The organism is Pseudoalteromonas luteoviolacea, from assembly GCF_001696455.1.
GTDB lineage: Bacteria > Pseudomonadota > Gammaproteobacteria > Enterobacterales > Alteromonadaceae > Pseudoalteromonas > Pseudoalteromonas luteoviolacea_C.
In genome coordinates, this window is sequence record NZ_MAUJ01000004.1 from 57,672 (window position 1) to 288,357 (window position 230,686).

Here is a 230,686-nt window from a genome sequence, read left to right on the forward strand (position 1 = left end):
CCAGCAGAAGTAGAGGCTGGCGCAGAGGTTCGCTTAGTGAGCGCTGCAAGTGACGCTGATGGCAGTATCGCGAGTTACCAATGGTCACAAAAATCAGGCTATGGCGTAACCATTCGTGATAAAGATAAAGCGAATGCGTCATTTACCGCGCCGGTGCTTGAAGCGGATGAAACGCTCGAAATTGAATTGGTTGTCACCGATGATGATGGTGCTACAGCGACAGATATCTTCAGTGTAAAAGTCAAACGCACAGCGCAATCCCCAAGTCTTTATGCGAGTTGTAACAGTGAACTTGCTCGAGATGTGTTAGATATCTATACCCAGAATAAGAATTTTGAGTCGAAAATTGCACTGAAAAAGTGGCTTTGTAGTACACCAACAATTGAAGATGCGGAGTTCACGAAAAGTGTCAGTAATATATTTTCACTAGAGAACCACGACTTAGCGCTAAATGAATGGAAAACCGCCTATTGTTCAGAAGATGATAAGAATTTTGCCGACAGCAAGTCATCGCATGTATTGCTACAAAATGCGAGTGAATCAGCGTCTTCAGCTTGGACGCTATGCATGCAAAATACCAGCGCGCTCGCATGCTATGCAACTCAGAAAGACAGAACAATGTCAGATAACCCACAGTCTGTTGTGCTGACAATTAATGTGCCCGCAGATGGGGGTCAGTTGCTCAATACAGATATCATTACGACCAACTTAACAGCCGTTGACAGTGTGCCAACTACACTAGAGTCTGGAGTAACGAATCTGAACTTTAATATTGATGATGTGAATAGTGAGTCGCACTTTGAGTTGAGTGGTCATGTTCACAATGAGAATGTCTCCTGTACTTATGATGTTCCGCTGAAGCCGACGATCGATGCCAATGCTTGTGAGGTGCTACGCGCACAGTCACTGGCACAAGGAAAGCTTTCAGAGCGAGATTATGGCTATTTGAAAGATACCGATCAGGTACCACTCTTTAGTGCCAAAGATGGCAATCTAATCGGGCACTATCCATGCGCGCTTTATAGCAATTAAATACTGAGTGCGTTCAATTACAAATGTTTGGAAAGAGCACGGTAATGCATCCGTATTACCGTGCTATACCGATATTAATCGATCAAAGATAAGGGGAGCGTGTCACGCATTGCCAAACGTTGCCCCATTTCTAGCTCACCATTGTCAGCTAAATAACCAGATAAAAACCCTTGCGTGATCACTATGTGGCTTTTACCTTGGTGCTCGGCATCTAGGGTGTTGAGTTGCGTATTGTAGCGTTGTGCTGCAATGGTCGACGTTGTTATTGAGGTGATATTGTCTAGTTCCCCATTTTGTGCAATTAAGGTGTCTTGCGTACTTAAGTATTGGGCATTTTTTAATATCCCTTCTGCAAGTAAAAGTGGGTGGTCTTGGGTAACACGTAAGGTTTTACCACTTTGGGTGTGGATCGTTATTACATCGACTTGTTGCACAGGTGCTTTCTTTGCGGTGATTGACACCGTTTCCTCGCGATAGTACAGATCATCGAGTGTGGCTCGCTCGTCTACAATAACCAACTGCTGCACTTGTTGGGTGTAGGCATCGTAAACGGTGAGCTCTCCCGGGGCAAAAAGGAGCTGAGCGCTGTCAAAGTGACTGATCGACCGACAGTGATACATTTGATTGTAACCATGGTTGTCACAACTGGCCATTTTCACTCTCGGGGCCGCGATCCAGTCGGCAAAGTTACCAGATTTCGAATAAGTCGGGTAGTATGGGAGTGTGCGCCTATTACCGTAATCATCATTGACATTAAAATCATAAGTTCTCGGGCTTAAACGTTTACACCGTAAGGACCAATCATTTCTACCTAATGCTTCAAAAGGAGTGAGTGAGTCTTGAATATCACATCGTTTCTTTAATTCAATCGGAGTCGGGTAGCCTGCATAAGAAAGGCCACTGAAAGCTGCCAACAAAGTGATTAGCATTTTCCTGTTATATGGGTGAATCATTTTTCATTCCTTGACGATTGTTTTACAAATAGCATGAACTGTGATGCTATTTTGTCAGAGTGTTTAACGTAGAAGCGTTTCAGGGAGGCTGTCTCGCAATACTAAACGTTGCCCCATATCCAATTCGCCATTGTCAGCTAGATAGCCAGATAAAAACCCTTGCGTGATCACCAATTGGGTTTTGCCTTTACGTGCCGCGTCAAGGGTGTTGAGTTGCGTAGTGTATAGCTGTGCAGTGACGGTCGAAGTTGTTATCGAGGTGATTTGGTCAAGTCCCCCATCGTGTGCAATTAAGGTGTCTTGTGTATTTAAATATTGGGCATTTTTTAATATACCTTCTGCAAGCAACAGTGGATGATCTTGAGTAATGCGTAGGGTTTTACCGCTTTGGGTGTGGATCGTCATCATGTCGATTTGTTGTACAGGCGCTTTCTTTGCAGTGATTGAGACCGTATCTTCGCGATAATGCAGATTATCGAGCGTCGCCTGCTCGTCAACAACCACCAATTGCTGTACTTGTTGAGTGTAGGCATCGTAAATGGTGAACTCGCCAGAGGCAAATGTAAATGGCGAGGTGTCAAAGTTCTTGTTAGACACACAGCTGATTAATGGGCTATAACCATGGGTCTCACAGCTGGCCATTTTGGCTCTAGGCGCGGCAATCCAATCGGCAAAATTTCCGGGTTTTGTAAACGACGGGTAGTATGGGAGTGAACGTTTGTTGCCAAAATCATCATTTACGAACCAATCATATGTCCTTGGGCTTAAATACTTGCATCTTAGAGCCCAGGCGTTTCTCCCGAGTGCTGCAAAAACGTCCAGTGAGTCTTGAATGCCACATCGTTTTTTTATGAGGGAGAGATTCACTGCCTGCGCGGTTTGACTGAGCATAAGCAGTGAGGTTGCCGTAATAGCAAGGGCACTTATTCTAATCATAATCAATTCCTTTGGTGTTGTGTCGTTATCAGAGGCATGAATAACACCATGTACTCAACCTCATATAAAATTTTTAATAAAATTAACTGCTTACTTTCTATTGATAATAATGATTACGCACGGTAAAGATGTTTTCTTTGCTCTATTCCTTTCTTTGTGAATAAAAGCACAATGGGGCTGAGTTCAAAGCAGAAACTCAGTGGTTATTTGGCGAGCAATTATGAGGTTCTTGACGTCACACACTGCACAGATCTATTTTCAATGCCAAATAGGTCACATATATCAATCCGATGCGGTTAAAGTCAGAGGTATCTTGTCACGAAGGCTTAATCGCTTGCCCATTTTCTGAACGCCATTAGAGACCAAAGAACCGGATAAAAACCCTTGAGTAACAACAATTTGGTCTAGTTTAGTCGCTTGCGCATTTACGGTGTTTATTTGTGTGTTATATAGCTGTGCACTGACTTGAGAGGTCGTTTTATTCACAATTCTATCTAACTCTCCATATTGGTCTATGAGGGTATCTTGTACGCTTAAGTATCTCGCGCTTTTTAAAATGCCTGTTGAGAGTAGTAACGGATGGTCTTGAGTCACCGTGAGCGATTTACCACTTTGGGTATGAAGGGTGACGATGTTGATTTGCTCGACTGACGATTTTTCACTCTGTAAGGTGACAGTTTGTTCACGATAGTGCAGGTTGTCGAGTGTCGCACTGTCTTCAACAACGATGAGTTGTTGCACTTGTTGGGTATAGGCGTCATAAACGGCCAATTCACCGGGAGCGAACAGCAATGGTGCAGACATAAACGCATTGCCAGAAGTGCAAACATGGGACGCGGTGTAGCCATGGCGCTCACAGTTTACCATTCTTTGTCTTGGAGCTGAAAACCAATCGCTGAGTTTGCCCGGCCGATAGTAGGTATCATAGAGTGCTCTATGGCGCATATTCCCCACGTCATCAAACATATAGTAGTCGAATGTTCTACTTGAAATATAACCGCAACGTAAAGACCAGTCATTTCGCCCTAAAGCTTCGAAGAAAGTCAAAGCATCAGCCTTGCAGCGTTGTATGACGTCTGCATTACTTTGGGCATGAACATGGCCACAATACGTAACAAGTAAGACTGTCAGTATCATTATGCGCGTTCTTAACATGTTCATAAGTCCTCTATTTTTTAAATTTAGTGTTGTTACTGTCAGTAACGTACGCATATGGATAGGAAACATGAATTTGATCAGGTCCAGGTATCGATCCTTCTATCATTGCGGAGCGACACACTACGCGGGCTGTGAATTCATGTCGGTCGCAGCTTGCTTTGTAATGTGTTGATATCGAAAATGGCTGAGTTGGATCTTCCGGGTTGTAATAGGTGCTGTAGTACAGCTTATATCTAATATCGCCATTATCAGCATACAGGTTGTATCTATAGGTGCGGGGGGAGATATGCTTGCAATAAACATCCCATGCATTTCTTTGCGCCGCTTGATTATGCGATAAGTGGTCGTTGCGGCACATTGCCTGTTCTTGTTCTGGGTGAAGTGCGTATGATGGATTACTTAATATAATCAATATACTTATAATTATGAGAATATATGATTTAAGTGTCATAGGAAAACCTGTAGTGATCTCATTTTAGGCTTCAATAGCGAATAGTTAAGCCAAGTTTTGAATCAAGTGCCGGTTGAGGCGAGATACCTTTAGTATGCTTAGGGCCTTCGTTGACAAGCTTTGAATGTGCAATGAAATCACGCTGTAGTGTGAGGGCTTTTTCTGAGTTGGGAGCAAAGTTTATGTCGGGCAAGCTGACAGCCAAGTGGGTACAACCTGTGTTGTTAATATTCGAAAACGTACTGCAATAAGTTGATGTTTTAATAAAAGAAACGGGCACCATAGACGACTTTTTATGCCCGTTTAAATGGTAATACGGGTTGTAAATCACTTTAAATCGAGCTTTGTTTGATTCCGGGTATGTATATAATCTGTCTGCGCTTAGCAACATATGTTTGCAATATACTTCCTCAACTTTTAAGCTTTTGGCTTGGTCGTGAAATTGCTTGATACTGCTACAGAGGTGCTGAACTTGCTCAATAGGTAATGCATATGAAGCGCTACTTACTTGTAAAAGTATGATGTTAGTTATAATGCATATTTTTGATATTGTTCGCATTTTATTAAATCCATTTAAAAAGGTGCAATTAAAATTGCACCATAAACTATATTAGTTGTACTCAGAGCAACTATAATAGCCAATCATTTTATGTGTTCGGCTAGAGAATAATGGTACCTGCTCTGTTGCTTTTAAGTACTCATAGTCATAGGCCGTAATTCTATTTTCTATAAATGATTGCAGTCTAAAGTCTTCACAACGCTGCAGTTGCTCTCTTGGTAATGAAGTGTCAGCAAGCACAGTACAAGTAAGTGCTTCTGTATACTGACCTAAATTACAGCTCGCGCCTGCATTCGTAGGTGCTTTAAACCAGCTGTAGAAATCATACTGTTTGTGGTAGCTATTATAATTGGGTGTGCTTTTCATTGTGCCATCTTGGTTATACATATAGTCGTTATATGTTGCGCGACTAATATGACCACACTGACGAGCCCAATCATTACGAGCTTTCGCTTGTGAAGCTGTAAGTTTGTCATCAATTTGACAGCGTTTGTCTTTTCTAGAAATACTTGCATCTGCATTTAAGCTTAATGCCAGTAAGCCCATTAATGTAAGAATCTTGACTTTCATTATTCTTCCTTAATTTTTTTCAGTCTTTGTGCTAGTTTGAGCGCGTTGTTGCTGAGCTGTTCAGCTTTTACTAGCGCCATTTGATCTACGTATTCTACAAATTTTGCTTGTTTATCACTGTGGGTCGCATTTTCTTTATAAGACTCCCATGCGTCTTCGTGATAAACCGCTAACACCATACCTAGTTCGACCTTGTCACCGACAAGAGATCTCTTTAAATCAGTATCTTGCTCTGGTTTAACGTTGTCATGATAAAGCGCTTCCAAAGCGAGGTCTTTTGCATTATCTAACTGAGGCGAGTTGTACTTACCAACAAGCACCGTTGTAAGATACTCAATAGCATCTAAGCGCTTTCTCTCGTGAACGAGATCGAGCTCTTTTTCATTCACATCTCTAAGTAAAATTTTTCGACTAGCCTCAACTAATTTTGTTTCATACATAAGTTGAGAGAGTCTGTCTTTATCAGCGATGCTCATTAAGGGCTTATTCGTTAACTCCATGAACTCTTTAAATTCAGGAGTGACTTTTCGCCATTCAAGTTTATTTTCTTCAATTCGGTTTTCACGAATTAAGGTGTCAACTTTAGCGTCTGCAAGTTCATTATTTACAGCAAGCTCAGAAGCAGGGGTATCAGAAGATACTTGTATTTCTTCTAATTGCTCTGCTTGTTTGGCATTGCTTGTTGTTGTATCAGCCACTGACACTTCGGTTTCGTTTTCACTCTTCCCAACGAAAACAAAAATCGCTAACGCAACAACGGTTACTACCAATATTTTCACAAATGATTTCAAATTAACCTCCAATCTAATAAGCAGGCCGAAGCCTGCTTTAATTCAATTAGATCAAATCATTTGGTAGGCTATCGCGTAACAATAATCTGTTAACGTGATTAGCACCGGTGTTTTGATAGTACATTGAGCCAGAAAGGAAGCCTTGCGCTACTACGATTTGACCGTTTAAGATCACGCCGTTTTCGCTGTCTGAATCAGGACGAACGTTGTAAACTTTACCGAAAAATTCTACTTCTTCGATTGAAGTGATTTCGTCGAACTCACCATTTTCAGCAATTAAAGCATCGCCAACTTGGATATCTTCAGCATTTTTCATATGACCTGAAGATAAGATCAATGGGTGGTTAAGTGTCACTTTTAAAGAACCACCGTTTTGTGTTTTGATCTCAAGGATACGGTGAACAACGTCACGCACAGATTCACTGTAAGCATCAACATTACGTACTGTGTAAGAAATGTTGTCTAGGTTAGCGTCGTCATCTAGGGTTACGATACGGCTAACGCGACGAGAAAATGCGTCATAAATAGCAAGCTCGCCTTCAGCAAATAGTAGCTTTTGATCTGGTGTGTAACATGAAGAAAGACACGTGATCATCGCTGTGTAAGCGCCACGGTTACACGTTGCGCCTTTAACTACTGGAGCACGGTACCATGAATCAAAGTTGCCTGGCTTGTAGAAGCTTGGGTAGTAAACGCGTGAACGACGGTTACCCCAGTCATCATTGATGTTGTAGTCGTATGTACGTGCTGAAATATATTTACATTGTAATGCCCAGTCGTTACGACCAACACCTTGAGTTGTATTGATTGAATCATCTTCACAACGTTGCTCGATACGAACTGGGTCAAGCGCAAATGCAAAGTCTGATACAAGAATTAGTGCTGCAGAAGCGGCTAATAATTTTACTTTCATCGTAAAAGTCCTTTTTAGTTAGTGAACAATGAACAAGGGTAGTTACCAATTAAGCCACCGTGACGGCTGCTAAATAGAGGTACTAGGTCATAGTCACGTAGATAGTTGTAGTCATAAGCAGAGATTTTGCCTTGAGTAAGAGACTGCTTTCTGAATACTTCACATGCGTTAGCATCGATAGTTGCTTTTTTAGGTACTGTGTAAGAACAAGAAACGTTCTTATAGTCAGTATTACCATTCAAATCGAAGTAAGCTTCTCGGCTTTTATCGTTAATGGTGTATCTGATGCTTGTTTCACCCGGCCATAATTCAGTAGGTATGCGGTTGACAGCAGTCATGTTAGTACCAACTATGTCGGTGTTTTGAATATTACCGCTACCGTACTGCACATCGATTTTCATCAATAATGAATCGTGTGTTTCTTTCGCGTAGCAAGATAATGTGTTGTTGTTCTTGTTCTGCATACACTGAGACCAAGCATTTACGATTGTATCGCTCGCCTTTTGGATTAGAACGTGTGATGCTTTACTTCCTTCGTATGACATATCGTCTTGAGAGCAGTTTTCTCTTTTCCACTCTTTGACGTTACCGCCACCGCCGCCAAGGGTGAAGATACCGATAACATCTAAAGATAGATTGCCACCTGCATCGCCTTTACTGTACTCAGAGCTACATACCCACTTTTTAAGTGCGATTTTAGATTCAAAGTTTAAGGTTTCTTCGTAATTATCGAATACACCACCAGCAAGAACAGCGTTACAGCTTTCATATTGATCAGCCGCTTGTGCAGAAACAGATGCAGCTAGAGCGGATAATAAAAATGGTAAAACATAATGTTTATTTTTCACGATTAATTTCCATATATAAACTTAAAAACTTAAATGTCGCGCATTATTTTTTGGGTTGTTCAAATGCCGACACCCCTGATTTCCTTGTTGGTTAAATGCATTTTTATTGCACCTAAATACCAACGAGGAAAATGGTAACCATGCGTTTTTGTTTTGGCAATACTGTTTTTTTGAAGTTTTTTTGGTTTATTTAGCTTTTTTTGATGTTTTTACTTTGTGATTTATGTTTTTGGTTTTTTGTTTTTATATATTGTTGTTTTGTTCAGGACTTTGTTTTTCTTAATGTGTTGGTTGGCATGAATATTTTTTTATTGTTTCACTGTGGTTGTTTGTTTTTTCTATTAATGAGTTTTGCGGTTTTTTCTTTTTTGTTCAGGATATTGGTAGTAAAAAATTTATAAATTCATATATGTGGTTTGAAATTTTATAATTTTGCAATCTGTATGGCTATTGGCATGATGTTTTTGACATTGTAAAAATGAATTAAAGTTGGTTATTTTTATTTTTACTCTTATTGAATTGTTTTTTATGAGAGACGTGAGTTGGCTGGTTATATGCAAAGGGATTGTGGTTTATTTTATGCATCACTGAACATGAGGTTTTCATCGTTTTAGGTAATGTCTTTGTAAGTTAAGAAAATACACCATAGAACTGAAAGTGAGTTTATAAATGTTAAGTGTATTTGCTGTTATAGATGTAAATATGCGCTTCCATAACGGTAAGGTAAATGCTCAAATTTTCGAAGATATAAATTTAATTGATGTTCATTGATGTGGGTCAAAAGAACGTTGATTGCATCATTTAAATCACTTTTTATGGATATTAATCAAAGTCACTGTCATAGAGATGATTTTTTTGGAAAAGGTATCAATAAAAGTGATTATCATAGGTGTAGTTCAAAGGGGTGTTTATATGGCAGGGTTAAGAAAGTTACCATCAATAATAGCTGATGCTAAAATAATATGCCTTAACTTTTATGTAGATATAAATTGAAAGTGTGAATCTTTATAAACCCTAGCAATAAACCAGGGCTTATGATTAGACTTAAGTATAAGAAAAAATGTTAAATTAAGTCATCGGGTATATTATCTCGCAGGACGTATTTATCTACATAGCCAAAGCCCGTATTTTGATAATACATAGACCCTGATAAGAAACCTTGCGCTACAACAATTTGGCCATTCAAAATGACTTCGTGTTCACCATTTGAATTTGGTTCTACATTGTACACTTTGCCATAGAACTCAATTTCTTCAATCGACGTTATTTCGTCAAAGTCACCATTTTCGGCAATTAGAGATTCACCGATTTGGATATCTTCGGCGTTTTTCATTTGCCCATTCGATATGATTAGTGGGTGATTAGGTGTGACTTTTAAAGAGCCGCCATTCTTTGTTTTTATGACCAAGATCTCATGTAAAACATCAACAACAGACTCACTATATGCATGCACGTTTCTCACCGTATACGTGATATTATCGAGGCTTGCATCATCATCTAAAGTGACAATTTTACTTACTTTTCTGGTAAATGCATCATAGATAGTCAGCTCCCCTTCTGCGAATAGCAGTTTTTGATCTGGGGTATAACAAGAAGCTGTACAAGTTATGGTGGCCGAATAACCAGATCTTACGCTACACCCAGCAGTTTTTGATGTCGGGGCAATCCAAAAACTGGTGTAATCGTTTGTCTTAGTGAATGAGGGATATTGTGGCCTAGCTTTAGGGTTGCCATAGTCGTCATTCACATAGAAATCATGTGTTCTAGGCGTAATAATACGACACTCCAATGCCCAATCTGTTCGACCTCTTGCAGGCGCTGGCGCAAGAGAGTCATTTTCACATCGTTGTTTAACAATAACAGGGTCTACAGCGGCTACCGCATACATACTTGCGAAGAATGTGGCGCAGGCAGAAAGCACCAAAATTTGCGTTTTCATATTCATATCCTTATTTATAGAAAGTCTTTACAGCTATACATGGCGATAAAGCGGCCATTTTCGAAGTCGAATACAGGCACTTTGTCATGCTCTTTCATATAATCGTATTCGCGTGCTGAGATTTTACCTTGTAAAAAAGACTGCTTACGAAATACTTCACAGGCTTCAGGATCGAGTGTTGCAGGTGTTGGAATTTCGTATGAACAAGACACTGGTTGGCTATTATCTTGACCATTTAACTCAAAATAAGCGCCACTGTTTTTGTCATTTAGTCGGTACTTAATACTTAACTTACCGGGCTCTATGACCGTCGATTCGGCAGCTGCCGGATCGCTCAATTCAAGAGTAAGGTTGTTTGTGTAAGTTGTTACATCCACGAGCTGGCCGTCGACTGACTGAGCATCAATATTCACGACAAGTAAGTCGTTTACCTGAGTCGCATGGCAGGTGAGGGGGGTGTTATTGACTTGCTGCATACACTGAGACCACGCATTTACTGTGCTGAGACTCACTGACTGAATCAGAGCATGCGTTGCCTTACTACCTTGATATGATTTGTCATCCTCAGAGCAGTTATTGTTTTTCCAATTGTTGAGGCCACCCACATGTCCATCAACGGAGAAGATGCGTGCTGCATCTTTAGCTAAATTACGCGCAGAATCATCAGAGCTGAAATCTGAACTACAAACCCACTTTTTTAGCGCAATCTTTGTTTTGAAAAACATGGTGTTTTCATAAGCATTTAGCGCGTTATGAGCGAGAATTGCATTACAGCTTTCATATTGCTCGGTGGCCGATACCTGTATGGAAGCCGCTGCACAGGTGAGTGCAAAGGGTAAAATATAAAGGGTGTTTTTCACGTTTAATTTCCATTTAAATAATTAAATAAAATGCCTTCACTATTTAATTTTTAGTTTCGACATCCTTGAATTAAATGTTGGATTTTAATTCTATGATTACCTTTCGTTCTCCAACGTTAAAATGTTATCTGTCAGTGTCTAAATTAGCAACAGGGCTAATTCTCCCTTATTTTTCTTTTGTTTAGTTTTTTTGTGTGAAATTTTTACTTTCATGCATTTTGGTTTTTTTGCATTAGTGTGTTTACTTAAAATGAATTTAATCAAGTGATTGAAGGGGAAGTGTATTTTTTATGGGGTTGTGTTTGTTGTTTTTTTTGATCAATTGCTCTTTTTAGATTTGGACCGATTTTTGTTTTGTGTTGTTAAACATTAATTTTTTAAAAAAACTTCCCTTTACTATTGCCTCTTTTTATATGTGATATCCATATAAGGTTTTATTGCGGGATCTTGTAAGGTAAAATTTTCTTTTATCTCTTTAGTGATTTTTACTATATTATTGATATTAAGGGTTATTTAATTGGCTTATTGCTTTGATGGTGGGGCTTTTAGCACGTAATTGATTAAAGGTTAGGCTTTGAGCTAATGATCTACGAGGATACAATACACAGCCTATCAACTTCTGTGAATGTACTAATTGATAATCCGGTCCCCCATATTGTGAGTTTTCCAGCCACGATAACAAGCGCTTTAAATGAGAGTTTTGAAACCGCTTTTTAGTTGCTTTGTTGGAGGTTGCATATACATCTCAAGTTGCAGTCTAAACTTTTTCGCAGGGTGATACGCTGATCTACTTTCCTTAAACACATCCTATATGTATAGAGGTTTTGCTACTCAATCGAGCGGTACAAGGTTTATGTATATAAATGTGGCAGGCTGAGTTTTGATAAGTCTATAACTAAGAACTTATATTTTAAAAAGTTGTTTAGTGAATAAGTTTAGATTTTACCGACGGCGAATTCATTTTTATTGTGTTTATAGCATTAAATATAATTCAGGCTAAGGGCTGGTTTTATGGTTTTTATATCTTAAAACTAGTGGGTGATAGAAATGATATTTATGTTTTCTAAAATGGTAGGCTGCTAGGGTGGCTTTTAAAATCTACCAAAAAAGTTAATAATATTGGCACTTAACTGCGCCAGGCTCTCCGATTGTATTTCTGAAACCAATTGCATTAGTTTGCCATTTAGTTAGTTTTTTATCGTTTTAAAGTTCTTTAACTTTTGTTTTTGTTGATTTTAATTTCATGACTTGTTCTTTTTTACTTTCTTAATATTAAAATTTTCTTTTGCTGCTTAGTGATAATAATTTTTTGATGTCTTTGTTTTTTGTAATTTATAAAGAGATGTCTGTGTATGAAATTACAATTGTGTAGATGTGGATTGTTTTTGGTGATGTTTGATAAACTTTATTTTTACTGTATCCAGATTTAATCTGAGCTGGCGCGAGATAACCAACTCAGACTATTGAGCACTTATATTGCTAAAAGTGCTTCAATTCTTTTTAATTTCAGTTTATCCATTTCGATTCTTATCTCTGGTCCTTTAGCCCCAAGTGTAATAACCTCTTGCGCTTTTACACTTTTGCAAGCCTCGTAGGCTTTTTCCATTAACTTGGTTCTGATTGTGCAGGTATCGTCGATGACGCGTGCGCTATTGATAAATACGCTTAATCTTTCTGGGCGCCGCCAAGCGTCCAACTGATTGAAAACTTTCATGATGGTTTCTGCGCACCAGCGCTTTGATTGGACAAGCGGTAAGTTGGCTTGTAGATCGCGTAAGCTATCAGCATAGGCGCTTGGGATCTTATAGTCTTGTTCCAAGTTGTAGTCACTGAGGTCTGCTTGATACTGCCACAAGCTAAACGCAGATCTCAGATAGGTTTCGGCATTCTGATCTAAACGCGCCAACTGCTCTGATACAGCAGACGCTTTGTTGCGATCCCAATTACTTAGCCAAGGAGTGACAAAGGGGAGGGCATCTAGATCGGAAAGCACATTTGCGAATATCTGAATGGCACCATCTTTAAGAGACTTCTCTATCTCCATCCAAACACGTTCTTTTGTCAGCGTTTCAAGCTCCCCCGCAGCAACCATATTATTCATTAACTGAGTGGTTTCGTCTGCAATGGAAAACCCTAAATATGCATAGCGAGCAGCAAATCTTGCAACACGCAGGACCCTCAGCGGGTCTTCGCTAAATGCGCTACTGACATGACGCAGGATCTTATTATCGAGATCGGTTTTCCCCTTGTAGGGGTCGATTAAGTTACCCTGATCATCTTCAGCGATCGCGTTAACGGTCAGATCGCGACGGATCAGATCATCTTCTAATGTAATTGTTGGCGCAAAGTCGCAAATAAATCCGGTATAGCCTTGCCCTTGTTTACGTTCTGTGCGGGCAAGCGCGTGTTCGTCTTTGCTCTGTGGGTGCAAAAAAACGGGGAAGTCTTTACCTACTTGTTGGTAGCCAAGCTTTAACATATCTCTTATTGTGGCACCAACAACCACATAATCTCGCTCTAAAATGGGTCGGCCGAGCAATTTATCTCTAACTGCCCCCCCTACCAAGTACACCTTCATAGCCATCCTAATTACATCTTTTGTTAATAATCTACTATGGCACTATCATCTTGAGTTTAAAATGTTTGTTCCTAAATTAATGAAAAATTCAGGGGCGATTAAGCAAACAATGTTTTAACTTAAAGTGATTTTTTGCCATTATAGGCAGCATTCTAACAATAAAGAGACATATCGTGTATTTACGCTACTTTGGTTTAACGGAAAAGCCGTTTTCAATTGCGCCGAATCCTGAGTTTCTGTTTTTAAGTGATCGCCACAAAGAAGCATTGGCACATTTAACCTATGGGCTTGGGGACGCTGGCGGCTTTGTATTACTAACAGGGGAAGTGGGAACGGGAAAAACCACGGTAACCCGCAGCATGTTAGCTCAGCTACCTGAATCAACGCAGGTTGCATTTGTATTGAACCCTGCATTATCAGAGATGGAACTGCTTGCCAGTATCTGTGATGAGCTAAACATTGAGTACGATGCCAAAGAAGCCACACTAAAGTCTTTAACTGATGTGATAAAAGCAAGGTTGCTAGCAAACCACGAGCAAGGTGGGCACACGATGCTCATTATTGACGAAGCACAGCATTTGGCGGCTGAAGTCCTTGAGCAACTGCGCTTATTGACTAATTTGGAAACTGATCACAAAAAGTTGCTGCAGATTGTTTTAGTGGGACAACCTGAACTACAGCAATTATTACAGCGCAATGAGCTACGACAACTTGCGCAACGGATCACCGCGCGATATCACTTATTACCGCTGACTGAATCGCAGGTCTTTTCGTATGTTAAGCACAGGCTCAATAAAGCGGGGTGCAATACGAACTTATTTAGTGATCAATCTATTCAGTATATTCATCAGGTTACAGCAGGGATCCCGAGATTGATAAACTTGCTTGCTGATCGCTGTCTATTAGGCGCTTATTCTGCTCAACAACAAGAAGTGAGTAAACAAATAGCCCAAGAAGCAGCTAAAGAAGCACTGCCCCTGAATCTCATCCCAGAGCACCAAAAAAGAGCACTTAACATGCCCGCTTTGGTTTCCGGTTGGGTTGCAGCGATGTTTGCTTGCGGCTTTGGCCTTTCATTTTTATTTTAATGGTGCACTATGTCTTATCTTGTCAATGCATTAAAACAATCACAACAACAATCAAAGTCTGAGCAAGATTATGTGCAGGCGCGACAAAGTGCACAAGTGGCGTTTTACAAACGTCTTAGCATGGGATTAGGGGGGGGACTTCTTACCGTCTGCGCATTAGGTGCGGGTTATTTGGTGGGTCAGTCAGTGCAGTCGGGATCATCTCTAGAGCAACCGACAGCCCAGACCTCAGATGTAAAAACTGAGAGTGAAAATACCGCGGCGCAGTTACCTAAAGAAGAGCCAGCTGCAACGGTGCAGCCAGTATCCACAGCCGCGACACCTGCAACGGCGACACCGGTATCGACTGTCGCTGTGCAACCAACTCCTCAGCAGGTGATAGCACAGGTACCTGTTCAGATGCAACCACAGTTCAACGCTGGCGTAAACAATCAAATGAGCTATCAATGGATGTCTGTACAGGTCGGCTTCGATGCCAGTGGCCGCGCTGTATATTCACAGCAGTTAGTGCCTGTAAACAGTCAAGGTCAGGTGTTGAATGTCCCCGTGCAGGGTCAGGTCCCTCAAATGCAGCAATTTGTTCCAAACCAACAGCTAATTCAGCCTACGATGGGATATGCGCAGCAACCTATGACAACGATGAATAATCAAAATATGGGACAATACCGAGTTGTGGGTGCGCCATTAAATTCCACCGGTCAAAGTAATACATCTACGGAGGCACAACAAGATGAAGAGCTAGAGGGCGTTTCAGACGAGCTTAAGCAAGCTTTTGCTCAAGCCGTGGCAGAGACACAACCTACAAGCTATCGTGAGGAGAATGCGGATGGTGATGTGGTGTCGAGTAGTCGTGGTACCGCCAACGCAACACCGATTGAATTGTTGCCTCCCAGATTGCAAAATAGCATTCCCTCTTTGCGTTATCAGGCACACATCTATGCCACAGAGCCTGAAAAGCGCTGGATTAAACTCAATAATCGTGAGCTTTATGAAGGTGATAACCTAGGTGCTTTGACGATTGTAGAGATCACACCAGAGCAGGCTTTATTTGATTTTGACGGGATAGAATTTACCTTAAGTGCGATGCAGGATTGGATCCCTTAACGTAAATTGTTAGCTACCTTAGTGTGTGCTTCGCTAAGGTAGCATCGAATGACGAAAGAATTTAATCAAATCTAAGCCAAACTCTTCTGGTTTGACAGCCGCCTCTAACTCATCATCGATACGCTTGTCACTGAGATCGACATCTCTTACTTCAACATGAAACATATTCTTTGCATTATAAAAGACTTTGACGACGGGTTGCAGTGGTGAGTCTGGGTTACTAGCAGTGACAATACCAACGCGGTGACTTTTAAGTTTCACCAAGGTACCGACGGGGTACATACCAATACAGTGGATAAATTGATTGAGTAGCGCTTCGTCAAATTGATGTGGGCAGCCAGCTTTAAGCTTTTTAAATGCTTGAATCGGGGTCATGCCTATCTTATATACTCGCTCAGCAGTTAAGGCATCATACACGTCAACAATGGAGATCATGCGCACATATTGAGATAGCTCTTCGCCTTTTTTAGCATACGGATAACCAGTGCCATCTAGTCGCTCATGATGGAACCCAGCAATTTCCGCAGCTATTTCACCGAGTCCACTATCTTTGACGATATCATGGCTATACCTAGCGTGTTCTCGCATGATTTCAAACTCATTTTCACTGAGCTTCTCAGGTTTTTGGAGAATATCATCGGGGATTTTGATTTTACCGATATCATGCAGCAAAGCGCCAGTCGCTAACTCTTCAATAAGCGCTCTATCAAAGCCAAGGTGTTTGGCTAAAATACTCATCAAAATAGACACATTGAGCGAGTGCTCCAAGAGATAGCCATCTTTGTCGCGGATCCGCGCAATGCAGGCCAAAGCGTCTTGATTTCGAAATACAGAATCAATAAACCCTGATGCTGTTTCTTTAAATTCTGCCACATTAATGGTTCGGCCATCACGAATATCCGTAAAAGCTTTTTCTTGTAGTTGCTTCGCTTGTTCGTACATCTTTGTGGCTTGCCCAAGCTCTGCCTCTACGGGCACCGACTTGTGCCAAGGGTCAATTTTGCTTGGTTGAGAGACTTCTTCAACAGCAGGGATCTCTTCCGGCGTGTGGTTTAAGGTTTTGTCAGGATCAATTTCTACTTCGAGTACACCGGACTGGATAAGGTGTTTGATCCCTTTTTCATCTCTTACCCAACCTTGGTTTTTTACTCTGACATGTCCCGCTTGTTTGATCACGCCCACAACAAACATGCCAGGTTCTAAATCTTTGATATTTATTGTTTTCACGGTATGAAAATCCCCCTATAGAGATTTTAAGCTTAGCAAAGGCCGCGCAAAATGGTAGATCAAAAGCAGCAATCAAGAGGAGTTTGATCCAAACCCAATAGTGGTTCATAAAGTAGTTGCAATTGTGTTCTTTTGTTTGCAATCTGGTGTGACTTATAGGCTCACTAATAATAAATATATGAAAACACTAATCACGTCTCTTGCGTTACTTTGCGGTGCTAGCTCCGTTTTGGCGAGTACATTGGATCAACAGGTAGCGCGTGCGATGCCAGCGCTTGAAGCGCTGTATCTCCACCTTCATCAAAACCCTGAGTTATCTCTGCAAGAAGAAAAAACAGGCGCGCGGCTAGCCTCTGAGCTAAAACAATTGGGTTTTAATGTGACTGAACGAGTCGGTGGCTTTGGCGTCGTTGGCTTGCTAAAAAATGGTGAAGGCCCAACAGTGATGATCCGCGCAGATACTGATGGGTTGCCAATTGTTGAACAAACAGGGAAGCCTTACGCCTCTAAGGTTAAAGTTAAAGACGCCAACAATAATACTGTTGGTGTAATGCATGGCTGTGGGCATGATATTCATATGACAAGCTTTATCGGTGCTGCCGAGCAGCTGGTAGCGAATAAAGATAAATGGCAGGGTACCTTAATGATGGTCGCACAACCGGCAGAAGAAGTCGGTGCAGGTGCCAAAGCCATGTTAAAAGAAGGGTTGTTTAGTAAATTTGCTAAGCCTGATCATGTGCTTGGCCTTCATGTGAGCGCGGCATTACCTGCGGGTAAGGTTGCGATCTCTCCGGGTTATGCATTGGCAAATGTAGACTCTGTAGACATTATTGTAAAAGGTCAAGGTGGCCATGGTGCGTACCCACATACCACAATAGATCCGGTTGTGCTGGCATCGCGCATTGTGCTTGGGATCCAAACGATCACCAGCCGTGAGATCTCGCCATTAAAGCCTTCTGTGATCACGGTGGGATCGATTCACGGTGGATCGAAACACAACATCATTTCAAATGAAGTTAAATTGCAACTGACTTTACGATCTTACGATAGAGAAGTTCGAGATCAACAAATTGCCGCGTTGGAACGCCTGACCAAAGGCATTGCGCAAAGTGCGGGGTTACCAGACTCACATGCCCCTATTGTTTACGTGCACGAAGAAGAGAGTATTCCATCGACATACAACGAACCAGCCCTCGCTAATCGAGTGAGCGACAGCATTCGTAAAGAACTGGGAGCATCTCAAGTGGTCAAATCTGAACCTGTGATGGCAGGAGAAGATTTTGGGCTGTATGGCCGCACAGAAGACAATATTCCGATCACTATTTTTTGGTTAGGTGGCGTAAACCCTGAGGCGTATCAGCGTGCGCAGAAGAGTGGCGAACCGTTACCTTCGTTGCACTCTAGTAAGTTTGCGCCGGATTACCCACTGGCTATTAGCACTGGGGTAAGAGCGATGACGGCCAGTGCTTTAGATCTGTTCAATCAATAGTATTGACTGAGCACCAGGTTTAGAAAGGATCTGGTGCCTCAAAGTGCATCATGTCGCCACTTATCGGGTGGCAAATTTGTAACATTTGAGCATGAAGCTGCAGCCTTTTTTCAGCGGCTAGCGCGTCGCCTTGGGCATACAGTCTATCACCCAAAATAACATGTCCTAGAGATAGCATATGAACACGCAGTTGGTGAGAGCGGCCTGTGATGGGGGTCAGGGACACACGTGTCGCATTGTCTTCATGTTCAATCACTTCAAAGTGGGTCAAAGAAGGTTTACCAGACTCATGACAAACCTTTTGTTTTGGTCGATTTGGCCAATCGCAGATGAGCGGCAAATCCACTGAACCGTTTAACTGTGCTAGTTGGCCATGCACCCTCGCTACATAGCGCTTCTTGGTTAACCTATCTTGAAATTGAATGCTCAAAAACCGGTGTGCTTCTTTGTGCATTGCCAAACAGAGCACGCCAGAGGTGGCCATATCTAATCGGTGTACTATTTTGGCATTGGGATAAACACGATTAATTCGCGAGATGGCACTGTCTGCATGCTTTGGATCCTTGCCCGGGACAGTTAACAAACCACTGGGTTTGTTGATCACAAGCATGTGATCGTCTTGATATATAATCTCAATATACGGATCAAGTGGTGGGTTATAGTTTAGAAGCACTGCATTATTCCAAAGTAGATCAAAACCCGCCTATTTTAACTGCCAATACGTAAAAGGCCAAGCAAGCAGTTTTGGCACGTCTATTAATCAGACACCACTTCGAGCGCTATACCTAGCTCGGTGATACTTGATTGCACATCAGGACGCAGTCCTTGATCAGTAATGATGTGATGGATCTTCTGAGCGGGCACGATCTGATAGGTCATAGTTTTATCTAGTTTGTCGTGAGGGCCCATTAATACCGTGCGATCCGCTTGCTCAATGGTTGCTCTTAGCACTTCCGCTTCTTCAAAGTAGTTAACGCAAAAGCCATGTTTAACATGAAATGCGCATATACCCATAAATACTAAATCAAAGCGGATCTGCTTGAGCATCTCAATTGCATTATTACCTACTGTTCGCATAGCCGGCTTGAACATGCGGCCACCCAATTGGATCACTTGCACTTGAGGATGTTGCATTAAATCTTGAACAATGAGTGGGCAACCTGTGACAACCGTTAATGGCAAATTGGCAGGTAAATTTTGTGCAAGGTAGCGGCAAGTTTCTCCGGAATCAATCACAATTGTTTGCCCTGCTTCTAGCATCGCCAGCGCGGGTTGTATAAAACGCTTTTTAGAGGGATCTGGTGTGTTTAATCGATCGAAGTAGTCAGGCGTGTTCTCTTGCAATACAAGCGCACCACCATGTACGCGGCGAAGTAGCTTTATTTCGCCCAATTTATTGAGATCTCGTCTGATCGTATCTTCGCTGACAGCCAGAAATTTTGCGAGATCAACAGAGGTGATCCGGCCATGAATATTAAGTTGTTCTAAAATCAATTGGTGTCGTTCTGCTAATAACACTTTGCATGTTCCTGCGCTTTTTTGCCGAATTTTACTTGATCTTTGGGGAATGGCAAGGCTATTATTTGCATGTTTCAGCCTGTTTTTGCATTTATTTATACTTTTATGCATGTTTTTGCATATTGAAAAGGAGGTAATATGGAATATTTCTGTGATCTATCTGGGTATCTCGGTGTGATATTTGATATGGATGGTACATTGGTAGATTCTGATAAAGCCATTGCTAAGGCGATCGCGCCTTGGTGCAAAATGCATGATCTTGATCTGGACATGGTATTAAGAGAGGGAAGAGGCATTCGTTTTGAAGATTTTATCAGTCGTTTCGTACCGCATTTAGATATTCATCAAGAAGCGCGAAACTTAGAGGGGGCTGAAACGACATTTGCAGACAATGTCTGCGAAATTATAGGTGCAAATGCATTTATTGAACATTTAAGCCGCTTGCAATTGCCTTGGGTACTGGCGACCTCTGCAGATCGTGAAAATGCCGTGAGCCGCATGCAAAATTGTAACCTGCCAGTCCCTGCCTTAATGATCACCGCCGAAGATGTGCTACGTGGCAAACCGGATCCTGAACCATTCGAAAAAGCCGCAAATAAACTGGGTATATCCAGTCGTAAATGTTTAGTGTTTGAAGATTCCATAGCTGGGGTAAAAGGCGCGCTGGCTGCCGGTTGTGATGTGGTCGTTGTGGGAGGGTTTTGCCAAGTCGAGCACCCCAACATTGTGGCCAGAATTTTAGACTACAACAACTGGAATGAGGCTTTATCAGCAAAGGTGAACACATGCTCAAATTAAGTTGGTCAAATTTCTTATCTAGTAATGCGCGATATTGGGACATTGCTGGTATTTTGTTTGGTGCTATTGCTGGAATCGCACTGCTTGGGCAGCTATTGAGTGAGATGGAGCGACAGGGAGACAGTACGCTATCCATGACATTTTTATTTGGCTATGTTGTGGTGTTCAGCTTTTGGTTGCTCTACGGCATGCGTTTCAAACGGCCTGCAATTATTGTCACTAATCTCGCATGTTTGGTTTTACAGTCTTGGATAGTCGTGGTGGTATACACTTAACCGTTAGCTTCAGGGGGATAAAGCGCCCCTGAAGCGCATGTATTAATCTTCTATATAAGGCCCTGCGTCATGGCTAAATTTAAACACAGCGGAGTGTCCAGTGAGACAGCTTTGCCCATCAGGGTAATAACATACTTCGATGCCATCACGTCTAAACTGAGTCATTTCGTACACCATTTTTTGTTCATTGATTAAGGTGTGCAGTTTGCCATCAATGATAGAAAATGTACCAGTTCCCTGTGGTGAGGTGACTTCGGATACCGCGTGGCCATCAGGGGTTGGCATCATATTGAAGAAATAAGGTATGCTTTCTCCTTCTGATTCTAATGTCATATTGGTATAGCCAAGAAAGCTGTCGGAAAAGGCATTTGCCCCTAGCTGATCGCGTACTTCAACTTTAATGATCCTTTTCCCCTGCATTTTTAAAGGGCCCTGTGGGTAGAATTCGGAATAGAAGTAAAAATTGACATAAAGCGTATTCCCTTTTTTCGCCAGTAATTCGTAGTAAAACTGACAGCTGACATAACAGCTATTGTCAGGGCAACGCAATACAGTACCTAGCTCCGGGTGATCGAGCTTCTCTCTGTTCAGTTGTCCCAAATTGTCGATGGACCATTGTGAGGCGGTGTGCGCGATATTGGCCACTGCAATTTGATCTGGGTAGTAGTCATGATATCGACCAAATGCATGCCACTGACCTACTACTTGCTCATGAGTCAGCACAATATCTTGTTTTTCTATCATTAGACCGTGTAACCAACGCGCCGATTTGGTTGTTTTGTTGACTTGTTTGGCCACAAAACTTAGCCCAATATCATCAATATAGTCTATGACCCTAAGTACATATTTAATCGGTTTATCGCCACTGTGATATTGAAGGATGAGTCTTTTTCCTCTCACTTTCCAAGTGAGCGTGCTCTGAGTATTATCCCAATGTTGAACGCTGCCCGTGCCATCGTCATTAAAAGTCACTCTGGCTGTGCTGGCGGCTTTAAACCAAGGGACGTCGTCATGCGTTACCTCATCCATCACCTCGATGTCCCAAGTTTTGTTGACCAGTTGTGTTTGCCACTTTTTAAGCTGACGTTGCTTCATCAGTTTGGCACTGTTTGTTTGAGTGTATGTTCTGAGTACCTTTTGCGCTTCTTTGTGCCAAATTTGAATATGTTGAGTGTAGTGTGTGTCTTGCCCTTGGTTTTGAGTATTTATCGTCAAAGCTGTTAACCGATAGACATGTGTCTCGTTTTCAGCCATCAACTGTTCATATTGAGTGAGGGGCCTATCGAGCTGAATGTGAAGTTGTTGCTCAGGTGTCCATTGCCACTGGCCAGTTGTTTCCAGATCGCCAAACAGCGTCACTTGTTTATTTGGTTTAAATGTGAGCTTATAGGCCTGATTAACAACATCGTGATCTATGAGAAAGTAGTGCCCTTGGATTTTACCGTGGTGTTTAGCGAATACAGTTGCTGAGATAGAACTCAACAGCAGCATAGCGCACAGAAGTAGTGAGTTTATTCGTGTTATTTTCATTATTTATCGTTTCCTTGATTGTATAAATCTTATTCAACTTAGCAATAAAGGATTTGATATACAATGTGCTGGTTATGAATTAAATAATAAAAAAGTATGGGTGTACTTTTGTATGGCAGGAATGAGAAAACGGATGCGTTGTTTGAAAGTAAGGTAACGAAACGGTGTTTCGTTACCTTATGAATTTGTAGCAGCTTATTGGTTAGACACCACGATTAAGCGAATGGCATCTAGTTTCACTTGTGCTTTTGAGATGTGTTCACTCAATTGGGCTTTTTGCTTATCGAACACCTGAATCTCTTCATCACGAATGTTCGGGTTGATAGCTTTAAGCGCACTTAAGCGGTTTTGCTCCTCTTCTAAGCGCGTTTGCATATTGCTTTGTGCTTGAGTTTGCAACGTATCCAATTGTTGGTTTGCAAGTTCATTTGCCTTAGCTATAAGTGGGTGGATCCCCGACTGTAAAGCGTTTGCCAGCTTACTCGCTGTTTGACGTCCAACGGCTGACAGCTGCTGATTAAATGCATCAAAAGCGACATTGTCTGCTAAGTTGTTCCCCGCTTTATCCATGAGTACACGGATTGGTGTCGGTGGCAAGAAGCGACCAATTTGTAACGACTTAGGTGCAGATGTCTCGGCAACAAAAATCAGTTCAACAAAGAACGTGCCGACAGGCAGTTTATTGTTTTTCAGTAGAGCCACCGAGGCACAGCCAAAATCATCGTCACAGATCATATCCATCACGCCTTCAACCATTGGGTGGTCCCAGCTGATAAACTGTGCATCTTCTTGAGACAATGAGGTTGAGCGGTCAAATGTGACTGTAATACCATCATCCTTTAAGCACGGGAATGACGGGTTAAGCATATGCTCTGTGGGCTTGAGGATAATGGTGTTTTCACCTTTATCTTCTTGGTTTACGCCAAAGGTATCAAACACATTGATCATAAATGCCGGCAGAATAACATCGTCATCTAGTTGCTCTATTTCGCTGACAATCTGCTCTGCACGGCCTTGGCCACTAGAGTGTAGTTCAAGCAAACGGTCTCGACCTTGTTCCATTTTTGCGCGCAATACTTTGTTCTGTTTGGCAACTTGTTCCAGTAATGGATCTAGCTCTTCTTCATCACAATTATGTGCGCCAATGAACTCCAGTAAGTCTTCGCTGAATTCTTTGTACAGGAGTTGGCCAGTCGTGCTGGTGGTTTCAAACGCATCAAGGGCTTCGTCATACCATCGGAGCAATACTTCTTGTGCTGTATTACTGAAATAGGGCACATGGATATTCACATCATGCTGCTGACCGATGCGGTCTAAACGACCAATGCGCTGCTCTAATAGATCTGGATTCAACGGTAAATCAAATAACACAAGATGATGTGAAAATTGGAAATTACGGCCTTCAGAGCCAATCTCAGAACACAGCAATACCTGAGCACTGTCGTATTCATCGGCAAAGTAAGCCGCTGCACGGTCACGCTCAATAATCGACATGCCCTCATGGAATACCGCAGAGCGTATGCCCTCGCGTTCTCGCAGGGTTTGCTCTAAGCTGATGGCTGTTTGAGCTTCAGCACAAATCAATAGTACCTTCTCGTGTTTGAGCTCTTTTAGCTTTTCGATTAACCAGCTAACGCGCGGATCAAACTGAGTCCAGCTGGCACTTTCCCCTTCAAATTCTTGGAAGATTTTTTCTGGGAACAAAGCTCGTAATGCGCTCTTTTCTGCACTTTGAATGCCCCCAATATTGCCTAATACAGACATGGCTGTTTTGTACTGCTTTGGCATATCTACGGGGTATGCATGGACTTTACGGCTTGGGTAGCCATCAATGCCACTGCGGCTATTACGGAATAAGATACGCCCAGTACCGTGGCGATCTAGCAGCATGCTTAGCAATTCTTGTTTTGCACTTTGCTCACCGCTATGGACTTGACTTAACAGCTCAGAAATATCCGTTTCTTTGAGTAATTCTGTGATGGTTTGCGTTGCGGTATCATCCAGCGTGCCATCTTGTAACAGCTTGTTAGCGGCGTCTGCGATGGCCTTGTAGTTACTTTCTTCGTTTACGAATGCATCGTAATCATAAAAGCGGTCCGGGTCTAACAACTGTAGGCGCGCGAAATGACTGCGGTGGCCGAGTTGATCTGGTGTTGCAGTCAAAAGAATAAGCCCTGGTATATCTTGGCTCAGCTCTGCGATACGTTGATATTCAGTGCTTGGCTTGTCTTTTTCCACCGTCAGGTGGTGAGCTTCATCAACCACGAGTAGATCCCAGTCAGCCAGTGTCGCCTGTTCAAACCAGCGACGCTTTTTGGTGATAAACTCTAGGCTCACTAGCACCAGCTGTTCTGTTTCAAATACATTCGGAGAGTCGGCGAAAGCCTCGTCGCAACGTTCTTCGTCAAATATAGAAAAACGTAAGTTGAAGCGTCGTAACATTTCAACGAGCCACTGGTGTTGTAAGCTCTCTGGCACAACAATAAGCACACGGTTGGCACGACCCGTTAAGATTTGCTGATGCAGGATCATGCCGGCTTCAATGGTTTTACCCAATCCCACTTCATCTGACAGTAAAACTCGCGGAGCAAAGCGCTGACCAACCTCGTCGGCGATATATAGCTGGTGTGGGATCAAGCTCGCACGTTGACCAATCAAGCCCTTGAGATGAGATTGTTGACGGTTAAATTGATGCTGCCAAGTTTGGTAGCGCAGCGTGTAGCGATCAAAGCGGTCAACCTGACCGGCAAAGAGCCTGTCTTGCGGTTTGTTGAACTTAATAAAATGATCTAGAAAAGTCTCTTTTAGGCTAACCGTTTCTTCTGTATCTAGACGAACACCATGATAGCAAAGTAAATCTCCTTGCTCTTCAATGCTGTCGACACGCATTTCCCACTCTTCAACACTGCGGATCACATCCCCAGGGTTGAACGCTACGCGAGTAACCGGCGCTTCTTGTACAGAATAAACGCGGTTTTCTCCACTGGCGGGAAACAGAATGGTTACTTGTCGACCTTCTAAGCCGACAATGGCCCCTAAACCCAAATCTGATTCAGTATCGCTTATCCAGCGCTGACCTAAGGAAAAATTCATGGTTTTCTCATCTTCGCAGAAAAAAGGCGGCTATGTTACCGAGAAGCAATGCCTTGTTCAAGATTGTAAAAGCACATTAAATATGCCTTACCTCAGGTATTTAATGTGGTTTTGCACAGCGTCTTGTACACAATACAATTTTACGTCTCAGTAATTATTTTTTATTACGCAATATTGGTTCTTAAGCATAGCCAAAGTTTATGTGCATTGAAGATAAAATATACGAACTTGCGAGGTAAAAAAAGTACTCTGTGGTGATTTTTGTATTTGCTATGGGAACTGTTGCAAGCGGATCGGTTTGAGAAGTTTCTGTCATAAAAACGACTTTTGTGACAAATAGACTAAAATTAAGTTAGAGCTTTGTTTTGTGTGGCGAGCAGCACAAAGTTCATTCATAGAAATTGCAGACGAATAGGAATGCACTATGGGAAAAGATGACCTCGACCGGAAAATTTATGTTTTAGACACCAACGTTTTACTTCACGAGCCCCTCGCTTACCTCTCCTTTCAAGAACACGATGTAGTTATCCCTATGACAGTGTTAGAAGAACTCGACCATATTAAAGACCGCAAGCGTGATGTGAGTCGAGATGCACGTGTAGCGATCCGGAGTCTAGATGACGTGTTAACCAATGCAACACCAGAGCAAATGCTCGAGGGGGTTGATTTACCAAAGGTACAAAGAGATCCAAACAAACCCGCTAGCAGCGGCAAGCTGATTATTGTCAATGATCACCTCTATCCAGACAGTATTTCAGGCTTACCTGGCAATGAAAATGACCACAGCATAATTAACTGTGCGCTGCAGTTACAAAAACAATATGCAGACAAAAAAGTAGTGCTTGTCACCAAAGACATCAATATGCGCTTAAAAGCCAAAGGGGTGGGTCTGAAGTTTGTTGAAGACTACCGAACAGACCAGTTAATTGATGACATCAACTTGCTCACCTCTGGGTACAACAAATTTGAAGGGGATTTCTGGGCCACCGTAGGGGAGTGTCAAACTGAACAACAGGGCCGCTATAGCTTGCACAAAGTGCCTAAATCACGCATGCCGGAAGTGTTTTATAACGAGTATCTGTTAGATGGCAGCGAGCACTTTGCAGCAAGGGTAGTGGGGTACGATGAGTCTTATGTGACATTAAAAGACATTAGCGTAGAGCGACTGTTACATCAACAAGCTTGGGGAGTGAAACCAAAGAATGTGTATCAAGGCATGGCATTAGATGCTTTGTTGGATCCAAATATTGAGCTGGTGGTACTGACAGGGCCAGCGGGATGCGGTAAAACTTTGTTGGCGCTTGCCAGTGCACTTGAGATGATCATCGAAAAAGGGGTGTATGACAAGGTGATTGTGACACGAAATACCCCCGAAATAGCCGAAAGCATCGGGTTTTTACCCGGTACGGAAGAGGAGAAAATGGCGCCATGGCTTGCGGCCATTACAGATACTTTGGAAGTGTTACATAAACACGATGAAAGTCCGATCTCCAGCCGAAATTACATCATGGAAAAGGCCAATATCCAGTTTAAGTCGGTAAACTTTATGCGTGGGCGCAGTATCCAAAATGCTGTGGTGATCTTGGATGAAAGTCAAAATCTAACGGCTTCTCAGCTAAAAACTATCATCACGCGTTGCGGTGAAGGCACTAAGTTGATATGCACGGGAAACTTGGCGCAAATTGACAGTAATTATCTGACGCCAGTGACCTCTGGGCTTACCTATATTGTCGAGCGCTTTAAAGATTTTGAAGGCAGTGCGACGATTAACTTAAATGGCGTGGTTAGAAGCAGATTAGCCTCCTTTGCCGAGGAAAATTTATAACCTAACGGTGGTGAATTTCGTCATCATTTGTACAGTGTCACGCCAAAAAAGCTGCCTTTGATATGGCAGCTTTTTATTGCTAGTCGTAAATTTACTGCTGGTATGGAGATTAACTTGCTTATCGAAGTGGGGCTCGCTAACCTTTCAAAAAACAAGGAATAATTATTAACGGGTCTTTTAATGGACATTTTGTCAGAATTCCTGCCGCTAAAAACCTATCGTCGTTCAATTTGTGTTGCGCTATTTATTCCCCTAATTTTGGCGGTTGTGCTGTGCTTTCATTTATTCAATATCAAGCTTGAACGCCAGTATGAAATTTATCAGCTGCAATTCTCTTCGGCACTCGCACAGGTTGATCAGGCTGCGAGTGCTGCAAACACGGTTATTGGCAGTATCAAAAGAGGCTTGGACACGCCAATCAAATACCACCTGGATGACAGTGTCCAGCAGCAAGTACGCCAGCAACTCGGTTACTACTATCATCAACTGCCCGAACAGGGGGGAGAGCTTATTGGGCTTGGTACATATCAGGCATCCCCCCGAGTCATCGAACATTGGCTGCACGTTATGGCATTAGGGCCAAGTTTTGATACTGCATTAGCACTGATTTCAGAGTTAGAAGCCGTTGCTTATTTTAACGAGTACGGGTTTGCGTTTGTAAAACGCCGAGATAATGCGAAAAGTCATCTATTGACGGCCATCGTTGAAGGACGGTTTAGTCCTCGCAGAGGCGTAATTTCAACGCCTGACAGCAAGCATAGTCGTATATTCGGTAATGAATATTTCAGTATCACACAGCCGGTTAGTAGCGGTGGAAAATCACATATCATTTTAATTTACAATGCGGATAAAGTGACCGACTTGCTCGATGAGCTAGTATTTAGTGGCGGCGCCTTGGCGTTGGTTGACCATCAAGGGCGTGTATTGGTACAAAGTCGCAATCACGGCGCGCCCATCAACCTGCATAATAAAGAAAAAGCGTTGCCTTGGCGTGGTGGCGTTGAATTTCAAGGTGATACACAAAGTGCGCCATACACTTTGCGGTTCTCTCAATCTGAGTCGGATTTTACGGCCAGCGTTTATGTCGAAGTCTTGGTGGAATTGGGCTTTTTAGTCTTATTTATCTTGTTTACATTTTTCACGTTCACATGGCTTAACGGGCAGATTTTCATTCGTCCACTGAGGCACTTTGTCAATTATCTTACTAAGCAAGACTTGGTTGAAGAGCAGACCTTAAACTATCCAGTCCCAAAAGATTGGCAGCCGTGGTTTAGTGAGATTAAACGGGTAGTTTCACAGCGACAAAATGTGTTTGCACAAATGGAAACACACAATGCTCGACTAGACGAGCAAGTACAAAGGCAACGCCAAGCTCTTTCGAGGAGTTTTGAAGCCAAAGAGCGCCAAGCGGCGCTGCTTAATACGGTACTTAACTCAGTCCCCGATTTAATCTATTTCAAAAATATAGACGGCTCCTTTATAGGGTGTAATCAAGCGTTTGAGCGCTTTATCGGGGTGTCACAAGGAGAGTTAGTTGCTAAAGAGCATCATGAGGTGAGCCAAAAGTATTTTGATTTGCTGGATCTAGAGCATGCTATGGAGGTGCATAGCATTCCACTGACAGAAACGTTTAACTTTGATGATAAGTCTTATTTAGTTAGTGTCTCACCTCTGTTTGATGAGCAGGGCAAGCGCATCGGTAGTTTGGGTATTGCGCGAGACATTAGTGAGCAGCAGCAGGCGATGACAGCCTTGCGGGCCTCTGAGCAAAATTTCAGAGCCGCCATTGAACATGCACCCAATGGCATATTACTTGTTTCAACAGAGTGTATTGTACTCGAGTTCAACCGTGCAGTTCGTAAACTGTTAAACGGTGTAGAAGTGGGAATGCATATCGGTGGCTTATTTGACACAGAACAGTTAGACACCTTAAACAGTGTTTTACAGCAACTTTTAGAGGAGCGCAAAGGTGCCAAAGTACTGAGTTTGGCGCAGGTTGAGCTCGCCATCTGGTTACAGCTAAGTATTTCTTTGGTCTGGGATAAACAAAAAAATCCTAAATATTTTGTCATTCATGTTCAAAATGTCACGGCATTGACCCAAGCCAAAATTGATGCCGAGCGCGCTAACAAAGCCAAAAGTCGCTTTATTGCCAATATAAGCCATGAGATCCGCACACCGCTTAATGCGATATTGGGCCTGGTTGGCATTTTAAAACCCGCTTTGTCAAAGGCCCAAGATATCGAAAAATTGTCGCATATTGAAGGTGCCGCACAGCAACTACTGACCATGCTCAGCGATATTTTAAGTTTTGCTCGATTAGAAGGTGGACGCGGCAAGCTCAATCAAAAAGCTTTTTCAGCGATTAACTTAGTCAATAGTTTAAGTGCGTTGATCCAACCATTAAGTGACGCTAAAAATCTTGCATTACGATTGCAAGTCGGCGCAACCGTTTGGCCAGAATTTGTAGGCGATGAAGCGCGTTTAAAACAAGTATTGGTCAACTTACTGGGCAACGCGGTGAAGTTTACAACCAGTGGAGAAGTTGGATTGAGGGTCGAGTCAAAATGGGGAAAGGAAGGCGAGCAGTGGCTGTCATTTTCGGTGTTTGATACTGGCCCGGGCATTAAAAAAGCGGACCAAAAAAGGTTGTTTGATGCCTTCACGCAAGGTAACGAGTCTAATTCACGTGAACACGATGGGATCGGTTTGGGGTTAGCCATCGTGAAGCAGCAGGTGGGCCTGCTTGGCGGTAAAATTGAAGTGCGTAGTGAAGAAGGGTGTGGCAGTACCTTTGAGTTGGAGCTGATGTTACAAACAAAACCAAGTGCATCGTCGCAGCGAGAAACATCGATTTGTTTGATTTCGAGTCAGGATCAGCCCGCTTATTTAGATGAATATCACATTCAACATTTTGCAAATTTTGGTGAGGCTTTACACCATTTAGATGCCTTTACTTATGTGGCATGTGACAGTTTTGATGAATTGACCTATCTATGTGATCACTACAGCGAAACAGACACCTCGACCTGTAAGGGGCTGGTCATACCGGATAACTTGGACACCAATAATCATACGATTCCCTTGCCGACGTTTAAATTGCCAGCTCACGCTTTCTATCAATCTCTGTGTTTATCACCTTTTGAGTCCACTCTGACACCGTCAGAAGAAGCGCAAAGTCTATCCAATGCCCTGTGTGTCGTCGTAGACGACAACGAGCTCAACCTAGATATTTCTAAAACGGTGTTAAAGCAACATGGCGCAGCGGTGGTGGCATTAACCAGTGCGCAGGGTATTGTAGACATTTGCTCCAGATTACAACCGGATATGGTGTTGATGGACATCTATATGCCACATATTGATGGGTATCAAGCAACTGAATTATTACGTCGAGAGTTTGACCAAACGGCCTTACCAATCATTGCCTTGACTGCCAATGCCCACGAGCATGAGCGAGAAAAAGCGTTTGCCAAAGGTGTCAATGAGTTTTTGGTCAAGCCGATTTCTCCGGTCGAGTTAGGTGCTGCGCTTAAGCCATTTGCACGTAGTCAACACATTGTATTTGATAAAGACTTTGCATTTAAGCAACTGATGGAGAACCAATCATTGGTTACGGCAATGCTAGAGAAGTTTGCTAAACTGTGTGATGAATATACTGATCGTATTAACCAAGCGAGTACCCATAGTGAACTTGCAGATGTGGCACACAGTATTAAAGGCGCCGCAGGGGGGATTGGATTATTACGTTTAGCTGAGTGTGCAAAAGATGTCGAAGCAACAGCGAGACAGCGGGCTAAAAGCGTCCCTGTAGATAGTGCCCAAGTAAATGAAATTGCCGAGTCCAAAGACAGTCGAAGCGCAGAGTTAGCCTCGTTAGTACGTCAAGCCCAGCAGTTTATTTCATTCGAGATAAAAGGAAGTTAAATGCAAAAATCAGCCAATATCTTAGTGTTAGACGGGGACCCATTGAATCGTGTGGTGCTTGAAAACACCCTCAGTGAAGATCATCTTGTGATTAGCTGTTCAAGCAGTGATCAGGCATTTGAACGCTTGCTAAAAACCAAATTCGATTTAATCATTGTGGATATTTTGATGCCAGATGATGAAGGTCTCGACTTTTTGCTACAGCTCAAAGCCGATCCTATGTGTTATCAAATACCTGTTATTGTGATTTCAGCCAGTAACAGTTATCAAGATGAAGCTCGCGGGCTAATGCTGGGGGCGGTTGATTATATTGTGAAACCATTCAGCCCAAATATTGTAAAAGCACGCGTTAAAATACACCTCGCAATCAAGCAAAAAAATGATTTATTAGAGCGGCTTGCAAATATCGACGGCTTGACAGAAGTACCTAATCGCAGGGCACTAGATGAAACGTTGGCGCAACTGTGGTACCAAAGTCGTGATCAACATGTTTCTTTATCTATTTTGTTGGTCGATATCGATTACTTCAAAGAGTTTAATGACGCATGTGGCTATAGTGCAGGTGATGAATGTCTCGTGAAAGTTGCCAAAGCACTTGAAAGCATTACACAGCGGGTCGATGGTTTTGTCGCGCGCTATGACGGGGTGAGGTTTGTCGCCTTAGTCAATAAACGAGGGGCTGAGCAGGCGTTAGCCTTGGCTTCGGCAATGCATCAAGCGGTAGATGCCCTAGAGATCCCTCACCCGTGCTCGCCAATTTGTGCACATGTGACCATCAGTGTTGGGGTTGTGCATGTCAGTGATGACTTTTCTGGCGATCAAACTGAGAGTTTGGTTGAAGCTGATGAAGCCTTGGTTAAAGCGCATCAACTGCAAGAGCGAGTGGTACTTGTCAATCGATAACTGAGCAATAAAAAAGCCGCATTGAGCGGCTTATAACAGGGAAATTTGTTACGGGTTTTCGGTTGGTTTTATAAGTAGTTATCAACCGCAGATTGACCAAAGCCAATAAGCTTTTTGTCTTTAAATACAAGTGGTGTGCATTCATCTTTTGTGGTTTTGCCATCTGAGTGTTTGCTATTGGTGGCAAAGTAAAGCACCTGATATGTGTGGCCGTCCTTTGATACCGCTTCTGTAAAATCAGGCGTATCGAACTGTTTAATGACGTCTTTGTATGTCGTGCCCAGAGTAAGGTTGCTTATTTTTTCTCTGTTACTTTCGTGTGTGGCTTCCCAGTTGCTGTTGTAATGGCGCATTTCACCATCCGATACCGCAACGATACAACCAGATAAAAGAGTCGTGCTTAATAACGCAGTGGCAACAAGTAGTTTTTTCATTTTTATATCCTCTGTAACTCAACATATGGCGATGTGTGATGCCAAGTTATCCATTTGTTTTTCAATTTTCTTAATAGATTGCAAATGCTTTGCCAATTATTTTTGTTAAATAAAAACAATGAGTTATCTTTTCTATCGAATCTGTAAATTGTAATAAAAACAAAAAAATAACAAAAACAATCAAAATGTAGTCGATTAGACCACTTAAAATTAAGTCGCCAACACCTCAAAGTTTACTTGTTATATCACGCGATTTGTTTGACCACCATTGAGGTAGCTGTCTATGTTGTCTGCAATACCGGCAATGAGTCTGTCAATAGACTCTTTACTTGCCCACGCTGTATGTGGTGTAAGTAGCAAATTATCGCCCTGATACTGTATGAGTGGATTGTCGGGTTGCGCAGGTTCTGTAGATAAAACATCAACCCCAGCTGCCGCGAGTTGTTTGTCAGATAACGCTTTTGCCAATGCCGCTTCATCGACAATACCGCCACGTGCGGTATTTATTAAAATGGCATGCTTTGGCAATAGGGCCAAGGTGTCGGCATTAAAGACGTTTTCTGTTTGTGGCGTGAGTGGGCAGTGAATTGACACAATGTCTGCCACTTTCAAAGCTTCTTCGAAAGCCATTCTGCCACGACGCACCTCTTTACTATTAGGACGCTCTGCGACAATTACGTGAGCGCCAAATGCTTTTGCAACATTGGCGACTGCTTGACCAAGGTTACCGTAGCCCACGATAACAAAGCGCTTGTTGGCAATCTCGGTGATGGTGTGATCTAAACGACAAAACATTGGGCTTTGTTGCCAAGCACCATTACGGCAATCTTCAGCATAACGGTGGATATTGGTCATCAAATTTCCGAGCAAAGTAAACGTATGCTGGACCACCGAAGGCGTTGAGTAGCCTGCGACGTTGGTAACAGCAATACCTGCGGTTCTTGCTGCGGCCAAATCGATATTGTTCGTTCCTGTTGCAGCAACGCAAATCAACTTTAACTGAGGCGCTTGAGCAAAATGGCGCTCATTCAATTGCACTTTGTTGGAGACAATAACGTTGGCGTCTTGGATCCGGGAAGCAATTTGCTCATCGACTGTGTGCTCATAAGTGGTGACTGTGCCAAAATTCGCCAAAGGAGACAGATCTGCGCCAGCTAACGTGGCCGCATCCAAAACTACAATATTCATATTTTTATCTCGTTATTGACCTTGGAGTAAACACCAAGGTTTATACTTTCTATTAGGATGAAATATGCAGATCGCTTGAGCGACGTTTCTGTAAAAGTGAGCATTACCGCGAGATTTGCAAAGTTCATTAAGTAAAATTCGAAAAAGCGTTGCGCAGTTTACCACTTTTCAACCAAAAGTAGGGGGATTGCGACAATTGATTTTGTAATCGCCAATGTATAGCTGTGATGGTAAATCCAGTGAATGATTAATAAGGGAGCAGTAAGCATGTTTCGAATAGGGCAGTTAGCAAAGCAATTAAATGTCTCGACAGACACTCTCAGATATTACGAGCAGCAAGGATTATTGACGGCATGTGAAAGAAGTGCCGCTGGATATCGTCTCTATGATAAGCAAGCTGTAGACAGAATGCAGTTTATTATTCGCGCAAAAGAAGTCGGATTTAACTTGAAAGATATCCAAGAATTGTTGAGTATCAAGATAGATAAACAATTACACAGTTGTGAAGAGGTGAAGGCATTGACGTTACAAAAGCGAGACTGGATCAGAGAACGAATTGCCCAGTTGAGCATATTTGAGCGCTCTTTGACTTTGCTTGCGAGCCAATGTTGTGGTGGCAGTGAGCCTGCGGATACGTGTTCAATTTTAACCGCATTGGAGGATGTAGATGGCGCTAATTGATAATTTTTGGCAACTATTTGTGGTGTCGGCTCCGTGGTTAATGCTGGGACTATTGTTGGCAGGTTTACTTAATGTGTTTATTCCAAAGGACTTTTTGCAGCGACATTTGGGCAAAGAAGGACTTTGGACAACGGTTAAAGCAGCACTAATTGGTGCACCCATGCCGCTGTGTTCATGTGGCGTTATTCCGGCGGCCATTGGGCTTAGGCGCGCGGGGGGGTCTAAAAGTGCAACAACTGCATTTTTGGTCTCGACGCCTGAAACCGGCGTCGATTCTATTTCGGTGTCTTATGCGCTATTAGGCCCTTTTATGGCCATTATTCGGCCGATTGCGGCGGTAGCCAGTGCCATCACCGCAGGGCTGCTGGTGGGCAGAGATAATCGTGAGAATGAGCCGCTTGAAACTGCACAGCATGCCGCAAGTTCATCGCCTTGTTGTGGTAGTCAACAGCACACAGCGCCTCCTGTAGTGCAAACGTCATGTTGTGGTACAGAGGCGACACATATCGCGCCTGTTGGTGTTTTGAAAAATGGCAGTACAACCGCTGTGGAGTCCAGTTGCTGCGACATTAAGCAACCTGAAACATCGGATACAGCGCACACCTGTCATTCAGATAAAGAAGACACACAGACATCTCAAAGTTGTTGCGAGCGTGACATCGAACCGAAAAAAACGGCATCATGCTGTTCGACCGAAACACCAGGCACGCCGCGCTTTAGCAGTAAACTGTGGCAAGCAACTAAATTTAGTTGTAACAAGCTGTTATCTGATACTATGGTTTGGCTTTTAATTGGTATATTCTTCGCAGCATTAGTACAAACGTTTGTGCCAACAGAGTTTTTAGCTCAGTGGGGAGACGGTATTCTGGCTATGCTGGTGGTCATTTTAATCAGCATTCCCATGTATATCTGTGCAACAGCGTCCACACCAATCGCTGCGGGCTTGTTGCTCGCGGGCGTCTCGCCAGGCGCGGTGTTGGTATTTATGTTGGCAGGGCCTGCCACCAATGTGGCCACTATTGGAGTTGTCGCAAAAGAGCTGGGTCAAAGAGCTGTGGCTGCTTATATTGTCGCAGTAATTGGTGTTGCTATCGTGTTTGGTTTTTTGACCGATTATTTAGTGGTACAGTTTGGCTTTGAAGTTGCGCCAATGGTGGGCCATGAACATGAAGTGTTGCCCAGTTGGTTAAGCCAAATGAGTGCATTGCTCCTCGCTGCCTTAATGCTGCGTTTATTTATAATCGATTTGCAACAGCGCTTGGCCAAATAGTGTGGTCAGACTTGATATTCTTAGCATCTCTTTAGAGAGCGGGATAGAATAGGCCGTTTTTTGTCACACGATCCAGATCAGTAAGAGTAATTTAGTGGATAAATACGCAGATATAAGACCTTATAACGATGAAGAAGTACCAGCTGCACTGGCTAGGTTACTAGCCGATGAGCAGTTTTTGGATGTCATTGCTGAACATAATTTACCAAAGTGGATAGCATCTTGCCCTAAGGTGAGTCGTCCACTCGTGCGGGCGCGTTTAAAGTTCAAATGGCGCACAGTAAATAATGTAGAGGCTGTTCAAAATGAGGTTGCCACTTATTTATCTATGCTGATTGAACGCACAACGGATAACGTGACCTATTCAGGCTTAGAGCAACTGGATAAAGACAGTGCCTACTTGTTTATCTCAAACCATCGGGATATTGTTCTGGACCCTGCTCTTATGAACTGGGGTCTGCATCAAAACAATTTGCCTACGGTGCGAATAGCAATAGGTGATAATTTGCTGCAAGTTCCTTATATCACCGAATTGATGAGGCTAAACAAAAGTTTCATAGTGAAGCGATCAGCAAAAGCACCCAAAGAGATGCTTAAAGCTTTGTCGCAATTATCGGGTTATATTCACGATTCTCTTGATGAAGGCCACTCTATCTGGATTGCTCAGAAAGAAGGGCGAGCGAAAGACGGCATTGACTTTACAGATCCGGCACTACTGAAAATGCTACAGCTACATGGTCGAAGACTTAAGCTGCCATTTTCTGATTATGTGCGTAAGTTAAAGGTGGTGCCAGTTTCTATCTCTTATCAATATGAGCCATGTGCTTTGGCAAAAGCGAAAGAGCTTTACCACAAGCAGCAGTTTGGTGAATACCAAAAAGCAGAAGGCGAAGATATCAAGAGTATCATTGATGGTTTCAGTGCTGATAAAGGCAATGTCCATGTTGCATTTGGTACCCCGATTAATGATGAGTTTGAAACGCCAGAGCAACTTGCAGAGATCATTGATAAACAAATCATTGAAAACTACCATCTTCATTCAAGCAACTATTTAGCCGCTGGAGAAGCGGGACAAAGTAGTCACGAAGAGACGGCATGTTTCAATAATAATCTTGAGTCTGTACCACAAGAATTGAAAGAATTTGTGCTATCTATGTACGCACAGCCAGTGAAAAGAAAGTCGTCGATTTAACCTGCTCAATAACGAATTAAACGAAGCGCTCAAGGGGAAACTTTTGGGCGTTTTTTGTATGTGAAATTGGCGTGAAAACGCATTTTACTAGATGGATGTTGAAGTGTCCCCGGCTGCGCGGATGCGGATATAAGTCCTTGAACCCTAAGGTTCAAGGCGGAAGGCAACAACCCACCGTAGGCTTCTCGGTACCTGCCAAGCTTGCGCAAAAGTGGATAAACTGCATCCCTTAAAAAAGTTTATCGGCTCAGGGACATAATCCACTGTCCGGCGAGCTAGGGAACGCTTTAAGTATATAAGACATCTTGGCCAGCTTAAACCTAAATTTGAAAAAATCTCGTCTGTTTGCTGTGAAAAACAACACTGAATAAATAGTGGTCTGATTTTGCTGGTTTTACGTACATACACACGCACGTGAACGGGGGGATAAACGCTTTGGTCGTTCGCAAAGCACACTGGTTCGTAAAAATTGTGTGGGAATAATACAAATGGTAATTGTGAGATATAAAACAAGGGTTTTTTCTCGGTATGACAGACAATTCGTTGGAGTTGCTATACTTCGAATGGTAGCATTAACGCTATCAAGTGAATGAGAATTAAGCCTTATGATCGAACTAAAAGACTATCAGCAAGCACAGTTATTGCTAGAGAAACACGGTATTTTTGTAGCACCTTCAGAAGTACATGGCACCATTAGCGGCATTTTAGCCTGTGGCCTAAACATAGATGAAAAAGAGTATCTTGGGTTACTCAGTGATGTGTTTAACGATGGTCAGGGGTTTGGTGTTGAGTTAAAAGTATTTTTAGCTGAACTATATAAGCTAGTTGTGGAACACTTTAACGATCCTGAATACACGTTCGAAGTGTATTTACCACAGGAAGAAGAAGCGCTTATCGATCGTGCCAATGCTCTTGTGGCTTGGGTGTCAGGCTTCTTACTGGGTTTTGGTTTAAAACAAAAAGACTATGGAAAGCTGTCGGCAGATGTAAAAGAAGTTATCAGCGACTTTAGTGAAATCACTAAGCTTGATACGCACTTTGATGACACTGAAGAAGATAAGCAGGCGTTCCATGAAGTTGTTGAGTATATTCGTGTGTCTGCGCTGCTATGCTTTGCTGAAATGGGCCGAGAGCAAGGCGACGCCTCCACTTCAAAAACAGTGCATTAATTATGATAAAAAATGAAGAGTTTGTAGCCCGTCGTCAGCGTCTGCTACAAAACCTAAAAAACAATTCTGTGGCAGTGATCCCTGCGGCGTCTGAAATTACACGAAGCCGCGACACTGAGTTTCCATTTCGCCAAGACAGCGACTTCTTTTACTTAACTGGCTTCAAAGAGCCTGATGCGGTATTGGTATTGAGCAAAGACAAAGCAGGTGCGGCAAGTAGCATTTTGTTTTGTCGCAACAAAGATAAGTTGGCCGAAATATGGCACGGCCGTCGTATAGGCTTTGAAAAAGCAAAAAGCCAATTTGCGATGGATGAAACTTATGCGCTCAGTGAATTAGACAACGAGTTACTCACCTTTATCAATGGCCGTCAAACGCTGTACTTTGCGCAAGGCACGTATGATGCATTTGACGATAAGATTTGGACTGCACTATCAACGTTGCGCGGCGCGCCAAAAAAAGGCTACCGTGCGCCAGAAGTGATCCAAGATATTCGCCCGCTCATCCATGAAATGCGTTTGTTCAAATCTGACGCAGAAATAGAGGTGATGAGAAAAGCGGCAAAAATTAGTGCTGAAGCGCATATCAGGGCCATGCAGTTTGCCAAAGCGGGGGCGACGGAATACCAACTAGAAGCAGAGATCCATCATCATTATGCAATGAACGGCGCACGTTACCCTGCGTACGGCACCATTGTCGGCTCTGGTAACAATGCCAATATTTTACATTACACCGAGAACAGCGACGAACTAACACAAGGTGATTTGATCTTGATCGACTCAGGCTGTGAGCTTGAAGGGTATGCTGCGGATATTACGCGCACCTTTCCGGTCAGTGGCCAATATAGCGAGGCGCAAAAAGACATTTATAACTTAGTGCTAAAAGCACAGTTGGCAGCGTTTGAGGAAGTGAAGCCCGGTGGAACTTTAGTGCAAGCGAATAATCGTGTGATGCGTATTCTCACAGAAGGCTTGATTGAGCTTGGTATCCTGGCGGGCACGGTTGATGAATTGCTAGAAGCGCAGGCGTGCAAGGCATTTTACATGCACGGCCTCGGACACTGGCTCGGCTTAGACGTGCACGATGTTGGCGAGTACAAACTAGATGAAGCCGATCGCCCATTTGAACCGGGTATGGTGTTAACCATTGAACCAGGCTTGTACTTTGACGAAGATGCAGAAGTGCCTGCTCAGTTTAAAGGCATCGGTGTACGTATTGAGGATGATTTGCTTGTCACTCAAACGGGTTATGAAAACTTAACAGTTGATGTGCCAAAATCTATCGAACAGATTGAAGCACTGATGCAAAAAGCCTAATCGCATAGTTTAGGAGTATCGGGCTTGCAACACTTTGATGTGCTAATCGTAGGCGGCGGTATGGCTGGAGCAACCGCTGCCGTCAGTATTAAAAAACAACACCCGCATTGTCGTATTGCTGTCGTCGAGGCTTTCGCACCAAAGGCCGACACGCACCCTAGCTTTGACGATCGCAGTATTGCGTTGGCGGAACAGTCCATTGATTATCTGAGTAGGTTAGAGCTTTTCAGTAAAGCGTGGCGTTTTGCCGAGCCTATTTTACAGGTCAATGTGTCAGACCGTGGCCACTTTGGTAAAACCACCATCGAACCTAAGGCATATGATGTTGAAGCGCTCGGGTACGTGGTTGAAGTTAACCCTTATGGGCAATTTCTTCATCAGCAACTTAAAAATCACGATATTACGGTATTTTGTCCTGCGACGGTGTCATCATTAACTCAGCATCCAGACTATGTTGAGGTATCGATTGCCATGGCATCTTCAGCGCAGGAGGTTCACCTGCAATCCAAGTTGTTAGTCGTTGCCGATGGCGCACAATCACCAACGCGCGCACTACTGAATATCGGGTTTAGCAGTTTTCCATACGAGCAGGGGGCCTTAATTGCCAATGTTAAAGTCGCACAGGGACATAAAGGCCATGCTTTTGAACGCTTCACGCCGCAAGGGCCAATGGCATTGCTCCCAATGAGTGACGATAGGTATTCAGTTGCATGGTGTATGAAGCACGAAGAGCTGGATGAGGTACTGGCTTATGACGATGCGCAGTTCTTAACGCGACTACAGCAAGAGTTTGGTTATCGCGGCGGAATCTTTGAAGCCGTGGGGATGCGTTCTAGCTACCCATTAGTGCATGGGCGTGTGTCAGACGTGGTGCATCATAGAGTTGTGATCATTGGCAATGCTGCTCATGCCATACACCCCATAGCAGGACAAGGCTTTAACTTGGGCGTACGTGATATTCAAAGCCTAAATGCGTGTCTAAATAATCACGATGTCAGTGAATGGGGTAGCCATGCATTCACTCAAGCCTATAAGGTTGCGCGAGAGCGTGACATCACGAGAGTGATGACGCTCACCGATGGGTTAGTACGCCTATTTTCAAATCATTCACGTACGGTGGCTTTTGGACGCAGCTGTGGACTGCTGTTGATGAGCCTGTTTACCAATTTCAAAGCGCCATTAGCCAAGCAGCTAATGGGCCGAGTTAAATAAAGGACGCGTTATGCAACAAGCACAAGTTTGTATTGTCGGCGGTGGTTGTGTCGGATTGACCTTGGCACTTGGCTTGGCACAAAAAAATATCTCTGTATTGGTTTTAGACGCTGGCAAAGCACCTGCCCCTTTGGGTGAGCAATACAGTATGCGCGTCAGTGCAATTAGCTTGGCCAGTCAGCAATTATTTGAGTCCTTAGATGTATGGCCCGATATAATCGCAAGCCGTGCAACGCCATATTCCGCGATGGATGTAAGAGACGCTGACAGTTTTGGTAAAATCGCGTTCGACGCCGCTTCTCTCGATTTACCAGAATTGGGTCATATCATTGAAAATGATGCGATCCGCTTTGCGCTGTATGAAAAGTTACAAGCATACAGCGACGTGACTTTGGCCTTTGATAGCCGTTACAGCACCATTCATCAAACCGAGACCGATGTGCTGGTGACGTTGGACTCTGGTATGCCAGTGATGAGTAAGTTGCTGGTCGCTGCGGATGGCGCAAATTCTGGTGTGAGAAGGTTGTTTGATATGCCACTGAGCTTCTGGGACTACGACCATCATGCATTGGTGGCAACTGTGAAAACGGACTTGCCCCATGAGCATGTTGCCAGACAAGTATTTTTACCAACTGGTCCCTTGGCGTTTTTACCTTTGCATGAAGACAATATGCATTCAATCGTTTGGTCGACTTCTCCAGAGCATGCCGAGCAGTTAATGTCACAGGACCCACAGGCATTTAATAAGTCGCTGTCGGCGGCCATTGATATGCAATGTGGGCTGTGCGAAGTGCAAAGCGACAGAGCGGTATTTCCCTTGACGATGCGTTATGCGCAGCAATGGCTTAAAGGCCGTGTGGTATTGATGGGCGATGCCGCGCATACGATTCATCCATTGGCTGGCTTGGGCATGAATCTAGGGCTCAAAGATGCTGCACATTTAATTAATGTGCTTACGAACGAGAAGGGTGAGTTTGCGGCGCATTCTGTGCTGCGAGCATATGAGCGCACTCGCAAGCTCGATGCGCAAAAACACATTGCGATGATGCAGGGGTTAAAAGAGCTCTTTGAGGGCAGTCACCCAGCTAAAAAGTTAATTAGAGGTTTGGGGCTCAGCATGGTGGATAATTTAGGCCCAATCAAAAACCTATTTGTAAAGCAGGCGGTTGGTCAATAAACCGCCTCAAGGTACTATCCAAGGCGCAGTGCAATAAACTCGGCCAGTTTGTTCACAGCATGTGCCGATTCTTGGGTATTTTTAATTAAGCTGATGCCGATTTGCCCCAAAGCGGGTAGGTGAGTCGTATGCTGCTGATAGGTCAACTCGCTGGGCACAGTACTCTTTGCAAGTACGGTGATCCCTAATCCCTCTTTTAATGCCGCAGTTAGGCCGGTGAGATCGGCATTACTATACACAATACGAAACGCCCGGCCGCTTTCTTGTAATGCTTCAATGGCTCTGCGGCGATAAATACACCCTTCTGGGGCGGTAACTAAGGTGACCACCTCTTGTTTAGCGAGATTTAAATCGCCCACCCATACCAGTTGATCGCGCATAAATACGGGATGCGACACAGACTCTAGTTCTTCATTCAGCGCTAATACTAGATCAAATTGGTCTTGCCTTGAGATTGATAGTAAATGCTTACTTAGTCTTGACTTCACTTCCAATGCTACATCGGGATACAAAGACACAAAATCACCAATGATGGCGGGTAGAATGCGTGCGGCAAATTCGCTGGGTATGCCTAGGCGCACACGCCCAGTCACACTTTCAGAGGTAAATTGTTGCAGTATCGCGTCATTGTATTGCAGCATTTGCTTGGCTTGCGGCAGCAACAGTTCGCCATAATGATTGAGTACTTGCCGTTGGCCTTGTTTTTTAAACAGCTTGCAACCGAGCAAGTCCTCTAGTCTTCGGATCTGTAAACTAACCGCTGGTTGAGACAAACCCAATAGTTCACCTGCTTTGGCAAAACCTCCGACCTCTACAACCGTGACAAGCGTGCGTAGGCCATCAATTGATAAGTTCTTCATATTTAAAAAAGCTATTTATAATTCTAGAATACATTAATATTATTTATCAATTGATAAATAATTACAATTTGTTGTTGGTTATCTGCCACCCTATACTTTTGCTCATCTTAATTTCACTAAGGTGGCTGTATGACGTTTTCACCCATTATTTTTGCCAAGCACCGTCAGGGCACTGTTCCTGCGCAAAATGCCTACAGAAAATTGGAATGTCAGGTTGTGATTGATTTCAGTGGCTTCGAAACGACCCCTTTTCTTAATAAAGAGCTGGGTATCAATCTTAATAAGCTGATTGCACCTGGGCTCGGTATTCAAGGCGTGTTTGCTAATGGCGACAGTTATGCCGTCTACTACTTTAGTGAAACTGCATACCGTTTTGTGTTAGGCCAAGAAGCCGCGAATACATTAGTTGCTTTGGTTGCTGAACATGAGCATGAATACGACATCGAATTGATGCGCCGTGATGACTTAATGATTGGCCAAATCTGTGGGCAATCTGCGTTTGACTCATTACTCACGCATTTTTCGCTGACACCGGGTTTGGGGATTTCAGATCTTCAAGCTTGCTATGGTAAGCAAAGTGGTGATGTCTTTGTAACGACATTATTGCAAGATGGCGTACAGCAGCATCAACTGATTGCGCAGTCTAAACCGTTGACGGTTTGGCAAGAAAAACTCAGCGCAGACGGTTTCAGTATCAATTAATTCCGTGCATTTGAGTTGCAGCGCAACTCAAGATTAACCCCGTTCGAGGTCTTGTGATCTTGATATGTGTGACTACCGTATGTGTTGGTCGCATTAGACAAAAAGTGAAGGACAAGTATGACTTCTAAAACAGTACTACATGCTAAGCACCTAGAAGCTGGCGCAAAAATGGTTGATTTCCATGGCTGGGAAATGCCGATCAACTATGGCTCACAAATTGAAGAGCACCATGCTGTGCGTCAAGATGCTGGTATGTTCGACGTGTCTCACATGACAATTGTGGACGTGAAAGGTGCGGATGCGCAGGCATTTTTACGTAAGCTAGTAGCAAACGACGTTGCTAAGCTAACTGTGCCTGGTAAAGCACTATACACAGGCATGCTAAATGAGCAAGGCGGTGTAATTGATGACCTTATCATCTATTTCTTCACTGAAACTGAGTATCGTCTAGTTGTTAACTCTGCAACACGTGAGAAAGATCTTGCGCACATCGGTACTGTGGCAGCTGACTTTGAAGTAACAGTTACTGAGCGTCCTGAGTATGCAATGATTGCTGTACAGGGTCCAAATGCAAAAGAAAAAACAGCGACAATTCTAAGCGCTGAGCAGCAAGCAGCTGTTGAAGGCATGAAGCCATTCTTTGGTGCACAAGCTGGTAATTTATTCATCGCAACAACAGGTTACACTGGTGAAGCGGGCTATGAGATTGTTGTGCATAACGACGATGCTGAAGCACTTTGGCAACAATTACTTGACGCAGGTGTGCGTCCTGCTGGCTTAGGCGCGCGTGATACGCTACGTTTAGAAGCGGGCATGAACTTATACGGTTCGGATATGGATGAAACCGTATCTCCACTGGCTGCAAACATGGCTTGGACCATTGCTTGGGAGCCAGAAGATCGTGATTTCATCGGCCGTAAAGTGGTTGAGCAGCAACGTGCAGACAAGAGCACGGATAAGCTGGTTGGCCTAGTGCTTGAAAGTAAAGGCGTACTACGTGGCGGTTCTAAAGTTATCGTAGAAGGTGGCGAAGGTGTTATAACTTCTGGTACATTCTCTCCGACTTTAGGTTTTAGCGTTGCATTGGCACGTGTTCCTCGTTCAACTGGGGAAACTGCACAAGTTGAAATGCGCAAAAAGCTAGTAGACGTTAAAGTTGTGAAGCCTTGCTTCGTACGTAACGGCAAGTCAGTGATCTAAGCTATCATTGTAACGAGTAGAATAATGGGCAGTTGCCCAAATAAATGACCAAAGGAACAAAAAATGAGCAACATTCCTAGCGAGTTAAAATACGCATCTTCACATGAATGGGTTCGCGCTGAAGGCGACGGTGTATTCACTGTAGGTATCACTGAGCACGCACAAGAGCTGCTAGGTGACATGGTATTCGTTGACCTACCAGATGTTGATGACGAAGTAGATGCTGGCGAAGACTGTGCAGTTGCTGAGTCTGTGAAAGCAGCTTCTGACATCTACGCGCCTATCACTGGCACTATCGTTGAAATCAACGAAGAGTTAGAAGATTCTCCAGAGTCTGTTAACAACGACCCATACGGCGACGGTTGGTTATTCAAAGTGAAAGCATCTGACGAGTCAGAGCTTGCAAACCTACTTGACGCTGAAGGTTACCAAAATTCAATCGACGAAGACTAATTCGTTGTAGAACTTAAAAGCCCCAATTTCTGGGGCTTTTGTTGTTAAATTAAACCGTTTTGGTTTGGTTTATCTCAAAGCATTATTTTGTGACTGCGTTACCAAGGCCTTTGCTTGGCAATGTTTGCTAGGCATCAATGCAGGACACACCCACTTAATTTGGATCATAGGAATCTGGACTAATGTCAAACGCCAAATCTCTTGAACAATTAGAGCAAAAGCAAGACTTTATTCGTCGCCACATCGGCCCGAATGCCGCACAAGTAAGCGAGATGCTTGCTGAGCTTGGAGTATCAAGTGTTGAAGAGCTGATCGGTCAAACGGTACCTGACTCTATTCGTTTAGAAACAGGTCTTAAGATTGGTGAAAGCCGTACTGAAGTTGAAACGCTAAGCTACCTGAAATCAGTAGCAGGCCAAAACAAAGTATTCAAATCATACATCGGCCAAGGTTATCACCCAACACACGTACCTAACGTAATTTTACGTAACGTGTTAGAAAATCCAGGTTGGTATACAGCGTATACACCTTACCAGCCAGAGATCGCACAAGGGCGTTTGGAGTCACTTCTTAACTTCCAAACTCTAACTATGGATGTGACTGGCCTAGACTTGGCAAGTGCATCATTGCTTGATGAATCTACCGCAGCTGCAGAGGCGATGGCCCTAGCGAAGCGTGTAGCAAAAGCGAAAAAAGCAAACATCTTCTTTATCGCAGATGACGTACACACACAAACAATTGACGTAGTAAGCACACGTGCTGAACAGTTTGGTTTTGAGGTTGTGGTTGCCCCTGCGAGCGACGTGGTCAATCACGAGATCTTCGGCGCACTATTCCAGTACCCATCAACATCTGGTGAAGTTGTTGACGTCACAGACCTTATCGCACAAGTACAAGACAAAAAAGCGATTGCCTGTGTTGCTGCAGACATCATGAGCTTAATGCTATTAAAAGCACCGGGTAAACTAGGCGCAGATGTAGTACTTGGTTCTGCACAGCGCTTTGGTGTACCTATGGGCTACGGTGGTCCACACGCAGCCTTCTTCGCAACACGCGATAAGTACAAGCGTTCACTACCGGGTCGTATTATCGGTGTTTCTAAAGACCGTTTAGGTAACGACGCACTACGTATGGCGATGCAGACGCGTGAGCAGCACATCCGCCGTGAAAAAGCGAACTCAAACATTTGTACAGCGCAGGTATTGCTCGCTAATATGGCAGCGTTCTACGCGGTGTACCATGGTCCACAGGGCCTTAAGACAATTGCACAGCGCATCAACCGCTTTGCAAGCATCTTGGCAACGGGCCTTAAATCTAAAGGCGTTGCACTGAAGCACGACACTTGGTTTGATACCATCACGGTTGTGGCTGAAGAAGCAGACAAAAATGCGGTTGTTGGCCGTGCAGTTGCAAATGAAGTTAACTTTGCAATTAACCACGCAGGCGAGTACTCAATCGCACTGAACGAAACAACAACGCGCGCAGACATCGCTGAGCTATTCGACATCATCCTAGGCGAAGGCCATGGTCTTGATGTGGCTGCGATTGACGCTGAAGTGGCGGCAAACGACATCACAGGTATTCCAGCGAGTTTGGTACGTGATGACGAGATCCTCACTCATCCAAACTTCAATGAGTATCACAGCGAAACTGAAATGCTGCGTTACATCAAGCGTTTAGAGAACAAAGATTTGGCATTGAACCACTCAATGATTTCTTTGGGCTCGTGTACTATGAAGCTAAACGCGACAGCGGAGATGATCCCAGTAACCTGGCCTGAATTCGCTGAGCTTCACCCATTCTGTCCACTTGAGCAAGCACAAGGTTATCAAACTATGATGACTGAACTGCACGACTGGCTTGTAAATATCACAGGCTACGATGCAGTATCACTACAGCCAAACTCAGGTGCACAAGGCGAATACGCGGGTCTTATCGCGATTCGTAAATACCATGAATCACGTGGCGAAGGTCACCGTAATGTATGCTTGATCCCAAGCTCTGCACACGGTACTAACCCGGCGTCTGCGCAAATGGCAAGCATGAAGGTTGTGGTTGTTGGCTGTGATGACCAAGGTAACATCGACCTTGACGACTTACGTGCTAAAGCTGAAGAAGTGTCTGAGAACCTATCTTGTATCATGGTAACTTACCCTTCTACACACGGTGTATACGAAGAGACTATCCGCGAAGTCTGTGACGTTGTTCACCAACACGGCGGTCAAGTATACATGGACGGCGCGAACATGAACGCGCAAGTAGGGGTAACGAGCCCAGGTTTCATCGGCTCTGACGTGTCGCACTTAAACCTACACAAAACGTTCTGTATCCCTCACGGTGGTGGCGGTCCTGGTGTTGGTCCTATCGGTGTTAAATCACACCTAGCGCCATTTATGCCTAACCACAGCATCATCAATGTTGCGGGCACCACAGAAGGTAACGGTGCCGTTTCAGCAGCACCTTACGGTTCAGCAGCGATTCTACCTATCTCATGGGCATACATTGCGATGATGGGCAGCGAAGGGCTTAAGCAAGCGACTGAAATTGCAATCGTAAACGCGAACTACCTAACAGCGAAATTGGCAGATCACTACCCTGTGCTATACCGCGGCCGTAATGACCGTGTAGCGCACGAGTGTATTGTAGACTTGCGTCCGCTTAAAGAGGCCTCTGGCATCACTGAAATGGATGTGGCGAAGCGTCTTATGGACTATGGCTTCCACGCACCAACGATGTCATTCCCAGTAGCGGGCACACTCATGATTGAGCCTACTGAGTCTGAGTCTAAGGTTGAAATTGACCGCTTTATCGAAGCGATGATCTCAATCCGTGAAGAGATTGCAAAGGTTGAGTCAGGCGAGTGGTCTGTAGAGAACAACCCACTTGTATTTGCGCCACATACGCAAGCTGACGTACTAGGTAATGAGTGGACGCGTGCATACGACCGTTTCTATGCAGCATTCCCAGTACCTGCTGTAGCAAAAGACAAATTCTGGCCAACGGTAACGCGTATCGATGACGTATACGGTGACCGTAACCTGATCTGTTCATGTCCAGCTGTTGAGACATATGCAGAGTAATTGATTTTAGGTCGGGCTAATTCCCGACTTGGAATTTCGAAAACCGCCTTAAGAGATTAAGGCGGTTTTTTTGTGGGTGGGGATTGGGTTCAGGATCCACTTTTCTGAGCTGTTAGTTTTTATCATGCATTTGTTGGTAATAGCAGCCTTCAATTAAACATTTTGTCGCGTTGGCGACGACAACCAAGGGGCGGCTACCGCTGGCCTCTCGGGTGCGACCTTCGCCTTGGAACCCCTCTGCGCCCTAACTATCACGCTTAACCTTCAAATAATCACTTGATGAAGGTGCAAAATATACGTTGCGAAGCAAGGTTACTTTTGCGCAAGGTGAAATGAGCAACTTACACAAATATTAAAAAATACTGATTAGCACATCCATGTGCCAGCGTGGCTAGGCTCGCATCCATGCGTGCGCATAACTCATCAATTACTTATTTTCAGGCGTGATAGAAAGGGGAGTGGAGTTGTCTGTGGGTTTGGTTGCTTGGGTTGAAATATCAATGACTCTGACCCCTTTGATTCCATGTAGCAATAATATACATTAAATTTAACGTGTGAAAAATATTCTGTATTTGGGTGAGATTTACTCTAAGTCAAAGCGCAGATTATAAAAGTAAGTATTATTTTGTGCTTCAACTTATAAGGATAGAATTTGAATGAATAGCGAGCTTTATAAAGCATATATTGATTTAGCAGGGCCAGAAGTTGTGCAAGTTGAGGAAGGTTTCATTGCACTGGTAGATGCACAAACAGGGTTAGGGAAAACCTATCAAGCTACAGAACTTCAGTTGGAACACTTAATCAGTGACTCTCGAAAGAAAATCATCTATACAACCAACTTAAGAGTTAATGTTACCGAAGCTTATGAGGCATTGATTCACCGAGTCAATTCCGATGATGGACTTACATCAAGTCAAAAAAAACAATTTCTTAATAACATCATTCATATTCCCTCTCAAGAGAGCTCAATTAAATTACTTCATGAAGATGATTGGCAAGTATTGCTTAGTGAAGTTGAAGGAGCACATTACCGCAAGATTATTACGCTAAAGGATAGTATTAAAATACTGACACAAGCAGCTCAATCATTAAATCATAACCAGTTAAATGATGAATTAAGTGAGCGTTACAGTAAGTTATTTAGAACTATCCAATCAATATTCAAAGATAAGTTAAATAAAAAAGAGTTTTCTAAAACGTCCATAGTGAATGGCGTACTTGAAAAACTATTCCCTGCAAGTCGAATTGATGAAGAATCAACCCAAGTTATTTTTATGACGTCGGCAAAGCTATTATATCCTTGGCATGCACTTAATAAGAATCACAGGGTTAGTGATGTTCTAAAAGATTCGTTGATCATTATCGATGAATTTGATCGTCAACAGGGTGAGTTCCTAAGTCATCTATTAAAGGGGGGGAAAGATTTTGATGTGATATCACTCGTTAGAAGGCTTTATTCAAGTTTTCAAAGTTTTAAGGTTCAAGGCGATGATGAGTTTGAAGGTGTCGATAAGAGCTTCAGCAAGTTCCGAGAACTGCTAACAGAGTTTGATTCTAAATGGAACGTAAACCTTCGACCCTTTATAAATGACGCTACCATTCAGGCAGGCATAGAAAACCAGAATAGAGTGTTTACCATGCTATCTGACAGAATGTCGTTGCACACGATTAACTTTAAGCATGATGAGCTTAATTCTAAAATAGACGAGTTTAATGGATCACATGAAATAGGAGCCGGAGGGGGAAAAAGTTCAATCACTTTTGTGAACAATGCAAGTCAAGTTGTCCGTTCTTTTTGTAATGCCATGCTCAGCGCCACAAATACCTTGTCGAATAATTTACGTAAAACTGACGGCAGCAAGCCACACTCAACCGAAGACCTTATTGTTAAAGTGCTAAACCATTTCGGTCTAGCGGAACTAAGCAAGGATGTCATTTCCTTGTTAAGTGCTAGATTGAGTTTTCGTGTACAAAAAGACTATAAGTCTTATAGCTATCATGACAGTGGGTTCGAAATAGCTAAGGTTAGTAAGTTTAGTGAATTAGATAATACCGCGACAGCAGCAACTTTTGAATTAGCTCTTACACCGACAGGATTACTAGCAAACTGGGTATTGGAGGGAGCCAAAATACTGGGTATAAGTGCAACTGCCACTAGCCCTTCAGCTATCCATAACTTTGATTTAGCTTACCTTGATAACGTATTGGGTGACAAATTTAAGCAGTTAAGTGAGCTTCAAAAGCAAGGAATACAACGAGAGTATTTATCAAAGCGCCGGTATAAAGAGTGTCAGGTTGACATCAACGTGCTATCTATCTCTGAAAACGAATTGCGAGGAGGGATTGAGTTTCTTTACAAAGAGTTTTTGGGGATCAATATTGATGAGTTGATGTTAGAAAATAGATTATGCCAATTACTAGAAGCTTCACCAAAATCAATTTCGTTTGCAAAAAACAGGGTTAATAAGTTAATCGGGGCTATTAAAAGGTTTTCAGAACATCACTCTAATCGATATCTGTTTTGCATGTTAAACAACAGCTACAAAGGTAATGAATTTTTTAAGTTCATGGAATTTGTGGGTCGCAAATATGGAGTCAGAATTTTTGAAAATATAAATGCTGCCTCTTTTAGAAATGAGAAGTTTAACTCTGTTCTTCAATTGCTAGAGGAATCAGAAGAAAAAGTTGTAGTAATAACCAACTATCAAGCTACTGGGGCTGGGCTATCACCATCATATAAAGTAAATAATATAAGTGATTTTATTTATATTGGCCCAGAAGATGAGCCACCGTTGCAAAACAAGACAGACATTGACTCTATATATATTGAGCAACCTAAGAGTCTTATTGGTAGGTTTATTTTTGAAGATCAACAAGCGGAAGATAGAAGTCTTGCGATAAAGAAAAATATTCACGATGCACTAATGCTCCATGAAAAAGAGGTTATTGTTGCCAATGATGTGAAACCAATTTTGAATAAATTTATTGCGACTAATGTCAAGGGTATGTCAGTAAGTTCTTTGATCGGTTTTTATAAAGATACTGACGACTATAGATATGCCGTATTTAGGTATATTGAGCAGGCGTTAGGCAGGATGTGTAGAACTGAGTTAAAGCAGAAAGAGATAAGCATCATGTTTGATGCTGAGTTTGACTTTATTCAAACATTGGCATCAGATAACCGAGACTTGGCTTATTTATCAGTTGAGTACTCTTCTCTAATTTCCAAAATAAAATCTGACTGTAAATATGAAGCAAAACAGAAACTAACCCATTCATACTCGGCTAAAGCGAGCCGAAACCACGCTCATATTGAAAGGTTAATTACGAGTGTTTATCGCCACCAAAATAGTGATGCAATTGGTCAATATAATCGATTGAGAAGTCTAGTACTCCAAGCACCAACAGCATCAGAAATGCCAATTGGTGAGCCGAATAGATACTACATTCGGTCAGAGGTATTAGGAAGTTATAGTTACCATATTGACTATAAAGACGAAAACGGAGTAACGCAGGTATTTATAAATTCTGACGATTATGCGGGGCAGAAAATAGTATCAGGTTTATCTGCTAAGTTGGATGTTCTCATGCAGAATAAAGCCGTTAAGGAACACTTTGATGAAAGTAGGTTCGCTACCTCATTTGGAAAACATGAGTACCTAATTGCACCCGCTATGTATGATATCTACATGGGCGCATTAGGGGAAGAAACAGTTTTTGCCATATTAAATGAATTTGGCTACAAGGTGGAAGAAATGCCAGAGGGCACCATTGAGTGGTTTGATGGCTTTTTAGAAATAGGCTATAGAATTTTACTGATTGATGTGAAGCATTGGGATGTTGAGAAGTCATGCTTGCAAAGAGACGACACGCTAGAAAAGTGCAAAGCTAAACTAGAAAATATAAAGAATGAAATACCAGCCCGTTTCAATGGCAAGAAAATACAAGCGATGTATATCAACGTGTCTTATGAAGACGGCAGCACAATAAAAGGATCAAATTTTTACAAGGGTGGAGAGTTGCTTGTTGAATCAGCTAAGTTATTAGAAGCAGATGTTATCGATGTGCCCGGTATAATCGATATCAATACGGGACAGTCTAATACTCCACCAATGGAACAACTATTAAACTTTCTTGAAACTTTAAAAGGACTTAGTAAATGAGCAGAAGCCTTACGACATTAATCGATGTGTTCATTAACCATGCTGAATTATCCCAATTATTCGATCTTTACCAAGTCAGTTTTAGCGCAGAAAGTCAGCAATTAAGTTGGGGGAAAAGGCTATCTAAAATTGATAAACACACATCGCCACTTGGTTTAATCTCGCATGGTGGAAAATATTGGATACTTTTAAATAAAGGTGCAGAAGCACCAAAGAAACTCCCTGATATAGGGTTTGTGTCATCAAACTTCGTAGATTGCGATGATCTATTGATAACTCGTTTGCTAACTAGGGCATTAGGGAAGTTAGCTGGAGAGCAGGTTTTTTCAGGATTGGGTGAGACATATTTTTATTTAGAGCCTGACACTTTCAAAAAAGAAGCCGTTCATAAATGTGTAAGCGTTGATATTAAAGAAAGTCTTCGCTTTGATTCATTGTTTATTGAGCTTAAAGGGACAGTTTTTTGTCCAATTGAAATGGTTTTTAAACCTCAAGCCTTTATAGAGCAAGCTCCTAAATTTTCTTTTGACCTGACAACAGGAATATTGAAGCGGGATAAGGATGGTTCACTTATGATCAATAGTCCGGGAAAAGGTAAGTTTACAAGTAATGCTATTGATATATCGGGACAAAAAACAATTTCCCTCAGAAAGTCTAGGACTGGTGCGCTACATCATTATGTCACTCTAATGAAAAAGGTGTTTAACGGTGCAGTTGATATGAGCTTAAAGCAGATTAAGGCGGATTGGCGACAACATTACGGAAATTCAGAAATTAAAGCTGTATACAATAAAATTTACGAAGTCGTTGATACCGCTGGTGGTATTAATATTGTTAACGCTTCCCTGTCTGAAGAAGGCTTTAAGAAGCTTCAAGATGAAGAATGGCCTGTAAAAGTTAACTTCATTTCTGATGATGAGCTTAATGATAAAACGCCGACACTTGTTGTATTAGATAGTAAAGCAGAATATGAAGCTGCTGGATTGGAAGATAAAAAACAGTCCTTTTATGGTCAAAAAAAGGTTGTGCAAAGTACTTACAACACAACTGTCATAGCCAAAGATAGTAAAGCTTTAAAGGTTCTAATAGATACTTGGGTAAAAGAAATAGCAATTAAGCTGGAGTGCAATCAGGACCAGTTTTTGATCCAAGAGTTTAATGATGATTACTGGTTTGTGTCGGTTGAACAGAGATATAAGAATGACCCTGTTATTTATCATATTCTCAAGTGTACTGATGGTAACTTCACATATGAGTCAGGTGATGAATTTTATTTTGATGACTTAGGGATAGAGTTACCAGAAAGGCAGCGCTATTTTGAAAAGATACACTATGTAATCGATATGGGTTCGGGTGAGCCTCAAGTATGTTCAATCGTTCATGAGGGGATTGCTGCAGTCCCTGATGGGGCGGTGCTTTTTGATATTCTCAATCAATTAGAAAAGAGTAGTGTTGAGGGTATTACTAGAGATTATATTGATAAATTTTTATCTGCAAACAGTAAGTCTGTAGATCCATTAACATCACGCCTCCAGTCTTTATTGGAACGATTTCCGAGCAATAGCGAGTTCTACAAAGACCAAATAAAAAAAGAAGGTATTCAATATCGCTCGAATGCTGAAAAGTCCTTTTTCGATGGATACTTTGAGGAGGCTGGAATCTTGTTAAATTATTCACTTAAGGGGCAGCATAACGAGTATTTGGAATCACAAACAGGTCACTTTTACGATGCGGAACACTCTGCATATTTTGTTGGTATACCAAAAGGTGGTTTCAAGTTTAGTCGCGGACAATTTAATCATATTCGCTTTTTGGATGGTCCTGAATATTTGAAACGAAAATGTGTTGAAATGACAGCTAGTTATTATATTAGGAATAAAGTAGCAACTGTTTTACCGTTTCCTTTTAAAATACTTACAGAGTGTATTGAGGGCCGCAATTTTTAATTTTCGAATTAAAAATAAATGTCAATTAATACCTGAAACAGTAAATTAAGCCCTTAAATATACTGTAAATACAGCCAGTGTAAGGGCGTTATGAGAAAGTTTTTAGTGAAGGTGTCTTGGAGCTATATTCAAGCTGAGCAAATGGATCAAAGGGTCAGAGTCATTCGATCCTGATTCACAATCTTATTAGCGTTTGATTGGGGTAAGAGTACTATGCATATTTAAAATCATTAACTCTGACCCCATTGATTACAGTAACATAGCTGCTGTTTTGTTGTATTGGCGCCTTTTATTATAGAATTTATCACGATAATTACACCGTAAATATCAACCTAAAAAGGGTAATGATGAGTGATTACCCCTTGCGATTGTGCAAGTACGGTGTAAGCAAGTGGCAATGAGTGTGCAGATCAACATTCGGCGCCAGTCGTTTTGACCTATTACATAGCTCCTGGCTCAAAGTGCAAGGTGCCTCGGTTGGTGATTTCAATCACTGGGCCAACTCCGCCGTTTAATTCCTGAGCCATGTTATTACCATAGTACAAAATGACCGTTCTTCCCTGTAACCCCAATTCGGTCAAAATGACCTGCACCACGGCTGTGTCTGCCCACAACATGGTGCCTAAAGGTATACTGTGAGGTGCGTCCAACAGAGTGTTTCTGATATTTTGGATGTTGGTGGCAGTTAGATTGACACCAGCATTTTCAGCGATGGCTTCTATCAAACAGTTGTTCCAATTGATGGTATTGTTGTTGATGGGGGGGGATTTACTGCCTGCTGCCTTTGTGGTGGTCACTTTTACTGCGGTAACATCGCCCTGTTGAGATTTTTTAAACCAATCGGGCACCCTTAATTCGACTACCGTAAGATAGTGGTCTGGGGTGATATACCATCTATCATTGTCAAAATCGTAAATCAGCCTTCCTTGGGTACATCCTTCAGTGTAGCCCGTGGCATTGATTTCGATATAGTTGGCGGCGAATTTCAGCTTACGCAAATGGTCGTGAAATTCAGCTATTGTGTCGAACTGGTAGGTTGTTGCTATCTTGTTTTGAAATGCCCGATTGTTAGTCATATCTTTAGCCCATTCATTTGTGAATTGGGTTTGTAGTGGGTAACGTGCGACTGCAGGCCGCTTTTTATTGTCGATAAACCTCTTAACATCACCTTTGGTTATTTTCAGGCTGGCTACAGGCAATTTTCCTGAACCGTTCAGATGCCAACTGCGTATCTTTCCGGGAGCATCCGGTGTGATTGAGCGATTTGATGGGCTGCTGTATTCCTTGGCATCTTCTATTTTAAAATCAGCGTGGTAAAACGAACCGATTAAATCGATGATGGGCAGAGGGATTTCACCACCGAGCAAATCAATGTATTCAGGAATACCGCAGATATAACCTGATTTGGGGTGATAGTTGTCGTTCCAGTTTGTTAAGTCGTCCACTTGATGACTGACATGGGTGAGCAAATGATTGCGAAAAGCATCACTATCCTGATTGCGAATTTCGTTACTTCTTACCACCAGTTTGGTGATCATTTCAAAAGCAGGTTGTACGGTATGCTTTAGTTGACGCAGGTATTGGGCCTTGATTTTGAAATCTGTGTCCATGGTTTTTTTAAAATTCGCTGCGCGATCGAAAAGTTGCTGACACAAATTGAACAGTGCTTGCAGATAAGAGCCTTTTTGGTTACCGTTGTTTTTAATGAATATATTAGCGGCTTCGATCATTTCTTTTTTCTTAACCGCCAAAACCTCACGCTGTGCGTTGATCTCTTCATCAAGAGTCGCATGCAACATTTTATTTTCCTTGTCGACTCCTGATGATTGCTGATTGACGGTTTCACCGTCTAGGTTTTGCGACAACGGCGAGAGCATGGATTTTTGTCGGGTTAAAGTCAGGGCGTTGCCTTGTTGTAAAGGAGGCTGCGAACTTGTGGCTTTGGCATCATCAAAAGAGTTGCTTCGTTTCATCGTATTGTCCTTGTTATTAACAGTGAACGCAGTCTAGACGAAAGGATTGGGGTAATACTCGTTGTTACAGCGGTTACTTTTGGGCTAATGACTTAATTGATTCCACTCTAAAATATCACTCTAGTTAACACCTCGAAAGAGTTCATAAATTCCAAATATATAAGAAATACACAAATACTTAATAGTGCTGGCCTGTTGGATTAAAACCTTAATTAGCCGCGCTGTAATACTTTGTAATAACGCACACCGTTTCCACACTCTACGCTTGTAATCACATAAATGAGGAGCTTAAAACGCTTCTCATTAATCGTTAGATGTAACTATAATCTCACTTACTTAAAGGAATTATTATGCCAATCCAGCAAGCGTTACAATTCTCAGATCTCAGTGCCCTTGATTCTAGCCCCAATGCTGTTAGAGACTGGTTTAAACACTCTTTTTCAAGAAATCCAAAAGAGGTGACCCCGGATGGGATATCTGTAAACAGTGAAACCTATTTCAATGCTGTTACCCCTGCAATAACTGAACAGTATAGTCACCCCGCATATAAAACCCTCGGGTCTATTGACTATACGCAGGGCGAGACAACCGGAGATACACAGGCAGTTCTCGGTTCTAATTATGCAATAAATAAAAGCAACCAAGAGCAGACCATTACACTTACTGTGTCTGGCGCTTGGCAAGAGTCACAGACAACTTCGAGCTCGGTAACGAGTGGCATGTCATTTACCGCTGAGGTTTCGCTGGAAGGCGTGTTTAAGTTAGGTTCAACTTTTAGCACCTCAATTACAGCGGGAGAATCAAATACCAATTCGACAACTAGAACGAGCACTGCCAGCGCCACAGTGAAGGTTCCACCAAACTCAAAGATTAAAGTCACGATGGTTGGTACAATGAAGACGCAAACAGTCAATTTTACTGCGCCTATTCAGGTTAGTGGGATGTTCGGTGCGAATTTTCCCGATCGAGTGAGTGACCATTATTTTTGGTTTGCTGGAGTAGAGCAGGTTCTTCCTAAAACCACAGGAACCCTTAGTGGTACGATTAAAAACACATCAGCTTTCGATGTACAAACAGAGATTGGTGAAGCAGAGCCTTTATAAGAAATTCTTTTAATTAAGGGGTCAGGGTTATTTGATCCCTTTCAAAAATTAATTCTTCAAAATAATGTGTGAACAGCTCCATAACTAACGTAAGAATCAAAGGAGCAGAGTAATTTGACTCTTTGGAATAAAAGGTAGCCCTAGATTAACTCTGATATTAAAACTGATAGGCAGCACTTTTTTCTTTTAATCACCCCCTTAAAATAATCAATTGATAAGTAATCGCTTCGTTTGACGGCGTATTGCCCCCGATATATCCAAACACCTAAGCTACTTTAGGCTATGTGAGCCAAATTATGTTGGTGTATGGATGTGTTTATGAGGACTTTTTACTATTTGTGAAAGTCGTTCATGTTATCTTGCGCAAAAGTCATTTTACTTCGTCGCATACATTTTGCGACTGAACTGCTCTTGCTACTGGTACGATGAGTTGTTACTCTCAAAATAAATAACCATAATTTGAGGCAGCATCATGCAGGAGTTTTTCGAAAGGTTTGCAATTAATACAAAAATTAATGTGGTATGGGGGGAGATGGATGCATTGGGGCATGTGAACAACGTATCGTATTTTCGTTACTTCGAGACTGCACGCATTGATTTTTTAAAGCAAACCGGCTTACTGTCGATTTTATCTGAACCCAGCCATAGCCCTGTGCTGCGTGATACTTATGCGCAATACAAACGACCCGTGACTTTTCCAGACACCTTATATATTGGTTCATATATTACTGACATTAAAGAAGACCGCTTTACAATGCGTTACGAGGCGTTTAGCGAATCACAGCAAGTAGTATGCACAACGGGGTATGCCACTGTGGTGATGTTTAATATGAAAACCGGACAAAAAGCGCTGATCCCAGACAATATGCTAGCCATACTTAGGCAATACGAGATGTAATCAATGGGGTCAGAGTCGTTTGATCCTGCTTTCAATTTATCAGCTGCGCCTGTCTGGATATAAGGGGACTGTGAGAAGCGTAAAGTACATTTGAAAAATCATGTACTCTGACCCCATTGATTCAGACCCCATTGATTCAGTTTTTTATGGCGATATCATATAAGGTTATGATATCGCATTTGCTGTTTTTACTTGGTTGGTTTTGGGCGAAATGAACCAAATTAAACAGTTTTATGTGTATCCACTATATTGATTTTAAATATAAATGTCTGGGAGCTTCTCAGTTTAAGGTATTAGGTGCTGCGATGGATGAGACTAGAATCTCCAAAATAATCTTAAGGATCACATGTGGTTCGTACATCATTTGGGGTTTTATCTTCCTTGCAATCTACGCAATTTCAAATACTGAAAAGTCCATAGAGTTCAGCCCTTTTGTTGTAAAGGTCTCCGTTATTTGTGTTTTATATGTTGTATCAATATTGCTTATTTATACATTACCCGACAAGAATCTAAGGCGCAGGACTTGGTCTTGGGGGTACTCTGCTATTTTCCATATAGGTTTATTGGTCTACATGTATTTCGCTAGCAAGTTAGGTTTTCTTATATTTATCATTCTACTCGCTGAAATACTTATCGCAGTTTTGGTTCTGATGGGGTTATATCAGGCGTTGAAAGCAGGCTATGACTTAAAAAATATCTAACCTCGGTCAATCAACTCATGCCAACGAGTGCATATTTTCATAACCTGATTGAGCGTCACAAGCTGAGACCACATAAATCATCCATGACTCTGACCCCATTGAAATCCTACACATTTTTATACAAAATTCTTGGTGATACCCACTTGTCTGAGACTGAATAAAGTGGGTACAGTGTATTCTTTACGCTTTTTTGGTTTGATGGAAATAACCTCGTTTTTGGAACCGTATGAAAATTAAATTACTTTTCGTTTTTTTATGTTCTTTGTTAGTTGCAAATCCTGCGGTGAGTTCAGAAAATCAAACGCTTTATGTATCATTAGATACTACGAATAAACATATGTTTATAAAAGCGAAGTTAGGCAGCAGTGTGATTAACTACTCGCTTCGTGAGCCCTCACAACAAACGCAATCTAATTTTAATTCGGCGTTATTGAAACTGAATAGTTGGGAGCTTGATAAGGCGTTTCTAAATCAAACTCTTGGTGACTATGAATTAGCGTTGTTTGAACCCATCAGCCCAATGCTTGATAAAGCGAAGCATATTCATTTTATGTTAGATAAGGGCAGTTTTGATTTCGCATTAGATCTTATCTCATATAAAGGGCAACCACTGTTCCTACAATACCCCGTGTCCTTTAGTTTTAAGCCTGTAAAAGTGACTGATGAATATCACTTTAATGAACAGGGTAATGGCTTGACTGTTAAAGATAAGACCACCGACCCTGAAAGCGCCTCATTACTGATATCTGAGATATTAACCAATACTAAACATTATGAAATGGAGGATATAAGCAAAGACCAACTGGTCAATAAGAAGAAACTAGATGTGGCGTTGTTGAGTTTGCATGGTATCGCAGATGAGAGCGAAGCCTTTATGCAATTGAATGATGAGCAGGTATATGCTGTTGATTTACTAAACCTTAATAGCGAGTTGATCTATTTAGATTCTTGCCAAATGGGATCGTCATATTCATTTGCAGCGATGTTTGCACAAAGCCCGATACAATTTATTGTGGCCCCGCTGTTTGATAACGAAGCCGGAGGTTCTTCATCACTCACAATTCAGTCTTTTTTTACCAAACTGAGTCAGAATATTGCACCAGCCAAAGCTTTATATTTGACAAGATAAGCATTGTTTAATCGATACAGCAAGGCAGAAAACTTTACCACAGCGATTTGGAAAGCTTATCCATTTCGGGTGATACAAACTCGTTAGAATCAATGGGGTCAGAGTAAATCGATCCTGCTTTCATAATTCCACAGCCCTTTTTAAAGCCTGTGAAGCTAAGGAGGGTAGGCCGCGATGCAATTAAAAAATCATGTACTCTGACCCCATTGATTCCGGTATGATAATGGCATCAACCAGTTAGCAAAGTTATGAATGTCAAAATTAACCGCGAAGCAGAACATCAAAGCGATTGTGACTGCAATTAACGCCGAAGAGACATCGCTTAGGGCGCGTTACCCTATTCTTAAATGGCAAAACGGTATCGCCATGGTCATTTTGCTGTTGTCATTGTGTTCATTCATAGGCGTTGCGACGCTATATTATGTCGCGGCGATACCGGCGTGGCTGTGTATTGTATTGGTAGCCTTGATTACTTCCATTGCCCATGAGCTTGAGCACGACTTGCTCCACAAGCAGTATTTTAGTAAACACCCGCTTATACATAACTTTATGATGTTAACTGTGTGGCTAATGCGACCAAATACGGTAAACCCCTGGTATCGTAGAAAAATTCATTTACACCACCATAAAGTGTCTGGTACCTCTCAAGATTTAGAAGAGCGCTTAGTGGGTAATGGTATTCAGTCACCTTTTTTGAGAGCGGTGGTGATTGCTGATGGGTTGCTTGGTTTATTACTCAATACAAAGCGCTTTAGTAAAGAAATTCGTGGTTTTAAGTTTTTACAGGTATTTAATGCCGGTGCGCCGCTTGCGACCGCTTACTTTGCGATTTTATATGGTGTGATTGCTTACTATGCGCTGCAATTTGTTCAGCCATTTGAAGTGCCTGGCTGGGGAGTCGAGTTACTTGAGGTCGCTGAGCTTTTGATGGTGGTGCTGATTTTGCCAAATGTTATCCGCTCGTTTTCGCTTAATTTGGTGACCTCTTCAATGCATTATTATGGCGGTGTGAATAATGTCTTGGAGCAAACGCATGTGATCACCAGCCGCTGGTTTTTACCTTTTCAGTTATTTTGTTTTGACTTCGGCCGTACACACACCATTCATCATTTTGTGTCTAATCAGCCATTTTATATTCGACAAATGATAAGTAAAAAAATACGGCCAATTATGGCCCTACACGGTGTACGATTTGATGATTTGCAAAGCTTAAAACATGCAAACCAGTACCGATAAAATCAGGTAAATCAAAGGGGTCAGAGTCATTTGATCCCTTTTTAAAATACCTAGCTTTCATCGATTGTTTAAAAGCCAAAGAGCACGTGCGTTCATAGTCTGATTGAGGTCAGTTGCCTTAGGCTGCCAGAACAATCAACGACTCTGACCCCGTTGAAACTAATGCACGGTAATTGGGTTATCATTGACCACCAAAGACTGGCCATTTTTTTGGGCACGAAGAAAGCTCGAAACCAGAATATCATTGGACAAGGTATTGATATCGTCGACCTCTTCGACCATACAAAACATAATGGAGTCCCAGCCTAAATCTTTAATAAAGGTTTTGAGTTGCTTGATGTTATCTTGGTAGTTTTCATCCGTTGTTAAAAGGCCGATTGAGTGCTTATTGCCTAGTTTGTACTTTCCTTGGTGAGTGGTTGAGCATTTGGCATACCCGCTTAAAACATACACTGTATTTGCGCTTTTATTCATAGTGGAGACATTATTTAATCTAACTTTGATTTTGTAATGCACATTTCAAACCAAGATAATAACTACCTCTTTATTTTTGTCTTAAGAATTGAAAATAAAGAGAATTAACCTCTATTCTAATCAAGTTGCAATGTCACCTAAGGTGTCAATTTTTTGCTAGTGTAGCTTAAATCAATGGGGTCAGAAATCAATGGGGTCAGAGTCGTTGAATACCTTCAAAAGCTCCCTATATGCGTCAATGCATAACAAGCTAAAAGGTGAGTAATATTATCGCTTTCAATAAGAATGGTACGTGAAGTTTATAGCAAGCAATCAATTGACTCTGACCCCATTGATTAGACTCTGACCCCATTTATTAGAAATTCGGGTAAACATGTGACAGCAACTTATAGCTATTTTCACCAAGCTTCAATTTGAGGAGCCTCATAAAATGACGGCAACATTGAAGCCAGAGTGAGAATTAATATGCCAGAAAAAGTACAGTTTATCGGTTATGCCATCAATACCGGGCCAATAAAAGTCGGATCAAAGAAACAGTACCTTGGTCTTGCCGACGAAGTTGAAGACTATACTGCGCGCGTAGCCCTATTAAAAACCGTATTCGACAAAGCAGCTGCGTCGAGCAAGGTCGATGCTGACGCCACCAAGGTCTTAGTGATCCCTGAGTTCTTTTTCCGAGGTCAAAATGGTGCCTATAAACTATCTACGGTGAACGGTCATGGCGACCCAAAGAAAAAAGGCTCTCGGGGGTTGGTCGGAGAGCTGCAAGAGTTGGTGAAAGACAAGAAATGGGATAAATGGGTGTTCGTATTCGGTTCAGTCATTGCCTATAATGCAGCAACCAAATCAAAAAGTGTCCAAGTTAGCGACATTATCATGCCGTTTTACAAACCTACTGATACCACCAAGTTAAACGTTGATAAACCAGTAGACAACAACAATTTCACAGTGGAAGAGTTTTTCCGTTTGATAGTCTTAACCACAGAGTTAAAAGTTGCTCTGGCAAAAGACAATCAAACTAAGTTATTGGGTAACTTGGACTCATTAGCCAAGTTAACGGCGACCAACCTGATCCGCAAAGAAGCCATCGGTAATGTTGAAGTAAAAAGAGTTGCTGATGCGGTAAATACTGAATGTACCAGAGATGTCTTTACTAAGGTTATCGACAGTAAGTCACAACAAAAATATGCCAAGAAATACCCTTTTGATTGGACATTTTCCGAAGATAAAAGCAAAGCTCTGGATGCTTATAATATTTCCTTAATTATAGAAGGGGGGTTTGAGCAGATAGATCAAGGGTTCAAAAATACTCATATCGCCATGAAGAAGTACAAGTCTCCTATTGATTTTATTAAGAAAAAAGATGTTGATAACTCGGTCGCCGGTCTTTACAAAGGCAATGTTGCTGATGTGATAGCCGATTTAAAAGGCGGTAATGATGACGAAGTCTCCCACATTGACCCTTGGCATCTACTTAAATACACAGAAAATGCCGACAATATAATCAGCAAGGTGGACGTTGATACTGCTAGCGAGAACTACAAGGCCCTTAATAATGCCAAAGACTATGGCGAAACCACCAGTACCAAACGTTCCTGGGTGTTTTTCACCAAGCAAGTTACAGGCTTCAATGACGCAGCAGAAAACTTAGATCCTTTGGGATTTTTTAAGGTCAAAAACCTCACTTTTGCCATTGATTTGTGTCTCGACCATGCTAAAGGTGTCAGCAAAGCCATAATCAATGGACTCAATGACAATGAAATGAAAGTCGTTATTGACAAGGTGCTGCCAAAAGCCTCACAAACTCTTGTTCAAGGAGCTACAGCCGGTGTGGATATTCATTTGGTACCTTCTTGTGGCTTGAGTATCAGTGCCTCAGGCAATGTGGCAAAAACGAACGGGTACATATTTAATTGTGACGGGCTCAATTATAAGTATGAAAAACATACCAACATCAAACCTGGAGATACATTTCGGTTAGATATTAAAGGTGGTCTGCTCGATACGGGCGGATATAAATCTATGGCCAACACTTCAACTACCTTAGGCATGGCCCATACTGGACTGATGAAAGTAACTAACTTGGATATGGGATTAACCAACAAAAGCACATTTGCGCCAGTCAATACCCAGACAGATATGCACCAAGAGCCGATGGCGATAACCGAGATCTCCTTAAGCGGCTCTCCAATAAAAGCCGTGGTGTCTGGTGGTAGTCCTCTATCAACCATCACAGTTGATACCTTGTTTAACCAAGGCAGCACTACAAAATCTTTAGGTAACTTACCAACTTATTCTCACTTGAATGTATTAGGTACTATCAATGATGTTAAAAAAGCCGGTTGTCCAGGTGGTGCCCTACACATTTATAAAACAGTAACAATTTAAAATAGCCATAAAACAGTGGCTGCGACAACTTGTAGTCATCTGGATATTGCTGGATTAGCATCAAGTATTAGTCAGAATTATACAGGTGACTACTTAAACTCGGGCAACAAGTTTTGGAGGCGCGTCATTGAGCCCGCTATAAAGTTCTCATTGCTAATTAGCACTTCAAAAGCTCAAGAATAATTGATGTTAACCCGTTTCAAGGCGATTAAATAATAGTTGATTAAGGGTCATATAAGCATTCAAAACCACTGGCTTCGTTGGTCGCAGTCAACGAAGCAGAGTCCAAGTTTCTTAATTGTCTTTATTCAGATACTGTGTTTGATGTTTTCAAACGCGTTATAAGTGGTTTGATACAAAAATGTGCAAATACAGAAGCCGCGACAAATAACACCACACCAACAAATGGGATCATAGGGCCTGTAAAATATGCCCCTCCTAGTACATAACCGACAATGGCCTCAATTCGATATAGCGGTAAAAAGAGCGCAATCAGTATGAGTAACATCAATATAGATACCGCGGCCGTTGAATAACCTAGTATAAAAACAGTCGATTGAACAAGACTTATAAGTAACATGGCTAAAAAGCTAGCGTAAGCCACTTTATTAAATTTAGAGTGTGTCAGCCGATCATTTAAATGTTGACCTCTTTGCTCAATACTATAAGCGGTTATCCACACTAAAAACGGTAGGATCACAAGCCCCCACCAATTTGACAAACCAGGCATGTCCTCTCGTGCTAAAAAGTGATGGGTGACAACGCCGCCATTCAAGCTCTCCCATATTAATAGAGCGATTTGGCAAGCAACAACAGTCGCCATGAGGTAATTTCTTATTCTTTTTATATCCATAACACAGTTCCTTATTTCATACAGTCAGTGCAACATAACCATACTGAGCAATAAGCGCACCAAATATAAAGTTTAATATTTTCAATGGGTTGTTTTTTATTCGGTGGTGCAGTTTTTCTCAGCTACCAATTGTTAGTGATTTTACTAAATAAGTAGTGTGATTCAGCATGGAAGAATCAATGGGGTCAGAGTCGTTGATCCCTTTAAAAAGCCTCAGCTCTCAATATGACTTCAAAGATAAAGAATGGGTGGCTGCTTAATCTCAAATGAAGCCCATAGGTCCAAAGCCAACTAAGCGGTTTGTAATCAAGGACTCTTAATTACAACTTCTCTTTGTAAACTCAGGTAATCGTGGCTTGTAGGCGGTTTAATATGGTGATAGCGTACCGAAAACTTCATTCATATTAGTTTATTTGCTCGAAATAAAGTATTTTGGTGAATGCTAGTACTCAAAATACGCAATGGCACAAAAAGTATGAGTTTTTCAGACAGACCTTACCTCAGAGAGATTCAATTAAAGCGCGACAAGATAGAGAGCTTCGAGGTTTATCCTTTTAGTATTCCAGCGATCAACGAGCTAGATCATTTAGAGTTTCATCCCGATGTGACCTTTTTTGTAGGAGAAAATGGGTCGGGCAAGTCAACGCTGGTTGAAGCAATCGCAGTCGCTATGGGGTTTAATGCCGAAGGAGGCACTAAGCAATCAACGTTTGCTACCAATAAAACCCATTCGGTTTTGTATGAGTACCTCAAGCCAATTAGAAGCTTCAAGCACCCAAGAGATGGCTATTTTTTGCGTGCAGAAAGTTTTTACAACTTAGCGACCCTGATGGATGAGGTTGGATACCTTCAGAGTTATGGAGGGACGTCTCTGCACCAACAGTCACACGGTGAATCATTTATGGCGACTTTGGTGAACAAGTTGCGCGGTGATGGCTTATACATTATGGATGAACCCGAGGCTGCGTTATCACCTGCGCGTCAAATGGCTGCAGTATCTGCTATCCACCAATTGGTACAGGAGAATTCTCAATTTATAATTGCAACGCATTCACCAATTTTATTGGCATACCCAAGAGCAAAAATCTATCAGTTCTCACAGGCTGGCATACATGAAGTGGCTTACGAAGATACTGAACACTACGCAATTACGAAAGATTTTTTGAATCATCATGCGCAAATGATGCGCGTACTGATGGAAGACTAAATCAAAGGGGTCAGAGTCATTTGATCCCATAAATGATTAACTCGTAGTCCTCGTAAGGGGGAGTTCCTTGTGAGGGAGAAAGTTGCGTATGGAGCATCAATGGTGATGGCGCTGTAAATCCGTTATTCGATGTTGTTATTTTTTTGGCACGAGCTAGTTTGTTAATATAGTAACTATGCACCAAAGCAAGCTATGGAGAGACTTGTGCTAAAAGTTTGTAATCTTTCTAAATCCTACAAAGGGTCACTGGCGTTAAACAATATAAACCTCACTATTAAAAAAGGCATGTTTGGGTTGCTTGGCCCAAATGGCGCGGGTAAATCATCTCTGATGCGCTCGATTGCCACATTGCAATCAGCTGATTCAGGCTACATTGAATATGATGGTATATGCGTGTCAGCTCATGCTCATGAAGTTAGACGGAGGTTAGGTTATTTACCACAAGATTTTGGTGTTTACCCGAATATAAGTGCAATTCGTTTACTGGATCATCTTGCAGCCCTCAAAGGGTTCGCTAACAAAAGCCAGCGAAAAGAGGCTGTGTCATCGCTATTAATTAAAACAAATTTATACGAGCAAAGAAAAAGGGCAGTATCAACATTCTCTGGTGGGATGAAGCAAAGATTTGGAATTGCGCAGGCATTACTTGGTGATCCAGACCTAATCATAGTGGATGAGCCAACTGCTGGGCTAGATCCGCAAGAGCGTAATCGGTTTTACAACTTATTATGTGAGTTGTCTGAAGACAAAGTTGTCGTATTATCAACCCATATTGTTGAAGATGTCTCAGAACTTTGCACTGAATGTGCCATCATGAATCGGGGAGAGATTGTTCTGCAAGGAAGTCCTGCTAATTTAATCTCATCTTTATCTGGGCAAGTGTGGCGTGGTGTTGTTGCTAAAGAAACGCTTTCGCAGGTTGAACAATCATACAATGTGATATCCAAAAAAAGATTTGCAGGAGAAATCATCGCATCTGTTGTTCAAGATGAGCAACCTGAGGGTTTTTTACCAGCTACAGTCGATTTAGAAGATGTTTATTTTGCTACCTTAGCACAAGCAAAAATCCAGTAGAGTAGGGATAATATAAATGTTTATCAATACTGTACGATTTGAGCTATTTACTATTTTTTCGCGCTGGATGGTCTATGTTCTGGCTTTGTTACTCGTATCACTCTCTGCATACGAAGTGTTTGAGTACGGGACCAGTTATCAAATTGTGCCTATTAATGCGCCTTATACTTATATCGAGCTTGCAAGGGGTGCAAGTATTATTCTAATGGTTCTCACGGCTATATTTGTCGGGAGGGTCGCTCTGAGTAATCATACCTATTCAATGCAAGAGCTGATTTTTTGCCGGCCTATTAACCCTTGGAAATATCACATTGCGAGAGTTGTCGCAGTCTATTTTGTGATTGGTACACTGTCTTGTTTAACTGTCATAATGAATGCAATTAGCGCCTACATCGGTTGGAAGTGGAGCTTACTGTCATATGATGTGGTCGGCCCATTTCAATGGCGTTTTGTTGTTTCTCCACTGGTGCTAATTATGCTGCCCAACGCGCTTTTTTATACTTTACTATTTTACGCCATAAGTATTGTGATTAAGAGCCAACGCGCGGTTGCTGCGGTGTCAATGGCACTTGTCGTGGCAACCGCTTTACTCTTTGCTTGGGCGGAAGTGGCTAGGCTTGATGAAAGCAGATATATGCATGAGTGGCTGATGGTTTTGGATATGTCGGCTTTGTCTCATATTGTGGATCAAACCGTTTACTGGAGTGCCAGTGACAAGCAGACTCAAACCCTCGGCCTTGAACCTATTTTTTTGTTAAATAGGGTGTTTTGGCTAATTGCCACGTTAGCTGTTTTTATTGGGGCAATCAAAATAAGTTTAGTGCAAAAGAGCTTGGCTCCATATAAGCGCAAAGACATCAACGAAATGGATAGCCAAAATACTTATCCTGAGCAAGGCATACATGCAATAGAAAGTCTGCCGAGCAATATTTGGTTTTTTTATCGACAACTAAAATTTGAGGTATTGCACGTCGCTGCAAAGCCTTCGTTTTGGTTTGTTTTAGGGTTAAGTGTATTTCTGACACTTTGGTCTCCTATGGAAAGCAGTTATGGTACACCACTTTGGCGGCTGACTTATGCAATGATTGAACATTTAGGTGACGTGTTACTACTGCCCATCTTTATGGTTTTACTCTTTTATTGTCCCGAACTGATATGGCGAGAACGAGAGTCTAGAGCGGGGGCTATTTTAGAGTGTTATCCGATAAAAAACTGGCTGCTGTGGAGCGCTAAATTTATTGCTGCACTGTTTATTGTGATGGCTATTTTGGCTGTTTCAGTAGTTGCGTCGGTGAAACTGCAGCTTGATAGTGGAATAGAAGCCATAAATATAAATCAATACCTGTTTAGTGTTGGGGGTCTTCATGTTTTTCAAGTGGCGTGTTTGCTTTCTCTCACATTCTTCGTTCATGCGATTAGCTTAAATAGGGCAACAGGTACCGCCGCGATGGCTGTGTTACTACTCGCGTTTCAATTTACACCGCCCATGCTTAGTTTTGCTAATTCTCCACCTTTGACCTACTCAGATTTAAATGGATATGGGCAATCTATTGCGGAAACATTAGTCTACTTTACTTATTGGGGTAGCCTGTCTGTAATTCTGGCTGTTTTAGGTTATTTACTTTGGCCTAGAGGGGAAAGTACAGAGTTAAGGACTCGGTTGTCATTTTTGCCTCAGCAATTGTCTATCAAAGACCAAAAGTTGATTTTGCTAAGCAGTATCATGTTCGTTGCTGCGGGGTCTCATATTTTTTACCACTCTATTTTGTTTCCCGCTACATCTGTACTTGATGTGGATGAGGATGTTGTTGCGGCTTACGAGCATGCGTTTATATCTCATCGGAACAAAATACCACCTGTTGTTCAGCGGGTTGATATCCATGCTGATGTTTACCCTAAAGTACCCAGTATTAAGGCGACGGCTAAGCTTAGTTTGCTTAACTCACAAAATACACCTGTGGATAAAATGATAGTCAACAGCCCACTGTTTATGGGTCAATGGAAGGTGGAAAGTGGCTATGGGAAGCTAAAATCGGTTGGCTTAGAGGTTGGTAGTTGGTTTGTCTTTAATACACCGCTGCAACCCGGTGAGACAGCAGATCTTGAAATCACTGTGGAGCTCGCCCCTAATATTTACGACAACGTGAGCCAGATTGTAGAAAATGGCACTTTTATAAACAATAAAGAGTTGTTTCCATTCTTTGGCTATGACGCAACCATGCATATTACTGATCCTGAGAAACGCAGTGAGTATGGTTTAAAAGGGGAGGTAAATGTCGTTAATGACATCGATGATAGCACTTTTCATACTGATTCATTGATAGGGGAGGCGGTTACATTCCGTGCGGAGTTAACAACGGATGCTGATCAACTCGCTTTAGCCCCTGGTGTGCTCACAGAGCATAGGATAGATGGTGATAGAGCCAAATATACCTACACGATGAAGCAGCCGATGGTCAATTATTACAGTATTCAATCCTTTAAATTAAAAGTAAAACGTGACCGCCATAAGGGAGTGGATTTACAGATACATTATCACCCTGATCATCAATGGAATATTGATACAATGATGGAGGCTGCAAAGGATTCTTTGGACTATTTCTCCAATGCATTTGGCCCTTATCAGTACTCTGAGCTTCGTATTATAGAATTTCCACGCTACAGAAAGTTTGCTCAAAGCTTTGCCAATACGATCCCTTTTAGTGAGGATATTGGTTTTCGCCATGATACGCGAAGAGCCAACACATACAATATGCCTTACTATATTACGGCACATGAGGTTGCTCATCAGTGGTGGGGGCACCAACTAATTGCGGCAAATGTTGAAGGTGCTGACATGCTCATTGAAAGCTTAGCTGAGTATTCTGCATTAAAAGTTGTGGCACAAAGATACTATCATGGCACTTTGAGGCAATATAAAAAATACGCCCTTGATCATTATTTAACTGAACGAGGTCGAGAGCTTGAGTACCCTCTCTACATCACTGCATTACAAGGCTTTGTTCATTATGAAAAAGGTGCTTTAGCAATGCTAGCGCTGGCGCACAGTATTGGAGAAAGTAAACTAAATCAGTTGTTGAAAAAGTTTATTGAAGAACAAAGAGTTTCATCAAAGTTTGCCACAACCAATGATTTGATCGCACTGATTAACGAGCATGTTGATTCTAAGCAACAAGCACTCGTTCATGATTTATTTCACGAAATAACTTTTTATAGTCTGCGTGTTGATAATGTAGTCGTCGGTGAGAAAAATACAGAAACAGGGCGTTACCCAGTGACCATCACCATAGACGCTAGAAAGTTTTATGCAGATGAATATGGCAAAGAGACTGAAGCTGAGCTAGATGACTTAATCGAAGTCGCATTAGTGGCAGATAGCCCCGAAGATGTAAAGCGTTCACTCAATGAATATCATCGTCAGGATTATCCAATTAAATCAGGCCTCAACACAATTTTGATAGAAGCATATAATCCATTCGGAATGTTTGTGGTTGTTGACCCCTATATGCATCGTATTGATAAAAATAGCAAAGATAACTTTTTACAGATAGATTACGCCCCGTAGCTAAAGGTGGGGAGTAGTTGACCCATATATATCAAAGATGTCTAAATCGAACGTCAGAGCTAAAGTCTGCTTATCATGGGCTTGGTTTTGGAGTGGTCGAAGGAGAGGAAAATCGACGACAATAGATATATAGATACAGTCAGAATATCAATGACTCTGACCCCATTGAATTGAACATATTGCTAATTGGCTATATAAACAGCTTTACCAAAATAGTTATTACTTTTTACTTGTTCAAGTAAAAACGCCGCTAAGCTGTGAATAGATACGTTGCCTCCTTGGAATTTCTTGTGGCTCGTTTTCAACGGTTTTGTAGTTTCAGCATCATCTAATTTTGCAGCGCGGGCAATGGTAAAATTCACTTGACTGTTTAATAGTATTCGCAATTCTTGTTCGCGATCTAAGTAAATATCACCTAGAACTTTGGGGGCAAGTTTGTTTAATAATAGTCGCATGAAAAGATTATTTTCATCATCAGGATGTTGCAAGCTCGCGCCGCCCATCAATATTAAGCGGCTAATATTATGCTTATTCATTAAGGGTAAAATGGCTTGAGTACTTTTAGTTGAACCAAACTCTTTTGCTGAAGACTTAGCTAATTTTATACTGTGGTTTATCCCCGAAGGACCCAGTGTAGACACTATTGCATCGGCACCGGTTAGCAACTTATCTAGGGCTTCTGGATCTGTAGCATCACCTTTTATTACGCGGATTAGTTTATGCTCTGTCACCTTTTTAGGATTTCGTGCTAATACATTTAACTGGTAACCAAGTTCTAGTGCTTGTTTAATCACCTGCTGTCCAACGCGACCTGTTCCGCCAATAATTGCTAGTGTATTCACTATGTATACCTTCTAAATAAATTTGATAAATCATTATCTACGTTTTTATTGGTGATTATTAGTAGGTTAATACTTAAATTACTGATACTTTTTTGGTATCAATTAGTGTATTTTAAAACGAAATAGGTAATTAAATTGGAGAAGGTGCTGTGATAGTCAACTATTTAAAAGCTATGGCAATTTTTAGTTTAGTGGCTGAAACCGGTAGTTTCACTGCAGCAGGTGAAAAGCTCAAAATGCCAAGGGGAAAAGTCAGCGAACAAGTTAGCCGACTTGAAGATTATTTAGGAGTAAAACTACTACAGCGCAGTACGCGAAAGGTTAGCATTACTGATGAAGGCCGGACGCTTTTTCAACAAGTGAAAACACTACTTCCTACTGTGATACAAGCAGTGGATGAAGTTAAAAGTTTTAATACCGAAATTAAGGGCAAGATTAGGTTAACCACGACTCAGGATCATTATGAAACGCTATTAGTACCTCTATTAAAGCAGTTCAGCCTCCAGTACCCTCAAGTCCAGTTTGATTTGCTTATTAGTGAGGAGCCGCTTTCAATTATTGAAGACTCTATTGATTTGGCTATTAGATCGGGAGAGTTGCCCGACTCCAATTTAGTATCATTGCCACTAACTGCTACCCAACTCAAGCTTTACGCTAGTCCCTTGTTAGATGAGTTACCCAAGAGGCCTGAGGAATTGTCTGAGTTTCCGTGGGTGACTATTTCGAATACGCAGGCATTATCTAATTTGGCTTTAAAACATAGAGGGGGGGAATTAGTGCACGTAAGACTTGAGAGCCAGCATCAAGCTAATAATATTGCTAGTTATCGGCCATTATTAGAACATGGTTTTGGGATAGGTGTGTTAGCGGAGATCACAGGGAATGAATTAGTGAAGCAAAAGCGTTTAGTGCCAGTGTTGCCAGAATGGCAAGCACATCATTTGCAATTATCATTAATTTACCCAGCAAGATTACATATGGCACAACGAACTCGATTGTTGATAGAATTTATACGTGTCAATTTAAGCGACTAGCAAGTTAAAGGAGTGGTCGAAGGAGAGGAAGATCGATGGCATTAGATATGTAGATACAGTCCGAATATCAATGACTCTGACCCCATTGATATTGGCCACGGGCGTGTGGCCAATATGATATTAACTAATTAAAAGCACTTGTACTCTTCGCCGCCATTAATGTAATCACGTTGCCAATAGCAGGTTTTAGTGATGCGTTCTTTACAAATGTGGGCAAAATTGTGGTTAAACACATATTGGTTTGTACCACCTGAATCTTGAAGGATAAACAAGTACTGGGCGAACTGATAGGTAATATCCCACCACATTTCTGGGTTTGTAGGTGTGCCGCGATAGCTCCTATTGCGTCTATTAACCGTATCGACACCAGCGCAATCTATTAAATCAATCGTCGTTGAAAACTGACCTTGGCTATCTGCAACTAGACCTTGAGCCCCTAAGTTTTGACCTTGATGAGATACAGCGGCTAGTACCACTTGAGCAAAGGGGACTGCCGCACCCGCTGCATCAACAACAGTTCCAGACATGCCCAGTTTATTGTGCGCTTCAAGTAGTGAAGGGGATAATAAGTTAGTTAGGTTTTCATTATTCCACACACGGGTGTTTGAAATTTTTACGCCAGCATCAGGGTTTGATAGCGTGAAGGCGTATTGTGCAGATACAGGCGGCTGGCTAGTAGGGTTTGCGCGTGCGCGAAGTACCACGGTTGAATTACCCGTTGTATTTAGATTTACCAATTGGTTATTAGGCGCTTGTAACCAAGAAGAGCCACCCCAAATTTCTAAAATAAATTGATTGCTTGCGCTGAAGTTAAGTTTAACCTGACTTTGATTTGCCGCTGTTTGATATGTGAAAAAATCTAAGTCATTTTGATTGTCTATATTGCCTTGCACCGTTGCAATAGGGCTTAGTACAGTCGCTTGTGATAGTTTGTCGTTCGATTCATTTGCATCAAAATCAGGGTGGCTGAACCAACCCATGATAGCGTTATCTGCAGCAGCCCATTGCGTTGATTCTGCCGCTAGAATGTAGGCTCCGGGATCTACTTTATAGAAGACCTGCTCATTGACTGCATTAGCTTGATTTGACACATCCAATGGGGTCAAGCTGTTGTCATCTTCTAGCTTGAATAGGAATAAGTTGTAGTCAACATTTGCTGGAATGTTTACCATCACCCCTTCAATTTTTGTTGCTGTTGTCACATCTACGCTATAGCACTGGATCTGCCCTTGTGCAGTAAATGCAGTGTATACCGCATTGTTTAAATCTAGATTTGGGCAGCCACTGCGCTGTGCTGGTGTCGATGTTGTCGTTGATGTTGTCAATGTTTGAGCGGTATTAAGTTGACCTAGCTGGAGCTGCGCTTTAATTTGCTTGGGGTCTTGGACCTGAACTGACAAAGGTTGGCGTTCTAGATTAGGGTATACCTCATTGAGTGTGCCATCCTGCTGCACGGCACTGGCTATATCTTCAATTTTTAATTGTGGTTTAAAGTTTGTCTCAATTTGCAAATTATGTTGATCAATAGCGGATGCAGTAAAGCTCGCTAATATTGACATAGATGCACTTATTATTAATTTATTCACGATCTAAGTTCCTTTCGTTAAAATAATAAATCGCATACCGTTTAAAAAATATGCATTTTTACTGTATTTAATACGTGGACTATTAGCAATATTGTTGGGTGAAAAATAATCATATTTATTGCGTGTGATCAGTTTTTCCTCTTGTGAGAGCCCAGTTTTTGGGCTATTTTTAACACACTAATATTTTTTAGATTAAGCTAATTATTTATATACGGCTTTCAAGGATTGGAGCAAAATGATGGAAATTAATCGAAACAGCATCGTTACGAGCCAGCAAGAGCTCACTCGCAGCGAGCAATCTTCACTTACAAAGCAACTGAAAGAATCACAAGTTCAATCTGAAGCGCCAACGGCCTCGTCGAAAGTAACTATGCAAACCCATGTTGGTGTTAGTCAAGAGCACATTAAAATAGCGGAAGACGAAGCAAAAAGAATCACGCTCGCGTATGTTGATGTAATGGAAAAGACGCAAAGCGCACTTAAAACGAGCTTGGATGAGTTTGATAAATTCAAAACGGAGCAAGCTAGCAAAAACCCTGGTCTAGATTTGAGTGACCTAGACTTATATCAAGACAAAGAGGGAAACTTAAAGCTGAGTAGCGATAAGCTCTCTGCTTCGCAGCTAAATGACTTGGAAACGGCGTTGTCTGGCAATGAAAAGTTGAAAGACGCTTTTACTCAAGTACACAGCGGTATTGTTGAAAGCCTCAAGCTTAAAGACTCCTATCAGTATAGTGATTTAAATTCATCTTCTTTAAATGGGTCAATCAGATTAAATGAATTGACTGAACAGTACAGTAAACAATTTCACCCTGAGGGCTTTGGGCAAGAATATAAAACACTCTCTGAGCGCTTAAATGTAGACGCAGGGATGTTTGGCCACTTTTTATCTGAAGCCATGAACCCAACAATACGCACATTCGCATAGTTAACATCAAAATCAAAGCGGTCAGCGTCATTTGACCTCTTTGATCCTGCCTCCATTAATTCATTGCTAAGATCTGGCCTGCTCAACTTCTCACCACTTGCTCGCGAGGTTTCCAGCCATTATGCTCTTCATTCGCAATATATTGGTGTATTATGGTCGCTATTGTTTATGAAAAAGTTAGACCGTGAGAGCAGGTAATATGGCCAGTACAGCACATGCCTTACACATATTGGTGAAGCATAAAGAGCAAGCACAAGATATTCTTCAACAATTAAAAAAAGGGGCCAAATTTCAGACCTTGGCAAAGAAATATTCAACCTGTCCATCTGGTAAAAAAGGGGGAGACTTAGGTGAATTTAGGCGCGGCACTATGGTCCCTCAATTTGATAAAGTGTGCTTTTCTTGCGAAGTGCTCACCCCGCAATTGGTTAAAACCAAATTTGGCTGGCATATCATTAAAGTATTGTACCGCACGTAAATATCAATGGGGTCAGAGTCGTTGATCCCAATTTTAAAAACTCAGCTATAGTTAACAGTCTAAATACTAAAGGATTAGTGATACTATGGCGAGACTCCCCAGACTAAACTTACCCAATATTCCCCAACATGTGGTTCAGCGTGGCAACAATAGGCAAGTGACTTTTATTGAAAATACTGATTATGCTGTTTATTTAGATAAGTTAAAACAATATGCACAAGAGTATGATGTGCACGTGCATGCCTATGTTTTGATGACAAATCATGTGCATTTACTGCTTACACCAACTACCGCCAATGGAGTCAGTAAGCTTATGCAGTCTTTAGGGCGTTATTATGTACGCTATTTCAATCATGCTTATCAAAGAACTGGTACGCTTTGGGAAGGGCGTTATAAGTCAACTTTGGTAGATACCGAACGCTATTTTTTATTAGTCAGCCGCTACATCGAGCTAAACCCTGTACGTGCCAACATGGTGTCCCATCCGGCGGAATATATTTGGACAAGCTATCATCACAATGCACTGGGTAAACAAATTGAGTTAATTACAGAGCATGCATTATTCAAGACGCTTGGATTATCTGAACAAGCCAGACACGCGTGCTATCGCGCATTATTTAAAAGAGAAATACCCGCAAAAACGTTGGCAGATATACAGAGTGCTACTAACAAGATGTGGGTACTAGGAAGTGAACATTTTAAACAGCACGTTGAGGCCTTGACGGGGAGAAGAGCCACACCAGTGCCTCGAGGTGGAGACAGAAAGTCAGAGGCTTATAAGAAACAATTTAGTGATCAATGACTCTGACCCCATTGATTTTGTAGTATGTCGGCAGGCTTGCCATCTCTAACGATTTTGCCATCCTTAATCTCAATAATGCGATCCATCATGGTAAGTACATCATATGAGTGGGCGATAGAAATAACGGTTTTTCCCTTCATAAGTGTTTTGAGGGTGGCAATAAAGTTGGCTTTTAAAGCAGGATCTAGAGCGCTTGTTGCTTCGTCTAGTAAAAGTATATTTTTATCTCTTAATAGTGCTCTGGCGAGTGCTAAGCGCTGACGCTGGCCACCAGATAATTGCCCGCCATTTTCACCAATAAACGCGCATAAGCCTTGGCGACCTCGGGCGTCTTTGTAGCTTTCTACAAACTCTAAAGCATTGGCTTTTTCAAGCGCTTGTTTCACCGCTTCCCGACTGGTGTTATTTAATCCGAATGAGACATTCTCAAAAATGCTTTGATTGAAAAGGCCAATATCTTGATTCAGGAAACTGATCTCGCTACATACACTGTCGGTAGTGAAGTCTTCGATATTTTTGCCATCAATATAAATTGCACCCTCTTCAATTTCATCAATACCAGAGAGCATATTGAGTAGTGAAGACTTGCCTGCGCCAGAAGGGCCTATGATCCCGACCTTTTCGCCTGCTTTGATTTTTAGCGATAAATCGGTAAAAAGCAGCGCTTTGTTTTCATAGGCAAACTCAACATTTTTAAAGGTAATTTTCCCCCTAGTTACATTAAAGTTGCCTTCTTCTTCAATAGGCTCGACGTCTTCAAGAAACTCATTGATTAACTCCCTACCGACAGTCACTTGACCCCAAGAAACAAAAAACGCATCAAACTCATCTTGACACCATTCTGACAGCGATATGACTCGGTACACTAAGGCTAACACCATGGAAAACTCACCGATAGAAATGCTGTTTTGCTGCCAAAGCTGCAAACATAACGCGCCTGTACCAACGATTAAAATGCCGTTGAGTAATCCAACCACAGACGCAAAATTTGAGAATACACGATATTCTTTAGCGACGACTCTGCGGTGTCGAGTCGCCCACTTTTCTGCGAATTTTTGTTCATATGTTTTATTCGATAGCATCTTAACCGTACGAATGCGTGCGAAGCGTTCAGTAAACTTGCCTGTGATCTCTGCACAGCTCTCTGCTTCAAGTCGATTCGTTGTTTTGGCTTTGGGTATCCACTGAAATATTAGTAACGTCAAAAATATACCTGTCCACACAAGGAAAGGAGTCATCAGCCAGCCGTCAATGTTACCAACATAAAACAGCAGCGCGCCCATAAATGCCAGCAAGAAACCAGCAAAGCCACAAAACTGCAATACCACATCAATGATGGCTTCTGACGTGTCTACAATCACAATTGCAGTAGCGCCAGGGTCATCTTCTTCGTGGTAAATGGCCGGCGAGGCAATCAGTGTTCGATATAATTTTATGATGGTATTTTTTTGTAGGTTTGGTCCCAACAGTTGATGAAAAACGAGGTTTTTAATGAGGGTTATTGTGGGAATAACAACGGCAATGGCAATCGCGACGAGCGCCAGATCATAGCCTTTATTATTCAGTAGCGTACGATTGTGTGCGGTATCCAACCAGTCGACTAACTCTCCTAAAAAGTCGAAGGTTACGATCTGTAACATGCCGCCGAGTAAAGCGACCGTAAAGGCGACAGCTACCCAACCTGAAAACTCCTTTGCGCACTGACGAATAAAAGGCAAGTTGTGTTGAGCCGCTTTTAATTGACTGTCAAAAGTGTCTTTGTGACCTATTCTTTCAAAGAGTTTAAATAATGATTTCATCGCTTTATATCACATCTGGATGTATGGGCCTGATTCGGATAAGAGAGCCAGAGTTCAGTATAAATAAGCCACTGATTAGGATGTGGATTCCTCGTATCAGTGGCTTTTTCTTCAATGTTAATGTGTGTTTATGGCAAGTTAGATGACTAACTAGTCTTCGCCTTCACTTTCATTCGATGTTTCTGGTGTATAGTCGTCCCAATCACCGGCTTCTGGCATGGATAACTCATCCACATTTTCACAATTGACGGCTTGGTTCACATAGTCTCGCATGTCTTTTGACAAGAAGAAGGCACCAAAATGCGCCTCAGGTGAGTAGTACTTAGTTTGAATATCTGCTTTGGTAAAACGTGATTCAAGCTCTTCAAGCGAGAGAGTATTGATGTTACCCGCTCTTGTTGCCCAAATAAATGCATGTGAACCGCCAAAGTAGTCGTAGCAACCACCCATATAAATGCCGGCAGGATTATTGAATGCTTGAGTCAAACGAGAGACCATAGATTGCATCATGTAAGGTTCAAAATAAGGGGTGCCGCCCTGTGCGACCAAAATGCCATGGGCTTTAAGTGCCTTTAAGCAGTTTCCAAAAAAAGATTGGGTGAAAAGTGTTTCTGATGCACCGCCATCTGGATCGGCTGCATCTAAGATGATGAGATCAAAACAGTCATGGTATTGGGAGATAATGTCGGCACCGTCTCCGATACGTAATACAAACCTTGGATCATCAAATGCCCCATTATTGATTTCTGGCAAATACTTGCGGCTCAATTGAATTATTTGCTCATCAATGTCCACCATGACCACGTTTTCAACACTGCTATGCTTTAACACCTCACGGGCGCTGCCACCGTCGCCACCGCCAACAATCAGCACATTTTTAATATTACCGTGAAATAAAATGGGAACGTGTGCCATCATCTCATGATAGATATGTTCGCCTTTTGTGGTGACCTGAATGCCATCATCGATGCGCATGACTTTGCCAAGGTGGCGAGTTTCAAAAATACTCACGTCTTGAAATTCGGTTTCCACCTCGACTAAGTCTTTTTCTGAACGAAGTGCAATGTGAACGCCACTTGTCATTTGTTCATAATGCCATTTTATATTAGTCATTTGCGTTAGTACTCCGTTTTGTTATGCAGTTTTGAGGGTTGCTTGTAACTTGTTGTGTAAAAGAGGTTGGAACTCTCCAAAGCCAGTGACCGTGCCGCCTCTTGTGAGGGTATTAACGACCATATTTCCCGGTTGGAAGTAGTGTTCGATTACAGGTAGGCACAGCTCTGGTTGTGCATCACCACACATGAAAATGTCCATGGCGGCGAAACTGAACTCCGGCCACGTGTGAATTGAAATATGGCTCTCAGCCAGAATAATCATGCCCGAAACCCCACCGTTTGTTTCAAAGGGGTGTATATGAGTTTTTAAAATTGTGGCGTTTGCAGCATGGGCACACTCAATCATCATGTCTTCTATGCGCTTCTCACCTACTAAGTTTGAAGCATCGAATATATCGACAATAATGTGCTGACCCAAAGGGTGAACTAACTGTGGCTCTGAAGAGGGTATATTCATTCTTTTACTCAGTGTTCTTCTTTAAAAATACGCAATAGAGGGGCTTACAGATAAATACCTCACTACTAGATATGCAGATATTCCAGCATTGAAATGTGCAGCGAATGTGGAACGTAATGAGTAATGGCTGAGTTCAGTCAAAAGGATTACAGAGTGCTAAATCTTATAAAAGCACAATATTAAAGGTATCAAGCAATGCTAAAGAATATAGAATTTCTACATTGGAGTAATTAATTCTGCTTAGTGTTCCTATTTTAAATCTGGTATCTTTAGCATAAGAGATATAGGAAGCTGAGGAAGTCGAGTCAGATGCAAGCGTTAGATACTAAAATAGATTTTTTTATATCTCAACTTTCCATTGGGGAAAAGAAGGATGAAATTTATTCAAAATTATACCAGTTTTTCAAAGGTGAAGACCCTCAAAAGCATGTTATCTATAAGCGTTCAATAATTTATTTTTATTATGGTAGCGACATTGTGGAAACTTATTCTTGCACCCCCGTAGAAGTGGAACACTCAATCTCATTTGATGGTTCAAAAGTTTCAAAAATTGAAAAGTCTTATTTTACAGGTGCATCTTCTAAATCAATTTTTGATGTCGAGTTTGAGATGTCGAGTAATAATAACAATAATAATAACAACAATAATAATGGTAATAATAATGGATGATTTTAAGGGGGGTTATGGAGCATAATTGGTTTTATATCGTAGCGCTAATTTCTTGTAGTTCAATCATTGCTGTTAACTTTTTCTATACATTTAAACTCTTAAATAAAATACTCTATTTTTATAGAGCAAAATCAATAACGGATGAGCTAAACATAGGAGACTATGTGAAAGTTCAAGGTGTTGTAAAAATGCCTACGATAGAATCCCCCTTCTTTAACTTAGATTGTGTTTATTGGAAAAGCTACGTATGGGCTTCATTCGAAACGAAGCGAAAAAAGCCCGATACAGGAATGCAAGAACACACCCCGCTCCTAGAAGTAAAAGAATCAGTCATGCCTCCGTTAATGGTTCGTCAGTCAGACATGCTAGTGCATGTAGATTTCTCTCAGAAGTCTTCTTTAATGCTTAACCTTGAGAAAAGAGTAAAGAGAAAAAGGGCTCCTCCGAATGAAACCACGGCAAAGTTAGCCAAAGAAAAGTATAAAATGTATAAAGTGCATGAATATAGCTTGCCAGTTGACGCAAACGTGGCTGTTTGGGGAAAAGTAGATAGTATCAGTAGCAATGTCATCACTATCATTGGTTCCAATAGTGATAAGCAACCTTGTTTTTTGTACAACGGCCCCACGGCTTCAGTTTATAGATTGCTAAAAAATCGAATATATTTGTCTATGAGTATTGTTTCTATCAGTGCCTTCTACTTTTTTATTGTTGAATGGGCCTATAGTAGTTCTTTTCTTGTTTTAGCCCTGTTTTTATTTCTTATTTTTTATTTACAGAAGTTGTCAATAAAGAAGTTGTTTTAAATATAATGAAAAATATCGAACCATCACGTTTCATTCATCTGTTATACGCCCCCACAAACTTTTGTAATATGGGGTGTAAATATTGCTACCTTGGAACAGGTACTGATGAGAAGTCGACATTAAATAAAGTTGTATCGACTCTAGATACAGCTGTCAGTGGCTTTTTAGCAGAAGGAATTATACCTTTTAACTTATCTTTTCACGGCGGAGAAGCGACATCCATACCTAAAGAGATATTAGTAAATTTGTTAGATTATTCATATGAATACTACCTTAAATACGGTGATAAGATTAAAGCGGCAGGCTACCCTTTGAATCCTGTTCATATAAAGACGAATTTATTTAATTTTGACAAGCTATATGATGTTTTTGAAAGGTATAAAGTTTCTATAAGCGGCAGTGTTGATTTACCATTAAAACTGCACGAAAAGTACAGGACAGATAAAAGAGGTAGGTCAACTTTAGAGAAAATAACAAAAAACCTTAAGTTGTTAGCGACCTATCCTCATCATAAGAAGATTTCTTGTGTGGTAACGCAAGAGCACTTTCACCAATTGGATGACTTTATCGATGACATAAAGTATATCCACTATGGTATTGGTCTAGACATGACTAAGTTTAATATCATGTTCTCCTTTGATAGTCACAAAAACAAAGACAAGTTTGGTGGTGGGATCATTGGCACGGAAATGCTCACGCAAGATCAACAAGTATTATTTTATAAAAAACTATATGAAGAGTTCGAAGGAACAGAGCTAGAAGAGGGTCTAAAGCAGCATTGGTTTAAAGAGTTTACACCGGAATTTTGCTGTAGTGCAGTAAATTGTGGTGATAAATTTTTTCTTTTACAAAATAATGGTGATGTTTATGCGTGTCCTAGAGGGCAGTCATCAAAAAAATTTTATTACGGAAATTTATTTCAAGATTCAGTATTGGATATTTTAAATAATGGATGGCAAACAATAGAGTCCATTGAAAATAGCTTACCAGCTGATGAGGAATGTTTTACTTGCTCGTACTTGCCTTACTGCAATCAAGGTTGTGTGTTTGTAAGAGAGCAAACTCAGATGACAAAAAGTTACACGTGCAAGCTGCAAAAAGAATTGTATAAAGCAGATTTAGAGCGTTACCCCCCTTATGATAAGGGTTACATTGAAAGTTACGCTGCACAATATAAGTATCAAAACAAAATTAATAGTTTTAAAAAGAATGAGATCTCATTGGAAAAAAATAGATTTATTACAAACGAGTTAGAGAGTGAAGATAATTCGCTAAAGAGTTTACTTGCTAACGACCCTATACTTCAGTCTGTTTACGCCAGTACAAACTTTGGTCTTACGGTTGATGGTACAGACTACAAACTAACAAGTAATACATTATCTAATAAAACGGAGTTGGTTTTATTGCTTGAAGGCAGTCAGGTGGTTCTTAAGGTAAAAAGAGATGTTTTAGAGAAAAATAGCACCGAACTAGTAAATAACCATTTAATTTTAATGGTGACTAGAAATACGATGGTAACCTATGGCGATGAAAAACGACGTAAGCAAGAGCATTTATTTGATTATCATCTCTATGCCAATTCATTACAAAATAGCTCTGAAGTTAAGGGCGATTATTATCACCTAGATATTACCAAAATCATAAAAATACACAGCGATTTGTTTTTAAGTGGTGTAAGGAATAATTTTTTCGTTACTACAAAAAAGTTGCGTGAGTATCATTATGAAAAGCAGAGGAAAAATGCATTCTATCACATTCAAGCTATTAATTTGCCATTTCCATTTATTGAGTTTTATTGGCAATAGAGTTTAATTTTTTAATTATCAATATGTGTAGTGTCGATTGTTTTATTAATAAAGGGAACGGACACTCCCTTTTCCTTCTTTAGCTCGAGTTCACCATTCTTATAGATTGCTTTGAATTAATATTTTTCATTTGAAGTTATATTCATGATTTATATAAGTAAATGGGTGGGATATGGATATATTAATTAAAATAAGAAATACGCCAACCTCTTTTTATTGACAGTTCAAAAACTAGTCTGTTAGTAATAGTTTTGAGCCCATAAAAGGAACTTGGTATATGAATATTAAAAAAAGACATCTCGCAGGTCTCATTTCTGCGCTGCTTTGTGTTAGTGCTGCGGCTACAACAGACAGAGACTATGAACACCGCTGGCTAGATCCCAATGGCGACCCAATGCTGGAGTTGCAGTGGAATTTGCTCAATTCTGGTGTTTTAAGTAATACGCAATCGGGTATTGATTTAAACCTCTGGCAAACACATCTCTGGGGCCATAAAGGTCAGGATGTGTTAGTTGCGGTAATTGATACGGGGGTTGATATGAGCCATGGTGATTTAAATGCCAATACGCTTAAAGACCCCCAGATAGATGCACAACCTCCTTCATCATTTGATAATCACGGCACTATGGTTGCTGGGATCATTGCTGCCGCACAGAACAATATCGGCGTTAGAGGGGTTGCACCGCTTGCCAAAGTGACGTCATTTACCAATTTTGGTGGAACCTTTGAGCGCCATGAGCAGTGGAAAGTGAGCCATGGGTTTGACGGCAACCACGCAGATAACTCAACCGCAGACAAGATCCGTATTTTTAACAAAAGCTATGGTATGAACCCCGCAGTCAGTCTGCCTTACACTTTTTCGAAAACCATTAAAGATGCACAAAACGAGGATGTTTTGTTGTTTAGTCAGCCTGAGCAGGAAAAAGTCTATGAAGCAGTTACGTTGTCGACTGAGCTTGATCCTCGTACCGCGGTCTATGTACAAGCCGCGGGTAACTCTTATCGGGACTCTCGTATTCATTATTTCACCGATCAGGGCGTTGAATTTTTAGGCTTTAGCTTGCCATTTGGAAACAATCATGGACTGCCTTGGGCTAACGGTAATTCGCGCTACACGCCCGCTAATTTTTGGAATCTGACCGTCAGTGCACTCAGCGCCGATGGGGTATTATCTAATTATTCAACGGTTGGTAGTAATGTCTTTCTCACAGCGCCAGGAGGTAATGACAGAGGGACTCCTGGACATGCTACAACTCGAATATCATGCACGTGGGTGGTTGATAATGTAGACCCCAATGTTGATTGTAGCCAGCATGATGACTTTACCGTACGTATGAGTGGCACTTCTTCGGCTGCACCGAATACTTCGGGTGCAATCGCGTTACTCTTATCTGCAGCTGCACAGCAGAAGCACGATCTTACACCACGCGATATCCGGCATTTACTAGCGCGCACGGCCACGAAGGTAGACCCTACACGTGCAGATATCAAAGTTAACGGTATAATTGGGCTTGAAGGCTGGTCGACCAATGCAGCGGGCCACACGTTTTCTCCATACTATGGCTTTGGCTTACTTGATGTGGATAAAGCAACCGAGTTGGTTCGACGCTATGCGATTGAAGACTTACCATCAGAGCTGGTGAAAACGCCTTGGTATGGTCTGAATACGCCTATAAATGCGACGATACATGATGATACGACTCGGACAACAACGGCAACCATTCATGTTGAAGATGATTTGTTTATTGAAGGTGTACAGATCCGTCTAAATGCCAAACATGCCCGTATGTCAGACTTAAAAGTGGAGCTCGAATCTCCAAGCGGTACACGCAGTATTCTTATGTCGCCTTTTAATAACTTAATTGGGCAGCACTTAGATATACCGGAGCAAGCACCGGGAAGTGCTGATGGTTATAATGATCATCTGATGCTTAGTTATAAATTTTGGGATGAAAAAGCCAATGCGGGAACTGGTGATTGGAAGCTACACATCACTGATATGAGCAGTGAATCCTTACTATTTGGTTTCTACGATATCGTGCATGGTGGCCAAGATCAGCGAGTAGAAAACAACTCAGAGCCAGGCACATTTGAGAGTTGGTCTATTCGTATTCTAGGCCACAAGCAAAAGGTCACCAAGAAAAAAGCGCTTTAACCCTACAAATCAAAGGGGTCAGAGTCGTTGATTCGACTCCTTTGATGTTTGCCTATTATCACTGCCTAAAACCGCTGTTTAGCAAAGGTTCAATATGGCAGCCAATATCATATATTCATCGGCTGATGGTGTATTTTTCTCACCTTTGTTGATGCTGATAGCCCCATTTTGGCGTAAACTAAGCAAGTTAAATTCCTATATCTCTGTGAGTTCGAAGCTCGCACTTGATAGATACACATCTTTTACTCAGTCAGCCAATGATAGGCTTGAGTATTCCTTGTTTTGAAGGCAACTATGAAAAAAACATTTGAGTTAACTCACCCAAAAATCAAATTAGCAAGGCGTGTTGATGCGGTTAAGTATGAAATTAAAAAATACCTAAAACGCGAGCGCAATAAGACTTTACCCGCAGGGGCGGATTTTTGGGATTTTGACTGTAAGTTTGGTAACACCGAAGCGGAAGCGCAACCAGTTCATGTATCACAAATTAATAAGCTGATTGACCAGACCCAACAAGAAAATTTGACCTCATTTTACGTTGAAATTTTGGCTAAAGCGGCTCATCGACAGGCGCGTATGGATGACGATGAGTAATTAATTAATGGGGTTATGCAAGTTGATTTAGCGCCTTGAAGCGCTGAGAATCATTGACTCTGACCCCATTGATTTCTAGTTGACGGCTTGCTGCGTCTTAGCGGCAGCTGCCAATCGTGTTTCTAAACGTTCCAACTGCTCAGCTAGCGCATTTTGTGTCATTTCAAGTTGCGCGAGCGTACCGCCGATCTCTACTTGTTTAGCATCCCTACCACGAGATTGAGATTTCAATTGATCTAAGTCGGTATTGATTGAAGTCAGCTGGCTTTTTAGCGCTTGGGCAGCTTGCTGTTGCTCTTCTAGAAGAGACAGTTTAAAAGCTAAATCAGTTTGACTTTGAGATAGTGTTGCCACTTTTGTTGCTACGCCCGACTGAGTGTTGGCTTGATCGGTTTGGCTTTTGGCAAGAGCACTTGTTTGCTCTTTTAGCTTTTTGATTTCAGACTGATTTCTGCGCCAAGCGGAGGCCCACAGTTTATCCATTTGTGACCAAAGTTCATCAGTACGTTCACTTAAAGCCGCTAACTTTGCCTGTATCGCGCCAGCCGACTCGCCCATTTCTTCGCCAGTTGCAGAAAGCGCGCGTTCGAGCTGTGCAATGCGTTTTGATGATTCGAGCAATTGCGCCTGTGTGGTTAGGTTTTGTTGATAAAGTCCATATGATCCCGCAGCCAATGCAATAATTGAAAGTGCACCTAACCAGCTCATCACGCCTGCTTTTTTCGCTGGCGTAGCGTGTTGTTCAGGGCCCTCACCTGATGAGGAAGGGGGATTGTTAGATGGGTTGAGGGACTGTTTATAGGTTTCAACCTGATCTAAGTCTGGCGTAATACTGGGTAATTCAGGTTCAATTCTTTTATCCAACGCACTTTCCTCGCTTGGGTTTATATGGAATGGGGCAGCTTACTTGAAAATAGCCACAGATGGAATCAACAAACGATGAGAGTGAGTGTCTCAATTTATACTGAATGCACTCTTAACTTGTTTGATTTAGTTAAACACTGACGTGTTACATAACGAGCATGCAAGACAAGTCCGGTTTCGGCTGACGATTGTTTATATAACGGCATGATTAAATTAAAGTTGATTATTCAGCTTATACACGCCTGACCATAAAACAGCGCGTCCACTTCACTACGCTCTTTTACGCTGGTACTTAACGATACTAATCTTTCTTGTGCATCTGTGATGAAGGTGAACTTACCGCCTTCAAAAAGGGTGTGTCTTTCAAACTCATTACCCGCTTTTTATTTGCTGACCTTACGTATCGAAAGCCGCAATAGCGGAGTGAGTTATACGCTTGTCTGGCAAAAATGAGGTCGAATTTACAACCCTATTTTGATCAAACACGCCGTGTATTGAATGAACCGTGCCGCTGTAATAGCGGTAAAATATCAAAAAAAAGGCAGTTCACAATCACGCCCGTCTATCAACCTGAAGAATGCTAATAATTAAACTTTGCATTGTACCGAACAATCGCACTGCTCCGTCGCTGTCATATATTCTACAAACTCTCTTGCAAGCCCTGTAAATACTGGATAACTGCGTGCCTGCTTGCGCTTTATTGTAATGACGCAAATGTGAATTTTTTAATAAATGCGTGTTTTTCATTATTCCGTACTGGCGGGTAGTTTTCTTCCTGCTACTTTTTTGTATGAAACAGCACTAATGAAATGATTATTAGTTACACCGCCAAGGATCTGTCCGTTGTATTGGCAGAAGCTTGACTAAATGGACTCTTTTACAGGCTAGGTACTATGGGGATCTCATACCACAGTTATATTGGTACGACTGTTGACCAGTTGCCACAATTACCGTGTTCGTCAAACGGGCACCTTTCTCTTAGCACGCCAGTTGGAAGCTGCGTAGACAAATTCGGTCGCATTTGGTTGGCTGATACGGCACATAATCGCATTTTGGTGTTTGACTCAGATCTAGAGCAGATACTTGCAAGCTTTGGCACTGTGGGCTCGGGGTCCGGTCAATTTAATATGCCTTTTAGGTTGCTGGCTCATCCAGAACAGCAGTGGGTATATGTCACCGATATTGGAAATTGCAGAGTACATATACTGGAATACACCGAACATTTAGATATTAAGCCAATAACAGCATTCGGTAATGAACCTGAGGTCGCATTAAAAGGCCCCAATGGCATTGTTGTGCATGACGGCAAAGTGTGTGTGGCTGATGAGTTTTATGAAGGGCCAAATAGCCAATCTAGATTGGTGATATTCAGCGAAGATGGCAAATTTGAAAGGGCCATTGAAGAAATTGAACCGGAAAATGGCAAAGAGCCCGTTCACCTGCTTTGGCCTCAAGGACTGAGCGTGGATAAAAATGGCCATATTTATATTGCTAATACAGGGTTTGCGACCGTAGTGCGCTGTGATTGGCAAGGAAAAGGGGTGACTTTCAGTGCGTCGGGTAAATGCTATGTCGACGGACTAGCCTTATCTCGTGGTGTGTCTGTTATTCAAAATCGTATGCTGATCCCAGGAGGAGAACCAAACGCGATTTCCGTTTATGACTTAAACGGCCACTTTATGGGAAGTTTAGAAGGTTTCTTCGCGCCAGTGCAGGTGACACAAGCGACGGAGGCCAACACCATGCTTATCACAGAGCCATTCTTAGCGTCATTACAAAAACATACAGTGAATTTATCTACGCTCAAAGGGGGCAAGTCGCGAGCGACTAGGGTATTAAAAGCTGTTGGCGATGAGCGAGATAACCCCGGACAGCTCCACTTTGTGACGTCAGTCGTGGGGGATGTGACCAGTACCCAGTCCGGCTATTCGAGTAATGCGCCTATTTTTGAGCATTGGGTTGAACATCAGCTCGCGCTTCAAGATCAGCTTTTAAAGGTTATGCAACCCCCAGGACTTCCCTCTTGGCTGAGCATTGCATTGTCAGCGCAAACTGAGTGGGTGCAAAGATGGCAACAGACCATGGTACGTATCTTTTTAAATGATAAGTTTGACGACCCTGAAGACCTACTATGGATGATGGACTCCGGCAATTATCAACTACAGGCGACAGAAGATGGTAAAAGTGACTCTGCAAGGCCTATCAGCTTGCCAATGTTACCGGGGTCATTGGGGATAGCGTCTTTGACGCCAAAACAACCTCTACCAGGTCAACTTGACCCCGAAGTCCCTTTACTGGTCGTAAGCAACTATCTAAGTGGGATTGTTACTGTTTTACAATACAACGACACATTGGGTGAAATGGTGCCTTACACCGTTTTTGGAGGGCTAGGAACTGGGGACGAGCAACTTAACAAGCCTCAAGGGATTGCCGTTGACCCAACCAATAACGATATTTTAATTGCGGATTCAGGGAATAATCGCATTTGTCGTTGGCGTCTGTCTGATGCTGGTGGTCCTTTCTTAGTCCATACATTTGGCCGTCTGGGTTCAGAGCATGGCGAGTTTCATACGCCTTCAGATATTACTGTAGATGCTCGGGGAACTTGTTTTATCACCGATCAAAATAACAACCGCATTGAAGTCTATGACCAAGATGGTCAGTGGGTACGTAGCTTTGGAGAAGAAGGATACGGTACTGACAATGGCAACTTTTTATTACCTACGAGTATTGATCATGAAAATGGCTATTTGTTTGTTTCTGATCTTGTGAATCGAGCAATCAAAGTATTCACCTGCGCGGGCGAGTATAAGGAGTCGTTCAGTGGCTTTGGTGCTGATAGAGAGAAAGGGCAGTTATGGTTACCTTATCTCCTTCACGTCAAAAACAACAAAGTCTACTTACCGGATTGCGCGCTAAACAGAGTGAACGTTTATCAATTTAACATTTAACAAGGACTGTACGCACGCGTCAAAATTACATTACGACGTGAGGATATGTACAGGTAACGCCAGGGGGAGTTATGGAGAGTGTATTCAAACGGGCACAGGGAAAAAAGCTGTCGCATCGTAAAACACAGGAGCAAAAGGGGGTTTGCCAGCAGTCAGAGGCACACTCACAGCAGTTGATGCAGCAATTTCAAGAAGTGATCCAACACGTTGAAAAAAATGGCAAGGACGAAGACACATGTCGAGACGCATTACGTCGCCTTTATACCAGTCACGAATCCTGCTTTTCATCTCAAAAAGTGACTGATCCGCATGAGTAGCAAGGAGGCTCTATGAACTTTTCAATTCATAATGCACCTATTAGTGCGCGCGCATGGATGATTGTGGTGTTGTTTGCGGTAGGGTTATTCGCGAATTCTTTACTAGATGCACACAATACCAACAAACATATGCGTGCCAATTATGAGTATGGTGTGCAGCTCATTATTGAAAGTGCACTGGGGGTGATTAACTTTTACTATGAGCAAAGTGCCAGCGGTGCTTTGACAGAAGAAGAGGCAAAACGTCTGGCGCTCGAGGCGATCTCGGCCATGCGATTTGATAATGGAAACTATATTTTTGTCTCCGATAAAAATGGGATACAGCTGGCATCAGGGTTAAAGCATTTGTTGGGAACCAATATCTTGCCGCTGAAAGATGGAAACGGAAAACTGTTTGTTGAAGAGCTTTACGCTACCGGTAAAAGTGGTGGTGGATTTGTAGAATATTTGTGGAAAACCTCTCCGGATGCCACAGAGCTTACCCCTAAAACGAGCTATGCTGACTATTTTCACCCTTGGGACTGGATGATTGGTACAGGTATCAATATTACCGCGTTGGAGGAAGATATTGCGCAATCTCAGATGATATCGCTTATGAATGTGGTGATGGTTCTGGCGGTATTATCTACCTTAGTCATTTACTTTATCAGAAGTATAACCAAGCCTATTAAGAACACGGTGTCTGCGATGCGAGACCTTGCTAGTGGGGAAGGGGATTTAACACAGCGTCTAAAAGAGGAAGGGAGTAAAGAGTTGATTGATTTGGCTCAGTACTTCAACCGCTTTGTCGGCTCGATTCAAGATATTATGCTCAGTGTCAGCGCTGCGGGCACACAGCTTTCTGACTCGGCTAATCGGCTGTCGTCCTCAGTATCGAGTGTTGACATGAACCTAAATCAACAAAGAAATGACACTGAGGAACTCGCTGGAGCGATGAATGAGATGCTTAGTGCTGTGACGGAAGTTTCTGGTCGAACGGTAGATGCATCTGAATTTAGCGTAAAAGCTGCCAAACAAACGGAACAGAGCTTAGAGATCATTGAATGCAACATTCAAAAGTCACAACTGTTAGCCCAAGATATCGGCGAGGCCAGCGAGGTGATCGCGCAGTTGGCGTCAGATAGTCGCAATGTCGATACTGTACTTGAGGTGATCCGTGGTATTGCTGAGCAGACTAACCTGTTGGCGCTAAATGCTGCTATCGAGGCTGCGCGTGCAGGGGAAGCGGGACGTGGTTTTGCGGTCGTTGCCGATGAGGTGCGTACTTTGTCGCTTCGTACACAAGAGTCAACCATCGAAATTCAAACCATCATCGAGAAGTTGCAAGCGGGTGCTGAGCAGGCTGTGGAAGTGATGAGCAAAGGCGCTGAAAAAGCATCAAATACATCAGAAATTTCATCTTCAGCAGGTGAAGCTTTAAATGAAATTGCTCAGGAAGTACATGCTATTCAGGGGATGAACCAGCAGATCTCGGCTGCGACAGAGCAGCAAACCATGACGGTTAATGGCATTAATCAAAATGTGTCAAACTTGAACGATGGCTCGTCTTCTCTGGCAAATGAGTCAACCTTGATGGCAACAGCCAGCGAAGAGCTTAGCCAAGTTTCTGATAACATGATGAAGATGATTAATCGCTTCAAGTTAGCTTAATTTACGTTGACAATGTTATGTATTCAGTACATTAGGTGGCTAGTACCTGCTTTACACCTAATGTACTGCTTGTCATTGCATGCTTGTATATTCAGCTCTTTTTATTTTGAAAAACGGATGTCCAAGGTATCTTTGGCGCGCAAGCGTTTAATGTTCTAACCACTACACTCAATTTATCCCTCGTTCCCGATTAAGGGGTATACGGCTTTTTTCTATTTTTCTTTCAGAAGCTTGCCCAATTATATTGCTCTGTAAATTAAGAGCGCTTAATCGAGTGCACTTTAAATGGTGTTACTTATTAATTCATAAAATTCGTATGATCCCAGTTTGTTTTATTTACAAAAGCCTGTGCTGGGTTATTATACGCGCGCCTATGTAGCGTTAGGGTTAACGTGGTTTGACATAGTGTTATTATACCTCTTCATACAATAATTAAAGGAAGTAGTATGCAGATGCCTAATCTGATTTCCTCTTTAGTAAAAAAGTTTATAACGATATCAATATTGCTTTTTTCAGTGTTCAATTCTTATGCACAAGAAATACCCGCATCATTGGTACTTAAAGAGTCGTTTGGCTCCGACCCCTATAATGATTTAGCTTATCATGACGGTTATATTGTCGTATCAGGAAAATTAGGGGCGGGCGCCCCTGATATGAGTGCGAATCTAGATGTACTAAAGTATGGCAATAATGGCTTTGAGCTGGCTAGCCAATTCAAGCTGACAAGTTCATTCGGTCAGGGCCTTCGAATTGACGTAATCAATGTAGAATACCACAGTGGATATTGGTTAGTGCTTGCTTCCAGTGATATTGGCCAACATGTGTTTTCAGCTTCAATAAAAGACGGAAACCTAAACCTCGTAGACGAATTATATTTTGAAAAATATCAAGGGCCTTCAAAACTTTTAGCAGGTCATAACAACAACTTGTATCTGACTAAAGCCAATGTTCATGTAACTGTTACACATTTATCAATAGACGAAAGCGGCAAATTACAACAAAAAGAAACGGTAAAGCTGGGTCGTACGGTAGATGAGGTCCCTTATGATGAGCACTTCAGTGTTTCGTATGATGATCAAGCATTATACGTGACCAAGAATCAAGATAATATTAGTGCAGACTTTTACAAGTTGCCTTTGGCGAATGATGGCACGTTAGAGCAAATGGTTGAGCTTAAGTTGGATGACGCAAAACCAAGTTATTATGGCTCTTACGTATCTGGGAACGTGTGGCTCTTGTCTTACCACCTTACGGGCTTTCAAGTGGCACGTATTGAGGGGAATAAATTAAAAATCATCTATGAAAGTGAGGAATCTTGGTACCGCAATTTTGAAGTAAAAGGTAACCAAATCATAGCAGTTGACACTTTTAATTTTATTGATGTTTATGAAATTAAAGATAGCGAAACAGTGCTGTTTAAATCTCGGCTGAACACCGAGGGCTTCCTAAGTGATACGACGATGGTTGATAACACGTTGCTTGTTACAAAAGATTATACGGGTATTGAAGCCATCGAACTTGACGACAATGGTACTTTGACGAGCCTCCATGCCTTTAGCCAGTCCGGTGAAGTGAGTGATATCGCTATGCATGAGAACGAGCTTGCTGTATCTGCTTTTTTGAACAATTTACACTTTTGGCGTACAGATTCATCAAGGCCAATTAAATTTGAGTCAACATACAAGACGTTCAACGCTATTCAAGGCGTTGAATGGCTCGCAGATGAAGTCATTATTAACGCAGGAGCGTATTTAGAATCTCACCGAGCTGAGGACTTAAAAAACAACCTAAATGTTGGTATTCGACATGGGAGCACAAGTGGTTCTGGGCCTGACGGCCATATCGTCAAAACTGATAACGGCTTCATTGCTAAGTCTTTCCGTGATTTGATTTTTATTGATGACGATAAAAATATTGTATCGAATTTAGAGTTGGATTTTTGGTATAGCTACATAGCAGTTTCGAATAACTTACTCTTTGTAACTAATTTCGACTTTCCTAATAGTATATTCACAGAAATTATTATTTATGATATTTCGGACCTATCGAAAGTAACTGAACTGAGTCGTATAGCGCACGAATATTTCTCTGCTGGTGAGGTTGCCGTGAAAGGGCATACCCTTTTCGCATTTGGTGCTGAAGAGTTACTAATCTTTGATATTAGCGAACCAAATAAGCCAGTTAAGAAGCGCAGTCTATCTCTCAGTGCTGATACAAGGCATTCCTTTTCGTATATATATGGTGACTATTTGGTCGCAATTTTAGAAGATAAAGGCATCTTGTTTGATATATCAACGCCTGAAAATCCAATTCAACTATTTGAAAACAATGAAATGAATACAAATGGTATTGGTAATGGCTTTGGCAAAGAGATTTACACCGTCGCTAGTCACAGTGCCGGACGCATCAATCGGATCAATATTAACTATGCGCCAACGCAAAAAGACTTGCAAATTGAATTAAATGAAGATGAGCAAGCAACAGTTGCGCTCACCCCTGTAGATGCTGAAAACGATACGGTGACGATTAGTGTTGCCGTTGAACCAGAAAAGGGCATTGTGTCCATTCAAGATGATAACAAACTAGTGTATGAGGGGATGGCAAACCAAAATGGAACAGACCACGTTAAGCTATTAATCCAAGATACGCATGGTGGCGCAAGTTATTCCAGCGTCGCAATTAACATTAAGCCTGTTTACGACGCTTTATCTTTTAAGAGTGACGTTTTTAATATGTCTGTGATTAGCGGTGAAACCGCATCTTCGCTCTTAGACGTCGTTAATGTTGATGGGGGAAAACTGCAATTTGAAGTCACCGAACAAGCGGCTAACGGTACTGCCACGGTTAATGAGCAAGGCTTGCTGACTTATACTGCGAATGCTGGAAGTTTAGGTACGGATCAATTTGTGATTACAGTTACTGATGAAATGGGTGCTAAGGTCTCAAGAACCGTTAACGTAAATACGACTGGGCAGGCTAATAATTCAGACAGCGGCGGTGGTAGTTTCTCGTTATTTGGTCTTTTTGCATTATTTATATGTGGTGCCAGAAGAAGATTTTACGTTCATAACTAAAGTTTAGTTAATCTTCTAGAGCCTTTGTATTGAGCCAAAATGGGGCAAAATACAAAGGCTTGTTTTTATAAAACATCGTCACTTATACATAGTCGCACTCATTTTTTTCAGTGTGGATGTCCACTTTATAATAACCCTTTCCTTACAATCCGCTGAAATTGCTATCAAAGATAACCGCTTTATCCCTCATTTCTCTCATAAATTTGGCCACGAATACTTACGTGTTATTGAGGTGGGATAAAATATACAAAAAAGAGGTAAAGTGCACTACGAGTGGCTAAGATGTCATGACTTTTTAAAAAAAGCCTTTTAGTTTATATGCTATTAGTAGTGTTAGTTAGCGTTTCTAATCTCTGTGATTATTGTGCATTTGCGCAGTAAATTGGGAGCAATGTCGACGAAATAACGGAGCTAAACTGGCTCTGCGTTCATTTGGTGGACTGTTTTATATCAATTTAAAAGGAAATTTTATGTTAATTAAACGTGTTAATCTAATCGGTTTTTTAAGCGCTTTGATGGGCTTGTCGTTATCGTTCGGTGCAGCAGCTGCTGAGGTGTCGCCGTGGGACGATCAATTCAACGTCTATAAGTACCTTAAAAAAGCCGACGGCCAATGCCTTTATCCCAAACAATCATGCAGTAGTTTGGGCAATGTGTCTGTTACGCAATTTAAAAAAGTGAATCACTTTAATGGTGATACATTTGGCTTAAATCAGTTATTTGCAGCTGATGTAAATGGTGACGGGGTGAATGAATCGGTGCCTAAATATTCAGGTAACTTAAGCACCTACACGACAAAGCACTACCCTATGGCAGTTAAGCACAGTAATGGCTTGGTATATTTCACCTACTCGGGGCCTGTGAAACTCGATGGGACATCTACTTATGCGTCGACCGCAGGTCAAGGACAAACAACAACGCCAACTAAGTTTCTTGATCCGCGAGGTAAATCACGTGCACTGGGGATTTATGTCGCGAAATATGACCCGCGCACCGACAAAGTATCTAAACCCGTGCTTGTACATGCTAAGTATACGGACGACCCCCATGATAATGCGGTAGTGAACATTGATGACAAAGGTTATGTGTATGTGTTAATCGCAGGAAGAGGCCAATCCAGGGGGGCGTTTTTATACAAGAGTACGACGCCAGGGTCAATTGACGCATTTTCAGATATCACACCAGATAACTATGATTACACATCATTTGATAGTCGATTTGGCAGAGCTGGGATAGCGTATCCCAAATTATTTTGGGTAGACAGTGATGGTGGCTATTTCAGGCTGATTTACACCGTGTACTGTAGTACGCCTGATTGCGGTAAGCGCAATGTTTTCACAGCCAAGCTTAATGTTGATGGAAGCAAAGCCAGACTGGAAGAAGTGGTCAGGGTTGCTGGGTTCAAAGGCCATTACTCTATTGCAAATGCAAAGGGGAATGACATCGTTATGGCTTTTAATGTCCATTTGAATAATTCTGTCGACCATAGAACAAACTTGTATTATATGCACTCTAATGATGGCGGAAAAACATGGAAGAACGCGCATAATCAAAGCGTTGTGCTGCCAATGCTAACTTCCGCATCATTGGACCAAGTCGCTGTTCGTGAGTATTACCATAATGGTCAAACTATTGGCCGTCGGATCTATGTCAAAGATATCAACTTTTCAGGGACAGGTAATAGCAAGAAGCCGATGATCCTCTATGTGGGTGTGGTTGGCAATAATGGTTATATACCGAGCACGACTGCTGACCATTATTTGGCGAAAGCATTTTATGACGGCTCTAACTGGTCACAAGCGCGGATTTCCAATGACGTCGATAATAACTATTCCTCAGGTGCACTCATCTCAGACGGCAGTAATAGTTATGATGTTTATTTCCCTGGTACGCCTGAAGCGCACAACAATGCGCTCGGCGGCGGTGCAATTGCTAAAACGTTTACCGTAAGCGGATGGAACCAGCAGTACGCGGTTAACTATATAACACCGTCTCGATCAGCTTCTGACTATAGAACGCCAGCAGACTATCTCAAGAGGATGTGTGATTTTAATTATGTCCGTCCAATTCATGGCAATACCAGCAAAACAGGGTTAATTGGTATTAGTGCTGCGGGCAACCCTTATCAGTATTCAACAGCGTCTTCAGCGAGCCCAATCGTCATGGTTAAACACAACCAGATTAGAATGCTGCCGCACAGTTTCTCTGATAATCAGGTGATCAATGGTTTTGTGGCAACGGAAGCCAATCCACAATTACTATGTGACCCTCATAGAGATCTATAATACGACTCTATAAAAATGAAAAGCCCCCAATTACTATGGGGGCTTACACGGTGAAGCGCTTTGTATATTGCGCAAGCGAGCAGCGCTTTTACCTAGTTGAACCAATAGAATGACTTATGACGGGTGGCGAGTTGGTCGCAAATCTTCAATGAGCTGTGCATCTATCCAAAACAGATCTGACTGTGCGCCTTCCTTCCCATTTTTATCAGGCACCATTCTATTGAAAAACAGGTACTTTCCATCAGGTGTAATGTGTGGACCTCCCTCCTCAGCAGGCGTATTTACTTTGCTCCCCAAATTGATGGCTTTACCCCAAGTCCCATTGTCTTGGCGAAAACTAATATAGAGATCGCTACTGCCATAGCCACTTTCTCGTACACTATCCCAAAGAATATAGCTTTCATCTGGCGCGATAAATGGGTGTGCATTCCATTTACCTGTATTGATTGTTTTACTGAGCGGTTTAGGGCTTTGATGTATGCCGTTAACAAGCGTCGAATACCGAAGCACCCCTTGGCCATCAGAGGTTCTTTCATCCATTACTAAAGTCCCTTTGGCTGAAGCGGAGAGTCCCATAATGGGGATCTTCTCAAAAGCTGGACCTAGACTCTTCATGTCAGACCACCCGTTTGCAGTCAACTCCCTATATTTGGCACCAAAATATTTTCTTTTACCATCGGGAGAAAAGATAGGCTTTCGAAATCCTTCTGGCATGATGGTTTTGTGCCATACATTGTTCACATTCTCATAAATAGCGGACTTAGGTTGCTTTGCATCCGCGGTGTGGCGCCATCTGGCGAGATAAAATGTGTTCATATCAGGAGAAAACCCGCCAGCATCTCCCCATTGCTTTGTATTTACAATGCCAGGCGCAAACGGCTTTGCAGTCACGCCTACGGGAGGCTGTCCAAGATATGGGCCTGTTAATACTGATTGGCTATCTGGGGGATTAGCTATAGCGATATGAGCAGTACATAGCAATGTTGGTAAATATACGGCTTTCATAACTGTCCTTAATTATTTTTATGTCGAGTAGCATTGTTTTGGGTTACAAAGCAATACGATTGTGTGAACAAAGCTTCTGCACATCATTTATATAAATGCGGGGATGACATGCTTTGCAAGCTGTTCAAAAATGGTGTCTTCTCGGTCATAGCCTGTGATGACAATGGATAAATCCAGCTCTTTTACAACGATAAGGCGCTGGCCACCGCGCCCCACGCAATGTTGGCATTGTAGGTTTTATTCTTTACTTTGACGTCTGTTTGATACCAAAAATAGCCGTATGAATAGTGATCTGGCATCCAATCGATGATTGGGCGAGTTTGCTTTTGCATTGCCGTTGCTAAGTACTGGGGTGAGATCAGCTGCTCTCCTTGCCATTTTCCACCATTTTTGACCAAGTTCGCCAGTTTAAGCATATCTCGCGATGTCATAGATACTCGCCAGCCATCTTCAGGTAGACCGCTTATCGCTGTTGCCCAGCGGTAGTCGCTGATCCCTATTTTGTTTAATAGCTCTTTTCGAATGAAATCTGCTGCTGAGCCGGGCACGACTGCTTCAATGACCTGCATGACCAACGTTGGATTATAATTGCCATAGCGGTAAATTTGAGACGCTGGCGTAATGGGTTTTGTGTGCTCTAAGATCTCTTGAATAAAGCCTTGGCCTTGGAGTCTTTGTAATACTTTTTTGGATAACTCGTTACGGCTTTTGGCGAGCTCTTGAGACTTTTCATCGCTGATCTGCAGTCCGCCGCTCATGGTTAACGCTTTATGTAGAGTAATGTTGTGTGCACCTTGAGCTAGACGAGCAGACTTCAGTTTAGGCAAGAAATTGATCAAGGGCTTGTGCAAATCATCCATAGTGAGGTAACCAAGTTGAATCGCCCTACCGAGCAATAAGCTGGTGTAGCCTTTTACTGCGGACGCTTGGTCGTGTGGTAAATTGACTCGACCGCGAAGGTAGTATGATTCAAAGACGAGTTGATCCTTGAATGAAATAAGCATACTCGTATATTCACCGTGCTTGTTTTGTGCTATCTCGTTAGCGAACTGCAATACGGCTTGCTTGGCTTGGCTATGGTGACGTAATGTTCCGACCTGATGGCCATCTTTTCTATCTTCTGGTGCTGAGCTTATAAAAGCATCTTCAAGTTCTGGTACTTTCCAAAAGCTGCCTTGTACTTGTAATAGAGTTGCTTCTGGAGTGAGGGCATCATTGAGCGTGTTTGCACGGGTATCGATGGGTTCAGCCATTCCAGTGTTGCTTACCAGTAAAATTAAAGAAACAAAGCTTTTAAGTTGTAGTTTGATATTCATAACGAGTCTCTAATCGAACGCAATTAATTAAACGCTACAAAATCTATTTATTTCGGCAACTTAAAACACCTTAAATGTTCCAAAATGAATCGAGTAAGTTTTAATATGAAAATATATCCTTATTTTTCATTGGTTTATTTGATATATGTTTTTGTCGGTGGTTAAGGCTCAAACGCACTGATTGATTTATTGCAGAGCTAGACTTCAAATCTAGGTAGGTTACTTGGGTTTTGTGGTTCACTTATTGTGATTGATATTCATCGGTTCAGTCTGCACAATGGTGTTGATTTCCAAGATATTAAATTTGGTCATCACTTTAGACGAAACAAAAATAAGAACAGGTCTTTAGATGAGTGATAGTCAAACGGAAGTGGTACTGAGGTTGTTTTTGGGGTTAGTGCATGGAGCATAGTCGGCAATATCAGTTAGGTATTTGGTGCATATGCCCAAAAACTAACAGTATAAACAGTAAGTTTGATACACGTACCCTCGACAATAAGAGCATGCAATTATTACTGCTGCTAATCCAGCATGCCGGGAACACGGTCACAAAGGATGAAATCTTTACACGCATTTGGAAGGATAAGTTTGTCACGGCGGATATTTTATCAGTCACGATCAGTAAAATTCGTAAAGCGCTTGATGATGATGCTCGTAATCCGTCTTATATAAAAACGTTACCCAATGAAGGCTATGTTCTGATTGCGCCGGTCAGTGAAGTTAGCAGCGTTAAACCCAGTCGCTTTAATAAGCGGGTTATGTTTTGGTTTCTTGCCGTGTTCAGTATGCTATTAGCGGTACTTTGTACTTGGTATTTTACTGATGTCAGATTAAAGCCGAATTCAAACCCTACAGTGAAAGGGTTAAATATTCAATCTATAGCTGTGTTGCCGTTCAATGACCTTAGCGTGAGTCAAGATAACGTGTATTTTACTGAAGGGTTATCTAGCGCGATAATTCATCAACTGGCGAAAGTTAAGCAACTTAAGGTAATTTCTCAAGATTCTTCATTTTTTTATCGAGACGATATTAATTCACGCGAAATTGGTGAAGCCCTAAACGTAGAAGCGATACTTGAAGGAAACATTCAAACACTCGGTGAGCAAACACGCATCAATGTCAGGGTGGTTAGCACCCAAAATAATCAACTAATTTGGTCTCAAACCTTTGATAGTGATGTACCAAATAGCTTTCAGCTGCAAGATAAAATCAGTACCGCAGTTAGAAAGGCTTTACATCCTGAGTTTAGCTCGCCGACAGTGTTAGCTAAGAGTATTAATGCGCAGGCTTATGAATGGTATTTAATGGGCCAATACCATTGGCGACAGCGCACGCCGAGTGAGTTGAACAAAGCGGTCAGCTACTTTCAACACAGTTTAGAGTTAGAACCTGACTATGCAGAGGCACATATCGGGTTGGCAATCAGCTATGCATTTTTACACACCTACGGCAGCTGGGGAGAGTTGGCAGCAATCGACGCGGCTCTTCCACATATTAACAAAGCGCTTGCTCTCAAGCCTCATTCTGCACAGGGGTTGGCTACATTGGGCATGATTCTGTCAGATAAAGCAAAGGCCACCGGAGACGACAGTCTTTATCAACAAGCGCGAGTGGCCTTTACGCAATCCTTACAGCTAGAAAGGAACGCGACAACCCATTTATGGTACAGCACGCTATTGACTCGGCTTGGCCACCAAGAAGAAGCCGTAGTGCACTTAGAGCAGGCAATTATTTTGAACCCTCTGTCTGCAGCGCTTAAACGTTCATTGAGTTATCTGTATAAGTCAATGGGGAAGCAAAACTCCGCAGACTTGATGTATCAGCAAGTATTAAAGCTAGCACCAAACTCAGCGTTGCGCCCATTCGAGAGGGCTAAAGTGAAAAACCATACTCGGGCATCAGTTTTGGCAATGGCTCAGTGGCAAGTGGCGAGTCCGGACCTCTTTGCGTCGTGTGCCAGCATTGAAATATGCGAGCAGCAAGTACTTGCATATTTAAGTGTGGGAGCTGAGCAAGTTGCAGAAGATTTGCTTGATAAGATGTATCCGCTCCATGGGCACTTTCGCCATTCATTGAGTTTGATTGCGCTTGGCGAGGCGCAAAATGATGCACTGATTTTGACGAAGATTCAAAACCAAGCTTTTCGTATTCCTTTTAGCAAAGAAGCACACATTACGCTAGCGAGAGCACAATTTCGTGCGGGGCACTTTGTGGAAGCCAAAAATACGTTGATACAGTTGTATCCACATTGGCAAGACAATGAGGCCGAGTTACAAAGTAATATTGATGCGGACAATTATTTTGTGGTGACCTTGTATGCTGCATCTTTGATGCAACTAAACCAACCCCAATTAGCGATGCGTCTGCTAAACAGTGTTGCTGCCTTTCTTACGCAGAACCACGTACATGATAAAGTGCAGGCTAAGTTTGTGCTTGCAGAAGTGAATGCGCAGCTTGGTAACAGTCAGCTGGCACTACAGCACTTAACAGAAGCTTTAAAGATGGGGTGGATAGAGTCGTTTAACTCACAGTGGTGGTCACTATCAAATAACCATTTACTGAAGCCATTGCACGAAATGTCTGAATTTCAAATGTTGCTAAAACAACATATAAAAAATCGCCAAGAGTTACGGCAGAACATTATGCGTCACATCAACCGCAATGTCAGTGACCATTCTGAGCTGAAATGATGAAAAATGATGGTGCTAGATAAAGATAATGGAGTAAGGTCATTGAGGGCGGAAAACTTTTCAAGCCCTCTATACAGCTCAATCGTCAGGTCCATTGATGGTAAACACGAGATGTTTTCGCATATCTTTTAAGATCACGCCTTTTTTAACCATGGCGGCACTCAAACGTTTTTGCCATTTTAAGAGGTCAGGTTTCGCTGCTTCTAACGCTTGCTCGTTTTCAAATTGAAAACACAGTAATAAAGAGCTTGGAAATAAATGAAATTCCATATCGAACCAGCATTGCAGCATGCCTGGGATTTCTTCAAGCGCCTGCGCTTCTAATTTATCTGCAACAGCGAGTACAAGTGCTTGTTGTTTTTCTTGCACTTTTGATAGTTTTTTCATGAGGGCGTTCCAATTAAAAAGCCTAATGTTAGACCACAAAGGCGATTATAACCGAGCTTAAGGTTTGCCAACAACTCGAATCACGTCCGTTATCTTGCGTCAAGGTTGACTTAGCCTAGTGCGTGTCAGTCAATAAATCATCAGTTCAATAACTCTAGAATATATCTCATTCCCAATCATTCTTTTCCATTGGGCAATAATTTATTACTGTGCATGCTAGAAAAAAATTCGACTTATCTTCTTAGTTAGATTTTCTCCCTTACAATCATTTAAAGGTAAATTTATGTCCTTCATCGCTATGGTGAGCCTTGCCGTTTTTGCTGCAATTCTCATTGTATTGTTTCAATCGCAGAAAAAAGGTGCAACGCTATCTCGGCTCGTGCTTATTGGCCTTTCTCTGGGAAGTGTATTTGGTTTTGCGTTACAGTTTTTGCTCGGAGAGGGCCATCAAGCCATTGAAGAAACCTTAAACTGGACGAATGTAGTGGGTAATGGCTATGTAAGCCTGCTTAAAATGATAATCATGCCCCTTGTCTTAGTGTCCATGATTGCCGCGGTGGTTAAACTTGATAAATCCGGTGCGCTTGGCAAAATCAGCGGGGTGACCATATCTGTGCTGGTGGTCACGACCATGATTGCGGCACTGATAGGTATATTTATCACTCAGGTTTTCGGGCTGAGTGCAGAAGGCTTAACAGAAGGCGCGCGCGAAACGTCGCGTATTGCGGTGCTGGAGTCACGCAGTGAGACTGTCAGTGAACTCTCCATTGCACAAATGTTGGTGAGTTTTATCCCAACAAATATTTTTCAAGACTTGGCATGGGAGCGTTCAACCTCAATTATTGCGGTGGTGATCTTTGGTATTTTAACCGGTGTCGCTGCACGCAAGGTGATGAATGAACGCGAGGAGCTAGAAGCGCCTATTCGTACATTCGTAGAAACGATCCAAGCAGTCGTCATGCGACTAGTGAAAATGGTGATTTCGCTCACACCATATGGTGTAGCGGCACTGATGGCAAAGGTTGTAGCGACTTCAAGTTTGGCTGATATCACGAACTTGCTTGGTTTTATTGTGGCATCCTATTTGGCCATTTTCTTGATGTTTATTGTACATGGCCTACTCGTTGGGTTGGTTGGCGTAAGTCCAAAACAGTTCTTTCAAAAGATCTGGCCAGTACTGACATTTGCATTTACTTCGCGCAGCAGTGCTGCGACGATCCCATTGAATGTAGATACGCAAATCAACAAGCTTAATGTTCCCCCTGCAATTGCGAATTTATCGGCGTCATTTGGCGCGACGATTGGGCAAAATGGTTGTGCCGGTATTTACCCTGCGATGTTGGCGGTGATGGTGGCACCTAGTGTGGGCATAAATCCAATGGACATCTCGTTTATTATGTCACTGGTTGCGATTGTTGCGATTAGCTCTTTTGGTATTGCAGGCGTAGGTGGCGGTGCAACTTTTGCTGCGTTAATCGTGTTACCTGCAATGGGCTTGCCTGTCACAATTGCAGCGCTTTTGATTTCAATCGAGCCGCTGATTGACATGGCACGGACAGCGTTGAATGTCTCTGGGTCAATGACGGCGGGAACCATAACGCATCGTATTTTAGGAGACAAGGCACAAGCTTCTACACCAACAGAGTCTGTTGCTCAGTCATAATCAATGCTTTAAAAAGGGGTCAAATATTGACCCCTGATATCACTCCAAAATTTCCTTTTTCAATTCTGTTGGATAACGTGTCGTCAAAGGCATATATCTTTTTCCACCCAAGAGATGAACAAGAAACTTATTTCATACACCCAAATGATATGTCAGCAATGATACTAGTAAAGTAGGGCTTTCCGTGATCCTTATAAAGTAAGGTAGGATGACGTTTTTTTTCATTCAGTGATTTAATTAAAATATTAATACTTACGTATATTTGGCTCTAATCTATTTGGTTAAATAGAAGGCTTGTAATAATATATAGCCAGTTTTTATTCCTGCTTATATCCTATGAAGTTACTACTCTGTATTTTACTATTTGTTTCGTTTAATGGGGCTGCCAAGCAAATCTATGCTCAAAATAGTGAGTGCCAGTTAGAAAATGCCGAGCCCATTAAGGTGGAACAGGATTATATTGAGTTTATTAATCGTTACAACTATACGCAAGTGGTTGATAGGCTTCGTTCCTTTCTTTTTGACAAAGCGGCATGGCATAGCAGAAAGCATCCAAATGGTTTGAAGGTTAAAAGCTTTAATATTGAATATAGCGAAAGGTTACACACCGTATCTTATGCGTACTTCATTCTACAACCTGTTAAATCATGCTCAAAACCCGTGATAGTTGATCAGGCTAACTTAAAGCTTATTTCTCTAACTAATCAGAAGTATCTAAATAAAAGCGAGCAAGATCCTAACCCTTTATACATCAGAACCAATTTAGTCACGCCAGAAAGTGCTTTTGGTGCAAAATTGGGAGAAAGCTATGCTGAAATCATTGAGCGCTTTGGTCGCTTCTCATTATTGTGGCCAATCAATGACACCATCTTTATGGCGGTACTGGGGAGGCGGCATGCTTTTTTATTTGAGAACCAAAAGTTCGTTGGTTATCACTATAACTCCAAATTGCTTCCCGTCTCGCTGACAAACATGTTAGAGCAAACGGATGCGGGCGAGATTTCGGTGGATGGGAAAAATGCATATGAACTTGGAGCTGGACCAAGAGGGCAAATTACCAAAAGACATATTGAGTTGTTTAAGCTGTATTTTGACAATCTTGACTGGTCAACTTGGGAAGATGGGTATGACCCGACTGAGAAATTTATTGTAGTGAGCGGTCTGTCAATTGGTGATTGGAAGATAAGCAAACATAAAGCAAATCCAATTCCTTGTTTTGACTTTGAAAAAGACGTCGAGCAATTTGTAGGTGAAAACACAGGGAGGCTGATATCGTCTGTAGACAAAAAAGGCCGATTGAATTATCTCACAGGGTGTATGCAGCAAATTGTGATCGAACATGGGCAGGTTTCTGAGGTCAATTTACTAGAGCAATGGACAATCTCGAGAGCTAAATTACTGATTAAAGAAAATACTTTGAGCCAACTCTCACCATGGCAGTTTTTAACAGTTAAAGAAGGCGATCCGGAAGAGGTATTGAATGGGGTGGGGTATACCGAATATAGTCGTGAGTCTGTGCCGTTTATTTCAGCTAAGTGGCAGGGCGAATTTTTAAAGTACGATGGAATGGTGTATGCCGCAAAACTAAAGCCTGTGACCAAGCAACTAGAAGAGAGTGATGATTCGCTTTAGAGGGAATCAAAGGCCCTAATTAGTGAGGTCGGTATAACTATTACATTCCCTTAAGGTTTGAAATAGGTGAGGCTATTCTCTAAACGCAAATACAAGCATAGGGACCAAGTTTTAATGGAGAAAAATATAAGGCAGCTATGATACGGAGCATATTTTTTGTAGTAGTGAGTTTGTTTTTTACTTCTTCACTCGCCGCACCAGCAATACCACATGGTATTGAGTCCGTTGTATTTGCGCACTCATATATTGAGAAAGTTGGTGGTGAGGTTATTGTCGAAGAAACGGCTGTTAACGACATAATCAGCATCGGTGACAGTGTTAAAGTTTTACAAGAACGAACTTGGATTATCCCCAATAGGCTGGGGACGGGGTTTGAAATTGGTGTGGCTTTTTATTCTATTCCTGTGCAAATACAATATTTTGATCTTTTGATAACCTATCCTGAGACCACTTTACCCTCTGGTGAAAAAAAGTCTCGGCTGGAACGTAAGATTGATATTTCGGGGCATCAAGGAGAATACGTTTGGGGGTTTGGCTACTATTTTGATTTCCCCTATGAAACAACACCCGGAGACTGGCATATAGAAGTACGAGCAAAAGGGAGTTTAATACACCGCTCTAAGTTTACGGTGGTTGCCCAAAACTAACTCATGTATTTATCTAACCAAGGTGGTGCAGATTGAGCCGTAGCGAATTTTTTTACTCCACCGCACCTAGTTGATTGGCTTTATGACTCTGAATTTTTGTCGATAGGCCAAGGTCTCATGCTATAAAGCACTTTATCTTTTAGTACCAGCTTGTGCCTTATGGCTGCCCCAATGTGTAATGCGACCAATGCTATTAGCCCTTGGATACACAAAACATGAATCGCACGAAATGTGTTAAACAGCTCAGTGTCATGATTGCCATTAAGCAAAATACTGCCAAAAAGCTGCACTGGTAAGTAATGGAAATTGGCGGTTGTATAGCCGGTCAACGGGACCAATACCATGAAAACATACATGGCATAATGGGCTGATTTTGCCATTTTTGCCTGCAGCGTTGATTGTGCATGTTTCGGTCTTGGGTGCTTTAAGGCAAACCTTTTACCAATGCGTATGAATAAGATGGCAGCTAGGCAAGCCCCAATGCTCGAATGGCCTATTAGCATGATGGTGCGATCTGCATCACTCATTTTCGGATAAAAGCCAATAAAGGCAAAACACATAAGGGCGAATAAAATGGCGGATAGCCAGTGCAGTAATTTATAAGACCAACTGTAAGAACTCACCGCTTGTCTCCTCTTAAAAAATAGTAATAGGTTTAAGGCTGAGAGATTAATTGATATCTTTAATTAAATAATCATCGAAATTTACAAAAGATTGTTTTTATACATGAACAATGATTTGAACCAAATTCGTATTTTTTGCAAAGTGGCTCAGCTACAAAGCTTTACACAAGCTGCACAAGCACTGGACATTGAAAAGTCGACAGTGAGCAATAAAGTCAATCACCTCGAAGCGCGTTTAGGCGTCAAACTGCTACAGCGAACCACTCGCTCCGTAAAATTAACGGAGGAAGGAGCGCAGTATTTACATTTTTGCGAGCAGGCGATGTCGCAATTGGCGCAAGGAGAAGCTTTTTTAAGTGACATGCGTCAGCAGGTTTCTGGCCATCTTAGGGTTGCAGTACCGCAAAATTTTGCGGATTTTATGGCTTCAACGATTGTTGTGCCATTTTTGCAAGCGCACCCAGAAGTCACTTTGGAGGTGCAGCAAGGAGCTCAAAATATGGACTTAATTAAAGATGGTTTTGATGTGGCGGTGAGAGCAAGCTTTAGTGACGTGGAAGACTCTAGCCTCGTCTACAGAAAAATATATCAGTCGCAGCGCGTGTTCATCGCGTCACAGCAGCATGTTGCCGATTATGGCGTTGCCAGCACCATAGCACAATTACGCTCACAACCTTATATCGCCAGCTTTGCTGGCGCGCGCAGCGATGAGTCATTCAACCAAGTATATGCGCAAGATAAATGGCATACCCTAAATGCACGGCTAACGGTCAACTCGACAGCCGCGGTACTCAGTGCTGTTGAAGCTGGGCTGGGATTCGCTATTATGCCTATTGGCATGGTAAAAGATAAAATTGCATCAGGTGAGTTTGTACAGATTGCATCCGATATAACCTTAACGGATTCAGTGATTTATTTAGTGTACCCAAGCAGAGTGGGGCAACCAGCCAAATTGAAAGCCTTTCTCGATATGATGGTCAGTTGGGGAGAGGGGATGATGCAACCAAATAAAGTGAAGTAGCCTGTATTTGGTTGCATTTGAATCGGGTTTTGCGATGCTGTTTCAGTTAGGATTAACTCATTGAATCGAAGGTTCCTCGTCTGGCGAGCTCCACTCCTTTGTTGCCAATGAGCAAAAACCTATGTGCTTCGTTAAAACACGGCCACTGCAATTTTCCTATTTGCTCTGAAATAACCTGATTGTCTACGCTAAATCGACGATCTTGATTATTACGTCGCAGTGACTTGTCACTTAATTGAAAGGCGACCAAGGTGACAAGTGCACCGTAATTTCTACCCAGATCACAAACAATACTCCTGAAGTCTTTACGAATATTTGTGGCGTCCCACACCACATTACGCTTTTTGGCGAGCGCTTGCTTTAAGCGTTTTTTGGCAAGTTGAAGAACTTGTCCACGGTTTTTTTGGCAGGCTTGGTGACCATTTAGCTCCTGCCGTATGCCGTCAAGAGAAATAACTTCAAATCCAGCAAGGTGTTTTTTAATCCAAGTGGACTTGCCGCTGCCACTGATGCCACACATCACATACAGGTGGCTATAACTTTGACAGGCGTCATAGTTCTTAGCGATAGCTTCCTCGATGGTACTGATTTGTCCATGTGCCAATTGACTGATGGCAAGATTACTTAAATATGTTTGCTGAGAAGGAACTTTTTTCACTTGAATTTTGGATAACAGTGTCAAAGTAGCGTGGTCTTGCAGTCCCCATAATTCATAATCTTGCGCAAACATTTTAAACTCTTCAAGCATGCCAAGCTGTAGTGCAAGGTCATCACAGGTCCTGCCTTTCATATCTGCAACTTCAAGCCAATATAAAAGTTCTAGGTTGGCATTTAAGGCTAAGTGCAAATAATCTCCATAACTTTGGTTCTTTATCACCAGTAGCTTCAATTGGTTGTGAAAACCGACTAATCCCATAACCGTGGAAATGACACTATATGCCAATGGGAGCGCGATTAAGCGAGTGGCCAAGTAACTGGCACCCATCTCTTCATGTCGAGGAGCGACAACGCGCTCTATACCCGCAATTTCTTTGCGCCGAGTAGAGCGTGGCTTGGCAATATCATGAAGCAGTGCACCGAGAATAAGCGCTTGTCGGTGGACCCCTTTTATATGGCATGCCTCATTATTGAGCTCTGTGTATAACGCTTTTAATACCATATCGGTATGAATCGCGACATTGCCTTCAGCATGCCAGATAGGGTCTTGTTCTGTATCCTCGAATTGTAATAATAGTGGAAAGTAATCCGCCAAGTAATCAAGGCACTCTTGAAAGTCTGGTGTGTGATCTTGCGTGAGGCTGTTTAGCCAAGCTTCGAGCGCGCTCATTTTCGAGTTCCTTTCAAGCGATTGGGAATAACGTCAGTGTGCATCCAGTGTTTATTGGTTGTAACATGGTCACGCCTGACCCACTTCGCCACAGACTGTGAAAAAGCCTTAAACGCAAAGCTGTCGGCAAGACGCACCACATAGCCTTCTTGTTTTGAGGTATCCAGAGTGATGCTTTTAATTACCTGCTCATCCCAAGGGCCGACGTACAACTCTTTCGGTGCACTGAGCCCAAGCTGCTGAAAAAAGACTTTGCTATCATGCCAGTTTAGAGACTCATTGCGTTCATTCCACACCGAAAAAGCCAAGAAATAGCTACTCAAAGCATCGTAACCAATGGCGTGTTTGGCATACAGGTTTTCACCACAAATACGCCAACCTTTCGGTATTTTGTAACCTATTTGCGCTTGCAGCGCTTTGACCCAAGCTCTAGATGGGTGAAAGCGACTGTCTAACGACCGCGCGTGAATATAGTCGGTGTATAATGTGGTGTTTTCACCATCCATTTTTTCAGTTACAACGACTTGCTGGCCTTCAAAAAAGTGCGCATGTGTTTGTTGTAAATCATCTGGTGTCGCACCCGGCGACCAAGGTAGGTGCGGTGTACGGGGGTACTTTACTCTCATAATGTAATTCCAATATTTATGTCAATGATGGCCAACCGTGAGACTGGCCAGTACGCAAAGGGCATAGGCACATATCGCTTCCAAAATTAAAAGCACTCGAGATGCTGAAGCTATGTGCAAAGGTGGAATTACATGGTTTTATCCTCTTTAAATCTGTTAGGCATTGAAGGGATATGAGATACCTAAATGCATGCTTACAACTTCTTTGAAAAGTTGAACAAGTGCTGGGTCCATATACCTGTATTCATCGGGTACATCTAGCACCCGTATATCTTTGTATTTTGTTTGGCGAGCAAACTGACCTTTCAATCGACACTTATGCTTTTCTTCCATGGTAAAAATGATATCCGCCCATTGGATATCTTGTGTGTTGACCGTCTTTTTTGCTCTTGGGCTGGTGCCAGCTGAGCGCACATTGATCGCTGAGTGATTTTTCCATACTTGCTCCCCTGTTGGGCTACGCCATTGATTACGGCTACAAATAAATAAAACATTACACATAATTTGCTCCTTGTTAGGGAGTTGCAGGGCGCATACTAGTGCTTGGCGACAAACTTTGGCCCTTTAAAAATCCTCACAGGGTCGCCTCGTTCAACTTTCTGATGCTGTTGCCAACGCGATTTCTCTTGTGCGTGCACTTGTGTTTGCTGAATTTCAGCCAACTTTTGCAGAACCAATGCTCGAGCCAGCTTTTTATTAGCATGTTGGCTGCGCTCACTTTCAACGCGTACCGAAATCCCCGTTTTAGCATGCGTCGCTCTGACGGCTGAATCGGTTTTATTCACATGCTGGCCACCGGCTCCCGATGCTCGGCATGTTTGAAAGGTGATCTCGGCGTCAAATTGATACTCATCTAATTCATACATTTGGCCACTGAAAAACCAGTTTTTACGTCTATGGTTTGGACGAAATTGGCTTTCGCATACCCACAACATCGCGCCCTGCCAACTTTGCGCAAATTGCTTTGTGGCCTGTATATCAGGTGATGATAACTTCACCACGACTGACTTGTAGCAGGCTTGCTTTTCTGCGGGTGTCAACTCAAGAGTCTCGCAGACTATCCCTTGAGATTTGCTCTCTTTTAGTATTTGAGCAAAAGCTAGACCAAGCGCTTTACAGCATTCAAGGGGGCCTTGCCCAGAAGACAATTGCAATAAAATCATTCTGAGCAACTCCCATTGGTTTTAAACGTGAGTACAGGGCGAAGTCTGGCAATGACTTCAATTAATTTTGCATCAATGAGATCACTGATGATGGTTTCGCATTTTTTATAGGCTTGGGGTGCTTCATCGTACAGCAGTTCTTTGTTGCCACATATCACACGGCTCCCAAGTGCAGTGCGATACAAATCATCACGTTTGTATTTGTGACTCAAGCGCCCCTGACAATCACCACGTTTCCATTTTCTGCCCGCACCATGGGCCAGCGAAAGCAAGTTAGCGTGCGCTTGTTCACTGGTGCCAGTAATGGGTCTAACTAGGTAACTGTAATCACCTCGAGAACCAGGAATAACCACGCAGCCTTTATCGCTCGGCGTTGCGCCTTTACGGTGCAGCCAGCCAAGGGTGTTACCAATCCGTGTTTCACAAACTAAATTGTGATTAATATCTAACGTGCAGTGCCCAGTAGCTCGGATGGCATCTAAAAAGCGCAGCGCAATCAACTCTCGGTTGAGCTCGGCCCATCGCAGCGCCTCGTCGTGCGCCGTTATATAGTCTTGAAAACTCGCCTCATCGATGTGCAACCCGTCATGATTATGATGTTCAATGTGGTTCACTAAAATGGATTGGCCTAAACCTCTTGAGCCGGAATGCACTAATAGTTGCAGCTGCTTTTTGTTGAGGCCAAGCGACTCCAAAGCGTTTTGGTCATACACTTCGTCGATAGCTTGGAACTCAGCAAAATGATTGCCACCGCCTATTGTGCCTAGTGCATGGTCAAAGCGATGAGTGACAATGTTTTTTTCTGTTTTACGTGTCTGAATTATTTGTTCCCAGCTCCCATCAAGAGGCTGCTCTACGTGTGCAAACTTTTTAGTCAGCTTGTCTAAGTTGACCTTAGCGACCTTCACGGAAGTTTGCCAGAGCGACATGCCACAGCCGATATCGTTACCGACAAGTGCTGGATAAACTTTATCTTGAGTAAAAAACGCTGCCCCAATAGGGTAGCCTCTTCCCGGGTGTAGATCTGGCATACCAGCTACATGGTGCATACCTGCAAGCTGAGAAGTTTTAACTAGTTGCTGGATAGCTTGCCCTTCAATCCACGTATCATCGGACGCAATGAGGGTCGTATTTTCTGTAATTTTTTGGACGGAGTTGCCCATAATACCAATACCTTAAAATAGTATTTAAAACGAAAAACGTATTGGCAGGCCGTACTCACTTTAAGTGACCGGAGGTAGCTTTACACGAAAGCTAAAAATGTAGTTAGCTTCGAGCTACTTAGCGGATTAGACCTGCAAAGGATAATAATGTATTTGTCATGATTTATACTCCTCTACAGTTAGGTGATAATGAATAATTCGGCGCAATGTTAGTCCCTTTTTTAAACCAATGCAAACACAAAGTTTATATTTGTTGGTTCAATAATGGTGAGTACCAGCGCGGGGGTAATGTACAAATTAAATTTAAGACTTTTTTAAGTGTTTGTTTATTTTGATTTTATAGGCTTGGGGAGAGACGTGACAGCTCCCCAAATGGTCGTGTAATTTCTATTCTGGTTCGTGGAACATCTCTTCAACCGTTAACCCTGTGAGCTTCTTGAGGGAGGTTAGGAGATAATAAAGCGCAACAAAAAAGATGATCATTGTAGGCAGAACAATGACTGGGTAACTCAAAGCGGTCATACGACCCAATTCGCTATTGTAAGCTTCAGTGCCAGCTGGGCTGACGACGATCATTTTTGCCAAGACGTAGTTTAATACCGACGATAAGAAAAAGGATGCGGCAAGAATATTGGATGCGACAACTTGCACTTTTGACAGCTTTTCGGTGTTGCCTGCTTGCTCCAGTGCAGACTCTATTTTTTTGATGTCCATGATATTGTCGTTAAACATCATTGTTTTAAGTAGCGGGTATTTAGTGTATTGGCTTACTACGATGGCAATCCCTATGATGCCCGGTATTAAAGCTTCTTTAATCGCAATGTATTTTGCATCAAGTTCTAATAAGCTAATGCCGCCAGTAAGTAAAACAGAAACAATCCCTAGTCCAGAAATAAAGTTGAATTTCCCTGTTCTACTGCGCTCCCAAAGGCCAAAACCGACAGGGAATGCAAGGGCGACGATAATGCCCAGTGTTGGCCCAAGAGAATCTTCACCGGACAAGCGAGTCAGCACGACCACAGGAATAATGATATTAAAAAGCAATTGGCTAAACATGCCAGATTGTTTCTTGTCAGCTTTAGGCACAAGCACCTCTTTAAAAATAATCCGAAACTGATAAGAGTGTACGGCAATTTAGGCCTGCGCGGCAATCTTCGAAGTAAGCAATGAGGTGAACCAACCGGTTTACTGGGACAAAGTACGGTTGTTGGGAGAAATAACATAGTTTGCATGCTTATTCATTTAAATAACACGCAGAATTATTGCTGTTATTAAGATTGTAAAATTTAGGGAGAGATAAAAAAGCACAATTAAAGAATAATAATTCTTTAATTGTGCATAATAATTCTTTACTATGTTGGCTAACTTGTTCGTGTTTAATCACTCTGCATTTAAAAGGTAAATACAGTGCGTACAACTGAATTGGTGGCAGGCTTTCGCCAATCTACCCCCTATGTCAATGCTCACCGAGGTAAAACGTTTGTCGTTATGCTGGGGGGAGAAGCGGTTGATCAACCTGGCTATCGAAGTATCATTAATGACGTCGCGTTACTGACAAGCTTAGGTATTAAAATAGTTTTGGTGTTTGGTGCGCGACCGCAATTTGACAGTGCTTTGTCCCAAGCAGGTCTTCAAAGTGAGTTTCATAATGAAATTCGAGTCACTGAAAGCGAATCTCTTCAGATCATTAAGCAGGTCAGTGGTGCGATGCAGTTGGATATCACCGCAATGCTTTCAATGTCGCTGTGTAGTACCCCAATGTCGGGCAATTCATTAAATGTCGTGAGCGGAAATTTCGTGATTGCTCAGCCGCTTGGGATTGATGATGGGGTTGACTATCATCACTCTGGCCGCGTTCGTCGTATTGATGTGGATGGCATCAGGCACCAATTAGATAACAATAGTATTGTTTTGCTTGGCCCAATTTCTGCCTCAGTGACAGGTGAGAGTTTCAATTTGACCGCGGAAGAAATTGCTACCCAAGTTGCACTGAAGCTCGATGCGGACAAGATGATCGGGTTTTGCCATGAAGCCGGTATACTGGATGAAAATGGTGAGGCGATTGCTGAGTTGATGCCAAACGAAGCCGTTCAGTTACTGGCTAAACATCATAGCAGCAGCGAAATTTGCAAAAGCGCTGCTGCATTCCTAAATGCTGCAATCGAAGCATGCCGAGGGGGTGTTCATCGTTGTCACCTTGTTAGTTATAAAGAGGATGGTGCACTGTTACAAGAGCTGTTCTCTTTGGATGGCATTGGTACACAAATAGCACCACAAAGCTCTGAGCAATTGCGCAGCGCGACCATTAGTGACATTAATGGAGTATTAAACTTAATCCGCCCACTTGAAGAGCAAGGTTACTTGGTACGCCGTTCTCGAGAGCAGCTGGAAATGGAGATAGAGCAATTTAGTGTGATCGAACGGGATGGGTTAATCATTGCGTGTGCTGCTTTGTATGCGTTTCCAGAAGAGGAGGTGGGTGAGTTTGCCAGTCTCGCCGTTCATCCCCAATATCGAGATGCGGATAGAGGCAGCTTTTTACTACGAGTAGTGATCAATAAAGCGAGAAAACAAGGTTATAAGGCGCTATTTGCCTTAACAACTCGCAGTATTCATTGGTTTTTAGAACAGGGCTTTGACTGTGCAGCCGTGGATGATTTACCAGCCAAGAAAAAGTCACTTTATAACTACCAGCGCCGTTCAAAAATACTGAAATTAGACTTAACCCGTTTACCTAAAAACCGTCATTTGTAAGAAGGGCTATGGATGAGAGGAGGAAGTTTAATAGGCTGACTTCTCTAAGCATTCTTTTAAAGGGGGCGCTCCTTGCTGCTCTCTGTTTTGACTTTAAATTTCATATCTAACCTTGAAGCACTCGCAATGCGAATTTACTAACTGACAAAACACCCCATATTGTGAGGCGCATAACAATGCGTTGATTTGAATAGGCGATGCACCAGCAATCACGTATTCGAGTTATCTGTTTCTCCATATGACTTAAATAATGCCACTTTACAGAGTACGGCTTTGTAGAGGCTCTGTGGGAAGGGGTTTATCAACCATTATTAAATGATTAATAATGTACCTATTATGGGTTTTTATTTTTATTTTTCTAAGGTAGGGTTACTTTACTGAGTCGCTAAGCCTTGCTTTGTAAGGTTGTTTAGTCACTCTGTGTCTTATGCATGCCGAAATATAACAATAACAATAGCATTTCGGCTGCAGCTTAATTTATAACATGGTAAGGAATGACCACATGAAATTAAAATTACAAAAAAAACAAATAAAAAGCCTATCTCAAAAAAATATCAATGATGGCAAAGCGCTAACTCCGAACGCCGTAGGTGGTTTGGGTAAAACGCATCAAACGGATGGCAATATTTGTCAAAACTTATCACTTGCGCCTAAAACATGTGGATTCATAGAGTAAAAGAACGCCCTTGATGGATTTGGTTGTTTGAGAGTATCACGCCAGTGATGCTCTTTATCTCAGTTGCAAAGTCTTAAATTGAACCGCATTTAGCGTGTTTATTTCACGATTGTACTAAACCCGTTTACAATTGTTTGTTGTATTATTTATCCCCCATTTCAGAACTGTTATTCTATCGATATTGCATATCTAGTGAGCCAAATAGCATGATTGATGATAAAGAAGAAATTAGCACTTTAGTAGAGTTAGAATCATTTTTGACTTTAGTAGAAAGTGGAGGAATGGGATTGGAAAATGTGGCAGGCATTGCACTTGCAACACATAATAGCAGCGGTAGGCCGTTTGTCGCGGTGTTAGATGATAAACATCAGCTGTTGCTAGGGCGCTGGGTTACCCAAGAAGTGTTTGAAAATGGTAAAGACCTAGTGAGAGTAGGCCCTAAAAAGCGTCACTGATCCTATCCAACCTGTTGAGCTAAGAGTCTTTTTCTTAGCTTTGAGCACGCATAGCCTATGATGAAAGGTTGTGCGTGATACAAGAAACCAGCAGCTTGCCTTAGTTTATTAGAACACTTTGCCTTCGTTGCATTGAATCTGCCTCAAACCTTTTCTCAATTGTTACTCGAGCAGTTAGACAGGCCCTTAAGCACATGTTTGACCAGCCTATCAAAATCGCTGAAAGTGTATAAATAAAAGGAAAATAGCGTGTTTACTGTCGAAAAGGCAAAACACCATGAGCGCGGTATTCCCCACCTAATTGAATGCATCGATAAGAAAACTCAAAACGCGATATTCGATGACATTGCTATTACCAGCGCGTGCCTTGTAGCACCCAAATGCACTTTATCACTGGGATAATTTGTAAGTGGTAATGATTTGCGTTAGCATTTATTGAAATTAAACATCTAGGTATCCAACATGAGAAAAGAGCGGCCAACTAATTTGGCAATTCAAACCATGGCGCTACCCATTACTGCGTATGCTTCAATTTTACACCGAGTAAGCGGCGTTATTGTATGGGGAGCGGCTGTCGTTTTATTGCCATTGCTTATTTTTGCAATGCAATCAGCACAAAACTTCGACACCCTAAGTGCTGTTTTTAACGAAAACTTTTTTGCGCAATTCGTGGTTTGGGGCTTGTTGACGGCGCTTGGGTACTATTGTTTAGGCACGCTTAAACATATTATTCAAGAGTTCGGTTACTTCGAGGAGTTAGCCAGTGGCTGCATGATTTCTCGCGTAGCAATTGGTTTAGGTGTGGTACTGAGCATCGTTGTAGGAGTGTTGATATGGCTATAATGAACATTGCGCGTTCAGGTACTAAACAATGGGTTTTGCAGCGAATTAGTAACGCAATAATCGTCGCATACAGCATATTGATTGTTGTGTTATTGTTATCTGAGCCAGTTACCAGCCACCAAGCCTTAGTGAATATGTTCACACCGATGTGGTTTAAAGTTCTAACAACGCTCAGTGTGTGTGTGTTTGCTTTTAACGGTGTGATAGCCGGCTGGCAAATTGCGGGTGATTATGTCCAAGGTGGCACCATCAACAAAATCTTTAACCTAGCTTGTGTGCTGCTGAGTTTATCTATGATCTTAACCATGATAAAGCTCATCTGGCTATAGCACTTCATTCAGTCATACTGCTCTTCTTCCAACGAGAAGAGCAGATCAAATAAAGGCGCTATGACGCTGACGGCGATTAAAGCAGCTGACAATGCCCAAATATAGTTGAGCTCAGTATTCGCCTCAATTACCCACGATACGCTCATACTGAGCCAAAACACATTAAACAGCATAATGCAGAAATTAGGTTTCAATGACTTTGCGCAATGTTTACAGCGAACCGCCTCTCTATTGAGTAAAGGCATACGTTCACTCAATGTCAGTGGCTTATTGCAGCAAGGGCAAGTACGTGTGGCAAAACTTTTTAGCATGATACAGACTGAATGATAATTATTATCATTCAGTCTAGTCGTTTTATACTGGAATTGAAACCTTTAATTTAAAGGTACAGCACTTTTTATTGAGGGACGTTAAGGTCGTCACCTAAGGGGGCCTAAGATCGAGCGGAGCCCTTTTTTATAAGTATCGCCGGACAGGCTGGCAAGCTTTCAATTGAACAGTCTCACCATTTCTTAAATGAACCCCATGCCAAAACCCGCTAGCATAAAAGTCAATACGAGCCAGATTATTGGCAGTTTAAGCTGTTTCATCAAGAAAAAACCAACGAGTACAAGGGCTAAATCCAGCGGCTGTATTACCGCACTGATGAACACGGGTTGATATAACGCTGCCACTAACAACCCAACAACAGCGGCATTCACACCACTCAGAGCCCCCGCAACACGTGGCATTTTTGCCAGTGATTGCCAATTTTTTAAAACCGCGAGAAGCAATAAGAATCCTGGTAGGAATACGGCTAATGTCGCGATAAGCGCCCCTGTTAATGGGGTACTAGGCATCAACTCATAGCCGATGTATGTGGCAAAGGTAAACATCGGTCCAGGTACTGCCTGCGCTGCGGCATAACCGGTTAAAAAAGCATCCTGGCTAAGGTTATCGCCTACGATATTTTGCAAAAGTGGCAGTACAACGTGGCCTCCGCCAAAGACTAAACTACCCGCTTGATAAAAATCGTTGAATAAGCCGATGGCTGGCGATAGAGCAGCTAAAAGGGGTAATCCTATGAGTAGAGCAATAAATAAAGCTAATGGTATGTAACTCGGCTGAAAGCGTTGCTGCGCCGCTTGAGACGTGTCTGATTTTAGAAAGTGAGCCCCTAAAATCGCTGCGAGTACGAGTACGCCAATTTGAGTCATAATGCTGGGCGCTGCAAGCAGCGCGATGGCTGTGGTGACGCACAACCCAACGGACAGTGTATTCTTACAAAATTTTGTACATGCCCCAAGCTGCATCGGCAACAACGACTACAGCCAGTAATTTCAGCCCGTGTACGACACTTTGAAAGGCGCTGGTTTCGATGACCTGACTGGCCAGCAATGCAAGTCCAATCATGATTAAGACCGAAGGCAGTGTAAAGCCCAAAAATGAGGCACAGGCACCGGCTAATCCACCGCGTTTATAGCCCAAAGCAAACCCGACTTGGCTGGATCCTGGGCCCGGTAAAAACTGACTTAGGGCAACAATTTGTCCATATTCGTGGTCATCTAACCATTTGAGTTTTTCGACAAAGGTTTGTCTAAAGTAACCTATGTGTGCGGCTGGTCCGCCAAAGCTGACCCAACCGAGCAAAAAAAACAGTTTGAATATTGAAAACATGATGGAGGTTTTTATTTAAGTGAATTTTTAATTGTGCGTATAGGTTAAAAAATGGATTATAATTAATCAAATTAATAGTATTTATTATATCTATGAATAAAATAGGATTGTTGTGAGCTTCTCAGATTTTCAATGGCGAAACATAGACTTAAATTTATTGGTAGCCTTTGCATATTTATATCGATATGAGAGTGTGAGCAGTGCCGCTGAAAAAAGCTGTGTGAGCCAATCTGCTATGAGCCATAGTTTGGCGCGTTTACGGCGTTTATTCGATGACACCCTGTTTGAGCGTCAAGGTCATAAAATGGTGCCGACAGAACTGGCCCATGTGCTTGCACCAACGGTGAATCAAATACTCGATTCTGTGACACATGATCTTTTAACAACAGCAACCTTTGAGCCAAATCAGTATCAGGGTGTATGCCGTATTGGTTTGACTGACTACGCAGAGGTTATTTTTGCCCCGTTGGTTTATGATGCGATCCGTCAACAAGCACCTTGTGCACAGGTGAGTTTTCTCAATGTTAATCGCAGCAATTACATTGCATTAGCTGAGCAAGAGAAGTTAGATGTCATTATCGGCAGTATGCCTGAGTTACACCACTCATTTCACCGAGAATACCTTTATACCGAGCGCCACGTATGTGTGGCCGACCCTAAGATGATCGATTTTAAAAAAGGGTTGAGTATCGCGCAGTTTGCAAAGATTGAGCATGCATTAGTTAGCCCAGATGGCCAGCTTACAACACAGGTTGATAAAACGCTTCAAGATATTGGTTTGTCTCGTAAAGTGACCGTGGCAACTCGTAATTTTTTAACTATTCAGTTTTTGTTGAAGCAACGGCGTTTAATTGCGATTGTGCCGCAAAAAATGGCTGAGATAGCATGCGATAGTAATGAACTCGAATACTTTTCGCCACCCATATCTGTGGCTGATTTTGACATTTCCATGTTGTGGTTTAGCCACAAAGAACGAGATGACAAAAACACTTGGTTACGTCAACTGATAAAAGATGCCATGGCCTCGTCGCTCAAAGCGGGGTAAGCCATGCTTATTCGAGCATGGCTAATACTTAATTACTCCATCAGCTTTATAGTGATAAAGCCAATGTTGTCAGCATTTTGAAAATGGACCCCTTCCGCAAAATCGGTATCACTGCGAGCGCTACTCAGTAAAGTGATTGTACCTTGTGGCTCAGTTGCAAGGTTTGCAGCTGAAAACGTAGTGCCGCTGTCACTGCCTGCATCATACACTTTCAATTGGATGGTCTGTTCACTTAGCCACTGGTTATCATTGAATAGGGAGAGGCTATCGATTCCAATAAACCAATCGGGGCTAGGGGCAACCATGGAGACGACGCTGAGCAATGGAAAGTCTTGGCTCGCTTCGAATGTCATACTGACACTTTGAGAGTTGGTGGATATGCCTGACTCGTCGATAAGGTAGTTAGAATAGCCTTGATTTTGAATATTGCTGATTTCTTCTTTCAGTGCGGTTTTTGACCCTGTCTCAGCCATACTCACTATACCCGCTGATGCTGACTCTCCGCGCTGAAATATACGCCCCTCGGCGTTATGTGTAAGTCCGACGACCGGAGAAAAGTGGGTACCACTAGGATAATTGGTTGGAAAAGATTGCGCGTCCCAAGTACGGGTGAATGTCAGTTCATATGTTGCACTGCTTGATGCCGCTGGTGGCGTTGTGGGCGTTGTTGGCGTGGTCGCATTTTCAGAAGCCGCTGGTGTGTTCGTGTCACTACTGCTGCTACCTCCACAGCCAGTTAAGGAGAGTACAGCGCTGAGAGTTACTAATTTGAATACATCATTCATATCTAACCTCTAAAGGAAAGGGGGCCTGTGAAACACAGACCTAGCATTGCACAACTATCTTTCAAAATTTGAATAAATAATGTTCTATTGGGTGAGTTAAAGTTTAATCGCTTTTTGCATGATGTCTCTGCCCTCTGTTTCAACATAGTTGAGAAAGACGTTTGCAATGGGTGATTGCACTTTACGTTTAGTCCATGAAAACGACCATTTTGAGCGAATAGGCAGAGATTCAACATTGATGACTTTTACATCGTGTATTTCACCAAAAGCGAGTGTGTGTGAAGAAAGAATGGACACGCCCAGTTTTGATAATACTGAGTGAATGATGGCTTCGTTACTGGCGATCGTCATTTTTATATTTGGTTTTACGTCCTTATTGTGGAAAAAAGCTTCTGTTGCATAGCGCGTACCTGAGCCTGATTCACGGATTAAGAAATCTTCTTGGCAGAACTCTGTGAGTGTGACGCATTGCTGATTACTAAATGGGTGAGACGCAGGTGCAATGGCCACTAAATCATTAGACATAAATTCAATCACCTCGAGATCAAGACCTTCAGGTAAGTGACTGAAAACATAAAAATCATCTAAGCCTTGTTCTAATCGTTCAATAACTTGTTGTCTATTTGCAACGGTAAATTGAATATCAATACCTGGATAGCGCTCGCAAAAAGGCCCTAACAAATGGGGAATAAAGTATTTTGCCGTGGTGACACTAGAGAGCCTCAAAGTGCCTGATTTAAGTCCTCGTAAGTTTGACAGGTGCATGTCTAACTCTTCGCAGCGTTGCAAGATTTGTTTGGCTGTTTCAACTGTTGCGAGCCCTGCATCGGTAAACTTCAATTGTTTGCCAACTTGTTGATAGAGTGGAAAGTCGATGGCTTCAGCCAGCTTTTTCAACTGCATTGATACCGTGGGTTGCGTTAAGAAAAGCTTTTCAGCAGCGGCCTTTACACTGCCACCTTCGTACAATGCCAACAGGATCTCTAGCTGCCTAAATGTGCCGATATGCGCATGTAATCTGGATGCCATAATTCCTCACAGGTGGGTTTGTTAGATTTTTACCTATGCATTGCATAGTTACTATCTATTTTTATCTATATTTGTATTTTTGTAAAATCCTCAAAAATAGCGAGGAGAAGTGTATGACATTTAAAAATCTGGCGTTGCCGTTTATAACGAGTTTTTGTCTTTTGGCCTTTTCTTATTTCAGTGTGCAGATTGGTTCAAGTGCCCTAGGGTTTATTATTCTTGCGCTTTCTTTGTTAGTTGCTGCGGGTATACATAACTTCAATGTCTCAACCGCTAAGGAGGCGACACCTTATTCAACAGAGGTAAAGTCGTAAATGATAGACGCGGTAGTTGCATTTTTTGTGCTCGGTATTGTTGCGCAATTACTGGGCGCTAAAATTCCATTTTCAGATGGCCTATACAAATCCTTAAGTATGTTTTTGATGATAGCCATCGGCCTAAAAGGTGGCATCGCATTGCAGCAGCATGTTGATGCTTCTTTGTTGCTGATGTCAGTTGCTGTGGTTGGTTTTGGTTTGTTATTACCACTTTTGGCGTATCCGTTACTGAGATATTTTGGTCAGTTGGACAAGACTAATGCAGGTGCAATTGCTGCACATTACGGTTCTGTGAGTGTCGCAACTTATGCGGTCGCAGTGGCACTGCTTGAGGCCAATAAAATTAATTATGAAGCGTATTTCCCGCTATTTGTTGTATTGCTTGAAATGCCGGCCATTGTAGTTGGGTTGGTATTGGCTAAAGGCAATTTCAAAATTATCAATCGCGCCTTTATTAAAAAAGAGTTAGTTGCAAATCAAAGTATTTTGTTGATGGTTGGCAGTTTAATCATTGGTTTTGCCGGTGGTGAAAGTGTGCAAAAGTTAACCCCATTTTTTGTGGTATTGTTCCCTGGCATTCTCGCCTTGTTTTTACTCAAAATGGGTTTGGTAGCAGGAGAGCAGTTAGGCAGCTTAAAGAAGAACAGCGTGTTTTTGATTAGTTTTGCAATCTTAATGCCCATGCTTGGAGGGTTGGCTGGTACAGGTTTGGCGTTACTACTAGGCTTAAGTGCCGGTGGAATTGCGCTGATGGCCGTGCTTGGCGCAAGCGCTTCTTATATTGCAGTACCTGCGGCAATGAAAGAAAGCTTGCCAGAAGCAAATGCGGGTATGTCTATCACCGCATCACTCGGGATCACATTCCCATTTAATGTTTTAATTAATGTCCCATTCTTTATTGCGCTCGGGCAATTCTTAGGCGTGTAAATACAGTCGATACTGCAATTAATATGCTGACGTTCTCTGAACGTCAGTGTACATTAGTGCGCATTGCTTAAAGACATCGATTAAAGGTAGAATTTCGTGCCTGCAAAAAACTTACTCAAAGCGGAGCGTGTCGCATATATTCTTGATGAATTGCAAACGCGTTATCCAAACCCGCCCATTCCACTTGATCACAAAGATCCCTATACCTTACTGGTGGCTGTTTTATTGTCAGCGCAATGTACTGATGAGCGCGTGAATAAGGTGACACCTTCCCTGTGGCAGTTAGCCGATAACCCGTTTGATATGGCGCAGCAGCCTGTTGAAGCTATTCAAGAAATTATTCGTCCTTGCGGCTTATCGCCTCAAAAATCAAAGGCGATTAAAAAGCTTTCGGAAATATTGGTTGCTGACTACGACGGTATTGTACCCACAGATATGGATGCACTCGAGACTTTACCCGGTGTTGGCCATAAGACCGCGGGGGTTGTCATGGCGCAGGCTTTTGGTGTGCCCTCGTTTCCTGTCGATACCCATATTCACCGGTTAGCTCAACGTTGGGGATTAACCAATGGTAAAAATGTGACTCAAACAGAGAAAGACTTGAAACGCCTGTTCCCTGAAGCGTGTTGGAATGACTTACACTTGCAGATTATTTATTACGGTCGTGACTTTTGTACTGCAAGAGGCTGCGACGGCACGGTATGTCCAATTTGTACCACTTGTTATCCAAATCGTAAAAAACCAAAGTTGGTTAAAAAGCCATAGTTGTTTGCTCAAGATCTGTTTAGGCATAGGGTCTAAACAAATATGCCAAATGAGATGCAAGGTATTACAAGTTGAACCACTGCACCTTTTTGAAAATGGGTTTGAAGATAAATTGACTGGCTCGAACCCGCGCTTTAACGCGATATTTGCGCTTTTTACCCGAGTAAGAAAAAACACCTCGCACTATATTAAGCGTGTGAGCCAACCACACCAAGGCGTGTTTCTCTCAGCACTCGGTTAAGCAAATATGAGTAATAGAGAGCACGCCTTTTTTATGTGGTGTCGGTCTATCTGTTTGGGCCATTGCTAAATAGATTACTGCACAGCTGCAAGCTCTTGATGAATGGACTGTACCAGCTCTCTGGGTAAGCAAAGTTGTTGAGCAAGTGCCTGCAAATATTGCTGTGATACGCTCTGATGTAAGTCAATGGCACTGGCACTGGCGGCATATACCTCTATGCCAGTCTGTGCATTGGGCACCGCTTGGACTAGTTCGGTTAAACTCATTGGTTTTCTTAGCTCGTCAAACAGCATTGCTTTTTCAGTAACGCTTAACGCCATAGTCTCGACCTGGGCAAATATTTTTTGTCGTTCAATTTCATCGATGTGGCCATCGGCATAGGCTGCTGCAATCATGGCACGCATTATAATTAACTGGCCAGAACCCTCTTCATTTTCAGCAACTTCCTCAAAGCTTTGCTCGGGCATTTTGGCGGGTGTAAAGTCGAATGTGCGATTAGGTCTACTGCGCCCAGTCATGGCTTGGTCATAGGCTGCGCTGTCTCTTTGCTGATTGGATGCCTGACTTTGCTCTGAATACTGTTTGTATGCTTTCCACGCCAGCCCCCCAACGGCTGCCAATGTGCCATATTTTACGGCTTTTTTACCGGTTTTTTTTCCCTTTTTACTGCCCAGCAACGAGGTCAATCCACCGCCAGCAACCCCACCTAAAAATCCATTTAATGCGCCAGATTTATTGAGGCTTCCTACGAGTTTTTGTAATTCTTTCATCGCTGTCTCCTTGTTTTTGGTTTTACTCAGAGTAGGGGAAATGAGGCGCTTTGAAAACCACCATTTTGTTACAAATCGATTCAACCACTGAGTGGTTTTGCAGCTAAGTTTAGAGGCTGAGAGAGGAGTCTTGGGGCGCGTTGGTGCGAAATCACATTGTACTTATCACACTAAAACTCAATTTGCTTCTACAGCATTTAACTCAAATTGGCGCGTCGCTAAGCAATTCTTTTATTGGAATTTGATAGAATAAAGCAAGCTGTCTGGCTGTGCGATGGTAAACACGATACCCGCATTCTGCACGCTTTAAAGTGGCAATTGAAACACATAAGGCGCGCTCTTGGCATGCACATGCGAGCTTTTCTTGGCTTAACCCCAAATCCCGGCGTAATTGTTTCAATCTTTGACTGTTTAACTGTACTCGGCCATCCATTGTTAGGTCTCCTTACAAGAGGTAAGTAAGACTAGCAATGACTTAATCACTTCGCCAATCACGCAAAATAAAGGGGTGTTTTTGAAAGTGTACGGTACTGTCAGAGATGTTGCACAGCACCGTGTTTATTCTCATCTTGGTTGATGCCAAACTGATACTAACCTGATACCGATAAGTGCTGAAACGGTGTCTACACTTGGAACCAAATTCAAGGCACACTGATTTCCAGTGTGCTGTTCACTTAAAGAGATAAAAGGAAAACGTTATGTCTCAAGCAAATCGCATGTTAGGTGGGTATGGTCCAGTCGTTTTAGCACAGGATTTTGATAAGGAATATATCAGCGCATTTGAGCATATTAATCAACGTGTAGGCGTTGATATCAAGCCATTAGCTGGTCAATCACAAGTCGTCAATGGCACAAACTATGCGTTTTACTGCTTTGTTTCACCTGTGGTTGCACCGGGCATTCCACAGGTTAATCGCTTAGAACTGATTGTGATAAATCAGCAAGGAGATCAATACACTGAGCTTAAAGATCGGGTCTTCAGTGAGCCAGTATTAGTGCCACCTATTGGCTCATTTGATTCTGTTGCGCTTCGTCATGATTTTAGTGATGCCGAGCGCCAAACCGCAGAGAAAATTGAGTCTATGATCGGGGTTAAATACGACATTTTGGCAGCTCAGCAACAAGTTGTAGCGGGTTTAAATTTTGCGTTTTACACTGTGGTTGAGCCTATTACACCAAACGCTCAGGCATTTTTCGCACGCCTAGATGTGTATGTTAATTTACGTGGCGAAATTGAAAACGAAAACCTAGTGCATATTCAGCCTTAATTTGCACGCCACGGTTTAGCGCATACTAAACCGTGGCCGTTTAATTGCTTAAATGCTTGCCAAGGAAACCGGCGCACTGGTTTGAGATTTTACCGCATCCAGCACCTGAACTAAGGTGTTGTGCTCACTTTGTGCATGGGCCTTCAATCCGATCGAAGTGATCTCGCCTTTGGCTGCCACTCTGGCGATGTTAATGGCGATGGCATCCACATCGATTTGCCTTCCGTTTAGAAAAATTTGATTTTTGTCATCAATATTGATTTGTGGTGTCAGTGTCGGCGTGAGCGAGCGAGCGGCTTTGTCTTGCTTACTGATATCCAGTACAGGTTCTTTAGAAAAACTCGCTGTAACGATAAAAAAGATAAGCAGAATAAAGACGATATCAAGCATCGGGTTCATATCCACATTGGCACTAGGTTGCATCGCAAGTTGACGTTTTTTACTCATTATGGGCACTCCTTATGGATAGCTGCGCAGATTTTTTTAGTTCTAGTATGGGTATAACGCAGCGCCAACAAAAAAGGGGTGAAAAAATTCAATTTAATTGAGATTACCCTCATTCTTGTGTGTCAATTTTAGTATTAACATTCAAAACTAAACGTATTTCATACAAGTGTTTGAGCTTGTTACACAAGCACACAGATAGAAAGGATTTGTAACAGTGTTGTACACTTTTTGACTAGGCAATAGAGGAGGCGCGTGATGGAATAATTGTAATCCCAATCAAAACAAGGAAAGAAAATGAAAATGTCTATAATTGCTGCTGTGGTGTCTACGACCATGTTGTTTGGTGCTACTAGCGTATTTGCCAGTGATTCAAAGGCACATAAAGCGCAGTATCGTGCGGTCCTTAAAAATGAACTTTCCAAGAAGCAGCCCGGTGCGGTTGCACTTATCAGTCAAGAAGGTGAGGTTATTTTTAAAAAGGCCATTGGCAGTGCAAATCTTGAATTGAACGTGCCACTTAAAGCCAAAAATGTGTTTAAAATAGGGTCTATCTCTAAGCAATTTACCGCCGCCGCAATCATGATCTTGCAGGAGCGAGGCAAGCTTTCAGTACATGATGATATCCATAAGTATGTGCCGGATTTTCCAACCGAAGGGCACGTTATTACCATCGAGCAGTTGCTAACCCATACTTCGGGTCTTGCCAATTACACCGAAGACAGGGAGTTGATGCTAAAAGAAATTCAGGCACCTGCAACACTTGACGAAATTTTAGCAAGGTTTGCCGTCCACCCAATGAAGTTCCAACCCGGTGATGCGATGGCTTATTCAAATACCGGCTATGTGCTGCTAGGTAAAATCATCGAAGTCACCAGTGGCCAATCTTACGCGGACTTTATCGACGAACATATCTTTGACAAATTAGGTATGAATAATAGTCACTATGCAGGTCGCCAAATTATCAAGCACCATGTATCTGGGTATGAGCTAAGCGCCGAAGGGTATGTGAATGCAGGGTATATCGATATGGTTTGGCCCCATGCTGCAGGCGCGTTGTCATCTAATGTATTCGATTTAAATATCTGGTATACGGCGCTTGCGAACGGTTCATTGATCAGTGAACAAAGCTATCAACAGATGATAGCGCCAGTGACTTTGAATGACGGTAGCAAATCAAGTTACGGCTATGGTTTGGTTACCACCACTATCGGAGAGTATCAGGCCATTGGTCATGCTGGTGGTATTCACGGTTTTGTGTCTGATGCAGTGTACATCCCTGAGAAAGAGCTTTATGTTGCTGTGCTTGCTAATTCCACAAATCGAAACCCACAGGCATTGACGCAACGTCTGGTTGCAAAAGCGCTTGATATACCTAGCCCAAGCTATAAGGAAGCCCATTTAACATCATCGCAATTGAAAGCGTTTGAAGGTGCATATCAGTTTGAAAGTGGCGCTGTGCGTCGAGTTGAGTACCACGATGGCAAGTTATATACGCAAGAAGGAGATGGTTATATTGCAGCACTCACGCCAGCTTCCTCAGAGACGCTGTTTTTTGATCAAAGCACAGCATATATGAAGTTTGTGACTAATGATCAAGGGGATACAGTGATGAATTTGTATGTGAACTTCTCTGAAACACCATTTCAAGCGATAAAGAGTCGGTAACAATAGAAAGCCAAAAGGAACGTGGTTCCTTTTGGCTTTAGAAAATATCGCAGATTAATTTAACAGGGTTAAATTGCTTACACTGCGCACACCTGGATGACTCATATAGTCGTTTTTAATTCCCTCAACACGAAGGCGTTTACCAATCAGTTCAGGGTTAAGTAAGGGACTAAATGTATCTCGCTGAGATGACTCAAGCTTAATATAAAGTTTGTTGCCTGCATTGTTGGGATCCGTTAGCTCCAGTGCGTACTTGTTATTGATTGCTGCGGTGATAGTACCGCTTACAACAACTGGTTGGCCGTTATTCAATGCCAATACATCAGACACCGACAGATCACTGCCTTGATCAGGGTTGCCATTGCCATTGCCCGATGAAAGGGTAATGCTAGATACTTGGCGAACGCCCGGTTGACTCATGTAGCTATCTCTTACACCTTTGATAACTAATGTGGCATTTAAAATGTCTGGGTTCAGTTGTGGGCTGAACTGCGCACGTTGGCTACTTTCAAGCTTGATATTGATGGTGAAACTCGGGTCGTTCAAGTCTTCAAGAATGAGCGCATAAATACTGTTTAGGCCAGATTTAACACGCCCAGTAAGCTCAATTGCTTCACCTTGTGCTGTTGCAAGCGCCTGCTCAACAGACATGTACGCAGGTGCAATCTGTAGATCTGTCACATAACGGATCCCTGGCTCACCCATATAGCTATTGCGTTTACCCGTGACAATGATGTTTTTATTAAGGATCGCAGGGTTCAACTGTGGGTTGAAGTCCGCTCTTTGGTTGCTCTCAAGCTTCACATAAATATGGGTTGTAGGGTTGTTAAGGTCGCTTAACTCCAATCCATAGATCCCATTGATAGCGGCAGTTACTTTACCCACGACAACAACAGGGGTATTTTGTGCAGCTGCTAATGCATCCGTTACTGAGATTGCATTGCCCGGAGTTGGGGTCGGATCTGGATCCGGGTCTGGGTTAGTTTGACCATCGCCATAGGGTGCATTGAAAGAGTTGTTTTTATAAGTGTCTGTGTCCCAAGGGTTAAAACCTGATGCAGGAGTGCCCCAAGGTTGACCATTGTTTGGATCAGACATCTCCTGAGATGCCATAGGTGTAGGGGTGAAAAAACCGCTGTAGTGACCATTCTGACCGTCGAAATACTGATAGCTTTCAGGTGTCGCTAACCAGTTAATAATATTTACGGCAAGCACAGAAGCATGGCCTGGATCTGTCCATCCGGGGTATGTTCTTTTGGTGTTGCCGTTGTCTTGACGGCGATATTTTGGTGTTGCATCTTCAATTGGTGAAGAATCACCGATGAATGCAGCTTTTCCTGCGCCCGACTTGGCAATCGCGGCATAAGGGCCTTCTGCTTTACCACCAAAATACAAACCTTGGTCTTTGGCATGACGCCACTTTACTGGTGTGTCGGTCTCAGAAAAATAGACTAGGCCCTTCGCTTTTTGCGGGTCTACGATGGCCAATGTTGCGCCTGCTGCCATCAAAATAGGATCTACCCCTTGGGTGATCCCTTCAGTTTGCGAGCTAGGTTCAACACCGCTCACACCCTGTTTGTAATCAACACCGTTGAAGCGAAAACGAATCCCGAAGTTTTCAACTAACCAACCTGCATTCGCAGCTTTTGGGTTACGCCAATCACCATAGGCGCCGCCCATGTTGTATTTGCTGAGGTCCGAGCGGTTGTAGCCATTGAAAACTTCCGTGGCATCCCATGTGTTCAGGTTACGGTCTGCATCGTAGTGATCGGCAATGAAGAAGATGCCTTTACCACTTGCAATATATTGTTCTAGGGCAGCTTGCTCTGCGAGTGTAAAAGGACGGTTGGTTTCGGCCAGTACAAATACATCCGAGTTTTTAATCGCGTCATAGGTAATAATCGCTTCGTTGGTATTGCTACCATTGGTGCGATCGTCGTAGAAACGAATACGGCCATCATTATTCAAATCTACACCGCGGTATTCCTTAACGGTATAGCCCTCTTGAACTAGCGCATCGGCAAAATCGGAGAATGCGCCGTCGATTACCCAGTCAGCGTTACCTTCTACGCCGCCGTGTGAGACGTCAAAGTAAACGGTCTTACCATTATTATTGGCAGCAGATGGCACCTTTACTGGTGCTGTGTTATTCCAATCATATGCTGCGGCAAGTGCAAAGCTACTTTGAGCAAGCAAGCCTGCACCGAGCAATACTGATAAGGTCAGTTTGTTCACTGTCATTTTTTCAATTCCCGTTGTAATGGTTTATTTTTGGCAGCCAACTTCCTAAATAGCTGCCAATGGGTGGCAATGGTGTGCAATAAATGAATTGCACACCAAAATAGGTAGAGTCTTGTGTTATTAGTTTTGTGGTTGAGTCAGTTTTAGCTTATAGAGCGCGAATCCAGCTTCGTTGGTTTCATTCAGTGGCTCGATATGCTCAAATTGTTCACTGTATGCTTTGGCTTCATCACTGTTGGAGCTTGTGAATTGGATCTGCGCATTATCAATGTGGGCAAATGACCAGTTCATGTCTGCAGACGGATCCAGTCCTTTACCGTCATTTTGCTCACTTTGGTATGTGATGTAGTTAGCAACAACTTGGCGATTCTCATCCGGGGAGTCGACCACGATTTTATCCGCGCCGATATTCGGGAAGCTACCGCCGCCTGAAGCTCTGTAATTATTTGTCACGACCAAGAATAACTGGTCATCCGCAACAGGCTTGCCTTGATATTGCAAAGCGACGATACGTTGACCGTCAGACGCTTTTTCACCTTTACTCGTGTAGCGAGCTGGTTGGGTAATATCGATATGATAGGTGACACCATCGATGACATCAAAGTTATAAGAAGGAAAGTCAGGGTTGATTAGAGACTGCATTTCTTCGCTTTGAGGGTCGATTTGATTAAACTGCCCAGCGGACATTTCTAACCATTCTTTGACTTGTGCGCCGTTGAGTTTTAGAACTTTTAGTACGTTAGGATATATGTATAAATCAGCAACATTGCGGTATGCGATGTCGCCCTGAGCAATATAAGTATAATCGTCAGCGCCACCGCGACCCGCTCTAAATGGTGCGCCAGCAGATAAGATCGGTAACTCAGAAAGTTCAGTCCCTTGCACGATTTTTTGGGTATACCAAGTCTGTGCATCGGTAACAATTTGAATCGACGGGTCGTCGTTGACGAGTGCAAAGAAGCTATTTACCTGACTCGTGACTTTTGCGAAAGGTTTATTAACCCAAGTACGAGTTTCTTCATGATCATCATGGGTCGCCGCTTCGATTGTTGCGTCGTTAGTCACCAAAGAAATGACATTTCTATCAGCATCTTGCTCAAAAATGGGCTTCAATGTTGATTGAGAGTCAGTGACTTGCCAGCCACTCTCTTGATATGTGAGCGTTAAATCAATGACCCCTAAATGATTCCCCCAGAACCCTGGCATAACCGCAGCCACGCCGTTAATGGTGCCTTTTTCTAGGTCAATGCCTTTGTCTTCCATACCCGCATAGCGAGCGCTTGGGAAGTTCGCATGTGCGTGGCCAAACATAATGGCGTCAATGCCCTCAACTTTTGAAAGGTGATAACTGGCATTTTCTTTTTTCTCAGTATGATCAGAGGTATCTAAGCCCGAATGCGGAATCGCGACAACGATATCAGCGCCTTCTTCTTTCATTTTAGGGACATATTTATTGGCCATGGCGATGATGTCTTTGGCGATGACTTTATTTTCTAGGTTAGCTTTGTCCCACTGCATGATTTGCGGCGGCACAAAGCCAATATAACCCACTTTAATTGTTTGCTCTTCACCATCAATGTCTTTGAATATTTTTTCTTGAATTAAATAGGGAGCGAAGAGCGGCACGTCATTGGTTTCGTCATCATCACCATCATATTTAAATACATTGGCAGAAATATAAGGGAAGTTGGCATCATCAATGGCTTCGTGTAAAAACTCTAGGCCAAAGTTAAACTCGTGGTTGCCAATATTTGCAACATCATAGTCCAGCGTATTCATTGCTTTATAAATTGGGTGCACTTCACCTTCAGCTAGGTTTTTGATTTTGGCAATGTAATCTCCAAGTGGACTACCCTGTATTAGATCTCCGTTATCAACTAAGACTGAGTTTGTTGCCTCTTCACGCGCTTGGTGGATCAAAGCCGCCGTTTTGACCAAACCTACCTTATCGTCTTGCTTGTCTGAAAAGTAGTTAAAGTTAAGTACATTGGCGTGAAGATCGGTGGTTTCAAGTAAACGTAACTGTAATTTTGTGCCGACCTGCGGGCCGGGCTCAGGATCCGGCTCTGGCTCTGGCTCAGGTGGCGGTGTTGGCACTGGATCTGGCTTATCAGTTCCTTGCGTCGGCGCTGGTGGTTTAACTTCTACTTTATTGTCATCTGAATTAAAGCACCCGGAAAGTAGCACTGAGGTGCCACATAAAACGGCCAGCGGCAGTAACTTAGTTTTCATAATCCCTTCTCTTTTTTGATTTTTGAGCGGCTACTATAGAAGGGAAAAAAGACAATTAAGCTAAGAAAAAATGGCAAGTTAGTTCCAAAAATATGACATTTTCTGAAGTGCTTATAAGCGCTGGGAAGCGTGATAAATAAGGCTCTCATTTATTTTTAATATATTAATTTATATGAATTTATTAATTTTAACTGGGGGTGGTAATATGAACTTATTTATCTTTTTTTTACCGCTCGATACTAAGTCGTGCAAAACGTTGCATTAGTTTAAAACTTGCGTACATTTTATGGGTTGTAAATCAGTAGATGTGGGTCAAGTTATGGTTTCATTTGAAGAGGAAGTGAGACAAGTAGAAGAACGGCTGGATAAGCAAGAGTTTATGGGGGCAGCCCTAGGGAGTGTTATAGGGGCGGCTATTTCTATCGCTATTTGGTTTCAACTTTATTTGTTTAACCCAAAACTGAGTTTCATGATGTTCCCTGTTAGCGGTGCTATCATCGGTCAATTTGTACGTTTTTTTGGACGAGGATATCACGATTGGTTTGCTACGATAGCGTGCATGGTATATGCGGTGACAGCGTGGGTTGCTTGGTATATGCAAATCGTCGTCAGTGAGCGCATGTCTGTCAGCATATTGATTGGCCTCTTCTTTTCTGGATGTGTAGCAGCTAATTACTTTGCTAAATTAAGTATGCCTCTTGAGTTAAGTGAGGCTTTCAAACATCTAATATATGAGGATCGTTACCCTAAAAAAGGCACGAACATTAAAGGCTTTGCAGCCGTCATTTTTGCGAGTACTTTAGCACTTGGTGTGACCTACGGCATCACATTCATGTATGTCATTTTTAATCATCAACTTCAAAGCGCGAAAGCCGCCTCTGTCGAACAAGCTCAGCAGCAACGACCTACACTGAAGGGGATAGAGGTAACAGAAGATGTGTTGTCTCAATTAACGACGAGCCAAGCACTTTTATATGCCCACGCCTACTTTAGTGGTTATAAGTTTAACGAATTAGGTAGCTATACTAGAGGGTTTCCTCGCTCAATACACAAATCTCAAATGATTTTGGAATATCTGATGAAAGCGCGCGCAGATAGACGTGCTCAATTTATTTTAGGCGTTTTGTTGCAGGGGAACCGAGGCGAACGCCTTGTAAATACGGCAGCAGAAAAAGGAGACCATTATGCCGTGCTCTACCAAGCATTTTATGCAGGCTGCAATCAGGATAGCGCGGCAGGTAACCGCATTTTAGATACGATTTATCCGCTCGTGACAGAATCAGCTATCAAATCTGAAATAGAAAGTGTGCGCTCTTATGGCTATGAACCAGTATGTGACGAAATATCCATGGCGCATTTTCCACACAGCTTTGTACGCGGCTACATTGGACAATTTCGACGGTAGACGAGTACCAAAAGTACGCATTGATTTATGTACAGCGCTGATTTGAAAGCGTGAGGCGCCGATATTGGTTTGGTGTTTTGCCCGTGTATAATTTAAAAGCGCGGGTAAAAGGGCCAACAGAAGCAAACCCGCATTCAAGGCCGATAACTAACACCGGCCAATGCTGTTTTTCAGGGTCTGTTAACATGCCTTTAGCGTATTCAACCCGCAGTGTATTGATGAACTGATTAAAATTCTTTGCCTGCAATTGGGTGCGCAATGCCTTGCTGACTTTGTACTCCGGTATTTCTAACTCACGCGCGAGATCCGCGACTTTGAGGTTCGGCTGTAAGAAATAGCGCTGCTCTATGAGCAGAGCCTGTACTTGTTTGGCAAGTTTTATATCGCCGTCAATGAATGTGTTTTGTGATGAATCGCTTAACTCTGGTTGAGAAAATGGTGGTGTACCCTTTGCGCTTTTATGCGTATCACTGACCGTATTAGAACGCCAATATAAAAGAAATTGAAGGCTGACCAATACACATAAGGTTATGCCTGACATGATACTGGCGAGAACTTCTGGTTGTGAAGCAAAGATACCTTTTGCACTCTTGCTAGCCAATACCGCACATCCAAAGGCCACCATAAATAAGATGCGTTGCTGTCGGTCAGTTGTTTGAGCGTGTTGGAAGCCTCGTAAAGACTCCCAGAATGATAAAACTAAAATACAGGAAGACAACAAAACCGTTGCTTCTCGAAGCAAATGACTAAATACCGGAAGCCAAGAAGGACTCAGTGTCCAGTGGTGCGTTGCAAATAAATAACCCTGTTGGATCATAACAAGTGCTGCAATCGTTAGGGCAACCGCAATATGGCGCAAGCCGAACGGGTTCTTTTCTCTAAATAAGGCACGCGAAAATAACCAAATACAATTGCAAGTGGCGCAAGTAGCCATACCAATCAAGTATTGGTAAGGGCCGAGTGTGCCACTCGAAAGCTGTTTCAGTGCCACCATAGAGACCGAACCGCAAAAAATCGCAAACAATATATGTGCACTGTGTTTTTCACGGACAGTTAATTGCGCCAACAATAAAGTCAGGCTGACTGCGAGCAGTATGTAATGAGCGTGATCAGGTTGCATAAAAAATCCGCATAAATTAGACCTGTACTATGGTAATGAAAACCCACCCCTTGCTCAATTTAGCTTTGTAAGAAATCTTTACTAAAAAGAGTGTGCCGAATTTCAAATTCGGTGCGACGAATAGATTTTTTATTGGCACCTTAGTAATTAAATCAATAAATTACATAGGGGCTAGAATGATTTCTTTAACTGTAAATAAACTTAGGAGCTTGTCGTTCAACGCGGATAATACCCTGAGTGGCGCAATTAAAACTTGGGTCGTCGTGGCTTTGGCTGGGCAGTGGTTTTTTGCAATGTATATTTTGAGTTTGTATGCACTGCCTTTGATGTTCGGTGCGATTGAAAAGGCACAAATGGTGTCTCCTTCGCAGGGGTTGAATAGTAATATTGACTTAAACTCGACGATGTTTTTTGCCCATGTACTACCTGCAATTTTAATGGCCATGAGTGGCTTATTGCAATTAATCCCAAATGTGAGAACGCGATTTCCTAAGTTTCATCGTTACAATGGACGGATGTTTTTTACACTGGGGCTTATGGGGGCATTTACAGGGTTATATTTGACTTGGATAACAGGGCATAGACTCAGTGATATTGGCTCGATAGGTGTGACAGTAAATGGCATCTTGATCCCAGTTGCGATTTATTTTGCTTGGCAAGCGGCTGTGAAAAAGCGTTTTGCGCAACACCAGCGTTTTGCTGTACATAGTTTTTTATTGGTCAATGGGGTGTGGACTTTCCGTCTGTACCTGATGGGCTGGTACATAGTCAATCAAGGTATGAACGGCAATACGCTAACGCTAGATGGGCCTGCTGATATTGCGCTTTCCTTTGCGTCTTTCTTACTGCCGATGGCAATCTATGAAGTTATTTTATGGGGTAAAAAGCAGCGTAGAGACAGCGTCAAGTGGGGCATTGCCGCGCTGGCTTGTTTTGGCACGCTCATCACTTTCATTGGCGTTATCGCAGCAGGTATGATGATGTGGCTGCCCAAAATCAGTAACATTCTTAAAGCGTTGTTTTAGACAACAAACCGAGAAAAGTGGCAATCAACGATTGCCACTGCCGTGCTTTATAAGTTTCCAGCGTTCACTAAGTTGTGTAACTCTTCTAATGAAGCGGCGATTTTTACACCCGGAATATTGGTGCCAATCGTTGCTTCGAATGAGCCTTCAACCTGAGAACGAAAAGACGTAAATGAAATACGATAAACGCCCCTGACTAGCGACTCAGTTGGGTTGTTGAGGTTGGTTGTTTGTCTCAACAATGAGTTATAGTACGAACCACTTGGGTTTGCTGGTAACTCACGCGTGTCATCATTGTACCCCAATGGCTGCAGTACTTTGCCGCCTTTTGCAATTTTGCTGCTATCAATGATGTTCATGCGATCAAATACGATATAGGTGTCAAAAAACTTGGCTTTGTCTTTTTCCATACCTGGCGCGAAGTTGTTGTGCACAAAGTCTTTATCCGTAGGTTTAGATTCGACCGGCGATTGCATGGAAATACCAATTTCGTCAACAGCTGCGGGCACCCAAGCGTATAAGTAGTAGGTATCTTTACCTTTGTACTTGCCTTCAGGTTTTACACTTGCATCGACATAGCCATAGTAATTGACGTAATTTGCATAAGGTGCACGGACCTCTAATGGCCCAACGCCTTCAGAGATTGAGCTTTTTAAGTAAGGGCCTGAAGAGGTGCTCATGCACGCAGTAAGAGTAGTGAGAGAAAGAACAGCTAAAACCTTTCCCGTAGTTTTAAGCGTCATTAAATGACTCCTTGTCCTGATTAAAATCAAGGCAAGTCTAGCTGCAATTTAAGCAATTGCAATATGAGTTGGGAGGATTTTTTCTGATTTATAAAATGTTTAATAATTCTACTGTGACAATCAGCGAGCGTCTTTAATCTCGTGTATCAATGTGCTTTTGGAGTGCCTCTAGTTGTGCCAATATGGCTAAAAACTGCTCTCCAAGCTCGGTAACTTGATATTCAACTCGGGGCGGTAGCTCGTTAAAACTGACTTTGTTTAAAATACCAAACTCGACGTTGCGCTTGAGGCACTGGTTAAGCACTTTTGTGCTAAGTCCATCGACTGCCCGCACCATTTCTCCCGGTCGATTGATACCTTCTTGTAACAGTTGGTAGACCGTAAGAGACCATTTGCATCCGTAAATTGTTTCAACCATACGCGCACTTTGGCTGGGGGCAATTTTCTGTGAAATTTTTTTTGCTTTAGTATTCATAAATATGTACCAAAAAGTACCTAGCTTACCAATTTGTACTTACTATTCAGTAAGTTCGCCTATGCCTAATATTATCACGAATCAACAAACTCTGTAGGTGAACAAATGAACTTTACAAAATCTGGTCGCGCTTTGATAGTGGGTGGCTCAAGTGGCATGGGCTTTGAAACAGCAAAAATTTTACTCAACCACAATGTACCCGTGACGATAGTTGCAAATAATGCGGATAAATTAAAAAGTGCAGAGCAGACACTCAAATCTCAGGGCGATGTGACAAGCGTTCAACTGGATCTATACAACCGCCAAGCCGTGCAAGATTACATTGTATCGCTGTCGCAATCGGGTGAAGAAATCCGTTATTTAGTCAATGCCGCAGGGTATTTTTCACCATTGGCGTTTTTAGATCACAGTAGCGCAGATTTTGATCGCTACCATGAATTGAATCGAGCCTTGTTTCTCATCACCCAATCAGTTGCGCACAATATGATTGCCCATGGCGGTGGCAGTATCGTAAATATTGGATCTATGTGGGCAAAACAAGCCATTGGTGCCACACCTTCCTCAGCATATTCTATGGCAAAAGCAGGCTTACATTCATTGACTCAACATCTCGCAATGGAATTAGCTGCGCATAACATCCGTGTTAACGCGGTGTCTCCTGCGGTCGTCAAAACCCCAATTTATGGCGCTTTTATTGAACCTCAAGATATCGAAGAAACGTTAAGTGGATTTGATAATTTCCACCCAATAGGCCGTATTGGCGAGGCACGTGAAGTTGCGCAAACAATTGCTTACTTACTCAGTGACAGTACTCAATGGGTGACTGGGGCCAATTGGGATATCGATGGCGGGGTGATGGCTGGCAGAAACGCTTAAACACACTGAGAGGTTCCCTTTGATGTGTGATTTAACTTCGAGTTGGTCACTTATAAATAATGATTACTAGCATGAAAAAATGCTGGTAATCACCTTGTATTTGAAGGATATTTATCGCTAAACAAAGCCTTTTAACAATGAAGGAGTAAAGGCGATGAAAACGGTGGTAATACTGGGAGGGTATGGCAATTTCGGGAAAAGGGTGGCGATGGCCCTTGCTGAAGAGGGGGCCGTTCATCTTGTCATCGCTGGAAGAAATTTGTCCAAGGCGCAAGCATGTGTAGATAGCTTAAGCACAATGGCAAAAGCCACACTTGAAGCGTGGCAAATCGATATTTTCGCTGTTGACTTCGCACATCAACTGCAACAGCGTTCGCCATTTTTAGTCATTCATACCGGGGGACCCTTTCAAGGTCAGGGGCATGGCGTTCCTCAAGCCTGTATTGATGCCCATGCCCATTACATTGACCTTGCCGATGATAGGCAATTTGTTTGTGACATCACTCAACTAAACTCAGCAGCCAAAGCGCATAATGTGTTAGTCGTCAGCGGTGCGAGTTCTGTACCAGGGCTCTCTTCAGCCGTTATCGAGCATTACCTGTCTGGGTTCGAGACCATCAATAGCATAGATATTGCCATCGCTCCGGGCAACCAAGCGGAACGAGGTCTGGCGACGATTGCCGCAATTTTGTCTTATACGGGTCACCCCTTTCAGGCGTTTAATGAGGGCCGGTGGCAACCCGCGTACGGTTGGATGGACGCAAAAGTAAATGACTTTGGCGGCATAGCCAAAAAACGAGGGCTAGCCAATGTGGATGTCCCGGACCTGTTGATTTTTCCTGAGCGCTACAAGGTCACTGAGAGAGTCTCCTTTCAGGCGGGGTTAGAGTTGCCGATACTACATTGGGGTATGGTTTTTATGGCGATGTTGGCTAAGCGTGGGTGGGTAAAAAACTGGGCTCCTTATGCAAAACTGATCAGCTCAATGAGCAATGTATTGTTGCCTTTTGGCAGTGATATTGGCGCAATGGAGGTGCGTATTTCAGGAGCCGCAAGGGCGCATAAGGAATTAATTTGGCGATTATATGCACCAGGCGGTCAAGGGCCTTACATTCCAACCCTGTCGGCCATTATCATTGCGAAAAAACTACTGTCAGGCGATATCATGAAACATGGCGCTATGCCATGCGTTGGGTTGTTCGAGCTGGCTGATTTTGACGCATACTTTGCAGCGTATGGCATTTATGCTCAAACGGAGGTAAGGCCGTGATGGAACCTTATTTTGTTGCCAAACTCATTCATATATTGGCTGCGGTTGTTGTGACAGGAACAGGCGCAGGGATTGCCTTCTTTATGTTTATGGCAAACCGCTCGAACAATCCGCAAGCAATCTATATTACAACAAAGCTGGTTGTTTTGGGTGACTGGCTGTTCACAACCCCTGCTGTAATCACACAAGTGGTTAGTGGTGTGTACCTGATGCATTTACTTGGTTATTCGTTTGATTCTGATTGGTTTTATGCAGTGGCAGGGTTATTTACCTTGATTGGAGTGTGTTGGTTACCAGTGCTAAAAATTCAGTATCGTTTGCGCGATTTAGCGCAGCTAGATGCAAACAAAAATCACGTTTCGAAAGAGTTTAAATCTTTGATGCGGATATGGACTCTTCTAGGCATTCCCGCGTTCGTCGCGATATTAGTCATCTTTTGGCTGATGGTCTTTAAACCGCTCTCGGTCGTTTAATTTATGTGGATAAATATGAAACCCATTTTTGACATGGCCTGTTACTCTTTGGCTTTGGTATGGATTTTTACTGGGTTAACTTCGATATTTTTTGCCCCTGAAGTTGGATTTGAGATTTTGGCACGGGCGCAGATAACCGGTGTGCTTGCCCAAATAGCAGTGTATGGGGGCGGGGTACTTGATATTGTTCTAGGGGGATGGCTTATCACGCGTTATGCGCTTGGATTTTGCTGTCTCGTTCAAATTGTAACCATCTGTACCTACAGCATATTGTTGACATTTATCGATGCCTCTTTTTGGCTTCACCCCTTTGGGCCTGTGACTAAAAACTTACCCATTTTGGTGTTGATCGCTTGGTTATATCAAGCTGACAAGGAAGCTCAGGTTGTTGAACAAAAACGCAAAGGCACCCATCAGTGAGTTTTGAATAATATGAAATTGCTATCTATAGTGTAGGAGAGAACATTTGTTGGAGAGGTCGTGTGCGGTTAGCTGGGTTTGTTTTGTTGCTTGGGCTAATTTGTAACAGTACAACTGCCGCCACCATTGATGATAAAATTAAAGAAGCGGAAGATTACCTGCGTATAGATCCATCTCGTTCACTGACGATTCTTAATGCCATTCCACATATCCATGCTATGACAAACGCGCAACAAGTACGATGGCATATTGCTGCAATGCGTGCAGCAGTCCCCACCGGTGACTCGAAGTTACTTATAGATTCTTTAGAAGTGGTATTTCACCACCAAAAGCACCCTTATTTTATCGACAAACTGGTGTCTATTACGAGTGGGACTGGAATATGGCTACGTAAGCATGATTATCTACAGGATGCGCAACTAAGCTTTGAGTGTTCATACAAGTACGCCATAAATGATAGACAGCGACTGACTCTGACCAATAGCCTCGCATTGCTGGCTAGGCAGTTAAATGACTTGGAAAAAGCGAAGTCGCTCTATGTGAAGGCAAAAAAGATGGCGCGCTTAGCAGACAGAAAAAACCTGCTCGCAATTATCGAAAATAACCAAGGTATGATAGCCCTAGAAGAAGGCAATATTACATTGGCTGAGCAGCACTTTAGGGCAGCACTTGCGGGTTATCAAAATGTGGACAAACGTTCGGGGCAAATCTCTGCTGGGGTCAATTTATTGTTTGTGTTTGTGATCCAGCAGCAATGGATTAATTTTCAAAGATTATACCAACCGACAGAAACACTGGCCCAAGCTTTTCCAAATACGGCTAAGCAATCGCTCCTAATGTGGTTAAATACACGTTTCAAACATATGCAGGGTGATCCGCTCAGTGAACAAGAAAAAACCACGCTTTTATCTGCATTTGAGCAACTTGATGACGACAGGATTAGGGCATTAGTGAGGCTGCATCTCGCTGGCGCAATGGATGTTGTTTTACCTAAAAGGACCACCTCAAAACCCGTTCGATTCAACCGGCCTTGGTTTGAAAAAGTAAAGCAATGTGATTGGTGATTTGGTTTTAATTATCACTAAATTAAAGAATTATAAGCATATTATATTATTGAATTCATGACAGTGTATGCCATCATCGTGGTGATTTAACAATGATAAAAAGGACTATCATGACCCAATTAACCGCGCTAATTTTAGCCACGCTTTCAACTTCAACGCTCGCCTCGAATACTCAGTGGGAATTACATACCGATACTCAGTTAAATGGTGTACTTGAGCCGAGTGCTGCGCAAGTACAGAAACTGACGATAACAAGACATGCCAATCAATTTAACGCCGTTGACAGCGCGTCTCCAGATACGGCTGTGATTCAGGGTGAGCTTGAACACCCTAACACGTTTGAGCTCGGCTCTGGTGTGGTGCAACGAATCCAATTTTCAATTGCTAAAGCAGGCAGTCGCATTTATTTTCTCGGTCACGGAAGCGAGCAGCAGGGGTACCAAGGTACATGGTATGGACCAAACAATGATGCAGGTGATTTTAGGCTAGATACTAAATCAGCAGATGTATCAGTGCCGATTAACTGTGCACAAATCCTAAGTGAAAACCCTGAGGCATTGTCGGGTATTTATACCATAGATCCAGATGGCGCTGGTGCGCATGAACAATTTGAAGCCTATTGCGATATGGAAACAGACGAGGGCGGCTGGACGCTCATTGGGACTTACAGCAAGTCAGAGCCCGGCGGAAAGCAATACATCAGTGAATATGCGCCTCAACCAGATACAACGCCGACAAACCCTGCTACAGGTTTATATCAAGGCTCAATGGGGTCTTTCAGAGATATAAAAGAGCAGGTTGCATGTGACTTTGCGAGCTGCAGAAATGCATACCAAACAGCAATGAGCGAAGCTGAGCTAGAAATGGTACGTTACACATGGGGTTATTTAGATCAGCAAGAAAAGCAGAAAAATACACCGTTGCCGGATTGCCGAGCAACCTATCAAGCTACTGGCACGACGTTCACACATTGTTTGATTAACATTGATAGAAATAACACCAATGTTGTGGGTTGGCAGCGTGATATTCATGCCGGAAATCATTCTTGTTGGCTGGCGCACGGCGTGTATAGACCCACTTCACTTGGCTCATCACGATGCAGTTACCTAGCTCAGGCAAACGGGACCCGTTGGGGGCTGTTGTGGGCTCGATAAAGTGACAGGCTGAGTGCGGTCACCCGTTTAATCGCGCTCTTCACGAATGAATGGCAAAGTGCAGCGTCGCTGTTGCTTTGCCTGTTTGTTGATAAAATACATGCGTTAACTTTGTGCCTTCTAATCCAGATTAAGTGTGATCTCTGCTTAAAGGGTGTGGCATAGACGACGTTGACACCACTGTAGATCAAACACATCGCATTATTAATGATTGGCAACTAAGAAGCGTATGAAAATTAATGCCGTACCGCCGATACCGGCATTGAGAAGTATGATAAGTCTATTGTCTACACCCTCTATGCGGAGTGGTAATACAAGGACCATTTGTCCAACAAGGCATCTGCCCTGATTGACACCAGTAGTCTTTTGAAGCGATTGCTCCACCTCCGATTTCGTTTGTAGCTTCTTGATTTAATTGTTTACTACTAAGCTGTTTAATGTCTTTCTTATTTAACTTTAATTTCACTTTGAATTCCTTTTTGGTCGTTTTTTACCCACGTTTAAGTTTGCAGAATGTGATAGCGCTGTCAATTGCAAAGTAAGACATTACCCATAATACAAGTTGGCATTGCATTTTATTCATAGGTGTATACACGAAATTGATATATCTATTTGTTTTTTATTAAAAAATTATTTCACAAGCAATTTTTATTCTTTGGATGAACGCAAAAGCTCGCCCTATATTTGGGAGGCTAGAGTGAGCTGACACATTATAAATTACGATATTTCAGGTAGTTGGTCGCAATAAGCTTTTATTTGTACGGTGTATTGAGGCATCGTTATGCTCAATTGAGCAAATTGTGGTACACGGTCGTGTACTCAAGGTGACGCGTTTAGGGCATTAACTGCGTTGACTATTACAATCCCCACGAGTATGGATATGAGAAAATACAAAAACTTACACGCAGCTGTTTGTGTGGCAAATGTACTTGCAGCTACGTCATTTATGGCTAACAGTAGTCCAAATTTACCGAGTGATATTTGGCAATACGAAGATGTTTTTAACATCGAATATGCTGCTTCCCCAGAGGTTCACCCAAGCGGGTATAAAGTACTATATGAGCGTCGCGCAATGGACATTATGTCTGACAGTGTTCGCGCTAACTTGTGGGAACTAGATTTAAAGAATAAAACACACAGCCCATTATTATCTGGTAATAAGCAATATCGCAGTGCGCGTTATTCACCAGATGGCACGCGTGTGGCTTATTTGACCAATGCTGAAGGTGACAATCAACTTTATGTTCGTTGGTTAGAGAGTGGTAATACTGCTCGAATTACGAATGTTACGCACAGTGTGAACAACCTAAGCTGGTCACCGGATGGTAAATGGATAGTGTTTACTATGTTTAAGCCCAAAGCGCACAGTGGTATTTTTACAGAAATGCCAAAGAAGCCAGAAGGTGCAACATGGGCGGGTGAGGCGACCTATATTGATACCAAGCTTTATCGCAGAGACGGTGGCGGCTTCATTAAGCATGGCTATGAACATATTTATATTGTGCCATCAGAAGGTGGCACGCCACGGCAGTTAACAACGGGTGACTTTCATCACCGCTCACAGTTAACGTGGAGTGAAGACAGCAAGTCTATTTACTTTAGTGCTGATCGACACAAAGATTGGCAAGATAGACCCAGAGAGTCTGATATTTACCGCCTAGATGTGGCGACTCAAAATATTACACAAATAACCAATGAGGTTGGACCTGAGTACGGGCCTAAAATCAATTACCAAAGAAACAAGGTTGCCTACCTTGGGTTTAAAGATAAAAAACGTTCAAGTCAAAATGTCGATATATATATGATGAGCCTAAATGGCGAAGACGTTGTGAACTTAACTGGCGCTTTAGATCGTCCTATCCAGTCTCACCAATGGGATAAAAAGGGTCGAGGTTTATACTTTAGCTACGACGACCACGGCCAGCAGTACGTCGGGCATGTTACTTTAAAAGGCAAAATTACGGAAAAAATAGCCGCATTAGGTGGACAATCCTTAGGTCGACCATATACCTCTGGAGACTTTGCTGTTGCAGGTAATGGCCGCCTCGTTGTAACAGCGGCGAATACTCAACGACCGGCTGATTTGGCTTTGGTAGACAAACGCCGTAACGTATCTATGTTAACTGAACTCAACGAAGATTTTCTCGGCCATAAACAGAGTGCTGAGGTGAAGGCGTTGACGGTCAAATCTTCTGTGGATGGACGCGATATTGAGGCTTGGTATGCATTGCCCCCCAATTTCGATAGCAGCAAAAAATACCCTATGATCTTAGAAATCCACGGTGGCCCGCACACGGCATATGGTCCTAATTTCAGCACTGAAGTACAGTTAATGGCTGCAAAAGGGTATGTGGTTGTGTGGTCTAACCCCAGAGGAAGCACCTCATATGGAGAGGAGTTTGCCAACTTAATTCATCATGATTATCCCTCGAAAGATTACAATGATTTAATGGACGTTGTTGATGGTATGGTGGCCAAAAAATTCATTGATAATCACAATTTGTTCGTAACTGGTGGTTCAGGTGGCGGGGTATTAACCGCCTGGATTATCGGTAATACAGATAGGTTTAAAGCTGCGGTAGTCGCAAAACCCGTGATTAACTGGATCAGTTTTGTGCTGACAGCAGATGCATATAATTATTATGCGAAATACTGGATGCCAGGTATGCCTTGGGAAAAAACAGAGCACTTATGGAAACGCTCGCCGCTCTCTCTCGTCGGTAATGTAAAAACGCCGACGATGCTGCTAACGGGTGAATTAGATTATCGAACCCCGATGAGTGAAACAGAGCAGTACTACCAAGCATTGCAGCTACGTAATATTGATACCGCGATGGTACGCATTCCTAAAGCAGGTCACGGTATTGCGGCAAAACCAAGTAACCTTATTCAAAAGGTTGGTAATATTATTGCGTGGTTCGAAAAATATAAAAATCAGCAATAAATCACGCTAGTGAGGGCATTTCATGCTCCACTGAGTCTATTTAGGCCACAGCAACCTGTGGCCTTCCTTCACTGCTAAGTGTTCGTCTAATCACTAAATATAAGCAAAGTGTCGTCGCAATACTCATCATCACAAAAATAGCAATCATGATCATCAATTGATATTTAATGGCAACCATAGGGGAGGCTCCCCCTAATATCTGGCCTGTCATCATACCGGGAATTGTGACCAAGCCAGTGGTCGCCATAGTTGCTAACATGGGCGCTAAAGCATGCTGTAGCGCGTTTTGAACGAAAGGGCGCGTTGCTTCTATGGGTGAGGCCCCTAAAGATAGGGCGGCTTGATATTCTGGCCAACGTTCCTTAAGGGAAGAAAAAAAGCTCTGTAGACAGACAATGTTACTCGTGAGACTGTTACCAAGCAGCATACCTGCTAGCGGGATAGCGTACTGCGCATGGTAATATGGGTCTGGCTTAATGACTGCCGTCGCGAGTATCGCCAACAGTGGAAATAGCCCAGCGGCAAGGCTCATTGCAACTGGCGTAAAAAGTGTTTTAAGGGGAAGGTTGGTTTTACTAACAATCGCGGAAGTGCCCACCGCTACCATGATGACCAGCCAGCTTAGATTGACCCAGAGGTTGTTTAATTGGAATAAAAACTCTAAATACAACCCTATCATGATTAACTGTAAAGTCATTCGCCCTAAACCCACCAAAGCATCTTTGGCAAAGCCTAATTGATAATGAAAGTTAATATAAAAAGGAATGAGCAGTGTGAGGCTAAAAACCGCCAATTGCCACCATTGAATATCTATGACGCTTTGCATAATCGACACTATATTAATCTGTCCAACACGGGTTAGTTATTTATGATTCAAGCTGTGATTAAGCTAGCACTGCAGCATGACACTTTTATTGACAAAACCAGTATGAAAGAAGGTCAAAGGTGAGAAATGGGGCAAGTGTTGATAAAATTGCCCCGCGCTATTTTTATAATTGTTTAGCCCCCAAAAACTGATAATCAGAAAAAACCGTCTTTGAGGTTTCTTCAATATCAATAAAAAAAGAGAAAGTCCCACTCATTTCCATGTAGCTGCTTTTAGGCAAAACGCTGTCGTTAATTGTCTGAAATTGCATGTTTAATTTAAAATGACTAATGTCCGCTAGGGCTACGGGACTAAACTCGTCCGTGTTAATGATATTGACTTCTTCAATACTGGCAGAAGATTTATTGATTTTGACCGTTCCCATTAATTTTCCGATCGCATCTTTGCCCAGATCCGCAAGCTGGACAGGGTAAGAGAATGTGATGGTTTGGGCTGTTTCTTTTTCTATAGAGAGTGACTGTGGGTTGATAAGCTCCGTAAGTTTGATACTGTAGCCTTCATTTTCGCGCTTGGAGGCAAAGTCTTTCACTTGTTTTTGGGTCGGGCTCGCCCCATTGAGTTTAAGCAACTGCCATCGCTCTCCACGTGGGTTTTGTGGAAAATACTGCGCATAAATATCGGTTTTTTCTCCTTCCTCTATTTCATTATGATGATAAGTGAAAGCCCACTTGCCGCGTTCAGAGGCCTGAAATTTAACAATTGCTTTTTCCACAAATTGTTGATGTGTATTGGCAAAAGCCCATGTTGAGAAAGTGACAAGTAGGCAGGTAAATAAAGCGTGTTTTATAGTCATCACAAGTGCTCCTTTTTATTTAAGTATTGGAGCTAGGGTGTGAAATAGACGTGAAATGCGGTGTGGATAAAAGCCTATTTATAATCACAAAACAGGCTTTTGATATTTGCTTTGGTCCGAGACTAGCAGGTTAACCATTTGCACGCATCCGTGCCACAGGTTGAGATAGTGACAGGGTATTTACCTGCTGCAATGTGTTTCGTTAACTGGCTAGGGAGGCGTTTTTGATCCGCGCTGAGTGTTTTTAGTGCTTTCGCTTTTAATTTCAACTTCATGATATTTTCCTTGTTTTATCAAAAATGAGTTATTCACATTGATATCCGTACAACTATCAATCAGACATCAGCATTGTTGCTGTGAAGTTAAAAATTAACATGTTTGTTCGTGGTTTCTCAATGCCTTTTTGTACAGCGCTCTCTGACTATGTATTGAACTAAGCCTTTTTGAAGTCTTCAATACTGAGTAATAGCTCTCGCCGTAAAACTTCGGTTAATCTTCCTGCTGTGTAAGAACCAGATAGGTGTCTATCGACGCTCGTTGACGCGGCGGGATCATAGAGATTATCAGCGCCTGAGAGCTTATAAAACTGATTAACAATGGCGGTTGTGTGCTGTGGATCGGCTTCCACCATAATCATAGCTTGTGCGAGAACGCCTCTGTGCAACCCATGGCTATTTGAAGGCGACAGCGTAATGCGTTGAGCAGTCCCTGTGACCTTGAGTGATTCAATATTTAAATTGAAACGTCCATCACAATAAGCTCCGGGAGTTTCACCATATTCACTCTGGATACCTAAGCTATTTAGTGCGCTGCGAATAGGTTCACATAATGCGATGTAAATTTCATCCACATCGAGTGTGTGAGCTTTGGTTTGTGCAAATATCAAAGAGAAGTTTAAAATCCCCGGGCCGTGGGGGACAGCAGTGCCACCGCTATCTCTCACTGCAACAGGCCAATCAAGCTGAGACAATGTTTGGCATGCTTGTTCAAAATGAGGAAGCTTCGCTTCTTTGCGGCTTACAATGAGTGATTGCGGGCATTCCCACAAGCGAATTGTTGCAGGTAATGCGCCTTTGGCGATTTGTTTTAATAAATCAGCATCCAGTGCAAGTGCTTTGCCTGTATTTTGTGCAATAGGCTCGTTGAGGATACGCCATTGGTGAGATTGATATAATCGTTTTGCGAGTGCTTTCTCTGTCATGAGCCATTACTTCCTTTGATTAACGTGTTACGCACCGTGGTTTAGTGTAGACGTAAAAGCCTTATGTGTATTTAACCTTTATCTGGCAATGCTAAGTTTGATGTCGGCATCTTCATACTCTGGTACCTGAGCTCACCTAGAAATGCCCGCGCCGCAGGGCCTAAGCTGTCACCATCAACAAAGGTAAGATGCAATTGAGCTTTACGGGTGCGTCCAGATTGCAAATCTAACGGAATAAGTTCACCTTTTTTTAGCGCTTGCTCTATCAGTGGGACAGGTAGCCAAGCAAAGCCGAAACCCTCTTTTATCATGTCTATAGATGTACGCATATGGCTAACTGTCCAGCGTTGGGATGCTTGCAACCACCCTGAATCATGGCTTTTGGCAACGGCGGAGTCTCGTACAACAATTTGTCGGTGCGACTTGAGATCTTCTAGGGTAAGTTGTCGCTTGGCTTGATGCAGTGGATGCTCAGGACTGGCGACGGCAACAAAATCGATCTGGCATAACTCTTCGCTGAATAGGCCTTCTAATGTAAAAGCGGAAACTGCGATGTCTACGAGCGCATTTTCAAGTTGCTCATTTGCACCGTTTAGCACGGATTCAACTAATTCAATACGTAAAAAAGGAAACTCACTGGACACCTTATCAAGTACTTGATACAGCATGTGTGAGGGAAATATCTCGTCAATGGCAATGCGCAGCTTTGTTTCTACCCCTTCAGCCAGATTGGTGCCAATGGTTTCTACTTTGGACGCTTCGTCCAGCAGGTACTCCACTCTACGCAGCATCATCTCACCCGCTTCCGTCAATACTGTTTTTCGCCCTTCGATGCGAAACAGTTTCACGCCCAATGCGGTTTCAATTTTATTAACCGAATTATGAATACTGGACTGGCTTTTATGGATTTGCTGAGAAGCTTGATTGAACCCCCCAAAGTCAACAACCGCTTTAAACATCCTCCATTGCTCTAAGGTGACTCTGAGCATGATAATTCCTACCTTTTAATATCTGGTGAGTACGATAAAAATAAACCAACTCGAATGATACACTATCATAAGTATAATATTCATTCTCTATTTGAGAATAGTGCGGGATGCAATATGGTGGTTAATTGAACAGTCTATTTTAGGGCTTACTTTTCAATTTAATTTATTCTATTCAGTTACAGTACAGTCGGTTACGTTAAAGTCTAAGCTCCCAAGCACTGGAGCTCATCGGTTGATAGGTGGGCTTTTTTCTCTCGCTTTGACGTGGTCATTGGTGCCTATCAATAGTCACTGCACATATTATTGCAATGGTTCTTTCCCCCAATCTGGCTTTTGTGCTTTTTGCGCTAATTTTTTGGCACGTTTTGCTTCACTTTTTCGTACATGTTTAGAGATCCATTTGATCAGTTTAGGCGTGAGTTCGGGTGGAAAGTTATGGCCCATTCCCGGTACGATTTTGAGTTTGGACTTGCGGATCTGCTGAGCTGTTTTTTCACCTTCTTGACTGGGAATGATGGGATCTGCCGCACCGTGGATCACCAACGTTGGTGCCTTAACTTTTGCCATCAGATTTTGCCGACTGCCACTTGCAGCCATGGCGGCAAGCTGTCTTTGAAAACCGTGCGGGTTGTATGCCCTATCAACTGTCTCTATTGCTTGTCGTTTAAGTGTGCGTTCGTCTTGTGGGTATCCGGGGCTGCCAATTAATTGATTAAGACGAATATTGTAGTTGATGGCAGCGTCGCGATTGGTTTTGCTGGGCCTCATGCCTGCCAACTGAACAAATACTTTTAAGTTTGAGTGAGTGAGCTTTAATGCAGAAGAGGTGGACATAATAGAAGTTAAACTGAGCACCTTTTTTTTCTGCTTAGCTGCAATAAGTTGCGCAATCATGCCGCCCATTGATGCGCCAACCAAATGCGCGCGCTTAACTTTAAGTGCTTTCATGAGTGCGAGCGTATCTTCTGCCATTTCCTCCAATGTATAAGGTGCTTTGGCACGCAAAGGTAAACGTGTACTGAGCCATGATTTTATCAAGCTGGGTTTGCCATAGTGCTCTAATTGCGTGGAGAGTCCGGCATCTCGATTGTCGAAACGTATTACTCTATACCCAGCATCTGCTAAGCCGTAAAACAGTTCGTCGGGCCATAGGGTCATTTGGGCACCAAGTCCCATAATCAAGATAATTGCAGGGGCCTTTTTGTCACCTTCATCTTGATAGTTTATTGAAATACCGTTGTGAATTGAGACTGATGACATAGTTACGCTTAAAGTCAGTCAACTTACTTAAAGCATTTTAGGCATAAAAGTTACAAAATGCCTGCACCTTCGAAAAAATGACGCCTATATACATAATTTCTTTCATAAATTGGGGTTCCTCTATCTTGGTATATGGGTTTCGACATGATAGTGCTTGCGCAGTGAGTAGTGAGCATGAATAATAATGCTGCACATAAAAATCAATTTAATATGGAAACATGATGAGTAAAAAAACACCCCATGCGCATCAGCGCGGTGAGATAAACGACAATGCGCTTAAGGCATTGGTGACCAGCCCGTTGTTCAAGAGCAAGGTAGAAAAAGCGAAAAAAGGCAAAGGCAGCTTTCGCAGAAAGGCGAAACATCAAGGCCAAGAGCCTTATTTTATGGCAGCGTAAGATAAGCTACGGCGAGCTATAAAATAAGACTTTTGAACTTTCATGCCCACTTTTAAAGCGACTGACTAACTAGAAGGGATTTATCATGTATCGTAAGTATGTGCTTACTGTTATTTTGACGCTATTCTTCCTGAGTGGATGTCAGTCAACTACATTCACGTATAACCCTGAAAACCATGCCCAGAGCAGTTTAGCTGAAGTGCTTTTAGAGCAGGGACCTCGTCGCTATGCGAATGATTATCTAGCCGAAATAGAGTACATCTGGAATGAGCAGGGGGAAGAGTTAAGTGGGCGGTTACCCTATGTCAGTGCAACATTTTCGACCATGAAAATGCAGCCCGGTGTATACCGAATTCAAGCTAAGTGCGCCAATGCGAAATTTGCAGGCAGTGTAGAAGGGATTTTCAATTTTCAAGCAAATGGCCAATATCGTATTTACTGCGAACAAAAAAAAGACCGCAACACACTGGGGTTTGCAGTCTCTACTCATGTGTCCTTAAAACTTGAAACACGCAAGTGACAACTTTGGTTAATTTGATAACTGTTTGTTTTGCACCTGCGTTTGTGGCGGTTCATCAAGTGTTGGGCGTCTGCACCAAAAACTTGCCAAAATAGAACCACTGATATTGTGCCAAATTGAAAATAAAGTGCCTGCTAACGCTGCGCCTGGGGCAAAAAACTTCATGGCAAGGGCGACCGCGAGGCCTGAGTTTTGCAGTCCGACTTCAAAAGCTATCGTGCGACAAATACGCTCTGGGCAGCCACACCAACGCGCGACCCAATAACCAGATAGGAGGCCAATACTATTGTGTAGGATAACTGCAATTAGAATAACTGGGCCAAGTGAACTGATCTGGGCTTTATTTAATGCAACAATGACTGCAATGATAAAAATGATGGCAAGCATTGATATAAGCGGTAATACGGATTGAATCGTTTTTACTGCCTTTCCAAAAAGCATATTTATTGCGAGCCCTAGCATGACTGGTGCGAGTACAATTTTTACCAGATTGAGCATCATCGCCATGACAGGAATATCCACGAGTTGCCCGGCATAGAGTGAAATTAAATAAGGAGTTAAGACCACGCCTAATAAGGTGCTGACAGCGGTCATAGAAATTGAGAGCGCGACATCCCCTTTAGCTAAAAAGCACATCACGTTGCTGGCTGTGCCGCCTGCAACACAGCCCACTAAGATCATGCCAATACTGAGGGTCGTATCGAGTTGTAAAGCATAAACAATCCCTATCGCAACGAGCGGCATAATCAAATATTGCAGCGACACACCAAGCGCGACGGCTTTCAGTGATTTGGCAACACGGCTGAAATCACGCAGCGTTAGTGTTAGGCCCATACTTAACATTATCAGGCTGAGCAACGGAATAATTGCGGATTTAAACTGTGAGAAACTCTCTGGCGCTGTATATGCAATCGCGCTTAATAGTAAAGCCCATAGCGGAAAGAGCTGAATAATACGATTTAACATGGAATATCGACTCGGTTGATTAGATGTGCCATTAAACCTCAACAATGTGTAGTGAGTGTGGTTGTATTGATTAAATGGTTAATTTGTACAATGTTTACACTGTTTGGTATGTTAACAATCAGTTACTTCAAGTCAAGCATGCAAAGTGCTTGTGGTAAGCATTAAATCTAAGCAACCAATGCGCTGATCAAGGTAGGTATTATGAGTGAGTATATTGTCGGGCCTATGAACAATCTTTTGTGGGGAAATGGTCAGCTCCTTATTTACGTTTTATTGTTTGCTGGCGTTTGGTTTAGCGTGAAGTTGCGCTTCATCCAGTTGCGAGACTTTACGCACATGTTCAAATTACTAAAGCAAGATGGCCAGTCAGATCCTAAAGGGATTAGCTCGTTTCAAGCTTTGTGTACGGGGTTAAGTGCGCGTGTTGGTACCGGTAATTTGGCGGGCGTAGCGATGGCTATCTCGTTGGGTGGGAGCGGCGCGGTATTTTGGATGTGGGTTATCGCACTGCTTGGAATGGCAACTGGATTTGCTGAGAGTGTCCTTGGCCAACTATATAAGGTGCGAGATAGTCATCAGGAATTTCGAGGAGGGCCTGCCTATTACATTCGTTCTGGACTCAACAATAAATGGCTAGCTGTGTTGTTTTCACTTTGCTTATTTTTGGGTTATGGCGCTAGTTTTAGCGCGATGCAGGCAAACACTATTGCCGAAGCGTTGAATAATACCTTTTCAATACCAACCCATATCAGCGGTCTGGTCATAGCAGCTGTTGCGGGTGTCATTGTGCTTGGCGGCTTTAAACGTATCGCGAGATTTGCAGAGTTGGTGGTCCCTTGGATGGGATTGGCATTTATTGCGACGGCGGTGATTATCGCTGCGATGCATATCACGGAAATTCCCGCACTGATTTTCGATATTGTCATGTCGGCTTTTGGCTTGACCGAAGCCTCTGCAGGCGCACTGGGCGCGGCGATAAAAAGTGGCATTCAGCGTGGCATGTACTCAAATGAGGCGGGAGCAGGGAGTGTGCCTCATGCCGCAGCTGGGGCTGCACCAAAGCCGAACCACCCTGTGGCACAAGGTTACATTCAAATGTTGGGTGTATTTTTAGATACCATTGTACTGTGCAGCTGCACCGCTTTGGTTGTGTTGCTTGCCGGAGTCGGTTCTACAGGCGAAATTGCAGGTATTGGCGTAACACAATATGCGATGTCTCAGCATTTTGGCGAGTATGGTGATGACTTTATTGCAGCTGCTATTACGTTGTTTGCATTTACGTCTGTGGTTGCCAACTATGCTTATGCGGAGAGCAATTTGCACTTTTTTCGTTTAGACAATAAATGGGGGAAGGGTGGATATACGCTGATATATTTATGCATGGTCGTTTGGGGAGCAAATGCCAGTTTGAAAGAAGCTTGGAATTTAGCCGATATGTCACTGGGGCTGATGACCTTAGTCAACATCTATGCCATTGTGCAGTTAACACCAACGATAGTGAATCTGCTGCGTGATTATACCGCGAAAAAGCGTGCGGGTGGAGCGATGGAATTCCGTTGCAATGAAGTCAAGATTCAAGGGCAGGTTGCTGACAATGTGTGGAAAAATTAAATGATAAATTGGTTTAAGCGCTACTTTTCTAAATCACAGAGGACGATTGACGGACAACTTTTGGATGTACATTGTTGTTCAGCCAACATGTTGGGCCTGAGTAAGGTCGCGGTGCTGCAGGCTGTATTAAAAGACTCTTTGGACAACCCGTTTATTACGGTGCGTTATCATTTAGGAAGAAGGCGCACAGATCCGCTCACCGCCGTGTTTGAAAGCGTCGCACTGGTAGATATCGACAAACTACTGACTTCCAATCGTTGGGAAATCCGCGCAGAAAATCAATGGCATAGAGGAGTGTATACCCTTGTCTTTGGAAAGGATTGCCTTATTGATATTCTAAACACTCGGTCGCTTATTTACACAGACGCAGAGCAAGGTGAGGTACTTTCATTTTTAAGCCTAGATAGCCAAACGAGTTTAAATCAACCTATATATCGTCATATCATCCCCCTCATGCTGAAAAGCTACGGACGTCAATTTTCGAAAAAGCAGTCTTCTGAGCAGACATTTTTAGAGGTTAAGATATTGAAAGTGCTTATGGAAAGCTACCTTGAAACGATGACAGGCTCGCAATCTCAGTTGTGGGATGAGCAGGCTAGAACCTTGACCAAAAAGAAGTTTATCGAGTGTTTAGCAGCCAATCATGTTGGCCGCTATACTGATAAGCAAATCACACAAGCGTGTGAAATCTTGGAAGTACTTTCGTGACGAGTTACGCGCTAAACCACTCATTTAACTTGGCTTGGTAGGGAGCAATATCCCCAATTTGCTCTTTAACCCACTCTGGATTGTAATAAGTATCCAGATAACGATTACCGCTGTCGCAGATAAGCGTCACGATTGCCCCACCTCGATTGTCATTTTTCATTTTTTCAGCGGCACACAGTGCGCCCCATAGGTTTGTTCCAGTAGAAGGGCCGGCTTTTCGACCGGTAAACTCTTCTAGCCAGAGCATCGCAGCAATACTGGCTGCATCTGGTACTTGCATCATATGGTCGATTACATCAGGCTGAAACGATTTCTCTACTTTTGGACGGCCAATACCTTCGATGCGGCTCGATCTTCCGGTACAAACAGCGTCATTTTTTTGTGTATAGCCCTCGTAAAATGCAGAAAATTCAGGGTCAACAACCATCAGCTCTGTCTCATAGCCCTTGTATAAAATATAACGGCCAAGTGTCGCTGACGTACCCCCTGTTCCAGCACCCATCACGACGAGATCGGGCACGGGGTGAGGCTCATACTTCATTTGATTAAAAATACTTTCAGCAATATTGTTATTACCGCGCCAGTCAGTCGCTCGCTCAGCGTACATAAATTGGTCCATAAAGTAGCCATTGAGCTTTTCCGCCAACTCGACAGCTGCGTCATGCATATCTGTCGCGCATTCGACAAAATGACACTGCCCGCCGTAAAATTGAATTTGATCAATTTTGCTTTGCGCCGTTGAGGCGGGCATTACCGCGACAAATGGCACACCTATCATTTGTGCAAAATACGCTTCCGATACCGCAGTACTGCCAGAGGATGCCTCAATGACAGGCGTGCCTTCTTTTATTTTGCCATTGCACAAGGCATACAAAAAAAGCGAACGTGCCAGGCGGTGTTTTAAACTGCCAGTAGGGTGAGTGCTTTCGTCTTTGAGGTACAAATAGATGTCGTTGAACTGGGGAATTTGAAATTTAAATAGGTGTGTATCAGCGGAACGGTTTTGATCCGCTTCTATTTTGGCGATGCTCTGTTTTACCCAGTTTTTCATTTTGTCTCACTCCTACTCGCGTTGGCCTGTGCACTAAGTGTAGTTTAATTTAGCTTATATTCTTTTTGGTTATAACTTATTCTACAATCAAATTGTGTGTATTTTAAGCTTTATTTCAGTATTTTCTCCAGATGATCCAATTGGAATGGTTGTTTTTTTACAGACTGAGCTGTGGCAAACTTAGGGGGTAATCCTGCTGTCGATACCATTATTTCCTTGACGACGGCCCGCACGTTTTTGAAGTTAAGGGGTATATAATGTGTGCACAACAAACTCAGCCCAAGCGGGCTTATACTAGCTTGCTACCTATTTTGTCATTTATTAAACCCTACAAGTGGGTTGGTGTATTGGCGCTATTAGCTTTAATTGTCACTGCCGGTCTGAATTTATCCATTGGCCAAGCTGTTAAGTTTGTTATCGACAATGGCTTTATTGCAGGCTCAAAAGAAGAGTTAACCGAAGCCGTAAGTGGTCTTATCATACTGATTTCATTGGTGGCGATTGGTACATTTAGTCGATTCTATTTGATTAGTTGGTTAGGAGAGCGTGTCAGTGCCGATATTCGGCAGGCGGTTTTTAATCAAATTGTTCACTTACACCCCAGTTATTTTGAAGAGAACCGCAGCGGTGAACTCATGTCTCGTCTTACCACGGATACGACGCTATTGCAGTCGATTGTTGGATCCGTCCTCTCCATGGCACTCAGAAGTTCGTTAGTTTTAATTGGTGGCCTCGTTATGTTAATGGTGACTAATTTAAAACTCACGTTGATAGTCGTTGCGTGTGTGCCCGTAATATTGGTGCCCATCATGATATTTGGTCGGCGGGTGCGTAAATTGGCTGAAAATAGCCAAAGTGCCATTGCGGATATCAGTACTTATGCTGGTGAGGTGATTCAACATATCAAAGTTGTGCAAAGTTACACCCATGAAGAAAGGGAGAAAGGAGCGTTTGGTGGTGAGGTTGAAAAGGCCTTTGATGTTGCCAAGCAAAGAATTAAACAGCGAGCGTTGTTAATTGCAGCTGTGATTCTTCTGACCTTTAGCGCGATCAGTGCCATGTTATGGGTTGGTGGTATGGATGTCTTAGAAGGCCGTATGAGTGGCGGCGAACTGGGGGCATTTGTATTCTATGCCATCATGGTGGCAATGTCGGTGGCAACGATAGCTGAAGTCTACGGTGAATTGCAGCGTGCAGCAGGGGCGGCAAGCCGCCTTGTAGAGATATTGCAAATAAAAAGTGCAATCAAAGATGCGACAATACCCGTCGAGATGAAAGAGGGTGAACCTACCGCAATTGCTTTCAACAATGTGAGTTTTAATTACCCTTCAAGGCCGGACTCACCAGCGCTAAAAGCCGTAAATTTGGACATTGAACAGGGTAAAATTGTCGCTCTGGTTGGCCCATCAGGTGCCGGTAAAACCACGTTGTTTGAGCTGTTGCAACGGTTTTATGACCCGCAAGTTGGTGAAATCCAGCGTAATGGAGAAGCCATTAAATCGCTCTCATTGACCGATCTTCGACAAAGCATGGGAATGGTTCCACAGCAACCTGTGCTGTTTAGTTCAGATGTTTGGCACAATATTCGTTACGGTAACCCGGATGCGTCTGATGAACAAGTTATTGAAGCCGCTAAGAGAGCACATGCTCATGACTTTATAATGCAATTACCCGAAGGGTATGGGAGCTTTTTGGGGGAGCAAGGTGTAAGGCTATCAGGAGGCCAAAAACAGCGTATTGCCATTGCTCGTGCAATATTGAAAGACCCAGATGTATTACTGTTAGATGAAGCAACCAGCGCGTTAGATGCACAGAGCGAGTTTCACGTTCAGGCCGCTTTGAATGAATTGATGCATACCCGAACGACCCTGATCATTGCGCACCGTCTTGCTACGGTAACGCACGCAGATATGATTGTGGTGATGGATAAAGGAGAAATTGTTGCCACGGGGACACATGAGTCGCTATTAGAAAAATCTCCCTTGTATCAAAGACTATGTGAATTGCAGTTTGAGAAAGCCAAATCGGGCTCGATATAAGGAGCTCGGCTGCCATTAGTTGTGGCGTTTAAATGACATCGGACGCACTAAAACATCTTTAAGTTTGCGGTGATATTCGGCTCAGTATGTCTTTCACAAACGGAGATTTGGCTTTTCCATACTCGTCTTGGTGATGCTTACCAGCAGCTAGTACCGCTTTTTTTTGCGCTTCGTAGGCTGCTCTGTCTTGTGGGTTTGCCAGCATATGCGTTTTGTAGGTGAGCTGTTTTTGGTGCTCTGCGCTATTGAGCTCAATGACATGCGCGTGAATATTAAACTTTTCATCTTTAAAAAGCACACCAATGTCTTTGCGCGGGCGCGTGTCAGGAAATGGAGTGTCGCTATGTTGTGCGACAAAACCAAAACTCTCTAGATGCTCAACCGCTTGTTCACGCGCCCCAGTGTGATAAAGAATAGAAATATCAATGATGCCTTTACCAGCAACTTTAAATGAAGAAGAGCCGAAATGGATAAACTCAAAACGAGGGTCGGCCAGTTGTGTAATCACGGCCTTTGCGACGTCAAGGTATACTGGACGCCAAGCATTGAAACTGGCCGGTACTAATTCATAGGGACAAAACTGGAGCATGATCGTATTCTTAACTGTAAAACTTGTCCTAATTCTGCCCGTCAAATACTTAAATAACAAATAACTTGAGTGACTAAACGCCACTTTTATTCTCTCCTTTATGCCAGAATGCAAAGTAGTGTTCACTAATTTATGTTTTAATCTAAATAATATGAGGATTAAACGGTTATGTTATAAGAGGGATTGAAATGAAAAAACAAACATTATGCGCAATAGCGTTATTGCTGCTAGCTGGCTGCTCAGATAGTGAAGTCGGCGATGTTTCTTTGGGTTTATTTACATTAAAAGACATAAAATTAGACTCAATGATAGATCCTGTGGTGACGGGAGTCACTTGTCATGTTGCCAGTGTTGAGGCGGATCTAAGCTTATCTGATCCAAGCGACAGCTCTATTTCGTGTCGTCAAACTGGTGAGATAACTGCGCAAATGATTGCACAGATAGACAAGTCAAAGTCGGGTGAAGTGGTATTCAAAAAGTCCAAAAGTATCTTCTTAAAGTCTATGAAAGTGCGCCGAATCTATGACCCAAAAAGTCAGACTTTGATGTATCTATCGTATAGTACAAAGGAAACGTCGGGCAGTTTTAAACACAGCCTTTCCACCGTGCCTTTGTGGGGCACTCAGGCTTATATTCAGCCATCAAGCAAGGCTGAGTAAAATGTAATATGGGCCGCCGTTTTTTAACATCGCCGGCCCTTTGTACAAGTCGCTTATTTTTCGCCCTGTACTTCAAACTCGTCAAATATCAAACGCGCTTGTCCATCTTCTTCAACGATCCAGTGCTCTTTATGCACCACACCATACGCTTTATTCATGGTCCACTTAGAAGTTAACAAGTAGCCCCCTTGTGGTGATGCTTGCCATTCGACATCGGTATAGTCAACATTACTAAACCCTTGTGAAATAATATCTTGCCAAAATTGCTCAATTTGTTCACGACCAGTGAATGTGCCAAAAGGGCGGGCGTGCATGACAGCATCAGAGCAGTACTGATCAGCGCAACCTTTGGCGTCTTGAGTGTTAAAAGCGTTTTGCCATGCAGCGATGCCAGCTTTACAGCGCATGAGTGCTTGTGATTCAGTCATTTTGTTTGTCCGTTCAATTGAATTTGTCACAGTTTAGAAAATTTATTAACGTATAAAAACAGAGTAAATAGAACTCATTGTTTAATTTAAAGAGACAATAAATGAATAAACTACGTCATATGTCTTTGTTTGCACATATAGTCGAGAGTGGTTCAATTACCGCCGCAGCACAATCGCTAGACCTTTCTAAGTCCGTTGTGAGTCAACACTTAAAGTCTTTGGAACAGGACTTGGGGGTGGCTCTATTAAAGCGTACGACCCGAAGGCAGTCTCTGACCTTCGCAGGAAAAGCATTCTATGAGCAATGTAAGTTACTTAATCAAACCGCTCAGTTTGCGTGGCATGAAGCGCAGCAATTTAATCAAATTGCGAAAGGCAAAGTGAGAATAACGGCACCAAACGCGTTAATGTCTACCTTGGTTGCGCCTGCAATTTCTGCTGTATGTGTTGAGCACCCAGAGCTTGAGCCTGAACTGATTGCGGACGACCAGCAATTAGACCTACACGAACAGCATCTCGATCTGGCCATTCGAGTGGGTCACTCCAAAGACAGTGATGCCAAGCAGCGTAGAATTGGAGAATTTAAAGATGTCCTGTGTGGGCTGCCTAGTGTGGTAAAAGGCCATCAGCCTGAAAAAATAAGGTATATTGCCAACCTTTGGCAGGGGAAGGATATTGAACATGTCTTCACGAACGCGCAAGGGGAGCGTAAGGAATTTGCAACCCGTGCCAGCTGTATCGTCAATTCATTTGATACGAGCTTTGCTTTGGTAACAAGTGGTGCAGGGGTCGGCCTGGTGCCAGAGTTTAAACTGACTGAGCAAAGCTGTGAGTTAATACCTGTATTTCCCGAGTATCAGCTTGCCAGTAACCCCGTATTTGCGCTGTATACCTATGGCAATCAAATGCCATTGAGTATCAAAGTATGTTTACAGGCAATTGAAGCAAAGCTAAGTCAGGCTATGGTATAGATAGAGCACGTTATATGCTCTATCTTAAAGAGGTGATTACTGTTGTGAATAAGGGATATAGTCACTTTGTGTGACATATACTGCATATCCACGACTTGGTGCACTAAAATAGCCTCTCCCATCTTCATAAATGGTCACTTTATCATTTGGGTCAAATGCATTGACGAGCGTTTGACCTGCCAAGTTAGTAAAGCCGTTGCCGTGCGTGGTGACCCACAGCCCTTTTTGTTGTGTATTGTGATTATTAAGCACCACAATGGCGCCTTGTTTTTCACCTTTACCGCCACGTCTTGCGACATAAACATGATGCACATCCCCATATGGGTTACCTGATTGAGATAAAACACTGAGCGCACCATCTGTGTAAGTATTGCGCACGAACATGAGTCGATTGATATCCTGCTGCAAGGATGAGGGGGCTGTAATAGCGCGGCTTGGGTCATGGTAATCATATTGCTTGACCCCGTAGTAGTGGGAGTAAAAAACGGTGGGTTTGCCTTCATGGGTCAATATGTAGGCATACGCCATTTTAAAGTCTTTATGGACCCATTTGTCATGTTCTTTGCCCGTATCATGGTTTTCAACAAAGGTAACAACAGCCGTACTTGCTAATTGGTTACCGGCTTGGTTACGCACTAATCCTGCATGATTAAGTGTACGCATATCAAAGCTCTGATTTTGGTTACTCATTTGCGTCAACGTTGATTTGAGGGGGAAGTCGAAGACCGCAATGTCGGCGCCTTGTGCATTGACCGTCTCTACCCATGTTTTGATACTGCTATCTCCGCCCCAATATTCAGCGACTACAAAGGGTTGTCTACCATCTGTTTTTGGCAGGTTATTGACCCATTTGGCGGCAAAATCAGGTTGAAACCCACGTACAAAATCAAGGCGAAAGCCGTTAAATTTATGCTCGTTTTTAAGCCACTTTCCCCAATCAATGAGTTTTTGCTGTACGCGTGGGGAAAAAGTATTGCTGTCATTGCCAAACATTTTTGTATTGGTGATGATGTTATCGCTGCCTAAATCGCCAAGCCAATCGTGCTCATCAACAGGGTGAAAGTCGGTGTATTGCCAGCCATTATCGGAACTAGGATAGCTGCCATACTGATTGCGCTCAGGGGGCGTGATTTTGGTATTAGTGAAGGCATACAGATGTGTATCCGTGATTTCTGTTGCGGGTGTATCAGGGGTTGCTTGCTGCCAAATTTCAACCGGAAAAAAGCCGTTGCTTTGCGCGCTGTCAGTCCAATGATTACTGCTATTAGGCGTGCCTTGTTTCGCCTGAAGTTTGATGAACAAGTCTTTTTGTGTTGGTACATCTATCCAGTATTCGTCTATGTCTTGTTTATCAATAATTTGGCCACGCATAGCTGTGTTTAGGCCTGAATAAGTATTGTTGCCGGGTCTTATTGCTGAAAATTGACCATCATTTGGCTCTTGCTCTACGTGAATGTGGTTTGAAATTTTAGCGTCTTTCGCATCGCTGATTGTGAGCTGATAACCGCGTTGATTGATATCTTGATCCCACGGCATGGTCGCGCCATAGCCTTGAATTTTAATGTATATTCGCCCTTGAACTCCCTTTAATTGCCAGCTTATTTCATTACTGGGATAGGCTACATGCACGTGATTATGGGCTTTGTGCATCGCATAGGCTTTCACCGCCGGGTTGGGTTCACTGTCTTGCTCATTGGTGTAGATATGATTAAGGACAACATCCGCGTATACATGAATATTGTTTTGCTGAAGTTTGGCGACCATATTTGTTAGTTCTTGCTGGCTTCCAAAGCGTGTTTCTATTGTGCCTTTTTGTAGGTAGCTGCCTAAATCATAGTGGTCGTAGATCCCATAGCCCATATCGATAATCCCCCAGTTACCTTTTGATGGCGGTGGGATCCAAATGCTGGAGAATCCAGCTTGAGAGAGGGTCGGTGCTTTGCTGGCGAGATTGTCCCACCAAAGGCCATTTTTGTTTTTTTCATCGACGGGGACATCCCAATAAAAGCCTTGCAGCATGACATCGTCAGTCGCATAACTTGTGGTTGATAGACCCATAGACATACACATTGCTAAAATATAGCGACGTGCATACTGGGTGGTATTCACATTACTTTCTAAGATACACATGGCTGTTCCTTGCAAACAAATATCGCGTGTTTTTTAAACACAGGGATCTGCTAAGGTAGCATCATTGTAAATTTTTTGTTTTGAATACGTATGCAGAAAGTCGCTTTGAATCGTAGAAGGCTGCTTTTACGCCTGTTTTATCAGGATATGGCGGAGATTCTTGACGCTAACTCTGCGGCATACTGATAAACACTTCTGTGCCGACCTCTTCGTCGCTGCGATATTCAATGAAGCCATTTTGTTTTTCAATAAACTTTTTAGCCGTATAGGTGCCGAGCCCTGACCTATCTCCTTTACCATGTGTGACAAACTTTTCAAAGAACTGATTACGGATTGAGGGCACAATTGCATCTGAATTTTGAATGCTCAGCGTGTGCAATTGTGCCTCACTGCGAGCACTAATGCTGACCATTTTTTGTTTCGTTGAAGCCTCTAATGCGTTTTGAATTAGCTGTGTAAGTACCGTGAATAATAATTGAGCATCTCCTTTTACTTTCAGTTCTGGCGACAGGTTATTGGCAATTTGGATCTGCTCCTTGGAAATAATATGGCTTAAGCCAAGTAACACTTTTTCTACTAGCTCGTAGAGTGGCACAGAAGTTACCGACAATGTGTATTCATCCCGCTCAATTTTTTGCAATGCTTGCATGTTGTCTACATGTAGTTGTAATTGCTGGCAATGTTGTTGGATGTGGTCTAGGTATTGCTGTGCTTTTTCGGGATCATTGAGGTGCACGGATAGCTTATCGCTGGCGTTTTGGATGTCTCGTATTGGCGCAATAATTTGAGTTTGGCTCATGCTCTCAAACTGGTCTTGGAGCTTGGCATTTTCCATCATGGTATCAATTTGATTTCGCATCAGCCGATTGGACTCTATGGAACGGCAGTGGGCCTTAACACGAGAGCGCACAATTGAGGGGTTGGCTGGCTTGGTGATGTAGTCGACCGCACCGAGTTCTAAGCCCTTCACTATATGCTCCGTTTGTTCTAGTGCAGATAAAAAGATCACTGTGATATGTTGAGTCTGAGGGTCGGATTTCAACCTTTTACATACTTCAATGCCATCCATATCGGGCATCATAATATCCAGCAAGACCAAGTCAGGTTGGGGCTCCATCGCACAAATTTGCAGCGCTTTTTTACCATTTAATGCCGCTTTAACTTTGTAATCTTTACGCAAAATATCACTGATCACTTTTATGTTGTCAGCAACATCATCCACCACCAGTACTTGAGTAACATGCTCTTGAGTTGATTGTTCTGATGGGGTGTGTTTGATTGCCCTAACTGGCTTGCTGAGTGCTCTTTGCAGGCGAGATAAGAGAATTTGGCTAGAAAACGGTTTAACAATGTATTCTGACACACCGCTTTGGATTGCTTGCATCACATTACTTTGGTCTATGGTTGCCGAAGTCATAACAAAAGGAATTTGCGCTGTACGCGGGTTGCTGCGAACCCATTGCAGTAAAGAAATACCGTCAAGCTTTGGCAATTGCCACTCAGAGATGATGAGTTGTGCGTCGTGATAGGTTAGTTTTTCTCTTGCATCTACTCCATTTGAGCTCTGGATAACGGTCACATTACCCAGCTTTTTAGCTGTACTGGCAATCATAGATCGTATGGTCTCATGGGGTTCGACAATGAGTACGGTGATACTTTGGCTACAGTCACTATTGGTCATTGGATCCTCCGCGTCGATTCCGTTTAAAAAAAAGTTTAAACGCTAATTAGCTGCCCTTGCGCACGCGACTTCATAACTGAGTGATAGTTAGACAAAAATTAACTGTTCTTATTTTGCACATGTTCTTCAAAAGTGTCTAATAATTATGCATACAGATTTCAAAATTAGATATTAAATTATCCCAAATAGCAGCGTGATGTTGCTAGGAGAATCAAACGGTGAGAATCAAAACTCAATCAAGGAGCAAGATATGAAGCCTTTGCGGCTGCTATTCGTCATTGTAAGTACGTTTGTATTGTTGGTCAGTAATCAAAGCTGGGCCCAACTCAAAGTTGAGAGTATCTCCGCTTATAACGGTTTGGCAAATCCACAAATTTATGCGGTCTCCAAAGATCCACAAGGCTTTATGTGGTTTGGCAGTGCCGATGGTGTCAAACGCTACGATGGATACGAGTTTATTAGCTTCAATCACAATCCTGACGATCCGAATTCGCTTTCTGCTAATAGTGTAGGCGCTTTGTTATTTGATAAACAGGGTCAGTTGTGGGCGGGCACTTGGGGTGGTGGACTCAATTTGTTTGTACGTGAAAAACAGCATTTTATTCATTTTAAACATGACCCGAATGACCCACTCTCTCTGGGAGCAAATAAAGTTCAGTCACTTTTCGAAAGTCGCGATGGCACGTTGTGGGTAGGCACCAACGGCGGTGGATTAAATCGCTTGCGTGAAGACGGTCAAAGTTTTGAGCGTTTTGTACACATTGACAATGACCCGAACAGCTTGGGCAATAACCGCATTTGGAGTATCAGTGAGGACCTCAATGGCGGCATATGGGTCGGCACTTCTAATGGCTTATATCGGCTCAATAGAAATACCGGCAAGTTTCAGGGATTTGGTGTAGCACCAAATTCTTTAGATCATGCAGAAGTTAGACAGGTCTCGGTCGATGAGGTCGGGCAAATTTGGGTAGCCACGAGAACCAGCTTTGGTCTGTTTAACCCAAAAATCAATGAATATACAACCTATAACTTGCCATCAGGCTCATTACCGAGTGTGACCCGGTTAATGCATTTTAATGGCGATATGTTGTTGGCCACATTTGCGGGTATCTATCGCTTTGCTCCCGAACTGGCTCAATTTGTCCCCGTGATCCCAAACGGTAAGTTGACGTTGCTGCAAAATCGAGATGTTCGCCAAGTCCTAATAGATGACAGTGGATTATTGTGGGCTGCAACACGTTATTCGGGTGTACAGAAGGTCTTTCCAAATCCCGCCGCGTTTATTTCTTGGCAGGATTATTTGCAAGATGAGTTGCTTTCTGGGCTGTTTAATCAAGTGCTTACTGCCGAGAAAGCCAGTCAAGGTGGTGTTTGGCTGGGTACTGGCCGAGGATTGGTCCACTTTGATGGCCAGAACCAATTTACCCCGTTTGCCGATGCAGAAACCCTACAAGGAAATTATCGTCTGCGTGTGCACAGTATGGCGCGAGACGAACAAGGTCAATTATATGCGGGAACGAGCTTTGGGCTGTATAAAGTCGATGAGTTGAACAAGCAGCTAACATTAGTCCCACTCACTTGGTTGCAAGACTCGCGCCGCTCAGTGGAGCATGTGAGTTTTGATAGTGAAGGGTACATGTGGCTGGTATTGTCAGGTCGAGATGGGATGATCCGCTGGCAAGTTGGCGACGAAGATAAACGCAGTTATATTCCGCAACAGGATTTAGAATTTGTTTTTCATGACAGTGAGGGTCAGGTTTGGGCGGGTACTGATGGCGAAGGGGTATTTCGTGTAAATCCAGTAACAGGGCAATTTGAGCAATATACAGCCTATGGAGATAAAGTTGGTCCAAACGGGAATTATGTGACGCATGCTATGCAGCAAGGTGGCTATGTTTGGTTAGCCACTAACCGTGGGGTTACGCGTTTTGAGTTGGCAACGAAGGAGTTTAAACAATACGTTAATACGGCATCTCAAGTGAATTTTGCTGTGAAGTCGATAGTTGCTGACGCTGAGGGTTTTCTGTGGTTTGCAAGCGCCAGTGGCGTGTTTAAGTTTGACCCAACCTACGGCATTTTTCACCAGTTCACCACGAATGATGGATTGATTAACCACCATTTTCTTGCGCGTTCTTTTGTTAAATTTGAAGAGCGAATTTTGTTTGGCAGCATTGATGGGATCACCGGGTTCAATCCTAAGTCCGTACAGGTCAATACCAGTGCACCGCCGGTTGCATTTACTCAAGCCTTTATTGATGGCAATCCAATTGATATTCAAAGTGGCCAAGTAGAGCTCAATTACAATGATAAAAATCTATCGATTCATTTTGCTGCCTTGGATTATCAGGCGACTGGTGACAATCGTTATCGCACTTGGCTCGTTGGTTATCATGACGGATGGAGCGCCACCACGCCTGCTCATACGGTTAATTATCGCGAGCTGCCACCGGGGGAGTATCAACTCAAAGTACAGGGGAGTAATAACCACGGTGTTTGGAATCAAACGGGCATTGAGCTATCCATTATCAGTGTGCCTGCTTGGTATCAAACGCTGTGGTTCAGAATTTCTTTGCCAGTTTGTGCCGTGGTGCTGCTACTCCTATTGTTTTGGTGGCGGGTACGTCAATTGCGTGAAAATAGCTTGGAACTCGAGCGAAAAATTGCCCGTAGAACCCGAGATATTGTGGTGTTGGGGGAAGTGGGCAAAGAAGTGGCTGCGACCTATGATATGCATGTCATCAGCGAAACCATTTATAACCATTTAAGCACCATCTTGCACTGTGAGTTTTTTGCTGTCGGGGTGTTCTATGAAGATAAACAGTACATCGATTATATATACGCTATGCAGCAAGGTGAGCTATATGAAGCGCTAGAAAGCCACACTAAAGTGGTGAGCAGTGCTGATGTTTATTGCGTGGCGCATGGTGAAGAGTTTTATGCTGCGACCGACGAGAGTTGGCAGCAAATGAATTTAAAAGCATGTAATAACTTATATGGTGAACAAACGAAATCTGTATTTTGTGCGCCGCTGATTGTTGAGGGGAAAATACTCGGCGTCTTTACAGTGCAGTCGAATAAGCCTCGGGCATATAAAGAAGTCCATCTAAATGTACTGCGCACTGTGGCAAATCACGTGGCTGTTGCATTGGCAAATTCGCTGTCGTACAGCGAACTTAAAGAAGCGGAGCAGCGTCTAGAGTTGGCTATGCAAGGGGCAAATGCAGGCACGTGGGAATGGGACTGCCAAAGCGACAAACTGGTTACGAATGCCATTTGGTCGACAATGTTAGGGTATCAAGAAGGCGAGCTTGAACAGCAATATGGCGAGACTATTAGCCGATGGCGCAGCCTATTGCACCCAGATGACGTGGCACGAGTGGAAAGTGCCTTACAGAGGCATTTGAGCAAGCAGTCAGAAACTTATCGTTGTGAATTTAGAATGCGAACGTCAGATGATAGCTGGAAGTGGATACTCAGTATGGGTCGCAGTGTTAACGTTAATCAGGATAGCCGACGTAAAGAAATGTTTGGTATTCACATGGACATTTCTGACGCTAAAGAGCTCGAAACGGCACTTAAGCAAGCTAAAGAACGCGCAGAGAGCGCAACACAAGCGAAATCAGACTTTCTCTCGAACATGTCTCATGAGATCCGCACCCCGATGAATGCCATCATAGGTATGAGCTATTTAGCGTTGGAAACTGAATTAGATCATAAACAACGTAATTACGTGGATAAGATACATCGCAGTGCCGAGTCTTTGTTGGGGATTATTAACGATATATTAGATTTTTCTAAAATTGAGGCTGGTAAGTTAGATATAGAGCATGTGGAGTTTTGCTTAGAAGAAACGCTCAGCAGCTGTTTGGACGTGATCTCTGTGAAAGCGAAAGAAAAGGGGTTGGAATTATGTGCGCACATTGATGCCGATATTCCCACTTATTTAATTGGCGACCCTCTGCGTATTTCGCAAGTTTTGCTTAATTTAGGCAGTAATGCTGTGAAGTTTACAGAACAAGGCGGAGAGGTGTTACTAGACGTAAGATTGGAGAGTCAATTTGATGGTGATATCACGCTTAAATTTGCTGTCATCGACTCTGGCATTGGGATGACGACAGAGCAACAAGCTAAGCTCTTTAGTTCATTCTCGCAGGCAGATACGTCGACCACTCGTAAATATGGCGGCACAGGCTTAGGCTTGGCCATCAGTAAAAAGCTTGTAGAGCTTATGCAAGGCGATATTGAGTGCCAAAGTGCGCCAGGTGTGGGCAGCACTTTCAGTTTTACTCTCGTGGTGAACGATGCGCTAAAGGCGCCAGAGGCTTTTCCTGAGCTCGGTATCAAACATGCGCTTATTATTGACGATAATTCAAGTTCTTGCCGCAATTTACAGTCGTGCTTAGGGCGTTTGAACATTGACTCTGAATGCGTGGGCTCTGCGCAGGTTGAGTCCTTAACTAAGCACATTGTTGAGCAGGATGTGGTGTTTATCGATGCGCGGATTGAGAATGAACTGGGGTTATTGAAGCAACTACGAGCGGGAGGAGATGACACCGCATGTATTGTAATGCCACTGTACGAAACACAATCAGTGGAGTCCTATTTACAGGTATTTAATCGCGCGACCTATTTACAAAAACCATTTTTACCAAGTGCTGTGGACGAGAGTCTACAGCGAGCACTCGGGTTACAACAAGATCCTGAACATGATGCAAATAAGCCCGGGGCGACAAATACTTCTTTGGCCGGTGCCCATTTATTACTGGTGGAAGACAATGACTTGAATCAAGAGCTCGCGATTGCTTTGTTAAGTCGTCATGGTATTTCTGTGGACGTTGCGGAGCATGGCGCACAAGCCTTAGAGAAATTATCAGCAGGCAATTTCGATGGTGTGCTGATGGATTGTCAAATGCCAGTGATGGATGGCTACACCGCAACGAGAAAAATAAGAGAGCAAGCGCAATATGCGTCTTTACCTATTATTGCGATGACAGCCAGCGTCATGATGGATAACCAAGAGGCGGCCTTAGCTTGTGGTATGAATGACATTATTGGTAAGCCGCTTAACGTGGAAAAAATGTTTGCGACTTTGCAAAAATGGATAGTTGTCAGCAACGCCGAGCAGGTGGCGAACGCGAGTGCACAAACCGCAAATGAGGGGGAGGGTTATCCTAAGATAGCTGGAATTGATGTGGCCGTGGCAAAATCCATATCGCAAGGAGATGTCGCACTATTTACTCGCTTGTTAAGGCGTTTTGCTGATAAACATCAACACTTTAATGAACACTTTGAACAAGCGATGCTGGAAGTTGACGGAGATCCCGATGCACCGATGCGCTGTGCACATACGCTCAAGGGCACGGCGGCTAATATTGGGGCAACAGAGGTTCATACAGTCGCTGGTGAGTTAGAGAGTGCCTGCGCTGAAGGTCAGCCGGTCGAAGCGATAATTGTGAAGGTGCAAAATCAATTGATGCCATTAATTGCGGATATCAATCGCGCTTTGTCGGATCTCGCTTCTAGCGAGGCAACATCATCAAAGAGTGCGCATGCAGAGCTATCTGAACTAGAGATCAGCGAGAAATTAGCACAGCTCACAACGTTGCTAACAGATTATGATACCGACGCTATCGATCTTGTCGGGGAGTTATTACCTGTTTATGAAGGGACTGTGTTTTATGACGCGTTTAATAAATTGAATCACTTAATAGACGACTATGATTTTGATGCAGCCAATGAATTATTAGCTGAGCTTAAACCACAGTTGTTGATACAAGAGCAAGCTTGAGCAAGCAATGTTGTTTAGAGAATTTACGGCGTGGCATTAGACGTGTTCAGTGACTCGTATTAGTATTGGGTGTTTCTAACATTGGTGTGAAAAGTGAGTCAGTTTTGCAAAAGCAGTTTATCAGCTTAGGGTTTCGAGTTGATGGTCGAACATTTAGTGTAGAAAACTCGGCAGGTGAACGGTTGAAAATAAGGCCAAAAACCTGCCAGCTATTGCTGGTATTAATGGAGAACCACCAGCAAATATTAAGCAAAGAACGCCTATTATCACTGGTGTGGCCAAATGTGGTTGTAGATGAGCAAGTGGTATTTCAATCGATAAAGGAAATACGCCAGCTGTTTCACCCGCATGACGTGATTAAAACGCTACCAACCCAAGGGTATCAATGGGTTGCACCTGTGAAATCTAAAGCAAACCTTAACAATATATCGGTAAAACTCACCACCGCAGTGGTTACAGCGTGCTTATTGCTAGGCAGCATTACATATCTTGTTTTAAACGATCCTCAAACAAGAGCTGAACTCAAATCACACGCTCAGGCAAAACTTGAGGGGTCGGTTGTTATTTTACCGACACAAAATCTGATTGCAGGCAATGACCACGATTGGGTTAGGTTAGGCTTTATGGATCAACTGATTCAACGTTTGCCGAGTGAACCATCATTTGGTGTACTGCAAACGGATTACGTGCTAGAGGTTATCAATCGTGCAGGCTTGAGTTTATCTTCTACATCGACAAAAAGTCCTGATGTTACCGGGGATGTTGCAGCCAAGGGAATGTTTAGTGATAGTGAGATTCAGCAAATTTTTACTGTTTCTGGCGCTCAGCTCGTTGTGGCATCTCGATTAATGGGAACTCCTCACGACTATCAACTCAGTTATAATTTGTACTGGCCACAGAAAACCATGCAGGGCGCGATATTTGGCACCGATACTCACGTGCTTTTGGACGAGTTTTCAGCACGTATAAAGCGTTTGGTTGGCAGTGATGTTGTGCTTGATTCTCAGGGCTACCACACGGACTTTTATGATGAAATGATGGGACGTGCGTTAGAGTTAAAACTGCAAGGCGAATATGAGTCAGCGATTAGCTTACTTCAAGCTTTGGTCTTACAAGCTCCGCATAATATGACAGCACACCGGGTGTTGATTGAACTACTGCTTTCGCAAGCTCAATTCGGTCAAGCTGAAAGCCTACTCGAGAAAAGCATACCAATTGCAACTTCATTGGGTAATCATCATGAATTGATAAGGCTCCGCTACCTGCATGCATTACTTGCAGCTATGCGTCAAAGTTTCACCCTTGCTGTATCTCGTGCTGATGAAGTAATCGAATTGGCTCAACAGCATAGAGACTGGCTGTATCTAGCCTATAGCACTGATTTAAAGGGTCACATTGCGATGAAAAATACCCAATTCGACACGGCCCATGCGTTATATCACGAAGCTAAGTCTTATCATCAAATTCTGCGCTGTCCGGTGGGAGAAGCAACCTCATGGCTCAATCTGGCCAAGCTTGCCAAGCAAAGAAATGCAATGGAGCGATACAATGAATCGCTTGACAACGCACGGTATATTGCACAAACGCGCGCTTTAACAAGTATCCTCAATGAAATTAATGAATCTGAAAAATAAGCAATAATTTCAATGGTTTTAAATAATTTCAGGAAGTTTTATTAGCCCTTTTTAGACAATCAATGAGACAACAGCAACTCAATTTAGAGGAGTTGTATATGTCGAATTTTCGGTCCCGTTCATTTATCGGCGTGATTTTGTTTTGCGCGCTACTGGTCATGCTGGTGACATCCATAATTATGTTTTCAAAGCAACACAATGCTCTGATCGCGCTTATGCATACGCTGGTGGGGTTATTGATGCTGTTGGTGTTAGTGTGGCATCTGATCAAAAACATTCGCCCGCTAAAGCAATACCTTAACCCATTTGAAAAACAAACTGGGCGATTTTCTTTGGCGTGGCCTATCGCCCTATGTGTCGTGAGTTATGTCGGATTGGCGCCTGTTTTCCAACTCCCCCCCGCCATTGAGGTGTATCGCTTTGGTCAAACTTTAAAGGCCGCTGATAAGGCCGATAGTGATCCAGAAATTAAATATGTGCAAAGGGAAGTGGAAGACCCCAAAAGCACGGGGCAACATATTACCATTGAGCTTAAAAAAGGCCCTTACTTTTTATGGCCACAGTATGCGCTGTGGATTGAAAGTCTTTCAGGAGAATTTAAACAACCGCTGTATGTAACTGAAAAGCTCGCGACGAATCAATTTACGAACAAGGTAACCAAGAAAGACCCTGACCAAGTTTTTAACACCCACTTACTGGTGGGCGAAGGGCCGAATGCGTGGGATGTACTTGAAGGGCAAGAGGAACCAACGAGCAAAAACAGCCGCATGCGTCCGGAGTCGCTACCGGTGTTTTTACACCAATTGAATATGCGCGCTGACAATGGTGTGTTAGTACCAGACAGTGAATCACTGGCGATCGATGGGTTTAGTGGCGCCACAATGACCGATAACTTTATCTACACAACGCGATTGCAAGCGCCGTTAAACGGCCCTCACCGAGTTCGTTTAGAAGTAAATCACTCTTTTGACTACAACGAATACTATTCAAGTGACCGATTTTTAGATGATCCTATCTATTCGGGAGATGGCTACAGTGCACAACCCTCAGTTATTTATGAGGCGATTATCGACTTTGATTCGCAACAAAGTGGAACATTGGCGGTCATGTCACTAGTAGGGCACGGTCATCATTCAGGTAGAGATGGCAATATATACTCAGATGTAAGTCAATTAACCTCTGCCTTAGAACTGGTAGAAAGAGTGATTGTAAGCGTTAACTAACCTAATTGAAATCTACCTAAGATAAAAAGCCGGGCGTACTAAAAGGTCAGGTATGTTGGCAAGGATGACTAACGTACGCCCGGCAAAACTTTAATAAAGCGGCAAGCTTTATTCAAATTGTTTATTTGTCACCAGTATCATAAGCAGACTGCGTGACGTAGTGATGGTTGTTTAGCTCATGCCTTAACACTTGGTCATTGAGATAACTGATGGTTTTGGGTCTGCCAGCAGCATCAAGTGAGCCATCATTTTCAAACGTGTTTTCTATGAGCTTATGTGCTGAATCAGTATTGACAGCATATAACTTTATGGCATAGCTTTGCGGGTGCACAATGAGGTTACTCTTATAAGAGTGGGGTGCGCCTCCTGATATACTTGAATCATGCTGGGCTCGGTTGCGTGCAAATATGCCATTTTCACCAGGGTAGATAATGTGGTTATTGCGCACGCTGATGTTATCCCCTTCTATCATCATTCCGTTGCCTCCGCTGCGATAAATCAGGTTGTCCTTCACCTCGACATTATCTCCGCCAATCTGGATGCCTGTATTTTGCCAATGAAGATCGAATGGGCTAACGCCAGTGCGATAAATCGTATTGCGTGCGACGTGGGCATTTTGTTTGATGGCGTTGACTTGAATGCCATCAGCCGCAATGTGCTCGAGACGGTTATCGTAGATATGCACATCTTCAATTTTATGTGGGTACACGGTAGTGAGTGCGTTATCGCACATGAGGTTACGAGAGTAGCCGGTATAACCGATATACATACCCTCGCCACTTTCGGTATCGTGAATATAGTTATTATGGATGCGAAGCCCTGTCATAGTGAAGTTTTCAGCCCATGTGCGAGGGTCACAAGTGGGATCTGTTTTGATTAACATGCCTGCAAAGCGTGCGCGATAAATTTCAATGTGGTCGACTTCTATTTGCTCACTTAAAGCGCCAATCCCCAATGTCCCCCCTAACCTCAAACCATACTGTGACTCAGCTTCAACTGGAATAGAGGTGATTCTTAGCCAGCGACTGTTTTCTACGGCAATGCTGTACTCATAAGGAGAAAAAGTGACGACCCCATTTTGGTTGCGCAGTGTAACGGGGGCATGCGCACTTCCTTGCACATTTCTAAGTCGTAATGGACCACGTTCACCCGCTTCTAAACACAGCGTGTCACCTGCTTGAATGGTCATTTTATTTCCATCTACCAAGTGTTGTGTCGTGCTAATGTAGTGATCGCATTGTAAATTTATTGGGTCTTTAAAGTTTTTATTTTGATTTGTTTCTGTTGCAAAAGCGGTGGTTATTGTGAGTAAATTAATGATAACCATAACCGGTTTATATGCTCTATAAGAATTCGCCATTGGACACTCCATTATCAAATGTTTGAATGTATTGTTGTTTCAAAGTGAATAAGAAATTGAGTGTATGGTGTTCATGGAGCGCAAAAAACACTAGAAAAACAGGGTAAATAAAGAGTAAAATCATTTTTACCGGAATTGGGGAACTGTTACCCTTTGATATTTATGGATAAATTTTTTATGGAAGAAAAGGGCTTGAGTTTAGATAATTGTAAAGGCTTATGGTTTGGAACTGTTTATGCAGATTTAAACACTAAAAGCTTGGTTAAAAATGGTGAACAGCAGCCACTTTCTGAGTTGTCATTCTCCTTATTACTCGCATTGGTAGAGCATCAAAATACGCCTCTAACCGCAGAACAATTACAAGATATTGTTTGGCAAGGGGTGATAACCGGAAATGAAAACGTAAAGCAGCGAATAAGTATATTGCGCAAGGCATTTCAAGCTTTGGATGACCAAGAGCAAATTAAAAATATTCGCGGCAAAGGCTATTTATTGGCGCAGCCCGTCAAATTTGATTACATCAAAAGTGAGATTAATTGGTACCCATTTGCACTGGGCACCACATTGATATTATTTAGTTTACTGCTGTGGTCGTTTTGGCCAACAGCACAAAGCAAAGTACTGAAAAGCGAGCAATCTCAGCTCATCGTTTCTCAAGGAGAGATGATAAGCCTCGCGAATAAAAAGGATAATGTGGCCTTTTGTTTAGATGGTTTTGATGACTATGTCGAAGTATATGATGACAATCTTGATGTACATGAAGGTGATTTTTCCCTGTCGACTTGGGTAAAGACTGCATCACTTGGCCAACATATTATTGTTGATAAACGTTATGAAGACCAAGTGTCAGATGTACAGGGGTATGTTTTTTACGTAGACGATGGCTATTTAGCATTGCAGCTCGCAGATGGTGATGGCAGTTGGTATTGCCAAGAGCCAGATTCCTCATGCACATTTTATGACTCCAAAGCTTTTGTTGCAGATGATCAGTGGCATCATGTAGCGGTTAGTATTGACAGAGATCGCAACAAAGGAATCCGATTTTATCTGAATGGAGAGTTCAACAGTGCTTTTGATCCAACTGGTCGACAGGGCTCTTTAAGCAACGAAATGCCGCTACGTATTGGGAGTCGCTCTTCATTTAAAACCGGTTTATTTAAAGGTGCGATTGGAGAAATACAATTCTATCACCGAGTACTCACACCCTCAGAAATAAAGCGCACTTATCAAAAGGGCAATGCGCGTAGTTGCAGCGGCTCTGGAAATAAAGGTGGTATCTAAGTAACGAACACTCTTAGAAAATGGGGGAGCCTCACTGCTTGCCCCAAGTGTTTTTGTCTCTCTCTTTACGCTCTTCTAAAATCATGTCGATCATGTTTGTACGGATCTCGGCTTCTTGGGACTGCAGTTCTCTAAGTTGCTGCTCTAAAATCTCGACTTGCTCTTCAACTTGAGTGTTCTTGTAGAACTTGCCACCTAAGTGTGTTGAATGTTGTTCATCGGGTAAGTCAGGCACGGTCTGCAACTGTTCGGTATGCAGTACCAGAGTTTTTTGTATGGGGGCTTTTTTGAGCTCATTAATCTCTTTTTGCAATTCACGGATCTGTTCTTGAATTAAGGTGACCACTTTTTCTAGGTCTTCATATTGGCTTTTGAAATTTGGATTACGCGCTTTGTAACCTTCGGCCTCTTGGTCCAGTTCTTTGGTAATAATTGGCGGCTCTGTTTGCTCCTGCTGCTCTTGGTGCGCTTGAAGTTTGTCATCTAGACTACGTGATTGCTTATTAGATGTGTCATTCGCACGATTGGAGATAGCTTTCACAGGTGGTTTTTTGGCACTTTGTGCCATTGAGTCTGGATTGGTAATGGCCGTGTGGTTTAGAATTTTCGATAGCATAAAGACTCCTTGTCAGTATTCGAAGTGTATATATGCTTATCGGCCAAAAGTAGATGTTGTTTAGTCTGCTTGATGTAAATGGGATAAATAAGGGGCTATTAGCCCCTTATTTAAGTGTACTAATTAGCTTGTGGTTTTTTATACATTTCAAACCAAGCAAGTGTATGCTCAATCTTAGAGATCATGCGTGATGGCCTGCCTGCGATACCATGGGGTGCACCAGGTACACGAATAAGCACGGTATCGACCTTACGTAGTTTCAGTGCTTGGTAGAATTGTTCAGATTCAGACATCGGAGTGCGTCGGTCTAACTCGCCAGTCATGATTAATGAAGGCGTCGTAACATTACCCACCAAAGATAGCGGCGAACGTTGCCAATAGTGAGCGAGGTTCTCCCAAGGAAGCCCTGGAAATTGGTTACGGATCTGGCCGATGTAACTATCTGCGGTCAGCACTTTACTAATCCAGTTTATGACGGGTTTAGTGATTGCCGCTGCATTAAATCGGTCGGTTAAACCAATGGCGTAAGCCGTGGCAATACCACCAGCGGAGCCCCCTGCAATAAATAGATTTTGCTCATCAATAAAGCCTTTCTCAATCAGTGTGTCCACAGCTGAGTTGTGATCTGCAAAGTCCTCTTTAGAGCTATATTTCCCATCGAGTAATAGCGCGAAACGTTCACCATAGCTCGTTGAACCGCGATAATTTACATAAACTACCACGTAACCTTCCGCAGCGTAGCGCTGTAATTCTGCACTAAAGTGAGGGCCATATGCTAAGTGTGGGCCACCATGGATCTCGACCATTAATGGGTATTTCTTCGACTTATCGAAATTCGGAGGGGTGATGTACCAACCTTGAATATGCTCGCCGTCAAACTCAGATTTATAATTGAGTTCATGGACTTCGCCAAGCGTTTTGGTTGCCAGTAGGTCTTGGTTCAACTGAGTTAGAGTCGTTTTTTTACCCTTGTAGAAGTAGCCCACATCAGCTGGTGAATGGCTATGCCCCTGAGTGAACGCAATCGCCCCATTGTTGGCCATAGTAAAATTACCACTGACATAAGGGCGACCAAGTGTTGTGCCTGACACATCATCTAGCAAGGATTTGATTTTGCCACGCGATGAGACTTTGGCCAAAACTCGCTTACCATGGTCGTCATATTGAACAACGAAGTCTCCTTTTCCGGACCATTGGTAGTCGGCAATGGAACGATCAAGGTCCTGCGTCAGTGTTGTGCGCTTATTGTTTTTGGTCGACAGCAATGTCAACTTTCCATTTATGTAGGGAACAGGTGCATTGCCTCGGCTGATAAAGGCCAGTTTATCGCCTTTATCAGAAAAGGTGGGGTTATATTCACGACCTGGATAATCAGTCAGTTGAGTTAGCGTCAACTCTTTTAAGCTGACTTTATATAAATCCGATTCAGTGGTTCTGTATTCCCACTCAGGGTGGTGGTCTGATGAGAAAACGAGGTTTTGGTTGTCAGGCGTCCATGCCAGTGGGCCGTAATGTTGAAAATCGCCTTGAGTTATTTGTCTTGGCGTTCCGCCATTGGCCGGGATAACGAATACATGACGAAAAGCCGGTTCAATAAAGCCTTTGCCATCAGCTTGATAACGCGCTTTGTCGATGACCTTGACGGGTTCTGACCACTGTGCACCCTTTGGTTTACTTGGCAGCTTTACTGATTTGGCAAACTCAGACTTACCTTGTGGTACATTCATCGTAAATGCAATCTGCTGACCGTCGGGAGACCAAGTGATATTGTTAACTGCTTTGGGTAGCTGAGTTAAAACGGCGAGCTTGTCTTGTTTGACCCAGTACACATGTAGTTGGCGAGAGCCACTACGGTTGCTGGTAAACGCTATTTTGCTGCCATCTGGTGACCAGCGCGGCTGGCTATATGTATATTGATCTGAAAATAGCGGGTAATGCTCTTTTGATTTTACGTTATAGAGCCATAGCGCCCGTTTCGGGGCGTCCTTCATAATATCGTAGCTATTACGCTCATAGACGATTTTTTTGCCATCGGGGCTGATCTGAGTGCTGGCAGCATACTCCAATTGGAAAATATCTTCAGACTTGAGGGGGGAATCGGCGTAGCTGGTGGCAGATGTGAGCCCTAACAAAGTGCCCACAGTCGCGAGAGTCAGTGTTGTTTTCATAGTAGTTTTAGATTTATTGATATTGTCACTACATTAAAAGTGAACAGCGGGAGTGACAAGCGATATGAGATAGGCACACACAGGACAGGGTGAATGGAGGAACTCGAATTGATCTGGGTCAAATGGATGTATTATTTGATTATTGATAGGAATAAAGTGTTTATTTCAGCTTGGTTTATACTTTCGTTCTGAAACATTGCGCTATACCTGTGTATTGTAAGGACATAGCGCATATTGATTGTTTTTATTTATACACTTTTCTGTTTTTTATTTACTCAAGTTTATGTTTTATATAAATTTAACGGAATAGTTAATGGTTGTTTTTTGACTTGTTTTGGGTATTTTATTTCCTGCCATTGAGATGGCGAATTATGAATGTAAATAAGGAAATAAAGATGAAATTAACATTGAAATCAAAAAAACTAGCGAACCTATCAAACAAGCAGGTGGCTGACTCTGCAACAGCAAAAGTCGCTGGTGGCGCGGTGATCACTGGGTGTCACTTTCCTTGTAAGCCACAAACGCATACCGGCAAGTAAATAGAGTTAATCACTTTAATAGCCAATCTAAGTGCGCTATTTATATACTTGCCATTGAGCTGGTTGGTAAACAACCAGTTCATAAAGTGCAAATCAAAGCGATGCTAGACGGTGGGTAGGCGTGTTTCTATGAAAGGTGATGGCCTTTTGGTGATAGCGTTCCATCATAAATTCAGGCTGTTTGACACATTTAAAGCCAAATTGCTCATATAGCCCATGGGCATCATGGGTTGCCAAACTAAAGCGCCGGAGCCCTTGTAGTTTAGGGTGCGTTACAACGGCATCAATCAGCTTTTTACCATGCCCCATACCGCGATAAGGCTCCAAAACAAAGACATCCAGCAAGTTTGCAAAAGTCGCATAGTCGCTAACGACTCTCGCAAAAGCGATAAGTTGGCCGTTATCAACAAGGGCAAAACACAGCGAATTTTCCAGTGCCGTACGTAACTTGTCGATACAAATACCTTTACTCCAATAACTTCTTTGTGACAGGAATTGGTGGACTTCATTGAACTGTTGCTTGCTGAGTTGATTGGTAAGTTTCATTCGTAACCTCTCAATGATTAGCTAATATGGATTAACGGTAGGCAAACCAGTAATAGTGAAGCCATCACATAGTTAAAATATTGCTGGTGCTTGGGGTTTTGTAATTTCTGACTGATAACTTTGCCAAAGTAAATCCAGCTGAAGCCACTGAACAAAGCAACGATGTTGAACATGAGCACGCCGAGTATTGCAGATGGCCAATAAAGCTCCCCAGGCAATGTTAGCGCTGTGCTGAGAGACAGCAGTGTGGCGATACACTTGGGGTTAATCAATTGAAAAATTGCGGCTTCGACAAATGACATTGGTCGACTTTGATCTTGGCTGGTACTGTTCGTTGAACGGCTCAGGCAAATTTTATAGGCCAAATAAAGGATGTAACCACTTGCAAGCAATTTGAATAACATATGTACATTGGGGTTTTTCACGAGTAATTGGCCAAGTCCAATTAACATCACAATATGGATCAAAGTCATGCCGGCGCGAATGCCTGCAATGTGTGGCATAGTTTTTCTGATCCCAAAGTTTGCGCCTGAGTAAGTCAGTAAAATGTTATTGGGTCCTGGGGTAATTGATGCCGCAAGGCTAAACATGACTAAAGCAGGTATAAGGGCAATCAATTCGGTAGCATGCATTGTGGTCCTCCCATATTGTATTGATACAATTATTGCTATTTGCTCTGTAATCTATTAGTGTCATAAATACAATTAGTCATCAATTTATTTATTGTTATGAATACAATTTGGCACCCAGACAGTGACACATTTAATGACCTCGCCCAACGCCAGCCAAAATATATGGCACTGGCTGAGTTAATTGAAACGGCTATTGAGGCAGGAAAACTGAGGTTTGAGCAGCGCTTACCGGCTCAGAGAGCGCTTGCAGACGCACTCGGTATTACCCATGGTACCGTGACCCGCGCCTATGTTTTGTTGGAGCAGCGTGGATTGGTTAGTGCCAAGCTTGGTGCAGGCACTTATGTATCAAAGCGCAATTGCAGTGCCACCACGCATGGGGTAAGTGATTTAGCGTCCAGCGTGCAACCATCAATGGGGCAAGACACGGTGATGGCGTCGGCGATGAAATCGTTATCACACAGTGTGGCGGATCTCGCAGAAGTCATGACATACAAACTTAATGGGCTGGAACGCCATCAACGATTTTATCGAGAGTGGCTCAAACAAAAAGGGTTTGAATGCGACCAGCACGATATCGTTTTTACTCAAGGTGCTCAACAGGGCATTTTTGCCTGCTTGTCTGCTTTGTGTGAACCACAAGACTTAGTGTTACATGAATCACTCACCTATCCTGGTTTTATAAAGGCATGCGAAAGCCTTCACTTACAATATCAAGGTGTACCAGTGCAGGAAGATGGCATTGACTTGCAAGCATTAGAAAGTTTGTGTCAGCAGCACCCTGTGAAGGCAATCTATATTACGCCAAATTGTCAGAACCCAACCAATATTCGATATAGCGATGAAAAGCTTGCCTTGCTGCTTGCCATGAGCCGTAAATACCATTTCTTCATCATTGAAGATGACGTGAATTACTGCCTTCCTGAAAAGTGGCGCTTGCCTTTGTGGCAACAAGCATCGGATCGTATTTTTTATATTGCTAGTTTTTCAAAATATTTTAGTGGCGGGTTGAGAGTTGGCTATGTACTTGCCCCTCTTTTATGGCAGCAGCAAGTCATCAATGCCATTCATGCTCAGTGCTGGTCGGTGTCTATGATGAATTTTGAATTACTCATGCGGGCACTGCAGGGCAAAGAGTATGAATATGTGCAAAATAAACTTGCAGAAGAATTGAGGTACCGTCAGAGAGCGCTTCAAAATGTATTGGAGCGATTTGATTTTCATGCACGTTTTGCAGGTCTTAATGTATGTTTAATGTTGCCCGATGAGCTGAATATGCATTATCTGGCAGCGCATTTAAAAGGTCATAGTGTCTTGGTGCGCAGCTTGGATGTATTCAGTTCAAGGCGTGAGCCGACAACCTTAAATGGCATTCGTTTTACTCTAGGCGGCCCCTCATGTCGGGCTGAGTTTGACCTAGCAATGTCACGTTTACAAGCGGCGCTGTCTCAGCTATCGGAGCGTGGTGATGTAGTGATTTGATGTAAGTGCGTGTATAAATAACACGCACTTTATACGTTGCTAGTCCTGTTTAACCGCGGCAGTAACAGACACTTCAACCAGTAGTTCAGGTCTTGCCATAGCTGCTTCTACACATGCTCTTGCAGGTGCATGGCCCTCAGGCACCCAGGCATCCCAGACTTCATTCATTTGTGCAAAGTGTTTCATATCGCTGATATAAACAGTGGCACTTAAAATATGGTATTTGTCACTATTTGCTTCTGCCAATAGCCCATCTACTTTGTCCAGCATAGTTTGGGTTTGTTCTTTGATACCCTGCGTTGCGTCTTTACATACTTGACCGCATAAATAAATGGTGTCGTTATGCACAACAATACGGCTCATACGCTGGTTGGTATGTTTACGAGTAATGGTCATGATGTTTCCTTAGTTTTACGTCATTCACAATGGCTGATATGACAAATTCGCATTGAGGCTTGCTACTGTATCACATCTAGCCATGTCGGACTCAGGGGATAACAACTAAGGCTGCGAATTCTAGACTGAAATCATCAGTAATCCGATGGCACAAACAATCGTCAGTCCAATAAAAATATTGGCCAAGTTACCCGTATCGGCGATAGGTTCAGGTATAAGCTCTGGCTCGGGTAAACGCTGTTGTGTCATACGATAGTAAAAATTGTCACCGTAGCGCGCTTGAAGATCGTCTCGTTTCGACCATTCAAGTTGTTCGGTTAAATAAATGAGTATCTCACTGGATATCAATTGCTTATCGTCTTCGCAAGTTTTCTGATAATGTAAGATTTGGTCAAAAATGAGCGCGCTGAGATCGTCTCTAAGTGCATGTTCTTGGCCTGCAGGGTGGTCTATCAAAAGTTGCCAAGCAGTGAGTTGATTTCGACGTAATGCATTGCCTAATAGTTGCGTCAGTTCTTCATTAAACTCTTGGTAAAGTGGATGCGCTTGACTCGCTTCGCTAGGCGAAAATGGTTGCTTGAGTGTTTGCAGGGCATCATCGTAAGCTTGTTTGAGCAAAGTGGTTTGTTCATCACGTACTTGCTCTGATTCAGATGCGAGTTCTGCAAGTTTTTTTTGATAGGCCGCTTCAATTAATTGTTGATCTGAAGTCGGTTCAAGTTCTAATACTTTCCAAGGATCAATTGACACAGTTACATTCACCTTTTTCATTCTTGAGCTTAAAAGCCGCGTTAAATCAAACGCGCTAACAACCCAGAGTTTAGCAGAACCGCAGCGAATATCTAAACCTACTGTGGACGTTTGTGTTTGTTTTAGGGAATTTAACCGCATTTAAGCTGCTTATGGATGTATATAAATCGTTTGTGTATCACAGTCTGTATTGATACATGCAGACACCACGGTTTCTCCAAGGTAATTTTTTAGGTGCAATTGAGGAGTTATTATGGGTTTGTGATTGATAAACCATTGAATTTTTTGAGTACTAGATACCGTGAGCGGCAAAACATCTACTTGTGAACGGTAGTAGTGTTGACCGCTTTTCAGAGATGTAATTGCTGGAGCAGAGGAAGCGTGATTCAACAACATGTTAGGTTGTATCGCTTTCTCCGCTACCAGCCATTGGGCAAGCTTAGTGGGCCACTGAGACGAAAGTGTAAAGTTGCCGTAAAGGTCCATACTCGGTGGTGTCATACCATTAATTGTTAGCGCTAGGTGCTGTTCTTTACAGTCTTCTTGTGGCACTTGCGCCAGCGCTCTGCCACTTGGCCAACAGATCAAAGTCTTCTGGACACCAGCGGGCTTTTCGAGAAGGTGTTGGTCTTCCGGCAACAGATCAAAGGCATCAAACATGATCGGTGCGGCTTGTGTGGCTCCTAAATATCCGAGCATCGGACTGGCATCAGGCCGGCCTACCCAAATCGCAACAGTATAATCAGGGCTGACGCCGACAGACCAAAAATCACGATAACCGTAGCTCGTGCCTGTTTTCCATGCAATCTTTCTTCGAGTTGACGGGACCACGCGATCAGGCGCGCTTTGTGAACTGAGCATTTGAAATAAAATCCAGCTACTTTCTGGACTTAGGATTGTACTTGTTTTGGTAGCTCGCTGGTTGTTTAACGGAAGTCGTACTTTGTCTGCCTTAAGCGAATGCAATGTGGTCACTTCACCACGGCTGGCTAATGCGCGATACAGTGTAGCCAGTGTAATTAGATTGGTACCTGTGCCTCCGAGACCCACAGCTAAGTTTGCATCCTGATGTGAGAGGTGAATATTGGCCGCTGCCAATTTATCTTCAAAACGTTGTGGCGTGATGCGGTTAAGAAGTTGAATCGCGGGTACATTGAGCGATTTTTGTAACGCTTGCTCTGCAGTCACGGCACCACTGAAGTAGCCATTCAAGTTTTGGGGCTTATAGCCATTGAAGTTACTAGGTAGGTCGCTCAATAAACTTTTACTGTGGATCAGGCCCATATCAATTGCTTGGCCGTAGATAAAAGGCTTTAACGTTGAGCCTGGGGAGCGAATAGCACGCGCCATATCTACATGGGAAAAACGGCTCAGGTCATTAAAATTAACAGAGCCTTGATATGCGATTATCTCTGCACTGTAATTTTGTACGATGACTGCTGCTGCAGACGCTTTACGTGGCAACTGACCACTGACGCGCTTCATCAAAATGTTGAGACGGCTTTGCAATTCAAAGTCAATGGTGGTGCTGATAGTGTGGTTTTGTGGGTGTTGGTTTTTTAAATAGCGACTTAACAACGGAGCCAAGGGAGTTTGTTTGCGTGTATATAACTGGACAGGCTCGCTAACCAATAGGTTCAGTTGTGCAGCTGTGATTAAGTTACTGCCTTTCAACCTAGCGAGCACTTTATTTCGCATTGCCTTGGCCTTATCTCTATAGCGGTCTGGACGATAGCGAGAAGGTTGTTGTGGCAGTACAACGAGTAGCGCAGCTTCATTTTTATTAAGCAATTTAGGATGTTTGCCAAAATACTTTATTGACGCAGCTGCTATACCCTCAATATTGCCGCCAAATGGCGCTAAATTAAGGTAAAAGTCGAGAATTTCATCTTTAGAATAATGCCATTCAAGCTGCACTGCGCGAGCTATCTGATGCAGTTTACCGGCGATGGTTCTGTCATGCGGATCAATCAATCTGGCGACTTGCATAGTTAGGGTCGATCCGCCGGATATAATTTTGCCATGCATTACCCATTGCCCCGCAGCCCTTAGTAATGAAAAAGGATTTACACCATAGTGATAGTAAAACCATCGATCTTCATAATACAGTAAGGCTTGAATATAAAAGCGATTTACGTCTTGTGACCCAATATGATATCGATGCACGCCTTGAGCATCGCCAAACGCACGCAGGGTCGTATGGTCACTGGCTGTAATACGCGTTGCTGGCCCGTTTGGGTAGATTGGAGGGAGTGGGTTAGTCATAAGCCAAGCAATGCCTACCAAAATCAGCGTGATTAAGACAAATGAGATAGTGACAAAAATTTTTTTGATGGTCATTGCATTACGACTAAGTTAATAGGCAGATAGCAGGGGTTATGCTATCTGCCATGTGGTTGCTAAACAATACTAGCGCTCAATGGAGAGTGTAGAGGGGTATTGCGTATAAAGCACATGCTTTTGTGGACGATACATGGACTCCATGAAACTAGGTGGGTTGCCATATACGCCGGGGACTTCAGCTCTTAGAAGGTAAGCAAATTGCTGCTTTCCTTTACGAATATCTGCAGCGGCGACATATCGGTCACTGCGATACTCTTGATGCTCTGTAGTGGCCAGAATGACACCATCAGGCAGCAACTGTTCAATGTTTAACTCCTGAAGTAATGCCGGGTTTTCAAGTACAAACCCAGCAGGGATACGATCAACCAGCAGCGCATCATGAATACGCTCTTTGCTGTGCACATCGAGTACTACCACAACGCGATCGCCAACTTTTAACGTGAGGTTGTTATCCATAGGATTACCATCTAGGGTAAACCAACGTCGCAGCAAGTGTTTCATGTTGATGGTATTAAATGGGTTCACTTGGTTTGCTATGTTGCCATCATATCTAACATACCCTGTAGCTAACTGCTGAATATACAGACTTTTGCTGCCTGTATTTGTGACCGTTGTGTCAGGCTTTAGCGCTTTTTCCAGCAGGCCAGTGTGCATGAGTTGGTCCTGATCAATTTGCACGTTCAGCGTTTGCAGGTTGTGTTGGGTAGCCGCGACTGCCCCACGCAGCAGTGCAGCTCGTTCTTGTGTGCTTAACCAAGATTGCGCAGTAACTTGCTCTGGCAGTCGTTCAAGTAGGGCGCTACGCAGCTTCTGCGCTTGCTCGCTTAAGTCTTGTAATTGAGCGATATCATCCAAGGCTAACGTAGCTAAGGCTTGATCTCGAATATCACTGCCATAATCATAGAAATAGTGCTGACTCCTTGTTTGCTGTCTGTATTGATTAAGCAATGCGGCACTTTGGACACTTGCACCGGTATTGGCATATGCAGCGGCCAAATGCAGCAAACTCAGTTGAGATGGGTGGGTACGAAGGTGCAATGCTTCAAGATCACTGAAACTTAACTTGCCCATACGACTAGAAAAGTAAGCGGCATAGCTTTTTGCTGCTGTGGCTTCTTCCTTACGGCTAGTCAAGCCATCTACAAAGTCACCGCGCGCATACCTTAATACACGATACTGTGCGTCTTGAAGCATGCTTCGAGGCACTATCTCTGGATAGTTTTTATCAATATGAGTGAGTAGATCCGTTACATAGACAGTTAACCATGGTTTTTCGACGCCATAACTGCCCCATAGTCCAAAACCTCCCGTTGTTTTTTGCATTGTTTTTAAACGTTTCACAGCTGCACTTAAGAAGTCCTGATTGCTTTTGAGCTGGGGGTTTTGACTTAGCGCGCTTTGTTGGAAGCGTTGCAGCTCAGGATGTTTGAGTGCGAATGGCCATGCTTTACTGGTGGTTTGTTCGGCGCAACCATACGGATAAGCACCTAACCCTCTCGCAAATTCGGCAATGTTCAGTATCGGAACATGACTGATTAATAATTTGCCTTCTTTACCAGCAATCATATTGAGCCCTGACCAACTATCTTGGTTAATCGTTAGGGACTTACCGGGCTCAAGCGTATGATTGCTGGCGTTGGTTGCCCATGGCTCTATATATTTGATTGGTACGCGCCAGCTTCTATTCACCTCTATATCTTGACCTTGCACAGTTAAGGTGAAGGTGACGATATTATCAGAGGTGACATTGGAAACGCTAAGTGGTAGCGCATGACTCCAGCGCTTACCGTGTTCAAGCACAATTTGCTGTGCAGCTTGGTTAAGCAATTGAACGCCTGAATCAGTCTGTAGGTTGACGCTGAGTTGCTTTGTTTCGCCGCTGATATTGTGTAAGTCAATGGCAATACTCGAGATGTCTCCGGGGACTAAAAAGCGCGGAACGCTAAGCTCTGCAACCAATGGCATACGAATGATTTGATCTTGGACTAATTGGCCAACTTGTGCATCATTAAAAGCGGTTACGATCAGCTGTGCTTCGCCATTATAGTCTGGCAAGGTGAGTTCAATCAGTGCTTCTCCATTTACGAATTTCACAGGATTAGACATCAACTGGATGGTTTTGCTTTCGACTAAATCGTCATTACGGTTGGTGTTATTGCTGTTGTTGTCGCTACCAAATCTGGATTGCGCGAATGGATTGGGGCGAGGGTCGTATTGTCGAGAGTATAAATCAACAATATCTCCGCTGTAGCGGCGCTGTGCAAACAGAAAGTCATGGGGGCTTTGCGGTGAAAATCGGCTTAGGTTGATGATCCCTTTGTCAACCATAGAGACCGTCACCCAAGTTGCTTTTCCTGCGGTTACGCCAGATGCTTTCACTGGAATAGTAATGGTCTGTAAAGGCTCAATACTCTCTGGCATTGCGGTGGTGAGTTTAATTTCACGATCGGCTCTATCTAATTTGAGTGGTGAAATACCCAAATAGCGTTTTGGTGCTTTCTGTTGTTGGCCAAATACGCTTGCAGTGACATATAAATCGTGACGGTTTAGGCCTGATTTAATCGGTATTGAAACCTCAGACTGGCCTTTCTGCACGGTGCGCTTTGTCGACCACAATACTTGGTCAGCTTCGAGTGTAAGTAACAGTTCGCCGTCGATTGGAGAGTCAAAGGTGATTTTCGCATGGTCCCCGCTCGAGTACGCCGTTTTATCGAGTGACAGTTGTAAATGTTCCGGTTTCGTCGGGGACTGGCGGTAACCGCGATACCAGCCAGCGTAAAAATGATGGATGGTTTTAGTGCCATTAGCCAAATCCACCGCTTCGAGCTTATAGTCCCCCCAAGTGACGGGCAGTTCTACCCGTGTCGTCGCGGCATTTAAGTCGACGACCATTTGTTGCGTTTGTCGCCATTGGTCTTGTTTTTTTGTTGTCCAGCCGATGCCTTCTTCATACATCCAATAATAGCGGCCTTGGTCATAAGACAAAGTTAATTGCACGCTGCCGCTTTCTAGGTGTTGTCCATCAGGACTTAGCAAGGCAACGTCAAAGGTCGCATCGGAGCGGTATTTAAAGGTTTTACTTAATGGCTTGAGTGCGGGAAGAGGCGTATCTTTCCAACTTGTAAATGTTGTACTGCGTTGCACCGCAGCACCGCCTGACTCCTGCAAAGCGAAAAATACTTTCGTGCTGATGGGGCTTTTAATGTTTCGCACATTTGGTGTTGAGATGGCAACCGAAGCAGTGCCTTCCTCAGACATTGGCTGTTTAGGTAAGGATTTGTATCGGCTAGATAAGTAGAAATCTTGTCCGACGATAAAGTCTTTATAGGGACCAGTAAAATGGCGCACGGGATGGTGGGAAATATCAGTGGTAAATATATTACCAGCGGCAGGGCTGCCAAACAGATATTTACCCGTGAGTTTAATGTGGTTTTGCGTACCCGCATAGACAAAAGTTGAAGCCGGTGATACTTGTAAGTCCATACGCTCAGGTACAAACTCTTCAAGTTGAAAATGGAATTCTCCGATAGATTGGTTTGCACTTGGATCTAATTGGACCCCTACGGTATATCGGCCGGTAGGCCAATCATTTGCCGTAATAAGCTGCTTTTGAAATAGACCCGCATCACTGATAGTTAATGTCTCTTTGATGATTTCATCTTGATGCGGGTTTTTCACTGTCAGCGTCAGTGTTTCGCTTTCATGTGCGAATCCATCGTGGTCACGTAATAGTACGTTGACTGGTAGACTGTCTCCTGGCCTTACTAAGTCTCGGTTGCTATAAATATAGGCTTCTACTTCTTGGTAAGGACGCCCTCCAAGTGCATATGCAGATAGATCTAAAGGGACTTCCCGCAAAGGCAGTAATGCGATTTCAGGGGTTGTGCCGTTTTGATCATGTTCCACCAATACGATATCGTTCTGTTCTGCTGTAAAGGCTAAATGCAGATTACCATTTTTATCGGTGCGACCTTGTCTGTGTAGCTTATGATTGCGATAAATACTCACTTTTGCATTGCTGACACTAACACCATCCTTCAAGCGGTTGACACTGAAAAATGCATTGTTTTTTTGAAGGCGAGCTTGTATGCCAAGATCAGTTAGGAGCATATGTTTGACTTGAATATCGTCAAATATACCAGCGGCTTTTACCGTTACTATATACCAGCCCGATGCTAAGTGCTTTGGAATAGGCAGTTTAGCGCTGTGGGTTGTATCTGGGGCGTTATCTGGCAAGGTATACCTGTCAGCAAATACGCTATTAAAACTGTAACTTAAGCGGTCTAGCGAGCTGGGGTAAATAGAGTCATTCAGATAGTGTCTACTTAAAAAGTCATGGGGGCTGGTCAGATGAAGTATTTCGACATCGACCTGTTTGGCATTTTTGTAGCTGATAGGCAATGCCTGACCACTGCCTTTAGGGACGAGTGGACCTGAACCGATTATTGCGACATGTGGTGTTTGGCGAGTTTGATTTTCGGCTTTGAGTGTTGTGTGCCAGCCGAGCAGTATGAACAAACAAAAGCATAGCATGCCAAATGTTCGCACATTCCTTATGTTCATGATTTCCCCTTATATTCTGACTGCGTTTTGAACAATTTTAAGTGGTTCAAATGAATGTGAGGTGATTATCCAACTAATCCCATCTAAGAGTAAATACTGAGAGGGCATCTATAAAAAAATAAATGGCACAGCTCTGTAAGAACAGGCCATTTATCGGATAGGTAAATGGTATTAACAAAGTTATTTATAACCTGTTACGCGCTCACGGAGCATGTTGTGTGTGGGGAGCACTCACTTTGATACATGCGCAATGAAAGCAGCGCGGCCATAAATGGAATACTGAGCAGTGCACTGAATGTCATACCGCCGACAATAACGGCTGCCAGACCGCGGTAGATCTCCGCGCCCTCACCAGGCAACAGCATCAGCGGTAACATGCCGAAGATGCTGGTCCCCGTACTCATAAATATGGGGCGTTTGCGTACAGCAATTGCGTGCATGATGGCGGCTTGTTGGGATTGGCCTTGCTCGGTTGCCAGTTCATATTGATTAATCAATAAAATGGCATTGTTGATAACGAGCCCCATCAAAATGATAAACCCAATCATAGTGATAATATCGAGTGGTTGATTGGTGAATAACCCGATGAGTCGCAGACACAGCATGCCTCCTAACATCGCCAGAGGCATGCTCAGCAGGACTGCATAAGTTTGCCGCCAATTACGTAAGCTCAAACGTAGCAGCACGCATAAAATGAACAAAGACAGTAGAAACATGTGGCTAAACTCAGTAATGAACGTGCCTAATTGATCAGCGCTGCCGCGCCAAGAGGTACTAATTTGATGATATTCTTGTTGAGATAGGAAGCTTTTGGCTTCTTGCTTGATAGCCGCGACAAATTCACTTTGGCTCATCTCCATAGGGGGAGTGAGACTTAAGGTTGCAACGCTGCGTTGATTGATTCGGTTAAGTCTAGATGGCGCGACAGAAAATTGGGCATCGGTCAGTTCGGAAAGGGGCCTCAAGCCAATCCCTGCAATGGTAACTTCGCGACTTAGTAGGGTTTGTAGGTCATCAGAACTCTGTATTTTTAGATAAAAAGGTAAGTTTTGTCCTTGGCTATTAAATCGTCCCAAATACACACCTTGTGTCAACGACTCCAAATGCACTTTTAAGTCATTTAGAGTGAGTCCGTAACGTAACAGTGCGTGGTGATTAGGTGTGAAATCAATTCTTGCAACATTATTAGTCAGCTCACTAACTGCTCTAATTTGTGCTCCCTCGAATTTATTTTGTAGGTGATGGAGCAATTGTTTACCTGCTGATTGCAGCTGAGTGAGTTCAGCGCCGTGGAGATCTAAGTAACTGAGGCCCGCATTGGGTAAGGCGAGTCGTAATAGATCTTCTTGTACAACGGTGACGCGAGTTCCTGGTAAGTCATTCACGACAGATTCTTTGAGCCATTGTTGAAATGAATCGTAGTGCCAATCTTTGGGCGGGTAAAAGTAGAGTAGGCAGAAGCCTTGCCAGCAAAATAACCCCGATAAATCGTAATTTGGGGCTAGGCCAAGCTGCTGTTGTTGAGCTATTCGGGATAAAATAGGTTCGGCAATATGCGACTCGGTTGCCTTAGGGGAAAGTGGATCCTGAAAGCTAATGTACGCATGGACAGCGCGATTTTTCGCTGTGGGTAGCAAATTCATTTGCGGTGTGAGTAACCAAACTGCAAGACATGCTGCGGGTACCAGCGCGAAGACGATGCTCAGTGCCGCTGGGCGAGACTGACTAATAGACTGGTAAATCGAGTGAACTTGGCTTGAAGTGTGACTTTGAGAGGTCGATTTATTGAGTAGCATTCTAGCCATGACCGGAAGTAAACACACCGCGCTGAGTAATGAGATCAGTAACGCGCTTGAAATAGTAAAGGCCAAATCTTTAAACAGCTGTGCTTCAGGGCTACGCATAAGCAATATTGGGATAAATATCACGATACTTGAAAGCGTCGATGAGGTGATGGCCCCCCTCACTGCTTTGACACCAGAGGCAATGGCTTGATTTAGAGGCATGCCGCCACGGCGGTGTTGTTCGATGCTGTCGACCGCCACAATGCTGGCATCTAGCAATAGGCCAATGGACAGTGCCATACCCGCAAGACTAATGACGTTTAAGCTGTAGTCAAATATGGACATGAGTAACACAACCGCGGCAAGGCAGATAGGAATAGAGACAAAAATCAACGCAACGAAACGGTGCTGCTTGATAAAATAATAAAGCACCAAGCTAGATAAAATAATCCCTACAAGTAACGAAATATAGACTTGAGATATGGCATTTTTTACTGCTTTAGAGTCGTCTCGGCTGAGTTTTAATTCCATGTCAAGTGAGGCAAGGGGGCCTTGATTGAGCTGTTTGATGACCTCTTTGGTTTCTTTCAGCGTGGCTAGCACGTTGATATCTGGTGAAGATTGGAAATACATATAAAAGGCACGTTTACCGTTTACTGAAGAAAATAGCCACTCACGTTCTGTGCGCTGCTCAATGGTGGCAATGTCGCTAAGGTAAATAACGTTTGGTTCATGGTAGGCAATAGGGAGTGACATCAGCTCCGATAAGCTTTTTTGCCCTGAAAAGTGAAGTGCATAGCGTCTATCTCCAAGGTGCATGTAATCACCTGAACCATCACTCAGGGTGTTTAGCTGTTGTTGGATTTGCGTGATATCTAAACCGTAATGTTTAATCTTGTCGTATTGCAAAGTGACGTCTACACGTTGTTGAGTTGGGTTGTTACTGGTCACGATACTTTGCACGCCAGTGATTTTACTCAGTGCGGGCTTTAAGTGGTTTTCATAGGCTTGGATAAGCGCTTGCTGTGTTGTGGGAGCGGCGCTGACTAACATCATTGAAGCAAGCGAAGCACTGCTGCCAGAAGCAAAGTTTGTTACGGTTGGCGCCGAGACTTCACTTGGCCAACCGGGCACTTGATTAATGCGATTTAAGGTTTCAAGGTATGCGTCGTCCATGTTGCTGTCAGGCTGAAAGGTTAGATTAATGAATGCGCCACCAGCGTTCACCGTGGTGGAGATGAGCGTACTATTGGGAATGCCATCAAGTACTTCCTCAAGTGGAGAGACTAACACTTGTTGAACTTCCTCAACCCCCTTACCAGGCCAAGTAACGCTGATGCTGATTTCTGGTCTTTTGATCGGCGGGAGTAAAGCACTTTCTAACTGATTGACAACTAAAGTGGCAAATACGCATATCAAGGCTGCGATAGACAATATTATTTTATCTCTTAGGGTCATCGTCTGCTGTGATTGAGGCATGCTTATTCTCCCTGTGCTAATAGCGTGGGAGGAGAGGTTAGTCGAACTTGAATGCCTTCGGTTAGGTTAGACTGACCCATTACGATGACTTGCTCACCAGCGTGTAAAGTGCCGCGCACGATGAAGTGATGTGCTTGGTTTTGCATGACCTCCACCAGGACCTTTTCTATCATTTGCTGATTATTCACGCGCCAAACATAAGCGGTATCTTGTTCAAATATGACTGCTTGGGTAGGGAGCTTAACTAAATCAGGGGTTTTTGATTGCCAGTGAATATTGATGAGCTTACCAGTCGGTAGGGTCAATAAATTTGGAGGCACGTGAAACCATACTGATTGTGTTTGGTGACGCTGATTAACACTGTGCGCATAGCGTTTGAGCTCCAAGGGCTCAGATTTTGATAGAAAAAACACTTTGTCTTGGAAGCGACTATTGCGCTGAGACTGCTTAATTGGCACCTCACAATGTAGCTCTTTGTCATCGGTCGCTGTGAAGCTTAATATTGCTCCCCCTCTGGGAACAAAGCTTCCTATGTTATTATGGAGCTCGGTGATTTCTCCACTGTGTGGGGCGTAGTGCTTAAGCGCTGAAAGCTGTTTTTCTAATGTTTTAATGCGACTGTTCGTTGCCTCAACAGCGTGTTTAGCGAGTTCTAAAGAGAGTGCATGTTCATTTACTGCTGACGCTGAGACGTGTTTTTCGTCCAGTCCCACTAAACGTTGATACTCTTGATTATGAAAAGTGAAATTGGCTTTATGTTGTATGAGCTCATATTGCATGGCTTTGAGAGATTGCTGTAAATAAAACCCATCTTGTTCCGCCAGTAAATCACCGGCCTTAACGTAGCTCCCAGCACTCACTAAGTAATTTAGTTTTGCTTCGCTTTCACTGGCAATTGTGTAGGTATAAGGGACAGACACTTGGCAAGATAATTGACCTTGAATGCCATTTTGCCAGAGGGAAACTGAGGTTGTTTTGACTAACGGGGCTTGAGGGGTGGCAATAGAATACGTGCTGTAAAATAGGCCAAGCACAAATATGAACTGCTGTACTTTTGAGTGTCTAACGGACGGTGATATCGGGCGCATTGTAATTGTAATATCCTGATTTTAAAAATATAGGAGTGAGGTTGCCAAGGTTGAAGTGTGACTGACATGGAATTGTTGTGAACTTATGTGTAGACTGAGAAAGTCACAATTAGTCATTTAACTTGAGAAAAAAATTATATGATAAATCAAAGGATTGAAGAGGCATCCAATGAAGTTCAGCTGGCTGATAATCGAGTTTGTTTTAACTCTGGGCGGGTAGAAAATGGCCGTGGTGAGCAGCGATTGGAGCCTTTGCCTTTGGCTTTTCTTAATTATTTAATTTCTCGAGCGGGTGAAGTAGTCAGCCGTCAAGAGCTGCTGGAGCATGTGTGGTGTAATCGTCAGGTAACTGATGATGCCATTCGTAGAGTCGTAAAAAAGGTCCGCGTTGCACTTGGTGATGATGCCAAAGAGCCAAAGTTTATCAAGACTATTCCTTTACAGGGCTACCAATTTGTTGGCGATGCGACTGTGCCAAATGAAAAGCCTGATATGCCAAGAATTTTTCAAGGGCGTAGCTGGTGGACCCTGTGCAGTGTTGCCTTAATCGCTTTGATTATTGCTGTTTTATTTGTATTTAAAAATGAAGAACCTGCGCACTTTGGTGCAGTTGTCACCCCGCTAACAGAAATATCTGGTTCGGAAATGGGCGGGGAATATAACGCCCAAACAAATACGCTCGTGTTTATGTATCGTGGTAGCAATAGAGAGCCTTTCTCTTTATATGCGAAAGATTTGAACCGCGATCTCTTATACCGCCTAAGTGAGGATGATGGAGCTTATCACACCATATCCATGTCGCCAGATGGTAGTCAGATATTATATCAAAGGGATAAAGGCGATGGATATCAGGTTTTTATCGCGGATTATGTGGAGGGAGTACTGCGCCATCCACGTCGATTAGATATTCCTCAACAAAAGTTAGCGCTGCAAGGGTGGTCCGCAGATGGCAAAGAAATTTTGTACCATGCTTATGTGATGAGTGAAAACCAGTCCCATAAAGCCAGCAGCAAAGCCATATTTAGCTACAGTCTAGAGAACAATATAAGCAGGCAAATCACCTTTCCATTGTCGAAAGGACGAGGAGATGTCTTGGCAAGGGAGTCTGCAGATGGACAATACCTAGCCGTAGTACGAAACCAGCAACTACGTCAGTATCGGTTGCTGGTGTTTGCACAGCATGATGGCAAGTTATTACATGAGACGTTATTGGGTTTTGAAGCTTCCAATTTAGTGTGGAGCCAGGAGCAACCAAACTCACTGTTACTGAGCAGTTTTAAAGGGCAACTAGCTAGGTTTGATGTTGAGCGTGGCCTACTGACTGTATCTGAACAGGTTACTCCCGGTTTAAATGACGTTTTTGGTGAATGTGGTAAAGATTGTTTGCTTATGCGTCGCCACGGCATGAATTACAGAGATATTGTCTCTACCCCAAACCCGTTTCAAAGTTCATCAGTGCCTCCTGTGATGCTTAAAATAGCCAGTGAACAGGTTGAATGGTCACCTATTTATAGCCACGATGGCAGCGCAATCTTTTATTTGAGTCGCGACCAAAGATACAGCTATTTATACCGTTTGAGACATGAAGGCCCCGATGCTGGTGAAAAGACCTTGTTACACCGCTTCGATACGCTAGATGCCATTAATGGATTACAAACGAGCGCGGATGGTAAATACTTGCTTGGCCGACGCGAAGAGCGGCTGTTTATGTACGACATTCATAATCGACAGTTTAAATGGCTGACAGGGGATGACGAGCAAATTGTATATGCTAATTGGAGCGCAGACAGTCACTATATTTACTTCTCCCGAGTTGAACAACACAGTTACAAATTACTGCGTTATAGCCTTGCGACAAGTCAAATTGAGCGCGTACAGGACAATGCCTTGGCTCGTATTGAAGACGAATCAGGGCAAGTATTTGTCTTAAAGGATGACTTTTGGCTTTCTCGACTGCAAGCCGATGGCACTGAGCTTGCGCTGGTACAGTTACCAAGGCTACCAGAGTTGACCATAATCGTGCGTGACAATGCGTTGTACTGGGCTGACAAACAAAGCTTGATTGTGCATTTAAACAAGCTAGATCTGCATACTATGCAACGTCGTGCTTTTGCGTTGAGTCACAACGAATGGACGTTTAATTTTGACCTTCACCCCAAGCTTACGTCTGTGATTTATTCGAAAGAGTTGTTGGCTGCCAGCGATCTGGTTAAAGTCGCTGGCCGAGAGTAACCCAATTAGGTTTTTACCAAAAAGTTGATCTGGGTAAGTAATTCTTGTGGTGCTGTGTCTTTTACATCGTTTAAGTACTCTTCAAACGGAGGGAAGTCAGCGAGCTCAAACTGGCTCTGCGGTAACCATTGCCCGTAAAGCCAGTTGTAGGGTTTTTCTAGTTCCGTGTAGTCACCTTTGAATAGGATACTGACCGTCTCTCCTTCTGGTATGGTGATCAATTCAAAGGCATGATCTTCGGGAAGTTGCTCTAAGTCGACAGAGAGGCAGGCCATCGATCTTAGTGCATCTCTATCAACCGTGTCGGGATCATCGAAATAGATCCCAAAGAATCGTGTTTGTTGATCGATTAGCTGTGCTTTTCCCGCCATTAAGGACAGCTTTTCAAATGCTTGCCCTATTTGCATATAGTCGCCCTGATGTGCGATACCGATTAATGTTAATGATGTAATGTGTTGCTGCTTGACTGAATACATGGTGCAATATTCCTTGTTGGATTTTGGATACAACACAGTGACATTTTGCTGCCTGTCAGCGCGAGATTGACGATATTGTTGAGGAGTTTCGCCATAGTGCTTACGAAAAGCACGATTGAATGCTTCAACGCTGCCATAACGCACTTTCTTCGCAATTTGCTGCTGATTTAAGTCACTGCGCACAAGATATGTCGCCGCCTTCAACATACGCATTCGTCTCACAGTAAGATTGATTGTCTCACCGGCGTATTCACGGTAAATACGATGAAAATGATAAGCAGACATACAGGCTATATCTGCCAAAGTATTCACGTCTAACTCTTGGTCAACATGTTCATAAATATAATCAATGACTTTGAGTAAACGATGCTCATACTGATTTTGTGTGCTTATCTTATGATTCATAAAAACTCGTGATCCGCGTTCGAGAAATACCTTTATAGGTTTTTATGTTGCTGGCGACAAGTCTAAAGTAGCGCAGAGGGGATTGATAATGTTTGCGAACTTTCGTTATAGGCTGCACTTACGCGCAAGGGAAGGGGAGTGGTATCTAATTTTTTTGATACCACTTGATGATAAGTCTATAAATGCTTTGCAAAAAATGGCAGCATATGGTGCTCGAGTCTCGACAGCGCTTTATCGCTGTGGCCACCTGGGAAAACTTCGAATGAAATCGCAAGCGCCTGTTGTTGTGCTTTTTGCTTCAGAGCTAACACCCCTTCAGTTATCCAAATATAGTCGTCTTTGTCCCCAACTTCGATGTGAATTGAGTGTAGCTGTTCGATGATCTCAGGTGTTGTGTAAAGGGAGATAAGTTCGCCAAACCCACGGAACCAAAAAGGCTTTTGAGTTGCGTCTTGGGTAAAGTGAGTGCCAAAGGGGTGTTGTTCAGTACCTGCAAATGCACCTGCGTATGCCATCAGATAGGCGCTGTAACTATTGTCTTGGCCATTATTCCAAATTTCTCGCGCTTGAAAAGAAGCAAATTCTTCTTTCATCACTGTCTTAGGGTCGGTGCTGGTGGCTAGTTTTTGTTTGAACTTTTGATAGCGTGAAATGGCAGCCTCAGATGTCAGGTACGATTTAGCCATGCCTTTTTCATCAAACACACCAGGGCTAAGTGCGTATACATGGCTGAATATATTAGGGTTTTTTGCTGCAAACCTGAGGGCGCCAGTCCCCCCCATAGAGAATCCGGCTATGCCTCGGTGCTTAGCTGTCGCCTTTGTACGATAGGTGGCGTCTACCCAAGGAACAACTTCGTCGAGTACATAGTCACGGAAGTTACCATGGACTTTTGAATTCACGTAAAAGCTGCCGCGCAGTGGTGTATTACCTTCCAGCATTACAATGATCATCTCCATAGCATTGCCGTTGCGTTTATGGTTCTCCAGCATTTTTTCTATGTGTGAGCTATATCGAATTGGCCAACTGTACGCGCCAAGAAAGTACAAAACAGGGTAGCGTTTTTTACTAGTATGATAGTCATCTGGCAAATAAATGTGAATGTCTCGCGTTGTTTTGGTACCAATCAAGCTATTAGCGAGGGCCTTTGATTCAAAAGGGTATTTAACTATCTCTGCGTAAAGCTGGCCGCTCGTTAAGAGCATTAGTGTAAGGATCAGGTATTTCATTCTTGTTCTCCTGCTGATTTAGCTTGCACTAAACTTACAATGGGCCTAACTTAAGGACAAATATTAAAAATTGTTTATTTATATGTAATGAATATAAATTGGCTAGATATAAAAAAGTTGAACTACGTGGTTGCTGTTGCTGAAGAACTCAGTTTTAGCCGGGCAGCACTGCGATTACATATGTCTCAACCTCCATTGAGTCAACAAATTCGTTTAATTGAGAACCATCTCGGGATGGCGTTATTTGAGCGGTCCACACGGACTGTGACCTTAACGGTATTTGGTACGCTATTTGTGGAAAAAGCAAAGCGGGTTCTCGCTGCACATGCCGAACTAGGTGAATGTGTAAGTGCGAGTAAAAAAGGCACTGAGTTGCCGTTAAAAATAGGGTGTATTAGCCTTGCTTTTGAAGCTTTGATGTCTGATGGAATGGCCCTTTTACAGGCGCATCAGCCGTATTTGGATCTTATTATTGAAGAGGGGACTAGTGCTGAGCTAATTTCACTGTGTGACGCACAGCAACTCCATGGTGCCATTATACGGGCCCATGCACCCGATTTATCCCCCTTAACTTTACGACATTTGAAAAGTGAAAAGTACATACTAGCCTGTCCCAAACAGTGGCTGTTAACGGCCTCTAGTGCCTCAATTCAGCTCTTGAATGGACGGCCTTTTATTCATTACCCGAAGCGGGTTCAGCCGAAATTACATGAAGCTATTGAACAGGTCTTTAATGACGCACAGGCGCAGATGAATGTGGTTCAAGAAGTAAAAACTAAGTCTACAACCTTGTCTTTGGTCGCAGCAGGACTAGGCGCTGCAATTGTGCCTGAGTCCATGCGCAGTAAGTACCAGCAACAGGTTGACTTTATTGAGATTGAAGAGCACTTACCCAGCGTTGATTATTATTTATATAGCGCAGATTGGGAAGCGCATCATGGCTTAGAGGCGTTATATAAGGTGCTACGCAACACCCCTAAAAAGTTTGAAACTTAGCGATTAGTTGGGCTATTTGAAGAAGTCGTCTTCATTTTTGGCAAGCATAGCTTCGATGTCTTCAATCAAGGCTTGTGGGTCTGGTTGCGCCAAATCTGAGCTTTGAATTTGAGTCGATATTTTATTGTTCTCTTCTGACCACTCGCCAAGGTCGATGAGTTGACAGCGCTTTGAACAAAAGGGGCGATGTGGACTTTGTGCAGACCAAATCACGTCTTTTTGGCATGTTGGACATTTTACAACTGTAGGCATGGCGAAATACTCATCTTTCAAAACTGCCTATAGTTTACTGCTTTGCAGTAAACTATACCAGTAAAGTGATGCGGCTTAGAAATTGGTTACACGGTTTATTTCAGCAAGGGAAGTGACACCTGAAGCTGCTTTTTTCAAACCAGATTTACGCAGGTTGTCGAATCCGAGCTTATCAGCCAGCTCGGCTATTTCTAGCGAGTTCGCGCCAGCCATAATTTTCTGCGAAATCTCAGGGGTAATTTTTACCACTTCATAAACACCTACTCGCCCTTTGTATCCATCAGTGCAGTGATCGCAGCCTTTAGGTGCAAATAGTGTCAGCTCTTTTATTTGCTCTTCGTTAAAGCCCTGACGCAACAGCTCTTCTTTTGGCAGGGTTTCAGGTTCTTTACACTTAGGGCATAGTCTTCTTGCTAGACGCTGGGCAATGATTAAGCTTACAGAGCTGGCGACATTATAAGCCGGTACACCCATGTTAAGCAGTCGCGTGAGTGTTTCAGGCGCAGAGTTGGTATGAAGTGTACTGAGTACTAAGTGACCTGTTTGTGCTGCTTTAATTGATATTTCTGCAGTTTCTAGATCTCGGATTTCACCGACCATGACGACATCCGGATCTTGTCGCAAAAATGCTTTTAGTGCGTTTGCGAAAGTCATATCTGCTTTGGTGTTGATCTGTACTTGGTTAATACCTTCAAGGTTTATCTCAACAGGATCTTCCGCGGTGCTGATGTTGCGTTCTGGTTGGTTAAGGATATTTAGGCCAGTATACAAAGAAACCGTCTTACCAGAGCCTGTTGGGCCTGTCACTAGGACCATTCCTTGCGGTTGCGCAAGCGCATTCATGTAAAGGTCTTTTTGTTCTGGTTCATAACCCAATACATCGATCCCCAACTTAGCTGCAGAGGAGTCGAGAATACGCATTACGATTTTTTCGCCCCAAATCGTCGGCAGTGTACTGACACGAAAATCGATACTTTTACGTTCAGAGATTTTAAGTTTGATCCGACCATCTTGTGGCTTGCGCTTCTCTGCAATGTCAAGGTGTGACATGACTTTGATACGTGCAGATAAACGACTAGCAAGTGCATTAGGCGGACTGGCCATCTCGTGTAAAATACCGTCAATACGAAAACGCACACGATATTTTTTTTCATAGGGTTCAAAGTGTAAGTCTGATGCACCCTTTTTGATTGCATCCATCAATATTTTGTTGATGTAAACAATGATTGGGGCATCATCTTTTTCTTCATCTTGTTGCTGGGTTTGAGGTTCATCCTCAACATCAAGACTGGCAAACTCTTTAAATTCATCTTCGCTTAAAGAAAGACCCGAGCTATCATCAAAGAGTTGATCGATTTTTTGTTCAAGCAGCTTATGGTCAACAACAACAATTTCGCATTGCAGTCCTGTACTAAATTCAAAGTTCTCAAATGCACCGTAATCAGTAGGATCGGAAGTGGCAATGAAAAGTTTGCGGTCTTTTTTAACTAATGGCAGTAAATAGTGTTGCCTGATCAGTTTTTCTTTAATGAGGTTTTTGGGTACATGCTGAACATCAAAGCCATTAAGATCAAAATAAGGAACGCGGAACAAATCGAGGCATTGTTCAGCAAGTTCTTGGCCACTCATTCCGCTACACAGGCAGATCAACTCTGCTGTTGTGGTGGCTTCAGTGTGTTTTGCCTTAATCTGATCAGGAGTAATTCTACCTAAGGTAATGAATTTTCTCAGTAACGGAGAGTGATGTTCCATAACGTCCTTTAATACTTCAACAACTTACACAAATGTAGCAAATAATTAGTCAAACTGCTTAATTTTGCCTACATGAACACTTTATTTATTGTTCTAATAAATAATACCTAATTTTAGAGATAATAGGTTTAATAATTTTTGGCAGCTTGTAAAAATATTTTATGGAGCGATAGCAATTCGCTTTGTACATCAGCCAACTCTTTATCGTTGTTGACAATATAGTCCGCCAGTTGGCTTTTTTCTTCCCGGCTCATTTGCGCTGCAATGATATTTTTTACTTGTTCTTGAGAGACGTTATCTCGGCTAGCAGTTCGAATAATCTGAACAGACTCTGGCACGTCAATAAGTAAAGTTTTTTGGCAATAGGATTGTAGACCATTTTCAAATAGAAGAGGGGCACACAAAATACTATAGCTGCTTTTTGCTTCGGCAAGTTGCGTTATTATTTGTTCTCTAATTAATGGGTGCAGTAATTTATTGAGCCAATCTTTTTGGGATTCATCACTAAAAATCACTTCTCTGAGTTTTGCTCGGTTTAGTTGGCCATCGTGATTGAGTACTGCTGATCCGAAGTGTGCCTTAATGGCATTCAGACCTGGCGTATTAGGTTGGACGACTTCTCTAGCCACAATATCTGCATCTACGACTTCTATTCCGAGAGATTCAAAATAAGTCGTTGCGGCTGTTTTTCCCGCACCGATACCACCGGTTAAGCCAAGTATCCAGTTCGACAAATCTACACTCCTAATATGCTTAAATACCAGTCTTTTAATGCCGTACCATAAAATAATGTCAGCCAGCCTGCAATTGCTAAATAAGGGCCAAAAGGGATAGGCGTTGCTTTATCTTTACCTTGTATAGAAAGTTGGATGCTACCAATAATGGCGCCAACCAAACTAGAGAGTAAAACAATCGTTATAATTGACTGCCAACCTAGTAACGCACCAAAAATGGCCAGCAATTTAAAATCACCAAAGCCCATGCCTTCTTTGCCGGTTAGTAGCTTAAACAGCCAGTACACACTCCATAAGCTCATATATCCGGCAGCAGCACCAACAATGGCGTCTACAGGAGCAATGGTAAGTCCTGCAGCTGCTGCTAATAGCGCTAGCCAGAGTAAAGGCTGCGTAATCTGATCTGGCAAAAGCATTTTATCTATGTCGATAAATATTAGCGCGATAAGCGCCCAAGTGAGTACGATATAAAGCAAAGCTTGTGGGGTCGCGTCGAAATGCCATGCAACCCAAAGTGAACTCGCTGCAGTGAGCATTTCAATGCTTGGATAGCGAGCGGATATTGAGCTATCACAATATGCGCATCGGCCTTTGAGTAATAACCAGCTTAAAACAGGAATGTTATGTTGTGCTTTGATCTGGGTGTTACAGGATGGACATGTAGAGCGAGGTGTTACAAGGTTAAACGCTGGCTTAGCATTGGATTGTTTATTATCTTCATTGCCCAGTATTATCTTACATTCATTGCGCCACTCTGTTTCCATCATTTTTGGTAGCCGATAAATCACAACATTAAGAAAGCTGCCGATACACAGACTTACCAACCCTACGGTCATAAGAAAAAACCATGATTGTTGTTGCATTAAATGCCAAACATCTTGCATATATGTGCTCTTATTATTATTTACTGAGGTTTAAATGACGGAGCCAAGTTGGAAAATCGGCAAGTACATTGCGATGATTAAACCACCAACTAGCACACCTAAAACAGCCATGATAATTGGCTCTAGCAATGTCGATAACCCGTCAACAGCGTCGTCAACTTCCTGTTCATAAATGCTTGCGACTTTGCCGAGCATGCTATCTAATGCACCTGACTCTTCGCCAATCGCCACCATTTGCACGACCATATCAGGGAATATTTTCGAATTACGCATTGCCCAGTTCATCTGATTACCTGAGCTGACCTCGCCTTTAATATCTAAAATGGCGTTTTTATAAATGATATTGCCAGAAGCCCCAGCGGCTGATTCGAGCGCATCAACAAGGGGGACGCCCGCGGCGAATGTTGTTGAAAGTGTACGTGCGTACCTTGCAACTGCAGCTTTACGTAGTATTTCGCCTATTACGGGGAACTGCAATAAAAGCCTATCATTTGTGTGCCTGACAGACTCATTTCTAATGAGCATCTCTTTGTAGGTGTATATGCCAGCGCCAATGGCGATTAACATGATCCACCAATATTCTTGCATAAATTCAGAAATACCGATTACAAAGCGAGTAAAAGCAGGAAGTTCAGCACCAAATCCTGTGAAGATGTCTTCAAACTGTGGCACCACGAAAATCAATAAGATGGAAGTTACAATCAATGCGACAGTGATAACCGCGATAGGGTAAAACATCGCTTTTTTGATTTTTGATTTGAGCGCTTCCGCTTTTTCTTTATACAAAGCAACGCGGTCAAAAATTCTATCCAAAGCACCCGATTGTTCTCCGGACTCGACTAAATCGCAATACAGCTCATCGAAATACCGAGGGTGCGCACGTAGGCTTTTGGCCAGCGGTTGGCCCGCTTTTACTTCATCGGCGATAGTACCAATTAACTTACTGACACTTTTATTTTTTGCACCTGATGCAATCATATCAAGAGACTGAACCAGTGAAACACCAGCAGTTAGCATGGTAGCAATTTGTCTGGTGACAATTGAAATATCTTTAGGCGTAATTTTTTGCACACTTTTAAAGCCAAATAATGGCTTCGGTTTGCGCTTAACCTTAGAAGGGGTAATACCTTGTTTACGAAGTTGAGCCTTGACTAAAGCAACACTGGTGCCTGTCATTTCACCCTCGAGACGTTTGCCTCGTGCGCTAACGCCAACCCAAACAAAAGTATCTATTTTATTTGTACTGTCTTTAGAAGAAAGAGCCATAGAGTATATTCACGTAAAAAGAAACTGGGCCGAACCCAGTTTCTTTTATTATGTGTTGACAGTATCTTATGGTGTACCAGAAACTGTAGCTGTACAAGTGCTTGGTAGCCAGTTAATTTGATTTTGATTAACTGTAGCAGCACATGTCCACGAGTGGACAGCAAATGAGTTAGTGAAATTGGTTGCCGTCGCAGCTGTGTTTGCTGCGCTGTTAGGAGTAAGCGTCATAACGATACCGTTAAGGTCATTTTGACCAGTGATCGTCATCATGCCTTTCGCATCAATAGTCAGTGTAGTTACAAGGTCAGTTTTGCTGAAGCCTTGTGCACAATTTGTTGGCGCACTACCTAACTGTGCTCTTTCTTCAACACATGCTTTTGGCATGCTTGAAGCTGCTAGCATTTCAGAGGTTTTCGCACGGTTGATGTAATCTGTGTAAGCTGGAAGCGCTACTGCTGCCAAGATACCGATGATTGCAATCACAATCATTAATTCAATAAGGGTAAAACCACCCTGTTGTCTTTGCGTCATGATGTGTCTCCTAGGGGATATTAAGCCCGATGTTAGTTAACACTTACATCAGGGATTTATTAAACCAAATCAACTTTAGAGATATCACTGCTAATTCAGCAGCGCTAACAAATATTCACAGTTTTAACTAGATTTCAGTCAAAAGAATTATTCTAAATCATTAATTTAATTCTTTTTTATTAAATCTTGTTTGTAAATAAATGTCAATGTATTAAATGTACATTTAGTTACAATTTAATTACAACCAAAAATATACTATTCAAAGCGCATCGATAAATCGATGCTTTGTACATGCTTGGTTAGGGCTCCACTAGAAATATAGTCGACTCCCGCCTGTGCGTATTGCTCCAAAATTTCTATAGTCATATTACCCGACACTTCGAGTTTAGCTCTACCTGAGGTTAGTTTAACGGCGTTTTGAATGTCCTCAACGGTAAAATTATCCAACATAATGATGTCACTACCCGCATCTAACGCCTGTTGTAGCTCATTTAGGTTCTCGACTTCAACTTCTACAGGCTTATCTGGATGGTTGGTTTTTGCTTGTGCTACGGCGTTTTGAATTCCACCACACGCAGCAATGTGATTCTCCTTGATTAAGAATGCATCGAACAGACCTATACGGTGGTTTTTACCACCACCACAAGCAACTGCGTACTTTTGCAAAGCTCTTAAACCCGGAATAGTTTTTCGTGTATCGAGCAATTGCGTCTGGCTATTTTCTAGCGCTTTCACATAGTGCGCCGTGGTTGTTGCTGTGCCGGACAAAGTCTGTACAAAGTTCAGTGCAGTTCTTTCTGCTGTAAGAATGGCACGAGCAGAGCCCTTCGCTTCAAAAATACGGGAATTAGCACTGAGCTTATCTCCATCGTTCGCCAATACAGTAACCTCAACACTGGGGTCCACTTGACGAAACACTTCAACAATTAAATCTTTACCGCAAAACACACAATCCTCTCTGGTGATGACATACGCATGGGCGGTTTGTTGTTGCGGTATTAATGCGGCTGTGATGTCTCCATCCGAAGCGGATTGGTAGTTTAAGTCTTCGTCAAGCGCTTGTTTTACGAGTTGAGAGATAAGTTCTGGTTGCATAGCTAGATTCAATCATTATTGGTTATAAGTTAAATTCTACTTTGATTAATGCAATGAAACAATTTTCTTTGTGCAGTTGGCTGAAGTTGGCGACATAAAATTGCCATAGTGCTTCGCATGAAATCTTGTTAAGGTAGGTAAGGTGTAGTGACTATTAAAATTTTTTATGCAAAATCAATATCAATGGCTACCATTTGCGGTTCATAGGTCGTCACCCCATTTCGACGATCGCCCCCATGAAGATGATGTGGATTTACTTGTTATCCATAATATTTCATTGCCAGCAGGCGTATTTGGTACAAATTATGTCGATGATTTATTCATGGGTAGCATCGACTGCCAAGCACATCCGACATTTTCATCTCTCAATGGTTTACGCGTGTCGGCACATTGTTTTATTCGTAGATGTGGGCAAATTATTCAATACGTCCCTTTTTCAAAGAGAGCATGGCATGCGGGGGTGTCTAATTTTTTGGGACGTGAGCGGTGTAATGATTTTAGTATTGGTATTGAAATGGAAGGCACTGACACTGAATATTACACTGATGCGCAATATGAAGCATTAGTGAGAGTTAGTCAGGTTATACTGGCGCAATATCCAAACATTACGTCGGAGCGTATTGTCGGTCATTGTGACATTGCACCAGGGCGTAAAACCGACCCTGGCGATGCTTTTGAATGGCAGCGTTACTTAGACGCGTTATACCAAGAATCAACAATCGAGTAGGAATAATGATATTAATCTCAATACTAGTGGCACTTATCATTGAGCGATTGGGTGCCCGATCTGAATACTGGCAAATTGACTATTACCTAACGCATTATCAAAAGTGGTCTCAACAGAAGATATCTAATAATTGGCTAGATAAAGCTGATATTGGTGTGATGGTTTGGATGGTTGTGCCTGCTTTGCTGGTTGCGTTGCTTTACAGCTTTTCAGATTTTGTTATTTGGGAACTCGCCTTAAATGTGTGCGTGCTACTGGTGTGTTTTGGCTGTGCTAAATATAGAAAGTCATACAAAGCGTACTTGAATGCATTGGCCCGTGGAGATAACGAAGCGGCAACGCTATACGCTTTTCAAATGGGACAAACCAGAACGGAGGAAGAACCTAACGGTGAAACGTTTGGTCAAACGCTCGCCTGGATTAATTTCACCCACTATTGTGCTGTGATGTTTTGGTTTGTTGTACTAGGTGCTCCAGGCGCCGTGCTGTATGCGACTACTCGTACCATGATTGAGTTATTAAAAGATAAAACTAATGATGAGCCACCTGAAAATCAGCGGTTATGTGTAAAGATGCTAGGTAAACATACTCAACGCTTGAGCGTCTTTTTTCACGCTTTAAATTGGTTCCCTGCGAGGCTCGCGGGTTTTGGCTATCTTATTATCGGTAATTTCTCAAAGGGGACGGGAAGTTGGTTGAAGTACTTGTTAGACTTTAAAACTTGCAACCGCAAAGTCGTCACTGAAACGGCTTTGGCGGCCGAGCAGATAGAACAACAGTACTTTGGCTGTACTTATGAGGCAGCATGTATGATGCGCCTCGTGAAGCGTAACGTATTGTTCTATCTTTTCATTGTCGCCGCATTAACGCTTTTTGCTGGGTTAGGCTAATTTAGGCGACACCTGTTAGTGCATTCTGAGTGGTTAGTGAATTTGTCCAAGCCACTCAGATTTTCTCTGTTGCATACGTTCTATCAAGTGATTGTCTATCCCTAAAACAGGGAGTATAACGTCGGTAACATCAACCACATCACATACGCCTGCCACAGACCAAAGCGCTTCTTCTAAGCCTTTTGCTTTGTGTAGAGCATAGTGGCTGACATAGCGCAATTCGTTTGAAAGGTGATCCATGTCTGGTCTACCAGTTTTAGATACGTACAAATGGCAGATAAACAAAATGCCATTTTTAAGCGCTTTTTTCGCAAATAAGAACACCGGTTCGACAGGCTCTCCAAAAGGAATGCATTGGGATTTGACCCCACCATTGGCTTCGTCAGCTTTTTTGCCATCGTAGTGAATAAACAAGGTAAAGCGCAAAGGTTTGTCTTGGCGCGATTTGGTTCTTAAATTCTCAGACAGAATATCTTCAATGTAATTGGCGGGGAACAAGCTACTTGGGAAGAGTAATTCTTGGTTATTTTGTTGAACAATTTTCGGTAATAGCAAAGCATGCAGTGGTGAAGGGTATAATCCGTGGCCAACAGCGCCCACTTCAAGGTGAGAAGCCTTTTTATGCAAGTAAAGCGGCAACTGACAAATACTCTTGGTTACCATATTTCTTAGGGCTGTGGATAATCCTGGGATTTTAGGAGCCTCTTCACTGGGTTGTAATTTATCTTTGTTATTTTCAATAAGCGCGGTAAAGAATTCGATGGCAGTGTGTGGGACATTAGCAAACTGTTTCACTTTGAGGTTGATGATGGTCTTAGATTTACTGACTGCCATAACCTCATATTTCAAATCGGATAATTGATGTTGCTTAGTAATTTTCTGCAAGTCAGGTAAATCTACCGTTACCAAATCGCCTTTTGTGATATCAATGGGCTGTTCCAGTTCCAGTTGTAGTCCCATTACTGAAAAGTCACGCGTGTTTCCGGAATAAGATAGCTGCTCTGCTAAGTTGAGCGTGATCCCAGTTCGATATAAGAAGCGCTTATGAGCTCGCAGATTTACATATTCTAAAGCGACCTTTTCAATTGGTGGGGGAGTTTTCGCTTTACCGTGACCAAACTCCTTGAGACGGTTAATACTTTCCTGTGAATAGTCTAGCTTATTACAATGTGTGCGAAGCTCTTGGGTTGTGATCTCCGTTAAGACCATAAGGTGGTGTACTGGTTCAATCAAGCCCTGAGCACGAGGTGGAGGGCGCTTATTTAATTTCTCGACGTTCTTTCCGGCGCTCTTAGGCAGCGACAAAGGAATAAATGCGTCTTCATGATGACTAGGCATAAGTTGGACCTTAAACACACGCCAGCTTTCTTTTTCGCTGCCAAAGCCCAAGAATAGGCTTTTTAAATCTGGTTTTTGCTCTAGTTCATAGTCAAAAGCGGAATAAAAATAAATCTTGCCAGCATTGGAGTGTGTAAAGGTATAACAATAGGCCTCTTTAACAGGGGTTGTTTGTGTTAACAGCGTTTGTAGGCGTTTGTTATTGAACACACTGTAGAGACAAGAGGTTTTTCTTTCATCTTCAAAGTAGTAATGAATAAAAGCGTTATTCTCATTGGTAAGTACCATGCTGGGTAACAACAGGTTATTAATACGGCTGAAAAAAACAAATAAAGAACTAACCCTAGGTAGGTAGTATTGTTCGTAACCTTTGCATACCACCGCGTCCATGGTGTTATCTAAGTTTATTTTGTAGCGCCGCTTATTGCCATGGATAAAGCTTTCAAGGAATTCATCAAATCCCACGTTATTTTCGACAAATGTGCGTTTTAGCCGAACATAATTATAGTCACTATTGGTTTCTTCAATTGCGACGACTTCATACTGGATGCCTTCTTTGAGTCCTAGCTCAAAGTCTTGCTCAAGACCAACTAATCTTAACGTCAGCAAGTTGCGAGGATAAACAGTATAATTTTTGGATAGTTTTATTTTTGCACCACTTAAAGAGATATCTGATGTACTTGCTGGTACCGTTGTGCCACTTTTTAACTCAACTGTGATTTTGATTGAGTAGTTCATGCGTTCTTCAATTCTACTTTCATAGGATGCAAAGCGAATTAATTGCGCAGCGTGGTCGTATGTCGCCTCAGGCTCAACATCAACTTGCTCCTGAGCTTGTTTTTGCATCACTTTAAAGTTGTTCTCAGTATGCATAACCGCTTCGTATACGGCCATTGTATACGCGCCATGCTGTGCAACTTCCCGCTCGAAAACGCCTATCGCAACGTCATCCATAAAGTGTTGTTTGCCTTCATGCTCGTACGGTTTTACTTCGCCAGATACTTGACCACGCAAGTCAATAAACCTAGCAACAGGTTGAGAAAGACGTGTCATCTCCATTTTTAGCAGGAATTGGTCAGGTTTACTTAATTGGGCAGTCTTTTGCTTGAAGATAAAATCAAAATTGGGATCGCCTAAGTCTTCCTTGAGGGTATTAATAAGATCTTGATGTAGTTCTAGTTTATCTTCACTCATAGCATTTCGTGTTGCGTCTGCGGACAGTCTCTCGTTGTTATTATTTCAGCCTTCGCCAATTTTATGTCAGTATAGCCACATATTTAATCTGTAGCTTAATGGGGCTTTCCTTTTAAGCAATAACTATGCCTTGATTTATATGGGAAAAAAGAAAACCGCATTTGTATGTAGTGATTGTGGAGCGGAATTTGCTCGTTGGCAAGGGCAATGTTCTGAATGTAAAGCTTGGAACACTGTAACAGAGTTTCGTGTACCTTCTGTGAAGGCCGCGCCACGCAGTGCTGGCACGACTGGCTATGCTGGTGTTGTAGAAGCAAAAATCCAGACTTTAGATGAGGTTAACCTCGAATCTCTACCTAGATTCTCCACTGGCTTTAAGGAGTTTGACCGTGTCCTAGGGGGAGGGGTTGTACCTGGGAGTGCGATTTTAATAGGCGGCGAACCCGGCGCTGGTAAAAGTACACTGCTCTTGCAAACCATGTGCTTGTTGGCGCAGTCTATGCCGACTTTGTACGTAACCGGTGAGGAATCCTTGCAACAAGTCGCAATGCGCGCCAAGCGCTTAGGGTTGCCCACGGATAAACTTAAAACGTTGGCGGAAACCAATGTAGAGACAATTTGTCAGTTAGCACTGCGCGAGAAGCCGGCAATCATGGTCATCGATTCAATCCAAGTGATGCACATGACAGACGTTCAATCTGCACCAGGCAGTGTTTCTCAAGTGCGAGAAAGTGCAGCTTATTTAACGCGCTTTGCTAAACAAAACCAAGTGGCTATTGTGATGGTCGGCCATGTAACAAAGGACGGCTCATTGGCCGGTCCAAAAGTGCTTGAACACTGTATTGATTGCTCTATTTTGCTAGAGGGCAGCAGTGATAGCCGGTTCAGAACATTACGCGGTCATAAAAACCGTTTTGGTGCGGTTAATGAACTGGGCGTATTTGCCATGACAGGCCAAGGGCTGAAAGAAGTCAGCAACCCCTCCGCGATTTTCTTAAATCGCGGTGAAGAACAAACACCGGGCTCTTTGGTTATGGTGATCTGGGAGGGGACTCGCCCATTGTTAGTCGAAGTGCAAGCTTTGGTCGATTACTCTCAATTAGCCAACCCGCGACGTGTGACTGTCGGGCTAGAGCAGAACCGTTTGGCGATGCTACTTGCCGTTTTGCATCGTCATGGTGGCTTGCAGGTGGCGGATCAAGATGTTTTCGTCAATGTTGTTGGTGGCGTAAAAGTGAATGAAACGAGCGCCGATTTAGCATTGATCACTGCGCTTGTATCTAGTTTCAAGAATTATGCATTGGATAAACAATTAGTGGTATTTGGTGAGGTCGGGTTAGGCGGCGAAATTCGGCCTGTACCGAGCGGCCAAGAGCGATTACGCGAAGCGGCAAAGCATGGCTTTAAACGTGCAATCGTACCCGTTGCAAATAAACCTAAAGAAGTCATCGAGGGGATGGAAGTCATTGGTGTTTCCAGCCTTAGCGATGCACTAGAAGCTCTATTTTAAGGACGTAATATGAATAAAGTAGCGATAACCGCGGTTGCGGTTGCCGTGTGTGGCGCAGTTGGTGCAAATTGGTATGCAAATACGCGTGCTGATGAAGTGGTAGCAAAGCAAGTAAAGCAATTTTCAGAGCAAACAGGTTTTGATGTCAGCTATGAAAATGTCGACTACAGCTTGCTCAGCAACACAGTTGTGATAGAACGTGTTTCTTTCATGAATAAAACAACTCAACTTCCTCTTATCGATATCGAGCGCCTATCAATTGAGGGCTATGAATCGGATGAAATCAGTCCATATACTGAGCTTGTCGTAAATGGCTTATCTTTGTCGAATGACTGGCAGAATGCGCCAGAGAATGCCGCGACTGTGCCTGAAAGCATTGCAAAAGCGAAATATGATATGGTTGCTTCGATGAGCTTTGATGCAGGCAATGGGGACAGCGAAGTTAAATTTGCTGCGTCAGCGCAAAATATTTTAGATCTGGCTATCGACTTCGATATGACCAACAGCCAAGACCTTATGAGCTTGCAGCGTGAAATTGACCAAATGCACGAACAAGGTGAGATGGATTTAGAAGCTGAGTTACAAATGCAGAGTAAAATGATGAGTGCAATGCAAGCTCTAGAGCCAAAGGCATTTTCATTTTCACTGAGCAATGATGGTGAACTAAAAACGCTGGTCGATGAGCTATTACAAAAAAATGGTTTAGATCATGCTCAGCTACAATCTATGCTTGCAGCCCAGTTGGATGCGGTACCAGCCAGTGAAGAGAATAAACAGGCTGTTAAAAGCTTTATAGCAGGTTTAAATTCATTTGAAGTAAGCATGGCGTTTCCTGAAAAGACAAGCTTGATGCAATTGAGTATGCAAATACAACCGTTAGTTGCCAACCCTCAGGCACTAGAACAATTTTTAAATTTGAAAATGACTGGCAACTAAATTAAAACAGGCGAGGATATCCTCGCCTTTTTACTAAATAGAATTGTTACTTGTCATTCAGTGCAAGCATTAACTCGCGTTTACGCTCTAAACGTACGAGCATTTTTTCTGCCAACGGCTTAAATTTAGCTAGCTCTGCTTTTGGAAGCGGCAGAGACTTAGGTAATTTAACTGTTCTAGGATTGCGGTGTTGGCCGTTTACTAAGAACTCATAATGCAAGTGCGGGCCAGTAACACGACCAGTTGCACCCACCGTACCAATCTTCTGCCCTTGCTTAACTCTTTGGCCTGTTTTCACATGCTTTTTGTGTAAGTGTAAATATTTAGTTGTGTATTGGCCGCCATGTTCAATAAAGACATAGTTACCGTTTAACCTGTTATAGCCCGCTTTTGTGACTTTACCATTACCAGCTGCAACCACTGGAGTACCCACTTTAGCAGCATAATCAATTCCTCTGTGAGGACGAACCTGTTTAGTAACTGGGTGTAGTCTGCGCGGATTAAAGTTAGAGCTAATATATTTGAAGTTGACAGGCGCTCTCAAGAAGGCTTTTTTCATGCTGCGGCCTTCAGGGGTATAAAACTCTCCGTTGGTGTGTCTAATAGCAGTATAGGTATCGCCTTGGTTGATAAACTCAGCAGCGATTATTTTACCATTGCCTATCTCTTCACCGTCTACGTAATGGGTTTCATAAACCAGTGTAAAGGAGTCACCCTCTCTAATATCGTTGGCGAAATCCACATCCCAACCGAAAATATTGGCAAAGTTCATAATCTGCCTTTGCGTTAAGCCAGCTGAAATACCTGCAGTCCAGAACGATGACCTAATCTTGCCACCTGAGGTTTTCTCTCTGGTTTCAATTTCTTTGCTGGTAATTTGCGTTTCGTAGCTATTATCTTCTTTGCGTGTTACGTATAAGGTGTCAGTTTTGGACAACACATATTTGAGTTGTGCCAAGTTACCTTGCGCATCACTCGCAAAGCTGAGTACTTCACCAGGGTGGATTTTAGTGAGCTTCCGTGTTTCGGCGTTGGTGTTGACGAGACTATGTAGAGTCTGTGCAGAATAGCCAGCTCGCTTAAACAACACAGCAAGGCTATCTCCAGATCTAACTTTATGATCTACATAGTCAAAATGGACAACATCTGTTTCTTCTTCGGAGTGTATGTGCTCTGCGCTTAATTCGGTGATTTGTTCTTGTTGTTCTTCCACCTTGATTGGAAGCTCATAGCGTTTGCCGATTTCAAGAGCATCATCTTTGTGATCTCTAGAGGCAGTGGCCTTCTCTGAAGGTATCAAGGCTATCCCAACCATTGCTGCAAGCAAGCCCGCAATGATCATTTTGTGTTTTTTGGGTAGCTTCTTTACTGCAGGTACCATAACGTGCCTTTTTCGCTGTCAAGAATTTTTATGAATAATAGTGCAGCATATACGTAATAAAGCGTTAATACCAGTATTTTGTGCATTTAAACTCCGTGAAATATAGGCTAGAATCGAGCGATAAACTGAATTTTGTGTTGGAGTAATAATGGTGGACATTGAAACTGCATTTGCTGAGATTAAGCGCGGTGCAGAAGACATATTGGTTGAAGACGAGTTAATAGAGAAATTAAAGTCAGGGAAAAAGCTGCGTATTAAGGCTGGATTTGATCCAACAGCGCCTGATTTGCATTTAGGCCACACAGTACTAATTAATAAATTAAAAACTTTCCAAGATTTAGGTCACGAGGTCATTTTCTTGATTGGTGATTTTACCGGCATGATTGGTGACCCAACTGGCAAAAATGTGACGCGTAAGCCGTTAACGCGTGAAGATGTACTCGCGAATGCGGAAACTTATAAAGAGCAAGTATTTAAAATTTTAGATCCTGAGAAAACAACCGTTGCATTCAATTCTCAATGGATGGAAAAATTAAGCAGTGCAGAGATGATTAAGCTTGCATCGCGTCAAACTGTAGCTCGTATGTTGGAGCGTGATGATTTTAAAAAGCGTTATGCCGGCGGACAAGCAATTGCCATTCATGAATTCTTATACCCATTAGTGCAGGGTTGGGACTCGGTGGCGCTGGAAGCTGACGTTGAGCTTGGCGGTACCGATCAGCGCTTTAACTTGTTAATGGGCCGTGAGTTACAAAAAGAAGAAGGACAAAAGCCTCAAACGGTGTTAATGATGCCGTTATTAGAGGGAACGGATGGTGTTCAGAAGATGTCAAAGTCACTGGGCAACTATATTGGTATCACTGATGCACCAACAGAGATGTTCGGTAAAGTGATGTCGATTTCCGATGATTTAATGTGGCGTTACTATGAACTTCTAAGTGCAAAGTCTTTGACTGACATAGAGGCGCTTAAAGAAGAAGTCGCAGGTGGCCGCAACCCTCGTGACATAAAGATTGATTTTGCTAAAGAAATGATCGCGCGTTTCCACAGCGAAGAAGACGCACAAGCCGCACATCAAGATTTCATCAAGCGTTTCCAGAAAAATGCATTACCAGACGATATTGCGGAAGTCACTATCGAGATAGAGGGAGAAACAACCTTTATCGCGAATTTATTGAAAGAAGCGGGCTTGGTAGCGAGTACATCTGAAGCGATGCGTATGATCAAACAAGGCGCAGTAAAGCTAAATGGTGAAGAGAAAGTAACTGACACTAAGCTAGAAATAGCAAAGGGCAGCACTGAAATTTACCAAGTTGGTAAGCGTAAGTTTGCTAAAGTGACAGTGAGCTAAACAAATATCTAGGTCAAGTGAGTGACTTGCTTGGCCTAGATTAGATTAATTCCAGCCCAGATTAACCCTGTCAACCCCAACCAAAACCACCGCATAGTGGCTTGTAGTTTAAGCATATGCTGAATATCTTCTGCGGTAGGCTGACGATCGCTGCCAATGCGAATATTGTCAAAACGCTGACCATGATAAAAGCGCGGTCCTGCGAGTTGCATATTTAGATTTGCCGAGAACAATGCAATGACCCACCCTGAGTGTTTATTGCTGTAGTGCTGTGCGTAATGTTTGAGGTAGTGCTGCGTTTTAGCAAAGTTTTGTGTCAGTGACATAATGAACACGAACGCACGCAGTGGCAACCATTCCAGTACATAAATGGTTCGCTGCACTGGGGTTAAAAATGGATGATTTGGACTCAACGATTGCCGCCAGCTATGATCACACAGCAGCATCAGTTTATAGGCAAGCGCTAAATAGGGTCCACCCACCATATAAAAGATAAGCACTAGATAAAATTGTCTTACCGAGTTAAGGGCCAGTGAATCTAAACAAGCTTTTATAATGCCTATTTCAGATAAAGACTGAGTATCTCTGACTACCATTGAGCTTAAAAGCTGCTTTGCAGAGCCTTTCTGACCCACGGTTATTAACTTTGCGATTCGTTTAGCACGTTTTTCAAAGTGTGTATCCAAACACAGAAAAAGGATCAATCCACCAAACCATTGCGGATAGAAAGAAATGAATGACAGGGCAAACAGCAATACTATGACCGTGGAAATAGGCAAGACAAAAGCAAGTGTGCCGGAAAGAAAATGATGACTTTTGACGCTATTTTCCCTTACTACGCGTTTTGCCAAATTGCTGGAAATAAGATTAAAAAGCGTATTTGGGTGGTAAAGGTTTGATAACCTAAAATAAAAAGCACATAGAATGGCTAAGTAAAATATCAGCAAGCCCTCTTGGGCTTGCAATATTTGTAACACCACTTACAGAGCAACCTGTTGGAGTTTTTCTAGTAGTGCCACGACTAGTTTAGATGAATTGACTGAGGCAACTTCTAAATACTCTTCAAACGATTGTGGTGATTCTTTACCTGCAATGTCAGACATTGAGCGGATCACGACAAATGGTGTTTCAAGCACATGACAAGCCTGCGCAATAGCCGCACCTTCCATTTCCACTGCTAACATATTAGGGAAATCTTGGCGTGTTTTCTCAATACGTACAGGGTCGCACATAAAAGAGTCGCCAGTACAAATTTGGCCAACCATGGTTTGAATGCCTTCAACGGCATGAATACTCTCTTTAGAGGCTTGGATCAGCGCTGGGTGTGCGGCAAATCCGGCCGGCATTTGTGGTACTTGACCAATTTCATAACCGAAAGCTGTGACATCAACATCGTGATGACGAACTTCGTCAGAAATGACAATGTCACCCACGTTTAGAGAAGGCTCAAAGCCACCTGCAGAGCCTGTGTTAATAACACAATCAGGAGCAAAATTGTCAATTAAAAGTGTTGTTGCGACTGTTGCTGCAACTTTACCAATACCTGACTGAACTAAAGTCACTTCGTGGCCACCAAGTTGACCTGTGTAGAAAGTAAAGCCACCTTTTTGTAGCGTCTGAGGAGATTGCATTGTGTCACGTAAAATCGTGACCTCTTGCTCCATCGCACCGATAATGCCAATTTTCATAATTTGTCTCTTACGGATTCATTTAATGCTCATTATATACATTCTTAATTTGAAAGCATTATTTGGAAGTGCAAAATTTAGGAGTGTAATACCGTGAGCATAGCTGCCTGACTGAGCAGGCAACTAACTTGTGGATGGGAATCAAATTTCAGCAAGCTGTGTGCTTGCAGCTTTGGCTTGAGAGGGGGACAGTACAGCTGGTTTGTAATTGCGCTTGCGTACAGGTTTTGTCTGCTCCGGCTTTTGACCAAGTTTGAACAAGATCGCAGCGCGTACCTCTGGACTTTTATAACCAGATTTAATTTTCATGCGAATATGTGGAATACCGGCCGATTCTAGCGCCCCACTGACAAACCAATCTTTTTGTGCTTTGTGCCCATTCTTGTTGGCATTGTTGACCAGATCAACAGCGGCAACAATATTCATCGTACTTTTGTCGACTAAGACATAGTCGAGTTGTTTATTTTGCGCCTTGGTGATAGCCGAGCGGCGAGCTTTTTTAGATAAACCCGGTTTACACTCGATGACGTCTACTAATTTTACTCGGCTCACTATTTTAAATTTATCGCCAACTGCGCGTTCTAAAAGCTGTAAGAATGACGCTTCTACGGTTGAGAATACAGAATCTTTGCGATTAAACGGATAGGGGTTTCCGCCCGCGTCGGTATACTTTGAAATTACAATTGAGGCAACTACTACGAGCGCTAAAATAGCTAACAGTGTAAGTTCCATAAATCACTCCACGACAACAATTTGACTTTGTATTTACTAAGCAAAGAGTGTGCCGAAAAGTGATTTTTAGATTTGCGAAGGCTGAAAACCTTCGCGAAGGGGCTAGGCTTGATAGCCTCCTTGAACACCTTTAACCGCATAAGCCACGGCATCATGAGCGTGCAGTGATTCATAGTGGTTAATTTTGACATAAAAATCAATGTAATGCTGTGTATTAAAGAGTGCTTTCAATTTTCTTGCTGCATCTTCACAGAACATCAAGTTTTGGCCATTTAATCTAGCGAACTCTTGTTCGTCTTCTCTTTTCACCGCTGTTTGCACTGGGGTTTTTAGCTCTTGTTCGACCAAATCAATGAGTCCTAGTATATCGAACTCAGTAATATCTTGTGGCAACTGGACTTTGATATTAGCGATTGAACGTTGTGAATGTGGTGTTGCAACAATGCCTTCTGTCGTGCCTAGCCAATTGATGACAGTTTCATGATCTAATTGCTGACCAGCAAACTTTTCGTCAAATGCATTTTGAATGAGTTGTCTAGCAAGGGCGGCAGAGCAAGGGCAAGTCGAAGAATAAGTTACATCCACAGCCAATTCTAATTTAATTTGATTGTCTTTTAGCGCAGCAGAAATCGTGACCGGATAATTTTTCCAACCTTGTTTTCCACTTAATAAAGAAGCGCGTCGTAGTGGCAGTTCAAAATTAAAGACAACTTTTGCCCCCTGACTTAAATCTTTGTGTGTTGTCAAAAATTGGTCAAGTAATGCTGTTAAAGTGACAGGTGTCAGAGTCTGTTCGCAAGACAACTTATCCAAAGCTAAAAATAATCGCGACATATGAATGCCTTTGGCGTCTGCTTTATCTAAGCTGACAAAAGCATCGGCTTTTGCGGTTACGGGAGTATCATTTAATCCCTTACTACCTAATTGTAAGGGCAGTTCTATGTTTCCCATTCCTACCCAGTCTAAAGTTCCTGTTTTTAGCGCATCTGCACAGTGCGCAATGTCTGGCATTGAAGTTGGCATTTAAACTCTCTTTAATCACGACCTAAAACGCTCGCATATTACACGAAAACAAGACGCTTTGCTGTTGATATTCTGATTTTGCATAAAGAAAATATAGGCTAACGTGCAATTTTTGATACATTATCACATAAACTTTATGGGTATTTATAAGCGCGTTTTTAAACGGAATTTTAGATTATTCAACAAAGTTACAGTGTTAGGTCGCTCGCATATGTGTTCAGCTAAGGTATAATAGCTGCGTTAACAAGGTGACTATTATTATGCTTGATTCTTCTTTTGGGTCCTGGGCTCGAATTCTTTCCAATTTGGTTCGTAAATACGGAGAACGTAAAGCCGGAGCGATCGCATACACGCTGGTGCTCATAGCTTCACTCGTTTTATCCTGTATGTTTTTTTACGTGGCATTAGGCTCGGTGAGCTTAGTGAATGTGCTGTCGGTCGTGGTATTTGCGGCACTGACATCGCCTTTACTTATATCTGTTGCGGTTTTTGCAATTCGACAGTTGGAAAGCTCGAAAGAATATTTAGAATCCGCCACACAACAAGAAAAACTGTTAAACCAGACCCTAAAAGATAATATCAATCGCCTAAACAACGAAATTGACGAAAGAAAAATGGCGTTACATGCCAAGCATCGCGCGATTGCAGAGCTTCGCAATGAAATCACTGAGCGCCGAAAAGCAGAGCAGGAACTCGCTCAGCAGAGTATGCTTTTGCGATCTATAGTCGACTCCTCTCCTGATTTGTTCTACTACCGTGATGAACATGGTGTGTTTGCTGGCTGTAACAAAAAGTTTGAGCAAGTAATCGGAATTGAGAGTGCTGGGTTAATAGGTAAGACGGCAGATGAAATTTTTGCAAAGCACCTAGTACCTAAAGTATTAGAGACAGATGAACAAGTTAGCGCAACACAACAAACCATTTCACTTGATGTTGAATACCCTGTGAGAGATGAGAATCGATGGTTTGAAATGCGCAAGCTGCCCTTTATTAATAATGAAGGGGAATATATTGGTCTCTTGGCTTTTGGCCGTGATATTACCAGTCGTAAAGAGGCAGAGCAGGCGCTTGAAACAGCCTACAAGGACAAGGGGAAATTTATTGCCACCTTGAGTCACGAGCTGCGCACGCCACTTAATGGTATCGTGGGTCTCACTCGGATGCTACTTGATACTGAGTTGACACAGCAGCAAAAAAGTTGGTGTAACACCGTTTTTTCAAGTGCCGAGACGCTAGGAAATATATTTAATGACATCATCGATCTCGATAAAATTGATAGAGAGCAACTAGATATTGCTACAGATAGCATCAATGTGTCTGATTTTATCAATGATGTTGTTAACTTCTCAGACTTAATTGCCGGACAAAAAGGGCTGGAGTTTAAAATAAAACGTACAGGTGTATTGGACATTTATGCTTTATTAGACCCGACTAGACTACGCCAAGTTTTGTGGAACCTAATTAATAACGCAGTGAAATTTACCCATAGAGGGAGTGTTACGTTAGAGTGCCGCCGTGAAAACAGAGAGAATGGGCCTTGGTTGACAATGAGTATCATAGATACTGGGGTTGGGATCTCCGCCGAGCAGCAAGATAAAATCTTTGATATGTATTATAAAGCGCCTGATGCTGACGGTAATAACGCGATAGGTTCTGGTATTGGGCTTGCAGTTACTAAAGCACTCGTATTGGCTATGAAAGGCAGCATTGAAGTCAGCAGCGAAGCAGGCCAGGGCAGCCGGTTTGATGTGGAAATACCGCTGGAGTTGTGCAGCGCCCCGAATCAACAAAGTTATGCGGGACGTGGACTGTATATCTTATTAGTGGAAGATGTCCCTCTCAATGCGGAAATTGCAACTAACTTGCTTGAACAACGAGGCCACGAAGTTATTTGGGCTGAAACCGGTGAAGATGCTCTGTCGTTAGTGCAAACGGAAGACGATTTAGATTTAATTTTATTGGATATGCAGCTGCCAGATCTCAATGGTGATGAAGTCGCCAGACAAATAAGAGATGACAGCCATTTTGATGGACTTCCGATCGTGGCATTGACAGCAAACGTGCGCAGTGCTGAGCAAGAGTTACAGGGTATTAGCATTCAGGGGGCACTAGCAAAACCAATCAACACAACCAAGTTAGATAAAATGTTGGCTGAGCTGTTTGGCATCGATAGTGCGAAAGAGGATGCTGACGCAGGTAAAAATGACACCATTGAAGTGCTAGAGGTTGAACGTAACCTGCTAGATATAGAAACGATTACTGACTTTGTTTCTTCAATGGGCGTGAGCACTTTCAAGCGGAGTTGTGAACTATTCGGCAAGCTCAATCCGACGTATTGTGATGAGCTGAAAGCTGCAAATAGTGCAGACGATGAACAAGAATATGGTTCGGTCGCGCACAAACTAAAAGGTGCCGCAGGCTCTGTGGGCCTAAAGTTAGTCCAACAACATGCTAAGGTAATGGAAACTCAATCTGAAGAGTCAAATAAGGAAGAGCGTGAAATGTGGATTATTGAACTTGAAGAATTAATAAGAGAAGGGCAGGTTGCCCTTCACTCATTAATTGCAAAACTCGCTGAAAACGCTTAGCGAAAGATTACTGCTGAGTATTATCGATTTTGCCGATGAAACGATAGCCTTCACCATGAATCGTGCTGATAAGTTCTGGCGTGTTGCTGTCAGTTTCAAAATGCTTACGAATACGACGAATCGTAACATCTACAGTACGGTCGTTCGCACGCAACTCACGGCCAGTCATATGCTTGATCAGCTGCTCACGGCTAAAGATACGACCTGGAGAGTCTAGCATTAGACGTAGCGCTCTGTACTCACCTTTAGGTAGGCGTTTTGACTCACCAGTTGGAGATGTCAAGCAGCGGCTATTTTCGTCTAGCTCCCAACCGTTAAATGTGATCACACCATTACTATCAATAGTTGACTCTTCTGGTGTAGAGCCTGTACGTGAAATTAAGTTACGTACACGGATAGTTAGCTCACGAGGGTTAAATGGCTTTGTGACATAGTCATCGGCACCGATCTCTAAACCCAAAATTCTATCGACATCGTTGTCACGACCCGTTAAGAAAATTAGGCCGACATTTTTTTTCTGGCGTAACTCACGAGCCAAAATTAAGCCGTTTCTACCTGGTAGGTTTATATCCATGATTACACAGTTGACATCGTCATTTGCTGTCAATTTTTCATGCATATCATCGCCATCAATGGCTTCAATTACCTTGTGACCTTCGGCTTCAAATAAACTAACGAGGTTCAGTCGAGTTACGTCTTCATCCTCAACAATTAGAATGACTGGCGTTTGCATTATTAATTAACCTTTTCGGAATGTTTTATTTACAAAAACTTCGGTGTTATATAATAAAACCGAATGTTAACGATTATAGGAGTATATTCAATTGTTAACAAGTAAAATCAGTCAGGATAGAACTTAGAAACAGCGAGCAGTCGAGAGAGCACTTTGAAATTATGTTGCGCAACTTCTTGTCTGTTAATATATAACCGAATTTTACTCCCTTCTTGAACCAAGGAAGCAATCCCACCCCCTTCCAAAAATTCGATACTTTCACCTACAGTTACCATGTTTAAAGCAATTGTATCGGTCCAAGCAGATAGTATATCATCTTCCTTTGTTTCATCAATGTATGTGATATCGCAGCGCTTAGAAAGTTCCCTTAATGGGTCGGAAATATCGATTTTTGTTACCTCGATAGGCTTGCCTCGTATTTTTAACTTGTTATTTTTATTTAAAATTGCACCGGGTCCATGATTTAAATCATAAAAGCAAAATCGGATCGCTTTTTTATTTTTTTGTTCCGGAAAATCGATCAATTTTGCCATTTGATATAAAAAAGCTGAGCGTATTTCATGGGTAGATTTTGCGTCAACTTTTAAACTACAAAAAATAAAAATAAATGCAGCTATTAGGTACATTATTTTCATTAAATTACCCCTTTTAGAGGCAAAACTATAATAAACTTTGTTCCTGTTTTATTTTCTTCAGAAAGGGTTATTGATCCCCCGAGCGCTTGAGTAATTAAGTTGTAAACTAAGTGCATACCCAATCCACTGCCGCCTTCACCTCTTTTCGTTGTTACAAACGGATCAAATATGCGCTTTTTAATGGCGGTTGATACGCCTACACCATTATCCATATAAACAACTTCAAGGGATTGATTTCTCAGCTCGACGTTGACGGAAATTTGATTATCTTTTAAATCCATAAAGCCATGGATTAAGGAATTGGATAAAAGCTGCTCAAAAACTTGCTGCAATAACCCCGCTTTGGTTCTAATTGTGAGTTGTTCAGAGCACGTTAACTGCCAAGTAACGTTTTTGAGATCCATTTCGGCACGCATGCTACTGACGATTGCACTAAAGAGCTTATTGATATTGACCTCAGAACTCACTTCGACATCTTGGCTTACTGCAACCTTCTTGAAGCTTGAGATTAATTCTGCGGCGCGATTTAGATTACGATATATCAGGTCAAGGTTCTCAATGCCGTCATGAATAAAGCGTTCAAGTTGCTTTGAGGTGAGTGTTTTTTGCTCAAATGCCGCGTTGATATCTGCTAACTTATCTCTGAGCAGAGTCGACCCCGTTACACCTAATCCAATAGGGGTATTTACTTCATGCGCAACCCCCGCAACCATCTGCCCCAAAGAAGCCATTTTTTCATTTTCGACAATTTGGTTTTGATATTGATGCATTCGCTCAAGCGTATTAAGTAGCTCTTGGTTGGCTTCCCTCAGTGCGATGGTACGTTGGTTTACTTTCTCTTCAAGATTTTGGTTGAGCTGTTTAATTTCCAGTTTATCGGCTTGGTGTCTAGCGAGCTGATTTTGGGTCCGTGCAAGCATGATATTGAGGTTATTAGCCAGCATATTCACTTCTTCAATATCACTTTTTGTCGCTCTTGCTGAGTAGTTGTGATTTTTAGAAACGTCTTGTAATAGCAGGGAGAGGGAATCAATTGGGTTAGCAATACGCTTTTGAATTGCACGTGCAACCAATAAGACGAGCAGCAATACAAACAGTGTGAGCGCGATGTCGACGAGTATTTTTTGATTAATGTATTGTGATAACCGTTCCAGCCCGCCGCGTACATAGACATAGCCTTCTACTTTGCCCTCGTATTCGACGGGAATAATGAGCTCAATGTAGTCAGCAGATATTTTAGGTACTTTGAGAGATTCTATCTCATTTACTTTTAGTGGTACTGGTGGCGTTTTGCTGGCGTTATAGCTAGTGAAAAAAACAGGTTTATTTGTGACGTCATCAATGGCGTAGATATGAATGTTTTTTACGAGATCGACTTTATTAAACGACTTAAGGCGTTTTTCTTCCGTTTTTCTATCATCAAAAATGAGCGTAATCTGAGCATTAAATGCAATGATCTCTGCGATCATTTCAAGCTTATTTACAATGAGCTTTTTTTGCTCTTTTACATCTAAATATGTAGAAATAGAGATGGAAAGAGAGAGCGACAGTGCTGTTACTAACATAACTGCACTGATTAGAACTTTTCTTATACTTGTTTTTGTTGCGTGTTTTCCCATTGTGAGCTCATAGTTGGACCTCTTAACAGCTAATCTTAGTTTAGCAGCTTAGTTAAGTAAGTTAACAAAAAAGCGGACAATAACGTAGAACAAGTTAACAGATTGATTCTTTAGTATTGCTTTAGTGCCTCTGTGAGCACATATTTTTATGTTTTGTCTGCGTGATATACGGCAAATTTTGTATTCTTAATGGTCGTGCTGTAGGTACCAAAGTATTGTTCAATAATGGGCGGATATTTTAAAAAGCTATTGGCGACGATTTGCAGACTCGCGCGCTTGTGCATTATGTGTTTCGCATTTTTTATAAATGCTTCTGAGATGCTGTAGTCCGTGCTTAAGCCTGTATGAAAGGGTGGGTTACTTATTATTGCATCATACTTCTCTGTCACCTCAGATAAGCCGTTACTCAAGATATATGTGCCTTTGTGACCGTTTAATTTTAAGGTCTGCTCTGAGGCATATAATGCAAGTGCACTGACATCAAGACAATGCATTGACAGGTTTGGTCGTTTATTGAGTATAAATGTTGCGATGATACCTGCACCGCAGCCAAAGTCTAAAGCTTGTCCGCGTTCTGGTAGGGTAATATTATTAAGCAACAGCTCAGTGCCAACATCAAGCTTACCGTGGTTGAATACGCCGGGAACGCTTACTGCATCGAATTCTTGATCTGCTGCCTTTACCCGAAATTGCTGATGGTAGTGTGTAATATCAAACTGATGCTCTGGAGATAAGTTATTAAACTCATACAAGATACAATGCTTAGCACTATCTAGTTTGAAGCTCGCTTCAGCGTAAGACTTGAGTTGCTTTTCTACCGACTTTACACCACCTTTATTTTCGCCAACGACCAATAGCCGAGTATCGCTTGACGAGATAGCGCGAATGTTTGATAGCATCATTTGCGCTTCAGGTTTTGATTTTGGATAGTAATATATAACCAAATCTAATTGCGCTAGTTCAGGTAAGCTGTGCCCTACAAAGCTAGACACTGAGTTTAGCTTCTGCGCGGCTTGATGAACGGCAAAATTGTAGCTAAAAGCATTTATATTTGCATTTGGGTTGAGTGTGGCCAATTGAGATAAAAAACCATCATCGCTGTGATTTATCACAAGGATATTCTTGCCTGTAAGTTCCTCTTCGTTACGGAGTAAAAGAAGGCTAGGGTTTGATAGTTTTTGCATATTGGGTCTCGAAATTATGAACTGGCCTGAATAAGTACTTGATTTAAATATAGAGGGGGCTACGAGCCCCCAAAAGTAGGTTACGCGTTACGCTCAAACATAAGGTCCCATACACCGTGCCCCAGTCTATGACCTCTTTGTTCAAACTTCGTTAGTGGCCTGAAGTCAGGTCTTGGCACGTAGTCACTTGTTTGCGACTGGTTCGTGTAACCTTCAGCTTGCTGCATTACTTCTAGCATATGTTCTGCGTAGTTTTCCCAGTCAGTTGCCATATGGAACACGCCACTGACTTTTAGCTTAGCGCGAATTTTTTGCGCAAACTCCGGCTGCACAATACGGCGTTTGTGATGACGTTTTTTGTGCCAAGGATCAGGGAAAAACAGCTGTAATTTACTCAAACTACCGTCTGCAATACAATCTGCTAACACCTCAACAGCATCGTGTTCGAATACTCTAAGGTTTGTGATGCCTTGTTCATCAGCTTCCATTAGGCAGGCACCGACACCCGGCCGGTGAACTTCGATACCAATAAAATTTTGTTGAGGGTTGTTCTTGGCCATTTCAACCAGTGATTTGCCCATGCCGAAGCCAATTTCTACAACTACATCATTGTCGTTGCCGAACACTTCACTGAAGTTGAGTAAGCCTTGGCTATGTTCAAGTCCAAGTGTCGGCCAACACTTTTCTAGTGCTGCTGCTTGGCCCTTAGTTAGGCGACCTTCACGTTTTACAAAGCTGCGCACTTTACGGATATATTTACCTTCTTGCTCAGCCTGCTCTAGGGCTTGTTTACTCGATTCGTTCATAGTCATCATCTGCGGTGTAAAAATTGGGCGCATATTATCCCTGTTCGCGCGGATAAGTACAAGAGCTTGACGTTTTTAAAAAGCTTCTTACACTGGCGGCTGGAAGCAAGAAGATTGAGTATGAAGATGTCCGTTGACCGTCAAGATGCAAATTGGTTTGCAACGCAAGTTGTAGATTGGTACCACGTTCATGGCAGAAAAACACTGCCGTGGCAAATAGACAAAACGCCATACAAAGTATGGGTTTCTGAAGTGATGCTTCAGCAAACACAAGTGGTGACTGTAATCCCTTATTTTGAGCGCTTTATGTCGCGATTTCCCACCGTTATTGACTTAGCCAATGCTGAGGAAGATGAGGTACTTCACCACTGGACAGGCCTTGGTTATTATGCGCGGGCGAGAAACCTGCACAAAGCGGCAAAGCTAATTCGTGATAAGTACGCAGGGGCGTTTCCTGAAACTTTTGAAGAAGTGGTAGATCTGCCTGGGGTTGGGCGTTCAACAGCTGGCGCAATTTTGTCGTTAGCACTTGGGCAGCATCATGCAATATTAGATGGCAATGTTAAGCGTGTCTTAGCGCGATTTTTCATGGTTGAAGGCTGGTATGGGGTTAAAAAAGTCGAAAACCATTTGTGGGAGCTAACCAACGCGGTGACTCCTTCTGGTAACGTGCGTGAGTTTAATCAGGCGATGATGGATTTAGGCGCCAGCCTTTGCTCGAGATCGAAGTTTCAATGTGAACCCTGTCCGTTAGTGAAAAAATGTCTTGCTCACAAAAATAACCTTGTGAAGTCATTCCCTAATCCAAAACCTAAAAAAGAAAAGCCAAAGAAAAGTGCGTATCACTTAATGATCAAAGCTAACAATAAAGTGCTTATGGAAAAGCGCCCAAGCAGCGGCATTTGGGGCGGGTTGTTTGGCTTTTTTGAGTTTACAGCGTTGGCTGAGTTAGAAGCATTTTTAGTACAGCAAGGGTTATCCACTAAAACCCGAACGTTAGAGTCATTTGTTCATATCTTTACGCACTTTGAATTAACCATTCATCCAGTTTGCTTGGATTTGGCCGAAGTTCCTGATTGTGTACATGACAATCAACTACTTTGGTATGACATTAATCAGCCACCCGAAGTTGGATTAGCTGCACCAACGAAAAAGTTAGTTAAAGTATTAAGAGCGATAGGGTAAACTTGTCCTAATAAACAGACAGAATATAGGTGAAAAAATGGCACGTACAGTTTTTTGTCAGAAGTTAAACAAAGAAGCGCCAGGATTGGACTTTCAGCTTTACCCTGGTGAAGTGGGTGAGCGCATATTCAATAATATTTCCAAAGAAGCTTGGCAGCAGTGGCAGCATAAGCAAACAATGCTCATTAATGAAAAGCACTTAAACATGATGGACCCAGATCATAGGCAGCTGCTTGAAGAGCAGATGGTCGGCTTCTTATTTGAAAATAAAGAAGTTGAAATTGAAGGCTACAGACCGCCTGAGAAATAAAAAAAGCTGCCTCGGCAGCTTTTTTCATGTATTTATTAATACTCTCTGTCCACAGATAGTTTAGCTAGGGCAATAAGCGCGGTTTTAAATTCTGATTCCGCGAGGCATTCTAGCTGAGCGATTGCTTTTTCCGACTCTCGCTGTGCTTTTTCCATGGTTTGCTTCAGTGCTTGAGTTTCCTCAAGCGTTGCTAATATGTCGGCTAAATCATCAATCCCATTGCCTGATTCAATGGCCGCTCTGATCTGGTTCACTTGCTGTTCTGTACCAGATTGCATTGCGTAAATTAGCGGGAGTGTTGGTTTTCCTTCAGCCAAGTCGTCACCAATATTTTTACCTAGTAACTCAGCATTGGCGCTGTAATCAAGCACATCATCAACTAACTGAAATGCAGTTCCTAAATGCATTCCGTATAGCTTTAAGGCTTCTTTGATATGCTCTGGTTGATTGGAAACAACAGCAGGAAGTAATGTAGCTGCCTCAAACAATTTTGCTGTTTTACTGTATATCACCTGCATATAGCTTTTTTCTGTGGTGTCAGGGTCATTACAATTCATCAATTGCAGCACTTCACCTTCAGCGATGATATTTGTTGCATCCGCCAATATTTGCATGACCTCCATATTGTTGAGGCCAACCATAAGTTGAAATGAGCGGGTGTATATAAAGTCACCAACTAGCACGCTTGCAGCGTTGCCAAACTCGGCATTCGCTGTGGGTTCTCCACGTCTTAGGTTAGATTCATCGACGACATCGTCGTGTAACAAAGTTGCCGTATGGATAAACTCAATGATGGTTGCTAGGGTAATGTGCTTATTTTGGTGCTCTGCTTCTAACGCTTTTGCAGCAAGTAAAGTTAACATTGGTCGGACACGCTTTCCGCCACTATTAACTATGTAAAGACCCAATTGGTTTACTAATGCAACATCAGATTGCATTTGCTCAAAAATAAGTTGATTCACAGAGAGCATATCCTGCTCAATCAATGATTGGATAGCCTTAATATCCATAGTATACCGTGCTAAAGCCTCAATTAGAGATAAACGCCGCAGATTGTACATTAAAATTCTGGCTTACTCGAATTTTATGCGTACAGGAGTTAAAAAAAGTCACTTTTCGATTATTTAGTATGCTATGTGAAGTAAGCTTCTAAGAAAAAAAGATTTTGTCAAGAGTCACACCAAGTTAGTTTTATGAACAAAAAACAGTTTGGTAAAACGAAGTTTTTAGCTAGAATAGGCAAAAATGAATTAATGCTCTCAAACAAGTCAATTTTTATTCATTATTTTGTCTTTAGGGTATTGCGTGTATTGCGACATTAGCGTAAACTTCGCGCCCTATTGAAGAATATTAAGTTGCGTCGATTTGAGGGCGCACAACGGAGTTAAGTTATGTACGCGGTTTTCCAAAGTGGTGGTAAACAGCACCGTGTGACTGAAGGTCAAACTATTCGTCTAGAGAAATTAGACGTTGAGACTGGTGCATCAATTGAATTTGATTCAGTACTTCTAGTTGCTGATGGTGAAAAGATCGAGATCGGTGCACCATTCGTAAATGGCGGTAAAGTGACTGCTGAGGTTGTTTCTCACGGTCGTGGCGAGAAAATTAAGATCGTTAAGTTTAGACGTCGTAAGCATTCTCGTAAGCAGATGGGCCACCGTCAGTGGTTCACTGAAGTTAAAATCACTGGCATTAGCGCTTAATTTTTAGAGGTACAGAAAGATGGCACATAAGAAGGCAGCTGGTAGTACTCGTAACGGTCGTGATTCAGAAAGTAAACGCCTAGGTGTTAAGCGTTTCGGTGGTGAATCAGTATTAGCGGGTAACATCCTTGTTCGTCAACGTGGTACTAAGTTCCACGCAGGTTCTAACGCAGGTATCGGTAAAGACCACACTATCTTTGCAAAAGCAGATGGTAAAGTTGTTTTTGAAACAAAAGGTCCTTTAAACCGCAAATACGTTAGCATCGTAGCTGAGTAATCGGTAAAGAATCTAAAAACCCCGCTTAGGCGGGGTTTTTTGTTTTTATAGCAACATAATATTGATCAGCAGCTAAGCGTATATTGCTATAATAGCTGTTGCTGTTCCAATCCTGTAAGAGAGTAACCATGAAGTTTGTCGATGAAGTAGAGATCCGAGCTGAAGCCGGAGATGGAGGAAGCGGTGTTGTTTCATTCCGTCGAGAGAAGTTTGTCCCAGATGGTGGTCCAGATGGTGGAGACGGTGGCGACGGCGGTAGCGTATTTCTAGAAGCGGATGAAAATTTAAATACTCTGATTGACTATCAATTTGAACGCTTTCATCGAGCTGAACGTGGCACCAATGGTCAGGGTAGAAACTGTACCGGTAAAAAAGGCGTCGATTTAGTGCTTAAAGTACCTGTTGGTACTCGTGTTACAGATGTTGACACACAAGAAAGCCTAGGTGATTTAACTCGCCACGGACAGAAGCTATTGGTTGCGAAAGGCGGCTACCATGGACTAGGCAATACGCGTTTCAAGTCGAGCACAAACCGAGCTCCGAGACAGAAAACCTTAGGTACGCCTGGTGAAGTGCGA

General features: G+C 42.7%; 190 protein-coding genes, 1 other RNA gene and 1 pseudogene (2 of these 192 only partly in view). 96 read left to right on the forward strand and 96 right to left on the reverse strand.

Annotated elements, in window-relative coordinates:
• Positions 1–1,032 carry the 3' portion of a PKD domain-containing protein gene (locus A7985_RS25800; RefSeq protein WP_081310567.1) on the forward strand. Its footprint begins 447 nt before the window's first position, so 1,032 of the gene's 1,479 nt are visible here — the last part of the coding sequence; the start codon falls outside the window, past its left edge; its stop codon occupies positions 1,030–1,032.
• Positions 1,033–1,106: 74 nt separating this feature from the next.
• On the opposite strand, the gene A7985_RS13275 is transcribed toward A7985_RS25800, so the two are convergent.
• The 12 genes from A7985_RS13275 to A7985_RS13330 all read right to left on the reverse strand — a co-directional run bounded on the left by A7985_RS13275 (position 1,107) and on the right by A7985_RS13330 (position 13,588).
• Positions 1,107–1,985: a hypothetical protein gene (locus tag A7985_RS13275; RefSeq protein ID WP_065790951.1), complete on the reverse strand. Its 879-nt coding sequence runs from the start codon at positions 1,983–1,985 to the stop codon at positions 1,107–1,109.
• 63 nt (positions 1,986–2,048) lie between these two features.
• Positions 2,049–2,921: a hypothetical protein gene (locus A7985_RS13280; RefSeq protein ID WP_065790952.1), complete on the reverse strand. Its 873-nt coding sequence runs from the start codon at positions 2,919–2,921 to the stop codon at positions 2,049–2,051.
• Positions 2,922–3,203: 282 nt separating this feature from the next.
• Positions 3,204–4,082: a hypothetical protein gene (locus tag A7985_RS13285; RefSeq protein WP_176716743.1), complete on the reverse strand. Its 879-nt coding sequence runs from the start codon at positions 4,080–4,082 to the stop codon at positions 3,204–3,206.
• 7 nt (positions 4,083–4,089) lie between these two features.
• Complete coding sequence (locus tag A7985_RS26270; protein WP_141685364.1) at positions 4,090–4,530, reverse strand: hypothetical protein; 441 nt, start codon at positions 4,528–4,530, stop codon at positions 4,090–4,092.
• Between the two features lie 31 nt (positions 4,531–4,561).
• Complete coding sequence (locus tag A7985_RS13290) at positions 4,562–5,089, reverse strand: hypothetical protein (protein WP_065790954.1); 528 nt, start codon at positions 5,087–5,089, stop codon at positions 4,562–4,564.
• A 51-nt stretch (positions 5,090–5,140) separates the two neighbouring features.
• Positions 5,141–5,659 carry a hypothetical protein gene (locus tag A7985_RS13295; protein ID WP_065790955.1) on the reverse strand — a complete coding sequence of 173 codons (519 nt, stop codon included), beginning with the start codon at positions 5,657–5,659 and terminating at the stop codon, positions 5,141–5,143.
• Positions 5,659–6,450: a hypothetical protein gene (locus A7985_RS13300; RefSeq protein ID WP_065790956.1), complete on the reverse strand. Its 792-nt coding sequence runs from the start codon at positions 6,448–6,450 to the stop codon at positions 5,659–5,661. The genes A7985_RS13295 and A7985_RS13300 overlap by 1 nt, the downstream gene beginning before the upstream one ends.
• Positions 6,451–6,496: 46 nt before the next feature.
• Positions 6,497–7,363: a Hint domain-containing protein gene (locus A7985_RS13305; protein WP_065790957.1), complete on the reverse strand. Its 867-nt coding sequence runs from the start codon at positions 7,361–7,363 to the stop codon at positions 6,497–6,499.
• A 14-nt stretch (positions 7,364–7,377) separates the two neighbouring features.
• Positions 7,378–8,211, reverse strand: a complete 834-nt coding sequence (locus A7985_RS13310; RefSeq protein WP_065790958.1) for a hypothetical protein — start codon at positions 8,209–8,211, stop codon at positions 7,378–7,380.
• Between the two features lie 1,063 nt (positions 8,212–9,274).
• On the reverse strand, positions 9,275–10,150 hold the full coding sequence (locus A7985_RS13320; RefSeq protein ID WP_065790960.1) for a Hint domain-containing protein: 876 nt from the start codon (positions 10,148–10,150) through the stop codon (positions 9,275–9,277).
• Positions 10,151–10,164: 14 nt separating this feature from the next.
• Entirely contained in the window at positions 10,165–11,010 is an 846-nt protein-coding gene (locus tag A7985_RS13325) for a hypothetical protein (RefSeq protein WP_065790961.1), read from the reverse strand.
• A 1,471-nt stretch (positions 11,011–12,481) separates the two neighbouring features.
• On the reverse strand, positions 12,482–13,588 hold the full coding sequence (locus A7985_RS13330; RefSeq protein ID WP_065790962.1) for a tRNA nucleotidyltransferase: 1,107 nt from the start codon (positions 13,586–13,588) through the stop codon (positions 12,482–12,484).
• 173 nt (positions 13,589–13,761) lie between these two features.
• Here A7985_RS13330 and A7985_RS13335 point away from each other — a divergent pair, with 173 nt between their 5' ends.
• Both A7985_RS13335 and A7985_RS13340 read left to right on the forward strand, forming a co-directional pair.
• Complete coding sequence (locus A7985_RS13335; RefSeq protein WP_065790963.1) at positions 13,762–14,676, forward strand: ExeA family protein; 915 nt, start codon at positions 13,762–13,764, stop codon at positions 14,674–14,676.
• Positions 14,677–14,685: 9 nt separating this feature from the next.
• Positions 14,686–15,780 carry a general secretion pathway protein GspB gene (locus A7985_RS13340; protein ID WP_065790964.1) on the forward strand — a complete coding sequence of 365 codons (1,095 nt, stop codon included), beginning with the start codon at positions 14,686–14,688 and terminating at the stop codon, positions 15,778–15,780.
• 33 nt (positions 15,781–15,813) lie between these two features.
• Here A7985_RS13340 and A7985_RS13345 read toward each other — a convergent pair whose 3' ends face one another.
• Positions 15,814–17,007 (reverse strand): HD-GYP domain-containing protein, encoded by a 1,194-nt coding sequence (locus A7985_RS13345; RefSeq protein WP_081310568.1) that lies wholly within the window; start codon positions 17,005–17,007, stop codon positions 15,814–15,816.
• A gap of 178 nt (positions 17,008–17,185) precedes the next feature.
• Here A7985_RS13345 and A7985_RS13350 point away from each other — a divergent pair, with 178 nt between their 5' ends.
• The gene (locus A7985_RS13350) at positions 17,186–18,496 is read left to right on the forward strand and encodes an amidohydrolase (RefSeq protein ID WP_065791265.1); all 1,311 of its coding nucleotides are present in this window, start codon (positions 17,186–17,188) and stop codon (positions 18,494–18,496) included.
• A 19-nt stretch (positions 18,497–18,515) separates the two neighbouring features.
• On the opposite strand, the gene rluA is transcribed toward A7985_RS13350, so the two are convergent.
• A complete protein-coding gene (gene rluA / locus A7985_RS13355; RefSeq protein WP_065790965.1) occupies positions 18,516–19,169 on the reverse strand; it encodes a bifunctional tRNA pseudouridine(32) synthase/23S rRNA pseudouridine(746) synthase RluA in 654 nt (217 codons plus the stop codon).
• An 83-nt stretch (positions 19,170–19,252) separates the two neighbouring features.
• A complete protein-coding gene (locus tag A7985_RS13360) occupies positions 19,253–20,014 on the reverse strand; it encodes a DeoR/GlpR family DNA-binding transcription regulator (RefSeq protein WP_065791266.1) in 762 nt (253 codons plus the stop codon).
• 138 nt (positions 20,015–20,152) lie between these two features.
• On the opposite strand from A7985_RS13360, the gene A7985_RS13365 reads away from it, so the two are divergent.
• Both A7985_RS13365 and A7985_RS13370 read left to right on the forward strand, forming a co-directional pair.
• A complete protein-coding gene (locus A7985_RS13365; protein ID WP_065790966.1) occupies positions 20,153–20,812 on the forward strand; it encodes an HAD-IA family hydrolase in 660 nt (219 codons plus the stop codon).
• On the forward strand, positions 20,800–21,087 hold the full coding sequence (locus A7985_RS13370) for a hypothetical protein (RefSeq protein ID WP_065790967.1): 288 nt from the start codon (positions 20,800–20,802) through the stop codon (positions 21,085–21,087). Before A7985_RS13365 ends, A7985_RS13370 begins: the two co-directional genes overlap by 13 nt.
• A gap of 42 nt (positions 21,088–21,129) precedes the next feature.
• On the opposite strand, the gene A7985_RS13375 is transcribed toward A7985_RS13370, so the two are convergent.
• Together A7985_RS13375 and rapA are read right to left on the reverse strand one after the other, a co-directional pair.
• Positions 21,130–22,617 carry a hypothetical protein gene (locus A7985_RS13375; RefSeq protein ID WP_065790968.1) on the reverse strand — a complete coding sequence of 496 codons (1,488 nt, stop codon included), beginning with the start codon at positions 22,615–22,617 and terminating at the stop codon, positions 21,130–21,132.
• A 195-nt stretch (positions 22,618–22,812) separates the two neighbouring features.
• Positions 22,813–25,710, reverse strand: a complete 2,898-nt coding sequence (gene rapA / locus A7985_RS13380; protein ID WP_065790969.1) for an RNA polymerase-associated protein RapA — start codon at positions 25,708–25,710, stop codon at positions 22,813–22,815.
• Positions 25,711–26,134: 424 nt separating this feature from the next.
• On the opposite strand from rapA, the gene A7985_RS13385 reads away from it, so the two are divergent.
• From A7985_RS13385 to A7985_RS13395, 3 genes are all read left to right on the forward strand, one after another.
• Positions 26,135–27,535 (forward strand): PhoH family protein, encoded by a 1,401-nt coding sequence (locus tag A7985_RS13385; RefSeq protein ID WP_065790970.1) that lies wholly within the window; start codon positions 26,135–26,137, stop codon positions 27,533–27,535.
• A 180-nt stretch (positions 27,536–27,715) separates the two neighbouring features.
• Positions 27,716–31,459 carry an ATP-binding protein gene (locus A7985_RS13390; RefSeq protein WP_065790971.1) on the forward strand — a complete coding sequence of 1,248 codons (3,744 nt, stop codon included), beginning with the start codon at positions 27,716–27,718 and terminating at the stop codon, positions 31,457–31,459.
• Positions 31,460–32,362, forward strand: coding sequence for a diguanylate cyclase domain-containing protein (locus A7985_RS13395; RefSeq protein WP_065790972.1), 903 nt, complete (start codon positions 31,460–31,462; stop codon positions 32,360–32,362).
• A gap of 68 nt (positions 32,363–32,430) precedes the next feature.
• Here A7985_RS13395 and A7985_RS13400 read toward each other — a convergent pair whose 3' ends face one another.
• Positions 32,431–32,796, reverse strand: a complete 366-nt coding sequence (locus A7985_RS13400) for a DUF3192 domain-containing protein (RefSeq protein ID WP_065790973.1) — start codon at positions 32,794–32,796, stop codon at positions 32,431–32,433.
• A gap of 240 nt (positions 32,797–33,036) precedes the next feature.
• Positions 33,037–33,984 (reverse strand): D-2-hydroxyacid dehydrogenase, encoded by a 948-nt coding sequence (locus tag A7985_RS13405; RefSeq protein ID WP_065790974.1) that lies wholly within the window; start codon positions 33,982–33,984, stop codon positions 33,037–33,039.
• A gap of 267 nt (positions 33,985–34,251) precedes the next feature.
• Here A7985_RS13405 and zntR point away from each other — a divergent pair, with 267 nt between their 5' ends.
• The 3 genes from zntR to A7985_RS13420 all read left to right on the forward strand — a co-directional run bounded on the left by zntR (position 34,252) and on the right by A7985_RS13420 (position 37,127).
• Positions 34,252–34,665, forward strand: a complete 414-nt coding sequence (gene zntR, locus A7985_RS13410; protein WP_065790975.1) for a Zn(2+)-responsive transcriptional regulator — start codon at positions 34,252–34,254, stop codon at positions 34,663–34,665.
• Positions 34,652–35,935 carry an SO_0444 family Cu/Zn efflux transporter gene (locus tag A7985_RS13415; RefSeq protein WP_065790976.1) on the forward strand — a complete coding sequence of 428 codons (1,284 nt, stop codon included), beginning with the start codon at positions 34,652–34,654 and terminating at the stop codon, positions 35,933–35,935. The genes zntR and A7985_RS13415 overlap by 14 nt, the downstream gene beginning before the upstream one ends.
• A gap of 94 nt (positions 35,936–36,029) precedes the next feature.
• The gene (locus A7985_RS13420; RefSeq protein WP_065790977.1) at positions 36,030–37,127 is read left to right on the forward strand and encodes a 1-acyl-sn-glycerol-3-phosphate acyltransferase; all 1,098 of its coding nucleotides are present in this window, start codon (positions 36,030–36,032) and stop codon (positions 37,125–37,127) included.
• Between the two features lie 102 nt (positions 37,128–37,229).
• Here the strand turns inward: A7985_RS13420 and ssrS are convergent.
• Positions 37,230–37,412: non-coding RNA, 6S RNA (ssrS, locus tag A7985_RS13425), on the reverse strand.
• A gap of 320 nt (positions 37,413–37,732) precedes the next feature.
• On the opposite strand from ssrS, the gene A7985_RS13430 reads away from it, so the two are divergent.
• The 4 genes from A7985_RS13430 to A7985_RS13445 are packed head-to-tail and all read left to right on the forward strand — an operon-like array spanning position 37,733 to position 42,001.
• Positions 37,733–38,296: a UPF0149 family protein gene (locus A7985_RS13430; protein WP_065790978.1), complete on the forward strand. Its 564-nt coding sequence runs from the start codon at positions 37,733–37,735 to the stop codon at positions 38,294–38,296.
• Positions 38,297–38,298: 2 nt separating this feature from the next.
• Positions 38,299–39,612 carry a Xaa-Pro aminopeptidase gene (pepP, locus tag A7985_RS13435; protein WP_065790979.1) on the forward strand — a complete coding sequence of 438 codons (1,314 nt, stop codon included), beginning with the start codon at positions 38,299–38,301 and terminating at the stop codon, positions 39,610–39,612.
• A 24-nt stretch (positions 39,613–39,636) separates the two neighbouring features.
• Positions 39,637–40,824, forward strand: coding sequence for a 2-octaprenyl-6-methoxyphenyl hydroxylase (gene ubiH, locus A7985_RS13440; protein WP_065790980.1), 1,188 nt, complete (start codon positions 39,637–39,639; stop codon positions 40,822–40,824).
• Between the two features lie 10 nt (positions 40,825–40,834).
• Positions 40,835–42,001 carry an FAD-dependent oxidoreductase gene (locus tag A7985_RS13445; RefSeq protein WP_065790981.1) on the forward strand — a complete coding sequence of 389 codons (1,167 nt, stop codon included), beginning with the start codon at positions 40,835–40,837 and terminating at the stop codon, positions 41,999–42,001.
• Positions 42,002–42,015: 14 nt separating this feature from the next.
• Here A7985_RS13445 and A7985_RS13450 read toward each other — a convergent pair whose 3' ends face one another.
• Positions 42,016–42,861, reverse strand: coding sequence for a LysR family transcriptional regulator (locus A7985_RS13450; RefSeq protein ID WP_065790982.1), 846 nt, complete (start codon positions 42,859–42,861; stop codon positions 42,016–42,018).
• Positions 42,862–42,990: 129 nt separating this feature from the next.
• On the opposite strand from A7985_RS13450, the gene A7985_RS13455 reads away from it, so the two are divergent.
• The 6 genes from A7985_RS13455 (at position 42,991) to A7985_RS13480 (ending at position 54,405) form a co-directional block, all read left to right on the forward strand.
• Positions 42,991–43,563, forward strand: a complete 573-nt coding sequence (locus tag A7985_RS13455; protein ID WP_065790983.1) for a hypothetical protein — start codon at positions 42,991–42,993, stop codon at positions 43,561–43,563.
• Between the two features lie 117 nt (positions 43,564–43,680).
• On the forward strand, positions 43,681–44,763 hold the full coding sequence (gene gcvT, locus A7985_RS13460; protein WP_063374829.1) for a glycine cleavage system aminomethyltransferase GcvT: 1,083 nt from the start codon (positions 43,681–43,683) through the stop codon (positions 44,761–44,763).
• Positions 44,764–44,826: 63 nt separating this feature from the next.
• Positions 44,827–45,216, forward strand: coding sequence for a glycine cleavage system protein GcvH (gcvH, locus tag A7985_RS13465; protein WP_065790984.1), 390 nt, complete (start codon positions 44,827–44,829; stop codon positions 45,214–45,216).
• 182 nt (positions 45,217–45,398) lie between these two features.
• Entirely contained in the window at positions 45,399–48,296 is a 2,898-nt protein-coding gene (gcvP, locus tag A7985_RS13470) for an aminomethyl-transferring glycine dehydrogenase (RefSeq protein WP_065790985.1), read from the forward strand.
• Positions 48,297–48,952: 656 nt separating this feature from the next.
• Positions 48,953–52,459 (forward strand): hypothetical protein, encoded by a 3,507-nt coding sequence (locus A7985_RS13475; RefSeq protein WP_065790986.1) that lies wholly within the window; start codon positions 48,953–48,955, stop codon positions 52,457–52,459.
• Complete coding sequence (locus A7985_RS13480; RefSeq protein ID WP_065790987.1) at positions 52,456–54,405, forward strand: hypothetical protein; 1,950 nt, start codon at positions 52,456–52,458, stop codon at positions 54,403–54,405. Before A7985_RS13475 ends, A7985_RS13480 begins: the two co-directional genes overlap by 4 nt.
• A gap of 440 nt (positions 54,406–54,845) precedes the next feature.
• Here A7985_RS13480 and A7985_RS13485 read toward each other — a convergent pair whose 3' ends face one another.
• Positions 54,846–56,378: a hypothetical protein gene (locus A7985_RS13485; RefSeq protein WP_065790988.1), complete on the reverse strand. Its 1,533-nt coding sequence runs from the start codon at positions 56,376–56,378 to the stop codon at positions 54,846–54,848.
• A 350-nt stretch (positions 56,379–56,728) separates the two neighbouring features.
• Between A7985_RS13485 and A7985_RS13490 the strand changes: the two genes are divergently transcribed.
• The 4 genes from A7985_RS13490 to A7985_RS13510 all read left to right on the forward strand — a co-directional run bounded on the left by A7985_RS13490 (position 56,729) and on the right by A7985_RS13510 (position 61,445).
• Positions 56,729–57,481 (forward strand): ETX/MTX2 family pore-forming toxin, encoded by a 753-nt coding sequence (locus A7985_RS13490; protein WP_065790989.1) that lies wholly within the window; start codon positions 56,729–56,731, stop codon positions 57,479–57,481.
• 472 nt (positions 57,482–57,953) lie between these two features.
• Entirely contained in the window at positions 57,954–58,379 is a 426-nt protein-coding gene (locus A7985_RS13495) for an acyl-CoA thioesterase (RefSeq protein ID WP_065790990.1), read from the forward strand.
• A 927-nt stretch (positions 58,380–59,306) separates the two neighbouring features.
• Positions 59,307–60,209 (forward strand): hypothetical protein, encoded by a 903-nt coding sequence (locus A7985_RS13505; protein WP_065790992.1) that lies wholly within the window; start codon positions 59,307–59,309, stop codon positions 60,207–60,209.
• 252 nt (positions 60,210–60,461) lie between these two features.
• Entirely contained in the window at positions 60,462–61,445 is a 984-nt protein-coding gene (locus tag A7985_RS13510) for a fatty acid desaturase (protein ID WP_065790993.1), read from the forward strand.
• 159 nt (positions 61,446–61,604) lie between these two features.
• Here the strand turns inward: A7985_RS13510 and A7985_RS13515 are convergent, their stop codons facing one another.
• Entirely contained in the window at positions 61,605–61,919 is a 315-nt protein-coding gene (locus A7985_RS13515) for a hypothetical protein (RefSeq protein WP_065790994.1), read from the reverse strand.
• 465 nt (positions 61,920–62,384) lie between these two features.
• Here A7985_RS13515 and A7985_RS13520 point away from each other — a divergent pair, with 465 nt between their 5' ends.
• Positions 62,385–64,307 carry a hypothetical protein gene (locus tag A7985_RS13520; RefSeq protein ID WP_065790995.1) on the forward strand — a complete coding sequence of 641 codons (1,923 nt, stop codon included), beginning with the start codon at positions 62,385–62,387 and terminating at the stop codon, positions 64,305–64,307.
• A gap of 304 nt (positions 64,308–64,611) precedes the next feature.
• Here the strand turns inward: A7985_RS13520 and A7985_RS13525 are convergent, their stop codons facing one another.
• Entirely contained in the window at positions 64,612–65,160 is a 549-nt protein-coding gene (locus A7985_RS13525) for a hypothetical protein (RefSeq protein ID WP_081310569.1), read from the reverse strand.
• 475 nt (positions 65,161–65,635) lie between these two features.
• Between A7985_RS13525 and A7985_RS13530 the strand changes: the two genes are divergently transcribed.
• The 3 genes from A7985_RS13530 (at position 65,636) to A7985_RS13540 (ending at position 71,006) form a co-directional block, all read left to right on the forward strand.
• Positions 65,636–66,367 (forward strand): AAA family ATPase, encoded by a 732-nt coding sequence (locus A7985_RS13530; protein WP_065791268.1) that lies wholly within the window; start codon positions 65,636–65,638, stop codon positions 66,365–66,367.
• 204 nt (positions 66,368–66,571) lie between these two features.
• Entirely contained in the window at positions 66,572–67,441 is an 870-nt protein-coding gene (locus A7985_RS13535; protein WP_065790996.1) for an ABC transporter ATP-binding protein, read from the forward strand.
• A gap of 16 nt (positions 67,442–67,457) precedes the next feature.
• Complete coding sequence (locus A7985_RS13540; RefSeq protein WP_065790997.1) at positions 67,458–71,006, forward strand: M1 family aminopeptidase; 3,549 nt, start codon at positions 67,458–67,460, stop codon at positions 71,004–71,006.
• Positions 71,007–71,188: 182 nt separating this feature from the next.
• Here the strand turns inward: A7985_RS13540 and A7985_RS13545 are convergent, their stop codons facing one another.
• On the reverse strand, positions 71,189–71,848 hold the full coding sequence (locus A7985_RS13545; protein WP_065790998.1) for an NAD(P)-dependent oxidoreductase: 660 nt from the start codon (positions 71,846–71,848) through the stop codon (positions 71,189–71,191).
• 149 nt (positions 71,849–71,997) lie between these two features.
• Between A7985_RS13545 and A7985_RS13550 the strand changes: the two genes are divergently transcribed.
• On the forward strand, positions 71,998–72,882 hold the full coding sequence (locus tag A7985_RS13550) for a LysR family transcriptional regulator (protein WP_065790999.1): 885 nt from the start codon (positions 71,998–72,000) through the stop codon (positions 72,880–72,882).
• 128 nt (positions 72,883–73,010) lie between these two features.
• On the opposite strand, the gene A7985_RS13555 is transcribed toward A7985_RS13550, so the two are convergent.
• A complete protein-coding gene (locus A7985_RS13555) occupies positions 73,011–74,468 on the reverse strand; it encodes a carboxypeptidase-like regulatory domain-containing protein (protein ID WP_141685365.1) in 1,458 nt (485 codons plus the stop codon).
• Between the two features lie 235 nt (positions 74,469–74,703).
• Between A7985_RS13555 and A7985_RS13560 the strand changes: the two genes are divergently transcribed.
• The 3 genes from A7985_RS13560 to A7985_RS13570 all read left to right on the forward strand — a co-directional run bounded on the left by A7985_RS13560 (position 74,704) and on the right by A7985_RS13570 (position 76,676).
• Entirely contained in the window at positions 74,704–75,396 is a 693-nt protein-coding gene (locus A7985_RS13560; protein WP_141685366.1) for a hypothetical protein, read from the forward strand.
• A gap of 199 nt (positions 75,397–75,595) precedes the next feature.
• On the forward strand, positions 75,596–75,874 hold the full coding sequence (ppiC, locus tag A7985_RS13565; RefSeq protein WP_065791002.1) for a peptidylprolyl isomerase PpiC: 279 nt from the start codon (positions 75,596–75,598) through the stop codon (positions 75,872–75,874).
• 85 nt (positions 75,875–75,959) lie between these two features.
• On the forward strand, positions 75,960–76,676 hold the full coding sequence (locus A7985_RS13570) for a transposase (RefSeq protein WP_065791003.1): 717 nt from the start codon (positions 75,960–75,962) through the stop codon (positions 76,674–76,676).
• Here A7985_RS13570 and A7985_RS13575 read toward each other — a convergent pair.
• The 3 genes from A7985_RS13575 to speD form a co-directional block, all read right to left on the reverse strand.
• Entirely contained in the window at positions 76,670–78,475 is a 1,806-nt protein-coding gene (locus A7985_RS13575) for an ABC transporter ATP-binding protein (protein ID WP_065791004.1), read from the reverse strand. The two genes, A7985_RS13570 and A7985_RS13575, sit on opposite strands and share 7 nt — an antisense overlap.
• 150 nt (positions 78,476–78,625) lie before the next feature.
• Positions 78,626–79,588 carry a polyamine aminopropyltransferase gene (gene speE, locus A7985_RS13580; protein WP_065791005.1) on the reverse strand — a complete coding sequence of 321 codons (963 nt, stop codon included), beginning with the start codon at positions 79,586–79,588 and terminating at the stop codon, positions 78,626–78,628.
• Between the two features lie 21 nt (positions 79,589–79,609).
• Positions 79,610–80,047 (reverse strand): adenosylmethionine decarboxylase, encoded by a 438-nt coding sequence (gene speD, locus A7985_RS13585; RefSeq protein WP_065791006.1) that lies wholly within the window; start codon positions 80,045–80,047, stop codon positions 79,610–79,612.
• Between the two features lie 309 nt (positions 80,048–80,356).
• Here speD and A7985_RS13590 point away from each other — a divergent pair, with 309 nt between their 5' ends.
• From A7985_RS13590 to A7985_RS13610, 5 genes are all read left to right on the forward strand, one after another.
• Positions 80,357–80,716, forward strand: a complete 360-nt coding sequence (locus A7985_RS13590) for a hypothetical protein (RefSeq protein ID WP_065791007.1) — start codon at positions 80,357–80,359, stop codon at positions 80,714–80,716.
• A 14-nt stretch (positions 80,717–80,730) separates the two neighbouring features.
• The gene (locus A7985_RS13595; RefSeq protein WP_141685367.1) at positions 80,731–81,522 is read left to right on the forward strand and encodes a hypothetical protein; all 792 of its coding nucleotides are present in this window, start codon (positions 80,731–80,733) and stop codon (positions 81,520–81,522) included.
• A gap of 5 nt (positions 81,523–81,527) precedes the next feature.
• On the forward strand, positions 81,528–83,327 hold the full coding sequence (locus tag A7985_RS13600; RefSeq protein WP_081310571.1) for a radical SAM protein: 1,800 nt from the start codon (positions 81,528–81,530) through the stop codon (positions 83,325–83,327).
• Positions 83,328–83,604: 277 nt separating this feature from the next.
• On the forward strand, positions 83,605–85,482 hold the full coding sequence (locus A7985_RS13605) for a S8 family serine peptidase (RefSeq protein WP_065791009.1): 1,878 nt from the start codon (positions 83,605–83,607) through the stop codon (positions 85,480–85,482).
• A gap of 294 nt (positions 85,483–85,776) precedes the next feature.
• Positions 85,777–86,076: a DUF6172 family protein gene (locus A7985_RS13610; protein ID WP_065791010.1), complete on the forward strand. Its 300-nt coding sequence runs from the start codon at positions 85,777–85,779 to the stop codon at positions 86,074–86,076.
• 75 nt (positions 86,077–86,151) lie between these two features.
• Here A7985_RS13610 and A7985_RS13615 read toward each other — a convergent pair whose 3' ends face one another.
• Positions 86,152–86,940 (reverse strand): hypothetical protein, encoded by a 789-nt coding sequence (locus tag A7985_RS13615; RefSeq protein ID WP_065791011.1) that lies wholly within the window; start codon positions 86,938–86,940, stop codon positions 86,152–86,154.
• A gap of 893 nt (positions 86,941–87,833) precedes the next feature.
• Between A7985_RS13615 and A7985_RS13620 the strand changes: the two genes are divergently transcribed.
• From A7985_RS13620 to A7985_RS13640, 5 genes are all read left to right on the forward strand, one after another.
• On the forward strand, positions 87,834–89,891 hold the full coding sequence (locus A7985_RS13620) for a beta-propeller fold lactonase family protein (protein ID WP_065791012.1): 2,058 nt from the start codon (positions 87,834–87,836) through the stop codon (positions 89,889–89,891).
• Between the two features lie 71 nt (positions 89,892–89,962).
• Positions 89,963–90,208 carry a hypothetical protein gene (locus A7985_RS13625; protein WP_065791013.1) on the forward strand — a complete coding sequence of 82 codons (246 nt, stop codon included), beginning with the start codon at positions 89,963–89,965 and terminating at the stop codon, positions 90,206–90,208.
• A gap of 12 nt (positions 90,209–90,220) precedes the next feature.
• Complete coding sequence (locus A7985_RS13630; protein WP_065791014.1) at positions 90,221–91,858, forward strand: methyl-accepting chemotaxis protein; 1,638 nt, start codon at positions 90,221–90,223, stop codon at positions 91,856–91,858.
• Positions 91,859–92,304: 446 nt separating this feature from the next.
• Positions 92,305–94,932, forward strand: coding sequence for an Ig-like domain-containing protein (locus tag A7985_RS13635; RefSeq protein WP_065791015.1), 2,628 nt, complete (start codon positions 92,305–92,307; stop codon positions 94,930–94,932).
• A gap of 470 nt (positions 94,933–95,402) precedes the next feature.
• The gene (locus A7985_RS13640; protein WP_065791016.1) at positions 95,403–97,217 is read left to right on the forward strand and encodes a BNR-4 repeat-containing protein; all 1,815 of its coding nucleotides are present in this window, start codon (positions 95,403–95,405) and stop codon (positions 97,215–97,217) included.
• Positions 97,218–97,331: 114 nt separating this feature from the next.
• Here the strand turns inward: A7985_RS13640 and A7985_RS13645 are convergent, their stop codons facing one another.
• A complete protein-coding gene (locus A7985_RS13645; protein ID WP_065791017.1) occupies positions 97,332–98,222 on the reverse strand; it encodes a PD40 domain-containing protein in 891 nt (296 codons plus the stop codon).
• 182 nt (positions 98,223–98,404) lie between these two features.
• Positions 98,405–99,538, reverse strand: coding sequence for a serine hydrolase domain-containing protein (locus A7985_RS13650; RefSeq protein WP_256096765.1), 1,134 nt, complete (start codon positions 99,536–99,538; stop codon positions 98,405–98,407).
• A gap of 401 nt (positions 99,539–99,939) precedes the next feature.
• On the opposite strand from A7985_RS13650, the gene A7985_RS13655 reads away from it, so the two are divergent.
• Positions 99,940–102,228 carry a winged helix-turn-helix domain-containing protein gene (locus A7985_RS13655; protein WP_065791018.1) on the forward strand — a complete coding sequence of 763 codons (2,289 nt, stop codon included), beginning with the start codon at positions 99,940–99,942 and terminating at the stop codon, positions 102,226–102,228.
• 78 nt (positions 102,229–102,306) lie between these two features.
• Here the strand turns inward: A7985_RS13655 and A7985_RS13660 are convergent, their stop codons facing one another.
• A complete protein-coding gene (locus A7985_RS13660; RefSeq protein WP_065791019.1) occupies positions 102,307–102,615 on the reverse strand; it encodes a hypothetical protein in 309 nt (102 codons plus the stop codon).
• Positions 102,616–102,898: 283 nt separating this feature from the next.
• Here A7985_RS13660 and A7985_RS13665 point away from each other — a divergent pair, with 283 nt between their 5' ends.
• The 3 genes from A7985_RS13665 to A7985_RS13675 all read left to right on the forward strand — a co-directional run bounded on the left by A7985_RS13665 (position 102,899) and on the right by A7985_RS13675 (position 106,557).
• Positions 102,899–104,278, forward strand: coding sequence for an L-cystine transporter (locus tag A7985_RS13665; RefSeq protein WP_065791020.1), 1,380 nt, complete (start codon positions 102,899–102,901; stop codon positions 104,276–104,278).
• Between the two features lie 336 nt (positions 104,279–104,614).
• The gene (locus A7985_RS13670) at positions 104,615–105,910 is read left to right on the forward strand and encodes a hypothetical protein (RefSeq protein ID WP_065791021.1); all 1,296 of its coding nucleotides are present in this window, start codon (positions 104,615–104,617) and stop codon (positions 105,908–105,910) included.
• Positions 105,911–106,080: 170 nt separating this feature from the next.
• Positions 106,081–106,557 carry a DUF3859 domain-containing protein gene (locus A7985_RS13675; protein ID WP_176716744.1) on the forward strand — a complete coding sequence of 159 codons (477 nt, stop codon included), beginning with the start codon at positions 106,081–106,083 and terminating at the stop codon, positions 106,555–106,557.
• 80 nt (positions 106,558–106,637) lie between these two features.
• On the opposite strand, the gene A7985_RS13680 is transcribed toward A7985_RS13675, so the two are convergent.
• Entirely contained in the window at positions 106,638–107,180 is a 543-nt protein-coding gene (locus tag A7985_RS13680; RefSeq protein ID WP_065791023.1) for a cytochrome b, read from the reverse strand.
• A 103-nt stretch (positions 107,181–107,283) separates the two neighbouring features.
• Between A7985_RS13680 and A7985_RS13685 the strand changes: the two genes are divergently transcribed.
• Positions 107,284–108,201 carry a LysR family transcriptional regulator gene (locus A7985_RS13685; protein ID WP_065791024.1) on the forward strand — a complete coding sequence of 306 codons (918 nt, stop codon included), beginning with the start codon at positions 107,284–107,286 and terminating at the stop codon, positions 108,199–108,201.
• A 52-nt stretch (positions 108,202–108,253) separates the two neighbouring features.
• On the opposite strand, the gene A7985_RS13690 is transcribed toward A7985_RS13685, so the two are convergent.
• The 6 genes from A7985_RS13690 to A7985_RS13715 all read right to left on the reverse strand — a co-directional run bounded on the left by A7985_RS13690 (position 108,254) and on the right by A7985_RS13715 (position 113,536).
• A complete protein-coding gene (locus A7985_RS13690) occupies positions 108,254–109,528 on the reverse strand; it encodes an AAA family ATPase (protein ID WP_065791025.1) in 1,275 nt (424 codons plus the stop codon).
• A complete protein-coding gene (locus A7985_RS13695; protein WP_065791026.1) occupies positions 109,525–110,154 on the reverse strand; it encodes an RNA ligase family protein in 630 nt (209 codons plus the stop codon). Before A7985_RS13695 ends, A7985_RS13690 begins: the two co-directional genes overlap by 4 nt.
• A gap of 156 nt (positions 110,155–110,310) precedes the next feature.
• Positions 110,311–110,655 carry a low molecular weight protein tyrosine phosphatase family protein gene (locus A7985_RS13700; protein WP_065791027.1) on the reverse strand — a complete coding sequence of 115 codons (345 nt, stop codon included), beginning with the start codon at positions 110,653–110,655 and terminating at the stop codon, positions 110,311–110,313.
• Between the two features lie 35 nt (positions 110,656–110,690).
• On the reverse strand, positions 110,691–111,317 hold the full coding sequence (gene prfH, locus A7985_RS13705) for a peptide chain release factor H (protein WP_065791028.1): 627 nt from the start codon (positions 111,315–111,317) through the stop codon (positions 110,691–110,693).
• Positions 111,314–112,480, reverse strand: coding sequence for an RNA ligase RtcB family protein (locus A7985_RS13710; RefSeq protein WP_065791029.1), 1,167 nt, complete (start codon positions 112,478–112,480; stop codon positions 111,314–111,316). Before A7985_RS13710 ends, prfH begins: the two co-directional genes overlap by 4 nt.
• Positions 112,481–112,867: 387 nt before the next feature.
• The gene (locus A7985_RS13715; protein WP_065791270.1) at positions 112,868–113,536 is read right to left on the reverse strand and encodes a VC0807 family protein; all 669 of its coding nucleotides are present in this window, start codon (positions 113,534–113,536) and stop codon (positions 112,868–112,870) included.
• Positions 113,537–113,887: 351 nt separating this feature from the next.
• Between A7985_RS13715 and argA the strand changes: the two genes are divergently transcribed.
• The 5 genes from argA to sdhD all read left to right on the forward strand — a co-directional run bounded on the left by argA (position 113,888) and on the right by sdhD (position 117,537).
• Positions 113,888–115,234 (forward strand): amino-acid N-acetyltransferase, encoded by a 1,347-nt coding sequence (gene argA / locus A7985_RS13720; protein ID WP_065791030.1) that lies wholly within the window; start codon positions 113,888–113,890, stop codon positions 115,232–115,234.
• A gap of 502 nt (positions 115,235–115,736) precedes the next feature.
• A complete protein-coding gene (locus A7985_RS26505) occupies positions 115,737–115,910 on the forward strand; it encodes a hypothetical protein (RefSeq protein WP_176716745.1) in 174 nt (57 codons plus the stop codon).
• Between the two features lie 206 nt (positions 115,911–116,116).
• Positions 116,117–116,365, forward strand: coding sequence for a hypothetical protein (locus A7985_RS13725; protein WP_065791031.1), 249 nt, complete (start codon positions 116,117–116,119; stop codon positions 116,363–116,365).
• Positions 116,366–116,827: 462 nt separating this feature from the next.
• Positions 116,828–117,208: a succinate dehydrogenase, cytochrome b556 subunit gene (sdhC, locus tag A7985_RS13730; protein WP_065791032.1), complete on the forward strand. Its 381-nt coding sequence runs from the start codon at positions 116,828–116,830 to the stop codon at positions 117,206–117,208.
• Complete coding sequence (sdhD, locus tag A7985_RS13735; RefSeq protein ID WP_065791033.1) at positions 117,199–117,537, forward strand: succinate dehydrogenase, hydrophobic membrane anchor protein; 339 nt, start codon at positions 117,199–117,201, stop codon at positions 117,535–117,537. Before sdhC ends, sdhD begins: the two co-directional genes overlap by 10 nt.
• Positions 117,538–117,545: 8 nt before the next feature.
• On the opposite strand, the gene A7985_RS26510 is transcribed toward sdhD, so the two are convergent.
• Positions 117,546–117,683: a hypothetical protein gene (locus A7985_RS26510; RefSeq protein ID WP_176716746.1), complete on the reverse strand. Its 138-nt coding sequence runs from the start codon at positions 117,681–117,683 to the stop codon at positions 117,546–117,548.
• A gap of 28 nt (positions 117,684–117,711) precedes the next feature.
• Between A7985_RS26510 and A7985_RS26515 the strand changes: the two genes are divergently transcribed.
• Positions 117,712–117,864: a hypothetical protein gene (locus A7985_RS26515; RefSeq protein WP_176716747.1), complete on the forward strand. Its 153-nt coding sequence runs from the start codon at positions 117,712–117,714 to the stop codon at positions 117,862–117,864.
• 185 nt (positions 117,865–118,049) lie between these two features.
• Here the strand turns inward: A7985_RS26515 and chrA are convergent.
• Positions 118,050–119,193, reverse strand: a pseudogene (gene chrA / locus A7985_RS13740) (chromate efflux transporter).
• A gap of 112 nt (positions 119,194–119,305) precedes the next feature.
• Between chrA and A7985_RS13745 the strand changes: the two are divergent.
• The gene (locus A7985_RS13745) at positions 119,306–120,238 is read left to right on the forward strand and encodes a LysR family transcriptional regulator (RefSeq protein ID WP_065791034.1); all 933 of its coding nucleotides are present in this window, start codon (positions 119,306–119,308) and stop codon (positions 120,236–120,238) included.
• 32 nt (positions 120,239–120,270) lie between these two features.
• On the opposite strand, the gene A7985_RS13750 is transcribed toward A7985_RS13745, so the two are convergent.
• Positions 120,271–121,023 carry a spondin domain-containing protein gene (locus A7985_RS13750; RefSeq protein WP_065791035.1) on the reverse strand — a complete coding sequence of 251 codons (753 nt, stop codon included), beginning with the start codon at positions 121,021–121,023 and terminating at the stop codon, positions 120,271–120,273.
• A 96-nt stretch (positions 121,024–121,119) separates the two neighbouring features.
• A complete protein-coding gene (locus A7985_RS13755) occupies positions 121,120–122,052 on the reverse strand; it encodes a LysR family transcriptional regulator (protein ID WP_065791036.1) in 933 nt (310 codons plus the stop codon).
• A gap of 113 nt (positions 122,053–122,165) precedes the next feature.
• On the opposite strand from A7985_RS13755, the gene A7985_RS13760 reads away from it, so the two are divergent.
• The 3 genes from A7985_RS13760 to nth all read left to right on the forward strand — a co-directional run bounded on the left by A7985_RS13760 (position 122,166) and on the right by nth (position 124,061).
• Entirely contained in the window at positions 122,166–122,366 is a 201-nt protein-coding gene (locus A7985_RS13760) for a hypothetical protein (RefSeq protein ID WP_065791037.1), read from the forward strand.
• The gene (locus A7985_RS13765) at positions 122,367–123,296 is read left to right on the forward strand and encodes a sodium-dependent bicarbonate transport family permease (RefSeq protein ID WP_065791038.1); all 930 of its coding nucleotides are present in this window, start codon (positions 122,367–122,369) and stop codon (positions 123,294–123,296) included. It begins immediately after the preceding gene.
• 96 nt (positions 123,297–123,392) lie between these two features.
• Positions 123,393–124,061 (forward strand): endonuclease III, encoded by a 669-nt coding sequence (gene nth, locus A7985_RS13770; RefSeq protein WP_065791039.1) that lies wholly within the window; start codon positions 123,393–123,395, stop codon positions 124,059–124,061.
• Positions 124,062–124,376: 315 nt separating this feature from the next.
• Here the strand turns inward: nth and A7985_RS13780 are convergent, their stop codons facing one another.
• Together A7985_RS13780 and A7985_RS13785 are read right to left on the reverse strand one after the other, a co-directional pair.
• On the reverse strand, positions 124,377–125,072 hold the full coding sequence (locus tag A7985_RS13780; RefSeq protein WP_065791041.1) for a tellurite resistance TerB family protein: 696 nt from the start codon (positions 125,070–125,072) through the stop codon (positions 124,377–124,379).
• Between the two features lie 202 nt (positions 125,073–125,274).
• Positions 125,275–125,505, reverse strand: a complete 231-nt coding sequence (locus A7985_RS13785; protein WP_063374763.1) for a helix-turn-helix domain-containing protein — start codon at positions 125,503–125,505, stop codon at positions 125,275–125,277.
• A 265-nt stretch (positions 125,506–125,770) separates the two neighbouring features.
• On the opposite strand from A7985_RS13785, the gene A7985_RS13790 reads away from it, so the two are divergent.
• Complete coding sequence (locus A7985_RS13790) at positions 125,771–126,340, forward strand: hypothetical protein (RefSeq protein ID WP_065791042.1); 570 nt, start codon at positions 125,771–125,773, stop codon at positions 126,338–126,340.
• A 48-nt stretch (positions 126,341–126,388) separates the two neighbouring features.
• On the opposite strand, the gene A7985_RS13795 is transcribed toward A7985_RS13790, so the two are convergent.
• Positions 126,389–126,787 (reverse strand): ExbD/TolR family protein, encoded by a 399-nt coding sequence (locus tag A7985_RS13795; protein WP_065791043.1) that lies wholly within the window; start codon positions 126,785–126,787, stop codon positions 126,389–126,391.
• Between the two features lie 294 nt (positions 126,788–127,081).
• Here A7985_RS13795 and A7985_RS13800 point away from each other — a divergent pair, with 294 nt between their 5' ends.
• Complete coding sequence (locus A7985_RS13800; protein WP_065791044.1) at positions 127,082–128,452, forward strand: serine hydrolase domain-containing protein; 1,371 nt, start codon at positions 127,082–127,084, stop codon at positions 128,450–128,452.
• Positions 128,453–128,506: 54 nt separating this feature from the next.
• Here A7985_RS13800 and A7985_RS13805 read toward each other — a convergent pair whose 3' ends face one another.
• Both A7985_RS13805 and A7985_RS13810 read right to left on the reverse strand, forming a co-directional pair.
• On the reverse strand, positions 128,507–130,693 hold the full coding sequence (locus A7985_RS13805) for a DUF6359 domain-containing protein (protein WP_065791045.1): 2,187 nt from the start codon (positions 130,691–130,693) through the stop codon (positions 128,507–128,509).
• A 120-nt stretch (positions 130,694–130,813) separates the two neighbouring features.
• Positions 130,814–132,925: a bifunctional 2',3'-cyclic-nucleotide 2'-phosphodiesterase/3'-nucleotidase gene (locus tag A7985_RS13810; protein WP_081310573.1), complete on the reverse strand. Its 2,112-nt coding sequence runs from the start codon at positions 132,923–132,925 to the stop codon at positions 130,814–130,816.
• Between the two features lie 286 nt (positions 132,926–133,211).
• Here A7985_RS13810 and A7985_RS13815 point away from each other — a divergent pair, with 286 nt between their 5' ends.
• Entirely contained in the window at positions 133,212–134,330 is a 1,119-nt protein-coding gene (locus A7985_RS13815) for a hypothetical protein (protein WP_065791046.1), read from the forward strand.
• A gap of 25 nt (positions 134,331–134,355) precedes the next feature.
• Here the strand turns inward: A7985_RS13815 and A7985_RS13820 are convergent, their stop codons facing one another.
• Positions 134,356–135,450: a helix-turn-helix domain-containing protein gene (locus tag A7985_RS13820; RefSeq protein ID WP_065791047.1), complete on the reverse strand. Its 1,095-nt coding sequence runs from the start codon at positions 135,448–135,450 to the stop codon at positions 134,356–134,358.
• A 176-nt stretch (positions 135,451–135,626) separates the two neighbouring features.
• Here A7985_RS13820 and A7985_RS13825 point away from each other — a divergent pair, with 176 nt between their 5' ends.
• On the forward strand, positions 135,627–136,475 hold the full coding sequence (locus tag A7985_RS13825) for a DUF2306 domain-containing protein (RefSeq protein ID WP_065791048.1): 849 nt from the start codon (positions 135,627–135,629) through the stop codon (positions 136,473–136,475).
• 47 nt (positions 136,476–136,522) lie between these two features.
• Here the strand turns inward: A7985_RS13825 and A7985_RS13830 are convergent, their stop codons facing one another.
• Positions 136,523–137,218, reverse strand: coding sequence for a LipL32 family surface lipoprotein (locus A7985_RS13830; protein WP_065791049.1), 696 nt, complete (start codon positions 137,216–137,218; stop codon positions 136,523–136,525).
• 133 nt (positions 137,219–137,351) lie between these two features.
• Positions 137,352–137,693 (reverse strand): winged helix-turn-helix transcriptional regulator, encoded by a 342-nt coding sequence (locus tag A7985_RS13835; protein ID WP_065791050.1) that lies wholly within the window; start codon positions 137,691–137,693, stop codon positions 137,352–137,354.
• Between the two features lie 105 nt (positions 137,694–137,798).
• Between A7985_RS13835 and A7985_RS13840 the strand changes: the two genes are divergently transcribed.
• The 7 genes from A7985_RS13840 to A7985_RS13875 all read left to right on the forward strand — a co-directional run bounded on the left by A7985_RS13840 (position 137,799) and on the right by A7985_RS13875 (position 145,894).
• A complete protein-coding gene (locus A7985_RS13840) occupies positions 137,799–138,569 on the forward strand; it encodes an SDR family NAD(P)-dependent oxidoreductase (protein WP_065791051.1) in 771 nt (256 codons plus the stop codon).
• A 154-nt stretch (positions 138,570–138,723) separates the two neighbouring features.
• Positions 138,724–139,839 (forward strand): saccharopine dehydrogenase family protein, encoded by a 1,116-nt coding sequence (locus tag A7985_RS13845; RefSeq protein ID WP_065791052.1) that lies wholly within the window; start codon positions 138,724–138,726, stop codon positions 139,837–139,839.
• Positions 139,839–140,312, forward strand: a complete 474-nt coding sequence (locus A7985_RS13850; RefSeq protein ID WP_065791053.1) for a DUF2269 family protein — start codon at positions 139,839–139,841, stop codon at positions 140,310–140,312. The genes A7985_RS13845 and A7985_RS13850 overlap by 1 nt, the downstream gene beginning before the upstream one ends.
• Before the next feature lie 15 nt (positions 140,313–140,327).
• Complete coding sequence (locus A7985_RS13855) at positions 140,328–140,732, forward strand: DoxX-like family protein (protein WP_081310574.1); 405 nt, start codon at positions 140,328–140,330, stop codon at positions 140,730–140,732.
• A 62-nt stretch (positions 140,733–140,794) separates the two neighbouring features.
• A complete protein-coding gene (locus A7985_RS13860) occupies positions 140,795–141,796 on the forward strand; it encodes a tetratricopeptide repeat protein (RefSeq protein WP_065791055.1) in 1,002 nt (333 codons plus the stop codon).
• A 110-nt stretch (positions 141,797–141,906) separates the two neighbouring features.
• Complete coding sequence (locus A7985_RS13865; protein WP_065791057.1) at positions 141,907–142,950, forward strand: fibrinogen-like YCDxxxxGGGW domain-containing protein; 1,044 nt, start codon at positions 141,907–141,909, stop codon at positions 142,948–142,950.
• An 880-nt stretch (positions 142,951–143,830) separates the two neighbouring features.
• On the forward strand, positions 143,831–145,894 hold the full coding sequence (locus tag A7985_RS13875; RefSeq protein WP_256096767.1) for a S9 family peptidase: 2,064 nt from the start codon (positions 143,831–143,833) through the stop codon (positions 145,892–145,894).
• A gap of 40 nt (positions 145,895–145,934) precedes the next feature.
• Here A7985_RS13875 and A7985_RS13880 read toward each other — a convergent pair whose 3' ends face one another.
• From A7985_RS13880 to A7985_RS13900, 6 genes are all read right to left on the reverse strand, one after another.
• Positions 145,935–146,720 carry an ABC transporter permease gene (locus A7985_RS13880; RefSeq protein ID WP_065791062.1) on the reverse strand — a complete coding sequence of 262 codons (786 nt, stop codon included), beginning with the start codon at positions 146,718–146,720 and terminating at the stop codon, positions 145,935–145,937.
• A 163-nt stretch (positions 146,721–146,883) separates the two neighbouring features.
• Positions 146,884–147,573: a hypothetical protein gene (locus tag A7985_RS13885; protein WP_065791064.1), complete on the reverse strand. Its 690-nt coding sequence runs from the start codon at positions 147,571–147,573 to the stop codon at positions 146,884–146,886.
• Positions 147,574–147,695: 122 nt separating this feature from the next.
• Positions 147,696–147,848, reverse strand: coding sequence for a hypothetical protein (locus A7985_RS26520; RefSeq protein WP_176716748.1), 153 nt, complete (start codon positions 147,846–147,848; stop codon positions 147,696–147,698).
• 158 nt (positions 147,849–148,006) lie between these two features.
• Positions 148,007–148,774, reverse strand: coding sequence for a lipoate--protein ligase family protein (locus A7985_RS13890; RefSeq protein WP_065791066.1), 768 nt, complete (start codon positions 148,772–148,774; stop codon positions 148,007–148,009).
• A 71-nt stretch (positions 148,775–148,845) separates the two neighbouring features.
• Positions 148,846–149,763 carry a LysR family transcriptional regulator gene (locus tag A7985_RS13895; RefSeq protein WP_065791068.1) on the reverse strand — a complete coding sequence of 306 codons (918 nt, stop codon included), beginning with the start codon at positions 149,761–149,763 and terminating at the stop codon, positions 148,846–148,848.
• 300 nt (positions 149,764–150,063) lie between these two features.
• Entirely contained in the window at positions 150,064–151,023 is a 960-nt protein-coding gene (locus A7985_RS13900) for an alpha/beta fold hydrolase (RefSeq protein WP_065791069.1), read from the reverse strand.
• Positions 151,024–151,244: 221 nt separating this feature from the next.
• On the opposite strand from A7985_RS13900, the gene A7985_RS25805 reads away from it, so the two are divergent.
• Both A7985_RS25805 and A7985_RS13905 read left to right on the forward strand, forming a co-directional pair.
• Positions 151,245–151,421: an alternative ribosome-rescue factor A gene (locus A7985_RS25805; RefSeq protein ID WP_081310576.1), complete on the forward strand. Its 177-nt coding sequence runs from the start codon at positions 151,245–151,247 to the stop codon at positions 151,419–151,421.
• 85 nt (positions 151,422–151,506) lie between these two features.
• A complete protein-coding gene (locus A7985_RS13905) occupies positions 151,507–151,941 on the forward strand; it encodes a hypothetical protein (protein WP_065791071.1) in 435 nt (144 codons plus the stop codon).
• Between the two features lie 9 nt (positions 151,942–151,950).
• On the opposite strand, the gene A7985_RS13910 is transcribed toward A7985_RS13905, so the two are convergent.
• The gene (locus A7985_RS13910) at positions 151,951–152,907 is read right to left on the reverse strand and encodes a bile acid:sodium symporter family protein (RefSeq protein WP_065791072.1); all 957 of its coding nucleotides are present in this window, start codon (positions 152,905–152,907) and stop codon (positions 151,951–151,953) included.
• Between the two features lie 201 nt (positions 152,908–153,108).
• Between A7985_RS13910 and A7985_RS13915 the strand changes: the two genes are divergently transcribed.
• Both A7985_RS13915 and A7985_RS13920 read left to right on the forward strand, forming a co-directional pair.
• On the forward strand, positions 153,109–154,518 hold the full coding sequence (locus A7985_RS13915; RefSeq protein WP_065791074.1) for an alanine/glycine:cation symporter family protein: 1,410 nt from the start codon (positions 153,109–153,111) through the stop codon (positions 154,516–154,518).
• Positions 154,519–155,226, forward strand: coding sequence for a hypothetical protein (locus A7985_RS13920; protein WP_065791075.1), 708 nt, complete (start codon positions 154,519–154,521; stop codon positions 155,224–155,226). It begins immediately after the preceding gene.
• Between the two features lie 4 nt (positions 155,227–155,230).
• Here A7985_RS13920 and A7985_RS13925 read toward each other — a convergent pair whose 3' ends face one another.
• Positions 155,231–156,277: a PLP-dependent cysteine synthase family protein gene (locus A7985_RS13925; RefSeq protein ID WP_065791077.1), complete on the reverse strand. Its 1,047-nt coding sequence runs from the start codon at positions 156,275–156,277 to the stop codon at positions 155,231–155,233.
• A gap of 257 nt (positions 156,278–156,534) precedes the next feature.
• Here A7985_RS13925 and A7985_RS13930 point away from each other — a divergent pair, with 257 nt between their 5' ends.
• Positions 156,535–158,316 (forward strand): ABC transporter transmembrane domain-containing protein, encoded by a 1,782-nt coding sequence (locus A7985_RS13930; RefSeq protein ID WP_065791078.1) that lies wholly within the window; start codon positions 156,535–156,537, stop codon positions 158,314–158,316.
• Between the two features lie 58 nt (positions 158,317–158,374).
• On the opposite strand, the gene A7985_RS13935 is transcribed toward A7985_RS13930, so the two are convergent.
• On the reverse strand, positions 158,375–158,905 hold the full coding sequence (locus A7985_RS13935) for a GrpB family protein (RefSeq protein ID WP_065791080.1): 531 nt from the start codon (positions 158,903–158,905) through the stop codon (positions 158,375–158,377).
• Between the two features lie 188 nt (positions 158,906–159,093).
• Here A7985_RS13935 and A7985_RS13940 point away from each other — a divergent pair, with 188 nt between their 5' ends.
• The gene (locus A7985_RS13940; protein ID WP_065791081.1) at positions 159,094–159,564 is read left to right on the forward strand and encodes a CreA family protein; all 471 of its coding nucleotides are present in this window, start codon (positions 159,094–159,096) and stop codon (positions 159,562–159,564) included.
• 53 nt (positions 159,565–159,617) lie between these two features.
• Here the strand turns inward: A7985_RS13940 and A7985_RS13945 are convergent, their stop codons facing one another.
• Complete coding sequence (locus tag A7985_RS13945; protein WP_065791083.1) at positions 159,618–159,992, reverse strand: YybH family protein; 375 nt, start codon at positions 159,990–159,992, stop codon at positions 159,618–159,620.
• A 101-nt stretch (positions 159,993–160,093) separates the two neighbouring features.
• On the opposite strand from A7985_RS13945, the gene A7985_RS13950 reads away from it, so the two are divergent.
• Complete coding sequence (locus A7985_RS13950) at positions 160,094–160,963, forward strand: LysR family transcriptional regulator (RefSeq protein ID WP_065791084.1); 870 nt, start codon at positions 160,094–160,096, stop codon at positions 160,961–160,963.
• A 36-nt stretch (positions 160,964–160,999) separates the two neighbouring features.
• On the opposite strand, the gene A7985_RS13955 is transcribed toward A7985_RS13950, so the two are convergent.
• Together A7985_RS13955 and A7985_RS13960 are read right to left on the reverse strand one after the other, a co-directional pair.
• Positions 161,000–163,093: an alpha-amylase family glycosyl hydrolase gene (locus A7985_RS13955; RefSeq protein WP_065791086.1), complete on the reverse strand. Its 2,094-nt coding sequence runs from the start codon at positions 163,091–163,093 to the stop codon at positions 161,000–161,002.
• A 166-nt stretch (positions 163,094–163,259) separates the two neighbouring features.
• Entirely contained in the window at positions 163,260–164,774 is a 1,515-nt protein-coding gene (locus tag A7985_RS13960; protein WP_065791087.1) for a response regulator, read from the reverse strand.
• Between the two features lie 250 nt (positions 164,775–165,024).
• Here A7985_RS13960 and A7985_RS13965 point away from each other — a divergent pair, with 250 nt between their 5' ends.
• From A7985_RS13965 to A7985_RS13975, 3 genes are all read left to right on the forward strand, one after another.
• Positions 165,025–170,562: a two-component regulator propeller domain-containing protein gene (locus A7985_RS13965; protein ID WP_176716749.1), complete on the forward strand. Its 5,538-nt coding sequence runs from the start codon at positions 165,025–165,027 to the stop codon at positions 170,560–170,562.
• 104 nt (positions 170,563–170,666) lie between these two features.
• A complete protein-coding gene (locus A7985_RS13970; RefSeq protein ID WP_176716750.1) occupies positions 170,667–172,196 on the forward strand; it encodes a winged helix-turn-helix domain-containing protein in 1,530 nt (509 codons plus the stop codon).
• A gap of 98 nt (positions 172,197–172,294) precedes the next feature.
• Positions 172,295–173,419, forward strand: coding sequence for a hypothetical protein (locus A7985_RS13975; protein ID WP_065791092.1), 1,125 nt, complete (start codon positions 172,295–172,297; stop codon positions 173,417–173,419).
• Positions 173,420–173,540: 121 nt separating this feature from the next.
• On the opposite strand, the gene A7985_RS13980 is transcribed toward A7985_RS13975, so the two are convergent.
• Complete coding sequence (locus A7985_RS13980; protein WP_065791094.1) at positions 173,541–174,779, reverse strand: right-handed parallel beta-helix repeat-containing protein; 1,239 nt, start codon at positions 174,777–174,779, stop codon at positions 173,541–173,543.
• A 162-nt stretch (positions 174,780–174,941) separates the two neighbouring features.
• Between A7985_RS13980 and A7985_RS13985 the strand changes: the two genes are divergently transcribed.
• The gene (locus A7985_RS13985; protein WP_081310577.1) at positions 174,942–176,060 is read left to right on the forward strand and encodes a LamG-like jellyroll fold domain-containing protein; all 1,119 of its coding nucleotides are present in this window, start codon (positions 174,942–174,944) and stop codon (positions 176,058–176,060) included.
• Between the two features lie 31 nt (positions 176,061–176,091).
• Here the strand turns inward: A7985_RS13985 and A7985_RS13990 are convergent, their stop codons facing one another.
• Together A7985_RS13990 and A7985_RS13995 are read right to left on the reverse strand one after the other, a co-directional pair.
• On the reverse strand, positions 176,092–176,676 hold the full coding sequence (locus A7985_RS13990) for a hypothetical protein (protein WP_065791097.1): 585 nt from the start codon (positions 176,674–176,676) through the stop codon (positions 176,092–176,094).
• 119 nt (positions 176,677–176,795) lie between these two features.
• A complete protein-coding gene (locus A7985_RS13995) occupies positions 176,796–178,844 on the reverse strand; it encodes a S9 family peptidase (RefSeq protein WP_065791098.1) in 2,049 nt (682 codons plus the stop codon).
• Positions 178,845–179,239: 395 nt separating this feature from the next.
• Here A7985_RS13995 and A7985_RS26525 point away from each other — a divergent pair, with 395 nt between their 5' ends.
• Positions 179,240–179,383 carry a hypothetical protein gene (locus tag A7985_RS26525; protein ID WP_176716751.1) on the forward strand — a complete coding sequence of 48 codons (144 nt, stop codon included), beginning with the start codon at positions 179,240–179,242 and terminating at the stop codon, positions 179,381–179,383.
• A gap of 93 nt (positions 179,384–179,476) precedes the next feature.
• Here A7985_RS26525 and A7985_RS14000 read toward each other — a convergent pair whose 3' ends face one another.
• Positions 179,477–179,929: a GNAT family N-acetyltransferase gene (locus A7985_RS14000; RefSeq protein ID WP_081310578.1), complete on the reverse strand. Its 453-nt coding sequence runs from the start codon at positions 179,927–179,929 to the stop codon at positions 179,477–179,479.
• 17 nt (positions 179,930–179,946) lie between these two features.
• Entirely contained in the window at positions 179,947–180,561 is a 615-nt protein-coding gene (locus A7985_RS14005; RefSeq protein ID WP_065791100.1) for a LysE family translocator, read from the reverse strand.
• A gap of 96 nt (positions 180,562–180,657) precedes the next feature.
• On the opposite strand from A7985_RS14005, the gene A7985_RS14010 reads away from it, so the two are divergent.
• On the forward strand, positions 180,658–182,043 hold the full coding sequence (locus tag A7985_RS14010; RefSeq protein WP_065791101.1) for an aminotransferase-like domain-containing protein: 1,386 nt from the start codon (positions 180,658–180,660) through the stop codon (positions 182,041–182,043).
• Between the two features lie 39 nt (positions 182,044–182,082).
• Here the strand turns inward: A7985_RS14010 and A7985_RS14015 are convergent, their stop codons facing one another.
• From A7985_RS14015 to A7985_RS14040, 6 genes are all read right to left on the reverse strand, one after another.
• Complete coding sequence (locus A7985_RS14015; protein ID WP_065791102.1) at positions 182,083–182,439, reverse strand: RidA family protein; 357 nt, start codon at positions 182,437–182,439, stop codon at positions 182,083–182,085.
• Positions 182,440–182,559: 120 nt separating this feature from the next.
• A complete protein-coding gene (locus tag A7985_RS14020; protein WP_065791103.1) occupies positions 182,560–183,330 on the reverse strand; it encodes a hypothetical protein in 771 nt (256 codons plus the stop codon).
• Positions 183,331–183,339: 9 nt separating this feature from the next.
• Entirely contained in the window at positions 183,340–185,529 is a 2,190-nt protein-coding gene (gene pbpC / locus A7985_RS14025) for a penicillin-binding protein 1C (protein WP_256096768.1), read from the reverse strand.
• Positions 185,530–185,598: 69 nt separating this feature from the next.
• On the reverse strand, positions 185,599–190,095 hold the full coding sequence (locus A7985_RS14030) for an alpha-2-macroglobulin family protein (protein WP_065791104.1): 4,497 nt from the start codon (positions 190,093–190,095) through the stop codon (positions 185,599–185,601).
• Between the two features lie 194 nt (positions 190,096–190,289).
• Positions 190,290–193,358 (reverse strand): efflux RND transporter permease subunit, encoded by a 3,069-nt coding sequence (locus A7985_RS14035; RefSeq protein ID WP_065791105.1) that lies wholly within the window; start codon positions 193,356–193,358, stop codon positions 190,290–190,292.
• A gap of 2 nt (positions 193,359–193,360) precedes the next feature.
• Positions 193,361–194,446 (reverse strand): efflux RND transporter periplasmic adaptor subunit, encoded by a 1,086-nt coding sequence (locus tag A7985_RS14040; RefSeq protein ID WP_065791106.1) that lies wholly within the window; start codon positions 194,444–194,446, stop codon positions 193,361–193,363.
• Positions 194,447–194,584: 138 nt separating this feature from the next.
• Between A7985_RS14040 and A7985_RS14045 the strand changes: the two genes are divergently transcribed.
• Positions 194,585–196,678: a winged helix-turn-helix domain-containing protein gene (locus tag A7985_RS14045; RefSeq protein WP_065791107.1), complete on the forward strand. Its 2,094-nt coding sequence runs from the start codon at positions 194,585–194,587 to the stop codon at positions 196,676–196,678.
• Positions 196,679–196,683: 5 nt separating this feature from the next.
• On the opposite strand, the gene A7985_RS14050 is transcribed toward A7985_RS14045, so the two are convergent.
• Both A7985_RS14050 and A7985_RS14055 read right to left on the reverse strand, forming a co-directional pair.
• Positions 196,684–197,559 carry an AraC family transcriptional regulator gene (locus A7985_RS14050; protein WP_065791108.1) on the reverse strand — a complete coding sequence of 292 codons (876 nt, stop codon included), beginning with the start codon at positions 197,557–197,559 and terminating at the stop codon, positions 196,684–196,686.
• Between the two features lie 176 nt (positions 197,560–197,735).
• Positions 197,736–198,788 (reverse strand): alpha/beta hydrolase, encoded by a 1,053-nt coding sequence (locus A7985_RS14055; RefSeq protein ID WP_065791109.1) that lies wholly within the window; start codon positions 198,786–198,788, stop codon positions 197,736–197,738.
• Positions 198,789–198,875: 87 nt separating this feature from the next.
• Between A7985_RS14055 and A7985_RS14060 the strand changes: the two genes are divergently transcribed.
• Complete coding sequence (locus A7985_RS14060) at positions 198,876–199,784, forward strand: LysR family transcriptional regulator (protein ID WP_065791110.1); 909 nt, start codon at positions 198,876–198,878, stop codon at positions 199,782–199,784.
• 12 nt (positions 199,785–199,796) lie between these two features.
• Here A7985_RS14060 and yacG read toward each other — a convergent pair whose 3' ends face one another.
• The 7 genes from yacG to nadC form a co-directional block, all read right to left on the reverse strand.
• Entirely contained in the window at positions 199,797–200,036 is a 240-nt protein-coding gene (gene yacG, locus A7985_RS14065; RefSeq protein ID WP_065791111.1) for a DNA gyrase inhibitor YacG, read from the reverse strand.
• Between the two features lie 75 nt (positions 200,037–200,111).
• Positions 200,112–201,788, reverse strand: a complete 1,677-nt coding sequence (gene pilB, locus A7985_RS14070; RefSeq protein WP_065791112.1) for a type IV-A pilus assembly ATPase PilB — start codon at positions 201,786–201,788, stop codon at positions 200,112–200,114.
• Positions 201,789–201,916: 128 nt separating this feature from the next.
• Complete coding sequence (gene coaE / locus A7985_RS14075; RefSeq protein ID WP_081310579.1) at positions 201,917–202,522, reverse strand: dephospho-CoA kinase; 606 nt, start codon at positions 202,520–202,522, stop codon at positions 201,917–201,919.
• 2 nt (positions 202,523–202,524) lie between these two features.
• The gene (locus A7985_RS14080) at positions 202,525–203,406 is read right to left on the reverse strand and encodes a prepilin peptidase (RefSeq protein WP_065791114.1); all 882 of its coding nucleotides are present in this window, start codon (positions 203,404–203,406) and stop codon (positions 202,525–202,527) included.
• A gap of 30 nt (positions 203,407–203,436) precedes the next feature.
• A complete protein-coding gene (locus A7985_RS14085) occupies positions 203,437–204,672 on the reverse strand; it encodes a type II secretion system F family protein (protein WP_065791115.1) in 1,236 nt (411 codons plus the stop codon).
• A gap of 66 nt (positions 204,673–204,738) precedes the next feature.
• Entirely contained in the window at positions 204,739–205,203 is a 465-nt protein-coding gene (locus A7985_RS14090) for a pilin (RefSeq protein ID WP_065791116.1), read from the reverse strand.
• Between the two features lie 255 nt (positions 205,204–205,458).
• Positions 205,459–206,298: a carboxylating nicotinate-nucleotide diphosphorylase gene (nadC, locus tag A7985_RS14095; protein WP_065791117.1), complete on the reverse strand. Its 840-nt coding sequence runs from the start codon at positions 206,296–206,298 to the stop codon at positions 205,459–205,461.
• 166 nt (positions 206,299–206,464) lie between these two features.
• On the opposite strand from nadC, the gene ampD reads away from it, so the two are divergent.
• Both ampD and ampE read left to right on the forward strand, forming a co-directional pair.
• Positions 206,465–207,025 (forward strand): 1,6-anhydro-N-acetylmuramyl-L-alanine amidase AmpD, encoded by a 561-nt coding sequence (gene ampD, locus A7985_RS14100; RefSeq protein WP_065791118.1) that lies wholly within the window; start codon positions 206,465–206,467, stop codon positions 207,023–207,025.
• Positions 207,026–207,030: 5 nt separating this feature from the next.
• Complete coding sequence (gene ampE / locus A7985_RS14105) at positions 207,031–207,915, forward strand: beta-lactamase regulator AmpE (protein WP_065791119.1); 885 nt, start codon at positions 207,031–207,033, stop codon at positions 207,913–207,915.
• 33 nt (positions 207,916–207,948) lie between these two features.
• Here the strand turns inward: ampE and A7985_RS14110 are convergent, their stop codons facing one another.
• Complete coding sequence (locus A7985_RS14110) at positions 207,949–210,447, reverse strand: PilZ domain-containing protein (protein WP_065791120.1); 2,499 nt, start codon at positions 210,445–210,447, stop codon at positions 207,949–207,951.
• A gap of 139 nt (positions 210,448–210,586) precedes the next feature.
• Between A7985_RS14110 and radA the strand changes: the two genes are divergently transcribed.
• Complete coding sequence (gene radA / locus A7985_RS14115) at positions 210,587–211,957, forward strand: DNA repair protein RadA (protein WP_065791121.1); 1,371 nt, start codon at positions 210,587–210,589, stop codon at positions 211,955–211,957.
• A 9-nt stretch (positions 211,958–211,966) separates the two neighbouring features.
• The gene (locus A7985_RS14120; RefSeq protein WP_065791122.1) at positions 211,967–212,893 is read left to right on the forward strand and encodes a hypothetical protein; all 927 of its coding nucleotides are present in this window, start codon (positions 211,967–211,969) and stop codon (positions 212,891–212,893) included.
• 46 nt (positions 212,894–212,939) lie between these two features.
• Here A7985_RS14120 and A7985_RS14125 read toward each other — a convergent pair whose 3' ends face one another.
• The gene (locus A7985_RS14125) at positions 212,940–214,274 is read right to left on the reverse strand and encodes a peptidoglycan DD-metalloendopeptidase family protein (RefSeq protein ID WP_065791123.1); all 1,335 of its coding nucleotides are present in this window, start codon (positions 214,272–214,274) and stop codon (positions 212,940–212,942) included.
• 151 nt (positions 214,275–214,425) lie between these two features.
• Here A7985_RS14125 and tyrS point away from each other — a divergent pair, with 151 nt between their 5' ends.
• Positions 214,426–215,625: a tyrosine--tRNA ligase gene (gene tyrS, locus A7985_RS14130; protein ID WP_065791272.1), complete on the forward strand. Its 1,200-nt coding sequence runs from the start codon at positions 214,426–214,428 to the stop codon at positions 215,623–215,625.
• 35 nt (positions 215,626–215,660) lie between these two features.
• Here the strand turns inward: tyrS and A7985_RS14135 are convergent, their stop codons facing one another.
• The 4 genes from A7985_RS14135 to folE2 all read right to left on the reverse strand — a co-directional run bounded on the left by A7985_RS14135 (position 215,661) and on the right by folE2 (position 219,068).
• On the reverse strand, positions 215,661–216,605 hold the full coding sequence (locus tag A7985_RS14135) for a cobalamin biosynthesis protein CobD/CbiB (protein ID WP_065791124.1): 945 nt from the start codon (positions 216,603–216,605) through the stop codon (positions 215,661–215,663).
• Positions 216,606–217,313, reverse strand: coding sequence for a 5'-methylthioadenosine/S-adenosylhomocysteine nucleosidase (gene mtnN / locus A7985_RS14140; RefSeq protein ID WP_065791125.1), 708 nt, complete (start codon positions 217,311–217,313; stop codon positions 216,606–216,608).
• 141 nt (positions 217,314–217,454) lie between these two features.
• Entirely contained in the window at positions 217,455–218,045 is a 591-nt protein-coding gene (locus A7985_RS14145) for a DUF2726 domain-containing protein (RefSeq protein WP_063377161.1), read from the reverse strand.
• Between the two features lie 102 nt (positions 218,046–218,147).
• Positions 218,148–219,068, reverse strand: a complete 921-nt coding sequence (gene folE2 / locus A7985_RS14150) for a GTP cyclohydrolase FolE2 (protein WP_065791126.1) — start codon at positions 219,066–219,068, stop codon at positions 218,148–218,150.
• 260 nt (positions 219,069–219,328) lie between these two features.
• On the opposite strand from folE2, the gene arcB reads away from it, so the two are divergent.
• Positions 219,329–221,656 carry an aerobic respiration two-component sensor histidine kinase ArcB gene (gene arcB, locus A7985_RS14155; protein ID WP_065791127.1) on the forward strand — a complete coding sequence of 776 codons (2,328 nt, stop codon included), beginning with the start codon at positions 219,329–219,331 and terminating at the stop codon, positions 221,654–221,656.
• Positions 221,657–221,663: 7 nt separating this feature from the next.
• Here arcB and arcA read toward each other — a convergent pair whose 3' ends face one another.
• From arcA to trmB, 5 genes are all read right to left on the reverse strand, one after another.
• On the reverse strand, positions 221,664–222,389 hold the full coding sequence (arcA, locus tag A7985_RS14160) for a two-component system response regulator ArcA (RefSeq protein ID WP_063374692.1): 726 nt from the start codon (positions 222,387–222,389) through the stop codon (positions 221,664–221,666).
• Between the two features lie 107 nt (positions 222,390–222,496).
• Complete coding sequence (locus A7985_RS14165) at positions 222,497–223,024, reverse strand: YfiR family protein (RefSeq protein ID WP_065791128.1); 528 nt, start codon at positions 223,022–223,024, stop codon at positions 222,497–222,499.
• The gene (locus A7985_RS14170) at positions 223,024–224,643 is read right to left on the reverse strand and encodes a sensor histidine kinase (RefSeq protein ID WP_065791129.1); all 1,620 of its coding nucleotides are present in this window, start codon (positions 224,641–224,643) and stop codon (positions 223,024–223,026) included. Before A7985_RS14170 ends, A7985_RS14165 begins: the two co-directional genes overlap by 1 nt.
• Positions 224,644–224,789: 146 nt before the next feature.
• A complete protein-coding gene (locus A7985_RS14175) occupies positions 224,790–225,827 on the reverse strand; it encodes a methyltransferase (RefSeq protein ID WP_065791130.1) in 1,038 nt (345 codons plus the stop codon).
• Between the two features lie 80 nt (positions 225,828–225,907).
• Positions 225,908–226,633: a tRNA (guanosine(46)-N7)-methyltransferase TrmB gene (gene trmB, locus A7985_RS14180; protein WP_065791273.1), complete on the reverse strand. Its 726-nt coding sequence runs from the start codon at positions 226,631–226,633 to the stop codon at positions 225,908–225,910.
• 126 nt (positions 226,634–226,759) lie between these two features.
• On the opposite strand from trmB, the gene mutY reads away from it, so the two are divergent.
• Complete coding sequence (mutY, locus tag A7985_RS14185; protein ID WP_065791131.1) at positions 226,760–227,818, forward strand: A/G-specific adenine glycosylase; 1,059 nt, start codon at positions 226,760–226,762, stop codon at positions 227,816–227,818.
• Between the two features lie 37 nt (positions 227,819–227,855).
• Positions 227,856–228,128 (forward strand): oxidative damage protection protein, encoded by a 273-nt coding sequence (locus A7985_RS14190; protein ID WP_046356858.1) that lies wholly within the window; start codon positions 227,856–227,858, stop codon positions 228,126–228,128.
• Between the two features lie 35 nt (positions 228,129–228,163).
• On the opposite strand, the gene ispB is transcribed toward A7985_RS14190, so the two are convergent.
• Entirely contained in the window at positions 228,164–229,138 is a 975-nt protein-coding gene (gene ispB / locus A7985_RS14195; protein WP_065791132.1) for an octaprenyl diphosphate synthase, read from the reverse strand.
• A gap of 381 nt (positions 229,139–229,519) precedes the next feature.
• On the opposite strand from ispB, the gene rplU reads away from it, so the two are divergent.
• From rplU to cgtA, 3 genes are all read left to right on the forward strand, one after another.
• Positions 229,520–229,831 (forward strand): 50S ribosomal protein L21, encoded by a 312-nt coding sequence (rplU, locus tag A7985_RS14200; protein WP_023399739.1) that lies wholly within the window; start codon positions 229,520–229,522, stop codon positions 229,829–229,831.
• 19 nt (positions 229,832–229,850) lie between these two features.
• A complete protein-coding gene (rpmA, locus tag A7985_RS14205; protein WP_023399740.1) occupies positions 229,851–230,108 on the forward strand; it encodes a 50S ribosomal protein L27 in 258 nt (85 codons plus the stop codon).
• 128 nt (positions 230,109–230,236) lie between these two features.
• Positions 230,237–230,686: the start of an Obg family GTPase CgtA gene (cgtA, locus tag A7985_RS14210; RefSeq protein WP_065791133.1), read on the forward strand. 699 nt of this gene lie beyond the right edge of the window; only the first 450 of its 1,149 coding nucleotides appear in the window; its start codon is at positions 230,237–230,239; its stop codon lies beyond the right edge, outside the window.

What these genes read in the sequence shown, in the direction of transcription:
- A7985_RS13275 (WP_065790951.1), bottom strand. Translation starts at nt 1,985, where the DNA reads ATGATTCACCCATATAACAGGAAAATGCTAATCACTTTGTTGGCAGCT.
- A7985_RS13280 (WP_065790952.1), bottom strand. Translation starts at nt 2,921, where the DNA reads ATGATTAGAATAAGTGCCCTTGCTATTACGGCAACCTCACTGCTTATG.
- A7985_RS13285 (WP_176716743.1), bottom strand. Translation starts at nt 4,082, where the DNA reads ATGAACATGTTAAGAACGCGCATAATGATACTGACAGTCTTACTTGTT.
- A7985_RS26270 (WP_141685364.1), bottom strand. Translation starts at nt 4,530, where the DNA reads ATGACACTTAAATCATATATTCTCATAATTATAAGTATATTGATTATA.
- A7985_RS13290 (WP_065790954.1), bottom strand. Translation starts at nt 5,089, where the DNA reads ATGCGAACAATATCAAAAATATGCATTATAACTAACATCATACTTTTA.
- A7985_RS13295 (WP_065790955.1), bottom strand. Translation starts at nt 5,659, where the DNA reads ATGAAAGTCAAGATTCTTACATTAATGGGCTTACTGGCATTAAGCTTA.
- A7985_RS13305 (WP_065790957.1), bottom strand. Translation starts at nt 7,363, where the DNA reads ATGAAAGTAAAATTATTAGCCGCTTCTGCAGCACTAATTCTTGTATCA.
- A7985_RS13320 (WP_065790960.1), bottom strand. Translation starts at nt 10,150, where the DNA reads ATGAAAACGCAAATTTTGGTGCTTTCTGCCTGCGCCACATTCTTCGCA.
- A7985_RS13330 (WP_065790962.1), bottom strand. Translation starts at nt 13,588, where the DNA reads ATGAAGGTGTACTTGGTAGGGGGGGCAGTTAGAGATAAATTGCTCGGC.
- A7985_RS13340 (WP_065790964.1), top strand. Translation starts at nt 14,686, where the DNA reads ATGTCTTATCTTGTCAATGCATTAAAACAATCACAACAACAATCAAAG.
- A7985_RS13350 (WP_065791265.1), top strand. Translation starts at nt 17,186, where the DNA reads ATGAAAACACTAATCACGTCTCTTGCGTTACTTTGCGGTGCTAGCTCC.
- A7985_RS13365 (WP_065790966.1), top strand. Translation starts at nt 20,153, where the DNA reads ATGGAATATTTCTGTGATCTATCTGGGTATCTCGGTGTGATATTTGAT.
- A7985_RS13370 (WP_065790967.1), top strand. Translation starts at nt 20,800, where the DNA reads ATGCTCAAATTAAGTTGGTCAAATTTCTTATCTAGTAATGCGCGATAT.
- A7985_RS13375 (WP_065790968.1), bottom strand. Translation starts at nt 22,617, where the DNA reads ATGAAAATAACACGAATAAACTCACTACTTCTGTGCGCTATGCTGCTG.
- rapA (WP_065790969.1), bottom strand. Translation starts at nt 25,710, where the DNA reads ATGAATTTTTCCTTAGGTCAGCGCTGGATAAGCGATACTGAATCAGAT.
- A7985_RS13385 (WP_065790970.1), top strand. Translation starts at nt 26,135, where the DNA reads ATGGGAAAAGATGACCTCGACCGGAAAATTTATGTTTTAGACACCAAC.
- A7985_RS13390 (WP_065790971.1), top strand. Translation starts at nt 27,716, where the DNA reads ATGGACATTTTGTCAGAATTCCTGCCGCTAAAAACCTATCGTCGTTCA.
- A7985_RS13395 (WP_065790972.1), top strand. Translation starts at nt 31,460, where the DNA reads ATGCAAAAATCAGCCAATATCTTAGTGTTAGACGGGGACCCATTGAAT.
- A7985_RS13400 (WP_065790973.1), bottom strand. Translation starts at nt 32,796, where the DNA reads ATGAAAAAACTACTTGTTGCCACTGCGTTATTAAGCACGACTCTTTTA.
- A7985_RS13405 (WP_065790974.1), bottom strand. Translation starts at nt 33,984, where the DNA reads ATGAATATTGTAGTTTTGGATGCGGCCACGTTAGCTGGCGCAGATCTG.
- zntR (WP_065790975.1), top strand. Translation starts at nt 34,252, where the DNA reads ATGTTTCGAATAGGGCAGTTAGCAAAGCAATTAAATGTCTCGACAGAC.
- A7985_RS13415 (WP_065790976.1), top strand. Translation starts at nt 34,652, where the DNA reads ATGGCGCTAATTGATAATTTTTGGCAACTATTTGTGGTGTCGGCTCCG.
- A7985_RS13430 (WP_065790978.1), top strand. Translation starts at nt 37,733, where the DNA reads ATGATCGAACTAAAAGACTATCAGCAAGCACAGTTATTGCTAGAGAAA.
- pepP (WP_065790979.1), top strand. Translation starts at nt 38,299, where the DNA reads ATGATAAAAAATGAAGAGTTTGTAGCCCGTCGTCAGCGTCTGCTACAA.
- A7985_RS13445 (WP_065790981.1), top strand. Translation starts at nt 40,835, where the DNA reads ATGCAACAAGCACAAGTTTGTATTGTCGGCGGTGGTTGTGTCGGATTG.
- A7985_RS13450 (WP_065790982.1), bottom strand. Translation starts at nt 42,861, where the DNA reads ATGAAGAACTTATCAATTGATGGCCTACGCACGCTTGTCACGGTTGTA.
- A7985_RS13455 (WP_065790983.1), top strand. Translation starts at nt 42,991, where the DNA reads ATGACGTTTTCACCCATTATTTTTGCCAAGCACCGTCAGGGCACTGTT.
- gcvT (WP_063374829.1), top strand. Translation starts at nt 43,681, where the DNA reads ATGACTTCTAAAACAGTACTACATGCTAAGCACCTAGAAGCTGGCGCA.
- gcvH (WP_065790984.1), top strand. Translation starts at nt 44,827, where the DNA reads ATGAGCAACATTCCTAGCGAGTTAAAATACGCATCTTCACATGAATGG.
- gcvP (WP_065790985.1), top strand. Translation starts at nt 45,399, where the DNA reads ATGTCAAACGCCAAATCTCTTGAACAATTAGAGCAAAAGCAAGACTTT.
- A7985_RS13475 (WP_065790986.1), top strand. Translation starts at nt 48,953, where the DNA reads ATGAATAGCGAGCTTTATAAAGCATATATTGATTTAGCAGGGCCAGAA.
- A7985_RS13480 (WP_065790987.1), top strand. Translation starts at nt 52,456, where the DNA reads ATGAGCAGAAGCCTTACGACATTAATCGATGTGTTCATTAACCATGCT.
- A7985_RS13485 (WP_065790988.1), bottom strand. Translation starts at nt 56,378, where the DNA reads ATGAAACGAAGCAACTCTTTTGATGATGCCAAAGCCACAAGTTCGCAG.
- A7985_RS13490 (WP_065790989.1), top strand. Translation starts at nt 56,729, where the DNA reads ATGCCAATCCAGCAAGCGTTACAATTCTCAGATCTCAGTGCCCTTGAT.
- A7985_RS13495 (WP_065790990.1), top strand. Translation starts at nt 57,954, where the DNA reads ATGCAGGAGTTTTTCGAAAGGTTTGCAATTAATACAAAAATTAATGTG.
- A7985_RS13505 (WP_065790992.1), top strand. Translation starts at nt 59,307, where the DNA reads ATGAAAATTAAATTACTTTTCGTTTTTTTATGTTCTTTGTTAGTTGCA.
- A7985_RS13510 (WP_065790993.1), top strand. Translation starts at nt 60,462, where the DNA reads ATGTCAAAATTAACCGCGAAGCAGAACATCAAAGCGATTGTGACTGCA.
- A7985_RS13515 (WP_065790994.1), bottom strand. Translation starts at nt 61,919, where the DNA reads ATGAATAAAAGCGCAAATACAGTGTATGTTTTAAGCGGGTATGCCAAA.
- A7985_RS13520 (WP_065790995.1), top strand. Translation starts at nt 62,385, where the DNA reads ATGCCAGAAAAAGTACAGTTTATCGGTTATGCCATCAATACCGGGCCA.
- A7985_RS13525 (WP_081310569.1), bottom strand. Translation starts at nt 65,160, where the DNA reads ATGGATATAAAAAGAATAAGAAATTACCTCATGGCGACTGTTGTTGCT.
- A7985_RS13530 (WP_065791268.1), top strand. Translation starts at nt 65,636, where the DNA reads ATGAGTTTTTCAGACAGACCTTACCTCAGAGAGATTCAATTAAAGCGC.
- A7985_RS13540 (WP_065790997.1), top strand. Translation starts at nt 67,458, where the DNA reads ATGTTTATCAATACTGTACGATTTGAGCTATTTACTATTTTTTCGCGC.
- A7985_RS13560 (WP_141685366.1), top strand. Translation starts at nt 74,704, where the DNA reads ATGATGGAAATTAATCGAAACAGCATCGTTACGAGCCAGCAAGAGCTC.
- ppiC (WP_065791002.1), top strand. Translation starts at nt 75,596, where the DNA reads ATGGCCAGTACAGCACATGCCTTACACATATTGGTGAAGCATAAAGAG.
- A7985_RS13570 (WP_065791003.1), top strand. Translation starts at nt 75,960, where the DNA reads ATGGCGAGACTCCCCAGACTAAACTTACCCAATATTCCCCAACATGTG.
- A7985_RS13575 (WP_065791004.1), bottom strand. Translation starts at nt 78,475, where the DNA reads ATGAAATCATTATTTAAACTCTTTGAAAGAATAGGTCACAAAGACACT.
- speE (WP_065791005.1), bottom strand. Translation starts at nt 79,588, where the DNA reads ATGACTAATATAAAATGGCATTATGAACAAATGACAAGTGGCGTTCAC.
- speD (WP_065791006.1), bottom strand. Translation starts at nt 80,047, where the DNA reads ATGAATATACCCTCTTCAGAGCCACAGTTAGTTCACCCTTTGGGTCAG.
- A7985_RS13590 (WP_065791007.1), top strand. Translation starts at nt 80,357, where the DNA reads ATGCAAGCGTTAGATACTAAAATAGATTTTTTTATATCTCAACTTTCC.
- A7985_RS13595 (WP_141685367.1), top strand. Translation starts at nt 80,731, where the DNA reads ATGGAGCATAATTGGTTTTATATCGTAGCGCTAATTTCTTGTAGTTCA.
- A7985_RS13600 (WP_081310571.1), top strand. Translation starts at nt 81,528, where the DNA reads ATGAAAAATATCGAACCATCACGTTTCATTCATCTGTTATACGCCCCC.
- A7985_RS13605 (WP_065791009.1), top strand. Translation starts at nt 83,605, where the DNA reads ATGAATATTAAAAAAAGACATCTCGCAGGTCTCATTTCTGCGCTGCTT.
- A7985_RS13610 (WP_065791010.1), top strand. Translation starts at nt 85,777, where the DNA reads ATGAAAAAAACATTTGAGTTAACTCACCCAAAAATCAAATTAGCAAGG.
- A7985_RS13620 (WP_065791012.1), top strand. Translation starts at nt 87,834, where the DNA reads ATGGGGATCTCATACCACAGTTATATTGGTACGACTGTTGACCAGTTG.
- A7985_RS13625 (WP_065791013.1), top strand. Translation starts at nt 89,963, where the DNA reads ATGGAGAGTGTATTCAAACGGGCACAGGGAAAAAAGCTGTCGCATCGT.
- A7985_RS13630 (WP_065791014.1), top strand. Translation starts at nt 90,221, where the DNA reads ATGAACTTTTCAATTCATAATGCACCTATTAGTGCGCGCGCATGGATG.
- A7985_RS13635 (WP_065791015.1), top strand. Translation starts at nt 92,305, where the DNA reads ATGCAGATGCCTAATCTGATTTCCTCTTTAGTAAAAAAGTTTATAACG.
- A7985_RS13640 (WP_065791016.1), top strand. Translation starts at nt 95,403, where the DNA reads ATGTTAATTAAACGTGTTAATCTAATCGGTTTTTTAAGCGCTTTGATG.
- A7985_RS13645 (WP_065791017.1), bottom strand. Translation starts at nt 98,222, where the DNA reads ATGAAAGCCGTATATTTACCAACATTGCTATGTACTGCTCATATCGCT.
- A7985_RS13650 (WP_256096765.1), bottom strand. Translation starts at nt 99,538, where the DNA reads ATGAATATCAAACTACAACTTAAAAGCTTTGTTTCTTTAATTTTACTG.
- A7985_RS13655 (WP_065791018.1), top strand. Translation starts at nt 99,940, where the DNA reads ATGGAGCATAGTCGGCAATATCAGTTAGGTATTTGGTGCATATGCCCA.
- A7985_RS13660 (WP_065791019.1), bottom strand. Translation starts at nt 102,615, where the DNA reads ATGAAAAAACTATCAAAAGTGCAAGAAAAACAACAAGCACTTGTACTC.
- A7985_RS13665 (WP_065791020.1), top strand. Translation starts at nt 102,899, where the DNA reads ATGTCCTTCATCGCTATGGTGAGCCTTGCCGTTTTTGCTGCAATTCTC.
- A7985_RS13670 (WP_065791021.1), top strand. Translation starts at nt 104,615, where the DNA reads ATGAAGTTACTACTCTGTATTTTACTATTTGTTTCGTTTAATGGGGCT.
- A7985_RS13685 (WP_065791024.1), top strand. Translation starts at nt 107,284, where the DNA reads ATGAACAATGATTTGAACCAAATTCGTATTTTTTGCAAAGTGGCTCAG.
- A7985_RS13690 (WP_065791025.1), bottom strand. Translation starts at nt 109,528, where the DNA reads ATGAGCGCGCTCGAAGCTTGGCTAAACAGCCTCACGCAAGATCACACA.
- A7985_RS13695 (WP_065791026.1), bottom strand. Translation starts at nt 110,154, where the DNA reads ATGAGAGTAAAGTACCCCCGTACACCGCACCTACCTTGGTCGCCGGGT.
- A7985_RS13700 (WP_065791027.1), bottom strand. Translation starts at nt 110,655, where the DNA reads ATGTGTAATGTTTTATTTATTTGTAGCCGTAATCAATGGCGTAGCCCA.
- prfH (WP_065791028.1), bottom strand. Translation starts at nt 111,317, where the DNA reads ATGATTTTATTGCAATTGTCTTCTGGGCAAGGCCCCCTTGAATGCTGT.
- A7985_RS13710 (WP_065791029.1), bottom strand. Translation starts at nt 112,480, where the DNA reads ATGGGCAACTCCGTCCAAAAAATTACAGAAAATACGACCCTCATTGCG.
- A7985_RS13715 (WP_065791270.1), bottom strand. Translation starts at nt 113,536, where the DNA reads ATGTTTAGCCAATTGCTTTTTAATATCATTATTCCTGTGGTCGTGCTG.
- A7985_RS26505 (WP_176716745.1), top strand. Translation starts at nt 115,737, where the DNA reads ATGAAATTAAAATTACAAAAAAAACAAATAAAAAGCCTATCTCAAAAA.
- A7985_RS13725 (WP_065791031.1), top strand. Translation starts at nt 116,117, where the DNA reads ATGATTGATGATAAAGAAGAAATTAGCACTTTAGTAGAGTTAGAATCA.
- sdhC (WP_065791032.1), top strand. Translation starts at nt 116,828, where the DNA reads ATGAGAAAAGAGCGGCCAACTAATTTGGCAATTCAAACCATGGCGCTA.
- sdhD (WP_065791033.1), top strand. Translation starts at nt 117,199, where the DNA reads ATGGCTATAATGAACATTGCGCGTTCAGGTACTAAACAATGGGTTTTG.
- A7985_RS26510 (WP_176716746.1), bottom strand. Translation starts at nt 117,683, where the DNA reads ATGAGCGTATCGTGGGTAATTGAGGCGAATACTGAGCTCAACTATATT.
- A7985_RS26515 (WP_176716747.1), top strand. Translation starts at nt 117,712, where the DNA reads ATGCAGAAATTAGGTTTCAATGACTTTGCGCAATGTTTACAGCGAACC.
- A7985_RS13750 (WP_065791035.1), bottom strand. Translation starts at nt 121,023, where the DNA reads ATGAATGATGTATTCAAATTAGTAACTCTCAGCGCTGTACTCTCCTTA.
- A7985_RS13755 (WP_065791036.1), bottom strand. Translation starts at nt 122,052, where the DNA reads ATGGCATCCAGATTACATGCGCATATCGGCACATTTAGGCAGCTAGAG.
- A7985_RS13760 (WP_065791037.1), top strand. Translation starts at nt 122,166, where the DNA reads ATGACATTTAAAAATCTGGCGTTGCCGTTTATAACGAGTTTTTGTCTT.
- A7985_RS13765 (WP_065791038.1), top strand. Translation starts at nt 122,367, where the DNA reads ATGATAGACGCGGTAGTTGCATTTTTTGTGCTCGGTATTGTTGCGCAA.
- A7985_RS13780 (WP_065791041.1), bottom strand. Translation starts at nt 125,072, where the DNA reads ATGAAAGAATTACAAAAACTCGTAGGAAGCCTCAATAAATCTGGCGCA.
- A7985_RS13785 (WP_063374763.1), bottom strand. Translation starts at nt 125,505, where the DNA reads ATGGATGGCCGAGTACAGTTAAACAGTCAAAGATTGAAACAATTACGC.
- A7985_RS13790 (WP_065791042.1), top strand. Translation starts at nt 125,771, where the DNA reads ATGTCTCAAGCAAATCGCATGTTAGGTGGGTATGGTCCAGTCGTTTTA.
- A7985_RS13795 (WP_065791043.1), bottom strand. Translation starts at nt 126,787, where the DNA reads ATGAGTAAAAAACGTCAACTTGCGATGCAACCTAGTGCCAATGTGGAT.
- A7985_RS13800 (WP_065791044.1), top strand. Translation starts at nt 127,082, where the DNA reads ATGAAAATGTCTATAATTGCTGCTGTGGTGTCTACGACCATGTTGTTT.
- A7985_RS13805 (WP_065791045.1), bottom strand. Translation starts at nt 130,693, where the DNA reads ATGACAGTGAACAAACTGACCTTATCAGTATTGCTCGGTGCAGGCTTG.
- A7985_RS13810 (WP_081310573.1), bottom strand. Translation starts at nt 132,925, where the DNA reads ATGAAAACTAAGTTACTGCCGCTGGCCGTTTTATGTGGCACCTCAGTG.
- A7985_RS13815 (WP_065791046.1), top strand. Translation starts at nt 133,212, where the DNA reads ATGGGTTGTAAATCAGTAGATGTGGGTCAAGTTATGGTTTCATTTGAA.
- A7985_RS13820 (WP_065791047.1), bottom strand. Translation starts at nt 135,450, where the DNA reads ATGCAACCTGATCACGCTCATTACATACTGCTCGCAGTCAGCCTGACT.
- A7985_RS13825 (WP_065791048.1), top strand. Translation starts at nt 135,627, where the DNA reads ATGATTTCTTTAACTGTAAATAAACTTAGGAGCTTGTCGTTCAACGCG.
- A7985_RS13830 (WP_065791049.1), bottom strand. Translation starts at nt 137,218, where the DNA reads ATGACGCTTAAAACTACGGGAAAGGTTTTAGCTGTTCTTTCTCTCACT.
- A7985_RS13835 (WP_065791050.1), bottom strand. Translation starts at nt 137,693, where the DNA reads ATGAATACTAAAGCAAAAAAAATTTCACAGAAAATTGCCCCCAGCCAA.
- A7985_RS13840 (WP_065791051.1), top strand. Translation starts at nt 137,799, where the DNA reads ATGAACTTTACAAAATCTGGTCGCGCTTTGATAGTGGGTGGCTCAAGT.
- A7985_RS13845 (WP_065791052.1), top strand. Translation starts at nt 138,724, where the DNA reads ATGAAAACGGTGGTAATACTGGGAGGGTATGGCAATTTCGGGAAAAGG.
- A7985_RS13850 (WP_065791053.1), top strand. Translation starts at nt 139,839, where the DNA reads ATGGAACCTTATTTTGTTGCCAAACTCATTCATATATTGGCTGCGGTT.
- A7985_RS13855 (WP_081310574.1), top strand. Translation starts at nt 140,328, where the DNA reads ATGAAACCCATTTTTGACATGGCCTGTTACTCTTTGGCTTTGGTATGG.
- A7985_RS13865 (WP_065791057.1), top strand. Translation starts at nt 141,907, where the DNA reads ATGACCCAATTAACCGCGCTAATTTTAGCCACGCTTTCAACTTCAACG.
- A7985_RS13875 (WP_256096767.1), top strand. Translation starts at nt 143,831, where the DNA reads ATGAGAAAATACAAAAACTTACACGCAGCTGTTTGTGTGGCAAATGTA.
- A7985_RS13880 (WP_065791062.1), bottom strand. Translation starts at nt 146,720, where the DNA reads ATGCAAAGCGTCATAGATATTCAATGGTGGCAATTGGCGGTTTTTAGC.
- A7985_RS13885 (WP_065791064.1), bottom strand. Translation starts at nt 147,573, where the DNA reads ATGACTATAAAACACGCTTTATTTACCTGCCTACTTGTCACTTTCTCA.
- A7985_RS26520 (WP_176716748.1), bottom strand. Translation starts at nt 147,848, where the DNA reads ATGAAGTTGAAATTAAAAGCGAAAGCACTAAAAACACTCAGCGCGGAT.
- A7985_RS13890 (WP_065791066.1), bottom strand. Translation starts at nt 148,774, where the DNA reads ATGACAGAGAAAGCACTCGCAAAACGATTATATCAATCTCACCAATGG.
- A7985_RS13895 (WP_065791068.1), bottom strand. Translation starts at nt 149,763, where the DNA reads ATGCTCAGAGTCACCTTAGAGCAATGGAGGATGTTTAAAGCGGTTGTT.
- A7985_RS13900 (WP_065791069.1), bottom strand. Translation starts at nt 151,023, where the DNA reads ATGTCATCAGTCTCAATTCACAACGGTATTTCAATAAACTATCAAGAT.
- A7985_RS25805 (WP_081310576.1), top strand. Translation starts at nt 151,245, where the DNA reads ATGAGTAAAAAAACACCCCATGCGCATCAGCGCGGTGAGATAAACGAC.
- A7985_RS13905 (WP_065791071.1), top strand. Translation starts at nt 151,507, where the DNA reads ATGTATCGTAAGTATGTGCTTACTGTTATTTTGACGCTATTCTTCCTG.
- A7985_RS13910 (WP_065791072.1), bottom strand. Translation starts at nt 152,907, where the DNA reads ATGTTAAATCGTATTATTCAGCTCTTTCCGCTATGGGCTTTACTATTA.
- A7985_RS13915 (WP_065791074.1), top strand. Translation starts at nt 153,109, where the DNA reads ATGAGTGAGTATATTGTCGGGCCTATGAACAATCTTTTGTGGGGAAAT.
- A7985_RS13920 (WP_065791075.1), top strand. Translation starts at nt 154,519, where the DNA reads ATGATAAATTGGTTTAAGCGCTACTTTTCTAAATCACAGAGGACGATT.
- A7985_RS13925 (WP_065791077.1), bottom strand. Translation starts at nt 156,277, where the DNA reads ATGAAAAACTGGGTAAAACAGAGCATCGCCAAAATAGAAGCGGATCAA.
- A7985_RS13930 (WP_065791078.1), top strand. Translation starts at nt 156,535, where the DNA reads ATGTGTGCACAACAAACTCAGCCCAAGCGGGCTTATACTAGCTTGCTA.
- A7985_RS13935 (WP_065791080.1), bottom strand. Translation starts at nt 158,905, where the DNA reads ATGCTCCAGTTTTGTCCCTATGAATTAGTACCGGCCAGTTTCAATGCT.
- A7985_RS13940 (WP_065791081.1), top strand. Translation starts at nt 159,094, where the DNA reads ATGAAAAAACAAACATTATGCGCAATAGCGTTATTGCTGCTAGCTGGC.
- A7985_RS13945 (WP_065791083.1), bottom strand. Translation starts at nt 159,992, where the DNA reads ATGACTGAATCACAAGCACTCATGCGCTGTAAAGCTGGCATCGCTGCA.
- A7985_RS13950 (WP_065791084.1), top strand. Translation starts at nt 160,094, where the DNA reads ATGAATAAACTACGTCATATGTCTTTGTTTGCACATATAGTCGAGAGT.
- A7985_RS13955 (WP_065791086.1), bottom strand. Translation starts at nt 163,093, where the DNA reads ATGTGTATCTTAGAAAGTAATGTGAATACCACCCAGTATGCACGTCGC.
- A7985_RS13960 (WP_065791087.1), bottom strand. Translation starts at nt 164,774, where the DNA reads ATGACCAATAGTGACTGTAGCCAAAGTATCACCGTACTCATTGTCGAA.
- A7985_RS13965 (WP_176716749.1), top strand. Translation starts at nt 165,025, where the DNA reads ATGAAGCCTTTGCGGCTGCTATTCGTCATTGTAAGTACGTTTGTATTG.
- A7985_RS13975 (WP_065791092.1), top strand. Translation starts at nt 172,295, where the DNA reads ATGTCGAATTTTCGGTCCCGTTCATTTATCGGCGTGATTTTGTTTTGC.
- A7985_RS13980 (WP_065791094.1), bottom strand. Translation starts at nt 174,779, where the DNA reads ATGGCGAATTCTTATAGAGCATATAAACCGGTTATGGTTATCATTAAT.
- A7985_RS13985 (WP_081310577.1), top strand. Translation starts at nt 174,942, where the DNA reads ATGGATAAATTTTTTATGGAAGAAAAGGGCTTGAGTTTAGATAATTGT.
- A7985_RS13990 (WP_065791097.1), bottom strand. Translation starts at nt 176,676, where the DNA reads ATGCTATCGAAAATTCTAAACCACACGGCCATTACCAATCCAGACTCA.
- A7985_RS13995 (WP_065791098.1), bottom strand. Translation starts at nt 178,844, where the DNA reads ATGAAAACAACACTGACTCTCGCGACTGTGGGCACTTTGTTAGGGCTC.
- A7985_RS26525 (WP_176716751.1), top strand. Translation starts at nt 179,240, where the DNA reads ATGAAATTAACATTGAAATCAAAAAAACTAGCGAACCTATCAAACAAG.
- A7985_RS14000 (WP_081310578.1), bottom strand. Translation starts at nt 179,929, where the DNA reads ATGAAACTTACCAATCAACTCAGCAAGCAACAGTTCAATGAAGTCCAC.
- A7985_RS14005 (WP_065791100.1), bottom strand. Translation starts at nt 180,561, where the DNA reads ATGCATGCTACCGAATTGATTGCCCTTATACCTGCTTTAGTCATGTTT.
- A7985_RS14010 (WP_065791101.1), top strand. Translation starts at nt 180,658, where the DNA reads ATGAATACAATTTGGCACCCAGACAGTGACACATTTAATGACCTCGCC.
- A7985_RS14015 (WP_065791102.1), bottom strand. Translation starts at nt 182,439, where the DNA reads ATGACCATTACTCGTAAACATACCAACCAGCGTATGAGCCGTATTGTT.
- A7985_RS14020 (WP_065791103.1), bottom strand. Translation starts at nt 183,330, where the DNA reads ATGCGGTTAAATTCCCTAAAACAAACACAAACGTCCACAGTAGGTTTA.
- pbpC (WP_256096768.1), bottom strand. Translation starts at nt 185,529, where the DNA reads ATGACCATCAAAAAAATTTTTGTCACTATCTCATTTGTCTTAATCACG.
- A7985_RS14030 (WP_065791104.1), bottom strand. Translation starts at nt 190,095, where the DNA reads ATGAACATAAGGAATGTGCGAACATTTGGCATGCTATGCTTTTGTTTG.
- A7985_RS14035 (WP_065791105.1), bottom strand. Translation starts at nt 193,358, where the DNA reads ATGCCTCAATCACAGCAGACGATGACCCTAAGAGATAAAATAATATTG.
- A7985_RS14040 (WP_065791106.1), bottom strand. Translation starts at nt 194,446, where the DNA reads ATGCGCCCGATATCACCGTCCGTTAGACACTCAAAAGTACAGCAGTTC.
- A7985_RS14045 (WP_065791107.1), top strand. Translation starts at nt 194,585, where the DNA reads ATGATAAATCAAAGGATTGAAGAGGCATCCAATGAAGTTCAGCTGGCT.
- A7985_RS14050 (WP_065791108.1), bottom strand. Translation starts at nt 197,559, where the DNA reads ATGAATCATAAGATAAGCACACAAAATCAGTATGAGCATCGTTTACTC.
- A7985_RS14055 (WP_065791109.1), bottom strand. Translation starts at nt 198,788, where the DNA reads ATGAAATACCTGATCCTTACACTAATGCTCTTAACGAGCGGCCAGCTT.
- A7985_RS14060 (WP_065791110.1), top strand. Translation starts at nt 198,876, where the DNA reads ATGAATATAAATTGGCTAGATATAAAAAAGTTGAACTACGTGGTTGCT.
- yacG (WP_065791111.1), bottom strand. Translation starts at nt 200,036, where the DNA reads ATGCCTACAGTTGTAAAATGTCCAACATGCCAAAAAGACGTGATTTGG.
- pilB (WP_065791112.1), bottom strand. Translation starts at nt 201,788, where the DNA reads ATGGAACATCACTCTCCGTTACTGAGAAAATTCATTACCTTAGGTAGA.
- A7985_RS14080 (WP_065791114.1), bottom strand. Translation starts at nt 203,406, where the DNA reads ATGCAAGATGTTTGGCATTTAATGCAACAACAATCATGGTTTTTTCTT.
- A7985_RS14085 (WP_065791115.1), bottom strand. Translation starts at nt 204,672, where the DNA reads ATGGCTCTTTCTTCTAAAGACAGTACAAATAAAATAGATACTTTTGTT.
- A7985_RS14090 (WP_065791116.1), bottom strand. Translation starts at nt 205,203, where the DNA reads ATGACGCAAAGACAACAGGGTGGTTTTACCCTTATTGAATTAATGATT.
- nadC (WP_065791117.1), bottom strand. Translation starts at nt 206,298, where the DNA reads ATGCAACCAGAACTTATCTCTCAACTCGTAAAACAAGCGCTTGACGAA.
- ampD (WP_065791118.1), top strand. Translation starts at nt 206,465, where the DNA reads ATGCAAAATCAATATCAATGGCTACCATTTGCGGTTCATAGGTCGTCA.
- ampE (WP_065791119.1), top strand. Translation starts at nt 207,031, where the DNA reads ATGATATTAATCTCAATACTAGTGGCACTTATCATTGAGCGATTGGGT.
- A7985_RS14110 (WP_065791120.1), bottom strand. Translation starts at nt 210,447, where the DNA reads ATGAGTGAAGATAAACTAGAACTACATCAAGATCTTATTAATACCCTC.
- radA (WP_065791121.1), top strand. Translation starts at nt 210,587, where the DNA reads ATGGGAAAAAAGAAAACCGCATTTGTATGTAGTGATTGTGGAGCGGAA.
- A7985_RS14120 (WP_065791122.1), top strand. Translation starts at nt 211,967, where the DNA reads ATGAATAAAGTAGCGATAACCGCGGTTGCGGTTGCCGTGTGTGGCGCA.
- A7985_RS14125 (WP_065791123.1), bottom strand. Translation starts at nt 214,274, where the DNA reads ATGGTACCTGCAGTAAAGAAGCTACCCAAAAAACACAAAATGATCATT.
- mtnN (WP_065791125.1), bottom strand. Translation starts at nt 217,313, where the DNA reads ATGAAAATTGGCATTATCGGTGCGATGGAGCAAGAGGTCACGATTTTA.
- A7985_RS14145 (WP_063377161.1), bottom strand. Translation starts at nt 218,045, where the DNA reads ATGGAACTTACACTGTTAGCTATTTTAGCGCTCGTAGTAGTTGCCTCA.
- folE2 (WP_065791126.1), bottom strand. Translation starts at nt 219,068, where the DNA reads ATGCCAACTTCAATGCCAGACATTGCGCACTGTGCAGATGCGCTAAAA.
- arcB (WP_065791127.1), top strand. Translation starts at nt 219,329, where the DNA reads ATGCTTGATTCTTCTTTTGGGTCCTGGGCTCGAATTCTTTCCAATTTG.
- arcA (WP_063374692.1), bottom strand. Translation starts at nt 222,389, where the DNA reads ATGCAAACGCCAGTCATTCTAATTGTTGAGGATGAAGACGTAACTCGA.
- A7985_RS14165 (WP_065791128.1), bottom strand. Translation starts at nt 223,024, where the DNA reads ATGAAAATAATGTACCTAATAGCTGCATTTATTTTTATTTTTTGTAGT.
- A7985_RS14170 (WP_065791129.1), bottom strand. Translation starts at nt 224,643, where the DNA reads ATGGGAAAACACGCAACAAAAACAAGTATAAGAAAAGTTCTAATCAGT.
- A7985_RS14175 (WP_065791130.1), bottom strand. Translation starts at nt 225,827, where the DNA reads ATGCAAAAACTATCAAACCCTAGCCTTCTTTTACTCCGTAACGAAGAG.
- trmB (WP_065791273.1), bottom strand. Translation starts at nt 226,633, where the DNA reads ATGAACGAATCGAGTAAACAAGCCCTAGAGCAGGCTGAGCAAGAAGGT.
- mutY (WP_065791131.1), top strand. Translation starts at nt 226,760, where the DNA reads ATGTCCGTTGACCGTCAAGATGCAAATTGGTTTGCAACGCAAGTTGTA.
- A7985_RS14190 (WP_046356858.1), top strand. Translation starts at nt 227,856, where the DNA reads ATGGCACGTACAGTTTTTTGTCAGAAGTTAAACAAAGAAGCGCCAGGA.
- ispB (WP_065791132.1), bottom strand. Translation starts at nt 229,138, where the DNA reads ATGGATATTAAGGCTATCCAATCATTGATTGAGCAGGATATGCTCTCT.
- rplU (WP_023399739.1), top strand. Translation starts at nt 229,520, where the DNA reads ATGTACGCGGTTTTCCAAAGTGGTGGTAAACAGCACCGTGTGACTGAA.
- rpmA (WP_023399740.1), top strand. Translation starts at nt 229,851, where the DNA reads ATGGCACATAAGAAGGCAGCTGGTAGTACTCGTAACGGTCGTGATTCA.